Below are 230,686 nucleotides of genomic sequence, written 5' to 3' on the forward strand. Positions count from 1 at the left end.
CTCGGTACGCAGCGCCTCGCGCAGCCGCACCAGGTCGTCCGCGAGCAGCCGCAGCCGCGCGTCCCGCAGATCGGCCTGGATGACGGCGGCGCGCCGGGCGACCGCGGCCTGCCGTCCCAGCGGCTTGAGCTGGCGGCGCAGTTCGTCGGTGAGGTCCTGGACGCGGGCGAGGTTGGCGCGCATCGCGTCGAGCTTGCGCAGCGCCTTCTCCTTGCGCTTGCGATGCTTGAGGACTCCGGCGGCCTCCTCGATGAAGGCGCGGCGGCCCATCGGGTCGGCGTGCAGCACGGAGTCGAGCTGCCCCTGGCCGACGATGACATGCATCTCGCGGCCGATACCGGAGTCGGACAGCAGTTCCTGGAAGTCCAGCAGCCGGCAGGTGTCGCCGTTGATCTGGTACTCGCTGCCGCCGTTGCGGAACATGATCCGGGTGAGGGTGACCTCGGCGTACTCGATGGGCAGCGCGCCGTCGGAGTTGTCGATGGTGAGGGAGACCTCGGCGCGGCCCAGCGGGGGGCGTCCGGTCGTCCCGGCGAAGATGACGTCCTCCATCTTGCCGCCGCGCAGGGACTTCGCGCCCTGTTCGCCCATGACCCAGCTCAGGGCGTCGACGACATTGGACTTGCCGGAGCCGTTCGGTCCGACGACGCAGGTGATGCCCGGTTCGAATCGCAGCGTCGTCGCGGACGCGAAGGATTTGAAACCGCGCAGGGTGAGGGCCTTGAGGTGCACGCCGCCGGACTCTACCTTCCCGCGTCGGCCCGTCCGGTGACCGCCGTGCGTCACGATCGGGGACCGTTATGTCTCCTTGCGTGAACCCCCGGTTTCGTCGATCAATGCGGAGGGCACATCAGACGGTAAGGAGAGGGGGTGCCACGGAAAAGGACCCTCCGGCGGGACGGTACGGCCCGGGTGCTTCCGGAGCGCGCGGCTGTCGGCCCCGCCCAGGAGCCGCTGATGACAGAAGGGACGCCGAAGCGTCCCTTGCGGATCGGGCGAGCGGTTGACGGTTGACAGGGCAGCCCGACCACGTCGGACAGGGGTCCGGCGGAAGTGGTCAGGTGAGCGCAGGCTCCGCGTGGGGTACGTCGATGCTGTGCAGAAGCGAGTCGCCGTCGTGAGAAGCGGCAGCCGCGAGCGCGTCGTTCTCGGCCTGAATCCGTACGAGCTCGGACTCAAGATCCTGGACGCGCTGCTGGAGCCGTCGCATCTCGGCGAGGAGTCGCGGGTCGGAACCGCCGACGTAACCGAGAAGCGCCTTTGCCATGATGGATGGTCCTCCACAATGAGTGACCGACCGAAGCGGTGTGGGTCGTGAGGGAATCGCACCCGCGGTGCTTGGCACTCTTGAGTTGTCGCTGCCGTTCTTACATGCCAAACAGGTAAGGTGCGCGGGGCTTCCAGAGTCTCACCAAAAAGTTTGACGGTCAACACGATCACGCCCCGGGCGGCGGGCGGCCCGGGGGCTCTCGGCCGGGAGATGTCCGGCCGGGCACCGACGGCGGGGCCCTGAGGGCGTGTCGATCATCCTTCTCCGCGCGAGCCTTCCACGGCACGGCTTTCTTGGCAACCACCAGGAACTTTCCCTCCTCCGGGAGGGCTCGGGAGCACTCCCGGAGGGCCCTCCACAGCGCTGTCGGCCCGGTTCCGTTCAGCGGATCGCGAAGCCGTCGTAACCGGCGCGCGGAGTGCCCCATATCTCGGTGACTCCGTCCACACGCCCCGGCGTGTCGCCGTTCCTCAGCCATTCCAGCAGCGCCGAACAGACGTGCCGTTCACCCTCCGCTACGACCTGTACGCGCCCGTCGTCCAAATTGAGAGCAAAACCACTCAGCCCGCCGAGCTCCAGCGCCTTGGCCCGCGTGTACCAGCGGAAACCCACTCCCTGTACCCGACCGCGTACCCACGCGGTGAGGCGCACCTCTTCATCCATGCCCGCACGTTAACGGGCCAAATGCCCTGGACACACTTCCGCCCCGAACGGCATGGGGTAGCGTCGCGACGCGATGGGCCTCACCCGTATGGGTGAGCCCATTGACCGTATGGGACGAGGAAGGCCAGGTCAGGACATGGGACGCCACCGACGCTCCGACGCCGGACGTGCTTCCGGTACTGATGGTTCGGCGCGCGAGGGATCCGCCGCGGTTCCCGGCGGCCCGGCCGCCGAACCACCGACAGCCGCGTATCTGCGGGCCGACGCCCCGGGGCCGGACCCGGTGACCGGGCCGGACACCGACGCGTACCCGGGAACCACCGGGCGCCGGGCGGGCGGCGACTGGACCACTGGCCCCGAGGCCGCCGGGCCCGCCGCCCAGGACGGTCACTCCGCGTACACGGCTCCGGTGGAGCCCGGCACGACGGCCCGCCCCTCCATACCCGGCGCCCCCGGGCACCCCTCCCCCGCAGCGACCCACGCGGAACGCTACGAGCAGCGGTACGCACACGGCGACCACGACCACTCCGGTCCCGCTGCCCCCTCCGCCCCCGGCGGCACCTTCGGGTACGACGCTTCTCCTCTGTACGACGGGACCACCACCTCCCACGAGACGGCAACCCACCGTTACGACGAGACATACGGCGGCGGCTCCGCGTACGGCCGCGGCCTCGGCGGCTACGGCACGGGGGCGGCAGCCGCGCATCCCGTGGGTCCGGGCGGTCCGGGCGGTCCGGGAGCGGGCGGTCGGAGCGCGGCCGACGGCTTCCCCGATCTGACGGCGCCGGGCGCGTTCCCGCAGGCCGCTCCCGAGCACAGCCCCTCGGACCCCGCGGAACTGGCCGCCGTCTTCGACAAGAACGACGCCGCCACGACCGCGACGATGGCGGTGCTTCCGGCCGACACCGGGACCGCGGGTACCGGCCGGAAGAGGTTCCGGCCGGGCGGCGGACGGCCCAAGGGGCGCAAGCGGTCCCGCAGGGTTCCGGTACCGGTACGCACCGGACTGCTCGGGGTCTCGGCGGCCGTCGCGATGGGCGCGGTCGCCGTGGCGGCGGGGGTGCTGCCCGGGAACGACACCTATTCGATCGGCGGCGGGTCCTCCGACAAGGTCCAGGCGGGCGGCGGTCCCACCGCCACGGAGAGCCGGGGTCCCACGGGCACGGCGCCCGCCCCGGCCCCGCCCGAGCGGCCGGGAGGCGGGGCCGGAACCGGTAAGGGCTCCGCCGGGCCCGCGTCGCCGTCACCCTCCGCGACACCGTCACGGCCGGCCACGAAGCCGGTGGCGCCGCCCGCCGCGAAGCCCATTCCGTCGCGGACCGAGCCCACCCGGTCCACACCTACGGCACCCGAGCGGACCACGACCCCCAGCGCCTCGCCGTCCAAGGCCGCGCCGTCGACCCCCGCCGCCCCGCCCCCGGCGCCCTCCGCCCCGTCGGCGCAGGGGTCACCCGAGACGCAGGTCGTCACCCTGGTCAACCAGGAGCGGGCGAAGGTCGGGTGTTCCCCCGTCAGCGCGGACGCCGGACTGGCGCGGCTCGCCGAGGCGTTCAGCCAGGACATGGCGGCCCGGGGATTCTTCGACCACACCGATCCCGATGGTGACAGTCCGTGGGATCGCGCGGAGGCCGCGGGGATCGACGATCTCGGCGGGGAGAACATCGCGCGCGGGCAGGCGGACGCGGCGGCGGTCATGGCCGCGTGGATGGACAGCCCCGGCCACCGGGCCAACATCCTGAACTGTGAGTTCACGACACTGGGTGTCGGAGCGCACTTCGGGTCCGGGGGCCCCTGGTGGACCCAGAACTTCGGGTTCTGACGGGCCTTTGGCGAGCCGGGGTCTTCCGGTGGCCGGATGCTGCCTGGCCCGGTCGCCCTTCGGGTGCGGGGCGGTTCTCGTCCTCGCGCGGTTCCCCGCGCCCCTGTCGGGGCGTCGGCGTCCGTGGTCGGTAACGGGCCGGCGGGCTAGGCCCGTGGGGGGCGTTGGCAGTGGGGGCAGTAGTAGCTGGAGCGGTTCATCCAGGCGCGGCGGGCCATGGGCGTACCGCAGCGGTGGCAGGGCAGTCCCTCCCGTCCGTACGCGTCGAGGGACCGGTCGAAGTAGCCGGACTCGCCGTTCACATTGACGTACAGGCTGTCGAAGCTGGTGCCGCCGACGGCGAGTGCCGCGTTCATCACGTCCCGGACATGGCCGAGGAGCTCGGTGGTGCGGGGGCGGGTGAGTGTCGCGGTGGGGCGGTCGTAGTGCAGCCGGCTGCGCCACAGCGCCTCGTCGGCGTAGATGTTGCCCACTCCGCTGATCAGGGACTGGTCGAGCAGCGCCCGTTTGACCGTCGTCCGGCGGCGGCGCAGCGCGGCGTGGAACGCGTCGTCGTCGAAGAGCGGGTCGAGGGGGTCGCGGGCGATGTGCGCGATGACGTCCGGGAGGCCGTCCGGGGTGGTCTCGTGCAGGCTCAGACCGCCGAAGGTGCGCTGGTCGACGAAGCGGAGTTCCGTGCCGGTGGTGTCGGCGAACCGGACCCGGACCCGCAGATGCTTCTCGTCGGGCGTGGTGGCGGGCTGGACGAGCAGCTGCCCGCTCATCCCCAGATGCGCGAGGATCGCGACCCCGTGGTCGGCGCCCTCCAGCGGCAGCCAAAGATACTTGCCCCGGCGCTGCGGGGCACCGATCCGCTCACCGGCCAGCCGGGCGGCGAAGTCCTCGGGTCCGGCGAGATGACGCCGTACCGCGCGCGGGTGCCGGACCTCGGCCTCGGCGACGGTGCGGTGGGCGACCCAGCGGTCGAGCCCCCTGCGTACGACCTCGACCTCGGGCAGCTCGGGCATCGGTGTCCTCCGGGTCGGGCGCGGGGGCGGATCGGGGGGAGAGACGTGAGGAGCGCCCGCCCCGTCGGGGGTGGGCGCTCCTCACGGAACTGCTTCGCTCAGGCGTTCGAGGGGGTGTCGGCGTTCCCCTCGGCCAGGGCTTCCTGCTCGTCGGCTTGCTGCTCGCCGGCTTCCTGCTCGTCGGCTTCCGGTTCGGCCTCGGCGGCGGCTGCCCGCCGGTCCGCGTCCGCCCGGATCGCCCGCCAGGCCGACTCGGCGGCCTGCTGCTCCGCTTCCTTCTTGCTGCGGCCGGTACCGGTGCCGTACGAGACACCACCGACGCGGGCAGCAGCGGTGAAGGTCTTCTCGTGGTCGGGCCCGGTCTCCGTGACCAGGTACTCCGGGACCCCGAGGCCCTCGGTCGCGGTGAGTTCCTGGAGGCTGGTCTTCCAGTCCAGTCCGGCACCGAGATTCGAGGACTTCTCGATCAGCGGGTCGAAGAGCCGGTGGACAAGCTCCGCCGCCGCTTCGAGACCCTGGTCGAGATAGACGGCACCGATCACCGCTTCGAGCGTGTCGGCGAGGATCGAGGCCTTGTCACGGCCACCGGTCCCCTCCTCACCCCGCCCGAGCCGGATGAAGGCACCGAGGTCGAGTCCACGGCCCACCTCCGCCAGCGCACGCGAATTGACCACCGCGGCCCGCAGCTTGGCGAGCTGCCCTTCGGGCAGATCGGGATGGCTGCGGTACAGGGTGTCCGTGACGACGAGGCCGAGCACGGAGTCCCCGAGGAACTCCAGCCGCTCGTTCGTCGGCAGACCGCCGTTCTCGTACGCGTACGAGCGGTGGGTCAGCGCACGCACGAGAAGGGCGGACTCCAGCTGATAGCCGAGCCGCCCTTCCAGAAGCGTGTGGGACGAAGCCGTCGAGCCACCCCCGTGCAGACCGGGGTCACTCTTCTTGGCGTCTGGCATCGTGCCCCTCACCAGCCGCTCAGACCTCGAGGACCTGGCGCTTGTTGTACGTGCCGCAAGCGGGGCACGCGATGTGCTGCAGCTTGGGCTCGTGGCAGCGCTCGCACGCAACCAGGTTGGGGACCGCAGCCTTCCACTGCGACCGGCGGTGGCGCGTGTTGCTGCGCGACATCTTCCGCTTCGGAACAGCCACGGCTACTTCTCCTGCTTCTCGTCGACGCCCGCTTCGGCGCCGCTCATGTCGTCCTTCTCGCCGTCCTGGATGGAATCAGCGAGTCCTTGCAGTGCCGCCCAACGGATGTCGACGGCGTCGTGGCGGTGGTCCGGGTTGTCCGCCAGCCGTACTCCGCATTCGGAGCACAGTCCCTGGCAGTCGTCCTGGCACACCGGCTGCATGGGCAGCGTGAGCACCACCGCGTCGCGCAGCACTGATTCGAGGTCGAACATTCCGTCCTCGATGAAGAGCCTGTCCTCGTCGTTCTCGGTGTCGTCGCCCGGTTCCGTGATCGCACGGCCCCGCTCATCGCCATCGGGGTACGAGAACATCTCCTGGAAGTCCGCTTGGAGCTCAAGCTCCAGCGACTCCAGACACCTTACGCACTCCCCTTCGGCCGTCGCATGGGCGGTGCCTGTGACAAGCACCCCTTCCATGACCGACTCAAGGCGTATCTCCAGCCTGACCGGGGCGCCCGCGGGCACTCCGATCACACCGGGGATACCGAAGACGGCGTCCCCGGAGGGCGCGTCGATCGTGCGGGTCAGCCGCTGGAGCGCACCAGGACGCCGACCCAGCTCGTGCGTATCGAACACGAGGGGATCGCGGTGGTCGAGGCGGGCTTTCAGGGCCATTCCTGCTTTCGATCATTCGGAGCGGCTGCCGTAGCCCATGGCAATGGGGTCCGGCGAGCTGCGAAGGGAGCGGTCGTACGCATGCAGCACACGACCGAAGAGCCAGGATACTGGACCTTTCGCTCTCCTCCCAATCGGCCCCATGCCTCCCCGTCCGGGAGGCCGGGAGCCGGGCCGCGCGCGGGCGGCGCCCCGGGCCGCGAGGGCCCGGACCGCCGCCCTACGGCCGGTCCTGCTCGTACTGGCGCAGCTGCTCCGGCGTGATCATGGTCGTGTCGAAGAGGCTGGTCTCGTCCAGTGTCGTGGGCTGCGGGGCGGCCTGCTGGCCGGGCACCTCGTAGCCGCCGTGCGCCGGGGCCGCCCCCTCGTACGTCTGCGGTACGGGCTGCTGCTGCGCGTAGCCGTAGGGGTCCTGGTCCTGGTAGCCGTACGTGTGCTGCTGCTGGCCGTAGACCTGCTGGTATCCGTACGGGTCCTGCTGCTGCGCGTAGCCGTACTGCTCCTGCTCCGCGTACGCGGGCGCGGGCGCCTGGGCCGGGATGGCGGGCGCCGGGACGGCCGGAGGCGCGGGCGGGGGCCCCGGCGGGGCCGCGCGGCGGCCCCGGGAGGGTGCCGCGGCGGCCTGCTCGGAGAGCGCGGCGAGGTCCGCGAGGTAGTCGGCGTCACTGGTGGGGCGCGGGGAGTCCGCTCCCTCGCCGAGCGAGCCGAGCTCGTCCTCGACGACCCTGCCGTGCAGCTTCTGCCGTCCCCGGCCGACCGCGTCCAGGGTCTTGGCGAGGACGGCCTCGAAGGCCCTGAGCTTGACGTCGACGTACTCGTCGGCACGGCGGCGCAGGGTCTCGGGGTCGTGGCTGCGCTCGGGGGCCTCGGCGTAGTCGGGGTCCTGGTGGTCGCCGGGAGCGGCGCCGAGGAGCTTGTCGCGGCCCCGGCCGACCGAGCCGAGGGTCTTGGTCAGGACGACCTCGAAGTTCGCGAGCTTGGAGTCGACGTAGTCGTCGGCCTCGGCGCGGATCTCGACGGCCTCCTCGCGGGCCTCGGTGAGGATGCGCTCGGCCTCGTCCTGGGAGCGGCGGGCGACCTCGGTGTCCGCGATCAGGGAGCCGCGCTCCTGGTGGGCGGCGCTGATGATCCGACCGGCCTCCTCACGGGCGCGGGCGACCACTTCCTCCTGGCCGCCGATCAGCTCACGCGCCTGGGCGAGCGAGCCGGGCAGCGCCTCGCGCACCTCTTCCAGCAGCGCGAGCAGTTCGGCCCGGTTGACCACGCACGAGGCGGACATGGGCATGGAGCGGGCGCTGCCGACCGTCGTGACGATCTCGTCGAGCTTCTTCTGCACGTCCACCGTGTGCTCGCCACTCCCTGTGCCTTGATGTGAGACGGACCAGGCGACTGTAAGGGCAGAGGGCACCGGCCCGACACCTGGTGACGGACCATCAGCAAGGGGGCAGGGCTCAGTCCCCGGCCTTCCCGCGCTCGCGCAGCCGGTCCCCCAGCTCGCCGAGGACGGTCGGCGGAACCAGGTGGGAGACATCGCCGCCCCAGGCGGCGACCTCCTTGACCAGCGACGACGACAGGAAGCTGTAGGTGGGGTTCGTGGGGACGAAGAGGGTCTCCACCCCCGAGAGGCCGATGTTCATCTGGGCCATCTGGAGCTCGTAGTCGAAATCGCTGACGGCCCGCAGCCCCTTGACGATCGCGGGGATGTCGCGCTGCTTGCAGAAGTCGACCAGGAGGCCGTGGAAGGACTCCACGACGACGTTGCCGTACTCGGCGGTGACCTCGCGGATCAGCTCGATCCGCTCCTCGATCGTGAACAGTCCCTTCTTGGACTGGTTGATCATCACCGCGACATAGATCTCGTCGTACAGCTTGGAGGCACGGGCGATGATGTCGAGATGGCCATTGGTGATGGGGTCGAATGACCCCGGACAGACGGCGCGGCGCAACTCAGTTCCCTCGCTCTCCGGTCCGGTCATGGGGCGTTTTCGCACGTGGGCGCGGTGTCGCTGATGGCGGCGGCGCGACCGTACCAAAGGGTCCCTTCGCCGTAGCGGCGGGACCGGACGGCCTCGAAACCCTCCGGCCAGGGGAACGTGCCTCCCCTGGTACCGCGTTCCACGGTGACGAGCGCGTCGCCTGTGAGCCAGCCCTGGGCACGGAGTGTGAGCAGGATCTCGCCAAGATCGCCGTCCGGGACGGCGTAGGGCGGGTCGAGGAACACCACGTCGTAGGGCTCCTGGGGGGCCGGTCCGGCGACGGCCTGCTCGGCCTTCCCGGGCCGTACCTCGGCGCCCGGCAGCCCCAGTACGCGGACGTTCTCCTTGATCACGCGGACGGCGCGGGGGTCCGCCTCGACGAGCAGCGCGTGGGCCGCGCCGCGGGACAGCGCCTCCAGCGCGACGGCGCCGGAGCCCGCGTACAGGTCCGCCACCCGGATGCCGTGCAGCGTGCCGAGCAGGGACTCCCAGGTCGAGAAGAGTCCTTCACGCGCGCGGTCGGAGGTGGGGCGGGTACCGGTCCCCGGGGGGACGGCCAGCCGTCGTCCTCCGGCGGCTCCGGCGATCACGCGGGTCATAGGTGCGTCTTGCCCTTCGGCAGCGGTCGGTCACGGTCACGCCCACGATATGGCGTCCCCCGGGCCCCGGCAGCTCGCCTTCGCTTGCGCTTGCGAGGATTGCGGTGCGGGTCGCCTTCGCTCGCGCCCCCGGGTTTCTTGTGCTGGGCCCACTTCGTCCCTGCACGGGTCGCTCGTGGGGTGCGCGGTTCCCCGCGCCCCTGGGTCGCGCCCCTTGCGGTAGCCGCTCGGCTGCGGATGGTCCTTGGTTGCTCGCGCGGTTCCCCGCGCACCTTCGGGGGCGCCCCTTGCGGTTCCCGTTCGGGTGCGGGTGGTCCATGGTTGCTCGCGCAGTTCCCCGCGCCCCTTCGGGGGCGCCCCTTGCGGTAGCCGCTCGGCTGCGGATGGTCCTTGGTTGCTCGCGCAGTTCCCCGCGCACCTTCGGGGGCGCCCCTTGCGGTTCCCGTTCGGGTGCGGGTGGTCCATGGTTGCTCGCGCGGTTCCCCGCGCCCTTTCGGGGGCGCCCACCTGGGGCTGTTCTCGGTCTGCGGGAGGGGGTGGGTGGGACGGAGGATCCCGACCTGCACCGACCCGAAGAACCGGCCGGACGCGTCCCGAAGGGGCGCGGGGAACTGCGCACCCACGGACGGCCCGCGCGGGAAGCACGTACGCCCAGCACAAGAAACCCAGGGCGTGAGCGAAAGGATCACCCCTTCTCCAGGTACCGCTCCCGCTCCGGGTCGACCAGCGCGTCCAGCGCGACCCGCAACCCCGGCAGGCTGCCGAGCTCAGGATCGGCGGCGACCAGCGCGGTCGCCTCCTCGCGGGCCTCGGCGATGATCTCCTCGTCGTCCACGACGGTGAGCACCCGCAGCGACGAGCGCACCCCGGACTGCGCCTGCCCGAGGACATCGCCCTCGCGCCGCTGCTCCAGGTCGATCCGGGACAGCTCGAAGCCGTCGAGCGTGGAGGCCACCGCGTCGAGCCGCCCGCGCGCGGGGCTCCCCTCGGGCATCTCGCTGACGAGGAGACACAGACCCGGCGCGGAGCCACGGCCCACCCGGCCCCGGAGCTGATGGAGCTGGGAGACCCCGAAGCGGTCGGCGTCCATGATCACCATCGCGGTGGCGTTGGGCACGTTCACCCCGACCTCGATCACGGTGGTGGCGACCAGCACATCCGTGTCGCCCGCGGCGAACCGCCGCATCACCGCGTCCTTGTCGTCGGGCGGCATCCGCCCGTGCAGCACCTCGATCCGCAGCCCGCGCAGGGCACCCGCGGCGAGCTCCGCCGCGATGTCGAGGACGGCGAGCGGCGGACGCTTGTCGGCGGTGGCCTCGGCCTCCTCCTTGGCCGCGGCCTTGGCACGGGCCTTCGCGTCGGCGGGGTCGGGCTCCTCGTCCCCGATCCGGGGGCACACCACGTACGCCTGGTGGCCCTTGCCGACCTCCTCGCGGACGCGTTCCCAGGCGCGGGCCAGGAAGTGCGGCTTGTCGGCGGCGGGGACGACATGGCTGGCGATCGGGGAGCGGCCGGCCGGGAGCTGGTCGAGGACGGAGGTCTCCAGATCGCCGAAGACGGTCATCGCGACCGTACGCGGGATGGGAGTGGCCGTCATCACCAGCAGATGCGGGGTGCGGCGGATGCCCTCCTCGCCCTGGCTGGGGCCCTTGCCGCGCAGGGCGTCGCGCTGCTCGACACCGAAGCGGTGCTGTTCGTCGACGACGACGAGGCCCAGGTCGTGGAACTGGACCTTGTCCTCGATCAGCGCGTGCGTCCCGATGACGATGCCCGCCTCGCCCGTGACCAGGTCCAGCAGGGCCTGGCGGCGGGCCGCGACGCCCATGGAGCCGGTGAGCAGGGTGACCTTGGTGCCGTGATCGGCGCCGCCGAGCATGCCGCCCTCGGCCAGCCCGCCCATCATCTCGGTGATGGAGCGGTGGTGCTGCTGGGCGAGGACCTCGGTGGGCGCGAGCATCGCGGCCTGGCCGCCCGCGTCGACGACGGCGAGCATGGCGCGCAGCGCGACCATGGTCTTGCCGGAGCCGACCTCGCCCTGGAGCAGCCGGTGCATGGGGTGCTCGGTGGCGAGGTCGTCGAAGATCTCGGCGCTGACCTTGCGCTGGCCGTCGGTGAGGGTGAAGGGCAGCCGGTCGTCGAACGCGGCGAGGATGCCGTCGGCGGCGGGGCGGCGGGGGGTGGCGGGCAGCAGGGTGTCGCTGAAGCGGCGGCGGGCCAGGGCGACCTGGAGGACGAACGCCTCGTCCCACTTGAGGCGGGCCCGCGCGTCCTCGACGTCGCGTTTGGTGTGCGGGCGGTGGATCTTCAGCAGGGCCTCGGGCAGCGGGACGAGGGCGCGGCCCTCGCGCAGCGCGGGCGGCAGCGGGTCCACCGCGTCGGTGACGGACGGCAGGACCGCGTCGACCGCCTTGGCGATCTTCCAGGACTCCAGCTTCGCGGTGGCCGGGTAGATCGGGATGAGGGCTCCGGCCCAGGAGTCGACGGCGTCGCCCCCGGTGTCGTCCGGGGAGCGGCGCAGCAGTTCGTAGGCGGGGTGGGCGAGCTGGAGCTTGCGGTTGAACAGGGAGACCTTGCCGGCGAACATCGCGCGGGTGCCCGGCACGAGGTCCTTGTGGGGCTTGTGGACGCCGCGGCCGAAGAAGACGAGCTGGAGCCGGCCGCTGCCGTCGGTGATGACGACTTCGAGGCGCTGGCCGCTGCCGCCGTTGAACTTGAGGACGCGGGCGGTCTCCACCTGGGCGACGACCGTGACGTGTTCGTCCAGGGGGAGGTCGGCGAGGCGGGTCAGCTCGCCCCGCTCGGCGTACCGCCGCGGGTAGTGGTGGAGGAGGTCGCCTACGGTGTGCAGGTCGAGGGACTCGGCCATCACCTTCGCGGTGGCGGGGCCGAGCACCTTCTTGAGCGGTTCTTCGAGCACGGGCACGGCATCCATTGCACACCACGGCACTGACATCGTCGTAGATCCCCGCGATTTCGGGGGGAAAGTCGCTGGTCAGCCGGTTCGGCCGGATGAGTTCGCCGACCGTGGGGCGCGGGTGGGACGGCTGGGTCCGCGAAGCGGTCGGGGGGCGGTCCCGGCCGGTGGGACCCGGTCCGTTCCGGCGGGCGGGGGACCGGACTTGCGTGCGGCGGACACCGGTGTGAGGACAGGGCCTAGGATGACCTGGCCCCAGCCCGCTCGCGGTCACCGGTTCGCGGGACCGCCCGACCCGCGCCGTCGTCCTTCCCCCCACCGGCGCAGCGACGATGGACTCTCAGACACCTCAGCCGCCCCATGTGCCCCAGGACAACCGGGCACCCCAGCCGACCCAGACCCCGCGGGCGGACCCCCCGCCCGGGGCGGACCAGCCGTTGCCGACGGCCGGGAGACCGCATTCGTTCCAGGTCGATCTCCGGGGGCTGGTGGATCTGCTCTCGCAGCATCTGTACTCCAGCCCCAAGGTGTATCTGCGCGAGTTGCTCCAGAACGCGGTGGACGCCGTCACGGCCCGCCGCGCCGAACAGCCGGACGCGCCCGCGCGGGTGCGGCTCACCGTGACCCCGGCGAGCGGGACGGCCGGGGCGACGCTGTGCGTGGAGGACTCCGGGATCGGGCTGACCGAGGACGACGTCCACTCGCTGCTGGCGACGATCGGGCGCAGCTCCAAGCGGTCCGGCGCCGGGATGCCGGGCGGGGCCGATCCCGTCGCGGCCCTCGGGCTGGAGTCGGCGCGTTCGCAGTTCCTGGGCCAGTTCGGCATCGGTCTGCTGGCCTGCTTCGTGGTCGCCGAGCGCATCCGGGTGGTGAGCCGTTCGGCGCGGACCCCCGGGGCGCCGCCCGTCGAGTGGACGGCCCGCGACGACGGTTCGTACACCGTGCGTGTGCTGCCGGACGAGGCCCGGCCCAAACCGGGCACCACGGTCCGTCTGGAGGCACGGGCGGGCGCGGGCGAATGGCTCGACGAGGAGCGGGTGCTGGCCCTGGCCCGTGACTTCGGCGCGCTCCTGCCGTACGACGTGCGGGTGGGCGACGTACCGGTGACGGAGCTCCCGGCGCCCTGGGACCGCCCGTACCCGAGCCCCGCCGCGCGGCGGGTGGCGCTGGCCCGGCACTGTCACGAGGTGTTCGGCTTCAGCCCGCTGGACGCGATCGACCTGGACGTACCGCTGGCCGGGGTGCGGGGGGTCGCGTACGTGCTGCCGCAGGCCCTGAGCCCGGCGCAGCGGGCGGGGCACCGGGTGCACCTCAAGGGCATGCTGCTGACCGAGCGCGCCGAACAGCTGCTGCCCGACTGGGCGTTCTTCGTGCGCTGCGTCCTCGACACGGACAGTCTGCGCCCCACCGCGTCCCGTGAGGCGCTGTACGAGGACGAGACCCTGGCGGCCGTCCGGGAGGCGCTCGGGGAGCGGGTCCGGGGCTGGCTGACCGGGCTGGCGGCCGGGGACCCGGAGCGGCTGGCCGCGTTCGTCTCGGTGCACCATCTGGGCGTCAAGTCGCTGGCGCGGCACGACCGGGACATGCTGCGCACGATGCTGCCGTGGCTGCCGTTCGAGACGACCGACGGACGGCTGTCGCTGGACGAGTTCGCGCGGCGCCACCCGGTGGTGCACTTCACCCGGACGGTGGAGGAGTTCCGCCAGGTCTCCCCCATCGCGTCCGCGCAGGGCGTCGGGGTGGTCAACGGCGGCTACACGTACGACGCGGAGCTGCTGGAGGCGCTGCCGTCGGTGCGGCCCGGGACCGTGGTGGCGGAGCTCGACGCCGACACGGTGACCGCGCATCTGGACTCCGTCGACCCGGCGGAGGAGCTGGCGCTGGGCGCCTTCCTCGCCGCCGCGCGCGCGAGGCTCGATCCGCTGGGCTGCGATGTGGCGCTGCGCGCGTTCCACCCGGTGTCCGTGCCCGCGCTGCACCTGGACGACCGGCAGGCGCGGCACGAGCAGGCCCGCGCGGACGCCGCGGACCAGGCCGACGACCTGTGGGCGGGCATCCTCGGCTCGCTGCGGGGCAGCGCCCCGCGCGCGCGGCTGGTGCTCAACCACCACAATCCGCTGATCCGCAGGATCAGCGGGCTGCGGGACCCGGAACTGATCGGGACGGCGACGGAGTCGCTGTACGGGCAGGCCCTGCTGATGGCGCAGCGCCCGTTGCGGCCCGCCGACTCGGCGCTGCTGAACCGGGCGTTCATGGGGCTGCTGGAGTGGGCCACGCACACCGGTCCCGGGGAGGACGGACGATGACCGACGCGAACGCTCCCGCCATGGATCTCGGCGCGCTGCGTGCCGCGATCGCCGAGAACGACGGCCGGCCGGAGGGACCCGCGCGCAACGCGCGCGCGGAGGCCCTGGTCGTGGCGGCGGAGGGGCTGGGTGTCCCGCTCGCGGTGATCGAGGCGCTGGGGCATCAGTTGCAGGTGTACTGCTACAGCTCCGAGAAGGACAAGATGTTCGTGCCCTTCGCGCGGCTGCTGCGCATGTGGGACGAGGGTCCGCAGGACTTCGACGAGTACGAGACGCACTCCCTGCACTGGGCGTTCAAGTGGATGTCCGCGGGGATGCTGGACCAGCCGCACATCCCGCTGGCGTCGATCGAGAAGTGGCTCGCCGAGATGGAGCACCGGTACCGGGTCGCCGGTTTCTCGGAGCGGGCGGTGCGTTCCAGCGAGCACAGTGTGGCCCTGCACATCGGTGACCTGGAGCGGGCGGAACGCGCGCATCGCGCGTGGCGGGCCGCCGACCGGGACCGGATGAGCGACTGCCACGCGTGCGAACTGCACGACCAGGCGTGGTTCGAGGCGCATCGGCGGCACGACGAGCAGGCACTGGAGCTGTGGCGTCCGGTGCTGGAGGGCGAGTACACCTGCGCCCATGAGCCGCACGCGTCGCTGGCGTCGAGCCTGTTGCCGCTGGTGCGGGTGGCGCGGCTGGACGAGGCGCGGGCCCATCATCTGCGGGGGCTGCGGCTGGTGCGCGAGATGGAGAGCATGCGCGGGGCGTACGCGCAGCACGTGGAGTTCTGCGCGCTGACCGGGAACGAGGCGCGGGCGCTCGAACTGCTGGCCGACCGTCCGGCGTACTTCACCGACGACGGGCAGCCCCGGAGCCGGATGAACTACCTGGCGGTGACGGCCCTGCTCACCGAGCGGCTGATCGAACTCGGGCTGGGCGAGCGGCCCGTCCCCGGGCCCGCCGGGCGGTCGTGGACGGCCCGGGAACTCGCCGAGCACGCGCGCGGGGAGGCCGTCGCGATCGGTGCGCGGTTCGACGAGCGCAACGGCAGCGGCCATGTGGGCGCGGAGCTGCGCGCGCGGATGGCCCAGCGGCCGCTCGTGGAGCGGCTGCCGCTGGGGGTACGGGCGCCCCGGCTGCCGAAGGTGTCCACGCGGCAGCCGGTGCGAGCTCCCGTGGACGAGCCGTCCGGCGGCGGTCTCGACGCGCTTCTCGCGGAGGCCCGGCGGCTCACCGAGGCGCGGCATCCGGGTGCCGGGGCGGCGTGGGCGGCGGCGCTGGGCGCGGCGGACGAGGCGGGTGTCCCGCTGACCGTCCGGGACCGCGCGGAGATCGCCGACCACGAGGCCATGGCGGGCGCGGACGCGGCGCTGTTCGAGCGCGCGGCCGGGCTGTACGAGGAGGCGGGCGATCCCGACGAGGCGGTGGAGGCACGCGCGCGGGGCGCCTATGTGCGGGCGATGCGGGACGGCGCCACCGGGGCCGGGGCACTGAGCGCGCTCACGGAAGCGACCGGGCGGGCCGTCGCCCGGTACGAGGAGTCCGGCGAGGGCGCGCGGCACGCGGCGTCGATGCTGCTGTACCACGCGCGGGTGCTGATGCTGGCGCTGTACGAGGCCCCCGCGGAGCAGCCGGAGCGCACGGAGCCCGGCGGGCCCACGGAGGCGGTGGGCCCGGAGGCGGGCGACGGTACGGGGAACGAGGTCTCGCGGACGGCCGAGGCGGCCGTACTACGGCTGCTGGCGCTCACCGAGCGGCACCCCGACGACCCCCGGTTGGTCTCCCGCCGGGCGGCGGCGCACGCCATGCTCGCCGAGCTGGCCGCGTTCGGCGGTGACACCGAGGGCTCCATGGCGGGCTTCACGCGCGCGTGGCAGGGCTATGTCGCGGCGGGCACCCCCTGGTTCGCGGCGGAGCCCGCGTCACGGCTGGCGACCCTGGCACGCCATCTGGAGGACCTGGACACCGCCACCCGCGCGGCACGCGCCGCGCTGGAGCACGGCGGGGCGTTCCTGTCGCCGTCCCACCACGCCCAGCTGCACAGTCAGCTGGCCGACGGCCTCGCCCGCCAGGGAGAGGTCGTCGAGGCGAGCGCGCACGCGCTGGAGGCGGCGCACTGGGCCGACGAGGCCGACGAGGGACCCGTCATGGGCGCGTGGGCACGGCATCAGCTGGGCGGGCTGCTGATCCAGCGCGAACGGTACGCGGAGGCGGCCGAGGTGCTGGAGGCCGCGCTGCCGGATCTGACCCAGGAGGCCCATGGGGACGGCACGCTCGTGCAGACCCGGTGGTGGCTGGGCGACTGTCTGCGGGAGCTGGGCAACCACCGGGGCGCCGCCGAGCACTGGCTGGTGGCCGCCGACCTCGCCCGTGCCTGGCCCGAGCAGCGCGACCACGCGATGCTCGCGCACATGGCCGCCGAGTCGCTGGGCCACGCGGGGCTCCCCGCCGAGGCGGACCAGGCGTACGAGCGGGCCGGTGAGCTGTGGCGGGAGCTGGGCAATCCGTACGGGTTCGTGCGCTCGCTGCGGGCCCGCGCGTGGCTGATGGTCGACGAGGACGCGGGGCATCTCGCGCAGGCCGGGGCGGCCGAGGCACGGGAGCTGATGGAGGCCGCCGTCCTGGAGTGCGTGGCCGCCCTGTCGGCCGCCGACAGGGCGACTGCCGCGCAGGGCGACGGGGACGACGAGGGTGCCGGCGCCGGCGCCCGGGAGCGGCTGGTGTCGGAACTCGCGCAGACCCGGCGGCAGTTCGCCGAGCTGCTGCTGCGCGGGCACGGCGGCGGGACGGACGAGGACCCCGCCGTCCGCGCGGTGTTCGAGGAGGCGCTCGGGCACATGGACCTCGCGGTCGACGCGTACACCTCGCTGGGGCCCGCCGCGCGGGACGGCGCGATGTCCGCGACGGTCGCCGCCGGGTGGCTGCTCGGGCGGCTGGGGCGCCGTGCGGAGGCGGAGGGCCGCGCGCGGTCGGTGCTGGCGTCGTCCGAGGGGTCCTCGGACGACGGGGCGGTCGGGCGGGCCGCCGCCGCTGTCGCCGCGGAGGAGTTGCTGGCGCATCTGGCCCAGGGGGTCGGGCCCAGGGGGCGGGTCGGCGGTAGCGGGGCGTCTTCGCTTGCGCCGTGAGGGCTTCGGCGGTCAGCACGGGTTCCCGTGCGGGGTGCTCGTGGGGTGCGCCGCTTGCTGTGTCCGCTCGGGTGCGGGTCGCCTGTGGTTGCTCGCGCAGTTCCCCGCGCCCCTACGGTCGCGCCCCTTGCTGAGTCCGCTCGGGTGCGGGTTGCCTGTGGTTGCTCGCGCTGTTCCTCGCGCCCCTGCGGTCTCGGCCCCTGGGCGTACTCGTTCCTGTGTGGGTACTTACGGGGGTGCGCAGTTCCTCGCGCCCCTGCGGTCGCGCCCCCTGCCGTGCCCGCTCGGGTGCGGGTCGTCCGTGGTTGCTCGCGCAGTTCCTCGCGCCCCTTTGGGTCGCGGCCCCTGGGCGTACTCGTTCCTGTGCCGTCGCTCGGTGGGTGCGCAGTTCCCCGCGCCCCTGCAGTCGCGCCCCTTGCCGTGCCCGCTCGGGTGCGGGTTGCCCGTGGTTGCTCGCGCAGTTCCTCGCGCCCCTTTGGGTCGCGGCCCCTGGGCGTACTCGTTCCTGTGCGGGTACTACGGGGGTGCGCAGTTCCTCGCGCCCCTGCGGTCGCGCCGCTTGCCGTGCCCTTTCGGGTGCGGGTTGCCTGTGGTTGCTCGCGCAGTTCCTCGCGCCCCTGCGGTCTCGGCCCCTGGGCGTACTCGTTCCTGTGTGGGTACTTACGGGGGTGCGCAGTTCCTCGCGCCCCTGCGGTCGCGCCGCATGCTGTGTCCGTTCGGGTGCGGCAGACCCGTCACGCCAGGGTGGGTTACTCGACGCCTACCAGGAGGAGGGCCGCGTGGCGGCCGCCTCGGTAGACCACCGTGTCGACCGCCAGGTGGGCGTCCCTGACGTGGCGTTCCAGGAGGTCGGCGACGCGGTCGGGGACCTCGTCGCCCAGGACGAGGGTGACCATCTCGCCGCCCGCCGCGAGCATCCGGTCGAGGACGGTCACCGCCGTCTCCACGAGGGTGTCCGTGGCGTCCGGGCCGGGGGTCGCCCCGATCACCGCCACGTCGCCGTCGATCAGCCCGAGCACGTCCCCGGCCTGGCAGATGCCCGCGGTGGTCCAGGACTGCCGCTCGGCGACGGCCAGTTCGGCGTACCGGGTCGCGCCGGCGGCCGAGGTCATCGACACCACGTCCTCGTCGAAGCGGCGGCCCGGCTCGTGGACGGCGAGCGCGGCGATGCCCTGGACCGCTGACCGGGTGGGGATCAGCGCGACCCGTACCCCCTCGGTGCGGGCCTGTTCGGCCGCCGCCGCCGCGGTGTGCCGCAGTTCGGCGTCGTTCGGCAGCAGGACCACCTCACGCGCGTGCGCGCGGCGGATCGCCTGCACCAGTTCCCCGCTGGCGGGCGGCTCTCCGGGGCGGGCGAGGACCGTGGTGGCCCCGGCCTCGCCGTACAGTCCCGCGAGGCCCTCGCCGGGGACGACGGCCACGATCGCGCGCTGCGCCGGTTCCCGTACGGGACGGGCGTCGGCCCCGCGCGCGGTGTGCGCGTCCCCGGCGCCGAAGTGGGTGATCCGGATGCGGTACGGGCGGCCCGCCTCGACCCCGGCCTCCACGGCGGCACCCGCGTCGTCGACGTGTACATGGACGTTCCAGAGCCCGTCGCCGCCGACGACCACCAGGGAGTCCCCGAGCCCGTCGAGCCGGGCCCGCAGCCGCTCGACGGCCGGGTCGGTGGCCTCCAGCAGATAGATCACCTCGTACGCGGGTCCGCCCACCCCGTCCTCGCACTCCTCTACCGATCCGACCGGCGCCATCTGCTCGGCCGACCCGACCGGTCCAGGCGACCCGGCCGCGCCGGACGGGCCCGGGAGCGCCGGAGCGGGCCGCTCCCCCGTGCACGCCTCCACCAGTGCCCCCAGGACGGCCACCAGGCCCCGTCCACCGGCGTCCACGACCCCGGCCCGCCCCAGGACGGCCAGCTGGCGTGGGGTGGCCTCCAGCGCCGTCCTGGCGCTTCGGTACGCGGCGCGTACGACGGACCGGCAGTCGTCGGCGGCTCCGGCCGCCCCGTCCGCCGCCGCCGTCGCCACCGTCAGGACCGTGCCCTCGACGGGATGCGCGACCGCCTCGTACGCCGACTCCGCGGCCCGCCGCAGCGCGCGTCGCAGCGCGCGGGCGTCCCCGGCCGCCCGCGCCGGGCCCACCGGTTCGTCGGCGGTGTCCCGCGCGTCCTCCGCCGCGAGCACCTCGGCCATCCCGCGCAGGAGCTGCGCGAGGATCGTGCCGGAGTTGCCGCGTGCCCCGATGAGCGCGCCGTGGGCCATCGCGCGGGCGGCCTGCGCCGCCGACGGCAGCTCCGGCTCGTGCCCGGCGAACGCGGCCTCCACGGCCTGCGCCGCGGATTCCACCGTCAGATAGAGATTGGTCCCCGTGTCACCGTCCGCGACCGGGTAGACATTGATCGCGTCGATCTCCTCACGGGCCCTGCCCAGCGCGTCGAGGGACAGCGCGCACCAGGCGCGCACCAGGGCGGCGTCGAGGATCTGCGGCACCTGTCGCTCCTTCGGCATCCGGACTGCGACGCAGCGTAGACCCCGGGCGGGGTCCCCCCGGAAGAGGGCCCGCGACCAGGGGCGGGGCGGGAGTCCGGGGGCGCTCGTGGTAGTTTCGTTGCACCGGGGCAGCCGTAGTATGCTGCTTCGGTTGCCCGATCCGCATCGGGCCTTTCCCCTGGCAGCGCCACCCGATCATTGATCCCGGCATGCCGGGATCAACCGTAAGCGCATCTGAAGTCTTTGGAGTGACCCGTGGCTGCCAACTGCGACGTCTGTGGCAAGGGGCCGAGCTTCGGCAACAGCATCTCCCACTCGCACCGCCGTACGTCCCGTCGCTGGAACCCGAACATCCAGCGCGTGCGTGCCGTGGTCGGTCGGACGCCGAAGCGGCTCAACGTCTGCACCTCGTGCATCAAGGCCGGCAAGGTCTCGCGCTGACGTAAAGCTAGCGCGGCCACCTTCTGGTCGCTGCGAAACCGGTCCACCCTCGGGTGGGCCGGTTTTTGCGCGTGCCCATACGCGCGGCCCCCACACGCGGCTCCTACGCGTGGGGGGTGTCCCCGGCCCTCGGGGGCACCCCCCACGCGCGTATGCCGTACGACGGGTCGTTGCGGTCAGGCGTTCCTGAGGCGCCAGCCGTGGTCCACCGGCCCTATCCCGCCGCCCAGGGCGAACCCGGCGCCGATCGCGCCGGTCACGTACTCCTTGGCCGCGGCGACCGCCTGGGGCACCCGGTCGCCGTGGGCGAGCCGGGCGGCGATCGCGCTGGCGAGGGTGCAGCCCGTGCCATGGGTGTGCCGGTTGTCCAGCCGGGGTGCCCGGAACCAGTGCTCGGCGGCCCCGTCCGTGAGCAGGTCGACCGCGTCCCCGGCGAGATGCCCGCCCTTGACGAGTGCCCAGCGCGGCCCGAACCGCAGGATCGCCTCGGCTGCCCGGCGCATCCCGTCCTCGGACCGCACCTCGATCCCGGTGAGCTGCGCCACCTCGTCCAGATTGGGGGTGGCGACGGTCGCCGTCGGCAGCAGCTCCAGCCGGACGGCGTCCAGCGCGGAGGACGCGAGCAGCGGATCGCCGTGCTTGGACACCCCCACCGGGTCGACCACCACGGGCGCGTCGGTCGCGGCGAGCAGCCCCGCGACCGTCTCGACGAGTTCGGCGGTGGCCAGCATCCCGGTCTTCACCGCCTGGACGCCGATGTCGTCCACGACACTGCGGTACTGGGCGCGCACGGCCGCCACCGGCAGCTCCCAGGCTCCCTGGACGCCCAGGGAGTTCTGCGCGGTCACGGCGGTCAGGACGCTCATCCCGTGCGTACCGAGGGCCAGCATGGTCTTGAGGTCGGCCTGGATGCCGGCCCCGCCCCCGGAGTCGGACCCGGCGACGGTGAGCACGCGCGGCAGCGCCGGGCGGACGGGTATGGGCGGCAGGGTCATGGCGGTCGTCCCGGTCTCTCGGTTCTCGGTGCCTCGTTCCGTGTGCGGTGACGGAACCCCGCCGATTGTGCCGGTTCCGGGCCGGATCAGCCCTCGATGTCGCCGAAGTGGTCCCAGCCGCCCTTGTGCGTCCAGGGCGCGCCGTCGACCGTGACCTGGGGCAGCGCCGACGGATTGAGGACCTCGCCGATGATCCGCCAGCGCGCGGGGAGCTTCACCTCGGGCGGGAAGGTCGCCACGATGGCGTGGTCCTCGCCCCCGGTGAGCACCCACATGAGCGGGTCGACACCGACGGCGGCTGCGATGTCGTTCATCTGCGACGGCACGTCCACCGCGCCCGAACGGACGTCGATCCGGACCTTGCTGGACTCCGCGATGTGCCCGAGGTCGGCGATCAGCCCGTCGCTGACGTCGGTCATCGCGGTCGCGCCGAGTCCGGCGGCGGCGGGACCCGCGTGGTACGGGGGTTCGGGCCTGCGGTGGGCCTCCACGAAGGCCCGCGGTGAGCGGAATCCCCGGGAGAGGACCGCGTGCCCGGCCGCCGACCAGCCCAGCCAGCCCGTGACGGCGACCACGTCACCGGGCTGTGCCCCGGCCCGGGTCACCGGTTCGTGGTTGCGCAGATCGCCGAGCGCGGTGATCGCCAGGGTGATCGTCTCGCCCCGTACGACGTCCCCGCCGACCACGGCGGCGCCCGCGACCTGGCATTCGTCGCGCAGCCCGTCCATCAGCTCGGTGGGCCAGGTCACCGGCAGTTCCGCCGGGACGACGAGCCCGAGGAGCAGCGCGGTGGGCACGGCGCCCATGGCCGCGATGTCCGCGAGGTTCTGTGCGGCGGCCTTGCGGCCCACGTCGTAGGCGGTGGACCAGTCGCGGCGGAAATGACGTCCTTCGAGCAGGACGTCGGTGCTGGCGACGACCCGCCGGTCGGGGGCGGTCACCACCGCGGCGTCGTCGCCCGGCCCCAGCCGTACCGCCGGGGTGGTGGTGAGCCGGGCCGTCATCTCTTTGATGAGCCCGAACTCGCCCAGCTCTCCCACGGTGCCCTTCATCGTCGTACTGCCCCTTCCGCGCCGGTCCGGCTGCCGTGCCCGGCCGCGAGCGGCGTACGGGCGCGGACCGTTCCTGTCCTGGGTACGGTCGGCATGACCGTCAACGTGTGCCGTGCGTGCACCTCGTGCGCGCCACAGCCCCCGCGGGTCTCCCCGCGGCGAGCGGCGACGCGATAACGTGGCGTCTCTTCTCCCCACATGATCCTCGTGGCCGCCCTGGAGGTTCCGTGGTACAGGCGTACATCCTGATCCAGACGGAGGTCGGCAAAGCGTCGACCGTCGCTGACACGATCAGCAAGATCCCGGGGGTGATCCAAGCAGAGGACGTGACCGGACCGTACGACGTGATCGTGCGGGCGCAGGCCGACACCGTCGACGAGCTGGGCCGCATGGTGGTTGCCAGGGTCCAGCAGGTGGACGGCATCACCCGAACCCTGACCTGCCCGGTCGTTCATCTGTAGCCCCCGTCTACCCTAGGCCGGTGAACATTCTCCGTCGCCGGCCCCGTTCACTCGCCGGGCCGTCCGTCCTCGCCCTGCTGTTCACCGTCACCGGTTGTTCCGTACTGGACGGACCGGCGACGGCGGCGGTGCCTTCTCCGGGCGCGGCGGCGGACCGGCTGTGCCGGGACCTGCGCGAGGAGCTCCCCGAGCGGGTGGAGGGGCTCGGCAGGCAGGACCCGGAGCCCTCGTCCGAACTGACCGCCGGATGGGGTGATCCGGCGATCATACTGCGCTGCGGTGTGCCCAAGCCCGCGGCGCTCCTCGATCCGAAGGCCGAGAGCGTGACGGCCGACGGTGTGGCCTGGCTCATCGAGCCGCAGAAGAACGGTTCCTTCCGTTTCACCACCGTGCAGCGCCGCGTGTATGTCGAGGTGTCCCTGCCGAAGTCCCGTACGGGCGGGGGCGTGAACCCGCTGCTCGACTTCGCGGAGCCGGTGAAGAAGACGGTCCCGGAGGGCATCCCCGACTGATCCGGGGAGGTGTCCGGAGCGCCGTGCTTCACCGTCCCCTCACCTCTGCCCGCCGCCGCCCCGGCGCGGCGGCCGGCGGGCCGGGGCCGGGCGGCGGACGCGCGGGAATCGGGTCAGCGCAGTCCGGTGGAGCGCCGGAGCGCGGCCTGCACGAGCCGGTCCACCAGCTCCGGGTAGGGCACCCCGCTCGCCTCCCACATCCGCGGGTACATCGAGATGGGGGTGAACCCGGGCATCGTGTTGATCTCGTTGATGACGAACGTCCCGTCCTCCGTGAGGAAGAAGTCCGCGCGGACGAGCCCCTCGCAGGACGCGGCCTCGAACGCGGCGACCGCGAGCCGCTGGATCTCCGCGGTCTGCTCGGGCGTCAGCGGCGCGGGGATGATCCCGGCGGCGGAGTCGATGTACTTCGCCTCGAAGTCGTAGAAGTCATGGGCCTGGACGGGCGGGATCTCGGCGGGCACGCTCGCGCGCGGGCCGTCCTCGAACTCCAGGACACCGCACTCGATCTCCCGGCCCCGCAGCAGCGACTCGACCAGGAACTTCGGGTCGTGGCGCCGGGCCTCCTCGATCGCCTCGTCCAGCTCCTCGAAGGAACCGGCCTTGGTGATGCCCATCGAGGAGCCCGCGCGGGCGGGCTTGATGAACAGCGGCCAGCCGTGCTCGGCCGCGAAGTGGGCGATCCGCTCCCGCGCGCCCGTCTCGTCCTGCTCCCACTCCCGGGGCCGCACCACGAGATACGGGCCGACGGGCAGGCCGAAGGACTGGAAGACGCGCTTCATGTAGTCCTTGTCCTGACCGACGGCCGAGGCGAGGACCCCGGAGCCGACGTACGGCGTCCCGGAGAGTTCGAGGAGCCCCTGAAGGGTGCCGTCCTCGCCGTACGGGCCGTGCAGGACCGGGAAGACCACATCGACGTCGCCGAGGGCCTTGGGCACGGCACCGGGCTCGGTGTAGACGACCTCGCGGTCGTTCGGGTCGACAGGGAGGACGACACTGCCCTCGGACGACTCGGCCAGCTGGTCGACGTTCGGCACCTGACGGTCGGTGATCGCCATCCGGTCCGGTTCGTCGGCGGTCAGCGCCCAGCGCCCGTCCTGGGTGATGCCGATCGGCAGCACGTCGTACTTGGTGCGGTCGATGGCACGCATGACGGCGCCCGCCGTGACGACGGAGATGCCGTGCTCGGAACTGCGGCCGCCGAACACGACGGCCACACGCGGCTTGCGGAGCCGGTGGCCCTGGGGTGAGGTCTCGCTGCTCATATCGCGTTGAGCGTACCCGTTGCCCCGCCGTGGGTCAGCGCGCCCGGGCCGCGTCGTACGACGGACCGCGGCGGGTCCGCCCGGCGCGGCCCGGTGGGCGGCGCCGGGCGGCCGGCTCAGCGGCGTTCGGCCTTGGCGCTGCGGGACATCAGTTCCCTGAGCGCCACGACCGGCGGCTTGCCCTCGTGGACGATGTCGACGACGGTCTCCGTGATCGGCATGTCGACCCCGTGCCGGCGGGCCAGATCGGCCACGGACTCGCAGGACTTGACGCCCTCGGCGGTCTGCCGGGTGACCGCGATGGTCTCCTGGAGGGTCATGCCCTTGCCGAGGTTGGTGCCGAAGGTGTGGTTGCGCGACAGCGGCGACGAGCAGGTGGCGACCAGGTCCCCGAGCCCGGCGAGCCCGGAGAACGTCAGCGGGTCGGCGCCCATCGCGAGGCCGAGGCGGGTCGTCTCGGCGAGCCCCCGGGTGATCAGCGAGCCCTTGGCGTTGTCGCCGAGGCCCATCCCGTCGGCGATGCCCACGGCGAGCCCGATGACGTTCTTGACGGCCCCGCCCAGTTCGCAGCCGACGACGTCGGTGTTGGTGTACGGGCGGAAGTACGGGGTGTGGCACGCGGCCTGGAGCCGCTGGGCGACGCCCTCGTCGGCGCAGGCGACGACGGACGCGGCGGGCATCCGGGCGGCGATCTCCCGGGCGAGGTTCGGCCCGGTGACGACGGCGACGCGGTCGGCGCCGACCTTCGCGACATCCTCGACGACCTCGCTCATCCGCATCGCGGACCCCAGCTCGACGCCCTTCATCAGCGACACCAGGACGGTGCCCGGGGCGAGCAGCGGCGCCCAGTCCGCGAGATTGGCGCGCAGGGTCTGCGAAGGAACCGCGAGGACGGTGAAGTCGGCTCCGGCGGCGGCCTCGGCCGGGTCGGTGGTGGCCCGCAGGTTCGCGGGCAGTTCGACGCCCGGCAGATAGTCCGGGTTGGTCCGGGTGGAGTTGACGGCGTCGGCGAGTCCGGCGCGGCGGCCCCACAGGGTCACGTCGCAGCCCGCGTCCGCGAGCACCATCCCGAATGCCGTTCCCCAGGAGCCGGTGCCGAAGACGGCCGCCTTCACGGTGCTGGTCACTTGCCGCCCTCGATGTCGTGGTCGATGTGTTCCGCCGCTGTCCTGCGGCGCTGTTCGACTCGCACATGGCGCGGGTCGTAGCGGGTGTGCGGGGCCTTCTCCCCGCGCAGCAGCTCCAGCTGCTCGGTGATGGCCGCCATGATGACCTCCGTGGCCTCCTTGAGGAGTTCCGGGGTCGGTTCCCGGTCGTGGAACCGGGAGAGGTCCACCGGGGGTCCCGCGAGCACATGGTGCGTCTTGCGGGGCCACAGGTCGGGCTTGCTCGCGTACGGCGGCAGCAGCAGGTTGGCGCCCCACTGGGCCACGGGGACGACCGGGCAGCCGGTGGCGAGCGCCACCCGGGCGGCGCCCGTCTTGCCGATCATGGGCCACTGGTCCGGATCGCGGGTGAGGGTGCCCTCGGGGTAGAAGGCGACGCATTCACCGCGTTCGACGGCGCCGATCGCGGCCCGGAAGGCGCTGAGCGCGTCGGTGCTCTCGCGGTAGACGGGGATCTGGCCGGTGCCACGCATCGCCGCACCCACGAAGCCCTTACGGAAAAGAGCGTGCTTGGCCAGGAAACGGGGCACTCGTCCCGTGTTGTACTGAAAGTGGGCGTAGGCAACCGGGTCCACATGCGAATTGTGGTTGACCACGGTGATGAATCCGCCCTCGGCCGGAATGTTCTCCATTCCTCGCCAGTCCCGCTTGAACAGAACCACCAGTGGCGGTTTGCACAGGACCGCCGCGAAGCGGTACCAGAAGCCGACTTTTCGGCGGGACACGCGAACACCTTTCTCTCGTTCCACCGGGGCCCGGTGAGCCCCTGGTCAGGCGCCCAAGTGTGGCTCCGGGGCGCCCCTCTGTCGAGGACACCGTACGCCCGGGGGGCCGGCGGTCACGTCCTGCTCAGGGCGGGTCCGGGGGTGCCCGCGCGCGGGGTCCGGACCGGGGGCAGGTCACAATGGGCGCGATGAACGGGGACGGAGCGCGTGTGCGGTGGACGCTGGTCGTCCCCTTGAAGCCCTTGGCGCGGGCGAAGAGCAGGCTTTCGGACACCGCGCCGGACGCCGTACGGCCCCGGCTGGTCCTCGCCTTCGCGCAGGACACCGTGGCCGCGGCGGGTGCGAGCCCGGCGGTACGCGATGTGGTGGTCGTCACGGACGACCCGCTGGCAGGGCGGGAACTGGCCGGACTGGGCGCGCGGATCGTCCCCGACGCGCCCCGCCGCGCGCCGGACCGCACCCGCGACCGCACGCCCGACGACGGGCTGAACGCGGCGCTGACGCACGGCGTGGCCACGGTGCGTCTGGGGCGGCCCGACGCGGCGGTGGCCGCGCTGAACGCGGATCTCCCCGCATTGCGCACCGAGGAATTGACCCGCGTTCTCGAACAGGCCGCCCGTTTTCCGCGCGCATTCCTCGCGGATGCTGCGGGAATCGGTACGACATTGCTCACCGCGTTGTCCGGGCGTGAACTGCTGCCCCTTTTCGGGAACGCCTCCAGAATGCGGCACAGGGGTTCCGGGGCGGCCGAGATCATGCTTCCGGGTATCGATTCCGTCCGCCAGGACGTCGATACCGGTGCGGATCTGCGTACCGCCCTTTCCCTCGGCGTGGGCCCCCACACCCAAAAAGCAGCGACCCTCCTCCCCCACCCCGGACACCCCCCGCGCTCCCACCTCTGAACACACCCCAGGTCTGTCCGGGTGGGCGCGCTTGTTCCTGTGCCGTCGTCCTGGGGTGCGCAGTTCCCCGCGCCCCTTTGGGGGCGCCTCAGCCTCCTGAGGCTGGCCGTCGTCCGCGGGCTGTCCGGAGAATCCCGACCGGCGCCGCCCCGAAGAACCCACCGGGGGTGCCCCAAAGGGGCGCGGGGAACTGCGCAAAAGACGAGAACCGGCCCGCACCCGAAGAGCGACGGACAGGGGCAGCATCCAGGGGCGCGGGGAACTGCGCACCCACCGGGCGACGGCACAGGGACAAGCGGGCCCACCCGGACAGACCCAGAAGCGCAAGCGAAGGCGACCCGCAGGGACAAGGCGACCGCAGGAGGCAGCATCGGCCCCACGCCCGCCGGGAAGCTACCGTGTGGGGATGCAAGCCACCGCGTACACGTACGACCAGGAGACCCGCAGCGGCAGCGTCCTCCTGGACGACGGCACCCCCGTCCCGTTCGACGCCCCCGCGTTCGACGCGGGCGGCCTCCGCCTGCTCCGCCCCGGCCAGCGTGTCCGGATCGAGGTCACCGGCGAGGCCGGGGCCCGCCGCGTCACCCTGATCACCCTCCAGACCTTCTGACGCCGCCGGACAGCGCCCGGACAGCCCGCGGGCCGGGCTCCCCGAGGGGAGTCCGGCCCGGCGCGTGAGTGCCTGCGAGGCCCTGCCCTACCGCTTGCGGGCGGTGGCCTTCTTGGCGGTCGTCGTCTTACGCGCGGTCGACTTCTTGGCCGGCGCCTTCTTCGCGGTGGTCTTCTTCGCGGGCGCGGTCTTCTTGGCCGCGGCCGTCGTCTTCTTGGCGGTGGCCGTGGTCTTCTTGGCCGCCGTCGTCTTCGCGGGGGTGGCCTTCTTCGCCGTGGCGGTGGTCTTCTTCGCCGTGGTCTTCTTGGCGGTGGCCGTGGTCTTCTTCGCGGCGGCCGTCGTCTTCCTGGCGGCGGCCGTGGTGGTGGCCTTGCGGGCCGTGGCCTTCTTGGCGGTGGCCTTCTTCGCCGCGGCCTTGGTGGTGGTCCTGGTGCCACCGGTCAGGCTGCCCTTGGGGGCCTTCTTGACGGAGACCTCGCCGCCCTTGGGGAGCTTCTTGGAACCGCTCACCAGGTCCTTGAACCCCTGGCCCGCACGGAAACGGGGCACGGAGGTCTTCTTGACCCGCACGCGCTCCCCGGTCTGCGGGTTACGGGCGTACCGCGCCGGCCGCTCGACCTTCTCGAACGAGCCGAAGCCGGTGACCGAAACACGGTCCCCACCGACAACTGCGCGCACGATGGCGTCGAGTACGGCATCGACGGCGTCAGCGGCCTGCTGACGGCCGCCGACCTTGTCGGCAATCGCTTCTACGAGCTGCGCCTTGTTCACGTCTTCCCCTTCGGAGACATTGCCAGAACGAATCTGTTCAAGCTTTTTCGCACGTTAGGCAGATATATACCGCAAATCAAACACGAAACGGGCTAATCACCCTTGTGCCGCAACGAACTCGACCGCTGCCGGCTCGGTCGCGTCCGTCATGACCCGATGCGGCTGCCGCTCAGGTGTCTTCGGGGATTCGCCCCTCGTCGAGGTCCGCGTTCAATCGCTTCAGACGCCTTGCCGCATCGGCGAGGTCGTGTTTGGCCACGGCCGTAATGACCAGCAGCTTCCGGGTCAGCGCCATCCGTACGCCCTCCGGGACTTGCAGTGCGCGCACCTTGGCGTGCGCTTCCTTCAATTGGTCCGCCACGACCCCGTAGAGCTGGAGTTGGTCGTCGCGTTCCATGCACCGATTGTGCCATCTAGGGCGAGTTGTCGCCCCCCCAGGGTGCAACTGTGCAGCTCGGAGGGCATTTCGGGTCAGTATCCGGGTCGCTCACGCAAGTCACCTTTCGGACTCTTCTCGCTCTGGCAGCAGGGTAGTTGGCCCCGGCACCGGACCGCCATGGGCGGGCGGCGGACACCGAAAAGTGCGCACACGGATGTACCCCCAACCGTGGCACGGATGGGGGTACATCAAGGGGGTCGAGCGGGCGCCCGGGGCACCGGAAGGGCCCGTTCGGGGCGGTCGGGCGGGTCCCGGTCCCGGTGGCCGGGACCCGCCCGCCGGCACTGGGCCGTTCGGGCCGGTCCGGGCCTCGCGAGGGGCCGCGGCCGGGTCAGACCGGGAGGGTGCGCGGCTTGTGGGAGGGCCGGCGTGCCTCGTACGCGGTGATGTCCGTCTCGTTGGCGAGGGTGATGCTGATGTCGTCCAGACCGTTCAGCAGCCGCCAGCGGGCGTTCTCGTCCAGCTCGAACGGGGCGGTGAGGCCCTCGGCCCGCACCTCGCGGGCCTGGAGGTCGACGGTGATCTCGGCCTGCGGGTCGGCCTCGGTCAGCTCCTGGAGCGCGTCCACGACCTTCTGCTCGATCACTACCGTGAGCAGGCCGTTCTTCAGCGAGTTGCCCCGGAAGATATCGGCGAAGCGCGACGAGATGACCGTCTTGAAGCCGTAGTTCTGGAGCGCCCATACGGCGTGCTCACGCGAGGAGCCGGTACCGAAGTCGGGGCCCGCGACCAGGACGCTGGCACCCTGGCGCTCGGGGCGGTTGAGGATGAAGTCGGGGTCCTTGCGCCACGCCTCGAAGAGCCCGTCCTCGAAGCCGTCGCGGGTGACCTTCTTCAGCCAGTGCGCGGGGATGATCTGGTCGGTGTCGACGTTGCTGCGGCGCAGCGGGACGGCCCGGCCGGTGTGGGTGGTGAAGGCTTCCATGGTCCTCAGACTCCTGCGGGTGTGGCGACGTCGGCCTCGGCGAGATCGGCCGGGGAGGCCAGGTGGCCCAGTACCGCGGTGGCGGCGGCGACCTGCGGGGAGACCAGATGGGTACGGCCGCCCTTGCCCTGCCGTCCCTCGAAGTTGCGGTTGGACGTGGAGGCGGAACGCTCACCGGGAGCCAGTTGGTCGGGGTTCATGCCCAGACACATGGAACAGCCCGCGTGCCGCCATTCGGCCCCGGCCTCCTTGAAGACCTTGTCCAGTCCCTCGTCCACGGCCTGGAGTCCGACCCGGGCGGAGCCGGGGACGACCAGCATCCGTACGCCGTCGGCGACTTTGCGGCCGTCCACGATGGCGGCGGCGGCGCGCAGGTCCTCGATGCGGCCGTTGGTGCATGAACCTACGAAGACGGTGTCGACCTTGATCTGCCGCAGCGGCTGTCCGGCGGTCAACCCCATGTACTCCAGGGCCTTTTCGGCGGCGAGCCGCTCCGAAGCGTCGTCGTACGAAGCCGGGTCGGGGACGTTCGAGGAGAGCGGCGCGCCCTGACCGGGGTTGGTGCCCCAGGTGACGAACGGCGCCAGCTCGGCGGCCTCGATGACGACCTCGGCGTCGAAGACGGCGTCGTCGTCGGTGCGCAGCGTCTTCCAGTACGCGACGGCGGCGTCCCAGTCCTCGCCCTTCGGGGCGTGCGGACGGCCTTCGAGGTAGTCGAAGGTGGTCCGGTCGGGCGCGATCATGCCCGCGCGGGCCCCGGCCTCGATCGACATGTTGCAGATGGTCATCCGGGCCTCCATCGAGAGCTTCTCGATGGCCGGGCCGCGGTACTCCAGGACGTAGCCCTGGCCGCCGCCGGTGCCGATCCGGGCGATGATCGCCAGGATCAGGTCCTTCGCGGTGACCTCGTCGGGCAGTTCGCCGTCGACGGTGATGGCCATGGTCTTCGGCCGGGCCATGGGGAGGGTCTGGGTGGCCAGCACATGCTCGACCTGCGAGGTGCCGATGCCGAACGCCAGACCGCCGAAGGCGCCGTGCGTGGAGGTGTGGGAGTCACCGCAGACCACGGTCATCCCGGGCTGGGTGAGGCCCAGCTGCGGGCCGACGACATGGACGACGCCCTGCTCGACATCGCCCAGCGGGTGCAGCCGGACACCGAACTCGGCGCAGTTCCTGCGCAGGGTCTCCAGCTGGGCGCGCGAGACGGGGTCCGCGATGGGCTTGTCGATGTCGAGGGTCGGGGTGTTGTGATCCTCGGTGGCGATGGTGAGGTCGAGGCGCCGGACCCGGCGGCCGTTCTGCCGCAGGCCGTCGAACGCCTGCGGGCTGGTCACCTCGTGCAGCAGGTGCAGATCGATGAAAAGGAGGTCGGGCTCGCCCTCGGCGCGCCGGACGACATGGTCGTCCCAGACCTTCTCCGCGAGTGTCCTACCCATCGCTTTCCCTCCGGTCGACCGTCGTTGGCCGACCCAACTAGAGATGTGAACGCCGTCGCCCGTACCCCTCGTGCCAGGCAGCGACCGCCGGCCCGCGGTCGGCGGGGCGGCGTCTGACGTACAGGGTGACAAGTTCCCCGGGGAATTGAACTTGCGTTTCACAGAGTGAGACGCGAATATCGTTGCATGGACAACTCTAGTGGTGTCGGCGTACTCGACAAGGCGGCTCTCGTACTGAGCGCCCTGGAGTCCGGTCCGGCCACCCTCGCCGGGCTGGTCGCGGCGACCGGGCTCGCCCGGCCCACGGCACATCGTCTCGCGGTCGCCCTGGAGCACCACAGGATGGTCGCCCGCGACATGCAGGGGCGGTTCATCCTGGGCCCGCGGCTCGCGGAGCTGGCCGCGGCGGCCGGCGAGGACCGGCTGCTGGCCACGGCGGGGCCGGTGCTCACGCATCTGCGGGACATCACGGGAGAGAGCGCGCAGCTCTACCGGCGCCAGGGTGACATGAGGATCTGTGTGGCCGCCGCCGAGCGGCTGTCCGGACTGCGGGACACCGTGCCCGTGGGGTCCACGCTGACCATGAAGGCGGGCTCGTCCGCGCAGATCCTGATGGCCTGGGAGGAGCCGGAGCGGCTGCACCGCGGTCTCCAGGGCGCCCGTTTCACGGCCACGGCGCTGTCGGGTGTGCGCCGCCGGGGCTGGGCGCAGTCGATCGGCGAGCGGGAGCCGGGGGTCGCCTCGGTGTCCGCGCCGGTGCGCGGCCCGTCCAACCGTGTCGTCGCGGCCGTCTCGGTGTCCGGCCCGATCGAGCGGCTGACCCGCCACCCGGGGCGGATGCACGCGCAGGCGGTCATCGACGCGGCGGCCCGGCTCTCCGAGGCCCTGCGCCGCACGGGCTGATCCCGTACGAGCGGCGCGCCGGACCCGTCCGGCCCGGCGCGCCGCGAAGGACCGCGACCCGGCGTACGTCACGAAGAACCGGACCGCCGGGACGGTCAGGCGCCGCCGGGTGCCGCGGAGCCGAACCGCTGGGCCGCACGGTCGCCCCGGCGCCCCACGGGGACCGTGCCGCGGGCGGCCCCCAGTCCGAACGCGGGCATGTCCACGTAGACGTTCTCGTAGGCGCCCGCGGGGACCAGGTAGGTCTCGTGGAAGATCCCGACGCTCCCCCGGCCGTCCCGTGCGCGGCGGTTGAACGCGGTCCAGGCCGGCCGGTGCTCGGCGTCCTGCCGTGAGGCGTACGCGAGCAGCTTCTCCTTCGACTCCCAGTACTGGACCGTGCTGAAGACACGGGGCGAGTAGAGGAAGCGGTACCCGAGCATCCCGGAGTCCGGATCGTCGGACAGCTCCTTGAGCATCGGCGGCATCGCACGCACGGTCGGCAGCCAGCTGCGCACCGCCCGCCAGTTGTTGACCCGCATCCCGATGAGGAAGACCACGATCTCCTCGTCGGCCTCGGTCGTCATCCGCCCCTTGTTCGGCTCAGCACCCATGGCGTTCTCCCAGGCAAGAGTGGTTGGATAGTCTCACTATCCTTCTTTGGATAGTGCCACTCTCCAACGAAGGGTGCAAGTGCCATGAGGCTCGCGGAGCTGAGCGCGCGCAGCGGGGTCCCGACCGCGACGATCAAGTACTACCTGCGCGAGGGACTGCTTCCGGCGGGCCGCCGGATCAGCGCGACCCAGGCCGCGTACGACGACGTCCATCTGCGCCGGCTGCGGCTGGTACGGGCGATGATCCAGGTCGGACGGGTCCCGGTGGCGACGGTCCGGGAGGTGCTCGCGGCGGTGGACGACGACTCGCTGGACCACCACATGCGGCTGGGCGCGGCGGTGTGGGCGCTCCCCCATGAGCTCGGCGGGACGGATGTGACGGCGGACGACGACGGTGCGGAGGTGACCGAGGCGGCCCGTGGCGCGGTGGACGCGCTGCTGGACCGGCTCGACTGGCCGTTCGCCCGGCTGGCGGGCGCGGATTCCCCGGCGTACCGGACGCTGGTCGGCGCGCTGGTACGGCTGGCGCAGCTCGGATACCCGTGGGACATCGACCACTTGACGCCGTACGGCCGGCTCGCGGAGCGGCTGGCGGTGGCCGATCTGGACATGGTGCAGGGGTACGGCCCGGCGGACGAGCAGGTGGAGGCGGCGATCGCGGTGACGGTGCTCTACGAGCCGGTGCTGCTGAGCCTGCGACGGCTCGCGGACGGCGAGGAGTCGTACCGCCGCTTCGGCGAGCAGGAGCACGCACCGGGGGACGACGCCCCCGAGGCGGACGGCTGACGCGGCAGGGACCGGCCCCGGCCCCGGGGGTGCACGAGAAGGGCCCTCCCCGTGGGGAGGGCCCTTCTTCGCTACAGCTCTGGTACCCCCGACCGGATTCGAACCGGCGCTACCGCCTTGAGAGGGCGGCGTGCTAGGCCGCTACACAACGGGGGCCTGAGTCGTACTGTGCTGCCCGTCACCCACGCACGGAAGGTGCTTGGGGTGAGCGGAACCGCGCTGGCCTACCAGGACTCGAACCTAAACTAACTGAACCAGAATCAGTCGTGCTGCCAATTACACCATAGGCCATGGCTGGTCCGGATTACTGGACCGAGTGCGTACCCCCGACCGGATTCGAACCGGCGCTACCGCCTTGAGAGGGCGGCGTGCTAGGCCGCTACACAACGGGGGCCTGGCGATCCCACCCGGCTCATCACCGGGTGTTGTCACCGCTGGGTCGGCAGGAGCTACCTGGCGATCATGCGGGATGGATCAGTACCCCCGACCGGATTCGAACCGGCGCTACTGCCTTGAGAGGGCAGCGTGCTAGGCCGCTACACAACGGGGGCGATGCAGATAAGCTCTGCGAGCTGGCCTACCAGGACTCGAACCTAGACTAACTGAACCAGAATCAGTCGTGCTGCCAATTACACCATAGGCCACCGCGACGCAACCCCCTCGCGGGGATCTTGTTCGGTATCGCGCTTCCCGGCCGGACCTTCTCGGCCCTCTCGGGCGGCGCAGGAAGAACATTACCCGAAGGTGGACGGCGCTCCAAAACGGGTATCCGCGCGGAGCAGCGCGGGGAGTTCGGCGAGCGAGGTGATCCGGCGCAGCCCCGGCGGGACCTCCGCCGTCCACAGCCCGCGATCGAGCCATACGGAGAAGAGCCCGGCGGCCTCCGCGCCCACGGCGTCGATCTCCGGCTGATCACCCACGTACGCCACTTCGTGGGCGGGCAGTCGCAGAGCGTCACACGCGGCGTGGAACGCCTCGGCGGCGGGTTTGGCGATGCCCAGCTCGGCGGCGCACAGCACCGACTCGAAGCGGTCGTGGACGCCGAGGACCCGCAGTTTGTGGTCCTGGTTGCGCAGGGAGGAGTTCGACAGCACCGCGTGCCGGTGGCTGCCGGCCAGGGCGTCCAGGGCGGGCAGGACGTCCGGGAAGAGGGCCCAGGCGTCCTGGTAGTAGGCCACGTACCGGTGGAACCAGTCGTCCGCCTGCGCGTCGGTGAGCGGGGCGTCGAGAAAGATCCGGACGCGGTCCCGGCGCTGGTCCTCGAAGGACACCCCGCCCGCCTCGAACCGCCGCCACTGGGCGTTCGTGACCTCCCGCCACAGCGCGAGGGCCCGCTCGGCGGTCCCGTACCGCTCCAGCAGGCCCTCGGCTCTCAGATGACTCCGCATCCCGGCGCGGTCCGCCGTGGTGTAGTCGAAGATCGTGTCGTCGATGTCCCACACCACGGCGCGGATGCTCATACGCCGACGGTAACCGTCAGCCCGCCAGCTTCACCAGTGCCGCGTCGATCCGGGCCAGGGCACGGTCCTTGCCCAGGACCTCCAGCGACTCGAAGAGCGGCAGGCCGACCGTACGGCCGGTGACGGCCACCCGGACCGGGGCCTGGGCCTTGCCGAGCTTGAGGCCGTGCTCCTCGCCCGCCGCGAGGACGGCTCCCTTGAGCGACTCGGGGCTGCTCCAGTCGGCGTCGGCGAGCTTGGCGCGGGCCGTGCGCAGCAGGGCGTCGGAGCCCTCCTTCATGGCCTTCTGCCAGGACGCCTCGTCCGCGACGGGCTCCTTCAGGAACAGGAAGTCGACGTTGGCGGTGATGTCCGACAGGACGGTGAGCCGGGTCTGGGCATGCGGGGCGATGGCCTCCCACGCGGTCCGGTCGAAGTCCTCGGGCGCCCAGGGGGCGTGCGGCGCGCGCAGCCACGGTTCGCAGGCCTCGGCGAAGGTCTTCACATCGAGCAGCCGGATGTGGTCGGCGTTGATGGACTCGGCCTTCTTGAGGTCGAAGCGCGCCGGGTTGGCGTTCACGTCGGCGATGTCGAAGGCCGCGACCATCTGGTCGATGGAGAAGACGTCCTGGTCGGCGGAGAAGGACCAGCCGAGCAGCGAGAGGTAGTTGAGCAGTCCCTCGGGCAGGAAGCCGCGCTCACGGTAGAGGTTGAGCGAGGACTGCGGGTCACGCTTGGACAGCTTCTTGTTGCCCTCGCCCATCACGTACGGCAGGTGCCCGAACGCGGGGACGGCCTCGGCCAGGCCCAGTCCGATGAGCGCCTGGTAGAGCGCGATCTGGCGGGGGGTGGAGGACAGCAGGTCCTCGCCGCGCAGCACGTGGGTGATCCCCATGAGGGCGTCGTCGACGGGGTTGACGAGCGTGTACAGGGGGGCGCCGTTGGCACGGACGATGCCGTAGTCCGGGACGTTCTCCGGGGTGAAGGTCAGTTCGCCGCGGACCAGGTCCGTGAAGGTGATCGGCCCGTCCGGCATCCGGAACCGGGTGATCGGGGTACGGCCCTCGGCCTCGTACGCGGCCTTCCGCTCATCGGTGAGGTCACGGCAGTGGCCGTCGTACCCGGAGGGCTTGCCGGCGGCGCGGGCGGCGTCGCGGCGCGCGTCCAGCTCCTCGGTGGTGCAGTAGCAGGGGTACGCGTGACCGGCCGCGCGGAGCTTGTCCGCGACGTCGGCGTAGATGTCCATGCGCTGCGACTGCCGGTACGGGGTGTGCGGACCGCCGACCTCGGGGCCCTCGTCCCAGTCGAGCCCGAGCCAGCGCAGCGAGTCGAGGAGCTGCTCGTACGACTCCTCCGAGTCTCGGGCCGCGTCGGTGTCCTCGATGCGCAGGACGAGGGTGCCCTTCTCGTGCCGGGCGTACGCCCAGTTGAAGAGGGCGGTGCGGACCAGGCCCACATGGGGGTTGCCGGTCGGCGAGGGACAGAAACGTACACGGACGGGTCCGTTAACCACGCGTGATCACCTTGTTGGTGAGAGTGCCGATGCCTTCGATGGAGACGGCGACCTCGTCGCCGACGTTCAGGGGGCCGACCCCGGCGGGGGTGCCCGTGAGGATGACGTCCCCGGGGAGGAGCGTCATGGCCTCGGAGACATGGACGATCAGGTCCTCGACCGACCTGACCATGTCGCTGGTGCTGCCGAGCTGGCGCTGCTGTCCGTTGACCGTGCACTGGAGGGTCAGGTTCGCCGCGGTCGCCAGGTCGATGCCGGTCTCGACCCAGGGGCCGAGCGGGCACGAGGTGTCGAAGCCCTTCGCACGCGACCACTGGTTGTCGCTGCGCTGGATGTCACGCGCGGTGACGTCGTTGGCGCAGGTGAAACCGAGGATCACGTCCTTGACCCGCTCGTGCGGGACATCGCGGCAGAGGCGTCCGATCACCACGGCCAGTTCGGCCTCGTAGTGGACCTCCTGCGAGAAGGACGGGTACGCGATGCCGTCGCCGTCGCCGATCACCGAGGTGCTCGGCTTGAGGAAGGCGACGGGGGTGGCGGGGACCTCGTTGCCCAGTTCCGCGGCGTGCTCGGCGTAGTTGCGGCCGATGCCGATGACCTTGCTGGGGAGGACCGGGGGGAGCAGACGGACCTGGTTCAGGGGGACCCTGGTGCCGGTCGTCTCGAACTCCGCGAACGGGATGCCCTTGATGATGTTGAGGACCAGACCGTCGGTGGAGCCGGGCGGGCTGTCGCCCTCGACCACGCCGAAGGCCACATTGCCGTCGATGGAGAATCTGGCGATGCGCACGGTGGCTGGCGCCCCTTTCTTTCCGCTGGACCGGTGAAGCCCCAGGCTAACGCTCAGGTCGCCTTCGCTCGCGCCCCCCGGGTTTCCTGCGCTGGGCGCACTTGTCCCCGCACAGGTCGTTCGTGGGTGCGCAGTTCCCCGCGCCCCTGGGGTGCTGCCCACTTGCGGTCGCTCTTCGGGTGCGGGGCCGCCCTCGCTTTTGCGCAGTTCCTCGCGCCCCTGGGGTTCCACACCTGGGCGTACCTGTTCCCGTGCGGGTCGGACGGGGGTGCGCAGTTCCCCGCGCCCCTGAGGTGCTGCCCACTTGCGGTCGCTCTTCGGGTGCGGGGCCGTCCTCGCTTTTGCGCAGTTCCCCGCGCCCCTGGGGTTCCACACCTGGGCGTACCTGTTCCCGTGCGGGTCGGACGGGGGTGCGCAGTTCCCCGCAGGTCGCCTTCGCTCGCGCCCCCGGGTCTCCTGTGCTGGGCGCACTTGTCCCTGTGCCGTCGCTCGGTGGGTGCGCAGTTCCCCGCGCCCCTGGGGTTGCACACCTGGGCGTACCTGTTCCCGTGCGGGTCGGACGGGGGTGCGCAGTTCCCCGCGCCCCTGAGGTGCTGCCCACTTGCGGTCGCTCTTCGGGTGCGGGTCGCCCTCATTTTTGCGCAGTTCCCCGCGCCCCTGAAGGGGCACCCCCTTCCTCCCGCAGTCGCGCTGCTGCCGGAGGGGGTGGGCGGGAATCTCTGCCCGCAGACTCCGATGCTCTTCAGTAGCTCCGCTGGACGTCGTACCGAGCGCGTTGGAGCGAGGACGGAGAATCCCGACCGGCACCGACCCGAAGAACAAGCCGGACGCGCCCCAAAGGGGCGCGGGGAACTGCGCAAGAACGAGAACCGCCCCGCACCCGACCGACAACACCAGACAGGCAGCGCCCCGACAGGGGCGCGGGGAACTGCGCAAACCCACGAACGACGGCACAGGAACAAGTGCGCAAGGCCGGACAGACCTGGGAAGCGCAAGCGAAGGCGACCCGCGGGGAACCGCGAAACCACCGAGCGACCGCACAGGAACGAAGCACGCCCAGCGGGAGAAACCTCAGAAGCGCAAGCGAAGGCGTTACGCCGGGGACGGCACGAACGGCGCGGGCGGGGTCATGAGGATGGTGCGGCGGGGGTTGGCCGTCTGGGCCGGCAGATCGAGCGAGTGCACCAGCGCCTCGCCCCCACCCCGGAACTCCGCGACATCATCGACATGCGCCAGCGTGGTACGACGCGGATTGGCGGTGTTGCGGAGCAGCATCGTGGTCTTCATCTGAGTGCGGACCCTGTCCTGATTCGGGACGCCGGGCCCGCCACATGGCGCTCCCGGCGCACGGGTTGTCATTACTGCCGACGGTGTAAAGCGTCAGGCTAAACGCGCAATTCCCCGACTGCGGCAGGATGACGCAGGAAACAGGGTGTGAGTTTGCTCACGACCCAGGGGATATTTCCGACATTTAACATGAGGGTCGAGTGGGAGTGAAAGGGGCATTACCCACCCGAAGCCGTCATTCCGCTCCCGATCATCGCGACTGGGACACCCGGACACCTCCTGCACCTCGTAGCAATTTGTCCGTTGTGCACCAGATAAGGTTCTACGTCCGGTGACCCGGGCCTCACTGCGCGTCACCGAGGTCACAGCCTGGCCCTCCGCTCTTGTTGGAGATCCGGCACTGTGCTGGAATTCCCGGGACCGCCGCGGGAACCAACCGGCGCACAGGGGGCGCAGCGAAGCGCCGAGTGAGCGGCGGGTGGGGGCAGCGCCGGTCACTCACGACCACCACAGGACACGGCAACACGCGGTGCTCCTGCTTGACGCCGACACCGTCCCACCGCACTGCGGGGGGACGCCTGGTCCAGAGGTTGCGACGCTAGTGCAGGGACGTTTCAAGAGGGATGGCAGCGGTCCGGCGGAGCCGGAGCCGCGCGGCGGGACCGACCGTGGCTCCTCGCCCCAGCACGCCCAGAACCCAGGACCCGTGTCCATGATCGGCAGCGCGGACTCCGCCCGCCAGTCCGCGCCCGGCGGCCCCGGCCCCGGCCCCGGCCCCGCGGGCGGCCCGCCCCCGGCCCCCAAGGCGAAGTCCAAGGGCAAGGGCCCCCACAACACCGGCTCCCGTGTCGCGCTGCGCAACTGGCGCATCTCCACCCGGCTCGTCTCGCTGCTCGCCCTCCCCGTGGTCGCCGCGACCTCGCTGGGCGCCCTGCGGATCAACCAGTCGATGGACGACATCCAGCAGCTCGACAACATGAAGCTGCTGACGGACCTGACCAAGCAGGCCACCCAGCTCGCCGCCGCGCTCCAGGACGAGCGTGACAGCTCCGCCGGTCCCCTCGCGCACGGCGGCAAGGCCTCCGACTTCGACGTCAAGGGCCCCCGGGACAAAACCGACCGGGCCCGTCAGGCCTTCCTCGAAGGCACCAAGCCGATCGACGACGTCGGCGGGCGGGAGGGCCTGGAGGGGATCAACTCCTCGGTCCGCCAGATCGCCAGCCAGCTCCGCGGCCTCAGCGACGCCCGCGCGGCGGCGTACACGGACCGCAACTCGTCCTCGCAGACCGTCGACGCCTACAGCATGCTCATCGAGGAGCTGCTGGCCCTCTCGCAGGACATGGCGCAGGCGACCAGCAACCCGGAGATGGTCCAGCGCACCCGCGCCCTGGCGGCGTTCTCGTCCGCCAAGGAGTACGCGTCGGTGCAGCGCGCGGTCATCGCCGCGGCCCTCCCCGCGAACAACAAGGACAAGGGCAGTCTCTCCGAGCTGGACCGGCGCTACGCGGCGAACGCGTTCAGCAAGGAGGACGCGGAGCTCACCGGCTTCAAGACGATCTACGAGGGCGACGCCAAGGAACTCCTCAAGCCGATCGACGACGGCAACTCCAACATCAAGGAGTCGATGGCCTACGCCGATCGGGTCCTGGAGTCGCCCGGCGCCATGGAGAACAGCAAGAAGCGCTCGTACAAGGACTGGCTCGACGCCAGTACCACCAAGATCAACGCGATGACCAACATCGAGCGGACCCTGCTCGGCGAGATGGAGGACAAGGCCCGCGAGCTGCGCGACGAGTCGGAGCAGGGCGCGATCATCAGCGGTGCCGTGATCCTGCTCGTGCTCGGTGTCTCGCTGGTCGGCGCGTTCATCGTGGCGCGCTCCATGATCCGCTCGCTGCGGCGGCTCCAGGACACCGCGACGAAGGTCGCCCAGGACCGGCTGCCCGAGCTGGTCAAGCAGCTGTCCGAGTCGGACCCGCAGGACGTCGACACCTCCGTCGAGTCGGTCGGTGTGCACTCCCGGGACGAGATCGGCCAGGTGGCCGCGGCCTTCGACGACGTGCACCGCGAGGCGGTCCGGCTGGCCGCCGAGCAGGCCCTGCTGCGGGGCAACGTCAACGCGATGTTCACCAACCTGTCGCGCCGTTCCCAGGGCCTCATCCAGCGTCAGCTCTCGCTCATCTCCGAGCTGGAGTCCCGCGAGGCCGACCCCGACCAGCTGTCGTCGCTGTTCAAGCTCGACCACCTCGCGACCCGTATGCGCCGTAACGGCGAGAACCTCCTGGTCCTCGCCGGTGAGGAGCCCGGCCGCCGCTGGACCCGGCCGGTGCCGCTGGTCGACGTGCTGCGTGCCGCCGCGTCCGAGGTGGAGCAGTACGAGCGGATCGAGCTGTCCTCGGTGCCCGGCACCGAGGTCGCCGGCCGGGTCGTCAACGACCTCGTCCACCTGCTCGCCGAGCTGCTGGAGAACGCCACGTCGTTCTCCTCCCCGCAGACCAAGGTCAAGGTCACCGGGCACGCGCTGCCCGACGGCCGGGTGCTGATCGAGATCCACGACACCGGTATCGGTCTGTCGCCGGAGGACCTCGCGGCGATCAACGAGCGGCTGGCGTCGCCGCCCACCGTGGATGTCTCCGTCTCCCGCCGCATGGGTCTGTTCGTGGTCGGCCGGCTGTCCCAGCGGCACGGCATCCGGATCCAGCTGCGGCCCTCGGACTCCGGTGGCACCACCGCGCTCGTCATGCTTCCCGTGGACGTCGCCCAGGGCAACAAGAAGCCCCCGGTCGGCAAGCCCGGCACGCCCGGTATCCCCGGTGGCCCGGCCGCCGCGCAGGCCTCGGCCGGCGCGGCCGCCGCCCGCCGCGGCCCCGGCCCGTCGGTCGGCAACGGCCCCGGCACCCCCGGGTACCTCGGCCCCGGTCCGCAGGGCGGTCCCCGGGCCGCGCTGCCCGGCCGGGACGGTGCTCCGCAGGTCCCCGGCGGCCGTCCGGCCCCCGCGGGAGCGGGCGCCTTCGGCCAGGGCCCGGCGGGACCGCAGGGACTCCAGAGCACCGGAAGCGGCCTGCCCGGCCGTCCCGGCGGCCAGGGTGGCCAGCCGGGCCAGCAGGGCCCGGGGTACGGACCGAACCAGGGCCAGCGCCCCGGCCAGGGCCAGCACCAGGGGCTGCCGTACGCGGACCGCGGTCAGGGTGTTCCGGGGCAGGGCGGACCCGGGGCCTTCGACGGGGCGCCGGGCTTCGGCAACGGCCCCCGGCAGGACGGTTTCCCGGACGACCCGTCCGGCGGACGCCAGGGCGCTCCCCGGCGCGGCGACGGCTTCGACGGATTCGGTGCCCGGCCCCCGGGCGCCGAGCGTCAGGACGGCCGTCCCGGCGGTCCGGGCCAGGGCCAGGACCCCTCCCGGCAGCGCGGTCGCAGGCCGCAGCTCCCCGCGCGCGGCGCGCCGCGCGCCGAGCTGCCCGGCGGCGGCGACGCCCAGCGGGCGCCGAGCTGGAGCGACGGGACCGCGCAGCCGCCGGTGCCGCGTGCCCCGCAGGACTCCCCCCGGGGTCATGAGGAGCACGACTCCACCACGCAGTTCCCGCGCTTCGACGAGTACTCCGCCGCGCCGCCCGTCGACACCTCGGCGTTCCCGCCGGTCGACGACCGGCAGCAGGCGGGCGCGACCTCGGAGTTCACGCGTCCCGACTACGACGCGCCGCCTCCGCAGGACTTCGGTTCCCCGAGTCCGGACCCGGGTGTCACCCGCTCCGGCGAGGGGGAGGACGGGCCGTACGTCCGCTCGGACGTCTTCGGCGCGCCGGCGGGCCAGGACCCGTCGGACACCGGGCAGTTCCCGGTGCCCCAGGTGACCGGCTACGACGACCGCGGGCAGGGCGGGCCCGGCGGTTACGGTCAGGACCCGTCGGACACCGGGCAGTTCGAACGTCCGGCGCCGGAGTACGGCAGGCCGCCGGCGCAGCAGGGCCACGGCCCCGAGGCGCCGCGGCAGAACCGGCCCACCGAGCCGGAGGCGCTGCCTCCGGCGGGCCCCGGGGACGGCCGTACCCCGCTGTTCGACACGCTGGAGACGGACTGGTTCCGTGGCCAGCGGGCGGAGCGGCCGGAATCGGACGGTACCCTCGGTGAGCAGGCGGTTCCGCAGGGACAGCCCGAACAGTCCGGACATCCGGGGCAGGGCCCGCGGCCCTCGCTGCCGGCCCGGTCCGCGGACACCCCCACCGGCGATCAGAACAGCGCCCGTCCCGGCCCCGGCCAGGGTCCGGGGCAGGGTGGTACGGGTTCCTGGCGGACGTCACCCAATGACGAGCTCGTCCGGCAGGCCGAACGGGTGCGCCAGCCCACCGCGGGTGGTATCACCACCTCCGGGCTGCCGCGCCGGGTGCCGCGCGCGAACCTCGTGGCGGGCACGGCTCAGCAACAGCAGCACCAGACCGGTCCGCAGGTGTCGCGTGCGCCTGACGACGTACGCGGACGGCTGACCAATCTCCGTAGGGGCATCCAGCAGGGGCGGCAGGCCAACACCGGCCAGTCGACCGGCAACCACCCCCGCCCCACTCACCAGCAGGAGCACTAAGTTGAGCCCGATGAGCCAGGCGGCACAGAACCTGAACTGGTTGATCACCAACTTCGTGGACAACACCCCCGGGGTGTCCCACACGGTGGTGGTCTCCGCCGACGGACTCCTTCTGGCGATGTCCGAAGGCTTCCCCCGTGACCGGGCCGACCAACTCGCCGCGGTCGCCTCCGGTCTGACCTCGCTCACGGCGGGCGCGTCCCGCATCTTCGAGGGCGGCACCGTCACCCAGACGGTGGTGGAGATGGAGCGCGGCTTCCTCTTCATCATGCAGGTGTCGGACGGCTCCTCGCTGGCCGTCCTCGCGCACCCCGAGTGCGACATCGGTCTCGTCGGATACGAGATGGCTCTCCTGGTCGACCGGGCGGGTGCGGTACTCACCCCGGACCTGCGCGCCGAGCTCCAGGGCAGTCTGCTCCACTGACCCGCTGACGCGGGTCGCCCGCCTTCTCGTTTCCTGGTCTCGTCCGTCCTGTCCGTCCGATCGCCGATCGAACGCCCGTCCACCGTCCGGCCGCCACTCGGTCCCCCCACCGGCTCTGTCAGACGGCACGCAGACTCCCTGCTGTCCCGCCCGGAGGATTCATGACCCCGCCAACCGCCTCTCACGATCCGTACGGAGCCTCACATCACGCGCCGTACGGGCACGAAGGCGACCAGCCGCTGGTGCGTCCGTACGCGATGACCGGCGGCCGGACCAGGCCGCGGTACCAGCTGGCCATCGAGGCCCTCGTGAGCACGACCGCGGATCCCGCCGCGCTGATGGGGCTGCTCCCCGAGCACCAGCGGATCTGCCATCTGTGCCGTGAGGTCAAGTCCGTCGCCGAGGTCTCGGCGCTGCTGTCGATGCCGCTCGGTGTGGCCCGGATCCTGGTCGCGGACCTGGCGGAGGCGGGCCTGGTCGCCATCCATCAGCCCGGTGGCGACGAGAACGCCGGTGGCCAGCCTGATGTGACACTGCTCGAAAGGGTGCTCAGTGGACTTCGCAAGCTCTGACTCGGCTACGCGCTCGACCACCTCCGCGAAGATCGTGGTGGCGGGCGGGTTCGGCGTGGGCAAGACCACGTTCGTCGGCGCGGTCTCGGAGATCAACCCGCTGCGTACCGAGGCCGTCATGACGTCCGCGAGCGCGGGCATCGACGACCTGACCCACACCGGGGACAAGACCACCACCACGGTGGCCATGGACTTCGGCCGCATCACGCTCGACCAGGACCTGATCCTGTACCTGTTCGGCACCCCCGGACAGGACCGGTTCTGGTTCATGTGGGACGACCTCGTACGCGGCGCGATCGGCGCCGTCGTCCTCGTCGACACCCGCAGGCTCGCCGACTGCTTCCCCGCGGTCGACTACTTCGAGAACTCCGGACTGCCCTTCGTCATCGCCCTCAACGGCTTCGACGGACACCAGCCCTACACCCCCGACGAGGTCCGTGAGGCGCTTCAGATCGGGCCCGACACACCGATCATCACCACCGACGCGAGGCACCGCGCCGACGCGAAGAGTGGCCTGATCACACTGGTCGAGCACGCCCTGATGGCCCGGCTGCGGTAGCAGCCAAGTAGGAAGTTGTATACGGCAGTTGTCGTAGGAGTACGGACGCCCGCTGTGGGGTTTGACACGGCGGGTCACGGTGTTCATAACATTTCGACAGAGAATTCGAGCACGGCCCGCCACGTGTCGCAGTCGACTGGTGCCGCTGTGCCACAAAGAGCCCCGCCTTTTGGCGGGGCTCGCTCTTTATATCCCTTTTATCTGTCACCTCACGGAGCCGGAACCGTCGCTTCCGACTGTTTGGAATCGCACAGCCTGACGTGCTGGAATGCGCTGAACTGCCCAGTAGCCAAGGGCAGCCCGGAGACGACGATGCGGCACAGGATCGGTGCCGGCGCCGAGAGGTTGTTGGTCGAGTGAGGCGAAGCAAGAACGGTCCCGAGCCCTCGGCGCGGGGCAATTTCACGCCGCCGCCCCGAGCGGCCGGGTCCGACGCGTCCCGGCCCGGCTCCACCCCACCGCCTCCCGCCGGACCCACTGGCGGACGTCTCTCACCGCGCAACTGGCGGGTCCCGACCCGGCTGAACGCCATCCTCCTGATACCCGTCCTCGTCGGACTCGTCATGGGCGGGTTCCAGGTCAAGGGATCGATCGACACCTGGAACGAGGCGGAGGACGCGGAGGCGACCGCCCGGCTGGTCCGGGCCTCCCTCACCTACGCCAACCAGCTGCTCGACGAACGCGATGTCTCCGCCGTGCCCCTGCTCCGGGGCCGCACGGACGACCCGGCCGTCATCAAGGCCCGGCAGGAGACCGACAAGGCGGCGAACGCCTTCGACACCGCCGCCCGGGACATGCCCCGCAAGGACGGTCTGCTGCGCAGGCTGGAGACCTTCCGCAAGGTCGAGGGCGATCTCGCCGACCTGCGCGCCGACGCCTACACCGCCAAGCTCCCCGGGGTGCAGACCGAGGAGGGCTATGTCGAGGTCCAGCACCCGCTGATGGAGTTCGCCAACGAGCTCGGCCTCGGCACCGGCAACATCACCAGCTACGGCCGGACCGTGTACGCCATCTCGCTGGGCAAGGCCGCGGCCTCCCTCCAGCGCTCCGTCGGTACGCACATCCTGGTCGAGCCCGGCCCCGCCCCCGCCGACCTGGCCCGCCAGCGGCTCGCCCTCAGCAGCTATGCCTACCTTGAGGGCATCGCCATGGACGAGTACGCGGGGGGCGGCACCCCCGAGGACATGGCCGAGCTGGAACGGGTCACCGCCAAGATCAAGAGCGATCACGAGGCCCAGGTCGAGAAGGCCGCCGCCGAGGCCACCGCTAGCGGGACCGACTACGAGGCACCGCCCTCGACCACCGAGATGGTGGCCGCCATGGCCGCCCTGCCCGACACCTCCAAGGGCGCCCGCGAGAAGCTCGCCGGTGACGGCGTCACCGCCGACAACTGGTGGGCGGTGAACACCCTCAAGTTCAACGGCTACCGCACCATCGAGGCGGACCTGGCCGACAAGGCCGTGAACGAGGCCGCCGGCATCGCGGACACCGCGCGCCGCGACACCCTCATCACCGGCGGGGCCGTCGTGCTCGCCCTGCTCACCGCCTTCGTCCTGGCCGGACTCATGGCCCGGCAGATGAGCCGGGCCATGCGGCAGCTGCGCAGCGCCGCGTTCGGCGTCGCCGAACAACGGCTGCCGATGCTCGTCGACCAGCTCTCGCGCACCGAGCCCGGCCGCGTCGACACCCGGGTCCAGCCGATCCCGATCCACACCACGGACGAGATAGGCGAGGTCGCCCGCGCCTTCGACCAGGTGCACCGCGAAGCCGTCCGGCTCGCCGCCGAACAGGCCCTGCTGCGGGGCAACATCAACGCGATCTTCACCAATCTCTCCCGCCGCAACCAGTCCCTCATCGAGGGCCAGCTCACCCTCATCACGGACCTGGAGAACAACGAGGCCGACCCGGACCAGCTGGAGAACCTGTTCCGGCTCGACCACCTCGCCACCCGGATGCGGCGCAACGGCGAGAACCTGCTCATCCTCGCGGGCGAGGAGCCGGGCAGCCGCTGGGACCAGCCGGTCGCCCTCGTCGACGTGCTGCGCGCCGCCGCCTCGGAGGTCGAGCAGTACGAGCGGATCGAGCTGTCCGGGGTCCCCGAGGCCGACATCCACGGCCGCTCGGTCACCGACCTGGTGCATCTGCTCTCCGAGCTGCTGGAGAACGCGACGACGTTCTCGTCCCCGCAGACCAAGGTCAAGGTCACCGCGACCCGGCTGCCCGACGGCCGGATCATGATCGAGATCCATGACAAGGGCATCGGGCTGACCCCCGAGGACTTCGCGGACATCAACCACAAGCTGGCCAACCCGCCGACCGTGGACGCCGCGATCTCCCAGCGCATGGGCCTGTTCGTGGTCGGCAGGCTCGCCGACCGGCACGGTATCCGCGTCCAGCTCCGCCCCTCGGGCGAGCAGGCCGGGACCACGTCGCTCGTCATGCTGCCCGATGTCATCACCCACGGCGGCGGCGGAGCGGCGCACCCCGGCGACGGCCCGGCCGGCGTCCCGGCGCCGCAGACGCAGGCCGGGCTCCCCGGGCCGCAGTCCTACCAGCAGCCCCCGCTGCGCACCGCCGCCGAACTCGGCTTCGACGACAGCCGCTACGCCGCGGTCCCCGACGGCTCCGGCGATCCCGACCCGGTCGGCCGTTCCCTGCTGCGCGAGGAGCGCAGGGCCGCGCAGGAGGCCGGTGACGGCCGCCCCGGCACCGCCGAAGGACCGGGATACGCCCCCGGTCACGGCGCGGACACCCAGCAGCCGTACGACGGGTACCCGCAGCCGGACGGCTACGACCAGCCCACCGGTTACGACCCGCAGAGCGGCTACGCGCCCTCGCCGGACGGTTACACGCCTGCACCGGACGGATACACAGCCCCGTCCGACGGATACGAACCGGCCACGAACAGCTACGAGCCCACCCGGCGCGGCGGCTACGACGACCCCTTCTTCCAGTCGGCCGGCGAGTACCGGCAGACCCCGTATCCGGACGCGGCACAGCAAGATCCGGCCGGATTCGGGACGGACCCCTACAGCGGCTACGGCACCGGCGCCCCCCAGGCCGACCAGCAGCCCCTGAACGGGTACCCGCAGGGCCTCCAGCAGGAGGGAACGCCCTATCCGGAATCCGTCGGGCCCGCTGACGCGGGTGCGCCGGAACGCGTAGGCTTCGACCGTCCCGGTACGGCCGCGTCCACCGGACAATCGCTGACCGGCGCCGGTCTGCCGCGACGCGGTTCCCCAGCGGACGGCAACGGCGCCGCGAGCGAAGACCGGCCATGGCCGGCGGACCCCGTCCGGGACGACGGCGGTCAGGAACGGGCGGAGCAGGACGAGCCGTCCGGGACCGACGGCACCGGTGTCGTGGACTGGCGCTCGACGAACGACGAGCGGTGGCAGCGCGCCGAGCAGCTCCGTAAACCCAAGGCGGGCGGGGTCACCTCCTCCGGGCTGCCGCGGCGGGTGCCCCGGGCCAACCTGGTCGAGGGCACCGCGGAGCAGACCCCGCAGGGCGGCCCCCAGGTCTCCCGGGCCCCCGAGGACGTCCGGGGCAGGCTGAGCAATCTGCGCCAGGGTGTTCAGCGGGGGCGTCAGGCGGGGAGTGAGAAGAACGGCCAGAACACTGAGGACGACCGCAGTGGTTCTGGGAGTACCTACGACCAGGAGCGTTAGTGTGAGCCCGATGAGCCAGGCGGCACAGAACCTGAACTGGTTGATCACCAACTTCGTGGACAACACCCCCGGGGTGTCCCACACGGTGGTGGTCTCCGCCGACGGACTCCTTCTGGCGATGTCCGAAGGTTTCCCCCGTGACCGCGCGGACCAACTCGCCGCGGTCGCCTCCGGTCTGACCTCGCTCACGGCGGGGGCGTCCCGGATCTTCGAAGGCGGCAGTGTCAATCAGACCGTGGTGGAGATGGAGCGCGGCTTCCTCTTCATCATGTCAGTCTCGGACGGCTCGTCGCTGGCCGTCCTCGCGCACCCCGAGGCCGATATCGGTCTCGTGGGGTACGAGATGGCACTGCTGGTGGACCGCGCGGGTTCGGTGCTGACGCCGGATCTGCGCGCCGAACTCCAGGGCAGCCTGCTCAACTGAGCGGTAGGTGCGGGGCCTTCCGGGAATCGGGACAATTCCCGGGCGGGGCGACCCCCACCGACCACGAGGCGATGCGTACGTGTGTCCCTGGGCCGTAAGGTTTCGGGACGCGGCTCCACAGCTCTGGGTGCCCGGTACAGCAGGAGGAGGACGAAGTGGCGACACCCCCGGACGGTTCCTCGGGCAGCTGGCCCTACAGCCAAGGGCACGGCAACGGCTCGCAGAACCCGTACAACTTCCCCTCCACGCCCAGCCCCCGGCATCAGCGGCCCTACCCCCAGCAGCCCCAGGGTCCCTCGCCCTACGAACCGCGCCAACCCCGTGTACCCCGTGTCCCACCCGTACAGCACCAGCGTCGGGCGCCCGAACCGGCGCCCGCGGGTTCCCCGGCCAATCCCCTCGTCCGCCCGTACGCCATGACGGGCGGCCGTACCAGGCCGCGGTACCAGCTCGCCATCGAGGCGTTGGTGCACACCACAGCTCAACCGCATCAGCTCCAGGGGCAGTTGCCGGAGCATCAGCGGATCTGCAATCTCTGCCGTGAGGTCAAGTCGATCGCCGAGGTATCGGCGCTGCTGACCATCCCTCTCGGTGTGGCCAGGATTCTCGTCGCCGATTTGGCGGAGGCGGGCCTGGTCGCCATCCATCAGCCCGGCGGCGACGAGAACGCCGGCGGCCAGCCAGACGTGACATTGCTCGAAAGGGTGCTCAGTGGACTTCGCAAGCTCTAGCGGCGGACCCGCCCGGTCGACCACCAGCGCGAAGATCGTGGTGGCGGGCGGGTTCGGCGTGGGCAAGACCACGTTCGTGGGCGCGGTCTCGGAGATCAATCCGCTGCGTACCGAGGCCGTGATGACCTCGGCCTCGGCCGGTATCGACGACCTCACGCACACGGGGGACAAGACCACCACGACGGTGGCCATGGACTTCGGCCGCATCACGCTCGACCAGGACCTGATCCTCTACCTGTTCGGTACTCCCGGACAGGACCGGTTCTGGTTCATGTGGGACGACCTCGTACGCGGCGCGATCGGCGCCGTCGTCCTTGTCGACACCCGCAGGCTCGCCGACTGCTTCCCCGCGGTCGACTACTTCGAGAACTCCGGACTGCCCTTCGTCATCGCCCTCAACGGCTTCGACGGCAGTCAGCCTTACACGCCGGACGAGGTGCGTGAGGCGCTTCAGATCGGGCCCGACACACCGATCATCACGACCGACGCGAGGCATCGTGCCGATGCGAAGAGTGCGCTGATCACGTTGGTCGAGCACGCCCTGATGGCCCGCCTGCGCTGACCCCGCCCCACCCGAGCCGTCCCGGCCTCCCCGGGACGGCTCCCCCGTTCCCGGGCTCCCCCGTTTCCCTGGCCCCCCGGCTCCCTGGGGTTCCACACCTGGGCGTACTTGTTCCCGTGCGGGTCGGACGGGGGTGCGCAGTTCCCCGCGCCCCTGGGTTCGTCCGGCTCGTCGCACTTGTTCCGGTGCGGGTCGCTCGGTGGGTGCGCAGTTCCCCGCGCCCCTAGGTCATCCCCTGTGAACGTACTTGTACCTGTACAGGTGGGTCCGTGGGTGCGCGGTTCCTCTCGGCCCTGGGGGTCCACCGGTGGGCCCGCTTCCTTTGGGGCGCACCCGCTCCCGCAGGTGAATGGCGCGGCCAGGCAGGTGCCCCCGAAGGGGCGCGGGGAACTGCGCGAAGACGAGGACCGGCCCGCGCCCGAGGAACGGCCCGGAGGGGCAGCATCCAGGGGCGCGGGGAACTGCGCACCCACGGACGGCCCGTACGGGAACAAGTACGGCGCGGTGGACGAACCCAGGGGCGCGGGCCACGGAGGGCCGGCCGCAGGGCCCGGAAACGCGCGAAGCGGTTCGTGCCGCGCCGGTCAGCGGGCGCCCCGCACGCGGGGAGCCATGACCGGCGCGGCACGAACCGCGACGGAGACCTCGGACTGCGTCAGCCCTGCCAGCTGTGCGGCGCCCGGAACCCGTGCTGCCGCTCCAGCCGCCGCCACCCCGCCTTGGCCACCCCACGGCCCACGGAGTGCCCCGCCGGAGCCCCGCCGGCCGCGGCCCGCGCGAGCAGGATCGCCGTCAGCGCGGCCACCTCCTCCGGCTCGGCGTACCCCTTCTCCACACGCAGGACTCCGTCAGCGGACGGGGACGGGGAAGCACTCATGGTGATGACTCCAGAGGGGGTCGGACAGCGGGAGGGTGGATTCGCGTACGTGCGGGCGGCGCGGTGAGGCGGCGGGGCCGGATCACTGCGGAGGGTTGCCGTGCTTCCGCGAGGGCAGATCGGCGTGCTTGTTCCGCAGCATCGCCAGCGACCTCACCAGGATCTCCCGCGTCTGCACGGGGTCGATGACATCGTCGACGAGTCCGCGCTCGGCGGCGTAGTACGGATGCATCAGCTCGGACTTGTACTCCTTCACCATCCGGGACCGCATGGCCTCCGGATCGGCGGCACCGGCGATCTGGCGGCGGAAGATGACGTTGGCGGCGCCTTCGGCGCCCATCACCGCGATCTCGTTCGTGGGCCAGGCGTAGGTGAGGTCGGCACCGATGGACTGGGAGTCCATGACGATGTACGCACCTCCGTACGCCTTGCGCAGGATCAGCGAGATCCGCGGCACCGTCGCGTTGCAGTACGCGTACAGCAGCTTCGCGCCGTGCCGGATGATTCCGCCGTGCTCCTGGTCGACACCGGGCAGGAAGCCCGGGACGTCCAGCAGCGTCACGATCGGGATATTGAAAGCGTCACACATCTGGACGAAGCGCGCAGCTTTTTCGGATGCCTCGATGTCGAGGACGCCCGCGAGGGACTGCGGCTGGTTGGCGACGATGCCGACGACCTGGCCGTCGAGCCGGGCCAGGGCGCAGATGATGTTGCGGGCCCAGCGCTCGTGGACCTCCAGGTAGTCGCCGTCGTCGACGAGCTCCTCGATGACCTTGGCCATGTCGTAGGGGCGGTTGCCGTCGGCGGGGACCAGGTCCAGCAGGACGTCGGAGCGGCGGTCGGCGGGGTCCTCGGAGGTGACCTGCGGAGGCGTCTCGCGGTTGTTCTGCGGGAGCAGCGACAGCAGGTAGCGGACCTCCGCGATGCAGGTCTCCTCGTCGTCGTACGCGAAGTGCGCGACGCCGGAGGTCTCCGCGTGGACGTCGGCGCCGCCGAGCCCGTTCTGGGTGATCTCCTCACCGGTGACGGCCTTGACGACGTCCGGGCCGGTGATGAACATCTGCGAGGTCTCGCGGACCATGAAGACGAAGTCGGTGAGGGCGGGGCTGTAGGCCGCGCCGCCCGCGCAGGGGCCGAGCATCACGCTGATCTGCGGGATGACACCGGAGGCGCGGGTGTTGCGCTGGAAGATGCCGCCGTAGCCCGCGAGGGCGGAGACGCCTTCCTGGATACGGGCGCCCGCGCCGTCGTTCAGGGAGACCAGGGGCGCGCCGGCCGCGATGGCCATGTCCATGATCTTGTGGATCTTGGTGGCGTGGGCCTCGCCGAGGGCGCCGCCGAAGATCCGGAAGTCATGGGCGTAGACGAAGACCGTGCGGCCCTCGACGGTGCCCCAGCCGGTGACGACACCGTCGGTGTACGGCTTCTTCGTCTCCAGGCCGAAGCCGGTGGCGCGGTGCCTGCGGAGCTGTTCGACCTCCTGGAACGAGCCGGCGTCGAGCAGCAGCTCGATGCGCTCGCGGGACGTCAGCTTCCCCTTGGCGTGCTGCGCCTCGGTCGCCTTCTCGCTGGGCCCCCGCAGTGCCAGCTCCCGGATCGCGTGCAGTTCGGCCACCCGGCCGCGCGCGTCCGTGGGCTCGTCCCCCGTGAGCCCCGGGGTGTCCGAGGAACCCGGGGAGTCAGTCTCGTCCAAAACGGTCATGTAGCGACCATACGAAGTCGACCGGGGAAAACGGCCCGTCGACTTTGTACAGTGTCCGGCCCGATTTCCTGGTACCCCCGAACAGAACTGCGCGGGGGTGGTCACGAACCTCCTGCTCATGGGTGGGGCGGGTTGTGGGGTTCGCACAAAATACTCAGGCGAGGCTCACCTCGCAGCGGTGGCTCGCGCAGCGGGTGCCGGGGGTGACGCGCAGCCGAAGGCGGTGTCCGGTGGTGAGCACGTCGATGCCGGGGTCGTGGGAGAGCACCCGGCGCACGGGACGGTCCCAGAGGATGCCGAGGGGGCGGCCGGTGCGTGCGGGTTCGCTGATGTGGAGAGTGGCCGTACGGCCGTGGTGGCGGACAAGGACGCTCGCGGGCGCGTCGGCGGTGACTCCCCCGGCCGTGGCGGGCTGCCAGAAGTTCGCGGCGATTAGGCCGAGCGGGTGAACGGCGACGGCCTGGCGGGCGGTGTCGTTGGCGAGGACGGACAGCCAGTGGGCGGTGGCCGCGCGGGCGGTCAGGGTGGCCGCGGAGGCGCCGGGCAGCACGGCGTAGACGTAGGACGCGTCGGTGGGGTCGGTGCCGTGGTCGAGCCAGAGGGTCTGCCACCGGCGGGTGCGGCGGTCGGACGCGGAGTGGGCGTTGATGTCGGACCAGGCGCCGGTGCGGTCTTCGCGCAGGGTGCGCAGCGGGGCGCCGCCGGGCAGCAGCCAGCCGCCGTGTCCTTCGAGGTGGGCCCAGTGAGGGCGGGGTCCGGGGGCGGTGCGCAGCCGGGGGGTGCCGTCCGCGCCGAGGTTGCGGTTGTCGACGACGGTCTCGACGGGGACGCCGTCGGCGCAGGTGATCCCGGCGCCCAGGCACAGGACGGTGTCGGCGAGGAAGAACCAGGACTTCCTGGCACGCAGGGTGGAGCCGAGCCCGGCGAGGTCCTGGCCGACGGCCGCGTACTCGCCGTCGGTGGTGCCGCCGACCCGGCGGGTGGGGGGTCTGGGCTCGCCCCACTCGCCGCCGGCCCGGTCGGGGAGGCGGCGGGTGGAGACGGTGGTGCCGGGCAGCCGGTACCAGTCGACGGTGGGCCAGTACCAGTCGGTGTACTGGTCGGCGGGGCGGCCGGCGGGCCACCACTGGAGCATTCCGGCGCCGGTGTGCCAGCCGCGGGGGTTCTCCCCGGCGCCGCATTCGTAGTGGGCGACGCGGTCGGAGGCCATGGCGAGCGCGGCGGTGAACGCGGGGCGGCGGTGGACGGCGCGGTCCATGGCGGGGAAGAGCGTGTGGGCGACCGGTTCGGGGGCGGGGGTGAGCGGGCGGGCCGCGACGGCGCGCAGCCGGGCGAGGTCGGCGGGCCCGAGGTGCGGGGAGTCGAGGAGGGGGGTGACGGTGTCGCGGGCGATCCAGCCCTTGATCCGGGCGTGCCAGCGGTCGCGGCGTTCGGGGGTGAGGGCGGGGTGGGTGCTGGTGGCGAGGAGGGCGATGGCGGCGATCACGGTGTGGCCGTGGGAGTGGTCGCCGCGCAGGGCGGTCCCGTCCTCGGAGCGCTGGAGTCCGCGGCTGAGGGCGCGGCCGTTCACGATGTCCATCATCAGTCCGTCGAGGAGCAGCGGGGCGAAGGTCCGTTCGACGCTGTCGAGGACGGTCCGGCGGTTCGGGTCGGTGATCTCCCAGGGGGTGCCGTCGAGCAGGACGAGGAGCCGGGCGAGGCCGTCGAGCAGGATCTGGCCGTAGGTGCCGGTGTAGGCGACGCGGGTGTGCTGGAGGAACGACCCGTCGGCGTACCATCCGTCGCCCTCGGTGACGTACGGGAGGACCGGGGAGAGGGCGTCGCGGGCCAGGGCGATCCGGTCGCCGTCGCGGCCGAGCACCCCGCGCAGGGCGACGACACGGCACATGTCGACCCGGTTGGCGCCGGTGGAGGTGCCGCTGTAGTCGCGCAGGGCGCTGTCGGGGACGAAGTGGTCGACGGCGGCGCGGATCGCGGCGTGGCGGACGGGGGTGAGGTGGTCGTGCAGGGCGAGGGCGATGTCCGTGAGGAGGCGGGGAGTGCCGATCCGCCATTCCCACCAGTTGCCGTGGGGCCGGGTGCCGGGGTGGTAGACGGTGGCGAGGTGGTCGAGGCCGTGGAGGGTCGCGGCGAGCAGGTCGGGGGCGCCGGTGCGTCCCGTGCCGGGCTGGACGTACGCCTGGGTCATGGTCCAGAGCCTGCGGTGGCTGCGGGTGATCGCGGCGGGGTCGGTGAAGGGGTGGCCGGGCCAGAGGCGGCCGGGGGCGGGGTCCATGGTGGTGCGCAGCTGCTCGGCGCGGGTGCCGGTGGCGCGCAGCCGGGTCGCGTAGGGCTCGGCGCCCGGGTCGTGTCCGGCGCCGAGGGTGAGGTCGAGCCAGCGGTGGCGCAGGGGGGTGAAGTCGTCGGGGCCGGCGGGCTCCGGGAGCGCGGGGGCGAACGGCGCGCCCGCCCCGGCCAGCAGGAAGGTCCGGCGTGTGGGGCTCATACGGGCGTGCTACCCGGGTGCCGGTCACGGGCCACGCGGCCGGGTCACAAGCACCCCGGGTGGACGGTGTGCGGGGGTGCGGTGCGCCGGGGCCGTCCTATGACAGGGACCCCGCCGGGGCTCGTGGCTCCGGCGGGGTCCCTGGGTCGGGTGGGTCGCTGGTTGTGGGCGGGGTCCCTGGGTTGGGCGGTCCCCTGGTTGTGGGCGGGGCCGCTGGTTCGGGCGGGCCTCCTGGCTATGGGCGGGGTCGCCGAGTCGGGCGGGCCTCCTGGCCGTGGCCAGGGCCGCTGGTCCGGGGGGGGGGCGGGTCGTGCTGGGGGCTCCGGGTCGTGGTCGGGGCCGCCCTGATCCGGCGGGTGCCACCCGGGTGGGGCGACGTGCCGGTCAGGGCGACATCCGGATCAGGGCCGCGTACGGGTCAGGGCCGCGTACGGGTCAGGGCCGCGTGCCGGTCAAGGCGACGTACGGGTCAGGGGGCGCAGTGGAACTTCGCGTCGCCCCAGTCGGCATGGTCGTTGCCGACCCCGTCGCCGCCGTCACCGACGAGGAGGTCGACGTAGCGGGCGCCGGTGACGTCGGCGGTCAGGGACCAGGCGGCGTCGGTGGCGCGCAGGACGGGTGACTCCGCCTTCTTGGCGCTGTCGGCGAGGACGGTGAAGCGGACGGTGCCGCGGCTGGTCTGGACGTCGTCGACGCCGACCTGGGCGGTGAGGGCGGTGCACTTGCCGCCGAGGAAGTAGCGGACGCTGGAAGTGGCGTGGGTGCCGAGGCCCTTGGCGTAGGTGACGCCGCCGATCCGCAGCGGGGAGCCGTCGCCGGTGCCGGTCTCGCCGTTGGAGAGGTCGCGTTCGACGGGGCCCCAGCCGTTGGTGCTGTCGGTCCAGTCGAGGTCGCTGGCCCAGGCGTCGCCGGTGGGCGGCGGCGGCAGGGTCCGGACGGTGGTGGCGGCGGTGAGCGAGCGGGGCGCGCCGTCGACGGTGTAGGTGGCGCGGGCCTTCAGTTCGTAGGGCCGGTAGGCGGCGCCGGCGGGCGGGGTGACCTGCCATTCGGCGGTGATCCTCGCGCCGGGGGCGACCGGTCCGGGGGTGGCGGGACCGGCGGGCTCGGCGCTCCAGCCGTCGGGCAGTTCGAGGGTGATCCGCGGGTCGCGGGCCTCGGTGGACTCGAAGCTGGTGAACGTGGCCGTGACCTTGTTGGGGGCGCCGGGCTCCAGGGCCTGGGAGGCGCCGGTCAGGGCGAGGCGGGCGCAGGCGGGGCGTTCGGTGGCGGGGCCGAGGTCGGTGACGGTGAAGTCGTCGAGGACGAAGTCCGCGCCGTCCTCGGCGTCCTGACGCATCCGCAGGCCGACCCAGGTGTCACCGCAGCCCGCGACGACGTTCTCGGTGAAGGTGCCGGTGGTGCGCCGTTCGGGGACGGGGGTGGCGCGGGTCTCGACCGACTGGGCGGCGCCGCCGGTGTTCTGGTCGTAACCGGTCACCCAGTCGAAGGAACCGGCGTGACTGGACTGGTAGGCGAAGTCGATCCGGTAGGCGTTGCCGGGCTTGAGGGGGACGGTGGCGGGGGTGGTGCGGTAGACGAGTCCGCCCTTGTCGCCCTCGTGGGTCTTGAGGGATTCGGCGCCGCCGATGACGTCGTCGACGAGTTTCCCGTTCCAGCCGGACTGGGTGTAGGGCGCGTTTTTCTGGGCGATATGGGTGCGCGGGTCGGTGACGCCGCCCGCGGCGCCCTTGGCGAAGGGGCCCCAGCCCTGGTCGACGTTCTCGAAGTCCTCGTGGACGAGGGTGCCGGACTTGGCGGCGGGGTCGTTGCGGACGATCCGGATGTCGTCGGCGCGGACCTTGGCGCCGGAGCCCGCGGCCGCCTCGACGCGCAGGGTGGTCCGGCCGTCGCGGGGCGCGGTGAAGGTGACCTTGGCGCGCTGCATGTTCGTGCTGTGCCAGTCGCTCGCGGCGACGGTGTTGCGCAGGGTGGAGCGTTCGACGGAGACGGACGCGCCGCCCGCGGTGAGGGTGGTGCGGCGGTCCTTGCCGGGTTCGACCTCAAGCCAGGCGGACGCGGTGTAGCGCTTGCCGGGGGTCAGTCCGCTGATCCGCTGTTCGACGGCGGCCTTGCCGGTGCCGGTGAGGGCGGCGCTGTTGCGGCCGTGGTCGTCCTTGTCGCGGGTGACGGTCCCGGTGGTGCGCCAGTCGTCGAGGCGGGCGTCGTTGAAGCCGGGGTCCTTGACGGGGGTGCCCTCGCCCCAGCGGGGGTCGGCGGCCTTCGGGACGCGGCCGTCCGCGTACAGGACGTAGGGCTGTCCGGCCTCGGCGGTGAGGGTGATCCGGCCGTCCTTGGCGCGGACGGTGCCGGCCTTGACCCGGCCGTTGTCCGTCAGCTTGTGGACGGTGTACGAGGAGCCGGGGACCTCCCAGGTGGTGGTGCCGCCGGTCTTGTTGAAGTGGTAGAGCTTGCGGTTCCTGTCGGTGTGCTTGCCGTGCTTGCCCTGGCGGCCGTCGGCCCAGGGCAGCAGGTAGGTGGTGCCGTCGAGGACCTTGCGGCCGTTGTCGTAGTAGGCGCGGGTGCCGTTCTCGACGGTGCCGCGGACGCCGCCGGTGAGGGCGATGTCGTTGCCCTCCCAGCGCAGGATCTTCTCCTGCTGGAGGTACTTGGCGGGCAGGTCCCGCTCCCAGACCGCGGCGTAGAAGTCGTCCCAGTCGTTCTCGCCGGTCCAGCCCTCGAAGTCCTCCAGGATGGTCTGGCCGAGGACGGGGTCGTTGTTCCAGACGTCCTTCTCGCTGTTGCGGATGAACCGGATGATCTTCGAGTTGAGGCCCTTGTTGGTGACCCCGCCGTAGTTGAGATCATTGGCCCAGTGGGACCACAGGGACTGCCGTTCGAACTTGTCGGCCCACTCGGTGGAGAGGTTCCAGCCCTGGTCGCGGATGGCCTCGGCGGTCTTCTCGGCGATCCAGCCGTGCGAGTAGTACACATCGACGTAGAGCTGCGAGAGATTGCGGTGGGTCTCGTCGCGCAGTTCCTTGAAGCGGCGGGCGAGCTCCCCGCTGTTCACATCGCGGCGCTGGTCGATGTAGTAGCTCTGGTTGAGCCAGTTCCATCCGGGCTTGTTCTTGTCGACGAGCTTCTCGCTGAAGTTCTTCGCCTCGGGGTACGCCTCGGTGGCGTTGATGTGGACGCCGAAGGTGGCGCCCCACTTCTCGCCGTCCCGCAGCAGCTTGTTGAGGTCGGTGAGGCCGCCCGCGCGCTTGTTGATGTCACCGCCGTAGTCGGGGTGCGCCGAGTCGTGGCCCTCGGAGGCGTAGCCCTTGAGCATGGCGAGCTGGCCGAGGCCGTCGGTGGCGAGCGAGATCCGTTTGACGTCGTCCAGGGTCCGCAGGAAGGGGTGGGTGGCCTGGCTGGCGAAGTTGAACGGGATATGGGTGATGACCCGGTCGGGGGTGTCGTCGGCGCCGGGCGCCTTGATGCCGATGCCGCGGAAGGCGATCGCGGCGTCCTGCCAGTCGACGGTCCGGTCGGCGTTGGCGTCGGGGGTGACGACGACCTTGGCCCAGGGCAGCGCGTCCTTGCGGGCGGGCGTGGGTGAGCCCTCGCCGCGGTAGGTCCACTGGCCGGACCGGACGCCGACGCGGGTGGAGCCGTCGGCGGCCTTGCGGGCCTGGTGCCAGAAGCGGGCGTTGTCCCCGGCGGTGGCGCCGGACGGCTTGTCGTACGTCGAGTTGGACTCGACGGCGGCGGCGAGCCCGGCGGTGTTGACCAGCGCGTAGGCGGCGCCGCGCGGCGCGTAGGCCGGGGTGGCGGGGGTGACGTCGGCGAAGACGTCGGCCGTGCGGGTCGAGTCGGGGTCGAGCCGGGTGAACGCCGTACGGGCGCCGCCGTCGCCGCTGCCCACGGAGACGAGGTCATGGCCGGGTATGTCGATCGTGCCGACCCGGAACGCCTCGGTGTCGCGGACGGCCGTGACCCGGAAGGTGACGGTACGGCCGCTGACCGACAGCGAGGTGTCGATCTCGACCCCGGGCAGCTCGGGGAAGGTGAGGGTGTACGCGGCCTTGGCGCGCCCGATGTCCGGCGCCGATCCGAGCCGTACGGGCTGGGGCTTGCCGTTGAGGGTGACCTCGGTGATCTCCGCGGTGGAGCCGAGGAGGCGGGCCCCGGTGGCGCGGTCGGTGTACGCGAGGACCCTGGGGAAGTCCTTCGCCACGGTGACGGTGAGCTTGCCGGAGCGGAGCGAGGGGCCGCCGACGGGGTCGGCGGCGGAGGGGGCGGCGTCCGCCGTGGGTGCGGCGGCGACGGGACCGGCCAGGGCGAAGACGGCGGATGAGGCTGCGACCAGCGCACATGCCGTACGGAATCTTCGGGACATGGGGAACTGGGTATCCGCGTCGTCGCCATGGGGTCAACGGACGGGGCCCGTCGCGGCGGCGGCAGTCCAAGTACCGCGTTCCTTTAGTCCAAGTAGGCCCCGCCCGCACCCGCCCTCGACGCATACGCAGCGCGTTCGCGCCAGCACACTCCGCTTGCAGTTGAAAGTTGAACGGAATACCGCTAGTGTCATCCTCGTTGAAAGTTCAACCAAAGACCGCTCATCCGGCGGTCACCCCCACACCGCCTCAAGGAGCACACCATGGGTATCTTCGGTCGCAAGAACGCCAGCACCGCTGTCGCCACCCCCCAGGCGCCGGGCCCCGGCCTCGCCACCCTGAGCGGCACGTACACCCTCGACACCGCCCACACCACCATCGGCTTCGTGGCCCGCCACGCGATGGTCACCAACGTCAAGGGCGGCTTCCAGGACTTCACCGGCACGCTCGACCTGGACGGCACCGACCCGGCCAACTCCTCCGCCCGTATCGACGTGGAGATGGCGAGCCTGGACACCGGCAACGCCGACCGCGACGGCCACCTCAAGAGCGCCGAGTTCTTCAGCATCGAAGAGCACCCGAAGATGAGCTTCCGCTCCACCTCCACCGAGTTCCTGGGCGGCGACGACTACCGCATCACCGGTGAGCTCTCCCTGCTCGGCACCACCAAGCCGATCACCATCGACCTGGAGTTCAGCGGCGCCGCGACCGACCCGTTCGGCAACGAGCGCGTGGGCTTCGAGGGCAAGGCCGAGCTGCTGCGCTCCGAGTGGGGCCTGACCTGGAACGCCGCGCTGGAGACCGGTGGCGTCCTCGTCTCGGACAAGATCAAGCTGAACTTCGACATCTCCGCGATCAAGAGCGCCTGACCCCCGTCCCGACCCCCGCCGGAGTCCGCCTCCGGCACCCGGGCCACCGTGCCCCGGACCCCTCACGGTCCCCTTCGAGCGCGCCCGCCTTCCGCTTCGCACCACGAGCGAGAAGGCGGGCGCTCGTCTTTTTGCAGTCGCACACCGCTGACCGATAAAGAACCAGCTCGATCCCGGCCATCCATGTCCGAAAGCAGCCTGTCGGGTGACTCCGCGCCTGGCTAGGCTCACGCTGCGCCAATTCAAGGTGCAGAAAACAACAGAATCGCCGGGTGATAAACCGGACCCGGCACGGAGGATTTCCATGCGCGTTTTCAGAAAGTCGATCTCCCTGGCCCTCGCGATACCGGCGGCGGTGACGGTCGTCCTCGGTATGGCGCCGCAGGCACAGGCCGACGCGGGCACGGGCTGCCCGAACTGGGAGTACGACTGCGGGGAGTTCTACTTCAACAGCCACCAGACCGGATCACGGGTGGTGTTCCGGGGCACGAACGTCCCCGACCTCGCGGGCTACCACTTCCTGACGGCCGGCGCGGGCAAGGGCCAGCTCGTCAAGAACAACGCGGCCTCGTTCCACAACGCCAGCGTGCGCGACGCCGCCGTCTTCTTCAACAGCGGCTACACCGGCCCCTGCGACAGCTTCGCAAAGCGCACCGGCACCGCCCGGCTCAAGAACACGTACAACGACAACGCCTCGCTGCGCTTCGGCGCCGCCCCCTCGAACTGCCACCGCTTCTCCTGACGGCCACGGGACCCGGCCCGATGAGACGACAGGCGCTGTCCGCGCTGTTCCTGGCCCTGCTGCTCGGCTGCTCCCCCGGCGCACCACCGCCGGACGGCACCGCCCGGCCCACCGGCGCGCCCGGCACCGCGACCCATCGGGCCGGCCCCCCGCCCGACCCCGGCGAGAACGGGGCCGGCACGACACTGACCGCCCGGCTCCCCATCGCCCGCTACAGCTACAGCGACGACGAGTACCTCGCGATCACCGCCGCGGAACTGATCCTCGCCCGCGACTGCGCCCGGCGGTACGGGGTCACGTACGACCCGCCGCAGGCCACCGCGATGCTTGCCCCGCCCTTCGCCGACCGCCGGTACGGGATCTCCAGCGCCCGTGAGGCCGCCCGCTGGGGCTACCACCTCCCGCCCCAGCCGGACCCGGCGTCGGACAGTGCGCTGAGCGCCGCCGAACAGCTCGTGCTGTACGGGCGGCGGGCCGACGGGGAATCCCCGCGGGACGCGACGCACCGGGGCCGGCGGGTTCCGGCGCACGGCTGTCTCGGTGAAGGGGTGGAGAAACTCAGGAAACCTTACGAATTCAGCGCAGGTGCGGACGCCGCGAGCCGTATCGCCGCCCGGAGTTTCGTCCGGTCACGCCAGGATTCCCGGGTACGGGCGGCGCTGGCGGAATGGGCTGCCTGTATGCGCGGGAACGGCTTTTCCTACGCCTCCCCCATGGACCCGCTGAAGAATCCGGCATTCCAGAGGAGCGGTATCTCCCGGCAGGAGAAGGAGACCGCCCGAACCGATATCGCCTGCAAACACCGCACACGTCTGCTGGAGACCTGGTTCGAGGCGGAGACCCGCGTCCAGCGCACCGCGATCGCCGGTGACACCGCCCGGCTGGAACAGCTCCGGGGACTGCATCTGGCGAAGGTGCGGGAGGCCCGCCGGATCGTCGCCGGAGCGGACCGGGACCGGGAGGCCGGTACGGACGCCTGACCCCTGCGGGAGCCTGAGCGGGCGGGCGTCGGGGTCCGCTCGGGTACCCGGTCCAGCGGGCGTCAGGGACCTCCGCCCAGTCACCCGGACCGATGGGGGTCGGAAACCGCCACCGGGATGCCCAGGGCCGCTGGAGGCCGGGAACCGCGTCCCGGGCGGCGGGAACCGGCGGGGTCCTCAGAAGCCGCCGCCGAAGTCCCCTCCCCCGCCGCCCCCGCCGAAGTCGCCGCCGCCGTCCCCGAAGCCACCGCCGCCGAAGTCGTCCGGGCTGAAGTCCGCGCCGGACACCTCACCGCCGTCGTACCCCGCGCCCGGCCCGAAGTCGCCGTAGCCGGAACCGTAGTCCGCCGCGTACGCGGGACTCGCCATCATCCCGCCGAGCATCGTGCCCACCAGCAGCGTGGGCAGCAGACCCGCGGCGAAGTAACCGCCCGCCCACGGCCCGTACGCCGGGCCCGCGTCGTAGTACGGACGGCGGCCGTGCTCCGTGTCGACCTCGCGGATCATCGGCTCGGCGCCCTCCCGCAGCCGGGCCGCGTCCGCCGCGCACACCGGCACCTCGCGTTCGGCCCCGCCCGCGGGCGCCCAGCGGACGTCCTCGGTGGACGGACCGTGCCGCGGGTCGAAGAAACAGGGGCCCCGGCGCTCCGGGACCGGACGGCCCGCGCGGCGGGCGGCGAGCACCGCCAGCGAGAATCTGCCGTCCTCCAGCGCCCCGGTCACCGGCCGTACGTCCTCCGGGCGCCGGGCGGCGGCCATGGAGGACTTCGCCTTCTCGTACGCGTCGAGCGCGTGCTCGTAGTCACCGCGCATCGCGTCGTCCGCGCCCGCCTCGGCCGGATGGAAGTCCAGCCGGTCCAGTTCCTCGCCGAACGCGGTGATGTCCTCGTCCACCACCACCCGCAGCTTGTCCAGCGCGGCCCGCTGCTCCTCCTCATGACGGCGGCGGTTGCGCCGGGACACCGCGTACAGGCCCGCGCCGCCCAGCACCACGAGGGTGCCGACACCGATCACCGTGCCGGTCGGGAACGACGAACCGGGGTCCCCGCCCCAGGAGGCGGGCGCGCTGCCGCGGGCCGTGGGCAGCGCCCGGTCCACGAAGTCGTTCAGCTGCGCGTTCGCGGAGGCGTCGCCCTCGACGCTGCGCACCAGGTTCCCCACGGCGGTGCGCGACATCACGGCGCTGTCGGCGTGGGCGTCGAAGCGGTCACCGAGGCGCACCGCGTACACCCCGGTGATCCCGGTGTCCGTCCGCAGATCGGTGAAGAGGTTCTTGGTGGGGAAGTCCGCGGGCAGCACCGCGACGAAGACCGGTTTGCCGGCGTCCTCGATCTTCTTCGTGAGGGCGTCCGCGTCCGCGGTGGAGAGCTGGCCCGACGCCGCCGGATCGACGTAGACGGGGCTCTCGCGCAGCGCGTCCGCGACGACGGCGATATCGGTGGCGGTGACGGCCACCGGGGCACCACGGGCGGCCGGAGGGGCGGCCTCGGCGGCGGCGGCCGGGGCCGACAGGGTGAGCACCACGGGCAGCACGGCCGCGGAGATCAGGGCGAGCGCCGGGCCCCGGAGTGACCGGAGTCCTCGCGACAGAACGGCGTCCATACCCTCGACGCTACCCGATGTGCCCGTTGTCACCCTGATGGAGCGGATTCACCGTATTGGTCCGACCACGGTCCCGGGGTGCCCGCGCGGGCACCCCGGGGGGGGCGGGACTGCTCGCGGGCTACTCCGTCGGCTCGACGCCCGCGCGCAGCAGGCCGTAGGTGTAGGCGTCCTCCAGGGCCTGCCAGGACGCGGCGATGACGTTGTCCGCGACACCGACCGTCGACCAGTCGGCCTCGCCGTCACCCGTGGAGATCAGGACCCGGGTCGTGGACTGGGTGCCGTGGCGGCCCTCCAGGATGCGGACCTTGTAGTCCACCAGCTCGAACTTGGCCAGCTGCGGGTACAGCCGCTCCAGGGCGACCCGCAGCGCGCGGTCCAGCGCGTTGACCGGGCCGTTGCCCTCGGCGGTGGCGACGATCCGCTCGCCCTTGGCCCAGAGCTTCACGGTGGCCTCGTTGGCGTGGCTGCCGTCGGGCCGGTCCTCGGTGATCGCGCGCCAGGACTCCGTACGGAAGTAGCGGCGGGCCCGGCCCTCCGCCTCCTCGCGCAGCAGCAGCTCGAACGACGCGTCGGCCGCCTCGTAGGTGTAGCCCTTCAGCTCGCGTTCCTTGACCCGGTCGACGACCCGGCCGATCAGCTCGCGGTCGCCGCCGAGATCGACGCCGAGCTCCTTGCCCTTCAGCTCGATGGAGGCCCGCCCGGCCATGTCGGAGACGAGCATCCGGATGCGGTTGCCCACCAGCTCCGGGTCGATGTGCTGGTACAGGTCCGGGTCGACCTTGATCGCGGAGGCGTGCAGTCCGGCCTTGTGCGCGAACGCGGAGACGCCCACGTACGGCTGATGGGTGGCGGGCGTGAGGTTGACGACCTCAGCGATCGCGTGGGAGACCCGGGTCATCTCCTTGAGCTTGCCCTCGGGCAGCACCTGGCGGCCGTACTTCAGCTCCAGGGCGGCGACCACCGGGAAGAGGTTGGCGTTGCCGACGCGCTCCCCGTAGCCGTTCGCCGTGCACTGCACATGGGTGGCGCCCGCGTCGACGGCGGCGAGGGTGTTGGCGACCGCGCAGCCCGTGTCGTCCTGCGCGTGGATGCCGAGCCGGGCGCCGGTGTCGGCGAGGACCGTGGCGACCACGGCGTGGATCTGGGCGGGGAGCATGCCGCCGTTGGTGTCGCACAGGACGACGACGTCCGCGCCCGCGTCGCTCGCGGTGCGGACCACGGCCTTCGCGTACTGCGGGTTGGCACGGTAGCCGTCGAAGAAGTGCTCGCAGTCGATGAACACCCGGCGGCCCTGGGCGACCAGGTGGGAGACGGTGTCGCGGACCATCTCCAGGTTCTCCTCCAGGGTGGTCCGCAGGGCCAGTTCCACATGGCGGTCATGGGCCTTGGCGACCAGCGTGATCACCGGGGCACCGGACTCCAGCAGCGCCCTGACCTGCGGGTCCTCGGATGCCTTGGCTCCGGCGCGGCGGGTCGCGCCGAAGGCGACGAGCTGGGCGCTGCCGAAGGTGATCTCCTGCTGGGCGCGGGCGAAGAACTCGGTGTCGCGGGGGTTGGCACCCGGCCAGCCGCCCTCGATGAACCCCACCCCGAAGTCGTCCAGGTGCCGGGCGATGGCCAGCTTGTCCGCCACCGTGAGGTTGATGCCCTCGCGCTGCGCTCCGTCGCGCAGGGTGGTGTCGAAGACGTGGAAGCTGTCGTCTGTGGGCTGACTGCTCATTGCGGGGTGACTCCTGTCGGGTGCGTGGCTCCGGAATACGTGGCTCCACTTGCCCCCATCCTCGCGTGCTGGTCGCCTCCGGCGGGGTTTGGGTCCCGGAAACGAAAAAACCCCTCGCGGGTGCGAGAGGTCTGCGCGCGGGTCTGGGGCACGGGGCCGCTGACTGCCGGTTGTGCCGGATCAGCGGTCCTGCGGACCGGCGCGCCTGTTGCCGATAATCATGGCGAACGAAAGCACGGGTGGCAGTGTGCCACAGTTCCTGGGCTGCCGTTCCCTGGTCTCACCACCTGGACGGATCGCCTTCGTTGGCGCCTTCGAGGTCCGTCCTGGTCGGCGCACTTGTTCCTGTGCCGTCGCTCGGTGGGTGCGCAGTTCCCCGCGCCCCTTGGGGGCGCTGCCCGCTTACCGTCGTTCTTCGGGTGCGGGCCGGTTCTCGTCTTTTGCGCAGTTCCCCGCGCCCCTTGGGGGGGGGCGCTGCCTGCCTGGTGTTGTCGGTCGGGTGCGGGTGCGCCCTCGTCTGTGCGCAGTTCCCCGCGCCCCTGGGCGCTGCCCGCTTGCCGTCGTTCTTCGGGTGCGGGCCGGTTCTCGTCTTTTGCGCAGTTCCCCGCGCCCCTTGGGGGGGGCGCTGCCTGCCTGGTGTTGTCGGTCGGGTGCGGGTGCGCCCTCGTCTGTGCGCAGTTCCCCGCGCCCCTGAGGCGCTGCCCCCTTGCCGTCGTGCTTCGGGTGCGGGCCGGTTCTCGTCTTTTGCGCAGTTCCCCGCGCCCCTTGGGGGGCGCTGCCTGCCTGGTGTTGTCGGTCGAGTGCGGGTGCGCCCTCGTCTGTGCGCAGTTCCCCGCGCCCCTGAGGCGCTGCCCGCTTGCGGTCGCTGTGCGGGTCAGGGGTGGGTGGGGGGCAGGGAGGTGTCCAGGTAGTCCTGGGTGTGGCGTAGGGCGTGGGCGCGGTCCGTGCCGCGCAGGCCGACCGCCACCGGGATGCTGAGCCCGTCGAGGAGGGCCCGCAGCCGCGTGGCGTACCGGTCGATGTCGAGGGAGCGGAAGTCGCCGTGCGAGACGCCTTCGGCGAGCAGGGCGACCAGGTCACGGTGCCAGGCGCTCTCGATGCGGACCTGCCGGTCACGGCTCTCGTCGCCGGCGCTCAGGGACCGGTTCCACACCTCCAGCCACAGCGTCCAGTGCGGGTCGCGGTGACCGTCGGGGAGATACAGGCCCACGAAGGCGTCGAGCCGTTCGCGGGGGGTGCCGGGATCGCTGAGGAGGCGGGCGCGTTCGGCGCCGAGACGGCCCTCGCTCCACTCCAGGGTGCGCAGCAGCAGTTCGTCCTTGGTGCGGAAGTAGTACAGGAGGTGGCCGCTGCTCATACCGACCTCGGCACCGAGCGCGGCCATGGTCAGTTTCTCCAGGCCACGCTCGGCGATCATCGTCATGGCGGCGGCCAGTACGTCCTCGCGCGGCGGTGCGTGCTTGCGCGTACGGGCGTGACCGGCCATGTAAGTGCTCCTCGGGTGCTCGGGTCCGGGGTATGGCCCGCGGCAGGGCCGGTCGGAGGGACTGCACCCGCCCCCCGCGAAGATGGTACGGGCGCCCACAAGACCGGAGGCGCCCCAAAGGGGCGCGGGGAACTGCGCGAGGACGAGAACCGGCCCGCACCCGAAGAACGACCACAAGCGGGCAGCACCTCAGGGGCGCGGGGAACTGCGCAAAAGACGAGGGCGACCCCGCACCCGAAGAACGACCGCAAGAGCGCAGCATCCAGGGGCGCGGGGAACTGCGCACCCACCGAGCGACGCCACAGGAACAAGCGCGCCCACCCGGACAGCCCCAGAAGCGCGAGCGAAGGCGCCCCGCACAGGGGCAGGCGGCCCACCCGGACAGACCCAGAAGCGCAAGCGAAGGCGAAGCCGCCCCGGAGGGACTACCCCAGGTCGTGCATCCATCCGTAGGGGTCCGGGGCCGCCCCGGACTGAAGGGCGAGCAGCGCGCCGCGCAACCGCATCGTGACCTCCCCCGGCTCCCCGGCCCCCTGCGTCCACTCCCCCCGCCGCGACTTGACGGTCCCCACCGGCGTGATCACCGCCGCGGTCCCGCACGCGAAGACCTCCGTGAGCGCGCCGCTCGCAGCGTCCCGCGCCCAGTCCTCCGTGGAGATCCGCCCCTCCTCCGCGTGGTACCCGAGGTCCCGCGCGATGGTGAGCAGCGAGTCGCGGGTGATCCCCGGCAGCAGCGATCCGGTGAGCTCGGGCGTCACGATCCGGTCCCCGTACACGAAGTACAGGTTCATGCCGCCCATCTCCTCGACCCAGCGGTGCTCGACCGCGTCGAGCCAGACCACCTGGTCGCAGCCCTCGGCCGCCGCTTCCTTCTGGGCGACGAGCGACGCCGCGTAGTTGCCGCCGGTCTTGGCGGCGCCGGTGCCGCCCTTGACCGCGCGGACGTAGTCCTCGGAGAGCCACACGGAGACGGGCTTCACACCGCCGGGGAAGTAGGCACCGGCGGGTGAGGCGATGACGATGAAGAGGTACTCGGAGGCGGGCCGCACCCCGAGGCCGACCTCGGTGGCGAACATGAAGGGGCGCAGGTACAGGGACTGCTCCCCGTGGGCCGGCACCCACTCCTTGTCGTGGGTGACGAGCGCGTCGCACGCGGCGATGAACAGATCGGTGGGCAGCTCGGGCATCGCGAGGCGGCGGGCCGAGGTCTGGAACCGCTCGGCGTTGGCCAGCGGCCGGAACGTGGCGACGGTCCCGTCGGGGCGGCGGTACGCCTTGAGGCCCTCGAAGATGGTCTGCGCGTAGTGCAGTGTCATGTTCGCGGGGTCGATCGAGAGCGGGGCGTAGGGCACCAGCTCGGCGTCGTGCCAGCCGCGGCCCTCGGTCCACTTGACGGTGACCATGTGGTCGGTGAAGTGGCGGCCGAAGCCGGGGTTGCGCAGGATCGCCTCGCGCTCCTCCTCGGACAGCGGATGCGAGGAGGGCTTCAGCTCGATCGTGGGCGTCGTCATGGGTCGTTGTCCTTCACCGTAGGTTGTGAGGGCCGAGCTCCCGCCTGTCCGTTCGGCTCACGCCCGCGCGTGACGATACTAGGACGTCCGAGCTTCACGGCATACGGGTCGGTACGTGACGTATGCGCGGCCCTGGTTCCGAGTATCGCGCGGTGCGGCCCCGTGACGGGAACGGCCCCGGGATCGATACCGGTACCGGCGGTCCGGCGGGGAGGGGCCGCCGGGCTGTCCGGTCCTGTCCGCGGGTGTCCGCGAGGACAGGAGAAGCCGCCGGGAACCTCACGGTCCGGCGGCTTCCGCCCCGGGGCGGACCCGGGGTTCCGGGGCCTGCCCCGGGACGTGTGACGCGCCGGGTCAGCCGGCTACGCGTGCGGCGAGCGCGTCACCGATCTCGTCGGTGGTGCGGGGGGTGCCGTCGCGCTCGGCGAGGTCGGCGGAGACGGCTTCCTCGATGCGCGCGGCCTCGGCCTCCTGGCCGAGGTGGCGCAGCAGGAGGGCGACCGAGAGGATCGTCGCGGTCGGGTCCGCCTTGCCCTGGCCCGCGATGTCGGGCGCGGAGCCGTGGACCGGCTCGAACATCGACGGGAAGGTGCCCGTCGGGTTGATGTTGCCGGAGGCGGCGAGGCCGATCCCGCCGCTGACGGCGGCGGCCAGGTCGGTGAGGATGTCGCCGAAGAGGTTGTCGGTGACGATCACGTCGAAGCGCTCGGGCTGGGTGACGAAGAAGATCGTCGCGGCGTCGACGTGCAGATAGTCGGTGGTGACGTCCGGGTACTCGGCGGCGACCTTGTCGAAGGTGTTCTTCCAGAGGTGACCGGCGTAGACGAGGACGTTGTTCTTGTGGACCAGCGTCAGCTTCTTGCGGGGGCGGGCGTTCGCACGCTCGAAGGCGTCACGGACGACGCGCTCCACCCCGTAGGCGGTGTTGAGGCTGACCTCGGTGGCGACCTCGGCGGGCGTACCGGTGCGCAGCGAGCCGCCGTTGCCGGTGTACGGACCCTCGGTGCCCTCACGGACCACGACGAAGTCGATCTCGGGGCGGCCCGCGAGCGGGGTCGCGGTGTTCGGGAAGAGCTTCGAGGGGCGCAGGTTGATGTAGTGGTCGAACGCGAAGCGGAGCTTCAGCAGCAGACCGCGCTCCAGGACGCCGGAGGGCACCGAGGGGTCGCCGATCGCGCCGAGCAGGATCGCGTCGTGCCCCTTGAGGGACTCCAGCTCCGCTTCGGGGAGGGTCTCCCCGGTGCGGTGCCAGCGCTGGGCGCCGAGGTCGTACTCCTTGGTCTCCAGCTTCACATCCTCGGGGAGGACGACTTTGAGGACCTTGAGCCCCTGGGCCACGACCTCCTGGCCGATACCGTCACCGGGGATCACTGCGAGATTGATGCTGCGAGACATGCGCCGCACCCTACTCCCCGTCCCATGTGATGACATGGCATGTCCGTCATTCGGACAGCCCGGTTCGGCGGCCCCGGGCGCGGGTCACGGGGACCCGCGTCGCGCCGGGCGTTTCAGTGTCCGGTGGAGCCGCCGTTGTCGCGGCGGTCCAGCGCGCGCTGGAGGGCGGCGGCGGCGTTCTTGCGCTCGGACTCGTTCGTACGGGGGTGACGGACTCGGCGGACGGTCGTGTCGTTCATGGTGATCTGCTCCTTGGCGTCCGTGAAGCACGGAGAGGGTCGCACGGGAATGAGGAGTCACCGAGATGAGGGCGGGGAGCTGACGCCGCGGGGATCACCCGCGATGGCGACGCTCACAACCGCGTCCGCTCGATCGAGCGGTATGTTCGGCTCCTACAACGCTAAGGGAGGAGCGCGCTTCTGTCCCTACAAGTAGTCGGACTTCCTACTATCTGAGACGGGTTCAGCGTTCTCGCAGGTGGGAGAGGTGTGGGCCCCGCCACATCGGTGCCGGAACGGCGACGCGTGTGCCGCCGCACCCCCGGATCGAGGGCGCGGCGGCACACGCGTGACGTTCAGTGCGGGCCGCTCCGTGCGGGGCGTGGCGGCCGGGCGGGGCCGGGGCGGGTACCGCGGCCCCGGTGACCGGTCAGAAGGCTTGCAGGAAGTACTTGGTGCGGAAGCCGCTGACGGAGCAGTCGAGGGTGCTCATCGTGCTCGTGTACGTGAAGCCCGAGGGAATGGAGCAGGCCCAGATCCCGGTGGCGGGCGCGCGCAGGAAGTACTTGGTACGGAAACCGCTGACCGAGCAGTCCAGGCTGTTCTGCACACTGCTGTAGGTGAACCCGGTGGGGATCGTGCACGCCCAGAGGCTGTCCGTGGGCGGCTGGACGAAGTACTGGGTCCGGAAGCCGGTCCCTCCGCAGCTCAGGGTGTTCTGGGTGTCGCTGTACGTGTAGCCGGGCGGGATGCTGCAGGACCAGAATCCCGCTGCCGCCCCGGTCGGGCCCGCGGCGGCGGCCGGGCGGCTGTCGGCGGGCCGCTCGGAGGAGGGTGCCGAGGCCGACGCGGCGGTCGGGAACAGCCCGGCGGCCACCATCGCGGCCGCGGCGCCGGAACCGAGCAGGAGCGTGCGGAGTCTCGATCGGATCATGGGTGAGGCACTCCTAGTTGGTCGCACTTCGGACGGAACCAACGGATCGGGCCGCCGGATCGTCCCTCGCTCCGGCGGCCGCAGAACGTGCGTCCGAATGCTCACAGCTGCCCAGGGCGGCCACAAGGGCGGGCCCGGGTGCCAGACCGCTTCCGGCCGTTCCTGGCGACCGGCCGCGCGGGTGTGCGCAGGTGGGACCGGTGCGGGGCGCGGCACCTCGACCCGAACCGCACTTCCGCCGGAAGAGGCCCGAAGCGACCGGTGACAGGGCCCCCGCGCGGTGCATGCCGGCGGGGCCGGCGGGCCGGAGCGGTGCACAGGAGTCGTCGGTGGTCACCGGCGGCCCTCACCGACCGCCGGCCCCACCGGCACCTTCCGGGGCGCCTTCTAGATGTCGGCCCCGGGGCGCGGTTCGCGCCACATCGACCACAGCGCGGGTCCGCCGCCCGGCAGCCGAAGTTCCTCGTCGACGGTGAACCCGAAGTGCTCGTAGAAGGGGAGGTTGGCCGCCTTGGAGGACTCCAGCCGGACGGGCATCCCCGCCGCGTCGGCCTTGGCGAGACCCGAGCGCAGCAGCGCGGCCCCCTGTCCCTGGCCCTGGGCGGCGGGGTCGGCGCCGATCACCGCGAGGTACCAGTGCGGTTCCCGGGGCGGGTGCGCGGCGGCGGCCTCGACGGCCTCGCCGAACAGTCCGGCCCGCTCGCCGAGGATGTCCTGGAGTTCCCGCACGGTCTCCGCGTCGGGCACGGCCTTGTCCCGCGCCTCGGCCGGCACCCAGAAGGCGGCGGCGGAGCCGGTGAGCTCGCAGACGCCGTTGTGGACGTACTGCCGGGTGAAGAGCGTGGTGAAGTACCGGACCAGCGACTCCTCGCGGGAGGCGTCGTCGGGGAAGAACCAGCGCATCATCGGGTCGTCGTGGAAGGCGCGGGCCAGGGAGCGGCTGATCGGTGCGGCGTCGGCGGCGGACGCCGTCCTCGGCGTGTTCGTCGTCTGCATGCGTGCATTCTGCATGCAGTTGATCTTCGACGGTGCGGCGGGTCCGGCTCCCCGGTCGCCCGTACCCGTCCCGGCCTCGTCCGGGGGTGGCAGCCCCGGGCTATCCCCGAAGGCTGTCTCCCCCGCCGGGGCCGTGACCGGCAGACTCGGGCCATGACCGATGTGGCACAGCGCTGGAACCCGATCCATGGCGAGCCCTACCGGCCGGTGCCCTACCGGCCGGAGCGGATGCCCGCCGCCGAATCCGTCGCACGCGCCGCCGAGCTGCGGCGGCGGATGGACCAGCGGCGCACGGTACGGCGGTTCGCGCCGGACCCGGTGCCCGCGGAGGTGGTGCGTGACGCGATCGTGTGCGCGGGCACCGCCCCGTCGGGCGCCCATCAGCAGCCGTGGACGTTCGTGCTGGTACGCGACCAGGAGGTGCGGCGGCTCATCAGGGACGCCGCCGAGCACGAGGAGCGGGTCTCCTACGACGGGCGGCTCGGTGAGGAGTGGCTCGCGGCGCTGCGTCCGCTGGGCACCGACGGGGTGAAGACGCATCTGACGGACGCGCCCGCGCTGATCGTGGTGTTCCAGCAGCGGTACTGGGTCGGCGCGGACGGCGCCCGGCACAAGCACTACTACGTGGACGAGTCGGTGGGGATCGCCGTGGGGATGCTGCTGACCGCGCTGCATCTGTCGGGGCTGGCGGCGCTGGTGCACACCCCGAGCCCGATGGGTTTCCTGCGGGAGGTGCTGGGCCGTCCGGCCAACGAGAAGGCGTTCGCGGTGATCCCGGTGGGCTATCCCGCCGCCGACTGCGAGGTCCCGGGGCTGGTCCGCAAGTCGCTGGACCAGGTGCTGGTGGAGATCTGAGCGGCCCCGGCATGGAGACCGCCCCGGACCCTGGCTGGGGGGCCGGGGTCCGGGGCGGTGCTTGTGGCCCGCGCGCGGACCGGGGGGTGGTCCGCGCGCGGGCGGGGCGGTGGCTGGGCTGGGAAGGGAGCCACCGCCGGAGGGCGGCCGGGTGAGGACCGCCCTGGTCGGGTCAGCCCATGTGCGGGTAGGTGTAGTCGGTCGGCGGGACCAGGGTCTCCTTGATGGCCCGGGTCAGGGTCCAGCGCTGGAGGTTCTGGGGGGCGCCGGCCTTGTCGTTGGTGCCGGAGGCACGGCCACCGCCGAAGGGCTGCTGGCCGACGACGGCGCCGGTCGACTTGTCGTTGATGTAGAAGTTGCCCGCGGCGTACCGCAGCTTCTCCATCGTGTGGGCGACGACCGCGCGGTCACCGGCGACGACGGACCCGGTCAGCGCGTAGTCCGAGACGGACTCCATCTGGTCGAGCATCGCGTCGTACCGGTCGTCCTCGTACACATGGACGGCGAGGAACGGGCCGAAGTACTCGGTGGTGAAGACCTCGTTGGCCGGGTCGGAGCACTCGACGACGGTCGGGCGGACGAAGTAGCCCACCGAGTCGTCGTACGTGCCGCCCGCGACGATGGTGCAGGTGTCGTCGGCCTTGGCACGGTCGATGGCGGCCTTGTTCTTGGCGAAGGACCGCTCGTCGATGACGGCGCCGATGAAGTTCGACAGATCAGTGACGTCACCCATGGCGAGTCCGTCGATCTCCGCCGCGAACTCCTCCTTGAAGCCGGAGTTCCAGATCGAGGCGGGGATGTACGCGCGGGAGGTCGCGGAGCACTTCTGGCCCTGGTACTCGAAGGCGCCCCGGGTGAGGGCCGTCTTCAGGATGCCGCGGTCGGCGGTGGGGTGCGCGACGACGAAGTCCTTGCCGCCGGTCTCGCCGACGAGACGCGGGTAGGTGCGGTACTTGCCGATGTTCTCGCCGACCGTCTTCCACAGGTGCTGGAAGGTGGGGGTGGAACCGGTGAAGTGGATGCCCGCGAGGTCCCGGTGGTGCAGGGCGACCTCGGAGACGGCGATGCCGTCGCCGGTGACGAGGTTGATGACGCCCTTGGGCAGCCCGGCCTCCTCCAGCAGACGCATCAGCAGCACGGCGGCGTGGGTCTGGGTCGGGGACGGCTTCCACACCACGACATTGCCCATCAGGGCGGGCGCGGTCGGCAGGTTGCCCGCGATGGCCGTGAAGTTGAACGGCGTGATCGCGTAGACGAAGCCTTCGAGCGGCCGGTGGTCGAGACGGTTCCACACACCGGGCGAGTTCGCCGGGGGCTGCTCGGCGAGCAGGTCACGGGCGTACTTGACGTTGAAGCGCCAGAAGTCGACGAGCTCGCAGGGCGTGTCGATCTCTGCCTGCTGGACGGTCTTGGACTGCCCGAGCATCGTGGACGCGGCGAGCGTCTCGCGCCAGGGGCCGGCGAGCAGGTCGGCGGCGCGCAGGATGATCGCGGCGCGGTCGTCGAAGGACAGCGCGCGCCAGGCCGGAGCGGCGGCCAGGGCCGCGTCGACGGCGTCCTGGGCGTCCTGCTCCGTGGCGTTGCGGTAGGTGCCGAGGACGGCCTTGTGGTTGTGCGGCTGGACGACCTGGAAGGTGTCACCGCCGCCCATCCGCCGCTCGCCGCCGATGGTCATCGGCAGGTCGACCGGGTTCTCGGCCAGTTCCTTGAGCTTCACTTCGAGGCGGGCGCGCTCCGGGGAGCCGGGCGCGTAGCCGAGCACCGGCTCGTTGACCGGGGCGGGGACCTGGGTCACAGCGTCCATGGGTTCCGTGTCTCCTAAAGGGTCGGGAGGGGTCGGGGAGCGCTCAGCCCTTGGTGAGGATGGAGCGGGCGAAGAACAGCAGGTTCGCGGGCTTCTCCGCGAGACGCCGCATGAAGTAGCCGTACCAGTCGGTTCCGTACGCGGTGTAGACGCGCATGCGGTGTCCCTCGGCGGCCAGCCTCAGGTGTTCCTCGCTGCGGATGCCGTAGAGCATCTGGAACTCGTACTCGTCCAGTTTGCGCCCGGCGCGCCGGGCGAGGTCCTGGGTGATGGAGATCAGGCGCGGGTCGTGGGACCCGATCATCGGGTACCCCTCGCCCTCCATCAGGATGCGCAGGACCCGGACGTACGCCTTGTCGATCTCGGCCTTGTCCTGGTGGGCGACGGTCGCGGGCTCCTTGTAGGCGCCCTTCACGATCCGTACCCGGCAGCCCTCGGCGGCGAGCCGGCGGGCGTCGTCCTCGGTGCGGAAGAGGTACGCCTGGATGACGCAACCGGTCTGCGGGAAGTCCTCACGCAGCGCGGAGTGGATGGCGAACATCGAGTCGAGGGTGGTGTGGTCCTCGGCGTCCAGGGTGACGGTGGTGCCGATCGCGGCGGCGGCCTCGACGACGGGCCGCACATTGGCGAGCGCCAGCTCGTGGCCGCCCTCCAGGGCCTGGCCGAACATGGACAGCTTCACCGACATCTCGGCGCGCTCACCGAGCCCGAGGTCTTCGAGCTGCCCGATCAGCTCCAGATAGGCGTCACGGGCGGCGATGGACTGCTCGCGGGTGGTGATGTCCTCACCGACGACGTCGAGGGTGACCTCCAGGCCCCGCTCGGCGGCCTCGCGCACGATCGGGATCACCTGGTCGACGGTCTCACCGGCGATGAACCGGGCCACGACCTGCTTGGTGCCCGGTGCCGCCGACACGAAGCGGCGCATCCGGTCGCTGCGCGAAGCGGCGAGAATCACGGGACCCAGCACGGGCCACCTCCACGGAGAGAGACGAACAGACCGTGCCCGGGACGGTCCGGCACGGGGGCTGAACGCTGCGGGTACGGCGGAAGAACCTCCGTGAAACCTAGGGATCGCTCCGATCCTGGGCCATCGACAGCTGTCACGCATCCGTGCCCGCGATCTCAGACATCTGTATGAGGAAGGGGCGGATGTGCCGGATGATGGGAGTCGTGAAGGGCGACATGGACGACCACCAGGAGCTCGTCGACGAGATCTCGGCGCTGCTCGGAGCCCCCGCGACCCTGGAGAACCGGGACTTCCGGCTGATCGCGTTCGGCGCCCACGACAGCGACGACGACAGCGCCATGGACCCGGTCAGGACCCGTTCGATCCTCACCCGGGGTTCCACCGCGGCGGTCCGCGCCTGGTTCGAGGGGTTCGGCATCACCCGGGCGACCGGCCCGGTCCGGATCCCGGCGGCCCCGGAGGCGGGGGTGATGCGCGGCAGGATCTGTCTGCCGGTACGCCATCGGGGTGTCGTCCTCGGCTATGTGTGGCTGCTGGACGACGATCCCGGGCCGTCCGACGCGCGGCTCGCCGCCGCGATGGACGTCGCCGCGCGGATCGGCGTCCTGCTCGCGGACGAGGAACAGGCGGGCGCGGACCTCACCCGTGAGCTGCGGGCCGTGCTGACGGCGGAGCGCGGCTGGCAGCGGGACATGGCCACCTCCGCGCTGCGCACGGCGCTGGGCGCCCGCGCCGACGGGCTGCACACGGTCGTGTGCGTCGCGCCCTGGGCGGCCCCGGACGGCTCCGCTCAGCCGCTGCCGTCCGCCCGCTCGCTGCCCGCCGCGACCGCGCTGTGCGCGCTGCCCTGGGGTCCGGACGGCCAGGCACTCGCCGTCCTGGTACGGCTGCGCACCCCCGACGACCCGGGTCCGGCCGTGGCGGTCGCCGCCCGGCTGCGGGACACGGTGGCGGGCCCGCCGCCCGGACGGCGGCCCGCCGCCTCCCGTACCCCGGCGGACGGCGCCCCGATGGCGGGGGTCGGTGACCCCCGCCGTGAGCTGGCGGATCTGGCGACCGCGTGGCAGGAGGCCGTGGCGGCGGCCCGGGCGGCACTGGCCGAGCCCCGGTTCGGTCCGGTGGCCGAGTGGTCGGCCATCGGCCCGTACCGGCTGCTCACGGCCCTGCCCACCGGTGGCCCCGCCGACCCGGCGGCCCGGGAGCTGCTGACCCCCGCGCACCAGGAACTCGCCCGTACCGCCGAGGTCTATCTGGACCTGTCGGGCCAGGCGGGCCGCACCGCCGCCGAACTCGGCATCCACCGCCAGACCCTGTACTACCGGCTGTCCCGCGTCGAACAGCTCACCGGACTGCGCCTCGACGACGGCGAGGACCGGCTGCTGCTGCACATGGCCCTCAAGGCGGCCCGGCTGGAGCGCACCGGCGGGAGCGCCGTCAGACGGCCGGCAGCGCCTTCTTGAACACCTCGAAGAGGGCCAGGTAGTTCTGCTCGCCATGGCCCTCGGCCACCGCGCGCCGGGCGATGTCCCGCATCAGGAGCGGCTGTTCGGTGTGGACGCCCTGCTCCGCGCTGGTGTGGGCGATGTGCTCCAGCGCGTTGAGGTTCATCTCCATGGTGCCGAGGTCACCGGGGTAGTGGGACCGGTCCAGATCGGGCGCCTGGGCGAGCAGGGACGCGGGGTCCACCACCGCGGGCATGAACCAGCCGAGCGCGAGTTCCGCGAACCCGGTGGCCGTGACACCGGCCGAACCGACCAGGGCGGTGGCGTGCAGCCAGCCGTTCATCGTCGCGTACATCATGGTGAGCAGCGCCGCGTTGTGGAGCACCGCGAGGCCCGGGTCGGTACCGAGGTAGCGGGGGTCCCCGAGGGTGGCGAGCGCGTCGCGGTGCCGGTCGAAGGCGTCGCGGGCCCCGCTGTACAGGAACACCGCGCCGGGCTCGCCGACGAGCGGCGGCGGCACCATGATCGCCCCGTCGAGGTAACCGGCGCCGTGCCCGGCGGCCCAGTCGGCGGCGGTACGGGCCTCGTCGGGGGTACCGGAGTTGAGATTGACGAGGAAGCTGTCCGCGAGGACGGCGGCGGCCGGGTCGAGGACGTCGTACAGAGTCGCGTAGTCCTTGAGACAGACGACGGTGACGGGGCTCGCGGCCACCGCGTCGGCGGCGGTCGGCGCGCGCCGGGCGCCCCGGGCGACGAGGTCGTCGGCGCGTGTGGGGGTCCGGTTCCAGACGGTGAGGGAGTGGCCCCTGTCGAGCAGGGTTTCGGCGAGCGCGAGGCCCATCGGGCCGAGGCCGATCACGCTGACGGGGCCCGCGGGCTTGCTGTGCTGGGGAGTTGACGTCTGTGAGGTCATGCGTGGCACGCTAGGGTCTGACATCGATGTGAGAGTCAAACCGGACTTGTGTGGTGACCGTCACGTGCGTATGGGGGACTTTTCCCGACGGACCGGAGTGAGCCAGCGACTGCTGCGCTACTACGAGGAACAGGGGCTGCTCACGCCCCGGCGGCTGCCCAGCGGGTACCGCGAGTACGACGAGCCGGACCTCCGTACGGTCCGGGCGATCCGCGTCATGCTGGCCGCCGGGCTCACCACCCGTGTCATCGGTGAGCTGCTGCCGTGCACGGTGGACGAGGGCGAAGGCCCGGTGGTCGCCTGCTCCGGGCTCCTCCCCGACCTGGAGCGGGAGCGCGACCGGCTCGACGACACGATCTCCGACCTGCTGGCCGCGCGCGAGGCGCTGGACTCCCTGATCCAGGTGACACCGGAGCGGGACGAGGCCACCGGCGAGGAGGTCTGCTGGGTGGACACCCCGCACGAGGTCGCCGTCCCCTGATCCGCCGTCCCGTGAGCCGGTGGTCCGGGAGCCGGTGGTCCGGGAGCCGGTGATCGGTGATCCGGGAGCGGGAGGGTCAGGCGCCGCCGGTGTCCGTCGTACGCGCGGCGGTGTCCGGGTCGGCGGTGGTGTCCACGTCCGCGAGGGCGCCCGTCCCCGGGTCGGCGGCCGTGTCCGGTACACCCCCGGCGTCCGCGATGACCCGGCGCAGCCCCTCGGTGAGTTCCTTGGCGCTGGGGGCGGTGGCCGGGTCGAACAGCCACTGCACCAGCAGCCCCTGGAGCAGCGTCACATAGAAGGCGCCCTGGCTGCGGGCCGCCGGGTCGTCGGGGTCGGGTTCCGGGCCGCCGACGAAGAGCGGCATCAGCCCGGTACGCGCGGAGCCCGTGGCGGCGGCGAGGTGTTCCCGTACGCCCGGCAGACCGTCACCGAGGAACGAGACCTCCAGGCTGAGCCGCCAGATCCGCCGGTCCCGCGAGAACGTGTGGATCACGTTCTCCCAGGTCTTCTCGAAGCGTTCGAGCGAGCCGTCCCCGTCGGGTACGCGGTCCTCCCCCAGCCCCTCGAACGCGTCCCCGACCGCGCCGATCATCGCCACGTACGCCTGCGCCAGCAGGGCGTCCTTGGAACCGTAGTGGTAGCCGATGGACGCCAGATTGGTCCCGGACTCCTTGACGATGTCGCGCGCGGTCGTCCGTGTGAAGCCCTTCTCCAGCAGACAGCGCTTCGCGCCTTCGAGCAGATCCTCACGGTGTCCCATGGCGCGCAGCGTACCCCCGGACGACCGGCATGGACATCCGTCCCATACAAACGTTCCATACGTACGTATTAAACGCTCGTACTAGACAAGCGTCTTACACGCTCGTACAGTCCTGCCCATGATGAATCCCGCACCCGGTGCCGCCGGGCCCGGACCCATGTCCGCGCCCCGGGCCGGACGCCGTGAGTGGACCGCGCTGGCGGTCCTGATGCTGCCCCTGCTGCTGGTCTCGATGGATGTGTCCGTGCTCTACTTCGCCGTCCCGGCGATCAGCGCGGACCTCGCCCCGAGCGGCACCCAGCAGCTCTGGATCTTCGACATCTACGCCTTCGTGCTCGCCGGCCTGCTGATGACCATGGGCTCCATCGGTGACCGCATAGGACGCCGCAGGCTGCTGCTGATCGGCGCGGTCGCGTTCGGCGCGGCATCGCTGGCCGCGGCCTACGCGAACAGCGCGGAGATGCTGATCGCCGCCCGTGCGATCCTCGGCATCGGCGGCGCCACCCTCATGCCGTCCACCCTGGCCCTGGTCCGCAGCCTGTTCCGGGACCCGGCCCAGCGCGCCAAGGCCATCGGGGTGTGGTCCGCGGTGATGACCGGCGGGGTCGCGCTCGGCTCGGTGATGAGCGGGGTCCTCGTCGAGTACTTCTGGTGGGGCTCGGTGTTCCTGGTGAACCTGCCCGCCATGGCACTGCTGCTCGTCCTCGCGCCGCTGCTGATCCCCGAGTCCAAGGACCCCGCCCCCGGCCGCTTCGACCTGCTGAGCGTGCCCCTGTCGATGGCCGCCGTGCTTCCCCTGGTGTACGGCCTGAAGGAGATCCCCTCCGAGGGCTTCGAAACCCCGTACGTACTGTCCCTGATGGCCGGCCTGGTCTTCACCGTCCTGTTCGTGATCCGTCAGCGCACGGCCGCGTCACCGCTGATCTCCCCCGCGCTGTTCCGGGGCCGCGGCTTCGGCCCCGCGGTGACCCTGAACTCCCTCGCGATGTTCGCGATGATGGGCTCCGCGTACTTCACCACCCAGTACCTCCAGTCCGTGCTCGGCAAGAGCGCCCTGGAGGCCGCGCTGTGGTCGCTGCTGCCCTCGGTCGTGATCGGGGTCGTCGCGCCCCTCACCACCGCCGTGGTGCAGCGCGGTGCGCCCCGCGCCCATGTAGTGGCCGCCGGGTTCATGATCTCGGGGGGCGGCTTCCTGCTGCTCTCGCTGGCCGGTACGGACGACCTGTGGCTGGTGCTCGCCGGATCGGGCGTCCTGGCCTGCGGGATCGTCGCGGTGATGGCCCTGATGACGGATCTGGCCCTCGGCGCGACCCCGCCGGAGCGCGCGGGCTCGGCGTCCTCCCTGCTGGAGACCGGGCAGGAGTTCGGCGGCGCGCTGGGGATGGCGGTGCTCGGCTCGATCGGTACGGCCGTCTTCCGGCACCGGATCGAGGACGGCTCCCCCGCCGGTGTCCCGGACGCGGCGCACGAGACCCTCGGCGGTGCCCTCGTGGCGGCCGGGCACCTGCCCGGACCGGTGGGTGACGCTCTGGCGGCCGTCGCCCGGGAGGCCTTCACGGACGGCATGCGGGCCGCGGCGCTCGGCGGCGCGACGGCGCTGATGATCGCCACCGTGCTGGCCCTCACCCTGCTGCGACGGGGACCCGGCCCGGCCCACGCCTGCCGGGACAAGAACCACGAAGCCGGACGACAGGCCGTCTAGGGCCTCTCGTCCGGCTCGGGGAGAACTGGACGGGTCCGGTCGCCACAGGGGGGCGACCGGACCCGTCCGGGTCATGCGGGGGCGGCTCAGCCGGTGAGGTTCACCGAGCGGGCGGACACCGCGCCGATCTCCTCGCCCAGCTCCGCGAGGACGGTGGGCGACACCGTGTCGTCGACGGTGAGGACCGCGAGGGCCTCGCCCCCGACCGCCGCACGCGAGACCTGCATACCGGCGATGTTGATACCCGCCTCACCGAGGACACGGCCGACCGCGCCGACGACACCCGGACGGTCCGCGTACTTCAGGACGACCATGTGGTCGGTGAGCGCCAGATCGATGTCGTGCTCACCGATCGCGACGATCTTCTGGTGGTGCTTGGGCCCGGCCAGGGTGCCGGAGACCGAGATCTCCTGACCGTCCCCGAGGGTGCCGCGCACGGTCACCACATTGCGGTGGTCGGGCGACTCGCTGGAGGTCGTCAGCCGGACCTCCACCCCGCGCTCCTGCGCGAACAGCGGGGCGTTCACATAGGACACCGTCTCGTCCACGACGTCCTCGAACACCCCCTTCAGGGCGCTCAGTTCGAGAACCTTCACATCGTGCTGGGTGATCTCGCCGTAGACCTCGACATCGAGCCGGACGGCGACCTCGCCCGCCAGCGCGGTGAAGATCCGGCCCAGCCGCTCGGCCAGCGGCAGACCCGGCTTGACGTCCTGCGCGATGACCCCGCCCTGGACGTTCACCGCGTCGGGCACCAGCTCACCGGCGAGCGCGAGACGCACGGAACGCGCGACGGCGATACCCGCCTTCTCCTGCGCCTCGTCGGTGGAGGCCCCGAGGTGCGGGGTGCAGACGACCTGGTCGAACTGGAACAGCGGGGAGTCCGTGCAGGGCTCCTTGGCGTAGACGTCCAGACCGGCGCCCGCGACCCGGCCCTCCTTCAGCGCCGAGTACAGCGCCTCCTCGTCGACGATGCCACCGCGCGCGGCGTTCACGATCCGGACCGACGGCTTCACCTTGTGCAGCGCGTCGTCACCGATGAGGCCCAGCGTCTCGGGCGTCTTCGGGAGGTGCACGGTGATGAAGTCCGAGACCGCCAGCAGCTCGTCCAGCGAGAGGACCTTCACGCCCATCTGCGCGGCACGCGCGGGCTGCACATACGGGTCGTACGCGACGACCTTCATGCCGAACGCGGACATCCGCTGCGCGACGAGCGCCCCGATGCGACCGAGGCCCACGACCCCGAGGGTCTTCTCCGCCAGCTCGACGCCGGTGTACTTGGAGCGCTTCCACTCGCCGTTCTTGAGGGCGGCGTTGGCCTGCGGGATGTTGCGCGCGGTGGCCACCAGCAGACCACAGGCCAGCTCGGCGGCCGTGACGATGTTGGAGGTGGGCGCGTTGACGACCATCACGCCGGCCTTGGTGGCCGAGGACACGTCGACGTTGTCGAGACCGACGCCCGCGCGGGCGACGACCCGCAGCTTGCGGGCCGCGGCGATGGCCTCGGCGTCGACCTTGGTGGCCGAGCGGATCAGGATGGCGTCGACATCGGCGATGGCGGGCAGCAGTTCGGCGCGGTCGGCGCCGTTGCAGTGCCGGATCTCGAAGTCGGGCCCCAGCGCGTCGACAGTCGCGGGCGACAGCTCTTCAGCGATGAGTACGACCGGTTTGCCGTTGGCAGCAGTGCTCACGTGAGTCCTCACAAGTCCATTGCGGACGGCCGTCCCGACGGCCGCAGGCGGTGGAGGGATGCTTGCCGCGTGGAAGACGCACGACGCTGTGGGCCTGACGCGTATGTGCTGTGCAGTGTAGTGGCGGAACGGGTCCCGTTTTCCGCCGCGCAGTAAGGATCACCCTTCCGTGGCTGGACGGACTGGACAATCCCGCGCCGTCGCCTGCGCTTCCGAGGTCCGCCCGCCTGGACGCGGGTCGCCTTCGCTCGCGCTTCTGGGTTTCTTGTGCCGGGCGTACTTGTTCGCCGCGCCGTCGCTCGGTGGGTTCGCGCAGTTCCCCGCGCCCCTTTGGGGCGCCATCCGCTTGTTCTTCGGGTCGGTGCCGGTCGGGATTCTCCGTCCTCGATCCGACACGCTCGGTACGACGCTTCCTTGCCCGACTGAAGAGCATCGGAGTCTGCGAGCAGAGATTCCCGCCCACCCCCTCCCGCAGCCGGGCGAGTGCACGAGGAGGGGGTTTGAACCCCGGCCCCGGTTGATGCAGCCCGCAGCCTGATCGCCGGCCCCAGCTGGGCGCCCCCGAAGGGGCGCGGGGAACTGCGCAAAAGACGAGGACGGCCCCGCACCCGAAGAGCGACCGCAACGGGGCACCACCCAGGGGCGCGGGGAACTGCGCCAACCACCGAACGACGGCACAGGAACGAAGTACGCCCAGCCGGACAGACCTAGGAAGCGCAAGCGAAGGCGACCCGCACAGGTACCCCGGGGCCGCCGCACGGCAAGACGCGGATACGGCCCCCGAAGGACACCGCACCCGCGCCGGACGGGGTTACGCCTCCTCGTCCACCCAGCTCATGAGCTTGCGCAGCTCCTTGCCGGTGGTCTCCAGCAGGTGGTCCTCGTCGGCCTTCTTGTACTTGTTGTACTCCGGCAGCCCGGCCTCGTACTCCTTCATCCAGTTGTTGGCGAAGGTGCCGTCCTGGATCTCGCCGAGGACCTTCTTCATCTCGGCCTTGGTGTTGTCCGTGATGATCCGCGGGCCGGTGACGTAGTCGCCCCACTCGGCGGTCTCGGAGATGGACCAGCGCATCTTCTCCAGGCCGCCCTCGTACATGAGGTCCACGATGAGCTTCAGCTCGTGCAGGCACTCGAAGTACGCGATCTCGGGCTGGTAACCGGCCTCGACCAGGGTCTCGAATCCGGCCTTGACCAGCGCGGACGCGCCACCGCAGAGAACGGCCTGCTCACCGAACAGGTCGGTCTCGGTCTCCTCGGTGAAGGTCGTCTTGATGACGCCCGCGCGGGTGCCGCCGATGCCCTTGGCGTACGAGAGGGCGAGCGCGAAGGCCTTGTCCGTGGCGTCCTGCTCGACGGCGACGATACAAGGAACGCCGCGGCCCTCCTCGTACTGGCGGCGCACGAGGTGGCCCGGGCCCTTGGGGGCGACCATGCACACGTCGACGCCGGCCGGGGGCTTGATGAAGCCGAAGCGGATGTTGAAGCCATGGCCGAAGAACAGCGCGTCGCCGTCCTTCAGGTTGTCCTTGATGGACTCCTCGTAGACCTTGCCCTGGATCGGGTCCGGCACGAGGATCATGATCACGTCGGCCTCGGCGGCCGCCTCGGCGGGCGTCACCACGCGCAGGCCCTGCTCCTCGGCCTTGGCCTTGGACTTGGAGCCCTCGTGCAGCCCGACGCGGACGTCGACACCGGAGTCGCGCAGCGACAGCGCGTGGGCGTGGCCCTGGCTGCCGTATCCGATGACGGCGACCTTGCGCCCCTGGATGATGGACAGGTCGGCGTCGGCGTCGTAGAACAGCTCGGCCACTGGGATTCTCCTTGATTCTGCCGGTGCGGCGGTTGTGCGTCCCACCGTACGACCGGTGGGGGTGTCGGGGTTCCGGGGTCTCGCGATGCGGGCGCGCGCGTGGGGTGGTACGCGCGCGGGAGCCGTCGTGGGAGGGCGCCCGCGCGGGCGATGCACCACCCCACGCGCGCGGAGGGTCCCGCGCACATGAGGGTCCGGGTCCGGGCCGTGGGGCCCGGTGCCGGGCCGCTCACGGCCCGGCACGACCGGCCTGGTGGGCCGGGTGGTGACGGTCTCAGGCCGATCGGTCCAGGGCCCGCAGCGAGCGGTCCGTGATGGAGCGCGAGCCCCGGCCGATGGCGATGGTGCCGGACTGGACGAGCTCCTTGATGCCGAACGGCTCCAGCATCTTGAGCATCGCCTCCAGCTTGTCACTCGATCCGGTGGCCTCGATGGTGACGGCCTCGGGTGAGACGTCGACCGTCTTGGCGCGGAACAGCTGGACGATCTCCACGACCTGGGAGCGGGTCTCGTTGTCGGCGCGGACCTTCACCAGGACGAGCTCGCGCTGGATCGCCGAACCGGGCTCCAGCTCCACGATCTTGAGGACGTTGACGAGCTTGTTGAGCTGCTTGGTGACCTGTTCGAGGGGGAGTTCCTCGACATTGACCACGATGGTGATGCGGGAGATGTCGGGGTGCTCGGTGACACCGACCGCGAGCGAGTCGATGTTGAAGCCGCGGCGGGAGAACAGCGCGGCGATCCTCGCGAGGATGCCGGGGGTGTTCTCGACCAGGACCGAGAGCGTGTGCTTGGACATGACGGTCATTCTCTTCCTGCCTCAGTCGTCTTCCGGGCCTCAGTCGTCCTCGTTGTCGCCGAAGTCGGGGCGGACATCGCGGGCGGCCAGGATGGTGTCGTTGGAGGTCCCGGCGGCGACCATCGGCCACACCATGGCGTCCTCGTGGACGATGAAGTCGACGACCACGGGGCGGTCGTTGATGGCGTTGGCCTCCGCGATGACCTTGTCGAGGTCGTCGGGGGACTCGCAGCGCAGCGCGACACAGCCCATGGCCTCGGACAGCTTCACGAAGTCCGGGACCCGGGTGCCTCCGGCGGGCTTGCCGGGGACGGCCTGGCCGTCGCCCTGGGCGTCGTCCGGCCCGCTGTGCAGGACGGTGTTGGAGTACCGCTGGTTGTAGAAGAGGGTCTGCCACTGGCGGACCATCCCGAGGGCGCCGTTGTTGATGATGGCGACCTTGATGGGGATGTTGTTGAGGGCGCAGGTGGTGAGTTCCTGATTGGTCATCTGGAAGCAGCCGTCGCCGTCGACCGCCCACACCGTGCGTCCGGGCTGCCCCGCCTTGGCGCCCATCGCGGCGGGGACCGCGTATCCCATGGTCCCGGCGCCGCCGGAGTTCAGCCAGGTGGCGGGCTTCTCGTACTGGATGAAGTGGGCGGCCCACATCTGGTGCTGGCCGACGCCCGCGGTGAAGATCGTTCCCTCGGGGGCGAGTTGGCCGATCCGCTCGATGACGTGCTGCGGGGACAGGGTGCCGTCCTCGGGCTGCGTGTAGCCGAGCGGGTAGTTGTCGCGCCAGCGGTTGAGGTCGTTCCACCAGGCGGTGTAGTCCCCGGTGTGACCGTCGGTGTGCTCCTTCTGGACGGCCTGGACGAGGTCGGCGATGACCTCGCGCGCGTCCCCGACGATCGGCACGTCCGCGGCGCGGTTCTTGCCGATCTCGGCGGGGTCGATGTCCGCGTGGACGATCTTGGCGTACGGGGCGAAGCTGTCGAGCTTGCCGGTGACCCGGTCGTCGAAGCGGGCGCCGAGGGCGACGATCAGGTCGGCCTTCTGGAGCGCGGTGACGGCGGCGACCGAACCGTGCATGCCGGGCATCCCGACATGCAGCGGGTGGCTGTCGGGGAACGAGCCGAGCGCCATCAGGGTGGTGGTGACGGGCGCGCCGGTCAGCTCCGCGAGGACCTTCAGCTCGGCGGTGGCTCGGGCCTTCATGACGCCGCCGCCGACGTACAGGACGGGCCGCTTGGCCTGGGTGATCAGCTTGGCGGCCTCGCGGATCTGCTTGGCGTGCGGCTTGGTCACCGGGCGGTAGCCGGGCAGGTCCTGGGCGGGCGGCCAGCTGAAGGTGGTCCGCGCCTGGAGGGCGTCCTTGGCGATGTCGACGAGGACGGGCCCGGGGCGGCCGGTGGAGGCGATGTGGAACGCCTCGGCGATCGTGCGGGGGATGTCCTCGGCCTTGGTGACCAGGAAGTTGTGCTTGGTGATCGGCATGGTGATGCCGACGATGTCCGCCTCCTGGAAGGCGTCCGTACCGATCGCGGCGGAGGCGACCTGACCGGTGATCGCGACGAGCGGCACCGAGTCCATGTGCGCGTCCGCGATCGGGGTGACCAGATTGGTGGCGCCCGGCCCGGAGGTGGCCATGCAGACCCCGACCTTGCCGGTGGCCTGCGCGTACCCGGTGGCCGCGTGACCGGCCCCCTGCTCATGGCGGACGAGGATGTGACGCACCCGCCGGGAGTCCATCATCGGGTCGTACGCGGGCAGGATCGCACCTCCGGGAATGCCGAACACCGTGTCGGCCCCGACCTCCTCCAGGGAGCGGATGAGGGACTGCGCGCCCGTGACGTGCTCGACGGCGGACTGTCCTCCGGATCGGGGCCGCGGATGCGGATGGTGGGCCCCGGTGGCCTGCTCGGTCATCGTCATTCTCTTCTCGATGCTGAGGGGGTTTTTGCGAGGGTTGTACGGAGTGGTGCGGGTCTGGGTCGCGTGGTCGGTGGGGCGCCGGTGCAACAAAAAACCCCTCGTGCCGTGAGGCAAGCGAGGGGAGCGCGCCGGGTGCGTTCGCCGGGTGTGTTGGGCTACCCGGCTTCAGCCGACGCGCTGTCCAAGTACGAGAATTCGGGTGCGCATGGCTCAGACCCTCTCCCCGGCACGCAACCCCTGTCAAGTGGGTGGGATCTGGGTCTCATTATGTGAGCGCCGGGGCAGGCCCCGGTGGTAGGGGGCGGACGGATTCGCGGGGTAGGGGGCGGGGCCCCGGGTCTCGAAGGCGGCGGGTCCGCGCGGCTCGTACCCGCCCTGGCCCCGGCCGTCGTACCCGCTGTCGTGACCGGTGGGCAGCAGGGTGTCGTACGCGGCGTGGACGCCTCCGGCGAGCACCGGCTCCCCGGTGGCGTCCAGCGCCACCGGGAGGGCTCTCGGCTCGCGGGACGCGTCGGCCGGCTCACGGACGCCGTCCCGTTCCTGATCGCGGTTCCCGCCCCGCGGCGGCTCGCCCGGGACGTCGCGGGGCACCGGGAAGCGGCCGGTCGACAGGGCGCGCCGCAGCCGGTACTCGTCCAGCGGCGCGGAGAACGCCATGCCCTGGCCGTGGGTGCAGCCCATGGCGCGCAGCACGACGACCTGTTCCGGCAGGTCCACGCCGTCGGCGACGGAGTCGAGGCCGAGGTCGGTGGCGATCCGCAGCAGCCCGCTGGTGATCTTGTGCAGCCGCGCGGACTCGACGACACCCTCCACCAGGCTGCGGTCGAGCTTGAGCACATCGACGGGGAGCCGCCGCAGGGCCGTGATGGCCGCGTGGCCGCTGCCGAAGCCGTCGAGGCCGATCCGTACACCGATCCTGCGCAAGGCCGTCAGACGGCGCTCCAGCTCGTCCAGCGGCACCGCGGGCTCGCTGCCCGCCAGTTCGATCATCAGCGCGCCGGAGGCGAGGCCGTGCCGGGTGAGCAGCGCCTCGATGGAGCCGAGCGGCATGGAACGGTCCAGCAGCCGCCCGGCGCCGACCCGGACGACGACGGTCGTGGGGTGACCGGCGCGGGCGCGGTCGGCGGCACCGGCGACGGCCTCCTCCAGCATCCAGCGGCCCAGCTCCGCGGTGCGGTCGGCGTCGTCGGAGACCCGCAGGAACTCCGCCGGGGTGAACAGCAGGCCCTGCGCGGACCGCCAGCGCGCGTGCGCGGCGACGGAGCCGATCAGTCCGGTGGTCAGGTTCACCACGGGCTGGTGGAGCAGCGCGAACTCCCCGTCGTGGAGGGCGGCCCGCAGCCGCCCCGCCAGCTCCGCCTTGCGTACGACGTCGGCCTGCATCTGCGGCGCGTACAGCTCCACCCGGCCCTTCCCGGCGGCCTTGGCCCGGTACATCGCGAGGTCGGCGTTGCGCAGCAGCTCGCCCTCGCCGACGCCGGGCTCCGCGAAGGCGACCCCGATGGACGCGGCGACCCGTACGTCGTTCCCGCCGATCGGGTAGGGCCGGGACAGGGTCATCCGCAGCCGGTCCGCCAGCTCGAAGATGTGCTGTTCGCGCGCGGCCTGGTCGCTGGAGCCGTCCCCGACGATGAGGGCGGCGAACTCGTCGCCGCCGAGCCGGGCGGCGGTGTCGCCCTGGCGGACCGCGTCCTGGAGGCGGCGGGCGGCCTGGACGAGGAGCTCGTCGCCCGCCTGGTGGCCGATGGTGTCGTTGACGGCCTTGAAGCCGTCGAGGTCGATGAAGAGCACGGCGGTGCCGTGGTCGCGGTCGGCGGCGCGGCGCCCGCCGAGCGCCTGGCCGACCCGGCGGGTGAACAGCGCGCGGTTGGGGAGGTCGGTGAGCGGGTCGTGCTCGGCGTTGTGCTGCAACTGGGCCTGGAGCCTCACCCGCTCGGTGACGTCCCGGCTGTTGAAGAGCAGCCCGCCGTGGTGGCGGTTGATGGTGGACTCGACGTTCAGCCACTGTCCGGCGCCGGAGCGGAACCGGCACTCGATACGGGTCGTCGGCTCGTCGGCCTGGCGGGCGGCGACGAATCTGCGGATCTCGTGGACCACCGCGCCGAGGTCGTCGGGGTGGATCAGGGAGGCCAGCTCGGTGCCGACGAGCTCGTCGGCCTCCCGGCCGTAGACCCCGGCGGCGGCCGGACTGACGTACCGCAGGACGCCGTTGGGCGCGGCGATCATGATGACGTCGCTGGAGCCCTGGACCAGGGACCGGAAGTGGTTCTCCTTCTGGGCGAGTTCCTGGGTGAGGCTGATGTTGTCGATGAGCATGATGCCCTGCCGGACGACAAGGGCGAGGACGACCGTGCACGCGGTGAACAGGACGACGCGGTCGATGCTGCGGTCGCTGAGGACGTTGTAGAGGATTCCCAAGGTGCAGACCGTGGCGGCCAGATAGGGCGCCAGCGCGGCGAGCGAACCGGCGATGGGCCGGGTCGGGTACCGGCCGGGGCCGGATTGCGGCGAGTGGGAGGGGTGGATCACGGCGTGCGGGGCGTGGGACGGGACGGACGGCGGTGTGTGCGTGTGCGGGTCCGTGTGCATGCCTGTGTGCACCGGGGTCCGACGGGGCCGTTCCTGGCGTGGCCCGTCCGGTCCGGGACGGTCCTGGTACGGGCGGTCCTGGTACGGGTGGCCCTCTTGCGGTCGGTCCCCGGGTGGTCGGCCCTGGCGCGGCCGCTCCTGATGGGGTCGGTGCGGTCGGTCCGGGTGCGGTCGGTCCGGGTTCTGCTGGTCCTGGTGCGGTCGGCCGCGGGGCGGCCGGCCCTCTGGGGGCTCCTCCGTACGGGAGGGGGCCCCTTGCGGGTGCCGCACATGTCCGTGGTCGCCGTGCCCGTGGTGGCCGTCGCCGTGCCCTTGATGCGGATGCCCCTCGTGGGTGTGGTCGGTGTGCCGGTGGCCGTCGTACGTGTGGCCCTCGTGCGGGCGCTTCGGCCCGGTGGAGCCGACGCCCGGACCACCGGCCGGGCCGCCGCCCGCGACGGGCGCGCGCGCGTGGGGGACGCGGGGCGCCGCCGGGGAACGGACGGCGGACGCGGCACGTGGGTGGGGCAGCGGAAGCGTGAGCAGATGCGGGTGGATATGCGCGTGGGGGTCGTCGGCGTGCACCCGCAGCGATGCCCAGGGCGCGTAGGCGAGCAGCAGGGAACCGGCGAACCAGCCCGCGTCGAGCAGCTGCCCGGAGCGGTAACTGGCGTGCAGCATGGGGGAGCTGAACAGCGCGTCGCACACCACGGTCACCGCGAGGGCGCCGATGGCGGTGTTCACGGCGGAGCGGTTCACCGGGGTGCGCCGGAAGTGCAGGGCGAGCACGATGCTCACGAGCGCGATGTCGAGCAGCGGGTACGCCAAGGACAGTGCGATCTGGGCGACGCTCTTGCCTTCGAACTGGGCCGTGTGCGCGAGGGCGAGACTCCACGAGAGGGTGAGCAGCGAACCGCCGATGAGCCAGGTGTCGAGCGCGAGGCAGATCCATCCGGCACGGCTGACGGGCCGCTTGGCGAGCATCAGCAGACCCACGATGGCGGGCGGCGCGAAGCACAGGAAGAACACGTCGGCGAAACTGGGGCTCGGTACGGGGACACGCAGCACGACCTCGTACCATCCCCATACGGCGTTGCCCAGGGCCGCCATCGCGGAGGACAACGCGAAGAGGTACCAGGCACCGCGGAGACGGCTGCTCAGCGTACGGGCGTACAGCAGGCAGGACACGGCCGCGGTCGAAGCGGCCACGCTGAGCCCGAAGTCGCCCATGAAGAGCGCGACGCCGGAGGAGCCCCAGCCGAGGGCGGCTCCGGCCGCGTAGCCGCCGCACAGCATGGCGAGCACGATCTGGGACACCAGCCCGGTCCCGCCGCCGGCCTGCGGCCCGCGGGGGATGACGGCGCCCTGGGCGCTCACCGGTCGCTCCCCGACCGGGCCGGGGCGCGGTCCTGGTGGGCGCGAGTACATCGGCGGCGGGGGCGGGGGTGTCCGGACCGGCCGGTCTCGTCGCCGGGTGCCCGGCGGCGGGCCGATGCCCGCCAGGATCGTCGGCGGCTTCTCCGCCGCGCCGGATCGTCGGTCCACAGGCCGTGCGTCATCCGCCGCCCCCCTCACAGTCCACTGTCGTGTTCCCCCGCGCCGAACAATCCGCGACGCAGCCCCTGTTGGCGACGATACACCAGTCTCGTCACTCAGGGACATAGTTCCTCTACTCTCCGTGACGATCAGCGGTGATTCCGACACACGGGGCATTTGGGGGATCACGGAGGATGTCCACGCGCCGCGGTGCCACGGGCCACCGGGACGGACGGCGGACCCGCGGGCCGTTCCCGGCCGGTCCGGGGCCCGTGGGGGCGCGGCCGGGCCCGTGCCCCGTCCGGCTCCGGCAGCCGCCGGACGACGGGATCGCGTACCGACCAGCATGCCGGGCGGGGCGTCCCGGGCGCACGGGCGGGAGCGGAGCGCACGGCGGAGAAGCGCGGGTCGCGCACGGCGCGCGGACAGGGGTGAGCGTCGCGCCAGGGGGCGCGCGCCGCGGATCGCGCGCGTCAACCGCCCTGGTTCGCGCCCGGTCGGCCGGGGTGGACGAGGACGACGTTCTCCAGGGGCTCCCCCGCCGCGTACCGGGTGAGCTGAGCGGCGAGGAGCCGCTTGGCGCGCGGCAGGAACGCCGTGGAGGGGCCGCCCATGTGCGGGCTGATCAGCACACCCGGCGCGTGCCACAGGGGGTGTCCCTCGGGCAGGGGCTCCGGGTCGGTGACGTCGAGGGCGGCGCCGAGCCGGCCGCTCCGCAGTTCCGCGAGCAGCGCGTCGGTGTCGACAACGGCCCCGCGCGCGATGTTCACGAGCAGCGCGCCGTCCTTCATTCGGGACAGGAGGTCCCGGTCCACCAGGTGCCGGGTCTGTTCGGTCAGCGGGGTGGCGACGACGACCACGTCGGCCTCGGGCAGCAGTCCGGGCAGCTCGTCCAGGGCGTGCACCGGTCCATGGGCCGTGACCCGGGCGGACCGGGCGACCCTGATGACCCGGGACACCTCGAAGGGCAGCAGCCGGTCCTCGATCGCGGCACCGATCGAGCCGTACCCGAGAACGAGCACCGTCCGGTCGGCGAGCGCGGGCCGGAACCCTGACTCCCACGCCCCCTTGTCCTGCGACCGGACGAAGTCCGGGACCCCCCGCAGCGACGCGAGGATCAAGGTCAGCGCCAGCTCCGCCGTACTGGCGTCGTGCACCCCGCGCGCGTTGCACAGCCGCACCCCGGGCCGCACGGACTCCAGGGCGGGCAGGATGTCGTCCACGCCCGCGGTGAGGGTCTGGATCACCTCCAGGCGGCGCATCAGGGGCAGCGCACCGGTCTTCACGGACGGCCGCTTCAGGTAGGGCACCACGAAGAAGGAACAGTCCGCGGGATCGGCGGGGTACGGCGTACGCCCGTCCTCACCGCCGTCCCAGAAGTGGCAGTTCAGGCCCTTGGGCAAGCCCTCGATCTCGTCCGGCGGGAAGGGGAGCCACACATCACCAGTCATGGTCACGAGGCTAAGGGAAGCCGTTCGCGGCGCAGAGGTTAGTTTGGGGGACCGCTCGGACCACGCAGGGGGAGGATTCGTCGAGGTGGAGCGCAGGACGATCGGCGCGACGGCACTCGAAGTGGGCGCGATAGGGCTGGGGTGCATGCCGATGAACTGGGCCTACTCCGCCTCCCGGCGAAACGGAGAGGAGTCCCTGCGCGCGCTGCACACCGCCCTGGACCTGGGCTGCACCCTCCTCGACACGGCCGACATGTACGGGCCGTTCACCAATGAGCTGCTGATCGGACGGGTGCTGCGGGAGCGGCGCGCGGACGCCTTCGTCACCACCAAGTGCGGTCTGCTGGTCGGCGATCAGCACATGGTGGCGGACGGCCGGCCGGGGTATGTGCGCCGGGCCTGCGACGCGTCCCTGCGGCGGCTCCGTACCGATGTGATCGATCTGTACCAGTTGCACCGCGCGGACCCCGAGGTGCCGGTGGAGGAGACCTGGGGTGCGATGGCCGAGCTCGTCGGCGCGGGCAAGGTGCGGGCCCTCGGCGTGTGCGCGCTCGGTGCCCGCGCGGTGCGCGGGAGCGGCGGACGGATGTACGAGGGAACGATCCGTCAGCTGGACCGGATGCAACAGGTCTTCCCGGTCAGCGCCGTCGAGGCGGAGCTGTCGGTGTGGTCCCCCGAGGCACTGGACTCCCTGTTGCCGTGGTGCGAGGCCCGGGGCGTCGGTCTCCTCGCCGCGATGCCGCTCGGCAGCGGCTATCTCACCGGGACCCTCACCCCCGGCCAGGGATTCGAACCCGATGACGTCCGGGCCCATCACCCGCGCTTCACCGCGGAGGTGATGGCCGCGAACCAGCCGATCGTCGCCGGGCTGCGCCGTGTGGCCCGGCGCCACGGTGGGGACGGGGCGGAGGCGGGGCGGGGCGACGAGGCGGGGGTCGGGGCAGGGCGGGACGCCGGGGTGGGGACCGGGGTCGGGGCGGACGACGGGCCGGGGGGCGGGGTGACCCCGGCACAGGTCGCGCTGGCCTGGGTCCTGGAGCGGGGCAGACATGTCGTCGCGGTGCCGGGCACCAAACGGGCCCGGTGGGTGAGGGAGAACGCCGGGGCGGCGGGGCTGAGGCTGACCGAGGGCGACCGGGCGGAGATCGCGGCGCTCCCCCGGGCCCGCGAATCCTGGTACTGACGGGTTCCGTCCGTCCCCGAGGGGTGCTGTGACGGGGCCTGGACGGAGCTGAGGTGCGATGGTGGGTGCGGGGGATGCCGGGGACGGCCGAAGAAGTGCGCGGAGGAACCGGGCCGCTGAGCCGGGGAACGAACGGCCGACGGCCCGTCGGCCGGGGTGGCCGGGGTGGCCGGGGTGGCCGGGGTGGCCGTCGGATCGGATACCGCGATCGGGAACCTTCGCCCCCTCAGCGGTGTATCAGAAGAAGAACCGCAGCGTCGAAGGGACCGATTACCGTGCAACGTCCAGCTGTGACGGCCGTACTGACCGCCGCCGCGCTCCTGCTCGCCGCCGGATGTTCGGGGGACGGCGCAGACAAGCCCGCCGAGCCCGCCGCCCGCGCCACGGAGTCGAGCGGCGCCCCGCCGTCCGAGTCCGCCAAGGCATCCGGCGGCCGTACACCCCCGGCGAAGGGAGCGGTCGATGTGGAGCGCACCGTGACCGAGGGCCTCGGCTCACCCTGGGGCCTGGCCCCCCTGCCCGGCGGGGACCTCCTGGTCTCCTCCCGGGACGAAGGCACGATCAGCCGGGTCGACAGCGGCTCCGGCAAGCGCGTCGAGCTGGGGTCCGTCCCCGGCGTGGCCGCCGCGGGCGAGGGCGGGCTGATGGGGATCGCCCTCTCCCCTTCCTTCGCGTCGGACCAGATGGTCTACGCGTATTTCACCACCGCGTCGGACAATCGCATCGCCCGCATGCTGTACGACGAGGGCAAGCCCGCGGGGCAGCAGCTGGGCGCTCCGGACACCGTCCTGCGCGGCATCCCGAAGGGCATGATCCACAACGGCGGCCGGATCGCCTTCGGCCCCGACAAGTTGCTGTACGCGGGCACGGGCGAGGTCGGCGAGACAGGACTGTCCCAGGACAAGAAGTCCCTCGCCGGGAAGATCCTCCGGATGACCCCCGAGGGCGAGCCCGCCCCCGGCAATCCGCTGGGGGACGATTCGTACGTCTACTCGTTCGGTCACCGCAATGTCCAAGGTCTCGCCTGGGACGAGGAGAAGCGGCTGTGGGCCTCCGAGTTCGGCCAGAACACCTGGGACGAGCTCAACCAGATCGTCGCGGGGGACAACTACGGCTGGCCGGAGGTCGAGGGCAAGGCCGGTAAGGACGGATTCCATGATCCGGTGGCCCAGTGGCAGACCTCCGAAGCCTCGCCGAGCGGAATCGCCTACGCCGAGGGGTCGATCTGGATGGCCGGACTGCGCGGCGAGCGCCTCTGGCGGATTCCCGTGAGCGGGACGGACGGCGGAGGAGAGCCCCAGGCGTTCCTCAAGGAGGAGTACGGCCGGCTGCGTACGGTGGTCGGCGCGGGCACCGACAAGCTCTGGCTGGCCACGAGCGAGACGGACGGCCGGGGCACACCCAAGAAGGGTGACGACAGAGTCCTGGAGCTGAAGGTGAAGTGAGCCGCGCCGAGACGGGGTGAGCGGGTCCGGGTTCAGCCCGCCGAAGCGGAATCCGGCTCCCGCTCGTCGCTCCTGGCTCCGCCGCCGTCCGCGCCGTCCCGGCCGTTGCCGTTCCGTGCGTCCCGCTCACGGTCTTCGGAAGTCGCCTGGCCGGGCAGGTCGGCGCTCGCGGGCTGCGGTGGGACACGGATGGTGACCTTGCCGGAGGTGAGATCGATCGGGCCTTGGCCAGGGTCTCCGTCGTTCAGGTCGACCCGGGTCAGTTCGAGGCGCTGACGTTCGTCCTCGGTGTGCTTGCGGCCGGGAGCGAAGAGCTCCTGGATCGGGTTGAACACACTGCCTCCCTGGGCGAGTTCCTCTCTCCCAGGGTAGGCGAGGCGAAAGGTAACGGACTGTGACGCAAATGCCACGTTCCGCCCAGGGAAAGGAGGCGTCGAGCGATGAAGAAGAGGGACCGGACTCCGTCGGTCAGCTGGCCGGGCCGGCGGTACGGGGCTCCGGAGGGAACAGGCTCAAGCGGTGGGCGAGGGCGGCGGCCTCGCCACGACCGGAGACATTGAGCTTGCCCAGGATGTTGGACACATGGACGCTCGCGGTCTTCGGGGAGATGAAGAGCTCCTCGGCGATCTGACGGTTGCTGCGCCCGGCGGCGACCAGCCGGAGCACATCGCGCTCCCGGCTGGTGAGGCCGAGAGCGGTGACGGGGTCGGCCGGGGCGGGCGTCCGGCGGCCGGTGAGGGCGAGCCGGGCCCGTCGGGCCAGTTGGGCGACAGCCTCGTCGAGAGGCCGGGCGTCCAGATGCGAGGCGAGGGCGGCGGCCTGCCGGAGCAGCTCCGTGGCCCGGTCCCGGTCGGCCTCGGGGCAGCTGATGCCCTTGGCGATGCCCCCGTCCGGGGCGGCGCCGGACCGGGAACCACCGTCCGCCGCGCTACCGCCCGTGTCACTGCCGCGCGTGTCACTGCCACCCGTGTCGCTGCCGCCCCGGCCGGAGACATCCGGGCCGATGGCATCCGGGGTGGTGGAGGTACTGGTGGTGGGTGTGTGGGTCAGAAGGGACTCGGCGAGACGGTAGCGGACCTGGGCCAGGTCGTAGGGGCGTTCCAGCGGGCCGAACGCGGCCACGACGTCCAGCCAGTCGGCCGGGGTGTCGAGATCCTCGGCGCGGCGGAGCTCGGCGCGTACCCAGCGGTCGTAGGCGAGCCAGACGGGGACGCCGGTGGTGAGGGACTTGGCGGCGGCGCGGATGCGGTCCAGGGCGGCGGCCCGTCCGGGCTGGGCGAGGGGCAGTCCCCTGGTGTCGGCCTCGGCGGTGGCGGCGGCCCGGAGCAGGGGCCAGCCGTAGCGCTGGGTGCCCGGCGGGAATCCGGCGGCGATCACCGCGTCGAGTTCGACGCGGGCGTCCAGGATGCGGCCCTGGTCGGCGGCGACACCGACGGCGATCCGGGCGATCGGTATGGAGTGCTGCGGCATCCGGTCGTGGCTGCCGTACTCGCGGCGGGCCGCGTCGAGCTGACGGCCGGCCTCGGTGCTGTCGCCGCGGGCCAGGGCGAGATGCGCGGCCTGGATGGCGGCGGAGCCGCGCGGTTTGTAGCTGTGTCCGGCGCGCTGGGTGCGGAGGATGGATTCGGCGGCCTCGGACCAGCGGCCCAGCGTGTAGAGGGATTCGGTGCGGTTGCTCCAGATCCAGGCCTCGGTCTCGCGCAGACCGAAGTGGCGGGCGAGTTCGATGCCCTCGTCGAGGAGGGTGACGGCCTCTCGGGACCGGCCGACGGCTTCGAGGGCGGAAGGGAGATTGACATAGCTGCGGCCGACACCGCCGACGCCGAGTTCCCTGGTGCGTTCCTTGACGGCGTACATCTCGGCGAGCCCCGCTTCGACGTCGCCCGCGTCGACCATGAGACCGCCGAGAGTGAGGCGGGCGTTCAGCTCGATGTCGTGGGCGCCGACCATGCGGGCGTACTCGACGGCGCGTTCGGCGGCGGCGAGGCTGTCCGGGCCCGGTTCATGGATCATGGACCAGCTCGCGACGCGGGCGAGGACCTCGGCGTGGACGTTCGACGGCGGCAGCCCGCGGACGAGCTCCTGCGCGGTGGCGAGCTCCTGCCGGCCGTCGCCGCGGGCGAGGGCCTGGACGAGCAGGGAGCGCTGGACCCAGAACCACGCGGCGCGCAGGGAGTCGGGGTCGTCCTCCAGGAGACGCAGGGCACGCTTGGTGATCTTCAGTGCCCGGTCCCGCTCTCCGCAGAGGCGTCCGGCGACGGCGGCTTCGGCGAGGAGGTCGTAGTAGCTGAGGGGGGTGGTGGCGGGGTCGCAGACGCAGGACAGCGAGTCCTCGACGTAGTCCCCGACCATGAGTCCGGCGCGGACGGCCTCGGGCGCCGGGTCCCACAGCTCCATCCCGCGCTCCAGAAGGCGCAGTTGTTCGGCGTAGGCGTGCCGGTGGCGGGCCTCCAGGGACGCGCCCAGGACGGCGGGCAGTGCCTTGGCCGGGTCGTGTGCGTGGTACCAGTAGCTGGCGAGGCGGGTGGCGCGTTCGTCGGCGGGGACGAGGGCGGGTTCGGCTTCGAGGGCCTGCGCGTAGCGGCGGTTGAGGCGGGAGCGCTCGCCGGGCAGCAGATCGTCGCTGACGGCCTCGCGGACGAGGGAGTGCCGGAAGCGGTAGCCGTCGCTGTCGGGCATGGACTGGAGGATGCTCGCGCCGACGGCGGACCGCAGGGCCTCGATGAGGTCGTCGTCACCGAGACCGGCGACCGTGGCGAGCAGTTCATGGCCGATGGTGGAGCCGCCCTCGGCGGCGACCCTGACGACCCGTTGCGCATGGTCCGGGAGCCGTTCGACACGCACCAGGAGCAGGTCGCGCAGCGAGTCGGAGAGCGGTGGGCAACGGTCCTCGCCCGCGGCGACGGAGAGTTCCTCCACGAAGAAGGCGTTGCCGTCGGAGCGGTCGAAGACCTCGTCCACCAGAGTGGGCTCCGGTCGGGTGGCGAGGATGCCGGCCATCTGGGCGCCGACCTCGTCCCTGCTGAAGCGGTTCAGCTCGATACGGCGGACGGTGCGCAGCCGGTCGAGCTCCGCGAGGAGGGGGCGCAACGGGTGGCGGCGGTGGATGTCGTCGGCGCGATAGCTGGCGAGGACGATCAGGCGGCCGCTGCGGAGGGTGCGGAAGAGATAGGCGAGGAGATGGCGGGTGGAGGCGTCGGCCCAGTGCAGGTCCTCCAGGGCGACGACGACATCGCGGTCGGCGGCGACACGTTCCAGCAGGCGGGCGGTGAGCTCGAAGAGGCGGGCCATGTCCTCCTCGCCGTGCCGGCCGCCGGGGGCCTCGCCCAGCTCGGGCAGGAGCCGGGCCAGTTCCTCCTCCTGCCCGGCCGCGGCTGCGGCGAGTTCGTCGGGGAGGTGGCGGCGCAGGGCGCGCAGCGCGGTGGAGAACGGGGCGAACGGCAGCCCTTCGGCGCCGATCTCGATACAGCCGCCGGTGACGACGACGGCGTCCCGGGCGCGGGCCGCGCGCGCGAACTCCTCGATCAGCCGGGTCTTCCCGACGCCCGCCTCCCCGCCGAGCAGCAGGGCCTGCGGCTCGCCCGCGGCCGCTCGGGCGAGTGCGTCGTGCAGTACGCCCATCTCGTCGGCCCGGCCGATGAACACCGGGCTCACAGATCTGGTCTCCACACCGCCGAGCATCGCACAGGGGTACCGCACTCCCCCAGAGGGTTTCCCCCGCGACCCCATGGACCGGTGCCCCAGGCCGTGCCCGTCGGCGGACCAGCCTGGTTCGTCCTCCCCAGGACGCCGAAACGCCGCGGTCGGGACGCCGGTGTCCGGCGCCCCGACCGTGGTGCGGGCTCTCTTGGTGCTGTCGGTGCGGGTCCCCGTGACCGCCGCCTCACAGGCGGACGGGGCGGGCCCGTTCACGCGGCGCGTGTGAAACGCTCGGGACCGGGTTCGCCCGCACTCACCTGCCCCTCCGCCTCGTACTGCGCGAGGCGGGCCCGGTCGGCCTTGCGTGCCTTGCGTACGGCGCGGACCAGACGGTGGTGGGCGGCCTCACGGTGGAGGTCCGCGGCGTGCAGCTGGTGTATCTCGAACTCGAACATCTTGACCCCTCGGCCGGTTGCGGTATCGCTTTCCGCGATGCCTCAACTCTCGCGGCCCAGGGGGTTCCACCGCATGGGGCGTGTGCCGCATCTTGTGGGTGACCGGCACCTTAGAGTTCGCCGTCCGCCCCCACGAAACGCCTTAGACGGGGCTCAGACGTCCTAGACCCCGCCCCCTGCTCCCCGCCCGCCCCGGGGTTCCGTGCGCTGAGCCCACTTGTTCCCGTGCGGGTCGCCCGTGGGGTGCGCAGTTCCCCGCGCCCCTGGATGCTGCCCCGGTCCGTCGCATTTCGGGTGCCGGTTCGCCCTCGTCCTTTGCGCAGTTCCCCGCGCCCCTTGAGGGGCACTCCACTCCGCGCGCAGTCGAAAGAACCCACCGGACGCGCCCCGAAGGGGCGCGGGGAACTGCGCGAAACCACCGAGCGACGGCACAAGGAACAAGCGCGTCACGCCGGACGGACCTCGGAAGCGCAAGCGAAGGCGACCCGCACGGGAACAAGTACGCCCCCCGGGCCGGACCTCAGAGGCGCAAGCGAAGGCGACCCGTCAGCCTGCCGTCGGCAGGCTCAGGAGCACGTCCGTGTACTTGGCGACCGACAGCAGCAGTCCGATGACGCCGAGCGAGACACCCGCCCAGGCGACGGACCTGACCCACGGGGCCTGCACCGTACCGGGCGTGCCGAACAGGGGCCTGACGAGCGTCGCCGCACCGACGATCAGGGCGACCAGGGCGAAGATGCCGCCCACCAGGGCCGTGGCGTGCCAGGCGTCGCCGTAGACCTCCTGGATCTGCTGGGCGACCCCGGCCCCCGAGGACGACGCCTCCAGCTGGCCGATGATCGACTCCCGCGCGGAGGCGACCGTGCCGATCCAGCCGCCGCTCAGTCCGACGACGCCGAGCGCGGCGGAGACCACGGCAGCGGCGCCCTGGCCGACACCCGAGGGCGCCTTGGCCACGGGGGCGGTGAGGTCCTCGTCGTCGATGCCCTCGTCGTCGTCATCGACCAGGTCGGTGCCGTCGTCGGCCACGGCGTCCTGGACGGTACCGTCCGGCACCGTGCCGTCCTTCTCCACCGTGTCCGTGGCCTTCGCCGCGTCCGGGGTCTTCGTCATACGGTCGGCGTCGCTCTTCGCGGCGGTTTCGGGGGCGGCCCCGGCGGCACCGGGTCCCGCTTCGGTGCCCGTGGCCGCGCTGTCGGCGCCCGCGGCGGCGTTGTCTTCAGTCCTCGTACCCATCCGGGCACCGTACGGACGCCGTCTGAGAGGTTCCTTAACGACGCCCGGGACGGCCTCGGGATTCACGCCTGACGGGTACCCCATTCGGGTGCCAGGACGGACCACATCTCCATGTCGTGGCGTACGTCCCGGTACGGATAGCTCTCGCGCAGCACCCCTTCGCGGCGCATTCCGAGCCGTTCCGCGACCCGCAGGCTGGGCTTGTTGGCGGAGGAGGCGACCCATTCGACACGGTGCATGCCGCGGTCGTGGAAGGCCCAGTCGATGAGGACCCGGGCGCCCCGGGTGACCAGACCGCGACCGGCGGCGTCGGGTTCGAGCCAGCAGCCGAGCTCGCAGTTGCCGGTCCCCGCGTCGAAGAGGCGGAAGAGCAGACCCCCGACGAGGGTGCCGTCCAGCCACAGGCCGTGCATGCTGCCGCTGTCGGCGGCGCGCTTGTCGGCGTACGAGCGCAGCATGGCGCGAGCGGCTTCCGCGTCGTGGATACCGGTGCCGAAGGAGACGTGCTGTCCGATGAACGCGCGTCCGCGGTCCAGATGGGCCAGGAACTCCTCGGCGTGCCAGGACTCCAGCGGGCGCAGTTCCGCGCCGTCGTCACCGAGTGTTCTCGCGTACATTCCTCAGCTCCTCAGCCAGGGGTGGGACCGGTCACCGCCCCGGAGGGCACCCTTGGCCGGGCGCCGTCACACGGGGGTCGCGGTCGCTTTCGTCGTCATACGTCCGCGTGTGTCGGCGCGTCGCGCCGCGCGGGAATCGTCGCATGTCCCGCCGGATCACCGGTAGCGGCTTTCGGCGCCTCGATGCTGATACGGGGCAGCAGCCGGTCCAGCCGGCGCGGCAGCCACCAGTTGGCGCCGCCGAGCATATGCATCAGGGCGGGCACCAGGAGGGTGCGCAGGACGAAGGCGTCCAGGGCGACGGCCGCGGCGAGCGCGATGCCGAACATGGCGATGACCCGGTCGCCGGTGAGGACGAAGGCGAGGAAGACGGAGATCATGATGACCGCCGCGGAGTTGATCACGCGGCTGGTCTCCGCGAGTCCGACCCGTACCGCGCGGCGGTTGTCCCGGGTCTCCAGCCATTCCTCGTACATCCGGCTCACCAGGAAGACCTGGTAGTCCATGGAGAGCCCGAAGAGGACGGACACCATGATGACGGGGAGGAACGGTTCGATGGGCCCGGCGCGGCCGAGGCCGAGGAGTTCGCTGCCCCAGCCCCACTGGAAGATCGCGACGACGACGCCGAAGGCCCCGGCCACGGCGGCGATGTTCATGACGGCGGCCTTGACGGGGATACCGATGGAGCGGAAGGCCAGCAGGAGCAGCAGACAGCCGAGGGCGATGACGACCCCGACGAAGAGCGGGAGCTTGCCGACGATGATCTCGGCGAAGTCGTCGTATCCGGCGGTCACACCCCCGACGTGGACGTCGAGGGAGGTGCCGTGCTCGGCGCGGGGCAGGACCTCGGTGCGCAGCCGGTCGACGAGCGCGCTGGTCTCCTGGGACTGCGGCGCGGACCCGGGGACGACGGTGAGGACCGCGGTGTCACCGGCGCCGTTGTGGACGGCCGGGGTGACGGACGCGACGTTCTCGGTGCTGCGCAGGGTGGCGGCGAGGCCGTCGAAGGCGAGGCGGTCGTCGGCGCCGCGGAGTTCGGCGACGAGGGTGAGGGGGCCGTTGACCCCGGGGCCGAACCCGTCGGCGAGGAGGTCGTAGGCCTGGCGGGTGGTGGCCGTCTCCGGGTTGTTGCCCTGGTCGGAGGTGCCGAGGTGCAGCGAGAGGGTGGGCAGCGCGAGGACCGTGATCACGGCGAGGGCGAGAGCGCCGAGGAGTTTGGGATGCCGTTCGACGAAGGCGGACCAGCGGGCGGCGAGACCGGTGGGGACCTCGGGTGCGGGTCCGTGCTCGGCCAGCCGTCGGCGTTCGCGGCGGCTGAGCGCGCGGGGGCCGATCCAGGCGAGCAGCGCGGGCAGCAGGGTCACGGACGCGGCGACGGTCAGGACGACGGTGAGGGACGCGGCGATGGCGACCCCGTTGAGGAAGCCGAGCCGCAGGATCAGCATGCCGAGCAGGGCGATGCAGACGGTGGCGCCCGCGAAGACGACGGCGCGGCCGGTGGTGGCGACGGCCCGGACCGCGGACTCCTCGACGGACAAGCCGCGTTTGAGGCCCTGCCGGTGGCGGGTGACGATGAACAGCGCGTAGTCGATGCCGACGCCGAGGCCGATGAGCAGGCCGAGCATGGGGGCGAAGTCCGCGACGGTCATGGTGTGGCCGAGCAGCACGATCCCGCCGTAGGCGGTGCCGACGCTGACGAGGGCCGTGGCGATGGGCAGCAGGGACGCGGCGAGGGAGCCGAAGGCCAGGAAGAGGACGACGGCGGCGACGGCGACACCCACGGCCTCCGCGAGATGTCCGCCGAGCGGTTCGGTGAGGGCGACGGCGGTGCCGCCGAGTTCGACGCGGAGGTCGTCGCCCGCGGCCCGCTGGGCCGTGGTGACGACGGCGTCGGCGTGGGCCGCGGTCAGTTCACCGACCGGCCGGTCGAAGGTGAGGGTGGCGTAGGCGGTGCGGCCGTCGGCGCTGATCCGGGTGGCGGCGCCGGGTCCGTCGGCGCCCGGCTCACCGTACGGGCTGGTGACATCGGCGACGGTGGGCAGTGCCGCGACCTCGGCGAGGGTCCGGGTCATGGTCTGTTCGACGGCGGCGGCGCGTACCGTGCCGCGTTCGGTGTGCCAGACGATGGTGTCGCTGTCACCGCCCGCGCCGGGGAAGCCCTGGGCGAGGAGCTCGGTGGCGCGGCCGGACTCGGTGCCGGGGACCTCGTAGTCGTTGGAGTACGCGGAGCCGGTGAGGGCCGCGGCGGCGGCCGTGGCGCCGAGGGCGAGGAGCCACAGCAGGACGACCACGAGGCGTCGGCGGACGCACCATCGCGCGAGTGCTGCCACCGATGTGCTCCCAAGCCTCGTCGGATCTTCCTCGGGAACAGCCGGTACCCCGGTACAGCCGCCGGGACCGGACCCCAGGGTCACACGGGGGACGAACGGTACCGCCACGAAGAACATATGAACGTGGGGCCACTCTCGCAGCAACAAGAGATCGTTTGTCCGGTTCGTGGCTCTCGTCACAGAAGTCGGCGGACGTGTCGGCGGAAGTGGGCCGAGGCCGGCGGACGGCCCGGACCTGGGAGGGTTCCGCCCCTGCGCGGGCCCGTACGGACGGCGGAGGGCGGCGCACCGTCAACCGGTGCGCCGCCCCCCGCTCGTACTCATCCGTCCGTCGGGGGTCAGCCCTCGACGCCGAGACGCTCCAGGATCAGTTCCTTGACCCGGGCCGCGTCGGCCTGCCCGCGGGTGGCCTTCATGACGGCACCCACCAGGGCGCCCGCCGCCTGGACCTTGCCACCGCGGATCTTGTCCGCGATGCCCGGGTTCCCGGCGATGGCCTCGTCGACGGCGGTGGTGAGCGCGCCCTCGTCGGAGACGACCTTCAGGCCACGCTTCTCGACGACCTCGTCCGGCGTGCCCTCACCGGCCAGCACACCCTCGATGACCTGCCGGGCGAGCTTGTCGTTGAGGTCGCCCGACGCGACGAGCGCGGCGACCCGCGCGACCGCGGCGGGGGTGATCCCCAGCGCGTCCAGGGCCCGACCGGACTCGTTGGCGTTGCGGGCCAGCTCGCCCATCCACCACTTGCGGGCGGCGGCGGAGTCGGCGCCCTCCTCGATGGTCGCGGCGATCAGGTCGACCGCCCCGGCGTTGAGGATGGACTGCATGTCGTGCTCGGTGACGCCCCACTCCTCGCGCAGCCGGTTACGGCGTACGCGCGGCAGCTCGGGCAGCCCGGCCCGCAGTTCCTCGACCCATTCCCGGGCCGGGGCGACGGGCACCAGATCGGGCTCCGGGAAGTACCGGTAGTCCTCCGCCTCCTCCTTGATCCGGCCGGAGGTGGTGGAGCCGGTGTCCTCGTGGAAGTGCCGGGTCTCCTGGACGATGGTGCCGCCGGTGTTCAGGACCGCGGCGTGCCGCTGGATCTCGAAGCGGGCGGCACGCTCGACGGAGCGCAGCGAGTTGACGTTCTTCGTCTCGCTGCGGGTGCCGAACTTCTCGCGGCCGTGGGGACGCAGCGACAGGTTCACATCGCAGCGCATCTGGCCCATCTCCATCCGGGCCTCGGAGACACCGAGCGCCCGGATCAGCTCACGCAGCTCCGCGACATACGCCTTGGCGACCTCGGGAGCGCGCTCACCGGCGCCGGTGATCGGCTTGGTGACGATCTCGATGAGGGGGATGCCCGCGCGGTTGTAGTCGAGGAGCGAGTGCGAGGCGCCGTGGATTCGGCCGGTGGCGCCGCCCACATGTGTCGACTTGCCGGTGTCCTCCTCCATATGGGCGCGCTCGATGTCCACGCGGAAGACCTCGCCGTCCTCCAGCTGGACGTCCAGATAGCCGTTGAAGGCGATCGGCTCGTCGTACTGGGAGGTCTGGAAGTTCTTCGGCATGTCCGGATAGAAGTAGTTCTTCCGGGCGAAGCGGCACCACTCGGCGATCTCGCAGTGCAGCGCGAGACCGATCTTGATCGCGGACTCCACGCCGATCGCGTTGACGACCGGCAGGGAGCCCGGCATGCCGAGACAGGTCGGGCAGGTCTGGGCATTGGGCTCCGCGCCCAGTTCCGTGGCGCAGCCGCAGAACATCTTGGTCCTGGTGCCGAGCTCGACATGGACCTCCAGGCCCATGACGGGGTCGTACGACGCGAGCGCGTCCTCGTACGACACCAGGTCGGTCGTGACAGTCACGGTGAAACTTCCCTCTCAGCCCAGCAGGACATCGTCGTCACCGAGGCGCTTGAGCTCCCGGTAGAGGATGGCGAGGCCGGTGGCGATGGCGGCGGCGGACACCGCGGCGTCGAGCAGCCGCAGCGTGTCGTTGTCCGAGCGGGCCTTCCTGGCCTGCTTGAGGACGCTGACGGCGCCGAACGCCGTGGTGGCCATGGACAGGTACGTGCCGGACCTGGACTTCTTGAAGCCCTTGGCCTTGGTCAGTGCGCTCACAGCGACGGTGCCTCCTCTAGCAGCGGATGACCCCAGCGTTCCACGAACGCCGCCTCGACGGCGGCACCGACCTTGTACAGCCGGTCGTCCTTCATCGCCGGGGCGATGATCTGGAGACCGACCGGCAGACCGTCCTCGGGCGCGAGGCCGCAGGGCAGCGACATGGCCGCGTTGCCCGCCAGGTTGGTGGGGATGGTGCACAGGTCCGCGAGGTACATCGCCATCGGGTCGTCCGCGCGTTCACCGATCGCGAAGGCGGTGGTGGGCGTCGTGGGCGACACGATCACGTCGACCCGCTCGAACGCCTTCTCGAAGTCCCGGGTGATCAGGGTGCGGACCTTCTGGGCGCTGCCGTAGTACGCGTCGTAGTAGCCGGAGCTGAGCGCGTACGTGCCGAGCATGATCCGCCGCTTGACCTCGTCGCCGAAACCGGCGTCACGGGTGATCGCGGTGACCTCCTCGGCCGAACGGGTGCCGTCGTCGCCGACCCGCAGCCCGTAGCGCATCGCGTCGAAGCGGGCCAGGTTGCTGGAGCACTCGGACGGCGCGATCAGGTAGTACGCGGAGAGCGCCAGGTCGAAGGACGGGCAGTCCAGCTCGACGATCTCGGCGCCCAGCTCCTTGAGCAGCGCGACGGACTCGTCGAACCGCTGGACGACGCCGGCCTGGTAGCCCTCGCCGCGGAACTGCTTGACGACACCGACCCGCATACCCGCCACGGAACCGTTGCGCGCGGCCTCCACGACCGGCGGTACGGGGGCGTCGATGGACGTCGAGTCCAGCGGGTCGTGGCCGCCGATGACCTCGTGCAGCAGGGCCGCGTCGAGGACGGTACGCGCACAGGGGCCGCCCTGGTCCAGCGAGCTGGAGAACGCGACCATGCCGTAGCGGGAGACCCCGCCGTACGTCGGCTTGACCCCGACCGTGCCGGTCAGGGCGGCGGGCTGACGGATCGAGCCGCCGGTGTCCGTACCGATCGCGAGGGGCGCCTGGTACGAGGCGAGCGCCGCGGACGAGCCGCCGCCGGAGCCGCCCGGGACCCGGGTCAGGTCCCACGGGTTGCCCGTGGGGCCGTACGCGCTGTTCTCCGTCGACGACCCCATGGCGAACTCGTCCATGTTGGTCTTGCCGAGGATCACGACGTCGGCGGCCTTCAGCTTCTTCGTGAGGGTCGCGTCGTACGGCGGGATCCAGCCTTCGAGGATCTTCGAGCCGACGGTGGTCGGGATGCCGTCGGTGGTGAAGATGTCCTTGAGCGCGAGCGGTACGCCCGCGAGGGGGCCGAGCTTCTCGCCCGCCGCGCGCTTGGCGTCCACCGTGCGGGCCTGGGCGAGGGCGCCCTCGCGGTCCACGTGCAGGAACGCGTGGACCTTCTCGTCGACGGCCTCGATCCGGGCCAGGTGGGCCTCGGTGACCTCGACGGCCGTCAGCTCGCCGGAAGCGATGCGCGCCGCTGTTTCGGCGGCGGTCAGCCTGATGATGCTGTTCATGTCGGGCTTGTCCTCAGGCATGGCGATCAGTCCTCCCCCAGGATCTGCGGGACCTTGAAACGCTGCTGTTCATGGGCCGGGGCACCGGACAGCGCCTGCTCGGGGGTGAGCGAGGGTCGGACCTCGTCCGCGCGCATGACGTTCGTCAGGGGCAGCGGGTGGGAGGTCGGCGGTACGTCCTGGTCGGCGACCTCGGCGACGCGGGCTACCGCGCCGATGATGTCGTCGAGCTGACCGGCGAAGTGGTCGAGTTCTTCGCTCTTCAGGTCCAGGCGTGCCAGCCGTGCGAGGTGGGCGACCTCCTCGCGCGTGATGCCAGGCATGCGTCGATCCTCTGGGGTGAGTGGTGGTTTTGAGGCCAATCCTATGGGGCGGGAGTGTCTCTCCGCGAAACCCCTTGGCGGGGGGCCCGCAGCACCGTCCCCCGGCCCGTCCTCCGACCCGGCCCGGCCGAGGCGCGCGCCCGGGTCCCCTGTGCTGGACGCGCTTGTCCCTGTGCCGTCGCTCGTGGGGTGCGCAGTTCCCCGCGGGTCGCCTTCGCTTGCGCTTCCGAGGTCTGTCCGGGTGGACGCACTTGTCCCTGTGCCGTCACTCGTGGGTTTCGCGCAGTTCCCCGCGCCCCTGGATGCTGCCCCCTTGCGGTCGCTCTTCGGGTGCGGGTCCGCCCTCGTTTTTGCGCAGTTCCCCGCGCCCCTGAAGGGGCACTTCTCTCCTCTCGCAGGCGCTCGGCTGCGGGAGGGGGTGGGCGGGAATCTCTGCTCGCAGACTCCGATGCTCTTCAGTCGGGTAGGGGGACGTCGTACCGAGCGTGTCGGATCGAGGACGGAGAATCCCGACCGGCACCGACCCGAAGAACAAGCAGATGGCGCCCCAAAGGGGCGCGGGGAACTGCGCACCCCACGGGCGACGGCACAGGAACGAAGTACGCCCAGCCGGACAGACCCCGGGGCGCAAGCGAAGGCGAACCGTTACTCCTGGTCCTCCGCGGTGGACCGCACCGCGGCCTTCGGCCGCTGCCACCCGCGGGACCCCCGCGCCAGCAACCACGCCGTCGCCTCGTCGGACGGCATCGCCGCGGCGACGAGCCACCCCTGGACCGCGTCACAGCCGAGATCGCGCAACCGCTCCCACGTCTCGTCGTCCTCGACCCCCTCCGCCACGACGAGCAGCCCCAGCGAGTGCGCGAGATCCACCGTGCAGCGCACGATCTCCGCGTCCTCGTTGTCGAAGGCGAGCCGCGCGACGAACGACCGGTCGATCTTCAGCTCGCTGACCGGCAGCCGCCGCAGATGGACGAGGGACGAGTACCCCGTCCCGAAGTCGTCCAGGGACATCTTCACCCCGTGCCCGGTCAGCCCGGCCAGCGTGTCCGCGGCCCGCTGCGGGTCCTCCAGCAGCACATGCTCGGTGATCTCCAGTTGCAGGGCGGACGGCGGCACCCCGTGGCGCGCGAGCCGCGCGGCGACCGATCCGGCGAAGCCGGGGGTGTGGACGTCACGGGGCGACACATTCACCGCGACGGGCACCCGCAGCCCCTGCGCACGCCAGCGGGCGACCTGCCCGAGCGCGATCTCCAGCACGTACTCCGTGAGGTGCGGCATCAGCCCGGACGACTCGGCGATGGCGATGAACTCGTCCGGGGGGACCCGCCCGCGTTCCGGGTGCACCCAGCGCACCAGGGCCTCCAGTCCGGCGACCTGTCCGTCGAACCGCACCTTGGGCTGATAGTGCAGTTGGACGTCCCCCGCGTCCAGCGCGCGCCGCAGGTCCCCGAGGAGGCCGAGCCGGTCGGGGGTGTTGGAGTCGCGCTTCGACTCGTACACCTCCACCCCAGTGCGGTCGCGCTTGGCCTGGTACATGGCGACGTCGGCCCGCCGCAGCAGCCCCTCCGCGTCGAGGGCGTGGTCGGGGAAGACGGCGAGTCCGGCGCTGGCCTCCAGGACGAGGGTGAGTCCGTCGAGGTCGAGCGGCGAACCGAGGGCGGTGACGACCGAGCGGGCGACCCGGGTCGCGGAGGTCGTGGAGTCCGCGATGGGCAGCAGTACGGCGAACTCGTCGCCGCCGAGCCGCGCGGCCTCCGCGCCGCGGGGCAGCGCGAGCCGGAGCCGGTCGGCGATCTGGAGCAGCAGCCGGTCACCGGCGAGATGGCCGAGGGTGTCGTTGACGGAACGGAAGCGGTCGAGGTCGATGAGCATGAGCGCGGAGCGCGCCCCGATGCGTTCGGCGTCGTCGAGCGCGGCCCAGGTGCGTTCGAGCAGCCACTGGCGGTTGGGCAGTTTGGTCAGCGGGTCGCGGAGCTGTTCCTCGGCGCGGGCGCGGGCGATCCACAGGGTGGAGTCGAGCGCTATCAGCGGGACGACGAACAGGGGCAGCAGGATCGGCATGGCGATGGCCACGACACAGATGAGCGGTGCGATGCCGAGCAGCGCCGCCCCCACGAGGGCCTGCCTCATCAGGGCGGTACGGGCGACCGTCGGCAGTCCGGACGCCTGCGGGGCGTGGACGTACCAGAGCAGCAGCCGGGTGACCGCCAGATAGGTCGCGGCGGCGAGGACGACCTCCAGCGCGGCGTAGAGGTCCCAGGTCTCGGGCAGCCATGGCTCCTCGACGGTGGGCACCAGACCGCACGCGCCGAGCGCGAGCGCGCCCGCGCCTATGCCGAGGATGTCGACGGCACCATGCAGTAATCCCTGCCGCCAGCGGTTGCGGCGGGCCACCCCGACGAGGACGACGACGGTGAGACTGACCATCCCGGCGGGAATCCAGCCGTAGAGCAGCAGCACCGCGAGGGTCAGGGCGGAGCCGGAGCCCGTGCCGCCCCACCAGCGGCCCCGGCCGAGTGCGACGAGGTGGCCGACGATGAGTCCGGTGAGGACGGCGAGGGACCAGCCGGCCTTGCCGGTGGGGAACAGCGCCCGGTTGCCGCTGATCGCGCTGTAGGCCCCGGCGCCGAGGACGAGCGCGGCGAGGGGGACGACCGCGACGGCGAGGAACGGCCAGGACCCGTGGTGCGGTCCCGGTTCGGTGTCGGGGTAGGTACGGGTGGCCTGGGTGACAGGCATGTCGGGGTGAGTGGGCGGCCTGCGGCCGATGAGCCAGGCACCGGGCGTCCGGCGGGCGCGCACGCGTCCGTCCGGGGCGGCTCTCTCGCTCGATTCCATTACCGTCCCTCTCACCGCCGGCGGTGGCCGCGCCACGCGTCGCCCCGCCGTTCACCGCCATCGAACCCGCGTCTGATGACCCACCACGCAGCGGGGCGCGGCAGGCGCATAACTCAACAGTAGGCCGCGGAGGGCCCCCAAGGGCAGCGGTCGGCCACGGTTGCCCGAATGCGACCGGGGCACCCCTAAGCATCTGATATGCGCCGAACGGGTGTTCTTGCGGGGCGCGCACCGGAGCTGAGGTGCCCTCAGGAGGCGTCGGCGGGTCGGCGGGGTCACTCCCCGGCGGGTGTCTCCTCCGTGCCGCCCGCGGGGGTCCCGGCGGGGGCGTCGGGGCTCTCCTGCGCGGGTTCCGCCGGGGTCTCGGTCGAGGTGTCGGCGGAGGTCCCGGCCGGGGTTTCCTCCTCCGGCGGAAGGGCTGCCTCCGCCGCGGCCTCGGGGCCCTGTTCGAGGAGGACCGCGAAGCCCTCCTCGTTCAGAACCGGCACCTTCAGTTGCATGGCCTTGTCGAACTTCGACCCCGGATTGTCACCGACCACGACGAACGCCGTCTTCTTGGACACCGATCCGGTCACCTTGGCGCCCTGGCTCTGGAGCGCTTCCTTGGCCCCGTCACGGGTATGACCCGTCAGCGTGCCCGTGACGACGACGGTGAGGCCCTGGAGGGGCCTGGGGCCCTCGTCCTCCCCGGCGCCCGCGTCCTCCATCCCGGCACCGGCGGCCTTCCACTTGCGCACGATCTCCTGGTGCCAGTCCTCGGCGAACCACTGCTTGACGGCCGACGCGGTGGTCCCCGCGACCCCGTCGGTCGCGACCAGCTGCTCCTCGGTGGCCTCGGCGAGCCGGTCGATGGAGCGGAACTCCCGGGCGAGCGCCTCGGCGGCGACGGGTCCGACATGACGGATCGACAGCCCAGTGAGGAAGCGGGCCAGCGGGCGGCTCCTGGCGGCGGCGATGCTCTCCAGCATCGCGACCGCGTTCTTCCTGGGCTCGCCCTCCTGGTTGGCGAAGACCGTGGCGACCTTCTCCTCACCGGTCTCCGGGTCCCGCTTGGGCAGTCCGCTGTCCGGGTCGAGGACGTACGCCTTGATGGGCAGCAGCTGCTCGATCGTCAGGTCGAAGAGATCGCCCTCGTCCTTGAGCGGCGGCTCGGCGGGCTCCAGCGGCTTGGTGAGGGCGGCGGCGGAGACATAGCCGAAGTGGTCGATGTCGAGGGACTTGCGTCCGGCGAGGTAGAACAGCCGCTCCCGCAACTGGGCGGGGCAGCCGCGGGCGTTCAGACAGCGCCAGTCGATGTCACCCTCCTTCGCGGGCTCCAGCTTCGTGCCGCACTCGGGGCAGTGGGTGGGCATCTCGAACTCGGGGGCGTCCGGGTCGCGGAGCTCGGGGACATGGCTGAGGATCTCGGGGATCACGTCCCCGGCCTTGCGGATGACGACGGTGTCCCCCACGCGGACGTCCTTCGCCTTGACGACGTCCTGGTTGTGGAGGGTCGCGAACTCCACCTCCGAACCGGCGACGACGACCGGCTCCACCTGCGCGTAGGGGGTGGCGCGGCCGGTGCGGCCGATCCCGATGCGGATGTTGATCAGCTTGGTGTTGACCTCCTCCGGCGGGTACTTCCAGGCGATGGCCCAGCGGGGCGCGCGGGAGGTGGAACCGAGGCGGCCCTGGAGGGGGATCTCGTCGAGCTTGACGACGACACCGTCGATCTCGTGCTCCATCGAGTGGCGGTTCTTGCCGTAACGGGCGATGAACGCGCGGACACCCTCGACGGAGTCCGCGACCTCGTTGTGCCGGGCGGTGGGCAGACCCCAGCCACGCAGCAGCTCGTACGCCTCGGAGAGGCGGCTGATCCGCAGGCCCTCGTGGGCGCCGATGCCATGGACGACCATGTGCAGCGGGAGCGTCGCGGTGACCTTGGGGTCCTTCTGGCGCAGCGATCCGGAGGCGGAGTTGCGCGGGTTGGCGTACGGCTTCTCACCGGCCTTCACCCGGCGTTCGTTCAGCGCCTGGAACGCCTCCATGGGGAAGTACACCTCGCCGCGGATCTCGACCAGCGCGGGGATGTCGTCGCCCTGGAGACGGTGCGGGATCTCGGCGATCGTGCGGACGTTGGGCGTGATGTCCTCGCCGGTGCGGCCGTCGCCGCGGGTGGCGGCACGGGTCAGTCTGCCGTCCTCGTAGGTGAGGTTCACGGCGAGCCCGTCGACCTTCAGCTCGCACAGGAAGTGGTAGTCCGTGGTGCCCACGTCCCGGGCGATGCGCTCGGCCCAGGCGTCCAGCCCGGCGTCGTCGAAGGCGTTGTCGAGGGACAGCATCCGCTCGCGGTGGCGCACCTCGGCGAGATCGGTCTCGTAGGCGACGGAGACCTGCTGGGTGGGCGACTCGGGGGTGCGCAGCTCCGGGTACTCGTCCTCCAGGGCCTCCAGATCCCGCATCAGCCGGTCGAACTCGGCGTCGCTGACGACGGGCTGGTCCTTCACGTAGTACTTGAAGCGGTGGTCCTCGATCTCTCCGGCGAGACGGGCGTGCTGCTGCCGCGCCTGCACGGGCACCGATCCGGGCTGTGCGTCCTGGTCGCCGGCCACGTCATTCCTCCCGATGGTCACTCTGGGTCGTCCGCGAGGGATCTCGCCGCCCGGACGCAGTGGGCGAGCGCGCCCCGGGCGTACTCGGGGGAGGCGCCCGCGAGACCGCAGGCCGGGGTGAGCGTGACGGACTCGCTCAGCGACCCCGGCCGCAGCCCCAGCCTGCGCCACAGCGTCCTGACACCCATGACGCTACCGGCAGGGTCTGACAACGGGCCGTCGGTACCGGGCACGACACCGGCGATCAGCCGCGTCCCCGACTCGACCGCTTCCCCGATCACATCGTCGTCACGCTCGGTGAGGAGGGCGAAGTCGAAGGAGACCCCGGCGGCTCCGGCGCGGTGCAGCAGCGCGAAGGGGACGTCGGGGGCGCAGGAGTGCACGACGACGGGACCGTCGTGCACGGCGAACAGGTCGCGCAGGGTTCCCTCGACGGTCTGCCGGTCCGGGGCCCGGTAGGTGCGGTAGCCGCTGGCGCTGCGGATCTGTCCGCGCAGCACGGCGGTGAGCGACGGCTCGTCGTACTGGAGGACGATCCGGGCGCCCGGAACCCGGCGGCGGACGTCAGCGAGGTGTTCGCGGAGTCCCTCCGCGAGTGATCCGGCGAGGTCCCGGCAGGCGCCGGGGTCGGACAGGGCCGCCTCGCCGCCGCGCAGTTCCAGGGCCGCGGCGAGCGTCCACGGTCCGACCGCCTGGACCTTGAGCGGGCCCTCGTAGCCCTGGGTGAACTCCTCCAGGGCGTCGAGGTCCTGCCGCAGCCAGGTGTGGGCGCGGCGGGTGTCCCGGCCGGGGCGGTCGCTGATCCGCCAGCCGCTGGGCTCCACGCGCGCGTAGACCTCGACGAGGAGTCCGGCGGTGCGGCCGATCATGTCGGCGCCGGGGCCGCGGGCGGGCAGTTCGGGGAGGAACGGGGTGCCCTGCCCCTCCCCGAAGGTGCCGACGACGGTCTTCGCGGCCTCCCTCGGGTCCGTGCCGGGCAGGGAGCCGATGCCGGTGGCCGGGCCGAGGCGGGAATCCTTGTTGTCGTTCACCCGGCGAAGCGTACGGGGTGGGTTCGGCCCGACGTGGTGGTGGTTGCTGCACGTTCCCGGCGTCCCGGCTTTCGCCGTGCCCCGGTGCGTGCCTGGGCCACGTGCGCGGTTCCTGGCGGCCCTGGGGTTCCACCTGTGGCCGTACTTCGTGCCCGTGCCGGTTCCACGGGGGTGCGCAGTTCCCCGCGCCCCTGGCGGGGCGGTTCTGACCGTCGCTGTTCCCGTGCTCGTCGCTCGTGGGGCGCAGTTCCCCGCGCCCCCAGGGTTCCACCCGTCGCCGCACTTCGTACCTGTGCCGGTTCCACGGGGGTGCGCAGTTCCCCGCGCCCCTGGCGGGGCGCGTCTGACCGTCGCTGTTCCCGTGCTCGTCGACCGTGGGGCGCAGTTCCCCGCGCCCCCAGGGTTCCACCCGTGGCCGTACTTCGTGCCCGTGCCGGTTCCACGGGGGTGCGCGGTTCCTCGCGCCCCTGGCGGGGCGCGTCTGATCGTCGCTGTTCCTGTGCGGGGGGTCAGTGGGGGGTGGGGCGGACGGAGAGGTCGTTGATCTCTGCGTCGCGGGGGAGGTCCAGGGCGGTCAGGACCGTGGTGGCGACCGTGTCCGGGGACATCCAGCGGGCCGCGTCGTAGTCCTTGCCCTCCTGCTGCTGGACCTTGGCCTGCATGGCGCTCGCGGTGCGGCCCGGGTAGACGGAGGTGACCCGTACGCCGTGCTGCTGCTCCTCCTCGCGGAGGGCGTCGGCCAGCGCGCGCAGGCCGTGCTTGGAGGCGGCGTACGCGGACCAGTCGGCCCGTGCGCGCAGCCCCGAGCCGGAGTTGACGAAGATCACCTGCCCGGAGGTGACCCGGAGCTGGGGCAGGAAGTGGCGGGTGAGTTCGGCGGGTGCGACGAGGTTGACGTTCAGGTGGTGGCGCCAGGCCTTGGGGGTCAGCTCGCCGACGGGGCCGAGCTCGATGACACCCGCGATGTGCATCAGGGAGTCGATCCGGTCGGGGAGCGTCTGGTGGGAGAAGGCCCAGGAGAGCTTGTCGGGGTCGGCGAGGTCGCCCACGAGGGTGCGGGCGCCCGGGAAGCGGGCGGCCAGTTCCTTCGCGCGGCCCGCGTTCCGCGCGAGGAGGACGAGCTCGTCCCCGCGCGCGTGCAGCCTGCGCGCGACGGCCTCGCCGATGCCCGACCCCGCCCCGGTGATCACATGTGTCGCCATGGGCCCATCGTCGCATCCGTCACCGGCAGCGGGCTCAGCGTGTGCCGAAGGACTCCTCCAGGTACGCGAGGGCGCCCACGGGTTCCTCCGCGAAGAAGACCAGCTCGGTGAGCGGGAGCGGCAGGAAGCCCTCGTCGTCCATGCGGCGGAACTGCTCCTTGAGCCCGTCGTAGAAACCGGCCGTGTTGAGCACGACGACGGGCTTCGTGTGGTGACCGTGCTTGCGCAGTTCGAGGATGTCGGTGGCCTCGTCGAGGGTGCCCATACCGCCGACCATGACGACGATCCCGTCGGCCTGCTCCAACATCCGGGCCTTGCGTTCGGCGAGGTCGCGGGCGACGACCATCTCGTCGGTGTCGGTGCGCGCGAACTGCGCCAGGAACTCCACGGACACCCCGAGCAGCCGCCCTCCGGCCTCACGCACACCGTCCGCGACGACCTTCATCAGGCCGGCGTCCGAACCGCCCCACACCAGGGTGTGGCCGCCCTTGCCGAGGAGTTCCGCGAACTGCCGGGCGGGCCCGGTGTAGCGCTCGTCGAGGTCCGCGGCGGAGAGGAAGACACAGATGTTCATGCCGCGACACGGTAGTACGCGGGAAGAAGCCGCCGCCGCGAGGTGCTGCACCTCACATGACCCGAGGACACACGATCACGATCGAACAGGGCTCCGCACTGGTGCGCGTCGTCAAGGACGGCCGGCTCCTGGCGGAGAGCCGCCGACCTCTGCTGCTGCGCGAGACGGGCTGTCCGGTGCGGTACTACCTGCCGCCGGAGGACGTCCGTACGGAGTTGCTGACCCCGTCGGACACGCACACGTACTGCCCGTTCAAGGGCACCGCGTCGTACTGGTCCCTGCCGGACGCCCCGGACCTGGTGTGGGCGTACCCGGAGCCGAAGGAGGCCGTGGCGGCCGTCAAGGACCATCTGTGCTTCTACGAGCCGGAGGTGACCGGCTAGCGGCCTTCCCAGGGCCCCGGCGGGCGGTCAGGAGACGGGGGCGCCCGCCCGGTCCGTCGACGCGATGGTGGCGGAGCCGACGACGCGGCTGCCGTCGTACAGGACGATCGCCTGGCCGGGGGCCACCCCGCGCACCGGCTCGGTGAAGGTGACGTGCAGGGTGCCGTCGAGGAGTTCTGCGGTGACCTCGGTCTCGCCGCCGTGGGCGCGCAGCTGGGCGGTGTACGTGGCGCTGCCGGTGGGCGCCGTGCCGCACCAGCGGGGGCGGATCGCCGTGAGCGACGCGACGTCGAGGGAGGCCGCCGGGCCGACCGTGACGGTGTTGTCCACCGGGGAGATGTCCAGCACGTAGCGGGGCTTGCCGTCGGCGGCGGGGTGGCCGATGCGCAGGCCCTTGCGCTGGCCGATGGTGTAGCCGTAGGCGCCCTCGTGGGTGCCGACCTTGGTGCCGGACTCGTCGAGGATGTCGCCCTCGGCCTTGCCGAGGCGGGAGGCCAGGAAGCCCTGGGTGTCCCCGTCGGCGATGAAGCAGATGTCGTGGCTGTCGGGCTTCTTGGCGACCGCCAGGTCCCGCCGCTCGGCCTCCGCGCGGATCTCGTCCTTCGTGGTGAGCGTGTCACCGAGGGGGAACAGCGCGTGCGCGAGCTGGCGCTCGTCCAGCACCCCGAGGACGTACGACTGGTCCTTCGCCATGTCCGAGGCCCGGTGCAGTTCCCGGGTACCGTCGGGGTGGGTCACCACGCGCGCGTAGTGGCCCGTGCACACCGCGTCGAAGCCGAGGGCGAGGGCCTTGTCCAGGAGCGCGGCGAACTTGATCTTCTCGTTGCAGCGCAGGCACGGGTTGGGGGTGCGGCCCGCCTCGTACTCCGCGACGAAGTCCTCGACGACGTCCTCGCGGAAGCGGTCCGCGAGGTCCCACACATAGAACGGGATGCCGATGACGTCGGCCGCGCGGCGCGCGTCACGGGAGTCCTCGATGGTGCAGCAGCCACGCGCGCCCGTGCGGAACGATTGCGGGTTCGCGGAGAGCGCGAGATGCACTCCGGTCACGTCGTGCCCGGCCTCGACGGCGCGGGCTGCGGCTACGGCGGAGTCCACACCGCCGGACATGGCGGCGAGGACACGGAGGGGACGCTGCGGGGTCTCAGTCATAACCCTTCCAGAGTACGGGGCGCCGGGGAACCGCAGGCCGCGAGTACGCGTTGTGCTTCGCATGGGGGTTCGTAAGAAGGCACAGGGGACCGAGGGCCAGGGTCCGCACATCGGTCGGCGCGGCCTGCTGATCGGCGGCGCCGCGGCGGTCGTCGGCACGGGCGTGGTCATGCGCGAGGAGCTGTCGGAGCTGTGGTGGCGGGCGCCGGGCGTCACGAAACCACGGGTGGACGGCGCCGTCGACTTCACGGGAGCGCGCTGGGTGGCGGCGTCCTCGGGGAATCTGCGGCGGGCGGACCGCCCCGACGACTACCGGGTCGACCGGGTGATCATCCATGTCACGCAGGGCAGCTTCGACAGCGCGGTGAGGGTCTTCCAGAACCCTTCGCACGGCGCGGCCACGCACTACATCGTCCGCAAGGACGGGCACATCACCCAGATGATCCGGGAGCTGGACGTCGCGTACCACGCGGGCAACCGCGACTTCAATCAGCGCAGCGTCGGTATCGAGCACGAGGGGTGGGTCGACAAGCCGTCGTCCTTCACCGCCAGGATGTACCGGGCGTCGGCGCGGCTCACCGCGGGGATCTGCGCGCGGTACGACATACCGGTGGACCGGGAGCACATCATCGGGCATGTGGAGGTCCCGGAGGCCACCCACACCGATCCCGGGCCGCACTGGGACTGGGACCGGTACATGCCGCTGGTGCGCGCCGAGCGCAAGCGGCTGGCGAGCGCCGTCAGGACACCCGACCCGGGCGCCACCCGGGCGGCCGAGTAGCGCGCCCGGGACCGCCGGGTCAGGTCAGTCCGGCCGACCTGGCGCGTTCCACGGCGGGGCCGATCGCCTTGGTGACGGCTTCCACGTCCGCCTGGGTGCTGGTGTGGCCCAGCGAGAAGCGCAGGGTGCCCCGGGCGAGGTCCGGGTCGGTGCCGGTGGCGAGGAGGACATGGCTGGGCTGGGCGATGCCCGCGGTGCAGGCGGAGCCGGTGGAGCACTCGATGCCCTGGGCGTCGAGCAGCAGCAGCAGGGAGTCGCCCTCGCAGCCGGGGAAGGCGAAGTGCGCGTTGGCGGGGAGCCGGTCCACCGGGTCGCCGCCGAGGACCGCGTCGGGCACGGCCCGGCGCACCCCGTCGATCAGGTCGTCGCGCAGCGCGCCGATCTCCGTCGCGAACCATTCCTGGCGTGCGGTCGCGATCCGCGCGGCGACGGCGAAGGCCACCACCGCGGGCGCGTCCAGCGTCCCGGAGCGTACGTGGCGTTCCTGGCCGCCGCCGTGGAGCACCGGGACGGGCGTCCACTCGCGGCCCAGGAGCAGCGCGCCGATCCCGTAGGGGCCGCCGATCTTGTGGCCGGAGACGGTCATCGCGGCGAGCCCGGAGTCCGCGAAGCCGACGGGCAGCTGGCCGACGGCCTGGACGGCGTCCGCGTGCAGCGGAATCCCGTACTCGGCGGCGACGGCGGCGAGTTCGCGTACGGGCATGACCGTACCGATCTCGTTGTTGGCCCACATCACCGTCGCGAGCGCCACGTCCGCCGGGTTGCGGGCGATGGCCTCGCGCAGCGCTTCGGGGTGGACCCGCCCGTACCGGTCGACGGGCAGGTATTCGACGGTGGCGCCCTCGTGCTCGCCGAGCCAGTGCACGGCGTCGAGCACGGCGTGGTGCTCGACGGGTCCGGCGAGGACGCGGACGCGGGCGGGGTCGGCGTCCCTGCGGGCCCAGTACAGGCCCTTGACGGCGAGGTTGTCGGCCTCGGTGCCGCCGGAGGTGAGGACGATCTCGCTGGGGCGGGCGCCGAGGGAGTCGGCGAGGGTCTCGCGGGCTTCCTCGACGGCGCGGCGGGCGCGGCGTCCGGCGGCGTGCAGCGAGGAGGCGTTGCCGGTGACGGTCAGCTGGGCTGTCATCGCCTCGATCGCCTCCGGGAGCATCGGAGTGGTCGCGGCGTGGTCGAGGTAAGCCATGGTGGACCGATTCTACGAGCCGGGGCCGGGGGGATGTCGGCGGGCCGCCCCTGGTCCGCTTCGCGGTGCTTCGAGCGGTGTTCCCGGTGGCGGCGCGGGGCGGCGTCCCAGGGCGCGGGCCGGGGTCAGACGCCGTCCGTGGCACCGCCGTAGCGGGTGGTGAGCGCATGGGTGGCGCGGGCCAGTTCCGCGCGGACCTCGGGGGGTGACAGGACCTCCACGTCGTCCGCGAAGGCGAGGGTCAGCCGTGCCTCGGCGGGGGAACGGTAGGTGAGCTTCACCGTCAGCCACTCCCCCGTACCGTCCGGCGGGAGGTCGCGGACCGCGCCGCCGCAGAGCGTGAGGAAGAGGTCGAGTCGGGAGCGGCGGACCCGGGCGGTGACCTCGATGCCGCGGGGGCGGTCCTCGACCGTGCGCCGCAGGGTGTCCCAGGTGTCGGCGAGGGTGGCGCCGGGGCGGCGTTCGACGGGATCGTCGAGGACGGTCGCGGCGCGTATCCGGTCGGCGCGGAAGAGCCGGGGGTCGCCGTCCTGGTCGGCCACGAGGTACCAGACGCCGGCCTTGGCGACCAGTCCGTACGGGTCGACGGTACGGGTCCGGTGGTCCGTCGCACCGCCGTGCCGGTAGCTCAGCCGCAGCCGGCGGTCCGTGAAGACGGCGTCCTGGAGCGCTCCGAGGTCCACCGGGCCGCCCTCGCGGGGCGGTCCGGGGTACCAGCGGGTCGCGTCGACGAGGACCCGGCTGTTGACGAGTTCGGCGGCGGGCCGGTGGGGGGCGGGCAGCGCGGCCATGACCTTGAGCAGCGCGGAGGCGAGGGCCTCGTCCAGTCCCAGCGCGGTGTGGGCGCCCTGCGCGGCGACGACGAACAGGGCGCGGGACTCGTCGGCGGTGAGTCCGGTGACATCGGTGCGATAGCCGTCGAGCAGGGCGATCCCGCCGTGCCGGCCGCGTTCGGTGTACACGGGCACCCCGGACGCGGAGAGCGCCTCGACGTCCCGGTAGATGGTGCGCACCGACACGTCCAGCCGCTCGGCGAGCTCGGGCGCGGGGACCCTGCCCCGGGTCTGGAGCAGCAGCAGGATCGAGAGCAGCCGGTCGGACTTCACGTCCCCAGCATCGCGTACCGGGGTGCGGGGTCAGTCCAGCTTGGCGCGGGCCAGCTGGCGGGACTGGGCGACGAGCCGGTCCGCGCTGTCCCAGACCTCGGCGTCCTCCTCCAGGAATCCGCCCGCGAGATTGCGGGTGGTGACGGAGACCCGCAGCGGGCCGGGGGCGGGACGGCAGCGGACATGGGCGGTCAGCTCGACCGTGGGGACCCAGCCCTTCAGTCCGAGTTCGAAGGCGGTCGGCGGCAGGGCGTCCACGGCGAGCAGCAGCGACAGCGGGTCAGGGTCCCGGCCGTCGGCGAGCCCGAGCCAGGCCCGCATCTCACCGCGTCCGGAGGGCGCGCCGAGGACCCAGCCGAGGGTCGCGGGGTCGAGCTTGAGCGCGAGCCGTTCGGTGATGGCGGAGCTGCCGGGCAGGGGAGTGTCGCCCGGGGCGTCCTCGGGGCCGAGGCACTGGTCGTAAGGGGGCAGCTGGGGCGGCTTGGCCGAGGTGCGGACGTCGTCGGGGAGTGCGCCGAGGTCTCCGTACGCGGCGAGGGCCCGCATCCGTTCGACCTCGTGGCCGTCGTCGTCGAGCTGGAAGAGGGACGCCTGGCCGGTGGAGAGGGTGCGGCCGGTGCGGACCGTCTCGGTGCGGATGACGGCGGGGCCGGGGCGGGACGCCGTGAGGTAGTGGGCCGAGACGGTGAAGGGGTCGGGGTGGGGCAGGGCGTGCGCGAGGGCGCGGCCGACGAGGGCGAGCAGATAGCCGCCGTTGACGGCGGAGATGATCGTCCAGCCGGGCGACAGCTCGGTGTCGTAGACGCCCGGGTCGGTGGGGCCCCGGGGCACGACCGCGGTGTCCCGGTCGAACTCGCTGTCGCCGATCGCTGCCTCTACCCGTGTCTCTGACATGCCGGTACGCTACAACAGGTCCATACTAAGCGGTAGCTTTCCGCCGGTCCCGGACCGTCGGCCGCTCACTCGTCGATCTCCACGGCCGTCGAGCGGCGGTTCCAGGCGCGGGGCGCGCGCCAGTGGAAGCGCAGGGCCAGCAGCCGGATGGCGAAGGTCGTGACCACGGCGATCGCGCTGGTCAGGACGTTGAGCATGTCGTACTGGATGAACAGGGCGGCCATGCACGCGCCGACCATGGCCGGTACCGCGTACAGGTCCCGGTCCCAGCGGACCAGGGACGGGACCTCGTTGGCGATCATGTCCCGCAGCACACCGCCGCCGACGGCCGTGGCCAGTCCGAGCGCCGCCGACGCGGTGAGCCCCAGGCCGTACTCGTACGCCTTGGTGGTGCCCGTCACCCCGAAGAGGCCGAGGCCCGCGGCGTCGAAGACGTTCACCCCCGTCTGGATGCGTTCCACCTGCGGGTGCAGGAAGAAGACGAGCGCCGCGGCGACCAGGGGGGTCAGGAAATAGCCGAGGTCGGTGAACGCCGCAGGGGGGACGGCGCCGATCACCAGGTCGCGGAAGAGCCCGCCGCCCAGGGCGGTGACCTCGGCGAGTACGGCTATGCCGAACACGTCGAAGTTCTTGCGTACGGCGAGGAGCGCGCCGGAGATGGCGAAGACGAAGATCCCGGCGAGGTCCAGCGCGTGCTGGACGGAGGGGGTGAACAGGTCTTGGAGCACGGGCCATTCTCCCCCATATCCCCCGCAGGTCGCCTTCGCTTGCGCTTCCGAGGTCTGTCCGGCTGGGCCTACCTGTTCCCGTGCGGGTCGGACGGGGGTGCGCAGTTCCCCGCGCCCCTGGATGCTGCCCCATTGCGGTCGCTCCTAGGGTGCGGGTCCGCCCTCGTCTTTTGCGCAGTTCCCCGCGCCCCTTTGGGGGCGCTCTCCTGGGGCTGTCGTCAGGGTGCGGGCTGTCAGCAAGCGGGGCCGGGGTTCAAACCCCCCTCCTCGTGCAGTCGCGGGACTCACGTAAGGGGGTGGGCGGGAATCTCTGCCCGCAGACTCCGATGCTCTTCAGTCGGACCAGGGGGATGTCCGACCGAGCGCGTTGGAGCGAGGACGGAGAATCCCGACCGGCACCGACCCGAAGAACAAGCAGACGGCGCCCCAAAGGGGCGCGGGGAACTGCGCACCCACGAACGACGGCACAGGGACAGGTAGGCCCAGCTGGACAAACCTCGGAAGCGCAAGCGAAGGCGACCCGCCCCCGGCGGTCACCGGAGGCGGGGCGGGAGCCACCCGCTCACGCGTCGTCCGCGGCCGCCTCCGACGGAGTCCGGACCTGCGACGGGTCGGACACATGCGTGGGGGCCGGCGCGTCCTTCCCCACCGCCACCACCGCCACCGCGTCCACCGCCGCCGACAACAGCACCGTGTCCCCCGGCGCCTGATCCGCCGCGTTCTCGGGATGGTGGCAGGCCACGGACTGCCCCGGCCGCAGCTCCACGAACACCGGCTCCTGCCGGGCGCAGATCTCCGTCGCCTTCCAGCACCGGGTGTGGAACCGGCAGCCGCTGGGCGGCGAGATGGGCGACGGCACGTCCCCCTTCAGCAGGATGCGCTCGCTCTTGGCGGTCCGCCGCCGGGGGTCCGGGATCGGCACCGCCGACATCAGGGCCTTGGTGTACGGATGCATGGGCGACGCGTACAGCGACTTGCGGTCCGCCAGCTCGACGATCTTGCCGAGGTACATCACCGCGATCCGGTCCGAGACATGCCGGACGACGGACAGATCGTGCGCGATGATCACATAGGTGAGCCCCAGCTCGGTCTGGAGATCGTCCAGGAGGTTGACCACCTGCGCCTGGATGGACACGTCCAGCGCCGACACGGGCTCGTCCGCCACGACCAGCTTCGGCTTGAGGGCGAGCGCGCGGGCGATCCCGATGCGCTGGCGCTGGCCGCCGGAGAACTCGTGCGGATAGCGGTTGTAGTGCTCGGGGTTGAGGCCGACCACCTCCAGCAGCCGCTGGACCTCCTTCTTGACACCGCCCTCGGGGCTGACGCGCTGGAGCCGGAAGGGCGCGCCCACGATCGTGCCGATGGTGTGCCGGGGGTTCAGCGAGGAGTACGGGTCCTGGAAGATCATCTGGACATCGCGCCGCAGGGGCCGCATCCCGGCGACCCCGAGGTGCGTGATGTCCCGGCCCTGGAACTCCACCGTGCCGGCCGTGGGCTCCAGCAGCCGGGTGATGAGCCGCCCCATCGTGGACTTGCCGCAGCCCGACTCGCCGACGACGCCCAGGGTCTCCCCCGCGCGCACCTCGAAGTCGATGCCGTCGACCGCCTTGACCGCCCCGGACTGCCGCTGGAGCAGGCCCTTGCGGATGGGGAAGTGCTTCTGGAGACCGCTGACCCTCAGCAGCACCTCGCCGGGTGCCGGGTCCTCGGTCAAGGCGGCGCCGGCGGACCGCTGGGCGGGGACCGGCTTGGAGCCTTTGTCGTCGCTCGTCACGGGTTTGTCCTCGCTCACAGCTTGGGCGCAATCTCTTCGGTCCAGATCCGCTCCCGCTGCTCCTGCGCCATATGGCAGGCGGCCCAGTGGGCACCGCCGACCCGCGTCAGCTCGGGGCGGACCTTGCGCGTGACGTCGTCCTTGGGGACGTCCGCGTACGGGCAGCGCGGGTTGAAGGCGCAGCCGTCCGGGATGTTGATCAGCGAGGGCGGGGAGCCCTTGACCGGGATCAGCCGTTCGGTCTCCTCGCGGTCGAGCCGGGGCATCGAGCCGAGCAGTCCCCAGGTGTAGGGGTGGCGGGGCTCGTAGAACACCTGCTCGGCGGGTCCGCGTTCCACGCACCGGCCGCCGTACATCACCAGGATGTCGTCGGCGAGTTCGGCGACGACCCCCAGGTCGTGGGTGATGATGACGACCGCCGAGCCGAACTCCTTCTGGAGATCGCGGATCAGGTCGAGGATCTGCGCCTGGACGGTGACGTCGAGGGCGGTCGTCGGCTCGTCCGCGATGAGCAGTTCGGGGTTGTTGACCAATGCCATGGCGATCATGGCGCGCTGGCGCATCCCGCCGGAGAACTCGTGCGGGTAGCTGTCGACGCGTTTGTCGGGCTGGGGGATGCCGACCCGGTCGAGCATGTCGACGGCCCGCTTGCGGGCGGCCTTCTTGCTGACGTCGTGGTGGACGCGGTACGCCTCCACGATCTGCTGGCCGATCGTGTAGTACGGGTGCAGCGCGGACAGCGGGTCCTGGAAGATCATCGCCATCTCCCGGCCGCGCAGCTTGCGCACCTTGTCCGGGTCGGCGGACAGCAGCTCTTGTCCGTCGAGCCAGATCTCCCCGGAGAGCCGGGCCTTGCGCTTGCCGTACTGGCCGGCGGTGTGCAGGCCCATGATGCCGAGCGAGGTCACCGACTTGCCGGAGCCGGACTCCCCGACGATCCCGAGGGTCTTGCCCTTCTCCAGTGTGAAGCTGAGTCCGTCGACGGACTTGACCACGCCGTCGTCGGTCGGGAAGTGCACCTTCAGATCGCGTACGTCGAGGAACGCGGTGGGCGGCGGGGAGTCGGTCACGGGTTCGCCGAGGGCCGCCCCGGTCTTGCTGAGTCGGGTCATGCGAGCCTCACTCGGGGGTCGATCACGGCGTAGAGGAAGTCCACGGCGAGGTTGGCGACGATCACGGCGAGCGAGGTGACCAGGGTGACGCCGAGGATGATCGGCAGGTCGCGTTCACTGATCGCCTTGAGGACGGCCTGGCCGAGTCCTGGGAGGTTGAACGCGGTCTCGGTGAGGATCGCGCCGCCGATCAGGGCCCCGAGGTCCATCCCGAGCATGGTGAGGATCGGGGTCATCGTGGAGCGCATGGCGTGCTTGCCGATGACGACGGGTTCGGTCAGTCCCTTGGCGCGGGCGGTGCGGATGTAGTCCTCGCCGAGCACTTCGAGCATGGTGGCCCGGGTGATCCGCGCGTACATCGCCGCGTACAGGAAGGACAGGGTCACCCAGGGCAGGAGCATGCCCTGGAACCAGCCGCCGAGTCCGTCACCGATCTCCTGGTACTCGCCGTCGATCCAGCCGAGGCCGTAGTCGAAGGCGGCGAGCGAGAGCAGCGCGGTGAAGTAGATCGGCAGGGAGACGCCCGAGAGGGCGACGACCATGGCCGAGCGGTCCCACAGGGTGCCCCGCTTGAGGGCGGAGAGCACACCGGCGGCGACACCGAACAGCAGCCACAGGACGGCCGCGCCGAGCGCCAGGGTCAGGGTCACCGGCAGCCGGTCGGTGAGGACGGGCCAGATGGCCTGCTCACTGCGGAACGAGTAACCGAAGCAGGGAGCCGAGCAGTTGGTGACCTCGCCGCCCGCCGCGTAGGTGCGGCCGACGAACAGACCCTTGAAGAACTCCAGGACCTGCGCGTAGATCGGGTCGCCGAGCTGGAGCTTGTCCCGCACGGCCTCCACGGCCGCGGCGTCGGACTGCTTGCCCACGTACATCGTGGCCGGGTCGACGCCCGCCCACTGGGGGATGAGGAAGAAGATGCAGAAGACCACCACGACGATGACCACCAGCATCACTGCGGCGGCCAGCAGCCGCCTGATGAGGTATGCGAGCACAGCTCTTCGGCCCGGCGGGGGTCGCGGGCCACCGGAGGTCCTCCGGTGGCCCGCGACCCTACCGCTCCGGCCTTCACCTGCCTTTCGTGCCGTACGGCGGGTGTGCCGGGGTGGTCGTTACTTCAGGCCCAGGCTGATGAAGTCGTACTGACCGCTGTACGCGTCCGTGGTGTACACGTTGGTCAGGTCCGACGACCGGAAGTTGATGAACTTCTCGAAGACGAAGGGCAGGTAGTACGCGCCCTCCATCACCTGGTGGTTGATCTGGGTGGCGAGCTGCTCCTTCTTCGCGTCGTCCAGCTCGGTGACGAACTTGTCGAAGTTGCCGTCGATCGCCTTGTCGTTGATCATCGCGAAGTTGTTGTTACCGCTGTCGAGGATGTACTTGCTGTCCCACAGCGGCTGGCCGTAGCCCTGGACCGACGGGAAGTCGGGGCCCCAGCCCATGATGATGATGCCGTAGTTCTTGTCCTTGACGACCTTCGGGTTGCCGATGATGCCCGAGGTCTGCGAGCCGTCGTACTTGTCGATGTCGACCGTGATGCCGATCTTCTTCAGCGACGCCTGGAGCGACTCGGCGGTGGCCACCTCGACCGGCTTGTTGTTCCGGACGGCGATGGTGGTCTTGAAGCCGTTCGGCTTGCCGCACTTCTTCAGCGCGTCCTTGGCCTTGGCCTCGTCGGGCTTGCCGTCGTTCTGGGCGAGACCGTACGGGTCGTACTTCTGGCCCTCGGAGCCCGGGACGGACGGCGGGAGCATGTTGGTGCCGATGTCGCCACCGGCCATCGGGCCGCCGCGCGCGGTCTGGAGCGACTTGTGGTCGGCGCCGTAGATGACGGCCTTGCGGCACTCGATGTTGTCGAACGGCGCGACCGTCTGCGGGAACACCGCGTAGCGGATGTAGCCGGAGACCGGGTTGTCCAGGTTGTTCTTGTGGTCCTTCAGGGCCTTGATACGGCCCTGCGGGGACAGCCCGGTCTGGTTGATGTCCAGGTGGTAGTCACCGGCGAGGATGCGGTTGTCCATCTCGTCGGCGTTCGAGAACAGGGTCACCGTGACCTTGTCCGGCAGGGCCTTGCGGACCGGGTCGGAGGACTGCTTCCACTCCGTGTTGCGGACGAGGGTGATTTCCTTGTTCGGCGTGTACGACTCGAACTTGTACGGGCCGGACGAGAACGGCTTCAGACCGTACTTCGACTTGGTGTCCTTGTCCTGGCGGACCGGGGACGCCGAGGTGAGCGCCAGCATCTCCTCGAAGTCGCTGTTCGCCTCGGGCAGCTTGAAGATGATGGTCTTGTCGTCGGGCGTCTCGATCGCCTTGAGGCCGAGCTTGTCCTTGGACTTGTCCTTGTACGGGCCCGGGTACTCGCCCTTGGGGTCGAGGACGTCCTTGAGGTAGATCGGGCCGCCGGACAGCACGTCCTGCGCCCACACGCGCTGGATGCCGTACTTGACGTCCTGGGAGGTGATCGGCTTGCCGTCCTCCCAGGTGATCCCGTCACGCAGGGTGTACTTGTACGTCTTGCCGTCGTCGCTGATCTCGGCGCGCGCGTTGGCGAGGTCCGGGGTCAGGTCGGAACCGGCCTTGCCGGGCTGGGTCTGGCTGGTGACGAGCTGACGGCTGTAGTAGCGCATGAAGTTCCACGCGAAGCCGTAGTAGCCGCGGGTGGTGTCCCATGAGTCGGCGTCCTGGGCGCCCGCGAACTTGAGCGTGCCGCCCTTCGTGGTACCGGCGCTCGCGATCTTGTTGTTGGCCGCGTCGAAGCCCGCGGCCTTGCCGCCGCCCTTGCCATCGTTGTCGCCGCCGCTGTCGCCGCCGCACGCCGCCGTGGCCAGCAGCGCCGCGACCACGGCGGTCGCCGCCACGGCCTGCTTGCGCCGTCCTCTGCTGATGTGGGTAGTCACGATGTCGGTTCCTCCGTGTGATTCGTGGCCTGTCCGAGCAACGGGCCCTGGTGGTACGGCAGTTCAGCGGGAGCCCTTCGGGTCGAGCGCATCGCGTACGCCGTCGCCGAAGAGATTGAAGGAGAGGACGGTGATGAAGATGGCCAGACCCGGGATGACCATGTACATCGGGTCGGCCTCGTAGTAGCTCACCGCGGAGGAGAGCATGTCGCCCCAGGACGAGGTGGGCGGCTTGACGCCGACACCCAGGAAGCTGAGGGCCGCCTCCGTGAGGATGTTCGTCGGGATCATCATGGTCATGTACACGATGATCGGGGCCACCAGGTTGGGCAGCAGTTCCTTGAACAGGATGTAGAAGCGTCCCGCGCCGAGACTGCGGGCCGCCTCCACGTACTCGCGCTCCCGCAGCGAGAGGGTCTGGCCGCGCACCACACGGCCGACGTAGGGCCAGCCGAAGAAGCCGATGACCAGGATCATCACGAAGAGCCGGACACCGGTGCCGGTGAGCCCCAGCATCTCGTTCGGCATCACCGAGACCAGCGCGATGATGAACAGCAGCTGCGGGAAGGACAGCAGCAGGTCCATCAGCCGGCTGATGGCCGCGTCCAGCCAGCCGCCGAAGTAACCGGCGAGGACCCCGAGGACCGTACCGATCACGACGGCGACCATCGCGGACGCGAAGCCGACGAGCAGCGAGATCCGGGCCCCGTAGACGATCCGGGCGAAGATGTCGCGGCCGTTGACGGGCTCGACACCGAGCCAGTGCTCACCGCTCATCCCGCCGTACGAGCCGATCGGGGTGGAGAACAGCGGGTCGATCAGGTCCTCGTGATGGACGTCGGGGTCCTGGCCCGCGAGCTTGGTGATGAACGGGGCGAGGATGGCGACCAGGATCAGCAGCAGCACCACGGCGCCGCCGAACAGGGCGAGTTTGTCGCGTTTCAGGCGCTCCCAGGCGATACGCCCGAGGGAACGCCCCTGCACCGCCTTCCCCTCGACCGCGGCGACCTCCTCGGCGGCCGACGGGGCCGCTTGCGCGGTGGGCTCGTGCAATGGTGCCGTCATGGTGGCGGGGACCCCTTTTCTCAACCGGCGGTGACCGGCCCGTACTTGCCGCGATGGCGACATGATCAGCCGTCGTGCGTGAGGGCTGGGTGCCCCCGTCGAGCGGGGCGGCGCGGCCCCTGGTGCGGGAGTCTTCATCCCGGCCGCGATCCGTAGCCAGACCTGACAGTGAATGGATGCGCAACCGTGATGCGGTCCGGCAGGTTCCGTTATTCGAACGGGAGGTAACGAACCCCGGACACCGGCCAGTTGGAAACCGTTACAGGACGCGCGTAGACCAGTGCGACTTCTGCCCGCACAAGCCGCGCCGAAGAGTAAAAGGGGTCAACGGGCACGGAGGGCCCGTGAGGTGACAGAGCGGGTCAGTACGCGCTCTGCTGCGGCGGGTAGCCGTACCCGGCGGTAGGCGCGGCGGGGGCGACATGCGATTCACGGTCGTAGAAGGGCCGGGCGTGCGCCCGCAGCCACATCGCGACGGGGTCGTACTCGTCGGACAGCGCGACCGTCGACACGGCGAGGCCCTCGGGCACCGCGCCGATGGACTGCTGCATCATCGCCCGCACCGCGTCCACGGCACCGGGGCCGCTGTCGTACACGTCCAGCCCGATCGCCAGGTACGGGGCGCCGAGCGCGGGCTGCACCCAGGCGCGGCGCAGCGAGCGGACGGCGGGGGTGCGGTGGGCGTTCTGTCCGAGCAGCGCGTAGAACTGCGGGATCTCGATCGCCGGCTCGGTCAGCCGCAGCGGTCCGGCGGGCTGGCGCTCCAGGCCGGTGGCGACGCGCCGCAGATCGAGCCAGGGGATGCCGACACCGCCGCCGGGGGCATGCGGGTTGAGCCACAGGCCGTAGCGGTCGGGGTAGAGCGCGCGGGCGACCTCGGTGACGGGCAGCACCTCGTAGCCGCGGTTCCAGCCGCTCGCGGACAGCTCCTGGGCCGAGGTCACACACGGGGCGTAGCCGAGGCCGTCGACGTCCATGTTGCCGTACTGGGCGTCGGGCGAGCCCGAGCGGCCCTGCCACAGCAGCATCCAGACCTGGCCGGACGACGGGTCGGCCAGGGCGCGCAGCAACGCCTCGTACGCGTCGTAGCGCCCGGGGGTCACCTGGCGCAGCATGTGCTCGATCTGCCCGGCCGCAGCCGTGCCCGACGCACTCACCCTTGACCGCCCCTTCGTGACCCATCAGAACAGTTCCGCAGCCGACACGACCCGATTCGTCCGCCCCGGTCCGCCCGGGCCCCGGATCAGGCCATGAAACCAGCTTAAGCGCCACGGCCGGGACCGACTTGACGTGCCGGTCCCAGGTCGGTCACAGGTGACGGTGCTCACCGGCCCCGGGCGTAGAAGGGCCGCACCTTCTCCCGCATCCAGTCGGCGACGGGATCATGGGCGACATCGAGGAGGACGAGGTTGACCCCCCAGGCCACCGGTACCAGGCCGAGGGCGCGGCCGAGGGCGTCCAGCGGGAGTTCGCGACCGGCTCCGGCGAGCTGCGCGGGGTCCAGTTCGACGCCGACGAAGAGGTTCGGCTCGGCGCCCTCCACGCTGGCGAGGCAGCGGCGGGCCGTGGTGACGACGCCCGTGCCCTCGAACTCGGCGCTCGCGGCGGCGAGGAAGTCGACGGGGTCCTCCTTCCAGTCCGGCTCGAAGAGGCGGACCCGGCCGCCGCTGCCGGGGCCGTCGAGGGCGGTGCGTCCGGCGCGGCACAGTTCCGCGACGGCCGGGGGCGGCAGCGGGACGCCGACGGGGCCGTCGGGGTTGAGGACGATGCCGAGCTGCGGGGGCAGGCCCCGGGCGAACTCGACGGCCGGGGCGGCGGTGCCGTCCATACGGTCGCCGACGGTCTGGTGGAAGCGGTGCTCGGAGCTGAAGACGGGGACGTAGGCCTGGCCGTCGATCTCCAGGGTCGGCAGATCGAGGCTGCTGCTGGTGCGGCCGCCGCCGTTGGGGAGCGGAACCCATATCCGGCTGCGGCCCAGGGCCTCGACGATCCGGGGGGCGGCCGTGGGGACGCCCACGGAGGCGGCGAGCACCTCCTCCAACTCGTTCGCGGGCCACCCGTTGCCCTCGGGGGGGTGGGGGGCCGGTGCGGGGCCCTCCGGGGGGTGGGGGGCCGGTGCGGGGGCCGGGAACTCCATGGTCAACCACCTGCTCTGGACGGTGCGGGGTGCGGCACGCACCTTAGCGAAGTCGCGGGGGCGCGAGGTGGGGGCGGCCGCCTTCCCGTCCGTACGCGGCCCCCTCACCGGGCCGCCCCGGGCCCGCGTGCCGGGGTCCCCCGGGCTGGGCGTACCTGTTCCCGTGCGGGTCGCTCGTGGGGTGTGCGGTTCCCCGCGGGCCGCCTTCGCTTGCGCCTCTGGGTCTGCCCGGGTGGGCGTACCTGTTTCCTGTGCCGTCGCTCGTGGGGTGCGCAGTTCCCCGCGCCCCTAGGGTTCCCCGGCTGGGCGTACCTGTTCCCGTGCAGGTACTTCGGGGGTGCGCAGTTCCCCGCGCCCCTGGGTCTGCCCGGCTGGGCCCACTTGTTCCTGTGCCGTCGCTCGTGGGGTGCGCAGTTCCCCGCGCCCCTAGGTTTGCCCGGGTGGGCGTACCTGTCCCTGTGCCGTCGCTCGTGGGGTGCGCAGTTCCTCGCGCCCCTGGGTCCTCGCGTCTGGGCGTACTTGTTCCTGTGCGGGCCGGACGGGGGGCGCAGTTCCCCGCGCCCCTGGGTACTCGCCCCTGGGCGTAACTCGTCCCGTGCGGGCCCGACAGGGGTGCGCGGTTCCTCGCGGGCCTGGGGGCTGCCGCCTCGGGGCCGGCCTGTGGCTGCCTGCCGCACCCGACCGGCAGCGTCCAGGGGCGCGATCAAGGGGCGCGGGGAACTGCGCACCCCCGTCGAGCCCGCACAGCACGTGCGACGCCCACCCGGGACGACCCAGGAGCGCGGGGAACTGCGCACCCCCGAAGTACCCGCACGGGAACAAGTACGCCCAGCCGGGAAACCCTAGGGGCGCGGGGAACTGCGCACCCCACGAGCGACGGCACGGGAACAAGTACGCCCAGCCCGGGGAACCTCAGGGGTGCGGGGTACCGCGCAGACCGGGGGCGACCCGCACGGGGAGAGGCGTGGGCGCGGACCCGGAGGCGCAAGCGAAGGCGATCGTGCGGAGGGTGTCCGCCGCGGCCCGGTCGAGCAGCACCGCGGACCTGCACCCCCGGGGCAGAACCCCCCGCTCCGCGTCCCGCACCAACCGCCCCACCGCCCGCCGGTGCCGCGCGAAGGCGTACCGCGACACCCCGCGCCCCCGCTCCCGCTGCCCGTCCAGCGCGGTCCGCGGCGCGACATCGAGCAGCAGCAGATGCAGCACCGCCCCCCGCCGCCGGGCCTCCCGCGCGAGCCACCGCCGCACCCACGCCTGCGTCCCGCAGTCATGCACCACGACACCCGCCCCGGACCGCAGCGCCCTGCGCAGCCCCGCGAAGTGGGCGAACCGCACCAGCGGCCGGTACAGCGCGTACGGCACCGCCGCCGGAACCCGCCGCGCCCAGCGGTCCCGGGTGTCCTGGGAGTCGATCCGGACCGCGGCCGCGGCGGCGCCCAGGGCCCCGGCACCCGCCCCGCCCCGGAGATCCGTGTCCCCCACCGTCCGCGCCATCAGCGTCGTCTTCCCGCTGCCGGGCAGACCCGAGACGACGACGAGGTCACCGGGGTCGAAACGCAGCGCGCGGGGCCCCCTGCCCGAACGGTCGCGGAAGTCCCGTACGACACCGAGCCGCCGTTCCGCGGCCACCTCCGCGGCGGGCGCGCCCGACTGTCCGGGAAGCGCGATACCGGAAGCGCCCACCGTCACCCTGGTCCTGTTCACCGTGATCGTCCCCTCCAGTCGGTCACGTGAGCCTTCCCCGTAGAGTGTAAAGAGCGGGTAATTTCGGACAATCGTGATCGGGTACCGGTACTGCCACAGGACCGTTACGGCCCGTACCCCCTCCAACACGCCGCCCGCGGTCCGTACTCCCGTTTCCGCACTCCCGTACGGATGCTGCCCTGCCCTCGGCGGCGAATGCGTGCAATGATGAGCGCGCCAACTGCATACCGGCCGCTTGAATCCGCGCGGGAGAGCCCTCGGCCGACGCCGGGGCGCCGAAGGAGCAAGTCCCTCCCTTGAATCTCTCAGGCCCAGTTACCGCGCGGGCGAGGCACATCTGAAAAGCGGACCGCAGTACCGGGAGCCCTTGGGCCCCTGGTCCTGAGCGGTCCCACCCAAGGTGCAAACCGGACTCACCGCGCACGGCGCGTCGTCCGGCGAACCTCTCAGGTTCCGATGACAGATGGGGAGGATCACCTCGCCGTCATGCCCTGGGAGCACCCTTCATGAGCAACGCCCCCCGTCATACCGCCCTCGACGCCCTGCACCGGTCGCTCGGGGCGACCATGACCGATTTCGCGGGCTGGGACATGCCGCTGCGGTACGGGAGCGAGCGCGACGAGCACAACGCCGTACGGACCCGTGCCGGGCTGTTCGACCTGTCGCACATGGGCGAGATCACCGTCACCGGGCCGCAGGCCGTCGGGCTGCTGAACCACGCGCTGGTCGGCAACATCGGCACGGTCGGCGCGGGCCGCGCCCGGTACACCATGATCTGCCGCGAGGACGGCGGCATCCTGGACGACCTGATCGTCTACCGCACCGGCGACACCGAGTACCTGGTCGTCGCGAACGCGGGCAACGCGCAGACCGTGCTGGACGCGCTGCTGGAGCGGGCCGCGGGCTTCGACGCCGAGGTGCGGGACGACCGGGACGCGTACGCGCTGATCGCCGTGCAGGGCCCGGAGTCGCCCGGCATCCTCAAGGCCGTCACCGACGCGGACCTGGACGGTCTGAAGTACTACGCGGGCCTGCCCGGCACGGTCGCGGGCGTCCCCGCGCTGATCGCCCGGACCGGGTACACCGGCGAGGACGGCTTCGAGCTGTTCGTGGCGCCGGAGCACGCCGAGACCCTGTGGCGGGCGCTGACCGACGCGGGCGCCGGGGCAGGTCTGGTGCCGTGCGGGCTGTCCTGCCGGGACACCCTGCGCCTGGAGGCGGGCATGCCGCTGTACGGCAACGAGCTGACGACGGCGCTGACCCCCTTCGACGCCGGCCTCGGCCGGGTCGTGAAGTTCGAGAAGGACGGCGGCTTCGTGGGCCGTGAGGCCCTGACGGCCGCCGCCGAGCGCGCCGCCGCGAAGGCGCCCCGCAAGCTGGTCGGACTGATCGCCGAGGGCCGCCGGGTGCCGCGCGCCGGGTTCGCCGTCGTCGCGGACGGCGTGGTGATCGGCGAGGTCACCTCCGGCGCCCCGTCCCCGACACTCGGCAAGCCGATCGCGATGGCCTACGTGGACACCGCGCACGCCGAGCCCGGCACCCCCGGGGTCGGCGTCGACATCCGGGGCACCCACGAGCCGTACGAGGTCGTGGCGCTCCCCTTCTACAAGCGCCAGAAGTAGCGCGGCGGGCGGTCGGGCCCTCGCACGGCCCGCTCCGTCCCGCTGTGGCCTGTTCGGGCCCGTGTCCCGGCGGCCGTCTCGCATACCAAGACATCCCGTTCCCCAGCACTCCCCCGCGTACAGGAGAATTCGACTCATGAGCAACCCCCAGCAGCTTCGTTACAGCAAGGAGCACGAGTGGCTGTCGGCCGCCGGCGACGACGGTGTGTCGACGATCGGCATCACGGAGTTCGCCGCAGGCGCGCTCGGCGATGTGGTCTACGCCCAGCTTCCCGAGGTCGGCCGGCAGGTCACCGCGGGTGAGACGTGCGGCGAGCTGGAGTCGACGAAGTCGGTCAGCGACCTGTACTCGCCGGTGACCGGGGAGGTCACGGAGTTCAACCAGGACGTGGTCGACGACCCGTCCCTCGTGAACTCCGCGCCCTTCGAGGGGGGCTGGCTCTTCAAGGTACGCGTCGGCGCCGAGCCGGACGATCTGCTCTCCGCCGACGAGTACACCGCGTTCTCCGCGGGCTGACCCGAGACCGAGGGATCTACTGATGTCGCTTCTGAACACCTCTCTGCACGAGCTGGACCCGGATGTCGCCGCCGCCGTCGACGCCGAGCTGCGCCGCCAGCAGTCCACGCTGGAAATGATCGCGTCGGAGAACTTCGCCCCGGTCGCGGTCATGGAGGCCCAGGGCTCGGTCCTGACCAACAAGTACGCGGAGGGCTACCCGGGCCGCCGCTACTACGGCGGCTGCGAGCACGTCGATGTGATCGAGCAGATCGCCATCGACCGGATCAAGGAACTGTTCGGCGCCGAGCACGCCAACGTCCAGCCGCACTCCGGTGCCCAGGCCAACGCGGCGGCGATGTTCGCGCTGCTGAAGCCGGGCGACACGATCATGGGTCTGAACCTCGCGCACGGCGGGCACCTGACCCATGGCATGAAGATCAACTTCTCCGGCAAGCTGTACAACGTGGTCGCCTACCACGTGGACGAGACCACCGGCCAGGTCGACATGGCCGAGGTCGAGAAGCTCGCCAAGGAGGCCCGGCCGAAGCTGATCGTCGCGGGCTGGTCGGCGTACCCGCGCCAGCTCGACTTCGCGGCGTTCCGCCGGATCGCGGACGAGGTCGGCGCGTACCTCATGGTCGACATGGCCCACTTCGCGGGTCTGGTGGCGGCGGGGCTGCACCCCAACCCCGTCCCGCACGCCCATGTCGTCACGACCACCACGCACAAGACGCTCGGTGGTCCGCGCGGCGGGGTCATCCTGTCCACCCAGGAGCTGGCGAAGAAGATCAACTCGGCGGTCTTCCCCGGTCAGCAGGGCGGCCCGCTGGAGCACGTCATCGCGGCCAAGGCCGTCTCCTTCAAGGTCGCGGCGACGGAGGAGTTCAAGGAGCGCCAGCAGCGCACCCTGGACGGCGCGCGCATCCTCGCGGAGCGGCTGGTCCAGGACGACGCCCGCGCGGTCGGCGTCAACGTCCTGTCCGGCGGCACGGACGTGCACCTCGTCCTGGTCGACCTGCGGGAGTCCGAGCTCGACGGCCAGCAGGCCGAGGACCGCCTCCACGAGGTCGGGATCACGGTCAACCGCAACGCCGTCCCGAACGACCCGCGTCCCCCGATGGTCACCTCGGGGCTGCGGATCGGCACCCCGGCGCTCGCCACCCGCGGCTTCACCGCCGAGGACTTCCGCGAGGTCGCCGACGTGATCGCCGAGGCGCTGAAGCCGTCGTTCGACGAGACGGTGGCGGCGTCCCTCAAGGCCCGGGTCACCGCCCTGGCCGACAAGTACCCGCTGTACCCGGGCCTCTAGGCCCTTCCCGCGGGCGCCGCGCACCCGTCCTTTCGCGCGGCGCCCGTACGGTGCCCGTACCGGCGCGTGACGCGGGTACGAGCACAGGAGGACCCGCCGTACCACGAGCGCCACAAGCGCCACGGCACACCACCAGCCTGACCGCGTCACGAGCCTCACCGCACAACAAGCGTCACCGCACAACAAGCCTCACCGCACCACGAGCCTCACCGGCCCACCGGCCGACGGCCCGCAGAAACGATTCACCCACCGGTGGGTCCGCACCATCCGGCAGACAACGGCGTCTACCAGCACCAGCTAGGAGTCCTCCCGTGGCCATCTCGGTCTTCGACCTGTTCTCGATCGGCATCGGCCCGTCCAGCTCCCACACGGTCGGCCCCATGCGCGCCGCGCGGATGTTCGCCCGGCGCCTCAAGAACGACGGGCTCCTCGCCCACACCGCGTCCGTCCGCGCCGAGCTGTACGGCTCGCTGGGCGCGACCGGTCATGGGCACGGCACCCCGAAGGCCGTGATCCTGGGCCTGGAGGGCGAGTCGCCGCGCACGGTCGACGTGGAGGGCGCCGACGAGCGTGTGGAGCGGATCAAGCGGGACGGCCGGATCGAACTGGTCGGCGCCCACGCGATCCCGTTCTCCTTCGACGACGACCTGATCCTGCACCGCCGCAAGGCACTGCCCTACCACGCCAACGGGATGACGCTCTTCGCCTTCGACCACGAGGGCGCCCCGGTGCTGGAGAAGACGTACTACTCGGTCGGCGGCGGCTTCGTCGTGGACGAGGACGCGGTCGGCGAGGACCGCATCAAGCTGGACGACACCGTCCTCACACATCCGTTCCGGACCGGCGACGAGCTGCTGCGCCTCGCCCGTGAGACCGGCCTGTCGATCTCCTCGCTGATGCTGGAGAACGAGAAGGCGTGGCGCACCGAGGCGGAGATCCGCGAGGGACTGCTGGAGATCTGGCGGGTCATGCAGAGCTGCGTGGCGCGGGGCATGGGCCGTGAGGGCATCCTGCCGGGCGGTCTGAAGGTCCGCCGCCGCGCCCCGTCCTCCGCGCGGCAGCTGCGCGCCGAGGGGAACGCCGCGGCCCACTCGATGGAGTGGACGACCCTGTACGCGATGGCCGTGAACGAGGAGAACGCGGCGGGCGGCCGGGTGGTGACCGCCCCCACGAACGGGGCCGCGGGCATCATCCCCGCGGTGCTCCACTACTACATGAACTTCGTGCCCGGCGCGGACGACGAGGGCGTGGTCCGCTTCCTGCTGGCCGCGGGCGCGATCGGCATGCTGTTCAAGGAGAACGCCTCCATCTCCGGCGCCGAGGTCGGCTGCCAGGGTGAGGTCGGCTCCGCCTGCTCGATGGCGGCCGGCGCCCTCGCGGAGGTCCTGGGCGGCTCCCCCGAGCAGGTCGAGAACGCGGCGGAGATCGGCATGGAGCACAATCTGGGCCTCACCTGCGACCCCGTCGGCGGTCTGGTCCAGATCCCCTGCATCGAACGCAACGGCATGGCCGCGGTCAAGGCGGTCACCGCGGCCCGGATGGCGATGCGCGGCGACGGCAGCCATCTGGTCTCCCTGGACAAGGTCATCAAGACCATGAAGGAGACCGGGGCGGACATGAGCATCAAGTACAAGGAGACGGCGCGGGGCGGGCTCGCGGTGAATATCATCGAGTGCTGAGGGGCGGGCCCTGAACAGGCTCTTCGACCGGTCGGTACCGATGTGGTGGATCAAGGCTCCGATCCGCGGTGTCCCGGGACAGCGAAGATCGATCAATTGCCACCGAAGTCTGACTGCGAGCGAGGGTTGATGAGCCGCCGAATAACTCAAGGTGCACTGTTCGTGGGCTCGATCGGCGTCCTGATCAACACCGTGGACGCGATCGGGACGGGGCGCCTGGAGTCGCACCATGCCTTCGCCGCGCTGGTCATGCTCGGCGCGGGTGGTGAGCTGCTCAAAGAGCGGCGGCCCAAGGCTGCGAAGGCACTGTATGCCGTGGCGTCGGTGCTGCTCGTGGTTGTCGGATCCGTCGCGGGCACCCGGGCATGGGTATCGCTCCTCAGGGGCACGGCCTATGACTGGCTCGACCTCGTACTCGGGGTGCTGGTCGCGCTTTACGTCGCCGTCGGTGCAGGTCAACTGCTCGCGCGCCGGTCCCGCAGAGCATCGAGGTCCCGCGTGAGGGCCGACACCCTCAGCGAACAGCGCCGGCATCAGTCACGCACCGATTAAACCGCGGCCGAGGCCGAGGACATCCGCGTGGTCACGAGCTCCGTCACACTGGTCGAAGCACGCGACCCGAAGCTCAACCAGGCCCGCTTCGACCACGCCGTCTCCCGCGTGAACATCGTCCCGCCCACTGAGGCCATCGCCCGCCATGCCAGCAAGCTCCTCGCCGCTGCCGGGCTGCACGGCCACAAGTACGCCCTCGACGCCATCGTGGCCGCCACCGCGCTCGCCTCGCCCGCCCCCGTGACCGTACTGACGTCGGACCCCGAGGATCTCCTCATGCTGTGCCGCCCCGGCGTCCGCGTCATCAAGGTCTGACCCCGCGAGGCCGCGCCTCTCGGTCCGTCTGATCGCCTCGGCTGCGACACGGACCGCCAAGGCTCCTGTGGGGGCGCGCCCCTCACCCCGCTCACCGGCGAACTCTTGAGAGCCGTTCAAAATCGCGCTGTTCCGCAATCAGTGGGCCCCGCCCGCCAATTACGGAACAGCGGGCGGACCGGTTCCGCGAGATCCAGGAAGGGGCACGCCGGGCGGGCGGAAAGCCGCCGGAATGCGCGGCATTCGGTCGGGCGGACGAACTCAGGTGTTGTTGCGCGGCGACAGCTCGACACCCGCGACATGGGGTGTGTAACCGGCACCGCAGGACGAGTACGAGAAGCCGCTCTGCTTCCACGTACCGTAGGCGAACTTGATTGCTCCGGTGGTGTCGCGCTTGCACTGGCCCACGGCCCGGTAGGAGCCTCCGTTGTGGTGGTCGCATCGGGCGTACGTTCCCGAGCGGTGGTTGATGCCGTAGCTACAGCCGCTGGGATGCGCCTGGGGGCCGGCGGTGGTGGCCGACGCGGCCGACGCGGGGGCCGCGACCCCGAGCGAGAACAGTCCGGCCAGCAGCGCTCCGGCCGCCGGTGCGACAAGGGACCGCTTGAGGGAAGTATTCATCGACATTTCTTTCACCACTCCATCCGCTTTCGGGTCGGTAATGCGATTCGAGACGCTATCCGACACCACCGCGCTCGGCAATGACGCGGCAATACTTGTCCGAATCAGCATCGCGGAAAAACATCGCCCGAAAGGTGCGACCTCATGAAATTTCGGTCACCATCTTCATGGCGCGGGCAGGTAATGACCGGCCTTACGTAATACTCGGCATTACCCGATTCCCCGCTTTACGTAAAGCTCAGCATGACGTGGCCCGGCATGACGTAATACCCGGCTTTACCCGGACCGCTTCGAGCGCCGGGAGCACGCGGGAAATCGCGTGGGAATCGCGGGACGGGCGTCCGGGTCGCCGCGAGCGGCGCGTCACACCGGGCTGCGGCGGATCAGCAGGATCGCGATGTCGTCGTAGCCGGGGTCGGTGAAGCCGTGGGAGACGAGGGTGTCGGCCAGGAACTCCAGCCGGGTCTGCGGATCGCTGTCCTCGGGTCCCGCGGCCCATCGGGCGAACGCCTCGCGTACGGCGTCCACGGCCTCGTCGTACGGGCGGTCGGGGCGGTCGACCAGGCCGTCGGTGTACAGCAGCAGGGTGCCGCCGGGCGGCAGGTTCCCCTGGTGGACCGGGTAGGTGTCGTCGGGGAGGCAGCCCAGCGGGAGCCCGCCCGGGGTGACCACCTCGTGCACCGCGCCGCCCGGCTCCGCCTGGAGCGGGTGGGGATGACCGGCGCGGACGATCCGCAGGTCCCCCGAGTGCGCGGACACATCGACGACGCAGCAGGTGGCGAACCGATCCGTGTCGAGGCCCCACAGCGTCTGGTTGCCCCGGGACAGCAGACCGTCCGCGCGGAAGCCGTCGGAGGCGTGCGCGCGCAGGGCGGTGCGCAGCTGGCCCATCACCCCGGCGGCCTTCGCGCTGTGCCCCTGGACGTCCCCGATGACCAGCGAGGCACCGCCGTCGGGGCGGGGCAGTACGTCGAACCAGTCGCCGCCGACCTGCATGCCCCCGGCCGCCGGACGGTACCGCGCCGCGATGTCGTAGCCGGGCAGCCGGGGCAGCGAACGGGGCATCATCAGCCGCTGGAGCTCGGTCATCCGCCGCCGGGACATGTCCGAGAGCCGGGCGCGGGCCAGCGTCTGGGTGAGGATGCCGGAGACCGCGGTGGCGACGGTCTGGTCGTCGGAGGTGAACTCACGCGGTTCGGCGTACGAGATCAGACAGGTGCCCACCGTGCCGTCGGCCGAGATCAGCGGCAGGAACACGAACGCCTTGTGCGACTCGGGCGGCCGGATGCGCGGGTCGGGGAACCGGGCCACATAGGCGTCGCGGGAGGACAGGAACAGCGGATGGCCGTCGTGCAGCGCGGCGGCCATCGGGTTGTCCCGGACGGTGCCCATCATCCGCAGCCGGTCACGTATCGGCTGCGAGTAGCCGATCGCGTCCTCCAGCAGCAGCCGTCCCTCGTGCTCGATATGCAGGGCGAGCGCGCGTCCGCCCACCTCCGGCAGCACGATCCGGCCCATCACGTCGATGATGTCCCGGGTGGAGCGGGCGGCGGCGAACGCCCTGGTCACCCGCAGGACGAAGTCACGGCGAGCCTCGCGGCGGCGGCCCCGCTCGCGCTGCTCGGTGTCGTCCCAGGACACCCCGATCATGGCGTCCGGCGTCCCGTCCGGGGCCCGCTCCAGCGCGCCCTTGGCCTCCAGCCAGTGAATGCTCCCGTCGGGCCACACCACCCGGAACGCGGCGTGGTAGACCCCGCTCCGCAGCCCCTCGGCCATCGCCTCGTCCAGGGTGGAACGGTCATCGGGGTGGACGGCCTCACGGAAGGTCTCGACCCGTGAGTCGAAGGTGTCCGGTCCGAGTCCGCAGAGCAGCATCTGGCGCTCGTCCCAGACGGCCGCGCCGGTCCGGATGTGCCACTCCCAGGAGCCGATGAATCCGCTGGACATCGCCATTTCGAGGCGCGACTGCCGGGAGCGGCGGGACTCGATGCGTTCGGCGGGGTCGAGCAGGGGGCTGCCGGCCGGGAGCCCCGCGCTCTCCAGCGCCATCAGATGGTCCAGATGGTGGGCGCAGAGCGCGGCGACCATCGCCAGATGCTGGTCGTCCTCGGCGGACAGCGGGCGCGGGACGGAGAACATGACGAGCAGCGCGCCGAGGCAGCGGTCGTCCACCAGCAGCGGCGCCGCGACGAACTCGACCAGCTCCGCCGGTGCCCCCGGACCCGCCGGCCCCGGGGCGGGGCTCTCGGCGAGGCTGTGGAGCAGCCTGCGCTCCCGGACCGCGATGGAGACGGCGAACGACGAGTCCGGGGCGATCACCGGATAGCGCTCGACGGTCTCGGCGTCCAGTCCCCGCTGGGCCTCCAGCCGCAGCCAGCCGTCGTCGCTGGCGAGATAGACGGCACCGGTCCGGACCCCGGGCCCCGGACCCACCGCGTCCAGGGCCGCGCCGACCAGGGCGTCCGCGTCCTGGGCGGCGAGCAGCGCGAGGACGGTCCGCCGCAGACCGGGCACGCCGAGCCCCCCGGCCGGGGCGTCGGCCCCGTCCGGTGTCCGGTCGGTCGCCCGGTCGGCGCGGTCAGCGTTCACGGTCCCCTTGTTCCTCGGGCGCGGTGGACACCGGGTCCGTGGGTGGGCGTCCCCCGGGGCGCCCGTGTCCCGGGACGGCTGTGACTGCCACTCTAGAAAAGAGTGATGGAACCCGCCAAACTTGTACCGGTCGTTAGATATGACGCGAAGAGGGAGGATTGCCCTGTCGACGTGTGCGCGTCCGCGTCCGTACCGGTACCCGTGCTCGTACCCGTACTCGGGTTCGCGGGCGCACGGGAGTGCCGCAGGCGTCGGCAGGCCCTGACCCGCACCGTGCGGGACGGTCGCGGGTCCCGTACGGACCTCACCGGCCCGTACGGACCGCTCAGAAGAACGGGAACCCCGAGGAGGCCACGGTGTCGCTGAAGACCCCAGCCGGTCCCGACGCACACACCCCCGACCCGGACGGAGGACAGGACCCCGTCCCCGTACCGAGCCCGGAGGCGATCGCCGACCTGGTGGCCGACGCGATCACCGCGCCCTCCCTGCACAACGCCCAGCCGTGGCGTTTCCGCTACGACCCGGACCGCCGGGTCGTGGAGGTACGGGCCGATCCCGACCGCGGGATCGCGCTGTCCGACCCCGACGGCCGGGCCGCCCACCTGGGGTGCGCCGCCGCGCTCTTCAATCTGCGGGTCGCCGCCGCGCACGCGGGCTGGAAGCCCGTGACCCGGCTGCTGCCCGACCCCGGCGACCCGCTCCTGCTCGCGGAGGTCCGGCTGGACGGCGGACGCGCGCTGTACGACGCGACCCGGCTGCCGTACCGCAAGACGACGGAGACCTACCGCAGGTCCGGTGAGCCCTACGACGGCACGGCCGACGCGTACGACGAGCTGGCCGACCTGTATCCCGCGCTGCGCCGCCGCCGGACCAGCCGGGCGCCCTTCACCGAGGAGCGCATCGACGAGCAGCTGCTCGACACCCTGCGCCGGGCCGCGCTGATCGAGGGCGCGCGGCTGGCGTTCCCGGACGAGTTCCACGGCGAGACGGTCCTGGAGCTGGGACGGGAGGCCGAACGGCGGCAGCTGAGCGACACGGCCCTGCGCGAGGAGCTGGCCGCCTGGACGGGCGACCTCCGTACGCACCCGCCGGACACACCCCCCGACGACGGCGTTCCCTCGGACGCCTTCGGCCCCCGGGCACGCGCGGGGAACGCCCCGGTCCGGGATCTCGACGCGGGGGACGATTCCTCCGGACGGGCGGTGGCGGACTTCGAGCGGTCGCCGCAGCTGGCGCTGCTGGGCACGGCGGGTGACAGCCGGGCCGACTGGCTGCGGGCGGGCCAGGCCCTGGAGCGGGTCCTGCTGGAGGCGACCCTGGACGGCCTGGCCACCTCACTGGCCTCCGAGGCCCTGGAGTGGGACGAGCTGCGCTGGGCGGTACGGGACCCGGCGTCGGCCCTGAGCCATGTCCAGATGGTGATCCGCTTCGGCTACGGCGACCAGCCGGGCCCGGCACTCCGGCGCAGGCCCGTGCAGGAGGTGCTGACGGTCACGGGAGACGGGTGACGCCTCTGAACAAGCGACCTGACACCCAGTCAAGTCGATTACGGTGCGGCCGAGTTGCCCGGTGTCCGAGTGATGGGCGTTGTACGGGCCGGAGGTGGGGTACGACCGGAGCCCTGGAGGGAAGACCCGCGGCCCGGGTTCACCGCTTCGGGTGTCTTGCCCCGGAAGGGGCGGATACGCGTCCCGCCGGGCGGGCACGCTGGGGGCCGGACCGGCGCCGTGCGACCCCGGTCCGGGAGAGGCGAACCGTATGATCCGCGGCATCGATGTGAGTGCCTACCAGTCGTCGTTCGAGACCGACGGACTGGCCTTCGTGTTCGTGAAGGCGACCGAGGGCCGTTCCTACATCAACCCCCGGCAGACCGCCCAGGCCAAACAGGCCCGGGACGCGGGCTGTGTGGTGGGCTTCTACCACTTCCTGTGGCCGGGCAACATCAAGGCGCAGGCGGCGTACTTCGTGGAGGAGTGCGTGTCGAAGGGCCGTGATCTGCTGGCCGTCGACTGGGAGTGGACCGGCGAGAACACCCGGGCCAGCAACGCCGAGAAGGACGCCTTCCTGCGGGAGGTGAAGCGGCTGCGGCCGACCCACCGGGTGCTGCTGTACTGCAACCGGGATTTCTGGCTCAACCACGACGACACGTCGTTCGCCGGGGACGGGCTCTGGATCGCCGATTACACGACCGCGGGGAAACCCCGGATCAAGGCGGACTGGCGGTTCCACCAGTACACGGACCGTCCGCTCGACAAGAACCTCGGCGACTTCTCGTCCGAGTCTGCCCTGCGGAGCTGGGCGAACAGCGCCTGACGGATGCGCCGGCACGGTGACCGGCGGGAGCCGTTGCGGTTCAAGGCACCGCTCATGGTGACGCCTTGAACCCCAACGGTCCCCGGCACGGGACCCGGGGCCGCACCCTCAGGGGAAGTACCGCGCGGCCTTCTCCAGGACGTGCCCCGTGAACATCCCGCCGTACATGGGCCGTCCCTGGTAGACGGTGACCCGGGCGGACCCCGGGGCGAGTACCTCCACCGTGATCGGGCGGCCGATCACGGTCGCCCCGAGCAGCCGGGCGTCCGCCGCCGCCCAGTTCACCGCCTCCGGCTGGACACTGCCGCTGATCAGGGCCGGCAGGACCGACGCCGCGTTGCGGGCACCGGCCACACCGGTGCGGACACTTCTCGCGAACGCCATCGCCCACTCGGTGAATCCCGCGAGGGAACGGGCGTCGACCTCGGGGACCGCCGCGGCGAGGACGAACAGTTCGGCCTTGGTGCCCATCCAGCGCGCCTTGCGGTCCGACCGGCTGCCGAGTACGACCTGGTGATCGCCCCAGGTGGCCTTGGTCACCGAACATCCGTCGGCCGTCAGCCGCCCGCGGACGGCCTCCAGATACGCGGTGGCCTCGTCGGCCGACGGCGCGCTGTTCATGGGTTGCTGGGTCATACGTGGAACCTCCATCACCGTCCCGGTGCGGGAACGCCCGCCGGTACGCCGGAGTCCGTTTGCACGGGTGCCCGACTCGCGTATGACGAGAGGGAGTTGGCGTACGGTTCCCGCCGGTGGACGGGTCCGGCCGTACCGCCGGGGCCACGGCCGGATCCGGCCATGGCCCCGGAAGCCGATCCGGCGGAACCTGGAAGCCGACCTGACCGGAGCCCGGAAACCACTTGAGCCGGACCCCGGGGCCCGCGTCGCGGCGGTCCGGCTCAGCGGCCCGGCTGCCGCCACACGCCCCGCCCGCCGCCACGTCACCCGGACGGCGAGCGCGCCTCTACGGTTCGCGGTGGGCGCGGAAGGCCGCCGGGCGTTCCGGGGACGCCTCGGCCAGGGCCCGGGTCACGGCGTCGGCGCCCTCGCGCAGCCCGTAGACCGGGGTGTCCGGCTGCTGGCGCCAGGACTCGTCGAGCCCGCCCGCGTCGACCGTGTCGAAGCCGATCGCGTCGATGAGTTCCCGGACGGTCCGCTTGGCGGCCTCGTCGTCACCGGCCACGGGGACGGCGAGCCGGTCGGGGGCGCCCGCCGGGCGGGGCCGGGCGACGATGTCCTCGGCGTAGGTGCCGTTGAACGCCTTGACGACGGGGTGGCCGACATGGCGTTCCACCCAGCGGCTCTCGGGGAGCCCGTTCTCGATCTCCTCGATGAACCCGTCGCGCTGCGGGTAGTAGTTGTTCGTGTCGATGACGGCGAAGCCGTCGGCCGCTCCGGCGAACAGGCCGGCGGGCAGGTCCGGTACCGCCTTCAGCGGGATCGTGACGACGACGACCTGTGCGTCGCGCACCACGTCCGCGACGGTCGCCGGGGTGGCTCCGGTCTCCTCGGCGAGATCCTTCAGGGTGTGCGGGCCGCGGGAGTTGGCCACGGAGACGGTGTGGCCGACGGCCGTCAGCCGCCGGGTGAGGTTGCCGCCGATCTGTCCCGCGCCGATGATGCCGATCTTCATATGGAGCCCTTCCGGATCGGTGACCGACCGCCGTCGCGCCCGGTCGTTACGGAGGCAACCTCCGTTTCACCGTCCGCTATTCCACGGCCCGGGGCGAGATCCCGCCATTCCTGGCACCCGGCCGCCGATGGCACTGCCCATCCATACGACGCCGCCCGCCGATACGACAAGGCCCGGCGTCCGACCGGTAGGGGTCGGGCGCCGGGCCCTGGGGCCGGGTGCGAGCCGGGGGTGCCTACTTGTTGAGGTTGCCCCAGAACTCGTCGAACGAGAGCAGCTTGTCCCTGTTGGTGTCCTGCGCGGCGATGACGGCCTCCGCCACGGACTCCGTGACGTTCCAGTCGCCCAGCTGGGCCATCGCGGTCTTGTACTCGGCCGCCGTGATGAAGCCGTCGCCGTCCGCGTCGAACCGCTCGAACGCCTTACGCGCTTCCTCGATGTCCGCCACTGGGTCCACCCCTTCTTGTCGCCTTGCTTGACGAAGGTCAGATTAACGGCCCGTGGCGGACGGCCGCGCCCCCGGCCCCGTCCGCACGCCCCGGCCGGGCGCGCGGCGGGGTGCGGGTCAGCGGAAGACCCCGGTGTGGCCCAGGGAGTAGCGGCCCGGCTGGGGGTAGACGGCGAGGCCGTGCGGGCCGGAACCGACCTTGATCCGGGCCAGTTGGGCGCCGGTACGGGTGTCGATGGCGTAGACCTCGGAGTCGTAGCGGCCGGAGAGCCACAGCACCTTGCCGTCGGCGGAGACACCTCCCATGTCGGGGCTGCCGCCGTCGGGCAGGCGCCACTTCTTGGCGACCTTCTTCCTGCCGAAGTCGAAGACGGAGACGGTGCCCTCGCCCCGGTTGGAGACGTACATCTCCTTCGAGTCGCGGCTGACGTACAGCCCGTGGCAGCCCTTGCCGGTGGACAGCAGCTTCGGTTCCGCGAAGGTGTCGCCGTCCAGGACCCACATGCCGTGGGCCATCATGTCGGCGATGTAGAAGGTGGAGCCGTCGGGAGAGATCTTCACGTCCTGCGGCATGGCGCCCTTGAGGGGCAGTTTGCGCTGGGCGACCACCTTCATCTTCAGGGTGTCGACCTTGAGGAGTTCGCCGGAGAACTCGCAGGAGACGATGAAGTAGCGGCCGTCGATGGAGAAGTCCGCGTGGTTGACGCCGTAGCAGCTCACCGGTTCGGTCTTCTTGATCTTCATGGTGTGCGGATCGCGGAAGACGAGCTGCCGGTCGAGGGACGCCATGACGACGGCGTGCTTGCCGTCGGGGGTGAAGTAGAGGTTGTACGGGTCGTGGACGGGGACGGCCTTGCCCGCCTTGCCGGTTCCCGGGTCGATCGGGGTGAGGGTGTGGCCGCGGTTGTTGTTGACCCACAGGGTCTTCAGGTCCCAGGACGGCACGACGTGCTGCGGCTGGTCGCCCACGTCGATCGTCTCGACGACCTTGTACGTCTGCGGGTCGATGACGCTGACCGTGCGGGAGCCGGTGTTGGGGACGTACACCCGGGACGGGAAGTCCTTGACCACCGGGGAGAGCGCGCCGGGCCGGTCGGCGGAGTAGAGGTCCTTCGGGTCGAGGACGGGCGGCATGCCCGGCAGGACGTCGACCGCGCCCGCGGCGGGGGCCGGGGGCTGGGCGGCGCGCTCGGTGCCGGGCGGCGCGGCGCCCCGGTCACCGCCGTCGCCGCCGCAGCCGGCGAGGGCCACGAGGACGGCCGGGGCGAGCAGCGCCGCGGCGGCGCGCCGGGTGAGGTGCAGGGATACGGACATCAGGTCAGCAGCTCCGTGGTCGTCACCGCGCGCAGCCCGCGCCGGTGCAGTTCGTCGAGGAGGGCGGGCAGCGCGGCGACGGTGTCCGGGTACCCGAAGTGCAGGCTGACCACCGCCCCGGGCCGCGCCCCGTCCAGGACGGTCCGGACGACGGCGGGGGCGCCGGGTGAGGTGTGGTCGAGGGAGTCGACGCCGTAGGACAGGACGTGCGGGTAGCCCAGCGAGCGGGCGACCCGGGCCACCAGCGGGGACGCGCCCTGGGCCCGGGAGGGGCGGAACCAGGTGCCGGCCGAGCCGGTGAGGCGGCGCAGCCGGTCGGCGCAGCCCGCGATCTCGGCGCGGACCCCGTCCTCCGGCAGGGCGTTGACGTCGAGATGGCGCTGGGTGTGGTTGCCGAGGTCGTGGCCGCCGTCGAGGACACGGCGGGCGAGCGCGGGGTGGGCGTCGAGCCAGCTGCCGACGGCGAGCACGGTGAGCCGGGCGTCCGCGCGTTCGGCCTCGGTGAGCAGGGCGCGGGCGGTGGCGGGGTCGCCGCCGCCGTGGAAGGTGAGGGCGATCTCGGGGCGTGCGCCGGAGCCCCGGGTGATCTCGGCGGGGTGGCCGGGGAAGCGGCGCGGGCCGGGGGCGGGCCGCGCCGGGGGCGAGGGCGCGGCACCGGTTCCGGTGGCCGGGGGGCGGGGTGTGCGCGCGAGGGGAGCCGGTGCGCAGCCGGTGACGGCGGTGCCCGCCGCGAACAGGGCGGCACCCGCGCGCAGGGCCGTGCGGCGGTCGGGGGTCACGGGACCATTTAAGGGGCGGCGGAGCGGAATACGTCCTGATCAACCCGGTTCGCTGGGATTGTCACCCATTGGCCCCGCTTTCACGCCCCTCGTGAAGCATGCCGACATCCTGTCGATTGACCTGCACACAGGGAGTTCATCCGGTGTTTACCAGGTAAGTGGCCCATCTCACCAATGATTCACCCACCGATTGCCCTATTTTATACACTTTCGCACCGATTCTTGCCTTTGGATCATCGGCCACGGTCTGCCATAGTCGGAACCACGACCCCCCTTGACCCGGGCCAAGGTCGCCCCAAGCAGCCGGGGACCACACCCCCAAAAGTGTTCCCGGTGCTCCACAGCAGCCCCCGCGAGACCGTACAACGGCAGACCGGGGGCTTCTGTGTACCCGGATACGCATCCGGGGGACGGCGGGTGGGACTTCGGCGGGTCAGCGGTCGCAGACGCGCATCTCGAACCAGGTCGTCTTGCCGCGCGGCAGCAGGTCCACGCCCCAGCGGTCGGACAGTTTGTCCACGAGGAAGAGCCCGCGCCCCGACACATCGAGTTCGTGCACGGGCATCAGACAGGGGAGTCCGCGGGAGGGGTCCCGCACCTCGACCCTGATCCAGCCGCGCCGCCGCAGCATCCGTAACCCGAAGACCCGGGCGCCGGTATGACGGACCGCGTTGCCGACGAGTTCGGAGACGAGCAGCACGGTGTCCTCCGTGAGCTTCGGGGACAGCGCCCACTGCCGCAGCACCACCACCTGGGCGAGCCGCCGCGCCGACGCGGCCGACTCGGGACGGGACGGCAGCCGCACCTCGGCCTCCGTGGGATCACCGAACAACTCCACCGCGCGCAAAGCCTGTTCGTCCGCGACCGCCGGTGACCAGCGTGCCGCGGTCGTCCCCCCGGGCAGTCCCGGCTGTTCGATGCCCTCCAGCCCCGCCATACCCCCCATCATGGCCGTCCGGGGGCACCGCCGTGGCCGTTCCGGGGGAATCGGGTGGGCGTAACAGGCCCTGTCGCCGGGTCTGTTGGGCATATGCCGAGGACATTGATCATGTCCACGTACACCCGATGACCTGCGATGACCTCCCGTAGCCACGCGATCACCATGAGCCGCATACGTGACGTGCTTAAGGCTGTCTTAAGGCTGCGACAAACCGCACCATCGGGGTACGGCCACGGCACCCCGTATCCCGGAGTCGCCCGTACGAGGGGGTTTCGGCGTCCGGGTCGACGCCCGGACGGCGCGGGACCGACCGGGCGCCGACCGACCGTCCGGACATCGGATCGACGGCATCGGATCGACGGCATCGGATCGACGGCATCGGGTCAACAGCGCCGGATCAATGGCGTCAGGCCGAACCGCGCCGGACCGATGGCGTCGCGCGCGTCAGAGGAACTCGGCCTTGCCCGGTCCCTCCTCGACGAAGCTGCGCATCCCGCGCTCGCGGTCCTCGGTGGCGAACAGACCGGCGAACCAGGTCCGCTCGATCGCGAGCCCCGTACCGATGTCGGTCTCCAGGCCCGCGTCCACCGACTCCTTCGCCGCGCGCAGCGCCAGCGCGGGGCCCTTGGCGAGCTTCGCGGCCCACGCGTGGGCCGCGGTGTACACCTCGGCGGCGGGCACCACCCGGTCCACCAGACCGATGGCCAGCGCCTCGTCGGCGCGGACATGACGGCCCGTGAAGATGAGGTCCTTGGCCTTCGACGGGCCGATCAGCCGGGCCAGCCGCTGGGTGCCGCCCGCGCCCGGGATCAGCCCGAGCAGGATCTCCGGCTGGCCCAGCTTGGCGTTGTCCCCGGCGATCCGGAAGTCCGCGCACAGCGCCAGTTCGCAGCCGCCGCCCAGGGCGTAGCCGGTGACCGCGGCGACCACGGGCTTGGGGATCCGGGCGACGGCCGTGAACGACTCCTGGAGGGCGCCGGACCTGCGGACCATCGCCGCGTGGTCCATGGCCTGCATCTCCTTGATGTCCGCGCCCGCCGCGAACACCTTCTCACCGCCGTACAGGACGACCGCGCGGATGTCGTCCCGTCCGGCCGCCTCCTCGGCGAGTTCCTTGATCCGGTCCTGGGCGGCGACGTCCAGGGCGTTCATCGGGGGCCGGTCCAGCCGGATCGTCCCCACACCTTCGGCGACCTCTAGATGCACAGTCATGCCCAGCAGGTTAGCGACCGTTCACCGCCGGGAGGCCGGTGCGGTTGCTCACACCGGTCGGGGCAGTGGTCGGGGCAGTGGCCGCCTCAGCGGTCGGGACAGCGAACCGGTCGCCGGGTCGGTCGGCCGGCGGACGGGGCGCCGGGGCCGTCGGGCGGGCGGGCCGCCGGTCCGGGCCGGGCCGGGCACCGGTCAGCGGACCGCCGAGCCCGCGCGCCACTCGTCCCAGCCCATGTTCCAGCCGCCGAGGCCGTTGTCCGCGGCCACCGTCCCGTCGTCGCTGCCCCGCACCTCGACCACGTCCCCGATCAGCGTGCGGTCGAAGAACCAGCCCGCGGGTGTGCTCGGGCTGCCGCCCTTCACATCCCGCAGCCCCACACAGCCATGGCTCACATTGGTCTTGCCGAAGACCCCGCCCGCCCAGTAGTTGCCGTGCAGGAACGTCCCCGAGGAGGTCAGCCGGATGGCGTGCGGCACGTCCGGGATGTCGTACTCACCGCCGAAACCGACCGTGCGGCTGTTCATCCGGGTCGTCTCGTGCATCTCCGTGACGACCATCAGACCGTTGTACGTGGTCGACTCCGGGGCGCCCGCGGTGATCGGGAGTGTCGCGAGGAGGTCCCCGGAGCGGCGGACCGTCATCGTGTGCCGCACCGCGTCCACGACGCTGATCTGCTCCCGGCCGACGGTGAACCCGAACGTCCGGTCCTGGAGCCCGTACACCCCGGGCGCCGCCTCCACGTCCCGCAGCCGCAGCGCGACGGTGACCTTCGTCCCCGGGCGCCAGTACTTCTCGGGCCGCAGATCCAGCCGTTCCTTGCCGAACCAGTGCGGGGCGACCTCGGCCGGGGGTTCGGCGGTGATCCGGACGGCGCGTTCCACGGCGGCCCGGTCGGTGACCGGACGGCTGAACTCCAGCGAGACGATCGTCCCGGTGCCGACCGTGGCACGGTTCTCCGGTGCGGAGTACGCGATGAACCGCTCCTCGGGCACCCGGGTACGGAAGGTGGTGTGCCGTGCGATCCGGCGGCCGTGGCCGTCCAGCGCCAGCGCGTCGACCGTGTACGCGGCGGCGGGCGCGAGCCGTTTCGCGGCGGGCTCCCAGCTGAGCCCGTCGGCGGAGATCCGGCCCGGCACCGGACGCCGGCCCGCGTCCTCGGACCTGACGACCCGTACGGACTCCAGCCGACCGCCGGACACCCGGACCAGCAGCCGCTCGTCCAGGGGGACGTCCCGTGCCGAGTCGTCCGGAGTCACACGGATGGCGTCCTTCGGCGAGCGGGGTTCGCCGACCAGACCGTCGGGTCCGCAGCCGGCCGTCGTGGCGAGCAGGAACCCGCAGAGGGCCAGGGCGACCAGGGACATTGCCGTGCGCGGGGCGCGTCTGAGGGGGGTCACGCCCCGACCAACGAGCGTCACCGCCGGGGGAAACGTAGGTGCGGGCCGCCCGGGGGAGGCGGGCGGCCGTGTCCGTGGGCCGCCGTTCGCGGGCGCACCCCCTCCGGTGCGGGGCGGGTGCGGCGGAGGGCTCGGTGCGCCGGGGTCCTAGGTCCAGGGGATGAGGGGGTGTGGGGCGAAACTCACTGGGACGAGTGGGCCCAAAACCGTAGGCTCGTGGTCGATGCCCAGTACACCCTCACCGGTCGAGCCGGTGGATACGCCCGGCTCACCGGTCCGCACCCTGCTGCGCCTGTGGCCCTACGTCCGTCCGGTCAGGGCGAGGTGGATCACGGCGGCCGTCGTCGCCGTGATCGCCTCGTGCATGTCCCTGGTCTTCCCCGTCGTCCTGAAGTGGATGGTCGACGGGCCGATCACGGACCAGGACCAGGCGGGGGTCTGGCTCGGCGCCCTGCTGCTGCTCGTCCTCGGCATCGCCGAGGCGCTGCTGTTCGGGTTCCGCCGCTGGCTGGTGGCCCGGCCGCTCGCCGGGGTCGAGGCGGCGATGCGGGCGGATCTGTACCGGCACCTCCAGCGGGTACCGGTGGCGTTCCACGACCGCTGGCCGTCCGGACAGCTGCTGTCACGGGGGACGACGGATCTGTCGGTGATCCGGATGTTCTTCGCGTTCCCGCTGACGTTCCTCCTGGTGAACGGGGTGACGATCCTCGCGGGCTTCGGACTGCTGCTGGCCCAGGACTGGACGCTCGGGCTGGTCCTCGTGCTGCCCGCGGTCCCGATGGTGCTGATCTGCTACCGCTTCGAGGGCAAGTACTCGGCGGCGGCCCGCACCTCGCAGGACCAGGTCGGTGACCTCACCACGGTGGTCGAGGAGAGCGTGCTCGGGGTGCGCGTCATCAAGGGCTTCGGCCGGCACCGCAGCCAGGCCCGCGCGTTCCGGGAGCTCAGCGGGCGGCTGCGGGGCACCGAGCTGACGAAGGCGCGGCTGCTGGCGACCCTGCTCGGCACCCTGACCGTCTTCCCCGAGATCGCGCTCGGCGCGGCACTGGTGGTCGGCACGGTGCAGGTGGCCGACGGGCAGCTGTCGGCGGGCACCCTGGTCGCGTTCCTGTCGACGGCGCTGGCGCTGCGCTGGCCGATCGAGTCCATGGGCTATCTGCTCGCGATGAGCCAGGAGGCGGCGACGGCCACCCGCCGCTACTTCGAGGCGATGGACGAGCCGGAGGAGGACTCCGGCGGGACGGCGGCCGTGCCGGACCCCGGGTCCGGTGACGGTATGCGCTTCACGGGTGTGGAGTTCCGCTACCCGGACGCGCCGCCCGGTTCCACGGCCGTGCTGGAGCGGATCGACCTGCATGTGCGGCAGGGCGAGACGATGGCGGTCGTCGGTGCCACGGGCAGCGGCAAGACGACCCTGACCGCGCTGGTGCCCCGGCTGCACGAGCTGACCGGCGGCCGGATCACGCTGGACGGGCAGGACATCACCGCGATGGACCGCGCCGAGCTGCGCGCCCTGGTGTCGGTGGCGTTCGAGGAGCCGACGCTGTTCTCGGCGTCCGTCGCGGAGAACGTCCGGATGGGCGCCGGACCGGACACGGCCGCCGGCCCCGGCGCCGACCCGGCACTGACCCGGGCCCTCGGCATCGCGCAGGCGGGCTTCGTCGCGGAGCTTCCCGACGGCCCGGCGACCGAGGTCGGCGAGCAGGGGCTCAGTCTCTCCGGCGGGCAGCGCCAGCGGCTCGCGCTGGCGCGGGCGGTCATCGGCGGCCCCCGCTTCCTCGTCCTGGACGATCCGCTGTCCGCGCTGGACGTGCACACCGAGGCCGCGGTCGAGGCCGCGCTGCGGGAGGTCCTCGGGCGGACCACGGCCCTGGTCGTGGCGCACCGCCCGTCGACCGTGCTGCTCGCGGACCGGGTGGCGCTGCTGTCCGGCGGGCGGGTCACGGCGGTGGGCACCCATCAGGAACTGCTGCGCGAGAGCGCCGAGTACCGGCATCTGATGTCGGGCGGTGACGGCCTTGCGGGGCCGAAGGGGGACGGGACCCGATGACGACGACGAGTGAACAGCCGCTGGCCCCGGACGAGGACCGGGGCCGCCGGGACGAACCGCCGCTCCCCGCGGCGTCCGGTCCTGGCGACGGGACCCGGGTCGACCCGTTCGACCAGGACGATCTGCCGACGCCCCGGGGCGCGACGGGCACCTTGCTGCGTTCGCTGCTCGGCCCGCACCGCAAGCTGGTCGCCGTGACGGCGCTGTGTCTGCTCGTCCAGCAGGCGGCGGTGCAGTCGGGCCCGCTGATCGTGGCGTACGCGATCGACAGCGCGGTCCCCGCGTTCCGCGCCGACGACCACGGCCCCCTGATCGGTGTCGCGGTGGCCTATCTGGTCGCGGCGCTGCTGGGCAGTCTGCTGGTGTACGGCTTCATCCGGCTGTCCGCGCGGGTGAGCCAGGCGGTGCTGCTGGATCTGCGGGGCCGGATCTTCCGGCACGGGCAGGCGCTGAGCGTCGACTTCCACGACCGGTACACCTCGGGACGGCTGATCTCACGGGCCACCACGGATGTGGAGGCGCTGCGGGAACTGCTGGAGGAGGGCCTTCAGGAGCTGGTCGGTTTCGTCGTGTCGTCGGTGTACATCATGGCGATGCTGCTGTGGCTGGACCTCGGGATGGGGTCGGTGGCCGTGCTGTCGTTCGTCCCGCTGTACTTCGTGATGCGGTGGTACCGCAGGCGGGCGGCGCGGGTGTTCGCCGAGCGGTCGACGGCGATCGCCGGGGTGATCGTGAAGTTCGCGGAGACCCTGGGCGGTATCCGTCCGGTACGGGCGTTCCGCCGGGAGCGGGCCAACGACGAGCGGTTCGCGGTGCTCAACCGACGCCATGAGCGGGCCAACGGTGACTCGCTGCTGGAGATGGCCCGCTATGTGACGCTGTCCCGGCTGATCGCCAACACGGCGGTGGCGGGGATGGTGCTGTGGGGCGGCTACCGGGTCGCGGGCGGCACGCTGGAACTGGGTGTGCTGGCGGCGGCGGTGCTGTACATCCGGCGGCTGTACGACCCGATCGACCGGCTGGCGATGTTCCTGAACTCGTACGAGTCGGCGAGCGCCTCGCTGAAGAAGATCGCCGGGCTGCTGCACCAGCGGCCCTCGGTGGCGGAACCGGCCGAACCCCGGACCCTGCCCGCGCGCGCCGACGGCCGGCCCGGCCGGGAGGTCGTCTTCGACGGGGTGAGCTTCGGCTACCGCACCGGCGGGGAGATCCTGCCGCGCTTCGACCTGCGGATACCCGCTGGTCAGACGGTCGCCGTGGTGGGTTCCACGGGTGCGGGCAAGTCGACGCTGGCGAAGCTGCTGGCCCGGTTCTACGACCCCAGCGAGGGGCGGGTCCTGCTCGACGGGACGGATCTGCGGGACCTCGCGGTGCCGGAGCTGCGCAAGGGGGTGGTGATGGTCACCCAGGAGGCGTTCCTGTTCTCGGGGACGGTCGCGGAGAACATCGCCATCGGCCGCCCGGACGCCACGCGCGCCGAGATCGAGGAGGCCGCGCGGGCGATCGGCGCGCACGAGTTCATCGTCGCCCTCCCGGACGGCTACGACACGGATGTCCGTAAACGGGGCGGGCGGATCTCGGCGGGTCAGCGTCAGCTCGTCGCCTTCGCGCGCGCGTTGCTGGCGGACCCGGCGGTGCTGATCCTGGACGAGGCGACCAGTTCCCTCGACATCCCCGGCGAGCGGGCGGTGCAGCGGGCGATGGACACGGTGTTGCGGGGGCGCACGGCCGTGGTCATCGCGCACCGGCTGTCCACGGTGGAGATCGCGGACCGGGTGCTGGTGATGGAACGGGGGCGGGTCGTCGAGGACGGTACGCCCGCGGAGCTCATCGCGGGGACGGGGGCGTTCGCGGGGCTGCATGCCGCTTGGCGGGAGAGCGTGGTCGGCTAGCCGCCTTCGCTTGCGCCTCCGGGTCCTGCCTCCTGCTGCCGCCCTTCGACCGCGGGTCGCCTTCGCTTGCGCTTCCGAGGTCCGTCCGGCTGGGCCTACCTGTCCCTGTGCGGGTACGTCCGTGGGTGCGCAGTTCCCCGCGGGTCGCCTTCGCTTGCGCTTCCCAGGTCCGTCCGGCTGGGCGTACTTCGTTCCTGTGCCGTCGCTCGTCGTTTTCGCGCAGTTCCCCGCGCCCCTTTGGGGCGCGTCCGGTCGGTTCTTCGGGTCGGTGCCGGTCGGGATTCTCCGTCCTCGATCCGACACGCTCGGTACGACGTCCCCCTACCCGACTGAAGAGCATCGGAGTCTGCGAGCAGAGATTCCCGCCCACCCCCTCCCGCAGCAGAGCGGGTCCGCGAGGAGGGGGGCTTGAACCCCGACCCCGCTTGCTGACAGCCCGCACCCTGACGACAGCCCCAGCAGGGCGCCCCCAAAGGGGCGCGGGAATTGCGCAAAATCGAGGACGGCCCGCACCCGAAGAACGACCGCGAGGGGGCAGCACCTAAGGGGCGCGGGGAACTGCGCACCCACGGACGTACCCGCACGGGAACAGGTACGCCCAGGTGAGGAACCCCAGGGGCGCGAGGAACTGCGCGAGCAACCAAGAACCACCCGCACCCGAACGGGAACCCCAAGGGGCACAACCTCAGGGGCGCGGGGAACTGCGCACCCCACGAGCGACGGCACAGGAACAAGTCCGCCCAGCCGGACAGACCCAGGGGCGCGAGGAACTGCGCACCCACGGACGTACCCGCACAGGAACAAGTACGCCCAGGTGGGGAACCCCAGGGGCGCGGGGAACTGCGCACCCCCGTCCGACCCGCACAGGGACAAGTGGGCCCAGCCGGACAGACCCAGGGGCGCGAGGAACTGCGCGAGCAACCAAGGACCACCCGCACCCGAACGGGAACCCCAAGGGGCACAACCTCAGGGGCGCGGGGAACTGCGCACCCCACGAGCGACGGCACAGGAACAAGTCCGCCCAGCCGGACAGACCCAGGGGCGCGAGGAACTGCGCACCCACGGACGTACCCGCACAGGAACAGGTACGCCCAGGTGAGGAACCCCAGGGGCGCGGGGAACTGCGCACCCCACGAGCGACCCGCACAGGGACAAGTGGGCCCAGCCGGACAGACCTCGGAAGCGTAAGCGAAGGCGGCCCGCCCGGGCGGACGGACGGGTGAACGGACGGGCGTCAGGGGCCGTAGGCGCTGAGGAACGTGTCGACCGCTGCGGCCGCGATCTCCCGGCTCTCCGCGACGGAGATCCGCCGCGTACCGAGCCGCGTACGCAGCTCCAGCGGCCCCGTGAGCATCGCGAGCAACTGCTCCGCGGCCCGCGCGGGATCCGCGACCCGCAACCGCCCGGCGAGCGCGAACCGGGCGAGACGGTCGGCGAGCGCGTCCGCGATCCGTACGGCCGTGCGCCCGTGGACATCGACCACGAGGTCGGGGAACTCGGCGACCTGACCATGGGTGAGCCAGCGCAGCGCCACGGCCCGCTCGCCCCGGCAGACCTGGAGCAGCCGGTGCGCCACGTCCTCCAGCGCGGCCGGCAGGTCGTCCCCGGGCGCGCGCAGCCGGTCGAGCACGGCCACGCACTCGTCGGCGACCGTGTCCGCGGCGGTCTGCATCGCCTGCCGGAACAGGTTCTCCTTGTCGTGGAGGTGGTTGTAGACGGTCGGTTTGGCGACCCCCGCCTCCTGGGCGACCTCCTTGACGCAGGCCCCCGCGTACCCCCGGCGGGCGAACACGGTGAACGCGGCGGTGAGGATCGCCCGCCGTTTGTCGATCTGCCCGCTGCCGCCGCCCGCGGCGCCGGTGGTGGTCCGTCCGGCGCTGTCCGGTGTCGCTCGCCCCATGCCCGCATCGTAGCCCGGCGGCCTCGGAGACCTGAACCCATGGGTTCAACTTCCCGGACTCCGGTGCTTTACTGATGAGGCCGACGAGGTGAACCCACGAGTTCACTTGTTGGCGGGCTCATCCCCTATGAGGAGGTCTTTGACGTGATCGTCATCATTCTGCGCTTCAGCTTCCGGGACACGACCACCGAGGCGGAGCGGGAGGAGGCGCTGACCGCGATGCGGCGTACGGCGACCGTGGAGTCGACGGTGTTCGGCGTGGTCGGCAGGGACATCGGCGACCCGGCCGAGGGCTTCACCCACACGTACAGCGCGGCCGTCACGGACTTCGGCGCGCTGGAGCGCTACACGTACGACCCGGTACATCTCGCGGGCGACGACGTGATCCTGCCCCGGCTGTCCCGGCTCTCCGCGGTGCGGTTCTCCGACGATCCCGATCCCGCGCTGGTGGAGCGCATCAACGAGCTGCATCTGGAGAAGCGCGCCAGGTACCCCGAGTGGGACCGGCAGCTCGACGCGATCCCGGACACACGGCGCGGCTGAGGTGCCCGTACGGCGTGGGCGGTGGCCGGTGGGTCTACCAGCGCACCGGGACCCGCCGGTCGCCGTGGCCGAGGAAGCCGTCCAGGGCGAGCGTGGGGCAGCGGCGCAGCAGGGTGCCGATGACGACGCGGCCCTCCAGCCGGGCCAGCGGGGCGCCGAGGCAGTGGTGGACGCCGTGGCCGAAGGCGAGGTGTCCGCGGCGTTCGGCGGGCGGGCGGCGGATGTCGAAGCGGTCGGGTGCGGGGAACCTGCCGGGGTCGCGGTCCGCGTCGGCCAGGGCGATCAGCACGACGCCGCCCCGGGGGATCACCGTGCCGCCGATGCCGACGGGCGCGACGGCGACCCGGGGCGGGGCGGTGCCCACCGGGGCGTCGTAGCGCAGCATCTCCTCCACCGCTCCGGTGACCAGCGTGTCGGGGTCGGCGCGGAGCAGGGCCAGTTGGTCCGGGTGGGCGAAGAGGGCGCGGACGCCCTTGGAGATGAAGTTGACCGTGGACTCATGGCCCGCGATGAGCAGCAGGAAGGCCATGGAGAGCAGTTCGTCCTCGTCGAGCCGGTCGCCGTTCTCGTCCTCGGTGTGGATCAGCGCGCTGAGCAGGTCGTCGCCGGGGGCCGCGCGCTTCGCGGCGACGAGTCCGGAGAGATAGGGCACCGCCTCGGCCTGGGCGGCCCGCGCGGCCTCGGCGCTGGTGGGTGCGGCGACCTCGTCGGACCATCCCCGGAAGGCGTCCCGGTCCAGGTCGGGGATGCCGAGCAGTTCGCAGACGACGGTGAGCCGCAGCGGGTACGCGAGCGCGTCGACGAGGTCGGCGCGGCGGTCCGGGGCGGCGAGCATGGCGTCGAGGAGTGCGTCGGTGAGCCGCTGGACCCGGGGCTCCAGCGCGGCGACCCGGCGGGTGGTGAACTCCCTCGCCGCCAGCCGTCGCAGCCGGGTGTGGTCGGGGGGATCGCGCAGCAGCATATGGGCGTTCCCCGGGCCGTCGACGGGCGGCGGGGCGGGCAGCCCGGTGGCGATCGGGCCGTGCCGCCGCCAGTCGCGGCTGAGCGCGGGCGAGGTGAGCGCGGTCCGGCAGGCGTCGTATCCGACGACGAGCCAGAACCGCTCACCGCCGCCGCCCTTGACGAGGTGGACCGGCCCCCGGGAGCGCAGCCGCGCGTAGGCCGGGTAGGGGTCGGCGGCGAATCCGGGGTCGATGCCGAGGAGGTCCACCGCTTCGCGGGGTTCCCCGGGCGGGTGGGCTGCGGTGGCGGCCCCGGGGCCCGGGTACGGCTCCGCCGGTTCGGTGTCGGGCATGGCGGCCTTCCTGGTGCCGGGCTCCGGTCCGCTGCCCGCCCGCCGCCCCGGAGGAAGGACGGGGCACGGGCGGGATCCGGGGCGAACGGGAGCGGGTGGACGGGACGCGGGCGGGCGTATGCGGGGGCGAGCGGAGTGCGGACGGGAGCGTGGACGGGGGTGCGGGCAGGGGCCGTCGGGCTGTCCGGGCAGGGAGCACCGACCCGTCGGCCGACCGGTCGTCACCGTAGCCCCGGGAGGGGTGCGAATCCCAGGGCGCCGACGCGGGACCACCCGGAAAGGTGCAGGATACAGAGAGTATTTACGCAGGTCAGAGCCATGATGATCATAAATTTCGATGGCCAAGCGCGTCCTGTACAAGGCTGCGAGCAAGCTGGGCTTCACCACGAAGGGTGCGGCCGGTGCCTACCCCTGGGTTCCCTAGGGAGAGCGCCACTCCGGACGGCCCGGTCCCGGCTCCCGGGGCCGGGCCGCTCCCGTTCCGCGGCCATGAAGTCAGGTCAGCGGTCATGGACTGCGGTCCACGGCGCTGGATTGCGGTCCGCAGTCCATGGCGTCCGGTCCGTACGACCAGGGCGAGCCGAACCGTACGACCAGAGCGAGGGGTGTCCGTTGACCGAACAGACCGTGCCCCGGCCTCCCGTCCCCACCGGGGCCTCCCAGGCCGAGATGCTGGAGCGTTACGAGGACGACCGGCTCGGCCATCTGCTGTCCAGCGCGCGGCGGTTCGGCCCGGTCTGCGAACTCACCGAGGGCACTGTCCTCGTCAGCGATCCCGCGCTTGTGCACGATGTGCTGAAGCGCACCAACACCGACTTCCTGGTGACGAGCAACATCCGCCGGGACGAGGTCAGCGGGGAGCGCGGCGACCCGGGCACCGAGGCGTGGATGCGGGGGCGGCGCGCGACCCAGAAGGGCATGGGCCCGGCCGCGCTCGCCGCGCACCGCGAGTGGCTGACGGAGGAGACGGAACGGCTGATCGCCGGCTGGCGCACCCGTTCCTCGGTGACCGATCCGGTCGCGGAGCTGGAGCGGCTCTCGGCGCGCTCCTTCACCCGCTTCTGCTTCGGCACCCGTGACCCCGGGGCGGCGGCCCGGCGCACCGGCGAACTGCTGGCCGCGCTCACCCCGATCATCAGCAGCCCCTTCCACTTCCCGCGCGCGATCCGCCGTTTCATGCCCCGCTACCGGCGCTCGGTGGACGCCCAGCGGACCCTGGAGCGGGAGTTGCGGCGGGCGCTCGACGCCCCGGGCGGGGGCGGGCTCGTCGAGTCGCTCGCGGACGCGGGGCTGGACCCCGAGGCGTCGGTGCGGATGCTGGTGTCCAACGGGCTGGCCTCCTACCGGGTCCCGGCGGCGGCCGTGACCTGGACCCTCGTCGCGCTGGCCCGGAATCCGGCGGTCGCCGACGAACTCGCCGGACGGCTCGGCGGCGCGGGGACGGGTGACGGAGCAGGTGACGCGGACGGGGACCCGCTGCTGGCGTGGACGATCGCCGAGTCGCTGCGGCTGTGGCCCCCGAACTGGCTGATCCTGCGGACCGCGAACGGCGAACAGAGCTGCGGCGGCTGGCGGTTGCCGCCCAGCGCCTCGGTGATCGTCTCGCCCTACGTGGTCCACCGGACGGCGCCCTCGTTCGCCGGTGACCCCGACACGTTCCGTCCGGAGCGGTGGTCCGGGATGAACCCGGGTCCCGGCGAGTACCTTCCGTACGGCATCGGCAGCCGCTGGTGCGTCGGCAAGGCGCTCGCCGATCTGGAGCTGAAGACCATCGTCGCGGCCCTCGCCCGTGAGTTCCGCTTCTCGGTGCGGACGATGGCCGAGCGGCCGGACGTCCGGACCACCCTGCTCCCGGCGTCCCTGACCCTCGGCCTGCGGCCACGTTGAGGACAGGCCGCCCCTCCCTCCGCCCGCGGCCACGTCGAGCATGGGGCGGCGCCCCAGCCCGGGGCGCCCCCTCCCCCGGCACCCCGATCCGCACCCGACCGTTCACTTCCGGCCATGGGCGGGCCGGAAGCGCTCCCCCACCGAGGCGGCCCCCTCCGCCCCAAGCCCGGCGCACACCGGTCCGCCCCCGGTCCGCGGCACGACCCCCAGGGCCTCCGTCCGGCACCCCGGACGGCCGTCCGGTCAACGGACGCGCACCGCGCGGAGCTCGCGAACCGGACGGCGGGCGTCCCCCGTAGCGGCCTTCGGCGCGGTCCCGGCCCGAGGGCACGGTGTGCCGGGCCGACGGCCGCCACCGCGCCCCGGCCCGCTCTCCGGTTACCGAACATGACCATCCGTGCAACGGACCATTTCGAGCCAAGATAATGACGCGCCCCTGACAAGTACGTCACCGAGGTGCCAGTCTTCCCCTCGGTCGCCCTGCCGCACAGCTCAGTCCCCCGACCCCGGGCACGGCGTCCAGGCACCTGGTGCTCGGCGGCACCACGTGCCACCGCACGGCACGACATATCCGCGCGACCGGCAACGACGGCGCCACCCCCCACCCTCTACCGCAACGCGTCGCCGTCCCACCCGCACCACCGCGCCACGGCCCCCACGCCCCCGCGTCGGCGGCCGTTCCTCCCCGGTCGGAGGAAGCACGCGTGTCCACCCGCACATGGTTCCGCCCCGCTCTGCCCGGACGGCCACCCGCCGACCGGTCCCCCTGGCCGTGCCCGACGGCGGCCACGCAGAAGGAGTCCGTGTTGAGACCCACCTCCCCCATACCCCCCACCTCCGGTTCCCGGCCCGTACGACGCCGTCGTGCGGCGACCGGGGGCGCGCTCGTCGCCGTCGCCGCGCTGCTGGCGGTCGCCGTGCAGAGCGGTGCCGCGACCGCCGCGCCCGAGGGACGGCCCCTGGCCGCGCCCACCAAGGCCGACCCCGGCTCGCTGCCCGCGCAGCTCTCCCCCGCCCAGCGTGCCGCGCTGATCCGCGCCGCCCAGGCGAAGTCGGCGCGGACCGCCGGGGAACTCGGCCTCGGGGCCAAGGAGAAGCTCGTCGTCCGGGATGTGATCAAGGACCGTGACGGCTCCCTGCACACCCGCTACGAGCGCACCTACGACGGACTGCCCGTCCTCGGCGGCGACCTCGTCGTGGACAGCGCGAAGTCCGGTGCCACGCAGGGCGTGACCAAGGCGTCCAAGTCGGCCCTGAAGGGCATCGCCGCCGACGCGGCGGTGAAGCCCGCCACCGCCGAGAAGCAGGCGCTGCGCGAGGCGAAGGCCGAGGGGTCGAAGAAGACCTCCGCCGACCGCGCCCCGCGCGAGGTCGTGTGGATGGCGTCCGGCAAGCCGGTCCTCGCGTACGAGACCGTCGTCGGCGGGTTCCAGCACGACGGCACGCCCAACGAGCTGCACGTCGTCACCGACGCGGCCACCGGCGCGAAGCTGTACGAGTGGCAGGCCATCGAGAACGGTGTCGGCAACACCCAGTACAGCGGCCAGGTCACCCTCGGCAGCACCCAGTCGGGCGGCAACTGGACGCTGACCGACGGGGCGCGCGGCAACCACCGCACGTACAACCTCAACCGGGGCACCACCGGCACCGGCACGCTGTTCTCGCAGACCAACGACACCTGGGGCGACGGCACCCCGGCGAACCTGTCGACGGCCGGCGCGGACGCGGCCTACGGTGCCGCCGAGACCTGGGACTACTTCAAGGAGGTCTACGGGCGCAGCGGCATCCGGGGCGACGGGGTCGGCGCGTACTCACGCGTCCACTACGGCAACAACTACGTCAACGCCTTCTGGTCCGACTCCTGCTTCTGCATGACGTACGGCGACGGCGCGGGCAACGCGAAGCCGCTGACCTCGCTGGACGTGGCCGCGCACGAGATGACCCACGGCATCACGTCGAACACCGCGGGCCTGATCTACAGCGGGGAGTCCGGCGGTCTCAACGAGGCCACCTCGGACATCTTCGCGGCGGCCGTGGAGTTCTACGCGAACAACACCTCCGACCCCGGTGACTACCTGGTCGGCGAGAAGATCGACATCCGTGGCAACGGCACCCCGCTGCGGTACATGGACCGGCCGAGCCGGGACGGCGCGTCCAAGGACTACTGGTACTCGGGCATCGGCTCGGTCGACGTGCACTACTCGTCGGGCCCGGCGAACCACTGGTTCTACCTGCTGTCCGAGGGCAGCGGTGCGAAGACCGTGAACGGCGTCGCGTACGACTCCCCCACCTCCGACGGACTGCCCGTCGCGGGGATCGGCCGGGACAAGGCCGCGCTGATCTGGTTCCGCGCGCTGACCACGAAGTTCACCTCGTCCACCAACTACGCGGGCGCCCGGACCGGGACCCTCGCGGTGGCCGGTGAGCTGTACGGGACGACGAGCCCCGAGTACCTGGCCGTCCAGCACGCGTGGGCCGGGGTCGCGGTCGGTGCCCGTCCCGGCACCGGCGAGCCGCCGACCGGCACGGTCTTCGAGAACACGGCCGATGTGGCCGTTCCCGACCGGGGCGCGGCCGTCACCTCGACGGTGAACGTGACCGGGCGCGCCGGCAACGCGCCGAGCAATCTGGCGGTCGGCGTGGACATCGTCCACACCTGGCGGGGCGACCTGGTGGTCGACCTGGTCGCACCGGACGGCACCGCGTACCGGCTGAAGAACTCCAGCTCCGGCGACTCGGCGGACAACGTCGCGGAGACGTTCACCGTCAACGCGTCGTCCGAGGTCGCCAACGGCGCCTGGAAGCTGCGGGTGCAGGATGTCGCGGCGCAGGACACGGGGTACATCAACAGCTGGAAGCTGACGTTCCCGTAGGACGTGACGCGTCGGTCGCGGGGCGGACACCGTCCCGCGACCGTACGGCTCCCCGACCCGTCCGCGCGTCCCCGCCCCTTTCCGGAGGCGGGGCCGCGCGGGCGGGTCTTCCGGTGCCCGGCGCACCTGGTGCACCGCGGGTACGGGACAGATCCCCGGCTCCGGAACATGACGGGCGCCAAGAGCAGGGCCTCGGAAGGTGCGGGACGGGCGTACCGTGGAGGGAGACCGTCCACCACACGTGTAAGGCGGGGAACCATGGGCGCACTTGGTGACAACGTCCGCGACAAACGGTTGGCCGCCGGACTGACCCAGGAGACATTGGCGTACGCCGCCGGCTTGACACCTTCCACAGTCGCCAAGCTGGAGCAGGGCGGAAGCGTTCGTATCGAGACGCTGCACAAACTCGCGAAGGCCCTGCACCTGAAGACGTCCGAGTTGATGGCCTCCAGCACTCCTCAGGCTGTCGGTTGCGGGGAGGTCTCGCCGGTCGGACTGGTCGGTTTGCGGAATGCCCTCACACCACCTGTCGGGCTGGAGGATCTCAGGCCCGAGGTCGCGGGGGCCCCTGATCTGGCGGCGCTTCGCGAGGTCGTTCGCGGGGGATCATCGTCCTACAACGCACTCAAGTTCGAGCCGATAGCCGCTCATCTCCCCCAAGTCGTCACGGACTCGAACTCAGCGGTCGCCCACTTCGACAACGGGCCCGAACGTGAGACGGCCTTGTCGATCCGTTCGGAAGCGTTGCTGTTGGCCGGGCGGTATCTGACCGCCGTGCGGCAGTTCGATCTCGCCTACTACGCGCTTTCCGGTGCCATTCACGACGCGCGCGCGGTGGACGACACACATACCGCGTCCACCGCCATCGGCATCATGTCCTGGCTCATGACGCGGCAGGGCCGTTTCGATGACGCCGAACGCCTCGCGATCGAGACGGCGGACCGCATCGAACCTCGAATCTCGCAAGCGACGCCTGAGCGATTGAGCTCCTGGGGCTGGCTGGCGCTGCACGCGGCTGCGGCGGCGATCCGGAACAACCGCGCGGAAGAAGCCGCGGCGGTCCGGCGCATCGCCGCGTCGGCCGCGTCCGCGCTGGGGAATCAGCCTGCTGGATCTGCCCGCTACGGCAGGTTCGACACGGCCGTCGTGGCGATGAAGAGCCTGGAGGACGAACTGATCAAGGACGGCGGAGATCCCTACCGCGTGATCGAGGAGTCCGCCGGGAAGGCACCCCTGTCCGACTTCTCCATGAGGGCCGCCGGCGTGTCCGAGACCGACAACGAGTGGAACCGGCATCGGCTGACGGTCGCGTCCGCCTGCGTGATGGTGGGCGATCACGACGGCGCGATGGACCGGCTGGTCCGCATCGAGTGCGACAACGCGGATTGGCTGAGGCACCAACGCCCCGCGCATGACGTGTTGCGGACGGTCGTGCGGGCACGCAAGCGGAAGCTCACCAGGGACATGCGCCGCTTGGGCGCCCTTCTGACGACCGACGCGTAACTGCCCCGCTCCGCGGTAGCTACCGCTCCGACCGGACGAGGCGGCCGGTGTGTCTGCTGCGTGACGTGACGGGCGACGGGCAGAGCGCTCAAGAAGTGCCGCTTTCCGCTCGTGAGCCCAACTCCACTTCTGGCTATGGTCGTTGCACTCGAATCCGCGAGAGACCCCCGCGACGGGGCGAACCGTCCGGGGGCGTGGCCATCAGCCTGAGGAGCTGTTGACGTGCCCAAGAATATCGGTCTGGTCTTCGAGTGCCTGTTGCGGGTGTTACTTCCACGGACGGCGCGACGCCCGGCCTGTGCCCTGGCGCTCGATGGTGCCGGGGTGTCGCCCCGCGTCATTCATGCTGTGGAGCTGTGGCGGTGACCGGCACGGAAGGGGCGATGTCCCCAGGGCCGGTGCGGCTGAGCGGCACCGGGTCGGTGCGGTTGCTGCCGTGGACGTCCACAGGCGGGAATCCGTGCTACCTCGTGACGGACGACGGTGACGGGTATCTGTCGAGGGTCGCGGACAGCGTGGAGGCCGTGCAGCTCGACATGGCGGCTCGGCTCCTCTCGCATGCCGGGGAGTTGGTACGGGAGCCGAAGGCGAGTGCGCGGGAGTTGCGGTATGTGGCGGCGCGGCTGGTGGAGTCGTTGCACGAGACGCTGCGAGTGGCGCGTAGTCGTGGGGGGCGATTGCCTCGGCCCGTCGAACCTTTCGCATCGCCGGGCGGCGACCCGGTTCCCGGCGATGGCGATGGCGATGGCGATGACACGGAGCCAGGAGCGGGAGGGTGAGAGTGAGTGCGTCGGACACGTCGTCCCCGGTGCCGTGTGCGGCGTGCGTGTCGGCACGGATCATGGGGCGTCCCTGGAGCGCGCATGGGTGTCATGGGGTGACCCGGCTGCGCGTGGTGGGCGCGCGACCGCCATTGCGGATTTCCCACCTACGGCACGCGTGCCCGTGCTCGTGCTCCGGGGTCGGTGCCGCCCGGTGAACCGCCAAGGCCAGGCCGCGTGGCCCGCCTGCCGCTGCCCGACCTGCCGCGTGGAGCCGATGCGGCTGGTCCCGTAGCAGCCCGCGAACAGGATCCTCCGCCCGCAGCCACCAACCGGGTTCCCTGCGGCCTTGAGGTCACGCCGCCTCGTGGTGCCGCGCGGTTCCCCGCGTTCCTTGGTGCGTGCACCTGAACGTACGTGTTCCCCGCGCCCCGATCAGGGGCGCGGGGAACCGGCCGAATCCACCGGCCGACGGCACAGGAACAGGGTGCACCCACCCGGGAGAACCCAGGGGCGCGGGGAACCCGCACCCCGTGCCACCCGTGCGGGAACACGTACGGCCAGCGGTACGGACCCCGGGGCGCCCGAAGCACACGCCGTACCGCGCCCCGTACCGCTCGCCGCGCCGGACGGCGTCAGCGGAGGAGGACGCCCGAGCCGTCGGACTTCGTGGTGACGGGGACGGCCACCAGGCCCAGTTCCGCCCCGGACGCCAGCAGCGGATGTGACGGGAGGATGCGGACCGTGTACCCGAACGGGCCGGTGCGGTCGAGGGCGAGTTCGCCCTCGAACACCCAGCGGCCCTCCAGGTCCGGGCCGCTCACGGACTTCAGCGCGACCGCCGACGCGTCCGCGATCCGGTCGTCGGGGTCGACCCGGCCCGCGACCGCCTGGACCTCCACGTCCTCGGGGCCCAGCTCCCCGAGCCGCACCCGGACCCGGAGGGTGAGGCTCGCCCCCAGTTCCGGCGCGGACGGCGCGCCGGACGGCTCGACATGGTCGACCCGGACCCGTGGCCACCCCGCCCGGACCCGCGCCTTCCACTCCGCGAGCCCCCGCGCCGCGTCGTCCCGCAGCTCCCGGTGCGCGGCGGCGGCGGGAACGTACAGCCGCTCCACGTACTCGCGGACCATCCGCCCCGCCAGCACCTTCGGGCCGAGCCGGGTGAGGGTCTCGCGGACCATCGCGATCCAGCGGTCGGGCAGCCCCTCGGGCCCGCGCTCGTAGAAGCGCGGGGTGATCCGCCGCTCCAGCAGGTCGTACAGGGCGCGCGCCTCCAGGTCGTCCCGGCGCTCCGGGTCGGTGGTGTCGCCGTCGGCGGTGGGGATCGCCCAGCCGAAGTCCGGCGCGAACCACTCGTCCCACCAGCCGTCGAGGACGGAGAGGTTCAGGCAGCCGTTCAGCGCCGCCTTCATCCCGGAGGTCCCGCACGCCTCCAGCGGACGCAGCGGATTGTTGAGCCAGACGTCGCAGCCGGGGTACAGCTTCTTCGCCATCGCCATGCCGTAGTCGGGCAGGAACACGATCCGGTGCCGCACCCGGGGGTCGTCGGTGAACCGGACGAGTTCCTGGATCAGCCGTTTGCCGCCGTCGTCGGCGGGATGCGCCTTGCCCGCGACGACGACCTGCACCGGCCGTTCGGGGTGCAGCAGCAGCCGGGTGAGCCGGTCCCGGTCGCGCAGCATCAGGGTGAGCCGTTTGTACGAGGGGACCCGGCGGGCGAAGCCGATGGTCAGGACGTCCGGGTCGAGGACGGAGTCGATCCAGCCGAGCTCCGCGTCGGCCGCGCCGCGCTGCCGCCAGGACCGGTACAGCCGCTCGCGGACCTCGCCGACGAGCCCGGCGCGCAGGGTGCGGCGCAGCTCCCAGATGTCGGGGTCGGGGATCTCGGCGACGGCGTCCCAGCGGGTGCCCTCACCGACGCTCAGCGCGTCCTCGGTACGGCGTGCCCCGAGCTGCCGGGCGCTGACCCGGATCACCTCCGGCGCGACCCAGGTCGGCGCGTGGACACCGTTGGTGACGGAGGTGATGGGCACCTCCTCGGCGTCGAATCCGGGCCACAGCCCGGAGAACATCTCCCGGCTGACCCGTCCGTGCAGCACGGAGACACCGTTGGCCCGCTGGCCGAGCCGCAGTCCCATCACGGCCATGTTGAACAGTCCGGGCTCGCCCCCGGGGTACGTCTCCGTCCCCAGCCGCAGCACCCGTTCCGCGTCGATGCCGGGGAGTTCGGCGTCGGCGCCGAAGTGCCGGGCGATCAGGTCCCGGTCGAAGCGGTCGATCCCGGCGGGGACGGGGGTGTGCGTGGTGAAGACGGTCCCCGCGCGGACGGCCTCCAGCGCCGCGTCGAAGCCGAGGCCGCGCGTCACATGTTCGTGGATGCGCTCGACGCCGAGGAACCCGGCGTGCCCCTCGTTGGTGTGGAACACCTCCGGCGCGGGATGCCCGGTGAGCCGGCAGTACGTGCGCACCGCGCGGACCCCGCCGATCCCGAGCAGCATCTCCTGGAGCAGCCGGTGTTCGCTGCCGCCGCCGTAGAGCCGGTCGGTGACCTCGCGTTCCCCGCGGTCGTTCTCCTCCATGTCCGAGTCCAGCAGCAGCAGCGGTACCCGGCCGACCTGGGCGACCCAGACCCGGGCGTGCAGGCTCCGGCCGCCGGGCAGCGCGAGCACCAGGTGCGCGGGGGTTCCGTCGGCCTCCTTGAGGACGGTCAGCGGCAGCTCGTCGGGGTCGAGGACCGGATAGTGCTCCTGCTGCCAGCCGTCCCGGGAGAGGGACTGGCGGAAGTAGCCGTGCCGGTAGAGGAGGCCGACACCGATGAGTGGGACTCCGAGGTCGCTCGCCGCCTTGAGGTGGTCCCCGGCGAGGATGCCGAGGCCGCCGGAGTACTGCGGCAGGGCGGCGGTGATGCCGAACTCGGGCGAGAAGTAGGCGATGGCGGCCGGGGGTTCGCCGGGCTGGCGCTGGTACCAGCGCTCGCCCTCGGTGTACTCGCGCAGCTCGGCGGCGCACACGGCGAGCCGCTCCAGGAAGCCGGGGTCGGCGGCGAGCCCGGTGAGCCGGTCCGGGGCCACGGTGCCGAGCAGCCGTACGGGGTCGCCGTGGGCGGCGTCCCAGCCCTCGGGGTCCAGGGAGCGGAACAGTTCACGGGTCCCGTCGTGCCAGGACCAGCGCAGGTTCCGGGCCAGTTCGTTCAGTGGGGCGAGCGGCCCGGGGAGTACGGGTCGGACGGTGATGCGACGGATGGCCTTCACGTTTCCACCTTCGCAGGGAACGCAGGAGGGAAGCCGCGCGTCCGGCTGCGGGCTCCACGTCAAGCTTCGAAGGTATCGGCGCGCGCGCCGCGTCGGTCACGGCGCACAGGGACCCGTCCGCGTGTCACACGTCCGGACCCGTAGGAGGGCTCCCCGGCGGACCGGGGCGGGACCGGGAAGGACGCGGTCCAGGACGGGTCAGGCCCAGTCGCCGCCGCGCATCGCCGGGTCGCAGAGCTCGACCACGACCTCGCCCGCCGTGACATCGGTGTCCGCCTCGGCCGTGTAGCGGACGCGCGCCCCGATCCACACCAGATGCGGTTCGGCGCCGACGACCCGGCAGCGGTACAGGAATCCCTCGGGGAACCTGATGAGCGACTCGTTGCGGGCGAGCCGGGTGTACCGGTGCACGACGGAGGAACGGACGACGACCCCCTCGCCGGTGCTGCGCTCGTTCTCCAGGTCGCTGGAGGCGCAGACCGGGCAGAGCAGCCGCCGGAAGGACGGCGTACCGCACCAGCGGCAGCGCTGATAGGTGAGACCGACGTCCTCGCGGGTGACTGTCGCGGTGTCGGTTCCGGGCTGGGACATGAGGGACCCCCTGCGCTCGGCTCGGGTGCGCACCGGCTCGCGCCGACGCATCGGCACCATATGACACTGAGTGCCGAAAGGCTAGGTACTGAGTGTCAGGATTTTCGGACACTCCGCCAAAAAGGCCCCTGACCTGCCCATTCGCCGCCACCCATGTCCCGCGCGCGCATCCCGTGACCCGTTCCCCGCCCCGGGTTCAGCCATCCTCCAGCGCCGACTCGATGCGCTGGACCACCCGCCACAGGGGCGCGTTCCGCTTGGCGACGACCACGATCACGTCGTCCCCGTCGCCGCCTTCGCCCCCGGCGTCACCGTCACCGCGCCGGTCGCCGCCCGCCCCGGGACCCGTACCGCCCTCCGAGTCGCCGCCGTCCGCGCCGGTACGTTCGTCCGGGCGCGCCGCCGGGGCCGCGTCCGCCGGGTGGCCGTCCCACGACACCTGGCCGGACTCGGTCCACACCCGCAGGACGAGGTCCAGCGCGTGGTCCACCTCGGCGTCCGGATGCCCCTCGCCGCCCGAGCGCAGCCAGGTGCGCAGTCCGTTGTTGTGGGCGGCGACCACCGCCGCCGCGATCATCTCCGCGCGCAGCGCCCCGTCCCGGGAGGTCCCGTACCGGCCGCGCAGATAGCTCGCGAGGGTCACCTCGTAGCGGCGGACCACGGACAGCTCGTACGTCCGCAGCCCCGGCACCTCACGGGTGAGGCGGTAGCGCTGGACGGAGAACTCCGGGTTCGTCGCGTACAGCCGCAGCACGAGCCGGGCGGCGTCGCAGACCCGGGCGACCGGGTCGCCGCCCGGGTGGTCCGCGAGGAAGGTCCGCATGTCGGCGAGGCACCGCTCATGGTCCGGGAAGACCGCGTCGTCCTTGGACGGGAAGTAGCGGAAGAAGGAGCGGCGGCCCACGCCCGCGCGCGCCACGATGTCGTCCACGGTCGTCTGCTCGAAGCCCCGCTCCATGAAGAGCTGAAAGGCGGCCTCGGCCAGCGCCTCCCGCATCGGGGTCTTCCCCTCACGGGTCGGCGCGGGGCCGGTCGTGGCGTCGTCTGCGTCTGCGGTCATGCCGGGAACGTAACACCGCGACCCCCCATTTGGCACTAGGTACCTTTACAGAGGGTACTCAGTACCATACTGTCGAACGCATCCATCTCACCAGGAGGAGTTCGGTATGACCCTGAAGATTGTCGTGTGTGTGAAGTATGTGCCGGATGCTTCGGGTGAGCGGGGGTTTTCGGGGGATTTGACGGTGGATCGTGTGGGTGTGGACGGTTTGTTGTCGGAGTTGGACGAGTATGCGGTGGAGCAGGCGTTGCGGGTTGCTGAGGCGTCGGGGGATGCGGAGGTGACGGTGGTGACGGTGGGTCCTGGGGATGCGCGGGATGCGGTGCGGAAGGCGTTGTCGATGGGGGCTGATCGTGGGGTGCATGTGGAGGACGGGGGTGTTGAGGGTTCGGATGTGATGGGGACGTCGTTGGTGCTGGCGGCGGCGGTGGGGAAGGCGGGGTTCGATCTGGTGGTGTGCGGGATGGCGTCGACGGATGGTGTGGCGGGGGTGGTTCCGGCGTTGCTGGCGGAGCGTCTGGGGGTGGCTCAGGTGTCGTTGCTGTCGGAGGTGTCCGTCCGGGACGGTGTGGTGCGGGGGCGTCGTGACGGGGATGCGGCGTCGGAGGTGCTGGAGGCGGGGTTGCCTGCGGTGGTGTCGGTGACGGATCAGTCGGGTGAGGCGCGGTATCCGTCGTTCAAGGGGATCATGGCGGCGAAGAAGAAGCCGGTGGAGTCGTGGGATCTGGATGATCTCGGGGTGGATGCGGGGTCGGTGGGTTCGGCGGGTGCGTGGACGGTGGTGGAGTCGGTGACGGAGCGTCCGGCGCGGGTGGCGGGGACGGTCGTGACCGACGAGGGTGACGGCGGGCTCCGGTTGGCGGAGTTCCTGGCGGGTCAGAAGTTCATCTGACGGGCCCCCTTCCCGGAGGGGCCGGGGCCGGGGCCGGTGCGGGTGGTGTTCTCCCTGTGCGGGCGGCCGGGTGCGGGTTTCCCCTTTCGTTCTCTTCGGTCTTCGTTCTCTTCGTTCGTTCTGCGTTGTTCTTGGTTCGTTGTCGGGTGCCGGTGTGGCCGGCTGTTGTGGGATTGGGTGGTTGTGGTGGCGCAGGTTCTGGTTTTTGTGGATCAGGTGGACGGTGTGGTGCGGAAGCCGTCGTTGGAGTTGCTGGCGGTGGCGCGGCGGTTGGGTGAGCCGGTGGCTGTGGTGGTGGGTGCGGGTGCGGGTGGTGCGGCGGGTGTGCTGGGTGGTCATGGTGCGGTGAGGGTGCTGGTGTCGGAGGCTTCGGAGTTCGCGGAGTTGTTGGTGGTGCCGAAGGTGGATGCGTTGGAGGCGGCGGTGGGGGTGGTGTCGCCGGTGGCGGTGCTGTTGCCGTCGTCGGGGGAGAACAAGGAGGTCGCGGCGCGGTTGGCGGTGCGGCTGGGTTCGGGTGTGCTGGTGGATGCGGTGGATGTGGTGGCGGGGGAGGGGGTCCGGTGGTGGTGCAGTCGGTGTTCGCGGCGGGGTTCTCGGTGCGGTCGCGGGTGTCGCGGGGGGTGCCGGTGGTGACGGTGAAGCCGAATGCGGCGGCGGTGGAGGAGGTTGCTGCGGCGGGTGCGGTGGAGGAGTTGGCGGTGGTGTTCGGTGGGGGTCCGGCGGCGCGGGTGGTGTCGCGGGAGGCGCGGGCGGTGTCGGGGCGTCCGGAGCTGACGGAGGCTGCTGTGGTGGTGTCGGGTGGTCGTGGTGTGGGGGGTGCGGAGGGCTTCGGGGTGGTGGAGGCTCTGGCGGATGCGCTGGGTGGTGCGGTGGGGGCGTCGCGGGCGGCGGTGGACGCGGGCTGGTATCCGCATGCGGGTCAGGTGGGTCAGACGGGGAAGAGTGTGTCGCCGCAGTTGTATGTGGCGAACGGGATCTCGGGGGCGATCCAGCACCGGGCGGGGATGCAGACGTCGAAGACGATCGTGGCGGTGAACAAGGACGCGGAGGCGCCGATCTTCGATCTGGTGGACTTCGGTGTGGTGGGTGACCTGTTCAAGGTCCTGCCCCAGCTGACCGACGAGATCAACCACCGCAAGAACTGACCCACGACCCGAACAACCCGGCCCGACCCGAACGGCCCGGACCGCCCGGACGACCCGACCGGTCCGGCCGGCCCTGGCCGATCCGGCTGCCGGTCACCCACGGCCCCCGCGACCCCCACCGGTCACGGGGGCCCGGCCATGCCCCGGAACCGACCCCGGGGACACAGGGAACGATCCAGGCGACACAGGGAACGACCCCCGGGACAGAGGGGACGGCCGCAGGACAGGCCGAACGAGTGAACTGCGTGAACGCGGACTGAGGCTGTCATGCCCGCGCGCGGCCCGTCGGCCTTCCCGCGATACAAAGGGGGCAAAAGCCGCATAAAGTCGAGCCACCCGCCTCGCAGAGCCCCCAAGGTGATGCCGTGAACTCGCCGATTGGCCGTATTCCCGTACTGGATCTCCACCCGCTCGTCGATCACGGGCGCAGGCCCGCCAAGGCGGTGGTGGATGAATCCTTCCAGGTCAGCGCCACCGTGTTCCGCGAGGGTCATGACGCCGTGTCGGCCGCGGTCGTCCTCACCGACCCGGACGGCCGGGCCGCGCCACCGGCTCCGATGCGCGAGCTCGCCCCGGGCACCGACCGCTGGGGCGCGACCGTCACCCCCACGGTCGAGGGACGCTGGACGTTCACCGTCGAGGCGTGGGGCGATCCGCTCGCGACCTGGCACACCCACGCCGGGATCAAGATCCCGGCCGGGATCGACACCGAACTCGTGCTGGAGGAAGGGGCCCTGCTCCACGAGCGGGCCGCCGCCGGGGTGCCCAAGCGCAAGGGCCGCCGAGAGACCGTGCTCGCCGCGGTGGACGCGCTGCGGGACACCGCGCGGCCGCCCGCCGCCCGGCTCGCCGCCGCCCGTGACACGGGGGTCACGGAGGTGCTGGACCGGTATCCGCTGCGGGACCTGCTCACCGTGTCACGGCCCGCGCCGCTGCTCGTGGAGCGCGGACGCGCGCTGTTCGGGTCCTGGTACGAGTTCTTCCCGCGTTCCGAGGGGGCCAGGGTCGTCCCCGGGAAGCGGCCGGTCCCCGGGACCCTGCGGACCGCCGCCGAGCGGCTGCCCGCGATCGCCGCGATGGGCTTCGACGTGGTGTACCTGCCGCCGGTCCATCCGATCGGGACCACCTTCCGCAAGGGGCCCGACAACTCCCTGACCGCCGGGCCGGACGACCCCGGGGTGCCCTGGGCGATCGGCTCGCCGGAGGGCGGCCACGACGCGATCCACCCGGAGCTCGGGACCCTCGCCGACTTCGACGACTTCGTCCGCAGGGCCCGTGACCTGCGCCTGGAGATCGCGCTGGACTTCGCGCTCCAGTGCTCCCCCGACCATCCGTGGGTGACCAAGCACCCGGACTGGTTCCACCACCGGCCCGACGGCACGATCGCCTACGCGGAGAACCCGCCGAAGAAGTACCAGGACATCTACCCGATCGCGTTCGACAAGGACATGGACGGCCTGGTCCGGGAGACCGTGCGGGTGCTGCGGTTCTGGATGGCGCGGGGGGTGCGGATCTTCCGGGTCGACAATCCGCACACCAAGCCCGTGGTCTTCTGGGAGCGGGTCATCGCCAAGGTGAACGCGTCCGATCCGGACGTCGTCTTCCTGGCCGAGGCGTTCACACGCCCGGCCATGATGCGTACGCTGGCCGAGATCGGGTTCCAGCAGTCGTACACGTACTTCACCTGGCGCAACACCAAGCGGGAGCTGACGGAGTACCTGACCGAGCTGACGGGTAGGTCGGCGGCGGTGATGCGGCCCAACTTCTTCGTCAACACCCCCGACATCCTGCCCGCCTACCTCCAGCGCGGCGGTCGTCCCGCGTTCGAGGCGCGGGCCGTCCTCGCGGCCACGCTGTCGCCGTCCTGGGGTGTGTACAGCGGCTACGAGCTGTGCGAGAACACGCCCCTGCGGGAGGGCGGCGAGGAGTACCGGAACTCCGAGAAGTACGCGCTGCGGCCCCGCGACTGGGAGGCGGCCGAGCGCGCGGGGCGCAGCATCGCCCCGCTGATCACCGCGCTGAACCGGATCAGGCGGCGCAGTCCCGCGCTCCAGCAGCTGCGGGACCTGCACTTCCACCACACCGACAAGGAGGAGGTGATCGCCTACTCGAAGAGCGCCGGGGGGCCCGCCGGATCGAACACGGTTCTGGTGATCGTGAACCTCGATCCGCACCATACCCAGGAGACCACGGTGTCGTTGGACATGCCGCTACTCGGACTCGGCCGGCACGAGTCCGTACCGGTGCGCGACGAGCTCACCGGCGAGACCTACAACTGGGGCAGGACCAATTATGTGCGCCTCGAACCGGGCCGCGCCCCCGCGCACATCCTCACCGTCCTGCGACCGTCCTCACCGATCGGAGGGTCACCCACACCATGATCGTCAACGAACCCGTCCCCGACACGTTCGAGGACACCCCGGCCAAGGACCGCGATCCGCAGTGGTTCAAACGGGCCGTCTTCTACGAGGTCCTCGTCCGCTCGTTCCAGGACAGCAACGGCGACGGCGTCGGTGATCTGAGGGGCCTCACCGCCCGGCTGGACTATCTCCAGTGGCTGGGCGTCGACTGTCTGTGGCTGCCGCCGTTCTTCAAGTCCCCGCTGCGGGACGGTGGTTACGACGTGTCGGACTACACGGCGGTCCTGCCCGAGTTCGGTGACCTGGCGGACTTCGTGGAGTTCGTGGACGCCGCCCATCAGCGGGGCATGCGCGTGATCATCGACTTCGTGATGAACCACACCAGCGATCAGCATCCGTGGTTCCAGGAGTCCCGCGCCGATCCCGACGGGCCGTACGGCGACTACTACGTCTGGGCGGACGACGACAAGCAGTACCAGGACGCGCGGATCATCTTCGTCGACACGGAGGCGTCCAACTGGACGTTCGACCCGGTGCGCAAGCAGTACTACTGGCACCGGTTCTTCTCCCATCAGCCGGACCTGAACTTCGACAACCCGGCCGTGCAGGAGGAGATCGTCGCCGCGCTGAAGTTCTGGCTGGACCTCGGCATCGACGGCTTCCGGCTCGACGCGGTCCCCTATCTGTACGTGGAGGAGGGCACCAACTGCGAGAACCTGCCCGCCACCCACGAGATGCTGCGCCGGGTCCGCGCGGAGATCGACACCCACTACCCGGACACGGTGCTCCTCGCGGAGGCCAACCAGTGGCCGGAGGACGTGGTCGACTACTTCGGGGATTACACCAAGGGCGGTGACGAGTGCCATATGGCGTTCCACTTCCCGGTGATGCCCCGGATCTTCATGGCGGTGCGGCGTGAGTCCCGCTACCCGGTCTCCGAGATCCTGTCGAAGACCCCGGCGATCCCCGACGGCTGCCAGTGGGGCATCTTCCTGCGCAACCACGACGAGCTGACGCTGGAGATGGTCACCGACGAGGAACGCGACTACATGTACGCGGAGTACGCCAAGGACCCGCGGATGCGGGCCAACATCGGCATCCGCCGCCGACTGGCGCCGCTGCTCGACAACGACCGCAACCAGATCGAGCTGTTCACCGCCCTGCTGCTGTCCCTGCCCGGCTCGCCGATCCTCTACTACGGCGACGAGATCGGGATGGGCGACAACATCTGGCTCGGCGACCGCGACGCCGTGCGCACGCCCATGCAGTGGACCCCCGACCGGAACGCGGGCTTCTCGTCCTGCGACCCGGGGCGGCTGTATCTGCCGACCATCATGGACCCGGTCTACGGCTACCAGGTCGCCAATGTCGAGGCGTCGATGTCGTCCCCGTCGTCGCTGCTGCACTGGACCCGCCGGATGATCGAGATCCGCAAGCAGAACCCGGCCTTCGGCACCGGCTCGTACACGGAACTCCAGTCGTCCAACCCGGCGGTCCTCGCGTTCCTGCGGGAGGCGCCCGCGCGGGACGACGGCGGCGACGACGACCTGGTGCTGTGCGTGCACAACTTCTCCCGCTTCGCCCAGCCCACGGAGCTGGACCTGCGGCAGTTCAACGGGCGGCATCCGGTGGAGCTGATCGGCGGGGTGCGGTTCCCCGCGATCGGTGAGCTGCCGTATCTGCTGACCCTGGCCGGGCACGGCTTCTACTGGTTCCGGCTGCGCGAGGAGTCCCGTCCGGACGCCGCCACGACGGTCGTCGGCCGCGCCGGCGCCCTGCCCCCGTCCGGCGACCGGGACGGCTGAGCCGGACCGGTCCGGCCGCCCGGTCGGGTCGGCCCGCATGGCCAGCCTGGCCCGCCTGGCCCGACCGGCCGGAGCGACCTGCCCGGTCGGCCCGGTCGGTCCGGTCGGCCGGGCGCACGGAGGTTCCCGGGGCGCGCCCGCCCCGGGGGCGCCGACCCGGCGGGCGCTCCCCGGCGCGGACCGGCGGCCCCGGCACCATCCACCCACCCGAACCGCACAAGGCGCCCCGCCAGAAAGGAGCGACGCCATGCCGGAAGCCGTCACCCGGGACGGCCGGACGCCCGCCCGCTCCCAGGAACTGATCGCGTCCCTCGGCCCCCTGCTGCTGACCTGGCTGCCCCGGCAGCGGTGGTTCGCCGGGAAGGGGCGTCCGGTGAACGGTTTCACGGTGGTGTCGGCGACGGAACTGCTCCCGCCGGGCGCCGTCCCCCGGCTGCTGCATGTGCTGGTACGGGCCGAGCAGAGCTCCCCCACCGGACCCACCGCCGACTGCTACCAGCTGCTCGTCGGGGTCCGGCGCACCCTGCCGCCGTCGCTCGCGCCCGCCCTCATCGGCCGCCCCGAACGCGGTCCGCTGCGCGGCGCCACCGTGTACGACGCGCTGTACGACCCGCGGCTGGCCGATGTCCTCCTCGAAGCGCTGCGGATGCGCGCCCGGGTCGGGGAACTGCGCTTCGAGCGGACCGGGGCCACCGAGATCCCGTCCGGTCTCGTCCCCCGGGTGCTCGGAGCCGAACAGTCGAACTCCTCACTGGTGTACGGAGATACGTTCATCCTCAAACTCTTCCGCCGGATCGTCCCCGGTACCCACCCCGACCTGGAGCTGCCGCTGGCCCTCGCCACCGAGGGCTGCCGACGGGTGCCGCCGCCCGCCGCCTGGTTCTGCGCGGACGTGGGCACCCGGGGGACGGCGGTCGACGAGGGCACGGCCTCCGCGCGACGGGAGGGGGCCCTGGTGCTGGGCGTGCTCCAACCGTTCCTCAAGAGCGCCGACGACGGCTGGGAACTGGCCCTCGACTCGCTCGCCCGGGGCGGCCCCTTCACCCCGCAGGCCCACGCGCTCGGCCGGGCCACCGCCGAGGTGCACGGCGCGCTCGCCCGCGCGCTGCCCCCGGTCAGCCTCGGCCGCGCCCAGATCGAGGCACTGTCCCGGAGCATGGCGAACCGTCTCGACACCACCGCCCGCGCGGTGCCCGCGCTGCGCCCGTACGCCGACGGGCTGCGCACCGCCTTCGAAGCGCTCGGCGAACTCGGTACGGGACAGCGGTCCTGGACCGCCCAGCGGGTGCACGGCGATCTGCACCTCGGGCAGTGTCTGCGGGCCCCGGACGGCGAGTGGTCCCTGATCGACTTCGAGGGGGAGCCCGCGCGCCCGCTCGCGGAACGCCGACTGCCGCAGCCCACGGTCCGCGATGTCGCGGGGATGCTGCGGTCCTTCGACTACGCGGCCCGGCAGTACCGCCCCTGGTCCCCCGACTGGGCCGACGACTGCCGGGCCGCCTACTGCACGGGGTACGCGGAGGTGTCCGGCCGTGACCCCCGCCATGAGCCGGTGCTGCTGCGCGCCTACGAGACCGACAAGGCGGTGTACGAGGTGCTGTACGAGGCACGGCACCGCCCCGACTGGCTCCCCGTCCCGCTCGCCGCCGTGGCCCGGCTCGCCACCCCCTCGCTCCCCCGCCCCTGACCGTCCCCTGTCCCCTGTGCCGTCCCTGGCCTTGTCCCGGTCCCCTGCCACCGTCCCGCAGTCCGAAGTCCATCGACCCGGCTCCGCCGAGGAGGCATTCCCCCGTGACACGTCGCCCCGCCACCAGCGAACCGCCGGACCCCGAGGCCGTACCGACGGCCCCCGCGCCGACGGCCGCCGACCAGGCGCCGCCCGCCCCGCGCGCCCCCGGGCGGAAGACCGCGCCCGCCGCCCCGGACGGCCCGCCGCCCGCGAAGAGCGGCGCGGACACGGCACCGAGGACCGGGCGGACGGCGGGCCGTGCGCCCCGGATCACCGGGAAGGCGGCCGGGGACAAGGACCGGCGGTCGCCCCGTACCGCCAGGCCCGCCGCAGCCGCAGCCGCAGCCGCACCAGGATCCGAACCCGTCGCCCGCCCGGCCCCCGTGGACCCGGCACCGGCCCACCCGACCGTCGCGCACCTGGTCGCCGCCCGGCAGGTCACCGCACCGCCGGACCTGACGCACGACACCACGCCCGCGCACGACTCGGTACCCGGCTCCCCCGACGACACCGCCACCGCCACCGCTCGCCAAGCACCCCCGTCCCCGGCCTCCGTGCCGGACGGTGACCGTGGGCGGCTGCTCGACGGGACGCATCACGACCCGCACGCCGTGCTCGGCGCGCACCCCGTGCCGGGCGGGACCGCCGTACGGGTGCTGCGGCCGTACGCGCTCGGGGTCACCGTCGTCGCCGACGGGGTCCGGACCGCGCTGGCCGACGACGGGGACGGGTTCTTCAGCGGGCTGCTGACCGGCGCGCGGCCCGCGGCGTACCGGCTGCTGATCGCGTACCAGGGCGCCGAGGTGGACACCGCCGACCCATACGCGCTGCTGCCCTCGCTCGGCGCGTTCGATCTGCATCTCATCGGTGAGGGGCGGCACGAGGAGCTGTGGACGGCGCTCGGGGCCCGGCCGCTGACGCACCAGGGGGTGGCGGGGACCCGGTTCACGGTGTGGGCGCCGAACGCGCGCGGGGTCCGGGTCATCGGGGCGTTCAACCACTGGGACGGTACGGGGTTCCCGATGCGGTCGCTGGGGTCCAGCGGGGTGTGGGAGCTGTTCCTGCCCGGGGTCGGGGAGGGTGAGCTGTACAAGTTCGAGATCACCCGCCCGGACGGCTCGCTGACCCGGCGGGCCGACCCGATGGCCCGGCACACCGAGGTGCCACCGGCGACCGCGTCGGTCGTGCACGCCTCGCACCACGAGTGGGGAGACGCCGAGTGGCTGGCCCGGCGCGGCACCCCGGCCGTGCACGAGGCCCCGTTCTCGGTGTACGAGGTGCATCTCGCGTCCTGGCGGCCCGGGTTGACTTACCGTCAGCTGGCGGAGCAGCTGCCCGGGTATGTCAAGGATCTCGGGTTCACGCATGTGGAACTGATGCCGGTCGCGGAGCATCCGTTCGGCGGGTCCTGGGGCTACCAGATCACCGGCTTCTACGCGCCGACCTCCCGGCTGGGCTCCCCCGACGACTTCAAGTACCTGGTGGACGAGCTGCACCGGGCGGGGATCGGGGTGCTGGTCGACTGGGTGCCCGCGCACTTCCCCAGGGACGAGTGGGCGCTGGCCGAGTTCGACGGGCGCCCGCTGTACGAGCACGGGGACCCGGGACGGGCCGCGCACCCGGACTGGGGCACGCTGGAGTTCGACTACGGCCGCAAGGAGGTACGGAACTTCCTGGTGGCGAACGCCGTGTACTGGTGCGAGGAGTTCCATGTCGACGGGCTGCGGGTCGACGCGGTCGCGTCGATGCTGTACCTGGACTACTCCCGGGAGTCCGGTGAGTGGTCGCCCAACGAGCGCGGGGGCCGGGAGAACCTGGACGCGGTGGCGTTCCTCCAGGAGATGAACGCGACGGTGTACCGCAGGGTGCCCGGGGTGATCACCGTGGCGGAGGAGTCGACGGCGTGGAACGGGGTGACCCGGCCCACGCACGAGGTGGGTCCGGACGGCTTCGGCGGGCTGGGCTTCGGGCTGAAGTGGAACATGGGCTGGATGCACGACTCGCTCCAGTACATCGCGCACGAGCCGGTGCACCGCAAGTACCACCACCATGAGATGACGTTCTCGATGGTGTACGCGTACAGCGAGAACTACGTACTGCCGATCTCGCACGACGAGGTCGTGCACGGCAAGCGGGCGCTGGTGTCGAAGATGCCCGGCGACTGGTGGCAGCAGCGGGCCGACCACCGCGCGTACCTCGGTTTCATGTGGGCCCACCCGGGCAAGCAACTGCTCTTCATGGGGCAGGAGTTCGCGCAGGGCGCCGAGTGGTCCGAGGCGCACGGACCGGACTGGTGGCTACTGGACCCGTCGTACTCGGCGGAGCCGGATCACCGGGGGGTGCGGGATCTGGTGCGGGATCTGAACACGGTGTACCGGCGGGAGGGCGCGCTGTGGCAGCGGGACACCGATCCCGGGGGGTTCTCGTGGGTGGTGGGGGACGCGGCGGAGGACAACGTCTTCGCGTTCCTGCGCTTCGCGGCCGACGGGACCCCGCTGCTGTCGGTGTCGAACTTCTCGCCGGTCGTCCGGCACGACTACCGGCTCGGGGTCCCCGAGGACGTACCGCTGTGGCACGAGGTCCTCAACACGGACGCGGTGCGGTACGGGGGCGGCGGGGTCGGCAACCCCGACCCGCTGAAGGCGGAACCCTGGGGCGCGCACGGGCGGGCGACGAGCCTCGGGCTGACGCTGCCGCCGCTGGCGACGGTGTGGCTGCGGCCGGTGTAGCGGGACGCGGACCCGGTCCGGCCGGTCCCCGCGCGGGGACCGGCCGGACCGCACGCCGGGACTATCCGGCCGGGGCCGCGGACAGCGGGTCGTGGCCGGTGTGGACCAGGCCCAGGGACTGGGTGGCCCGGGTCATCGCCACATAGAGGTCGCTGGTGCGGTACTCCCCCGGCTCGACCACGATCACCGTGTCGAACTCCAGCCCCTTGGACTGCCGGGGGTCGAGCAGGACGACCCGCCGGGTCAGATCGGGTGCGGCCCCGGCGGTGACCCCGGGCAGCGAGCGGGCCAGTTCGGGGTGCAGGGCGCGGGGCGCGATCACGGCGAGCCGGCCCTCGTCGGGCAGGGCGCCCGCGACGGCGTCACCGACGGTCGCCGCGAGCTTCTCGGGGGTGGTCTCCCGGACCCAGGGGTGGGCGCCGGTGGAACGCACCGACTCCGGAGGTTCGAAACCGGGGTGCTCGGCGCGGACGACCCGGGCCGCCGCGTCCATGATCTCCGCCGGGGTGCGGTAGTTGACGCCGAGGACGGTGTGCTCCCAGCGGTCCTGGACATAGGGGGCGAGGATGCGTTCCCAGGAGCCGACCCCGGCCTCGTCGGCGGTCTGCGCGGGGTCACCGACCAGGGTCATGGAGCGGGTGGGTGAGCGGCGCATCAACAACCGCCATGCCATCGCGGACAGTTCCTGTGCCTCGTCGACGATGATGTGGCCGAAGGTCCAGGTGCGGTCGGCCGCCGCGCGTTCGGCGGCGCCGCGGTGGTCGTTCTCCTCGTGCCGCTCGGCCATCCGCTCGGCGTCGATGACATCGTGCGCGCCGAGCACCTCGGAGTCCTCGTCGTCCACGTCCTCGAACTCGTAGGTCCGGGAGGCGTAGGACACATCGAGGACGCCCTGGGCGTAGGCGATCCGGCGCAGTCGTTCGCGTTCGGCTTCGGTGCGGGCGGCCCGGTCGTCCTCCCCGAGGAGTTCGGCGGCCTCGTCGAGCAGGGGTACGTCCGCGGTGGTCCAGTCGCCGCCGGTGCGCCGGACGGCCGCCGCGTCGGCGGGGGCGAGATGGGTGGGGTCCGCGAGGAAGTCCGCGAGCAGCCGCTGGGGGGTGAGCCGGGGCCACAGGGTGTCGATGACGGCGTGCACCTCGGGGTCGGCGCCGAGTTCGTCGCGGATCTGGGTGAGGTCGGAGGGGTCGAGGAGGTTGGAGCCGTCGTAGGGGTCGGTGCCGATGCGTTCCGCGACCAGGTCGGTGAGGGTGTTGAGGAGGTGGCCCTCGAAGTGTTCGCGGGCGGGGTTGTGCGGCAGGCCCAGGGCGCGGGTGCGGTCCCGGGCGACCCGGACGAGGTCCGCGTCCAGTCGCAGGATGTCGCGGTCGTGCTCGATCAGGACCGCCGGGTCGGGCAGGGCCTGGCGGTCGGCGACCACGGCCGCGAGCACCCCGGACATCTCCGCGCGGCCCTTGACCTCGGCGGCGCGGGGGGTGTCGGTGCGGGTGGCGCGGACGCCGGGGTAGAGCTCGCCGACGGTCGCGAGGAGGACACCGGTCTCACCGAGCGCCGGCAGCACCTCGCCGATGTAGCCGAGGAAGGCGGGGTTGGGGCCGACGATCAGCACCGCGCGTTTGGCGAGGAGTTCGCGGTACTCGTACAGCAGATACGCGGCGCGGTGCAGGGCGACGGCGGTCTTGCCGGTGCCGGGGCCGCCCTCGATGACCAGGACGCCCTGGTGGGGGGCGCGGATGACCCGGTCCTGACCGGCCTGGATGGTGCGGACGATGTCCCCCATCCGTCCGGTGCGGGCCGCGTCGAGCGCGGCGAGCAGCACGGCGTCGCCGGTGGGGTCCTCGTGGCCGGTGCGGGAGGTGTCCCCGAGGTCGAGGATCTCGTCGTGCAGGGCGGTGACCGTACGGCCCTCGCAGGTCAGATGTCTGCGGCGGCGCAGTCCCAGCGGGGTGTGACCGGTCGCGAGGTAGAAGGGGCGTGCGACGGGCGCGCGCCAGTCGATGAGGACGGGGACGCGTTCCCCGGTGGCGGGGTCCTCGTCGCGGATGCCGATCCGGCCGATGTGGTGGACGGTCCCCGAGGTGAGGTCGATCCGGCCGAAGCACAGGGAGCCCTCCACGGCGTCGAGCGCGGCGAGGAGGCCGGACCGCTCGTACACCTGGATGTCGCGTTCGATACGGGCCTGGAGGCCGTTGCCCACCGGGGCGAGCGCTCCGGCGACGGCGCGTTCGGTGCCGGAGCGCAGCAGATCGACCCGCTGGTGGAGTCCGTCGACGAATTCCTGTTCCGTCCGCAATTCCTTGTCCTCGTGTTCCCCGCCGCCCGGAATTCCACTGCTTGACAATTCGACTCCTACCCCGATAGGCTTTGCCCTGTTGAGCTTCTTCGTGCTGTTCGCCTGCATTACGGCACGCGAAATCGCGAAACGACAAATATACGCAAGGCAAACCCCCGGATGTCAATTGTCCCGGGGGTTTTTTGATCGCCTGATCCGCGTCGTGAAGCCGATCCCTACCGCCGTGATCGATATCCGGGTCCGCAGCCGACGCCGTCGTTCCCGTGTCCGTGTTCGCCCGTCCGTCCGGACGGTCCGGCGGCGCTCCACGGCATTCGCCGGGCGCGCACCGATGACTTCACGCCCCGCCGCCGGTCAACCCCGGGACAACGCACGGCACGACGATCGGAGCATCACCATGGGACACCTCGCAGCCGTCGAGTTCATGTCACTGGACGGGGTGACGCAGTCGGTGCTCTCCCCCGACGAGGACCGCGACGGCGGATTCGGGCACGGCGGATGGGTGCCGCCCTATGTGGACGCCACGGTGGAATCGTTCATGAGCACCGCCACCGCCGGGGCCGCCGCCCTGCTCCTGGGCCGCAGGACGTACGGCATCTTCGCCGCGACCTGGCCGTACGCGGACGCCTCCGACCCGGCGGTCGCCGCGATGAACGCCATGCCCAAGTACGTGGTGTCCCGGTCGCGACCCGAGCTGACCTGGGAGAACTCCTTCCAGCTCGGGGCCGACCTACCCGCGGAACTGGCCCGGGTACGGCGGGAGACCGACGGGGAGATCCTGGTCCTCGGCAGCGGGGAACTGCTGCGGACCCTGATCGAGCTGGACGCCGTCGACGAGTACCGGCTGCTGACCTTCCCGCTGCTCCTCGGCACCGGTAAACGCCTCTTCGACCAGGGCTCGGCACCCCGGCGGCTGGCGCTGGTGGACAGCGGGGTCACGGAGAACGGGGTCCTGGTCACGACGTACCGGCGGGCGGCGCCCGGGGACGGGGACAGGGACGGCGGCTGACCGGGCCGGGCCGGGCGGGACGGGTGCCCGGGCCGGGTCCGGAGGGGGCGCCCGGCCCGGGTCCGGGGTCAGGAACCGCCGGGCTGCATCGCGCCGAAGGGGGCGCCCCACGGGTCGACGAGCAGTGCCATCTCGCCCCAGGGCGTCCTCGTCGGTTCCTGGACGACCGTGCCGTTCGCCTCGCGGTGCGTCGCGACGGTGTCCGCGAGGTCGGCCACCGCGAACGTCGTCATCCAGTGCGGGGGCACCTCCGGCGGGAACCGGTCGCCCATGTCACCGACCCCGCCGACCGGGCGGTCCGGCGCGGCCTCGGTGAACAGGCCGAGATAGTCGCCGGACGCCTCGTCGACGCGGTGCGCCTTGAGTCCCAGGGCGGCCTCGTAGAACGCGGCGGCGGCCGGCAGATCACGGGTGTTGCAGTCGCACCAGATCACGGAACCGGGCTCGTTGACCCGGCCCGCGCCGATGAAGTCCTGAGGGTCCCAGACGCCGAACACCGCGCCCGTCGCGTCCGAGGCGACGACCATCCGGCCCAGGGTGCCCACGGCGTCCGGGCCGAACAGCACCGCGCCGCCCGCGTCGGAGATCCGCCGCGCGGTCGCGTCCGCGTCGTCGCTCGCCAGGAACGTCGTCCACACATGGGGCGGCGGTTCCGGCTGCCCCTCGGAGGCCATCGCCGGGCTGATCCCGGCGACCGCTCTGCCGTCCTTCTCCATCACGGCGTAACCGCCGTACTCCGCCGGGCCGACCTCACCGGTCCAGCCGAAGAGCGTGCCGTAGTAATCCATCGCGGCACGCTGGTCCTGCGCCGTCAGACCCACCCAGCACGGGGTACCGGGCGCATAGGCTTCATTGATCTCGGGCATTTCGCGAGACCTCCAGAACACGGCCGTGCGCGGTACCGGAACCGGTACCGCGATATCCCCTCCGTTCCTCACTCTGGCACGGCGGCGGGCCGCTGTCCTTTCGGCGGCGGGCGGTGCGCGGTCCGGCGGCGGGCGGTGCCGGGGCCGGCGGCGGGCGGTGCGCGGTCCGGCGGCGGGCGGCCCGGCTCAGACCACCTCGGCCAGCTCCGCCAGGAGCTTGCGCTTGGGGCGGGCGCCCACCACCGACCACACCGGCTCGCCGCCCCGGAACACCGTGAGCGTCGGCGCCGACAGCACCCCGTAGCGGGCGGCGGTCGCCGGACTGGTGTCCACGTCGAGCTGGACGATCCGCAGCCGGTGGGACTCCTCCCGCGCGATCTCGGCCAGCACGGGGGCGATCATGCGGCACGGCGGGCACCAGTCCGCCGTGAACTTCACCAGCACCGGCAGCTCCGCCCCCAGCACCACCTCCGCGAAGTCCTCGTCCGTCACCTCGGTCAGACCCTTGGTCCCGATCATGTGTGTCCGTCCTCCGTTCCGTGTGTGTCCGTGGTCCCGTCCGGTACGTCCCCGGGGAACACGGCGCATCCGGGCTCCGGGCCTCCCGGAACCAGCGCGTCGGCGGCCAGCGCGTCACGGGCCCGCTCGGCGCGCACGAGCTGCTCCCCGACCTGGCTCCTGACGGCCGCCAGCTCGGCCATCAGCAGATCGAGTTCGGCGAGCTTGCGGCGGTACACGTCGAGGGACGCGGGACAGGAGTCGCCCTCGGGGTGACCGGCCCGCAGACACTCCACGAACGGCCGGGTCTCCTCCAGGTCGAAGCCGAAGTCCTGGAGCGTACGGATCTGCCGCAGCAGCCGCAGATCGTCCTCGTCGTAGACCCGGTGGCCGTTCTCCCCGCGTCGCGCGGACAGCAGCCCCCGTGTCTCGTAGTACCGCAGGGCACGGGGGGTCGTCCCCGCCCGCGCCGCGAGTTCACCGATGCGCATACCCCGACGCTAGGGCCTGACGTCGGCGTCAGGGCAAGCACCCGGTCCGGCGGGCCGCCGTGCGCCGTCATCGGCAGCGGCCCGGCGGACCGTAGGCACCAGGAGGGCCGGACGGGGGCGGCCGGGCCCCGGGAACCGGCGGCGGCCGACGGGACCGCCGCCCACGACGGCTCCCGCGCCGGGTGCCGCGCCCGACCGGGGTGCAGCGGTACCCGGCGCGCGGTGGCGCTCAGCTCCGGTCGGCGGGGCGCACCACGTCCACCGTCGCGGTCCAGCCCTCCTTGGCGCGGCCCGCGGCGAGGGTCCGGTCCGCGACGGACTTGATGGCGTGCAGGACACCGGTGTCCAGGCGCCGGTGCTCGGACACCTCGACCAGGTGCTCGACGGTGGCCGCCATCATCCCGAGGTTCGCGCCGCCGCCGGGGTACTCGCCGGACGCCACCTCGGAGGCCATCTCCGCGGCGATGGGCGGCATGATCGCGGTGATGCTGTCGAAGAACGGGCCGATGGCGAGCGGGTCGGCGCCCTCCGCCTCGGCGAGGGCGAAGGCGTGCACCAGCCCGGACATGCTCGCGTAGAAGTAGTCGAGCAGCGCCAGGTCGTAGGCGGCGGCCAGACCGTACTCGGCGCCGACGTACTCGATCCGTCCGCCGAGCGCGCCGAGGGTTTCGGCGTACCGGTCGAACAGTTCGCGGGGACCGGCGTGGAAGAGCAGCGCGTGCGGGGTGCCGATGACGTCGACGGGGACCATGACGGAGCCGTCGAGGTAGTCGATGCCCCGGTCGGCGGCCCACGCGGCGGTCTCCCGGGCCCGGTCGGGGGTGTCGGCGGTCAGATTGACGAGGGTCCGGCCGGGCAGGTCGTCGGCGATCGCCTCGGTGACCGCGGTGACGGCCTTGTGGTCGAGCACGATGAGTACGACGAGCGGGCTGGCGCGGACGGCCTCGGCGGCGGTCGCGGCCTCCGTCGCGCCCTGGGCGACGAGTTCGTCGGCCCGGCCCGGGGAGCGGTTCCAGACGGTGGTCGGATGCCCGGCCCGCAGGAACGCGGCGGCGAGCGCCCGTCCCATCGCGCCGAGACCGAGCACCGTGACGGGGGTCTTGGCAGCGGCCGTGGCTCCCGTGGCGGCGGCGGTGGCGGCGGTGGCGGCGGTCGGGACGGCGGAGGTGGGGGCGTTGGATGACATCGGTAACTTCCTTCGTCGGAACGGTCGTTCGCGGTGTCTCCATCGTCGTGGGGGCCGGAAAGTCCCACAAGTACCGACTTTCTGGTGGGGTACGCACCTGTGGGTAAGGGACCCGCCGTCCAGGGGGGCCGGTCGCCGGATACGGCAAAGCCCCGGAGCCGTTCCCCTGGGGGGCGGTTCCGGGGCCGAGAAGCCGGTGTGTGGGGGGCGGCGCGTCGAGGGTCCGCGTTACGCCTTCACCGGCTCCTTCCCGCCGTCGCGCGCGTCCGCTTCGCGCTGCGCCGGCACGTCGTCGTCCCCGGACCGCTCCGGCGTACCGCCGTGGCCGTCGTCCAGCAGGGTCCGCTCGTCGAAGGGCAGTTCACCGGCGAGGACCCGGGTGACCCGCTCGCGGTCGACCTCCTTGGTCCACACCCCGATCAGCAGGGTGGCGACCGCGTTGCCCGCGAAGTTGGTGAGGGCGCGGGCCTCGCTCATGAAGCGGTCGATGCCGATGATCAGGCCGACGCCGTCGACCAGCGCGGGCTTGTGCGACTGGAGTCCGCTCGCGAGGACCGCGATCCCGGAACCGGACACCCCGGCCGCGCCCTTGGAGGCGATCATCATGAAGAGCAGCAGCCCGATCTGCTGGCCGATGCCCATCGGCTGGCCCATGGCCTCCGCGATGAACAGCGAGGCCATCGTCAGATAGATCATCGTGCCGTCGAGGTTGAACGAGTACCCGGTCGGGACGGTGATCCCGACGACCGGGCGGCTCACCCCGACGTGCTCCATCTTGGCGATGAGACGGGGCAGCGCGGACTCCGACGACGACGTCGACAGGATGAGCAGGAACTCCCGGCCCAGGTAGCGGAACAGATGCCAGATGTTGACCTTGGCGACGACCCAGGTCAGCAGGCCCAGCACCAGCGCGACGAACAGCGCGCAGGTGACGTAGAAGCCGAGCATGATCGTGGCGAGCGCCTTGAGCGCGTCCACGCCGGTCTCCCCGATCACGGCGGCGATCGCGCCGAACGCGCCCACCGGGGCCGCCCACATGATCATCGCGAGGACGCGGAACACCAGCCGCTGGATGTGCTCGACACCGCGCAGCACCGGCTCGCCGGTACGGCCCATCGCCTGGAGCGCGAAGCCCACGAGCAGTGCGACCAGCAGGGTCTGGAGGACCTCGCCCTCGGTGAACGCGGAGACCAGGGTCGCCGGGATGATCCCGAGCAGGAAGTCCACGGTCCCCTTGCTGCCCTCGGCGGCGGCGTGGCCGACCTCCTTGTCGGAGTCGGTGAGGTCCATCCCGGTGCCCGGGTCGAGGATGTTGCCGACGAGCAGACCGATGGCGAGCGCGGCGACGGACATCACCATGAAGTAGCCGAGCGCGAGACCGCCGACCTTGCCGATCTTCGCGGCCTTGCGGACCGATCCGACGCCCAGCACGATCGTGCAGAAGATGATCGGCGAGATCATCATCTTGATCAGGGCGACGAACCCGGTGCCGAGCGGCTTGAGTTCCTTGGCGAAGTCCGGCGCGGCGAAGCCGATGGTGATGCCGAGAGCCACGGCGACGATGACGGCGATGTACAGATAGTGGGTGCGGTCCCGCTTGGCGGGCGGGGCGACGGCGGTGTCGGCCACGGGTGCCTCCTCGGCAACGACGACTGGGGCGGACGGACAGGACGGCGGTCCGGCGGACGCGGGATGCCGTGAATTCCCGCGTGGCACGGAACGGGCGGGGCCGTCCCGCGTGGTGCGCTCAGTGCGTGCGGCTCACGTCCTGGCTGGCGGATCCCGGTGAATATCTCCCAGCCTGTGAGGGGGGTCACCCTTGCGTTCATTGAGTTCACGCGTCGTGGCCCGGCCGCGGGGAGCGTGCAGACTGTTGCCATGTCCCCCGCCCGCCGGTCCCGGCCCTCCGCGCCCCTCGCCCGGCTGACCCGTGTACCGCGTGTGCCCCGGCCGCGCAGTCTGGCCGCTCAGCTCTTCGCGATGCAGGTCGTCCTGGTCGCGCTCGTCGTGGTGGGCTGCGCGCTGTTCACGTACCTGAGCGACGGGCACCAGGCGGAGCAGGCGGCCAGCAGGCAGGCGGAGGCGGCGGCCCGCGCGGTGGCCGCGTCCCCCTCGGTGCGGGAGGCGGTGCTCGGCCCGGACCCGACCCGGGAGCTCCAGCCGTACGCGGCGCGGGTGCAGCGGGAGACGGGGGTCGACTTCGTGACGATCATGGATACGGCGGGTATCCGCTGGACGCACCCCGACGAGCGGCAGATCGGGGGCCCGTTCCTCGGTCACACCGGGCCCGCGCTGCGCGGGGAGACCTTCGCGGAGACGTACACCGGGACGCTGGGACCATCGATCCGTGTCGTCACCCCGGTGTACGCGAGCGCCGCGGACGGGGCGGTGACGGGTGACGGGGCGGGGGCCGGGGGCGCGGCGCCGGACGGGCCGATAGTGGCGCTGGTCAGTGCCGGGATCACCATCGAGGAGATCAGCGCGCAGGCCCGGGACCAGGTGATGGCGCTGCTCGCGGTCGCGGCGGGCGCGCTGGTGCTCGGCGGGATCGGTACGTATGTGATCAACGCGCGGCTGCGGCGGCACACCCACGGGATGAACGCGGCCGAGCTCAGCCGGATGCACGACTACCACCAGGCCGCGCTGCACGCGGTGCGCGAGGGGCTGCTGATGCTCGACGGACAGCGGAAGGTGGCCCTCCTCAACGACGGGGCGCGTGAGCTGCTCGGGGCCGGGGACGACACCGTGGGCCGTTCCGTCGCGGACCTGGGGCTGCCGCCGTCGCTGACGGGCGCGCTGCTGTCCGCCGAACCCCGGGTGGACGAGCTGCATCTGAGCGCGAGCCGGGTCCTCGTGGTGAACACCCAGCCGGTGTCCAGCGGGGGGCGGCGCGGAACGGTGGTGACACTGCGGGACCACACCGACCTCCAGTCGCTGATGGGCGAACTGGACTCGGAACGTGGGTTCACCCAGGCACTGCGCTCCCAGGCCCATGAGGCGGCGAACCGGCTGCACACGGTGGTGTCGCTGATCGAGCTGGACCGGGCCGGGGAGGCCGTCGACTTCGCGACCGCCGAGCTGGAGCTGGCGCAGGCGCTCACCGACCAGGTGGTCGCGGCGGTCGGCGAGCCGGTGCTGGCGGCGCTGCTGCTGGGGAAGGCCGCGCAGGCCAACGAGCGGGGGGTGGAACTGCTGGTGTCCCCCGACAGCCGTCTGGACGACGGGGTGCTGCCGCCGTCGCTGCCCCCACGCGACCTGGTCACCGTCCTCGGCAACCTGATCGACAACGCGATGGACGCGGCGCAGGGCACCCATCACGCCCGCGTCACGGTGACGGCCGGCGCGGGGGACGGGGTGCTGACCCTGGACGTCAGCGACACCGGGGCCGGGGTGGACCCGGCGCACACGGACGCCATCTTCGACCGCGGCTGGAGCACCAAGGCCGCGCCCGGACGGCCGGGCGGCCGGGGGCTGGGCCTCGCCCTGGTCCGCCAGACGGTGAGCCGCCACGGCGGCACCCTGACGGTCTCGGGCGCGCCCGGCGGCGGCGCCCGTTTCACGGCACGGCTGCCGTTGCGGCCACAGGGCGGGGCGGAATCAGGAGCCGTGGCGGGAGCGGGTACGGAGGTGGTCCGGTGAGCGGGATCAGGGTGCTGGTCGTCGAGGACGACCCGGTGGCCGCGGACGCGCACATGATGTACGTGGAGCGGGTGCCCGGTTTCACGGCGGTCGGCAAGGTGCACACGGCCGCGCAGGCGCGGCGGGCGCTGGAGCGGCAGGCGGTGGACCTGCTGCTGCTGGACCTCCATCTGCCGGACGGCCACGGGCTGGCGCTGGCGCGGTCGTTGCGGGCGGCGGGGCATCACGCGGACGTGATCGCGGTGACCTCGGCGCGGGACCTCGCGATCGTGCGGGAGGGGGTGTCGCTGGGGGTCGTGCAGTACGTGCTGAAGCCGTTCACGTTCGCCACGCTGCGGGACCGGCTGGTGCGGTACTCGGAGTTCCGGACGGCGGCGGGGGAGGCGAGCGGGCAGGACGAGGTGGACCGGGCGCTGGCGACGCTTCGGGCGCCCGCGCCGGCGGAGTTGCCCAAGGGGTTGAGCGGGCCGACGCTGGAGCGGGTGGTGCGGACCTTGCGGGCCGCGCCGGACGGGGTGACCGCGGCGGGGGCCGCGGAGGTGGTGGGGATCTCGCGGATCACCGCGCGGCGGTATCTGGAGCATCTCGCGGGGACGGGGCGGGCTACCCGGGCGCCGGTCTACGGGCAGATCGGGCGGCCCGAGCTGCACTACCGCTGGCGCGAGTAGTCCTCCCGGGGGGCGTGTTCCTTCGGCCGCGGGTCACTTTCGCTTGCGCTTCCCAGGTCTGTCCGGCTGGGCGTACTTGTTGCCTGTGCCGTCGCTCGTGGGTTTTGCGCAGTTCCCCGCGCCCCTTTGGGGCGCGTCCGGTCGGTTCTTGGGGTCGGTGCCGGTCGGGATTCTCCGTCCTCGCTCCAACGCGCTCGGTACGGACGTCCAGCGGAGCTACTGAAGAGCATCGGAGTCTGCGGGCAGAGATTCCCGCCCACCCCCTCCCGCAGCAGCGCGAGTCCGCGAGGTGGGGGGTGAAACACAACCTCAGGAGGCTGAGGCGCCCCCAAAGGGGCGCGGGGAACTGCGCACCCACGAACGGCCCGCACGGGAACAAGTACGTCCAGGTGTGGAACCCCAGGGGCGCGGGGAACTGCGCACCCACGAACGACCTGTGCGGGAAACAAGTACGTCCAGCCGGACAGACCTCGGAAGCGCAAGCGAAGGCGTCCCGCGGGGAACTGCGCACCCACGAACGACCCGCACAGGAACAAGTACGCCCAGCCGGACGGACCTCGGAAGCGCAAGCGAAGGCGACCCGCGGGGAACTGCGCACCCACGAACGGCCCGCACGGGAACAAGTACGTCCAGCCGGACGGACCTCGGAAGCGCGAGCGAAGGCGACCCGTTAGAAGACCGACTCCGCCTCGTCCATGCGGTCCTTCGGGACCGTTTTGAGTTCGGTGACCGCGTCGGCGAGGGGAACCATGACGACGTCCGTACCCCGCAGCGCGGTCATCTTGCCGGACTCCCCCCGGTGCGCCGCCTCCACCGCGTGCCAGCCGAAGCGCGTGGCGAGGACGCGGTCGTACGCGGTGGGCGTCCCACCCCGCTGGACATGGCCGAGGATGACCGGCTTGGCCTCTTTGCCGAGGCGCCGCTGGAGCTCGAAGGCGAGCGCGGTGCCGATGCCCTGGAAGCGCTCGTGACCGAACCGGTCGATCTCGCCCTTCTGGTAGTCCATCGACCCCTCGATCGGGTGGGCGCCCTCGGCGACACAGATCACGGCGAACTTCTTGCCGCGCGAGAAGCGTTCCTCGACCAGGGCGACCAGGTCGTCCGGGTCGAACGGGCGCTCCGGCAGACAGATGCCGTGGGCTCCCGCGGCCATCCCGGACTCCAGGGCGATCCACCCGGCGTGTCGTCCCATGACCTCGACGACCATGACCCGCTGGTGGGACTCCGCCGTGGTCTTGAGCCGGTCCATCGCCTCGGTGGCGACCCCGACGGCCGTGTCGAAGCCGAAGGTGCGGTCGGTGGAGGAGATGTCGTTGTCGATGGTCTTGGGGACCCCGACGACCGGGAGACCCGCGTCGGCGAGCATCCGCGCGGCGGTCAGCGTGCCCTCGCCGCCGATCGGGATGAGGACGTCGAAGCCGATCTCCTTGGCCAGCTGGCGGATGTTCTCGCAGGCCGCGCGGAAGCGGTCCCGCTCCAGCCGGGAGGAGCCGAGGATGGTGCCGCCGCGGGCGAGGATGCCGCTGACGGCGTTGAGGTCGAGGGGACGGTAGCGCCCGTCGAGGAGCCCGGCGTAGCCGTCCTCGAAGCCGATGACCTCGTCGCCGTGATGGGTGACGGCCCGGTGCACGACCGAACGGATCACTGCGTTCAGGCCCGGGCAGTCGCCGCCTGCGGTGAGTACTCCGATACGCATCGTGCTCTGTCTCCTGCTCGCTGCTGATCCTGATGAGCCGGTCCGATTGTTCCACGGTGGCACATCCGGCGCCGCGCCGTGTCCCCTCCCGCCACTTTGGACCGGCGGATCGCGGGCAGGCTCCCCCGTCACGGGGCGGTCGCGGTCCGGCGGGCGCTGTAACCAGCCACACAGGTATTGTCAAGAGCAGACTACGAATCACACACCGACCGCGCTGAAACGATCACAAATCGGACGCAGGCGAAAGCAGGGCGCGGCGACGAGATGGAGGGCACGCGTGACGCGCAGCGTGTACGTGACCGGGATCGACAGGGGCGACGGCCGCCAGGTCGTGGAGCTGGGGGTCATGGAGATCCTGACCCGCCAGGTCGACCGCGTGGGGGTGTTCCGTCCCCTCGTCCATGACGGTCCGGACCGGCTGTACGACCTGCTGCGTGCCCGCTACCGGCTGTCCCAGGACCCCGCGTCGGCGTACGGCATGGACTACCACGAGGCGTCCACGATCCAGGCCGAGCAGGGCACCGACGAGCTGGTGTCACGGCTGGTGGACCGGTTCCACCGGGTCGCCGAGGAGTACGAGGTGGTCCTGGTGCTCGGGACCGACTACGCGGCGACGCAGCTCCCGGACGAGCTGGCGCTGAACGCCCGGCTCGCGAACGAGTTCGGGGCGTCGGTGCTGCCGGTGGTGGGCGGCCGTGGGCAGACCGCCGAGTCGGTACGCGCGGAGGCCCGTAACGCGTACCGCGCTTACGAGGCGCTGGGCTGCGATGTGCTCGCGCTGGCGGTGAACCGGGTGGACCCGAAGGACCGTGACGTCATCCATGAGCGGCTGGAGTCCCGGCTGCCGGTGCCGTGCTGGGTGCTGCCCGACGAGCCCGCGCTGTCGGCGCCGACCGTCGCGCAGGTGACGCACGCCCTCGGTGGCACGGTCCTGCTGGGCGACGACTCGGGGCTGGCCCGGGACGCGCTGGACTTCGTGTTCGGCGGGGCGATGCTGCCGAACTTCCTGGCGGCGCTGACCCCGGGCTGTCTGGTGGTGACGCCCGGGGACCGCGCGGACCTGGTGGTGGGCTCGCTCGCCGCGCACAGTTCGGGCACCCCGCCGATAGCCGGGGTGCTGCTGACCCTCGGGGAGCGGCCGCCGGAGCAGATCCTGACGCTGGCCGCGCGGCTCGCGCCGGGCACCCCGGTCGTCTCGGTGCCGGGGAACAGCTTCCCGACGGCGGCGGAGCTGTCGGGTCTGGAGGGCAAGCTGAACGCGGCGACGCCCCGCAAGGCGGAGACCGCGCTCGGGCTGTTCGAACGGCATGTCGACACGGCGGCGCTGATGAGCCGGATCTCGGCGCCGAGCAGTACCCGGGTCACCCCGATGATGTTCGAGCACAAGCTGCTGGAGCGGGCGCGCGAGGACCGCCGGCGGGTGGTGCTGCCGGAGGGCACCGAGGAGCGGGTGCTGCGCGCGGCGGACGTGCTGCTGCGGCGCGGGGTGTGCGACCTGACGCTGCTGGGCGATGTGGAGGTGATCCGCAAGAAGGCCGCCGACCTCGGGGTGAATCTCGCGGACGCCGATCTGGTCGATCCGCAGACCTCCGAGCTGCGGGACCGTTTCGCGGCGCGGTACGCGCAGCTGCGGGCGCACAAGGGCGTCAGTGTGGAGCTGGCGTACGACGTGGTCGCGGACGTGAACTACTTCGGCACGCTGATGGTCCAGGAGGGTCTGGCGGACGGCATGGTGTCCGGTTCGGTGCACTCGACGGCGGCGACGATCCGTCCGGCGTTCGAGATCATCAAGACCAGTCCGGGCGCGAAGATCGTGTCGTCGGTGTTCTTCATGTGCCTGGCCGACAAGGTCCTCGTGTACGGCGACTGCGCGGTGAACCCGGACCCGGACGCGGAGCAGCTCGCGGACATCGCGATCCAGTCGGCGGCGACCGCCGAGCAGTTCGGGGTGGATCCCCGGATCGCGATGCTGTCGTACTCGACGGGCACCTCGGGCTCGGGCGCGGACGTCGACAAGGTCCGGGAGGCGACCGGGCTGGTCCGCTCGCTGCGGAGCGATCTGCGGGTCGAGGGACCGATCCAGTACGACGCGGCGGTGGAACCGTCGGTCGCGGCGACCAAACTGCCGGAGTCGACGGTGGCGGGCCAGGCGAGCGTGCTGATCTTCCCCGACCTGAACACCGGCAACAACACGTACAAGGCCGTGCAGCGCTCGGCGGGCGCCATCGCGGTCGGCCCGGTGCTCCAGGGGCTGCGCAAGCCGGTGAACGATCTGTCGCGCGGCGCCCTGGTCCAGGACATCGTCAACACGGTGGCCATCACCGCGATCCAGGCACAGGGCCCGGCCACCCGTCCCCCGGCACCGCCGTCGGACCCCTCCGGGACCCCCACCGTATGACCGCCCCCGGCCCCCGACCCGTCCCCCCAGCAGAAGGCACCCCACCCGTGACCGAAGCCCGTCCGCACCGCGTCCTCGTCCTGAACTCCGGCTCCTCGTCGGTGAAGTACCAGCTCCTCGACATGCGGGACGGCTCCCGTCCGGCCGGTGGGCTGGTGGAGCGGATCGGGGAGGGTTCCTCCCGGCTGGTCCACACCCCGCCGGGGGGCGGTGAGGTCCGGGAGCGGACGGAGCCGATGGCCGACCACGCGGCGGCGCTGAAGGCGGTGGCCGCCGAACTGGCCGCCGACGGGCTGGGCCTGGACTCCCCGGAGCTGGCGGCGGTCGGGCACCGGGTGGTGCACGGCGGAAAGCACTTCACCGAGCCGACGCTGATCGACGAGGCGGTCCTCGCGGAGATCGAGCGGCTGATCCCGGTGGCGCCGCTGCACAACCCGGCGAACCTGACCGGTATCCGTACCGCGCGGGAGCTGCGTCCCGATCTGCCGCAGGTCGCGGTCTTCGACACGGCGTTCCACACGACGATGCCGGAGGCGGCGGCGCGCTACGCGATCGACGTGGCGACCGCCGACGCGCACCGTATCCGCCGCTACGGCTTCCACGGCACCTCGCACGCGTATGTGTCCCGGCGGACGGCGGAGCTGCTGGGCAAGGAGCCGTCCGAGGTCAATGTGATCGTGCTGCACCTCGGCAACGGCGCCTCGGCGTCGGCGGTGCGCGGCGGCCGGTGCGTGGACACCTCGATGGGGCTGACACCGCTGGAGGGGCTGGTGATGGGCACCCGTTCGGGGGATGTCGACCCGGCGGTCGTGTTCCATCTGAAGCGCGTCGCGGGCATGGACACCGATGAGATCGACACCCTGCTGAACAAGCGGAGCGGGCTGGTCGGGCTGTGCGGCGACAACGACATGCGGGAGATCCGGCGCCGGATCGAGGAGGGTGACGAGGCGGCGCGGCTCGCGTTCGACATCTACATCCACCGGCTGAGGAAGTACATCGGCGCCTACTACGCGGTGCTGGGCCGGGTGGACGCGGTGGTGTTCACGGCGGGTGTCGGCGAGAACGCGGCGCCGGTGCGGGAGGCCGCGATCGCCGGACTGGAGGAACTGGGGCTGGTGGTGGACGGTGAGCTGAACGCGGTGCGCGGGGACGAGCCCCGGCTGATCTCGCCCGTGTACGCGCGGGTCGCGGTGGCCGTGGTCCCGACCGACGAGGAACTGGAGATCGCCACGCAGACATACGCACTGGTACGGGGCTGAGCGGGGCCCGCGCGGCCCGGTCCGCTCTCCCCGGAGATCCGCGTACGGCACGCCTGAGCGGGCATCCGCCCATTTGTATCTTCCGCCAGGCGGAATATTCCGCAGTGAAACAAACCGATAGGATTAGCGTCATGCGCCGTTCCAAGATCGTCTGTACGCTGGGCCCCGCCGTCGACTCGTTCGAGCAACTGAAGACGCTCATCGAGGCCGGGATGAACGTGGCCCGTTTCAACATGAGCCACGGAAGCCACGACGAGCACAAGGCGCGGTACGAGCGCGTCCGGCAGGCGTCCGAGGTGACCGGGAAGGCCATCGGCGTGCTCGCCGACCTCCAGGGCCCCAAGATCCGGCTGGAGACCTTCGCCGAGGGCCCCGTCGAGCTGGTGCGCGGTGACGAGTTCACCATCACCACCGAGGACGTCCCCGGCGACAAGACCATCTGCGGCACCACGTACAAGGGTCTGCCCGGCGACTGCCGTATCGGCGACGCGATCCTGATCAACGACGGCAACGTCGAGCTGCGGGTCACCGGTATCGAGGGTCCGCGGGTGCTGACGATCGTCATCGAGGGCGGTGTCATCTCCGACCACAAGGGCATCAACCTGCCCGGCGCGGCGGTGAACGTCCCGGCGCTGTCCGAGAAGGACATCGACGACCTGCGGTTCGCCCTGCGGATGGGCTGCGACCTGGTCGCCCTGTCCTTCGTCCGCGACGCGGGCGACGTGAACGACGTCCACAAGATCATGGACGAGGAGGGGCGCCGCGTCCCGGTCATCGCCAAGGTGGAGAAGCCGCAGGCGGTCGCCAACATGGAGGACGTCGTCGCGGCGTTCGACGGAGTGATGGTCGCCCGTGGTGACCTCGCCGTCGAGTACCCGCTCGAAAAGGTCCCGATGGTGCAGAAGCGGCTCATCGAGCTGTGCCGCCGCAACGCCAAGCCGGTGATCGTGGCGACCCAGATGATGGAGTCGATGATCACCAACTCCCGCCCCACCCGCGCGGAGGCCTCGGACGTCGCCAACGCGATCCTGGACGGCGCGGACGCGGTCATGCTCTCCGCGGAGTCCTCGGTCGGCGCCTATCCGATCGAGACCGTGAAGACGATGTCGAAGATCGTCATCGCCGCGGAGGAGGAGCTGATCTCCAAGGGCCTCCAGCCGCTGGTGCCCGGCAAGAAGCCCCGCACCCAGGGCGGTTCGGTGGCACGTGCCGCCTGCGAGATCGCGGACTTCCTCGGCGCCAAGGGCCTGATCGCCTTCACCCAGTCCGGTGACACCGCCCGGCGGCTGTCGCGCTACCGCGCGGCCCAGCCGATCCTGGCCTTCACCACCGACGAGAACACCCGCAACCAGCTCACCCTGAGCTGGGGCGTCGACGCGTACATCGTGCCGCACGTGGGCACCACCGACGAGATGGTCGGCCTGGTCGACGGCGAGGTCGTGAAGCTCAAGCGGTTCCACGACGGCGACAGCGTCGTGATCACCGCCGGTTCGCCTCCCGGGGTCCCCGGCACCACCAACATGGTCCGGGTCCACCACCTGGGCAACGGCGAGCGCGACTGAGCACCGCCCGCCACAAACGCCGAGGGCGCCCCCCGTACGAAGGGGGGCGCCCTCGGCGCTTCCCGTGCCCGGCCGGGCGGTCAGCCGGCCGGGTCAGCCGGGTCAGCCGGGTCAGCCGGTGACCGACTGATGGAGCTGCGGGATCGTCAGGTCCCCGCCGAACTGCCCGGCCTGGACGATCCGGACCTGGGTGAAGTAGGCGACCGGGATGTTCAGCGGCGGCGGGTGCTCCGGGTCGAACACCACCGGGATCAGCCCGAAGAGATTGCCTTCGAGCCGTTCCGTGTACATCGTGACCGTCCCGCCCCTGATCGTGGAGATCGTGCCCCGGCCCGCCTGCACGTGGTACTTCCGGCCGCCCGGGGCGTCCACGATCTGATGCAGGTCCCCGATGTCGACACCGTCGGCGGAGACGAACTTCAGGGCCTGCTTGGTACGGCCGTTCGGCATCGTCAGATTCACCACGCCCTGGTAGTCCAGGCCCTTGAGCAGCAGCGAACTGGCTTCCAGATGCCAGGGCTGGTTGGGGATCATGGCCGGTGGACGCTCGGCGTCCCCCGCGACCTTCCGCTCGACGACACAGGGGAAGGGCACCTTGCCGTCCGCGTCCGGCGCCATCGGATCGGCGGCCGACGGGGACTTCGTGGGCCCGGGGGTGGGCGTGGCTCCTGGGGTACCGGTGGGGGTGGGCGTGGGCGTCGCGCCGGGAGTGCCGGACGGGGTGGCGGGGGTGGGCGTGGCGGCGCCGGTGGGCTCGTCCGGCTGCGCAGGTCCGTCCGGCGCGTCCGGCGCGGTGGTCCCGGCGGACCCGGCCGGTCCGGTGGGCGTCGCGGGATCGCCGGTGCCCGGGGTGCCGGACTCCTCGTCGTCGGCGTCGGGCTGCTCGCCCTCGTCACCGCCGTCGCCGTCGTCGTCCCGCTCGCGCTCCGGTGTCCCGGTGCCGTGACCGCCGGGGGTCCGGGTCGGCGTGGGGGTGGCCGACCCGGTGATGGCGGGCACGCGGGGCCGCAGCGGTGAGAGAAGGTCCTCGACGGCCCGGCCGACGCCGAGCGGGTCCAGCGGATTCAGCCGGTCCAGCGGATGCGACGGCAGCCGGGTACGGGCGGGGGCGGGGGTCGGCGAGGTCCGGGTGACGGGCTCCCGGGCCCGGGCGGAGGGGGTCGGCGCGGAGGAGGTCGGCGCGGGTCCGGGGCCGGGTCCTGAGCCACGGTCGCGGTCGCGGTCCGAGTCCGGGTCCTCGTCGGCGTCCCGGTCCCGGTCGCCGGTGGGCGAGGGCGCCGGTGCGGGTTCCGGGCGGCCCGGGGTGCGTACGGCGTCCGGGCCCCGGGCTTCCGTGGTCCCGCCCGTCGGCTTCCCGGCCTCCGGTCTCCCGCTCGCCGGCTTCCCGGCCCGCGAGCCGTCACCGTCGCGCGCGTCCGGGCTCCGGGCGGCCGGGGCGTCGGTGGCCGGGTCCGGGGTCGGCGTGGCGGCCGCGCCGGACGGCTCGCCGGATTCCGTGCCGGATTTCCCACCGGACTTCCCACCGGCCTCCGCGCCGGGCTTCTCCTCGGCCTCCGTGGCGGACTTCCCGGCCGGGACGGTGTCCGGCGCGGTGACGCACGGGCCGTCCTGGAACGGGTTGTCCGGCACCACGGGCCTGGCCTGGGCGAGCGTGGGGGTCAGCCCCATGCCCATCAGGACGGCGGTCGGCATCGCGGCGATGGCTATCGCCTTCCCGGCGGGCATGTGCAGCCGGGTCAGCAGCGGTTTGCGGGGAGCGGCGTGCCGGGGCGCGTTCCGGCCGCGGGGCCGGGGCGCGCCGGACGCGGCGGTCTCCTCCTCAGTCGACACGCTGCCTCCCGTCCGTCCCGGCGGCGGGGACCGGGGCGCCGGGGGCCCAGGCGATGGCCAGCGCGCCGCCGACCAGGGCGAGCGCGTAACCCGCCACCAGGCCGCCGAAGTTGGAGACGACCAGCGAGACCAGGGCGAGCAGGATGGCGGCCACCCCCGCGAAGATCCGCGAGTGCTTCTGGAACCACATCGTCAGTCCGAGCACGACCAGCAGCACGCCGATGATCAGCGATCCGGCACCGGCGGTGGTCGCCATCCGGATCGTCATCGTGCCGAGCGTGAGGTTCGCGTACGGGAAGTACATGATGGGGAAACCGCCCAGCAGGGTCAGCACCCCGGCCCAGAACGGGCGGGTACCGCGCCAGTGCCGGAAGGACCGCCGCCAGACGACCGCCCGGTCGGCCAGCCTGTCGCTCAACCCTCCGTGCGCTTGGGCACTCATGTCGTACAGCTCCTCGGGTGTCGCGTCTGCTTCTCGGTTCGGCGGTGCGTACGGGAGCGGGGGCGGCCGGGCGTGGTCGTGGCGCCCGGGACCGCCGCCGCGTCCGGCCGTGTCCCGGGCCCGGTCGCGGGTGCCCGGCACGGCCCCCTCGGGGGAACCGTACGAGCGGTCCGGGACACCTCGGGCCGGACCCCGGATCACGGCGGTGTGCTCAGTAGCACTCGTTCTTGCCCCTCTGGACCTTCATCGCGAGGCCGGACAGCTGGAACGTACCGGCCGAGGTCGCCCAGGCACGCTGCTTCACATCGGTGAAGACCACCGAATCGGCCTGCTGGGCAAAGGAGTCGGGGACGTAGTCGTCCCCCGCCGAGGGGCCGGGGCCCTTCGACGTCTCGTCGATCGAGACCCCGATGTCGATCTCGGTGAAGGTCGCGTTGGCCTGGAGGTCGTCGGCGTCGATGTACAGCTTGTTCGCCTTGACCTTCGGGTCACCGGGGCGGCCCGCGGTGAGCTTCATCGACACATCGCCGAAGATCGGCACCGGGATCACCACCGACTGGCACAGATCGGTGATCGTCGCGTCCTCCAGCCCGATCACCGTGACGGGATGCTTCCCCGAACCACTGACGTCCATCGCGCCGTAGTTCACGAACCCCTGTCCGTCGAGCCGGTCGGCCGTCACCTTGAACTGCTGGCCCGACACACTGAACGATGCCGCCAGCGCACCCTGCGAGAGTGCGACACCTATCGCGGCGGTCGCCGCGACGCTCGGCACCATGACCACGGCGAACCGTGTCCATCTGGTACCGCCACGAGCCACGGACTCCATGACTTTCCTCCTTCTCGGACGTACATCTCCGGCCCTGGTCGGCCGCGTTCGGCGGCCCGGCCGGGCAGGGATGGGAGAAGTGCGGCGTCGTCGGCGGGAAGAGCGCCCGCCCTCGGTGACGCGCACGCGCCCGAATCACCGGCGTTCACCCCCGAGCGACAGCCACCGGTCGCGTCCGACGGGTCGGACGCGACATGCGGACAGGCTCCGCCGGTCGGCGAAGACCCCCCTGTCCCGGACCGGTGCCCTTGTCACCGGCCGCCCGGTGGGGACCCAGGGTCCCAAGGGCCCGGACTGGCTGCCGGGTGGAGAGGGAATGGACCGAGCGTGGCCGATCGTGGTGTATTACGGCCGCTGGCACAAGGGGCTTCACTACTCGCCGGTAACGAACCGGCCACCACCCCGCGACCGACAGACACCACACGGACACAACGAGTGAGCGGACACAAGTCGGCACATCCGGTCATCGGGGATGAATCGTGACGGACCGCCGACCATGACTTACTTGCAGTAACAGTAGCCGGTTCGACCAAGAGTAGGTAAAGAACGAGGGGGCGGCGCACGCCGCCCCCTCAAGTTTCACAAGACCTTCACGCGAATACGGCGGGTGGCGGCCGACCGCGCATGTCCCGCCCGGCGAACGGGAGTTCGCCGGGCGGACGGACGGGAACGCGCCCGGCGGACGGACCGCGCGCCGGGCGGTCCGGCACGGGCCGGGCGCACGGGATCAGAACAGGGCGCGCGCCAGCGCCTTGCGCGCGGCGCCCACCCGCGGGTCGTCGGCCCCGATGACGTCGAAGAGCTGGATCAGCCGTACGCGTACGGCCTCCCGGTCGTCCCCCGCGGTGCGGCGCACGGCGTCGACGAGCCGCCCGAAGGCGTCCTCGACATGCCCGCCGACCAGATCGAGGTCGGCCGCGGCGATCTGCGCCCCGGCGTCGCCCGGACGGTCGGCGGCGTCGCGGCGGACCTGCTGCGGGTCGGCCCCCTCCACCCGCTGGAGCAACTCGGCCTGCGCGAGACCGAGTTTGGCCTCGGGGTGCTGCGGGTCGTCGGTGAGGACATTGCGGTACGCCTGGACCGCGCCGCCCAGGTCACCGGAGTCCAGCGCGAGCGACGCGGCTTCGAGGAGCGCGTCGTACGGCCCCACAGGGGCGGCGGCCTGCGGCTCGGGCGCCCCTTGCGCGTCGGCGTCGACGGTCAGGCCCGTCAGACCGAAGCGCTCCTCCGCGACCTGGATCAGCTGGTCGAGCGTCTGCCGGATCTGCTCCTCCGGGGCGGCGCCCTGGAACAGCGGCAGCGCCTGTCCGGCGACCACGGCGAAGACCGCCGGGATGCCCTGGACACCGAACTGCTGCATCAGCATCTGATTGGCTTCGACGTCGATCTTCGCGAGGACGAACCGGCCGTTGTACTCGACGGCGAGGCGTTCGAGCAGCGGGCTGAGCTGCTTGCACGGCTCGCACCACTCGGCCCAGAAGTCGATGACGACGGGTACCTCGGCGGAGCGCTGGAGGACATCGTTCTCGAACCCGGCCTCATCGGCGTCGATCACGAGGCTGGACGGGGAGACGGCCCCGCCACCGCCCTGCCGGGCCGCTTCGGCGCGGGTCTGCTCGGCCTTCGCCTTGGCTTCCTGGGCGGCCTTCACCGCGGCGAGGTCGACGACCCCGCTCATGGACATGTTCCGTGGCTGCATGGGTACATCCTCCCCCCTCGGCGGAGCACGGCGAAAAGCGGTGCGCCGGTACGCGGGGTACGGGGGTCCGGGCGCCCCGGCACCGCCCGCCGGAAGGCCGCCGTCCGGTCCCGCCGGGCGGGGGTGAGGGGCCGCCGGCGCTTTGACATCCGGCGCTCGGCGAAGCTCGGCGCGGGTGGTCGGCGGGGCTTGGCGCGGGCGGTCGGCGGCGCTCGGCCCGAGCGGTTGGCGGGGCTTGGCGCGGGCGGTCGGCGGGGCCAGGGGTGGGTGGTCGGCGGGGCCAGGGGTGGGCGGTCGGCGTTCGGCGCGGGTGGTCGGCGGCGTTCGGCTCGGCCGGTCCACGGCTCGGGCGGCGGCCGGAGGGTCAGCGGCCGGACGGGCCGTCCGGCCGTCCGGGGCCGGGGTCCAGGGCGGCGCGCAGCTCCGTCAGCACGGCCTCGAACTCCTGGAGCAGTTCCGGCGGACGGCTTGCCAGCACGGCGTCCTGGCGGGCGTTGGCGGCGGCGAAGAACGCGGTGGCCAGCTCCTTGACGCGGGCGCTGCTGCGCAGGGTGACGACCCGCCGGTCGGCCCGCTCCCGGGTACGGGTCACGTACCCGGCCTCCTCCAGCCGGTTGAGCAGCGCGGTCATGGCCCCCGAGGACAGCGCGACCCGCCGTCCCAGCAGCGCCGGGGACAGTGGCTCACCGGCCGCCTCGGCGGTGCTGATCTCCAGCAGGGCGAAGGCGTCGGTGGAGTGCACGCCCAGGTCCGCGGCGAAGCGTCGGCCCAGTTCCGTGAAGGCCGCCCCGTACGACCTGAGCTCCTCGGCCAGCCGTTCGCGCCGGGCGGCGACCTCGCCGGGCCCCGTTCCGTCCACTTCGCCCTCCGGTCCTGCGCCGTCCCTGGCGGTGCGCCCGGACGGCACGCGTCGACAGCCTGCCGGGGAGCACCTTACTTCGCGCATGGAATCACTCCACCATGGAGCTACTTCACCGTAAAGGTATATGGTCCGGAGGCGGAGCGCGCGGGACCGACCACCCCGTGCGCTCCGTCCCGACCCCCGACCCCCTTGGAGTCCTGGTGCTGAACGCCCCGCACGCCCCCGGTGCCGACCTGTTCGCGGCGACCGTCCGCGGCCTCGACGAACCCGACCCGGTGCACGCGGCGCTGCGGGCGGCGGGGCCGCTCGTCCAGGTGGACGCCCCTGCCGGGGGGCGGGTGTGGATCGTGACCGAGGAGGCCCTGGCCCGTGAGGTGCTGGCCCATCCCCTGATCGCCAAGGACCCCGCGTACGCGCCCGCCGACTGGGACCGGTACGCCGCCGGACTCGAACCGACCGCCGCCGAGCAGCCGTCCCTCACCACGCTCGACGGCCCCGCCCACGCGGCGCTGCGCCGCGCGCACGCGCCGCTGTTCAGCGCGCGGCGGATACGGGAGCGGTCGGACCGGGTGCACGCCGTCGCGCGGAGCCTGCTCGGTGAGCAGGCCGCCCGGGGGACGACGGTCGATCTGATGGCCGACTTCACGACCCGCTATCCGCTGACCGTGCTGCTGGACCTGCTCGGCATCCCCCTCCACCATGTCGACGGGGCCGCCGACGCGTGCCGGCGGATGCTGAGCTACGACGCGCGGGAGCAGGGCGGGGCCATGGCCGACCTCGCCCGGATCGCCTCGGCCGGGCTGGACGGGGACGAGCCGGGTCTCGCGGCGGCGCTACGGGACCGGCTGCCCGCGGACGCGCCCCGGGACGAGGTCGGGTACCACCTGTTCGCGCTGGTCTTCGCGGGTCAGCTCACCACGGACGCGGCGCTGGGGATGGTCGTCGCACGGGCCCTCGCGGGTGCCGGGGCGCCGGACGGCGGCGCGTCCGGTCCCGGGACACCGGTGGAGGAACTGGTCCGGGAGACGCTGGGACAGCATCCGCCCGCGCCGCTCACCCTGTGGCGGTTCACGACGGGGCCGGTCGAGCTGGCCGGTACGGTGCTTCCCGCGCGGGCGCCGGTGCTGGTGGACATCCAGGGGATCAACGCGGGGTCCTCGCGGGGCGGGGCGGATCTGACGTTCGGGGCGGGGCCGCACTTCTGTATCGGCGCGCAGCTGGCGCAGTTGGAGCTGCGGGCGGTGGTGCGGGTGCTGCGGGAGGATTTTCCCGGGGCGCGGCTCGCGGTGCCGTTCGGGGACCTCCGCCAGGGCCGGATCGGCGGCCTCCTCGGCAGCCGCGTCACCGCCCTCCCCGTCACCTTCACCTGACGGGTCTCCCCCGGGGTTCTCGCGCCCCCGGGTCCCCGCCGGCCCCCTTGTCCCCGCGCGGTCCCCACGGAGTGCCCCAGCCCCCCACCGCCGGCCCGCCCACGCCGGTACGGGCCGGACCGAGCCGCCCCAGGTCCCGACCCGTCACCGCCCACGCCGGTACGGGCCGGACGGGGGCCCCAGGTCCCGACCCGTCACCGCCTCACGCCCGCACAGCCCGGACGGGGGTGCGCAGTTCCCCGCGCCCCTTTTCCTGTGCCCGCGCAGCCCTTCCCCTGCGGGTGGGTGGCGCCTGGATGGTGCGTTCCCCCGTTCCCGCCCGGCTGCGGGCAGGCTTCGCGCAGTTCCCCGCGCCCCTGAGGTCGCGCCACTCACGGTGTCCGTTCGCCCAGAACACGCCCCAAAGGGGCGCGGGGAACTGCGCAAAAGACGAGGGCGGACCCGCACCCGACGAACAAGCCCGAAGGGGCAGCATCCAGGGGCGCGGGGAACTGCGCGAGCAACCCAGAGCCATCCGCAGCCGAACAGGAACCGTAAGGGGCGCGACCTCAGGGGCGCGGGGAACTGCGCCCCACGAACGGCCCGCACCCGACGGAGTACGGCCAGAGGCACGGACCAGGGGCGCGGGGAACCGCGCACCCCACGAGCGACGGCACAGGAACGGAGTACGTCCCGCACAGGCGACCCAGGGGCGCGAGCGAAGGCGACCCGCGGACGCGGCCGGGGACCGACGGGGGTCAGAAGCCCGCGGGCTCCGTGTAGACGCCCCACTCCGCACGGAGCGCGTCACAGATCTCCCCCATCGTGGCCTCGGCCCGCACCGCCTCCAGCATCGGCTCGATCATGTTGGCCCCCGACCGCCCCGCGCCGACCATCGCGTCGAGCGCGACCCGCACCCGCGCCCCGTCCCGCCGGGACCGACGGCCCGCCAGCTCCCGCACCTGCTCCCGCTCCACCTCATGGCTGACCCGGAGGATCTCCAGATCCCCGGTGACGGACCCGTGGTGGACATTGACCCCGACGACCCGCTTCTCGTCCTTCTCCAGCGACCGCTGGTACCGGAACGCGGACTCCGCGATCTCGCCGGTGAACCAGCCGTCCTCGATACCGCGCAGGATGCCGGAGGTGATGGGCCCGATCGGGTGCCGTCCGTCGGGATGGGCGCGCAGCCCCCGTTCCTTGATCTGTTCGAAGATCGCCTCCGCCTCGGCCTCGATCCGGTCGGTGAGCTGCTCGACGTACCAGGAGCCGCCGAGCGGGTCGGCGACATTGGCGACGCCGGTCTCCTCCATCAGCACCTGCTGGGTGCGCAGCGCGATCTCCGCGGCCCGCTCGGAGGGGAGCGCGAGGGTCTCGTCGAGGGCGTTGGTGTGCAGCGAGTTGGTGCCGCCGAGGATCGCGGACAGGGCCTCGACCGCGGTGCGCACGACGTTGTTGTACGGCTGCTGGGCGGTGAGCGACACCCCGGCGGTCTGGGTGTGGAACCGCAGCCACTGGGACTTCGGGGACTTCGCCCCGTACACGTCGCGCATCCAGCGGGCCCAGATCCGGCGGGCGGCCCGGAACTTGGCGATCTCCTCGAAGAAGTCGAGATGGGCGTCGAAGAAGAAGGAGAGTCCGGGCGCGAAGTCCTCGACGTCGAGACCGCGGGAGAGCCCCAGCTCGACGTAGCCGAAGCCGTCCGCGAGGGTGTACGCGAGCTCCTGCGCGGCCGTGGACCCGGCCTCGCGGATGTGGTAGCCGGAGACCGACAGCGGCTTGTACGCGGGGATGCGGGCCGCGCAGTGCTCCATGAGGTCACCGATCAGCCGCAGATGGGGCTCGGGCGGGAAGAGCCACTCCTTCTGCGCGATGTACTCCTTGAAGATGTCGGTCTGGAGCGTGCCGTTCAGGACGGCGGGGTCGACGCCCTGGCGTTCCGCGGCGACCAGGTACATGCAGAACGCGGGAACGGCGGGCCCGCTGATCGTCATCGAGGTGGTGACGTCACCGAGGGGGATGTCCTTGAAGAGGACCTCCATGTCGACGGCGGAGTCGATGGCGACCCCGCAGTGCCCGACCTCGCCGAGCGAGCGTTCGTCGTCGGAGTCGCGGCCCATGAGCGTGGGCATGTCGAAGGCGACGGAGAGACCGCCGCCGCCCGCCGCGAGGATCATCTTGTAGCGCTCGTTGGTCTGCTCGGCGTTGCCGAAGCCCGCGAACTGGCGGATCGTCCAGGTGCGCCCCCGGTACCCGGTCGGATGCAGCCCGCGGGTGAAGGGGTACTCACCGGGCCACCCGATCCGCTCGAAACCGTCGTAGACGTCTCCCGGCCGGGGGCCGTAGACGGGCTCGACGGGGTCGCCGGAGAGCGTGGTGAAGTCCGCGTCACGCTTGTGTGCGGCGTCGTACCGGGCCTGCCAGCGACGGCGGCCCTCTTCGATCGCGTCAGCGTCCATACCTTCGAATTTACTAGGACGTCCTAGTAAATGTCGATGGCAAACCGCCGGAGCCCATGGACGAGCTTCCGGCGGAAGGGCGGATCACGCCTTGGCGGGCTCCTGCGGACGGTCCGTGACCAGCGGCTGGACCTCGCGGCTGATCTTCGGCTCCACGAAGAAGGACGCGACCGGGATGCAGCCCGCGGCGAGCACCCACAGCAGCTTGCCGAAGGGCCACTTCGCCTTGGACCCGAGATCGAAGGCGAAGACCACGTACACGATGAACAGGACGCCGTGGATCTGCGAGATCACCATGGTGTCGCCGGTCTCGAAGCCGTACTTCGCGATGATGGCCGCGGTGAACACGAGCAGCCAGATGGCGGTGATGTACGCCATCACCCGGTAGCGGGTCAGCACCGTTTGTTTCATGGCCCGAGGGTATCGACCCGAATGGCCCGATCCTCCGGCGGGTCGTCCCCGCCGGACGGCGGATCACTCCTCGAAGTCCTCCGCCGCCACCCGCAGCGGGCGCAGCATCGCGAAGATCTCCGCGCACTCCTCCGCGTCGTACGCGCCGAGCCCGAAGTCCATCGCCATCAGCTCCCGGGTGGCCGTCTCGACCACCTCACGGCCCTTGCCGGTGATGGAGGCGAGGGTGCCCCGGCCGTCGTTGGGGTTGGGCCGCTTCTCGACCAGTCCGGAGCGCACGAGCCGGTCGACGGTGTTGGTCACGGAGGTCGGGTGGACCATCAGCCGCTCGCCGATCTTGGACATCGGCAGCTCGCCCGCCTTGGAGAAGGTGAGCAGCACCAGCGCCTCGTACCGGGCGAAGGTCAGCCCGTACGGCCTGACGACCGCGTCGACCTCGGCCAGCAGGATCTGCTGGGCGCGCATGATCGAGGTGATCGCGGCCATCGACGGGACGCTGCCCCATCGTTGCTTCCAGTGTTCGTCGGCGCGGGCGATGGGATCGAAGGCAAGGCTGAGCGGCTTCGGCACGCCGCCGACCCTACCGGCCGGTCATATGGCGGTCAGTCCTGTCTCGCCCTTCGGTCCGGGCGGCCCGGCCGTGGCCGCGACCGGCTCCCGGCGGAGCCCCGGCGGGCCTTGGCCGGGACCCCGCAGGACCCGGCGGACCTCCAGGGCGAGCAGGACGCACACCGTGGTGCCGAGCACCCCGGCGCCCGCGACGACCGTACTGACCGCGAACACCTCGGCGGCGGCCCCGGCGAGCGCCATTCCGACACCCTGGATGGTCATGAGCCCGGCGGTGTGCACGGTCATCGCCCGCCCGCGCAGCTCTGCCGGCACCGAGTCGACGAACCACCGGTCGGCGCCGAGTGTGTACGCGAACCCGGCGCCCGACAGCAGCATCAGCGCCACCGCCCAGCCGGGCTCGGGGACCCACGCGTAGCCGACCAGCGGCAGCAGCAGGAACGCGCCCAGCGGGAGGGCGATCCGCGCCCGGGCCGCCGGGGAGAGCGCGGAGCCCACGTACAGCTCCGCCAGGACCGTGCCGACCGGCATCGCGCACATCAGCAGCCCGACCCAGACGGTGCTCAGCCCGAGCTGGTCCGCGTACGCGGCGGCCAGCGCCTCCGGGACGACCACGAACATCGGCGGCACCCACAGGAACAGCAGCAGCGCGCGCATCCGGCGGTCGGCGAGGACGGTACGGACCCCGCCGAGCGAGTAGCGGGCCAGCGAACCGCCCTCGCCGCTGCGCGCGGGACGGCGCTTCGTACCGGCCCGCAGCAGCAGGGCCGACAGCAGGAAGGTGCCCAGGGTGATCACGAGCGCGCCCCGGGGGGACACGACGGTGAGCAGCACCCCGCCGATCCCGAACCCGGCGAGGACGGCGCTCTGCGACACGATCCGCAGCAGCGAACGGCCGAGGACGAACAGCTCGCCCTCGCCGAGGATGTCCACGAGGGTCGCCATCCGGGTGCCGCTGAAGACGGGCGCGACCATGGCGATGGCGCAGCGCAGCGCGAGGAGCGCGACGACGGGTGTGGCGGGCAGGGCCATCAGCGCGGCGCATCCGGCGCACACCAGATCGCAGGAGACGAGGACCCGGCGGGCCGGGTAGCGGTCGGCGATCCCGGCGAGCAGGGTGCCCCCGATGACGTACGGCAGCATCCCCAGGGCGAACGCGAGGGCGCTGAGGAACGGGGAGCCGGTGAGCCGGTACACGAGCACGGTCAGCGCGATCTCGCTGACCACCACCCCGAGCAGCGAGAACAGATGGGCCATGAACACCCACCGGAACTCCCGGACCCGGAACACCTCCCGGTACCCCACGGACCCCCCGTCCCCGTCCCCGTCGCCCGCGCCCGGGTCCGGACCTGGACCTGGACCTGGATCGGGTCCTGGGGGCGCCGATGTGCCGGGCCTCGTGGGCGGTACGGCCGACGGGGGAACGGCCGTCGGAGGGGCGTCGGTGGCGGCCCCGGGCCGGGGCGGCTGCTCGGGCAGCGGCTTTTCAGACATACGCGGCACCCTGGGGCCGGGCGGCGCACCGGACGTAGTCTTTCGGCCCCAGCCGAATGTCCCGCCCGCCCCGCCCTGCCGTTCCGCCCCTGATGTCCCGCGTGACCGGTCCGCGTGACCCGCCCGCACGACCCGTCCCCGCGACCCGCCCGCATGACCCGTCCCCGCGACCCGCCCGCATGACCCGTCCGCGCAACCGTCCGCTTGACCCGTCCGTGCCCCGGAGCCGTCCGCCGCCCCGGGGCCGTCAGCCCGGGAGGCCCGAGGCCCGTGCCCCTGCATCTGCACTTCACCGAGGACGCCTACCTGGCCTCGCGGTTCGCGATCTCGCCGCTCTGGGAGACCCAGGAGGCGGTCCGTACGCTGAAGCGCCCCGACCGGCACGGCTACCACCCCCGGTGGCTGCGGCGCATCAAGGCCGCCGAGCCGCCGCTCGACCTCTCCCCCGTCTGGCTGCTGATGCCGCAGCGGGGGCACAGCCCCGACTGGCTGGGGCCGCCCCCGCTGGGTCCGGCGGCCACCTTCGCCGAGGAGATCGCGGCCGTCCGCACCGCCGATCCGGCGATGGCCCGCGCGGAGATGGCCATCGCGCTGGGCCATACCCCGGGCGCCGCCCGCACCCCGCTCGCGCGGGAACTGCTCGCGGACCCGGCCCGCGCGGTCCAGCGGCTGGCGGATCTGCTGGAACAGGCGTGGCACACGCTGGTGGAGCCGGACTGGCCCCGTCTGCGGGCGCTGCTGGAGGCGGATGTGGCGTACCACTCGCGCCGGCTCGCGGACATCGGTCTCGGCGCGCTGCTGGGCGAGCTGGACCGGCGGCTGAGCTGGTCCGACCGCACGCTCACGCTGGAGTACCACAGCGAGCACGTACGGCGGCTGGACGGGCGGGGTCTGGTGCTGATGCCGAGCGTGTTCTCGTGGCCCGATGTGATCAGCGGCTACGACCCGCCGTGGCAGCCGACGCTCGTCTATCCGGTGCGCGGCCTCGCCGGGCTGTGGGCCGGGGGGCCCGCGCCGGACGCGGTGCGCGGGGCGCTGGTGCGGCTGCTGGGCCGGGGCCGGGCGGCGGTCCTGACCGCGCTGGACGAGCCCGCGAGCACGACCGCGCTGGCCCTGCGGCTGGACCTCGCCCCGTCGTCGGTGTCGGCGCATCTGACCGCGCTGCGCGACACGGGCCTGCTGACCTCCCGCCGGTACGGGCACCAGGTGCTGTACGAGCGCAGCCCGCTGGGGATGGCCCTGCTCACGGCCGGGGAGTGAGCGTCGGCCCGGTGCGGCCCGGGGTGACTACGGCAGTGCGCGGAGCCGGTGGCCCCGGGCGCGGGGCGGGGGCCGGCGGGCGGACGGGGGCCGTCCGGCACCGGGAACCCGTACGGACCCCCGGACACGACAACGGCCGCCCCCGGTCGGGGGCGGCCGTGTGCGGCATCCGTCAGCCGTTGGCGAGGTGGCGTTCGACGGTCTCGACCTTGCTGGTGAGGCCGTCGGTCACACCGGGGCGCAGATCGGCCTTGAGGACCAGGGAGACCCGTGGCGCGCGGGCCTCGACGGCGGCGACGGCGCGCTTCACGACGTCCATCACCTCGTCCCACTCGCCTTCGACGGAGGTGAACATCGCGTCGGTGCGGTGCGGGAGCCCGGACTCGCGGACCACCCGGACGGCGTCGGCGACGTACTCCCCGACGTCCTCGCCGACACCGAGCGGGGTGACGGAGAAGGCGACGATCATGCCTTCACGACCCCTTCGCGGCGGGCGCGCGAGGCGATGACCTCGTCCTCCGCCTCACGCTTGAGACGGCGCTCGGCGACGAACCCGCCGAACGGCAGGACGGAGAGCACGAAGTAGAGGGCCGCGGTACCGAACGACCACTTGGTGCGGTTCCAGGCGTCGGCCCAGAAGAGGGCGTACACCACGAACAGGACACCGTGGATCATGCCCATCGCGGGCACCGCGTTGAAGTCGGTGGTCCGCTTCAGCACGGAGCAGACGAGCAGCAACAGGAACGAGACGGCCTCGGGCGCCGAGACCAGGCGCAGGCGTCGGAGTGCGGATGCGGTCTTGATGTCCACGGGGAAGTTCACCTTCGGGCTTCGGGGCGGGACGTACTGGGCTGCGGCTCCACACGCTTTGTGAATGAAGGCACAAGCGCAGCTCATTGTGGCATCGCGTCCGGCACGTCCCCCGCCCGGGGGGCGGCCGGATTCTGACGAACGCGTCACATCCCGGCGACACAGGCGTCACGGGCACGGTCGTCCGGGGGGCGGGCCCTGTCCGGAATGCTCCTGGGCGGGCTACCGTCGCGGGGTGGCTATGTTCCGGCTCCAAGGGAGCAAAGTGCTCGCCGTCGACATGTCCGGCGACTGCGTCAGGGCGAAGAACGGCTCGATGGTCGCCTACGACGGCCAGATGAGCTTCAAGAAGATGAGCGGCGGCGGCGAGGGCGTCCGCGGGATGGTGACGCGGCGCCTCACCGGTGAGCAGCTGACCGTGATGGAGGTGAGGGGGCAGGGCACCTGCTGGTTCGCCGACCGGGCGAGCGAGATCAATCTGGTGAACCTCCAGGGCGACACCCTGTACGTGGAGGCGAGCAATCTGCTGGCCACGGACGCGGGGCTGCGCACCGGGACGACGTTCACCGGGCTGCGCGGCGCCTCCCAGGGCGGCGGGCTGTTCACGACCACGGTCGAGGGCCATGGCCAGGCGGCGCTCACCTCGGACGGTCCGGCGATCGTGCTGCGGGTGTCGGCCCGGTACCCGCTGTCGGTGGACCCGGGGGCGTACATCGCGCACCAGGGGAACCTCCGGCAGAGCTTCCAGTCCGGTGTGACGTTCCGCACCCTGATCGGTGAGGGCGGCGGGGAGGCGTTCCAGATCCGCTTCGAGGGCGACGGTCTGGTGTACGTGCAGCCCAGCGAGCGCAACACGGTCGGAGGGGACGTCTGATGCCGTTCCGTGAGGTCAACGCCAAGATGATCGAGGCCACCGTCACCCCCGGGCAGCGGCTGTTCAGCCAGCGGGGCGCGATGCTCGGGTACCGGGGCGAGGTGTCGTTCACCCCCAACTCCGCGGGCGGGCAGGGCGGGCTGTCCTCGATGATCGGCCGCCGGGTCGCGGGTGAGGCGGCCCCGCTGATGACGGTCGAGGGCAGCGGCACGGTGCTGTTCGGGCACGGCGGCCATCACATCCAGCTGATCACCCTGACCGGCGACACCCTGTACGTGGAGGCGGACCGGCTGCTCGCGTTCGAGGGGACGCTCCAGCAGGGCACGATGTTCCTGGGCGCCCAGGGCGGGGTGATGGGCATGGTGCGCGGCCAGGTCTCCGGGCAGGGGCTGTTCACCACGACCTTGAAGGGACACGGCGCGGTGGCGGTGATGGCGCACGGCGGGGTGATCGAACTGCCGATCTCGCCGCAGCGCCCGGTGCATGTCGACCCGCAGGCGTACGTGGCGCACCACGGTGAGGTGCGCAACAAGCTGTCGACCGCGCTGGGCTGGCGGGACATGGTGGGCCGGGGCTCGGGCGAGGGGTTCCAGCTGGAACTGAGCGGGCACGGCGTGGTGTACGTCCAGGCGTCGGAGGAGAAGCTGTGACCACCCTGAACATGTACGGGCCGCCGCCCGGACCGGTCGTGCACGATCCGGTGACGCTGCCGTCGGACGACAACGTCAACAGTTACACCTTCTGTGTGGAACTCAAGGGCAACGAGTGGTTCCTCCAGAAAGGCAAGATGATCGCCTATTACGGGGCGATGGAGTTCAACGGCATCGGCCATGGGCGCCTCGACCGGCTGGTGCGCACGTCGTTCCACTCGCCGCTGCACGCGAGCGACTGGGTGGTGGCGTCGGGCTCGGGGAAGTTCCTGCTCGCCGACCGCGCCTTCGATGTGAACTCCTTCGACCTGGAGGACGGCAATCTGACGATCCGCTCCGGCAATCTGCTCGCTTTTCAGCCAAGTCTCGCGCTCAAGCAGTCGATCGTCCCGGGGTTCCTGACCCTGATCGGCACGGGAAAGTTCGTCGCCGCGTCGAACGGCCCGGTGGTCTTCATGGAGCCGCCGATGCGGGTCGATCCGCAGGCCCTGGTGGGCTGGGCGGACTGCCCGTCGCCGTGCCACCACTACGACCACGCCTATATGACGGGGGTCATGGGCGGTCTACGTGCGCTGACGGGCGTCGGCGGGGTGTCCGGGGAGGAGCACCAGTTCGAGTTCGTCGGTGCGGGTACGGTGCTGTTGCAGTCGAGCGAGCGGCTGATGGCGGAGCAGGCGACCGGCACGGTCCCCCATCAGGCGGGGGTGCCGGGAGGTCACGGCGGCCAGGGGCAGGGGGTACCGCGCCTTCCCGGACAGCTCGGCGACCTCCAGCGCCGCTTCGGGCTGTGAGCGGTAGTCTGCGGAGTGTGACATCGAACGCGTGCGCGCTGTGGAGCGCACCAGCTCTCGTTAAAGATTCAACCTCTTAGGGTAGAATAGGATTCATGGAGACCGAGACGGCTACGCCCTGGCTGACCGACGCCGAGCAGAGCGCATGGCGCACCCATCTGGAGGTCAACCGGCTGCTTCAGCACCAACTGGAGAGGGATCTCCAGCCGTTCGGCCTGACGATCAACGACTACGAGATCCTCGTCAATCTCTCGGAGTCCGACGACCACCGGATGCGGATGAGTGATCTCGCCGCGTCGACACTCCAGTCCAAGAGCAGGCTGTCCCACCAGATCACGCGGATGGAGAACGCTGAGCTGGTACGGCGGGAGAACTGCGAGTCCGACCGCCGGGGACTGTTCGCCGTGCTCACGGAGCACGGACTGGTGACCATGCGGAAGGTGGCACCACACCATGTCGCCTCCGTACGGCGGCACTTCATCGACCTGGTCCCGCCGGGCGATCTGGAGCAGCTCCACAAGTCGCTCGCCCCGATCGCCGAACACCTCCGCGCACAACGCGGCCGCGCCTGACCCCCACCCGGGGCCGTGCGCCCCGGGTACCCGCGGCCTTCCCCCGCCCCGCGCGGCGTCAGACGGCCAGCGGCAGACTCAGCTCGAAGAGCGCGCCGCCCGCCGGACAGTCCCGGACGGTCAGCGTCCCCCCGTGCCTGCGTGCCACGTCCCGCGCGATCGCCAGCCCCAGCCCGGCCCCGCCGTCGTCACGGCTACGCGCGTCGTCCAGCCGGACGAACCGCTCGAAGATCCGGTCCCGCTCCCCGGCCGGCACCCCGCTCCCGTCGTCCCCGACGGCCAGCACCGCCTCGCCGTCGCGCACCCGCACCGACACCGACACCGCGCCCTCGGCGTGCCGCTGCGCGTTGTCCACGAGATTGCCCAGAACCCGCGCCAACTGCCCACGGGAACCGGCCACTTCCGCGTGCGCCAGCTCCTGGCCGACCGGCACCCGGTCCCCCACCCGCTGCGACAGCTCCTCCCGGACCAGCGCGGCCAGGTCCAGCCGGGCGTCCCCCGGCCGCTCCCCCGCGTCCAGCCGGGCCAGCAGCAGCAGATCGGCCGCGAGCTGCTGAAGCCGTACGGTGTCCGCGACCGCGCCCTCCAGATCCAGCAACTCGGGATGCGCGGCGCCCACTTCCAGCTGGGTGCGCAGCGAGGCGATCGGGCTGCGCAGCTCGTGCGAGGCATCCGCGACGAACCGCCGCTGCCGCTCCACGGACTCCTCCAGCGCGGCCAGGGTGACATTGGTGGTGCGGGCGAGCCGCGCCACCTCGTCGTGCGTACCCGGTACGGGCACCCTGCGCCGCAGGTCCTCGGACGCGGTGATCGCGGCCATCTCCCGCCGGATGCCCTCGACGGGCCGCATGGCCCGCCGGGTCACCAGCCAGGTCACCCCGGACACCACCCCGAGCAGCAGCGGGAAACCGATGAGCATCGCGGTGGTGGTCGTACCGACGGCGCTGCGCTCGGCGGACAGCGGGGCGCCCGCGTACACCCGCAGCTCACCCTTGCCGGGCGCGTCGACGCCGACCCGGGCGAAGCGGTACTCGGTGGAGTCGCCGTTCACGGTCGCCGAGCCGTCGGAGTACGCGACGTCCTCGGAGATGTCGCCGGGGTCCCGCGCGTTCTCGTCGTCGGCGTCGTCCGCGTCGTCGTCCTGGTCGTTGCCGTCCGGCTGGTCGTTGCCGTCCGGGCCGTTGCCGTCACCGGAGTCACCGTCCCCGTCGCCGTCCCCGGTGGGCGAGGCGGAGGGTCCCGGCTTCGGGCGCACCTCGTCGGACGCGGTCCCGCTGATCCGTTCCAGGCCCTCGCTGGCGGCCACGACCCGGCCCTGGGCGTCGAGCACCTGGACGGGGCTGTCCTCGCCCTCGGGCAGGTCCAGCCCGCCGTACGCGACGCCGGAGGCGAGCCGGGACGCGACCCGGTTCGCGGTGGACTCGGCCTGGGTGCCGGCCTGCTCGGTGAGGCTGATGCGCAGCGCGAGGAGCACCGCCGTACCGGCGGCGACCAGCGCCACCGCGACGACCAGGGTGGCCCCCAGGGTCGCCTGCGCGCGGACCGATCCGAAGAGCCGCCTCATCGGCCGCCCTCCAGCCGGTACCCGGCGCCGCGCACGGTCCGGATACGCGAAGCCCCCAGCTTGCGCCGCAGCGCGCTCACGTACACCTCGACGATGTTCGGGTCGCCGTCGTAAGCGAAGTCCCATACGTGTTCGAGGATCTCGCTCTTGGAGACGACCTCGCCGGAGCGCAGCAGCAGTTGTTCGAGGACCGCGAACTCCTTCGCGGTGAGCGGCACTTCCTCCTCGCCGCGCAGCACGCGGTGGGCCGCGGTGTCCACCGTGAGATCACCGAGGACATGCACCGGGGAGCCGCCGACCCGCCCGCGCCGGCGCAGCAGCGCCTTCACCCGGGCGACCAGCACGACGTACGAGAACGGCTTGGTCAGGTAGTCGTCGGCGCCGGTGTCCAGGCCCTCGGCCTCGTCGTACTCGCCGTCCTTCGCGGTCAGCATCAGGATCGGTACGTCGTGCCCGGCGGCGCGCAGCGCGGCACAGACCCGGTAGCCGTTCATCCCCGGCAGCATGATGTCGAGGACGACGAGGTCGTAGTCGCCCTCGCTCGCGCGGTGCAGGCCCTCCAGACCGTCGTGCACGACGTCCACGGCGTATCCCTCGGCGGTGAGTCCCCTGGCCAGGGACAGGGCCAGCCGCTTCTCGTCCTCCACGATCAAAAGGCGCATGGGACCAGCGTCCCAAACGGAACCTGAAGATGCCTTCAGGCTGCTTCAGCGTCGCTTCAGCAAGGTTCCCCCAGATTGGTGTCCACAGTCACCACCGGCTCCGGACCAGGGAGAGAAACCATGAAGCGCAAGATCGTGATCGCGACGGCCGCCGCGGCTCTGCTCGTCGGCGGGGGCACGGCCACCGCGTTCGCCGTGGTGGGCGGCGACGGCGACGGCGACCGTGGCGTCCACAAGTCGAGCGTGGAACTGAAGGGCGACGACCACGACGACGCCGACGACCGGGACGACGACAAGAACGAGCGCGACGACCGGGACGACCGTGCCGATGACCGTGCCGACGGCAAGGACGACGCCGACGACCGTGCCGCCGCCCCGACCGGGGTGAAGGTCACCGCCGCGGAGGCGATCGCCACGGCGCTGAAGGAGCGGTCCGGGACCGTCGTGTCGGTCGACCTGGACGAGGACGACTCCAAGGTGGCCTGGGACGTCGAGATCATCGGCGCCGACCGCAACGTCCACAACGTGACCGTGGACCCGGGCAACGGCAAGGTGCTCGGCTCGTACGCCGAGAAGGACGACGACGACCGCGACGACGTGAAGCGGGACCTGGCGGCGCTGAAGGGTGCGCAGGTCAACGCGCAGGACGCGGTGCGGGCCGCCGCGGCGTACGGGACCGTGACGTCGCTGGACCTCGACGACGACGGTTCCGGTGCGTGGGACGCGGAGACGCGGGCCTCCGGCAAGGCGGCGGACTGGACGGTGTCCCTCACCTCGGCGAAGGTGGCTCCCGCCGCGGCCGACACCGACGACGACTCGGACTCCGACGACTGACCCGCCCCCCGGCACACACACTCCCCCCGGCTTCCCCGTGGCCTTCCCCCGGCCCACCCGGAACCCGGGGGGTCCCGTGTTCCCGGGGCCCCTTCGCGCCCGCCTCTGAGGTTCGCGGAGCTGGGCGTACTCGTCCCTGTGCGGGTCGTTCGTGGGTGCGCAGTTCCCCGCGCCCCTGGATGCTGCCCCCTTGCGGTCGCTCTTCGGGTGCGGGTCCGCCCTCGTCTTCGCGCAGTTCCCCGCGCCCCTGAAGGGGCACCCCCTTCCTCCCGCAGTCGCGCTGCTGCGGGAGGGGGTGGGCGGGACTCTCTGCCCGCAGACTCCGATGCTCTTCAGTCGGGTAAGGGGGATGTCCGACCGAGCGCGTTGGAGCGAGGACGGAGAATCCCGACCGGCACCGACCCGAAGAACAAACAGGTGGCGCCCCAAAGGGGCGCGGGGAACTGCGCGAAACCACCGAGCGACGGCACAGGGACAAGCGCGTCCCGCCGGACAGACCCAGGACGACCTGTACAGGAACAAGTGCGTCCCGCCGGACAGGGCCCTCACCCGGAGGCCAGCGCCCGCGTCACCTCGTCCGCCGCCGCGTAGGCATCGAGCTCGCCCGCCAGGACCCGCTCCGCGAGCGAGAGAACCCGCACCCGCTGCCCCCCGTGCACATCCGCGAGCCGCTCCCGCAGCGCCGTGACCGCGATCACCTCGATCTCCTTCGCGGCCCGCTCCCGCCGCCGGTCGACCAGCACCCCCCGCCCGTCCATCCACCCCTTGTGCTTCTCCAGGGCCGCGACGACCTCGTCGATCCCCTCCCCCCGGGACGCGACGGTCCGCACGATCGGCGGACGCCAGTCCCCGGGCCGCCGGGCCTCCCCGAGCCCGAGCATGTGGTTCAGCTCCCGGGCCGTCGCGTCCGCCCCGTCCCGGTCGGCCTTGTTCACCACGTACACGTCGCCGATCTCCAGGATGCCCGCCTTCGCGGCCTGGATACCGTCGCCCATCCCGGGCGCGAGCAGCACCACACTGGTGTCGGCCTGCGCCGCGATCTCGACCTCGGACTGGCCGACCCCGACGGTCTCCACCAGGATCACGTCGCACCCGGCGGCGTCCAGTACCCGGATCGCCTGCGGCGCGGCCCAGGCGAGGCCACCGAGATGCCCGCGGGTCGCCATCGACCGGATGTAGACCCCGGCGTCGGACGCGTGGTCCGACATCCGGACCCGGTCCCCGAGCAGCGCCCCGCCGGAGAACGGCGAGGACGGGTCGACCGCGAGCACCCCCACCCGCCGGCCCTGCCGCCGGTACGCGCCGACCAGCGCGGAGGTGGTGGTGGACTTGCCGACCCCGGGCGGCCCGGTGAGCCCGATGACGTACGCGTTGCCGGTCAGCGGCGCCAGCGCGGCCATCACCTCACGCAGCTGGGGTGACGCCCCCTCGACCAGCGAGATCAGCCGGGCGACGGCCCGGGGCCGTCCTTCCCGCGCCTGTGCCACCAGCGAGGAGACGTCCTGGTTCACGCTTCACGGTTCCCTTCGTGGGACGACGGGTACACGCCGTACCCGCGGTCATAGGCGTACGACGCCAGGGTCACAGGTACGGCCACCGCACCCGGACCCACGCGCCGCGGCGCCGCCGTGTCAGTCCTTCGGCACCCGGACGATCAGGGCGTCGCCCTGGCCGCCGCCACCGCACAGCGCCGCCGCGCCGACCCCGCCGCCGCGCCGCTTCAGCTCCAGCGCGAGATGGAGGACGAGCCGGGCGCCGGACATCCCGATCGGGTGACCGAGGGCGATCGCGCCGCCGTTGACGTTGACCTTGTCGGACGTCACGCCCAGGTCCTTCATCGACTGGTGCGCGACGGCGGCGAACGCCTCGTTGATCTCGATGAGGTCGAGGTCCGCGACGGCGACGCCCTCCTTGCGTACGGCGTCCAGGATGGCGTTCGACGGCTGGGAGTGGAGGGAGTTGTCGGGTCCGGCGACATTGCCGTGGGCGCCGATCTCGGCGATCCACTCCAGGCCGAGCTCCAGCGCCTTGGCCTTGCTCATCACGACGACCGCGGCGGCGCCGTCGGAGATCGGCGACGAGGACCCGGCGGTGATCGTGCCGTCCTTCGCGAAGGCCGGGCGCAGCTTGCCCAGCGACTCGGGGGTGGAGTCGCCGCGGATGCCCTCGTCCTCGCCGACCACCACGGGCTCACCGCGCCGCTGCGGTACCTCGACGGGCGTGATCTCGGCCGCGAACAGCCCGTTCTTCTGGGCGGCGGCGGCCCGCTGGTGCGACTGCGCGGCGATGACGTCCTGCTCGGCGCGGCCGATACCGAGGCGGGTGTTGTGCTTCTCGGTGGACTCGCCCATGGCGATGCCCTCGAACGGGTCGGTCAGTCCGTCGTGCGCCATCGAGTCGAGCATCCCGATCGCGCCGTACTTGAAGCCCTCGCGCGACTTGGACAGCAGATGCGGGGCGTTGGTCATGGACTCCTGGCCGCCCGCGACGATCACGTCGAACTCACCCGCACGGATCAGCTGGTCCGCGAGCGCGATCGCGTCGAGCCCGGAGAGACACACCTTGTTGACGGTGAGGGCGGGCACGCTCATCGGGATGCCCGCGTTGACGGCCGCCTGCCGGGCGGGGATCTGGCCGGCCCCGGCCTGGAGCACCTGGCCCATGATCACGTACTGCACCTGGTCGCCGCCGATCCCGGCCCGGTCCAGCGCGGCCTTGATGGCGAAACCTCCCAGGTCGGCGCCCGAGAAGGACTTCAGGGAGCCGAGCAGCCGTCCCATGGGCGTCCGCGCACCGGCGACGATCACTGAGGTGGTACCGGTCGTTCCAGTCATGACGGGCGATCCCCTTTCAGCAAGCTGCTGAGGAGTGAACGAGGGTTTACCTCAAATGTACTGAGCGGTGCCGCCCGGGGTCATCGCCCGGTCGGTGTGATCGCGCGCACGTTGCGTAACCGGGGGGCCGGGGTTGCACTGGGGGGATGCTGACGCGTATCGACCACATCGGGATCGCCTGCTTCGACCTCGACCGGACCGTCGAGTTCTACCGGGCCACGTACGGGTTCGAGGTCCACCACTCCGAGGTCAACGAGGAGCAGGGGGTCCGTGAGGCCATGCTGAGGATCAACACCACGGGGGACGGCGGGGCGTCGTACCTCCAGCTCCTCCAGCCGATCCGGGAGGACTCGCCGGTGGGCAAGTGGCTCGCGAAGAACGGCGAGGGGGTGCATCACATCGCGTTCGGGACCGCGGATGTGGACGGGGACGCGGCGGAGATCCGCGGGAAGGGGGTGCGGGTGCTGTACGACGAGCCTCGTCGGGGGTCGATGGGGTCCCGGATCACGTTCCTTCATCCGAAGGACTGCCACGGGGTTCTGACCGAACTGGTCACGTCGGCCGAGTGAGCCCCTGAGGTCCGTCCGGCTGGGCGTACTTCGTTCCCGCACAGGTCGTCCGTGGGGTGCGCAGTTCCCCGCGCCCCTTTGGGGCGCGTTCTGCCGTCTTTTGGGTCGGTGCCGGTCGGGATTCTCCGTCCTCGCTCCAACGCGCTCGGTCGGACTTCCCTCTTGCCCGACTGAAGAGCATCGGAGTCTGCGGGCAGAGATTCCCGCCCACCCCCTCCCGCAGCCATGCGACTGCACGAGGAGGATGCCGAAAAGCAACAGCAAGGGGCTGAGGCGCCCCCAAAGGGGCGCGGGGAACTGCGCAAAAGACGAGGGCGGACCCGCACCCGAGAAGCAACCGCAAGGGGGCAGCATCCAGGGGCGCGGGGAACTGCGCACCCACGTCCGACCCGCACAGGGACAAGTACGCCCAGCCGGAGAAACCCCGGGCGTGAGCGCGGACGGGTCTCTTTCGGGGATCTCTTGTGGGGGAATGCCGGGGGGCGGGAACCGGACGGAGCGGGGGGTCGGGCGGGGGTCGGAGGGGGCGGGGTACGGGCGGGGCGGGCGGGTGGGACTTCGCACGTGTCAGCCCGGCGCGCGGGGCGGCGCCACCCCGTGGGAGGGACCCGTTCCGGCCGGGCGGCGGCGACAACCCCCCTGCCGGGGCAGGAAAAGGTGGTCGGCCAGGCCAACGGGGAGACGGGGGCCGGTAGGGTTGTGTGCGGCCGCCCGTATGCCGGACGGTCATGGCCGGGGTCCAGGTGTCGAAGGGCGTGCGTCGGGGCGGCAGTCCGGACCCCGCTGTTGATCTGACACCATTCCCCGGGGCGCCGTTCGGGCGGATGACCGGTGCTCGTTGGAGAGTTTTGCGACCAGGGGACGGATGGGACCGCGCAGTGCGGGGCTACGAACGCCAGGAGCGAGAGCGGGCTGACGTCGACCACCTCTCTCGGTTCGAGGCCGAGATGGAGCGGCTGAAGACCGAGCGGGAGAAGGCCGTTCAGCACGCCGAGGACCGCGGCTATCAGGTCGAGGTGCTGCGTGCGAAGCTGCACGAGGCACGTCGGTCCCTCGCGACGCGCCCCGCCTACGACGGCGGGGACCTCGGCTACCAGGCCGAGCAGATGCTGCGCAACGCCCAGATCCAGGCGGAACAGCTGCGCGCCGACGCGGAACGCGAGCTGCGTGACGTCCGCGCCCAGACCCAGCGCATCCGTCAGGAGCACGCGGAGCAGCAGTCCCGGCTCCAGTCGGAGCTGCACGCCGAGGCCGTCTCGCGCCGTCAGCAGCTGGACCAGGAGCTGTCGGAGCGCCGGGCGACCGTCGAGTCGCACGTCAACGAGAACGTCGCGTGGGCCGAGCAGTTGCGGGCCCGTACCGAGTCGCAGGCCCGCAGGCTGCTCGACGAGTCCCGCGCCGAGGCCGAGCAGGCGCTCGCGGCCGCCCGCGGCGAGGCCCAGCGGGTCGCGGACGAGGCACGTCAGCGGGTGGGCGCCGAGGCGGAGAGCGCCCGCGCCGAGGCCGAGGCGCTGATGCGCCGGGCCCGTGCCGACGCCGAACGGCTGCTGAACGCCGCGTCCGCGCAGGCCCAGGAGGCCGCCGACCACGCGGAGCAGCTGCGCAGCAGCAGTACCGCCGAGTCCGACGAGGCACGCCGGCAGGCGACCGAGCTGGCGCGGACCGCCGAGGAGCGGATGTCGCAGGCCACCGACGCGCTGCGGGAGGCGCGCGCGGAGGCCGAGAAGGTCCTCGACGAGGCCAAGGAAGCGGCGTCCAAGCGGCTCGCGACCGCCGAGTCGGCGAACGAGCAGCGCACCCGTACCGCCAAGGAGCAGGTCGCCCGGCTGGTCGGTGAGGCCACCAAGGAGGCCGAGGCCAGCAAGGCGGAGGCCGGGCAGATCGTCGACGACGCGAAGGCCGAGGCGGAGAAGCTCGTCGCGGAGGCCGCGGAGAAGGCCAGGACGGTCACCGCCGAGGAGACCGCGTCGCAGCTGGGGAAGGCGGCCCGGACCGCCGAGGAGGTCCTGGACAAGGCGGCGGCGGACGCGAAGGCCACCACCAAGGCGGCCACCGAGGAGGCCGAGCGGGTCCGCCGGGAGGCCGAGGCGGAGGCGGAGCGGCTGCGGGGCGAGGCCAGTGACATCGCCGAGGAGCTCAAGGGCGCCGCCAAGGACGACACCAAGGAGTACCGGGCCAGGACGGTCGAGCTCCAGGAGGAGGCGCGCAGGCTGCGCGGCGAGGCCGAGCAGCTGCGGGCCGACGCGGTCGCCGAGGGCGAGCGCATCCGGGGCGAGGCGCGCCGGGAGGCGGTCCAGCAGATCGAGGAGGCGGCCCGGACCGCCGAGGAGCTGCTGGCCAAGTCGAAGGCCGACGCGGACGAGTTGCGGGGCACCGCGCAGACGGAGAGCGAGCGGGTCCGTACCGAGGCCATCGAGCGGGCGACGGCGCTGCGCAAGCAGGCCGAGGAGACGCTGGAGCGCACCCGGGGCGAGGCCGAACGGCACCGTGCGGAGGCCGAGGAGCGGGCCGCGGAGCAGATCGCGGCGGCCGAGGAGTCGGCCCGGGAGCTGCGTGAGGAGGCCGAGCGGGCGATCGCGGCCAAGCGTGCCGAGGCCGACACGGAGGTGGCCCGGCTGCGGGCCGGCGCCGAGGAGCGGCTGGCGGGCGCCGAGGAGTCGTTGAAGGACGCCCGCACGGCGGCCGACCGGATGCGCAAGGAGGCCGCCGAGGAGGCGGACCGGGTGCGCGCGGAGGCCGCCGAGCGGGTCCGTACGCTCCAGTCGCAGGCCACGGCGGAGGCGGACCGGCTGCGTGACGAGGCCGCGGCCGACGCGTCGCAGTCCCGTGCGGAGGGTGAGAACGTCGCGGTCCGGCTGCGGTCGGAGGCCGCCGCCGAGGCGGAGCGGCTGAAGTCGGAGGCGCAGGACACCGCCGACCGGGTGCGCGCGGAGGCCGCCGCGGCGGCCGAGCGGGTCGCCACGGAGGCCGCCGAGGAGCTGGCCGCCGCCCGTACGGAGGCGGACCGGCGGCGCCGGGAGGCCGAGGAGCTGCTGGGTTCCGCTCGCGAGGAGGCCGGTCAGGAGCGGCAGCGGGCCAGGGAGCAGAGCGAGGAGCTGCTGGCGTCGGCGCGGGTCCGGGTGGACGAGGCGCAGGCGGAGGCGGCCCGGCTGGTCGAGGAGGCGGACCGGCGGGCCACCGAGCTGGTGACCGGCGCGGAGCAGACGGCGCAGTCCGTCCGGGACTCGGTCGCCGGGCTCCAGGAGCAGGCCCAGGAGGAGATCGCGGGGCTGCGCAGCACCGCCGAGCATGTGGCGGAGCGCACCCGTACGGAGGCGCAGGGCGAGGCCGACCGGGTGCGCGCGGACGCGTACGCCGAGCGGGAGCGGGCCGGGGAGGACGCGGCCCGGGTGCGCCGTGAGGCCCGGGAGGAGACCGAGGCGGCGAAGGCGCTCGCGGAGCGGACGGTCACCGACGCGATCGCCGAGGCCGACCGGACCCGCAAGGACGCGGACGAGCACGCCCAGCGGGCCCGTACCGAGGCGTCGGACACGATCGCGACGGCCGAGCAGAACGCCGCGCAGGCCCGTGCCGAGGCCCGGGAGGACGCGAACCGTATCCGTTCGGACGCCGCGGGCCAGGCCGACGGGCTCGTCGGTGAGGCGACCCGGGAGGCGGAGCGGCTGCGGTCGGAGACCGTGGAACAGGCCGAGCTCCTGCGGACGGAGACGGCACGTAAGGCCGAGGCGCTGCGCACGGAGACGGAGCGGCAGGCGGAGCTGCTGCGTACGGAGACCGCCGAGCAGGCGGAGCGGGTGCGCGCGGAGGCCGTCGCGAAGGCGGAGCGGCTGATCGCGGACGCGTCCGGGGACGCCGAGCGGCTGCGGGCGCAGGCGGCGGAGGCCGTCGGTTCGGCGCGTCAGCACGCGGAGCGGACCCGTACGGAGGCCGAGCGGGTGCGTACCGAGGCGCGGACGGAGGCCGAGCAGGTGCTCGCCCAGGCCCGTGCTTCGGCGGAGCGGACGATGGACGAGGCCCGCAAGGACGCCAACAAGCGGCGTTCGGAGGCGGCGGAGCAGGTCGACGCGCTCATCACGGAGGCCGTGTCGGAGGCCGACAAGCTGGGCAACGACTCGCAGGCGAAGGCCCGCGAGACGACGGCGGAGGCCGAGAAGCAGGCCGACACGATGGTCGGCGCGGCCCGTACGGAGGCCGACCGGCTGGTCGCGGAGGCCACCGTCGAGGGCAACACCCGGGTGGAGCGGGCCCGTACGGACGCGGACGAGCTGCTGGTCGGCGCGCGCCGGGACGCGACGGCGATCCGGGAGCGCACCGAGGAGCTGCGGGAGCGGATCACCGGTGAGGTCGAGGAGCTGCACGAGCGGGCGCGGCGGGAGTCGGCGGAGGCCATGCGGACCGCGGGCGAGCGCTGCGACGCGCTGGTGAAGGCCGCCGAGGAGCAGCTGACCGAGGCTCAGGCGAAGGCCGAGAAGCTGGTGTCGGACGCGAACTCGGAGGCGAGCCGGGTGCGGATCTCCGCGGTCAAGAAGGCCGAGGGTCTGCTGAAGGAGGCCGAGACGAAGACGGCCGGGCTGGTCCGTGAGGCGGAGCGCGTCAAGGCGGAGGCCGAGCAGGAGGCCGAGCGCACGGTGGACGAGGGGCGTCGTGAGCTCGATGTGCTGGTCCGCCGCCGGCAGGACATCAACGCGGAGATCTCGCGGGTGCAGGACGTGCTGGAGGCGCTGGAGTCCTTCGAGGCTCCGCCGGCTGGGAAACCCGCGGCGGGCGGTGGGGCCGGTGTCAAGGCCGGCGCGGCGTCCGGCGGCACCCGTTCGGGTGGCAAATCGTCAGAGGGCTAGCCAGAATGGCCCTGTTCGTGGTTTAAGAAGGCCTCTGTCCGTCCGTGTGTCTGCCCCGGGCAGCGCGCGGGTCCGCAGCCACCCAAAAGGGGTGTCATTCTCCAGATCAAACCTGTATCCGCTCGATGACACGCCGTTCCGCCCCCTAGGATTCCCCCTATCACCTCACCGGTCTCATTCGACAGGAACCCCATGAGCGACACTTCCCCCTACGGCTTCGAGCTTGTGCGGCGTGGGTACGACCGCGCTCAGGTGGACGAACGAATCTCGAAGCTCGTCTCCGATCGCGACAGTGCCCTGACCCGGATCACCGCGCTGGAGAAGCGGATCGAGGAACTTCACCTCGAAACGCAGAACGCCCAGGCGCAGGTCAGCGATGCCGAGCCGTCCTATGCCGGGCTCGGCGCGCGCGTCGAGAAGATCCTCCGCCTCGCCGAGGAGGAGGCGAAGGACCTGCGCGAGGAGGCCCGTCGCGCTTCCGAGCAGCACCGCGAGCTCGCCGAGTCGGCCGCCCAGCAGGTGCGCAACGACGCCGAGACGTTCGCCGCCGACCGCAAGGCCAAGTCCGAGGACGAGGGTCTTCGGATCGTCGAGAAGGCCAAGGGCGAGGCGTCCACGCTGCGTGCCGAGGCCCAGAAGGACGCGCAGTCCAAGCGTGAGGAGGCCGACGCCCTCTTCGAGGAGACCCGTGCGAAGGCCGCCCAGGCCGCCGCGGACTTCGAGACGAACCTCGCCAAGCGCCGGGAGCAGTCGGAGCGGGACCTGGCGTCGCGTCAGGCCAAGGCCGAGAAGCGTCTCGCGGAGATCGAGCACCGCGCCGAGCAGCTGCGTCTGGAGGCGGAGAAGCTGCGGACCGACGCGGAGCGCCGCGCCCGGCAGACCGTGGAGACGGCGCAGCGCCAGGCCGAGGACATCGTGGCCGACGCGAACGCCAAGGCGGACCGCATCCGCAGCGAGTCCGAGCGGGAGCTCGCCGCGCTCACCAACCGGCGTGACTCCATCAACGCGCAGCTCACCAATGTGCGCGAGATGCTCGCGACCCTCACGGGTGCCGCGGTCGCCGCGGCCGCCTCGCCCGTCGAGGACGAGCCGATCTCGCGTGGTGTCCCCGCCCAGCAGGGCCGGTAGTCACCTTCGCCCTCCCTCGGGCGGTTCGGCCGGTGTGCCCGGTACGGCTTCGTCGCCGTGCCGGGCACCGCCATGTCCGGGCCTGCTGACGGGACGGCAGCCGGGCGGGCGCCGGGCGGCGCGCGGGCGCGTCCGTGGCGGGTGGCGCGCATCCGTGGCGGGTGGCGCGCGTCCGCACAACAGGCAGGAGCAACCCGCGCGGCTTAGCGTGGTGCGCATGATCGAGCTTGAGGGGCTGACGAAACGGTTCGGTGAGAAGGTCGCGGTCGACGAGTTGACGTTCACGGTCCGGCCGGGGATCGTCACGGGGTTCCTCGGTCCGAACGGGGCCGGGAAGTCCACCACCATGCGGATGATGCTGGGGCTCGACCATCCGACGGCCGGTGAGGTCCGGATCGACGGCGAGCACTACGACCGGCTGAAGGACCCGCTCACCGCGATCGGCGCGCTGCTGGACGCGAAGGCCATGCACGGCGGGCGCAGCGCCTACAACCATCTGCTGTGTCTGGCGCAGTCCAACGGCATTCCCGCGCCCCGGGTGGACGAGGTGCTGGACACGGTCGGGCTGACGGCGGTGGCGGGGAAGAAGGCGAAGGGCTTCTCGCTGGGGATGGGCCAGCGGCTGGGTATCGCGGGCGCCCTGCTCGGTGATCCGCGCATCCTGATGTTCGACGAGCCGGTCAACGGGCTCGACCCCGAGGGCATCCACTGGATCAGGCATCTGATGAAGTCGCTGGCGGCCCAGGGCCGTACCGTCTTCGTCTCCTCGCATCTGATGAGCGAGATGGCGCTGACCGCCGACCATCTGGTGGTGATCGGTCAGGGGCGGCTGCTGGCGGACACCTCGATGGCGGATTTCATCCGGGAGAACTCACGGTCGTACGTCCGGCTGCGCACCCCGCAGCGGGAGCGGCTGCTCGATGTGCTGCACGCCAACGGGGTCACGGTGGTGGAGACGGCCGGCGGGGTGCTGGAGGTGGACGGGCACCCGTCCGAGCGGCTGGGCGAGCTGGCGTCCGAGCACCGGATCGTGCTGCATGAGCTGAGTCCGCAGCAGGCATCCCTGGAGGAGGCGTTCATGCAGCTCACGGCCGCGTCGGTGGAGTACCACGCGCACACCGGACCGGCGGACGGGCTGTCCGGCGGGCCGGTGGCGGGTCCGGGGCCGCCCCGGCCGGGCTGGGGCGAGAGCTGGCAACCGCGCGACGGGAAGGGGGTGTGACGATGGCGGCCCTCCAGGTCATCCGTTCGGAGTGGACCAAGATCCG

At 72.0% G+C, this 230,686-nt stretch carries 179 protein-coding genes, 5 tRNA genes, 1 pseudogene and 1 riboswitch (2 of these 186 cut by a window edge); of the genes and pseudogenes, 67 read left to right on the forward strand and 118 right to left on the reverse strand.

Going from position 1 to position 230,686, the window contains the following annotated elements; all coding sequences use genetic code 11:
* The 3 genes from smc to OG711_RS11395 all read right to left on the reverse strand — a co-directional run.
* A protein-coding gene (smc, locus tag OG711_RS11385; protein WP_329559189.1) for a chromosome segregation protein SMC crosses the window boundary here: on the reverse strand, window positions 1-732 show its 5' portion. The gene continues 2,838 nt to the left of window position 1, outside the view; the window shows 732 of its 3,570 coding nt (coding positions 1-732); its start codon is at window positions 730-732; its stop codon lies beyond the left edge, outside the window.
* A 325-nt stretch (window positions 733-1,057) separates the two neighbouring features.
* The gene (locus OG711_RS11390) at window positions 1,058-1,267 is read right to left on the reverse strand and encodes a hypothetical protein (protein ID WP_073793305.1); all 210 of its coding nucleotides are present in this window, start codon (window positions 1,265-1,267) and stop codon (window positions 1,058-1,060) included.
* Between the two features lie 384 nt (window positions 1,268-1,651).
* The gene (locus OG711_RS11395) at window positions 1,652-1,933 is read right to left on the reverse strand and encodes an acylphosphatase (RefSeq protein ID WP_073793304.1); all 282 of its coding nucleotides are present in this window, start codon (window positions 1,931-1,933) and stop codon (window positions 1,652-1,654) included.
* Between the two features lie 136 nt (window positions 1,934-2,069).
* On the opposite strand from OG711_RS11395, the gene OG711_RS11400 reads away from it, so the two are divergent.
* Window positions 2,070-3,752, forward strand: coding sequence for a CAP domain-containing protein (locus tag OG711_RS11400; protein ID WP_329559190.1), 1,683 nt, complete (start codon window positions 2,070-2,072; stop codon window positions 3,750-3,752).
* A gap of 146 nt (window positions 3,753-3,898) precedes the next feature.
* Here OG711_RS11400 and mutM read toward each other — a convergent pair whose 3' ends face one another.
* From mutM to recG, 8 genes are all read right to left on the reverse strand, one after another.
* A complete protein-coding gene (gene mutM / locus OG711_RS11405; RefSeq protein WP_073793303.1) occupies window positions 3,899-4,759 on the reverse strand; it encodes a bifunctional DNA-formamidopyrimidine glycosylase/DNA-(apurinic or apyrimidinic site) lyase in 861 nt (286 codons plus the stop codon).
* A gap of 98 nt (window positions 4,760-4,857) precedes the next feature.
* A complete protein-coding gene (gene rnc / locus OG711_RS11410) occupies window positions 4,858-5,724 on the reverse strand; it encodes a ribonuclease III (RefSeq protein ID WP_399504443.1) in 867 nt (288 codons plus the stop codon).
* Window positions 5,725-5,731: 7 nt separating this feature from the next.
* Window positions 5,732-5,905, reverse strand: coding sequence for a 50S ribosomal protein L32 (gene rpmF / locus OG711_RS11415; RefSeq protein WP_033321093.1), 174 nt, complete (start codon window positions 5,903-5,905; stop codon window positions 5,732-5,734).
* Window positions 5,906-5,907: 2 nt separating this feature from the next.
* A complete protein-coding gene (locus tag OG711_RS11420) occupies window positions 5,908-6,561 on the reverse strand; it encodes a YceD family protein (protein WP_073793301.1) in 654 nt (217 codons plus the stop codon).
* 220 nt (window positions 6,562-6,781) lie between these two features.
* Window positions 6,782-7,903, reverse strand: a complete 1,122-nt coding sequence (locus OG711_RS11425) for a cell division initiation protein (RefSeq protein WP_329559191.1) — start codon at window positions 7,901-7,903, stop codon at window positions 6,782-6,784.
* Window positions 7,904-8,012: 109 nt separating this feature from the next.
* Entirely contained in the window at window positions 8,013-8,507 is a 495-nt protein-coding gene (coaD, locus tag OG711_RS11430; RefSeq protein WP_178391155.1) for a pantetheine-phosphate adenylyltransferase, read from the reverse strand.
* Window positions 8,508-8,533: 26 nt separating this feature from the next.
* A complete protein-coding gene (gene rsmD / locus OG711_RS11435) occupies window positions 8,534-9,136 on the reverse strand; it encodes a 16S rRNA (guanine(966)-N(2))-methyltransferase RsmD (RefSeq protein WP_266507782.1) in 603 nt (200 codons plus the stop codon).
* Window positions 9,137-9,821: 685 nt separating this feature from the next.
* The gene (gene recG / locus OG711_RS11440) at window positions 9,822-12,068 is read right to left on the reverse strand and encodes an ATP-dependent DNA helicase RecG (protein WP_073793297.1); all 2,247 of its coding nucleotides are present in this window, start codon (window positions 12,066-12,068) and stop codon (window positions 9,822-9,824) included.
* Between the two features lie 314 nt (window positions 12,069-12,382).
* On the opposite strand from recG, the gene OG711_RS11445 reads away from it, so the two are divergent.
* On the forward strand, window positions 12,383-14,356 hold the full coding sequence (locus tag OG711_RS11445) for an HSP90 family protein (protein ID WP_329559192.1): 1,974 nt from the start codon (window positions 12,383-12,385) through the stop codon (window positions 14,354-14,356).
* Window positions 14,353-17,469 (forward strand): tetratricopeptide repeat protein, encoded by a 3,117-nt coding sequence (locus OG711_RS11450; RefSeq protein WP_329559193.1) that lies wholly within the window; start codon window positions 14,353-14,355, stop codon window positions 17,467-17,469. The genes OG711_RS11445 and OG711_RS11450 overlap by 4 nt, the downstream gene beginning before the upstream one ends.
* Before the next feature lie 749 nt (window positions 17,470-18,218).
* On the opposite strand, the gene OG711_RS11455 is transcribed toward OG711_RS11450, so the two are convergent.
* The gene (locus tag OG711_RS11455; RefSeq protein ID WP_329559194.1) at window positions 18,219-19,973 is read right to left on the reverse strand and encodes a DAK2 domain-containing protein; all 1,755 of its coding nucleotides are present in this window, start codon (window positions 19,971-19,973) and stop codon (window positions 18,219-18,221) included.
* 237 nt (window positions 19,974-20,210) lie between these two features.
* On the opposite strand from OG711_RS11455, the gene rpmB reads away from it, so the two are divergent.
* Window positions 20,211-20,396, forward strand: coding sequence for a 50S ribosomal protein L28 (gene rpmB, locus OG711_RS11460; RefSeq protein ID WP_073793294.1), 186 nt, complete (start codon window positions 20,211-20,213; stop codon window positions 20,394-20,396).
* Between the two features lie 176 nt (window positions 20,397-20,572).
* On the opposite strand, the gene thiD is transcribed toward rpmB, so the two are convergent.
* Both thiD and OG711_RS11470 read right to left on the reverse strand, forming a co-directional pair.
* Window positions 20,573-21,391 carry a bifunctional hydroxymethylpyrimidine kinase/phosphomethylpyrimidine kinase gene (thiD, locus tag OG711_RS11465; RefSeq protein WP_073793293.1) on the reverse strand — a complete coding sequence of 273 codons (819 nt, stop codon included), beginning with the start codon at window positions 21,389-21,391 and terminating at the stop codon, window positions 20,573-20,575.
* An 86-nt stretch (window positions 21,392-21,477) separates the two neighbouring features.
* Complete coding sequence (locus OG711_RS11470) at window positions 21,478-22,443, reverse strand: thiamine-phosphate kinase (RefSeq protein WP_073793292.1); 966 nt, start codon at window positions 22,441-22,443, stop codon at window positions 21,478-21,480.
* Window positions 22,444-22,670: 227 nt separating this feature from the next.
* Here OG711_RS11470 and OG711_RS11475 point away from each other — a divergent pair, with 227 nt between their 5' ends.
* Window positions 22,671-22,904 (forward strand): Lrp/AsnC family transcriptional regulator, encoded by a 234-nt coding sequence (locus tag OG711_RS11475; RefSeq protein WP_055493527.1) that lies wholly within the window; start codon window positions 22,671-22,673, stop codon window positions 22,902-22,904.
* 20 nt (window positions 22,905-22,924) lie between these two features.
* Entirely contained in the window at window positions 22,925-23,416 is a 492-nt protein-coding gene (locus tag OG711_RS11480) for a DUF3515 domain-containing protein (protein WP_073793291.1), read from the forward strand.
* 113 nt (window positions 23,417-23,529) lie between these two features.
* Here OG711_RS11480 and OG711_RS11485 read toward each other — a convergent pair whose 3' ends face one another.
* From OG711_RS11485 to OG711_RS11495, 3 genes are all read right to left on the reverse strand, one after another.
* Window positions 23,530-24,681: a D-alanine--D-alanine ligase family protein gene (locus tag OG711_RS11485; RefSeq protein ID WP_073793290.1), complete on the reverse strand. Its 1,152-nt coding sequence runs from the start codon at window positions 24,679-24,681 to the stop codon at window positions 23,530-23,532.
* Between the two features lie 116 nt (window positions 24,682-24,797).
* Window positions 24,798-25,808 carry an NAD(P)H-dependent glycerol-3-phosphate dehydrogenase gene (locus tag OG711_RS11490; protein ID WP_073793289.1) on the reverse strand — a complete coding sequence of 337 codons (1,011 nt, stop codon included), beginning with the start codon at window positions 25,806-25,808 and terminating at the stop codon, window positions 24,798-24,800.
* Window positions 25,805-26,572, reverse strand: coding sequence for a lysophospholipid acyltransferase family protein (locus OG711_RS11495; protein WP_073793288.1), 768 nt, complete (start codon window positions 26,570-26,572; stop codon window positions 25,805-25,807). The genes OG711_RS11490 and OG711_RS11495 overlap by 4 nt, the downstream gene beginning before the upstream one ends.
* Before the next feature lie 209 nt (window positions 26,573-26,781).
* On the opposite strand from OG711_RS11495, the gene cofC reads away from it, so the two are divergent.
* Window positions 26,782-27,474: a 2-phospho-L-lactate guanylyltransferase gene (gene cofC / locus OG711_RS11500; protein WP_329563747.1), complete on the forward strand. Its 693-nt coding sequence runs from the start codon at window positions 26,782-26,784 to the stop codon at window positions 27,472-27,474.
* A 406-nt stretch (window positions 27,475-27,880) separates the two neighbouring features.
* A complete protein-coding gene (locus OG711_RS11505) occupies window positions 27,881-28,084 on the forward strand; it encodes a hypothetical protein (protein ID WP_073793422.1) in 204 nt (67 codons plus the stop codon).
* An 87-nt stretch (window positions 28,085-28,171) separates the two neighbouring features.
* Here OG711_RS11505 and OG711_RS11510 read toward each other — a convergent pair whose 3' ends face one another.
* The 4 genes from OG711_RS11510 to leuC form a co-directional block, all read right to left on the reverse strand.
* The gene (locus OG711_RS11510) at window positions 28,172-28,855 is read right to left on the reverse strand and encodes an HU family DNA-binding protein (RefSeq protein ID WP_073793286.1); all 684 of its coding nucleotides are present in this window, start codon (window positions 28,853-28,855) and stop codon (window positions 28,172-28,174) included.
* A gap of 169 nt (window positions 28,856-29,024) precedes the next feature.
* Complete coding sequence (locus OG711_RS11515) at window positions 29,025-29,252, reverse strand: SCO5555 family protein (RefSeq protein ID WP_073793285.1); 228 nt, start codon at window positions 29,250-29,252, stop codon at window positions 29,025-29,027.
* A 373-nt stretch (window positions 29,253-29,625) separates the two neighbouring features.
* Window positions 29,626-30,219 carry a 3-isopropylmalate dehydratase small subunit gene (gene leuD / locus OG711_RS11520; protein ID WP_073793284.1) on the reverse strand — a complete coding sequence of 198 codons (594 nt, stop codon included), beginning with the start codon at window positions 30,217-30,219 and terminating at the stop codon, window positions 29,626-29,628.
* A gap of 5 nt (window positions 30,220-30,224) precedes the next feature.
* Window positions 30,225-31,655, reverse strand: coding sequence for a 3-isopropylmalate dehydratase large subunit (leuC, locus tag OG711_RS11525; protein WP_073793283.1), 1,431 nt, complete (start codon window positions 31,653-31,655; stop codon window positions 30,225-30,227).
* A 186-nt stretch (window positions 31,656-31,841) separates the two neighbouring features.
* Here leuC and ndgR point away from each other — a divergent pair, with 186 nt between their 5' ends.
* Window positions 31,842-32,558 (forward strand): IclR family transcriptional regulator NdgR, encoded by a 717-nt coding sequence (gene ndgR / locus OG711_RS11530; RefSeq protein WP_007384919.1) that lies wholly within the window; start codon window positions 31,842-31,844, stop codon window positions 32,556-32,558.
* A gap of 95 nt (window positions 32,559-32,653) precedes the next feature.
* On the opposite strand, the gene OG711_RS11535 is transcribed toward ndgR, so the two are convergent.
* Window positions 32,654-33,151: a DUF4188 domain-containing protein gene (locus OG711_RS11535; RefSeq protein ID WP_178391151.1), complete on the reverse strand. Its 498-nt coding sequence runs from the start codon at window positions 33,149-33,151 to the stop codon at window positions 32,654-32,656.
* An 84-nt stretch (window positions 33,152-33,235) separates the two neighbouring features.
* Between OG711_RS11535 and OG711_RS11540 the strand changes: the two genes are divergently transcribed.
* Entirely contained in the window at window positions 33,236-33,937 is a 702-nt protein-coding gene (locus OG711_RS11540; protein ID WP_266507803.1) for a MerR family transcriptional regulator, read from the forward strand.
* An 80-nt stretch (window positions 33,938-34,017) separates the two neighbouring features.
* Here OG711_RS11540 and OG711_RS11545 read toward each other — a convergent pair.
* The 9 genes from OG711_RS11545 to OG711_RS11585 form a co-directional block, all read right to left on the reverse strand.
* Window positions 34,018-34,093, reverse strand: a tRNA-Glu gene (locus tag OG711_RS11545).
* A gap of 63 nt (window positions 34,094-34,156) precedes the next feature.
* Window positions 34,157-34,228, reverse strand: a tRNA-Gln gene (locus tag OG711_RS11550).
* 30 nt (window positions 34,229-34,258) lie between these two features.
* A tRNA-Glu gene (locus OG711_RS11555) sits at window positions 34,259-34,331 on the reverse strand.
* A gap of 84 nt (window positions 34,332-34,415) precedes the next feature.
* Window positions 34,416-34,488, reverse strand: a tRNA-Glu gene (locus OG711_RS11560).
* A 21-nt stretch (window positions 34,489-34,509) separates the two neighbouring features.
* Window positions 34,510-34,581, reverse strand: a tRNA-Gln gene (locus OG711_RS11565).
* Window positions 34,582-34,671: 90 nt separating this feature from the next.
* Window positions 34,672-35,397: an HAD family hydrolase gene (locus OG711_RS11570; RefSeq protein ID WP_073793281.1), complete on the reverse strand. Its 726-nt coding sequence runs from the start codon at window positions 35,395-35,397 to the stop codon at window positions 34,672-34,674.
* A 16-nt stretch (window positions 35,398-35,413) separates the two neighbouring features.
* Window positions 35,414-36,889 carry a glutamate--tRNA ligase gene (gene gltX / locus OG711_RS11575; protein WP_073793280.1) on the reverse strand — a complete coding sequence of 492 codons (1,476 nt, stop codon included), beginning with the start codon at window positions 36,887-36,889 and terminating at the stop codon, window positions 35,414-35,416.
* On the reverse strand, window positions 36,882-37,679 hold the full coding sequence (locus tag OG711_RS11580; RefSeq protein ID WP_073793279.1) for a fumarylacetoacetate hydrolase family protein: 798 nt from the start codon (window positions 37,677-37,679) through the stop codon (window positions 36,882-36,884). The genes gltX and OG711_RS11580 overlap by 8 nt, the downstream gene beginning before the upstream one ends.
* Window positions 37,680-38,771: 1,092 nt before the next feature.
* Window positions 38,772-38,966: a hypothetical protein gene (locus OG711_RS11585; protein WP_073793278.1), complete on the reverse strand. Its 195-nt coding sequence runs from the start codon at window positions 38,964-38,966 to the stop codon at window positions 38,772-38,774.
* 601 nt (window positions 38,967-39,567) lie between these two features.
* Here OG711_RS11585 and OG711_RS11590 point away from each other — a divergent pair.
* The 8 genes from OG711_RS11590 to OG711_RS11625 all read left to right on the forward strand — a co-directional run bounded on the left by OG711_RS11590 (window position 39,568) and on the right by OG711_RS11625 (window position 50,485).
* Window positions 39,568-43,542 carry a sensor histidine kinase gene (locus OG711_RS11590; RefSeq protein WP_329559195.1) on the forward strand — a complete coding sequence of 1,325 codons (3,975 nt, stop codon included), beginning with the start codon at window positions 39,568-39,570 and terminating at the stop codon, window positions 43,540-43,542.
* A gap of 10 nt (window positions 43,543-43,552) precedes the next feature.
* Window positions 43,553-43,966 (forward strand): roadblock/LC7 domain-containing protein, encoded by a 414-nt coding sequence (locus OG711_RS11595; RefSeq protein WP_073793420.1) that lies wholly within the window; start codon window positions 43,553-43,555, stop codon window positions 43,964-43,966.
* Between the two features lie 161 nt (window positions 43,967-44,127).
* On the forward strand, window positions 44,128-44,538 hold the full coding sequence (locus OG711_RS11600; RefSeq protein WP_073793276.1) for a DUF742 domain-containing protein: 411 nt from the start codon (window positions 44,128-44,130) through the stop codon (window positions 44,536-44,538).
* Window positions 44,519-45,097 carry a GTP-binding protein gene (locus tag OG711_RS11605; RefSeq protein ID WP_073793275.1) on the forward strand — a complete coding sequence of 193 codons (579 nt, stop codon included), beginning with the start codon at window positions 44,519-44,521 and terminating at the stop codon, window positions 45,095-45,097. The genes OG711_RS11600 and OG711_RS11605 overlap by 20 nt, the downstream gene beginning before the upstream one ends.
* 356 nt (window positions 45,098-45,453) lie before the next feature.
* On the forward strand, window positions 45,454-48,768 hold the full coding sequence (locus OG711_RS11610; protein WP_329559196.1) for a sensor histidine kinase: 3,315 nt from the start codon (window positions 45,454-45,456) through the stop codon (window positions 48,766-48,768).
* Window positions 48,769-48,778: 10 nt separating this feature from the next.
* Window positions 48,779-49,192 (forward strand): roadblock/LC7 domain-containing protein, encoded by a 414-nt coding sequence (locus OG711_RS11615; RefSeq protein WP_073793419.1) that lies wholly within the window; start codon window positions 48,779-48,781, stop codon window positions 49,190-49,192.
* A gap of 155 nt (window positions 49,193-49,347) precedes the next feature.
* On the forward strand, window positions 49,348-49,923 hold the full coding sequence (locus OG711_RS11620; RefSeq protein WP_073793273.1) for a DUF742 domain-containing protein: 576 nt from the start codon (window positions 49,348-49,350) through the stop codon (window positions 49,921-49,923).
* Window positions 49,904-50,485: a GTP-binding protein gene (locus OG711_RS11625; protein WP_073793272.1), complete on the forward strand. Its 582-nt coding sequence runs from the start codon at window positions 49,904-49,906 to the stop codon at window positions 50,483-50,485. The genes OG711_RS11620 and OG711_RS11625 overlap by 20 nt, the downstream gene beginning before the upstream one ends.
* A 655-nt stretch (window positions 50,486-51,140) precedes the next feature.
* On the opposite strand, the gene OG711_RS11630 is transcribed toward OG711_RS11625, so the two are convergent.
* The 4 genes from OG711_RS11630 to OG711_RS11645 form a co-directional block, all read right to left on the reverse strand.
* The gene (locus OG711_RS11630; protein ID WP_073793271.1) at window positions 51,141-51,362 is read right to left on the reverse strand and encodes an acyl-CoA carboxylase subunit epsilon; all 222 of its coding nucleotides are present in this window, start codon (window positions 51,360-51,362) and stop codon (window positions 51,141-51,143) included.
* A gap of 82 nt (window positions 51,363-51,444) precedes the next feature.
* Window positions 51,445-53,064, reverse strand: coding sequence for an acyl-CoA carboxylase subunit beta (locus OG711_RS11635; RefSeq protein ID WP_329559197.1), 1,620 nt, complete (start codon window positions 53,062-53,064; stop codon window positions 51,445-51,447).
* A 154-nt stretch (window positions 53,065-53,218) separates the two neighbouring features.
* A complete protein-coding gene (locus tag OG711_RS11640) occupies window positions 53,219-55,549 on the reverse strand; it encodes a polysaccharide lyase 8 family protein (RefSeq protein ID WP_329559198.1) in 2,331 nt (776 codons plus the stop codon).
* 469 nt (window positions 55,550-56,018) lie between these two features.
* A complete protein-coding gene (locus tag OG711_RS11645) occupies window positions 56,019-59,909 on the reverse strand; it encodes an endo-alpha-N-acetylgalactosaminidase family protein (protein ID WP_329559199.1) in 3,891 nt (1,296 codons plus the stop codon).
* A 261-nt stretch (window positions 59,910-60,170) separates the two neighbouring features.
* On the opposite strand from OG711_RS11645, the gene OG711_RS11650 reads away from it, so the two are divergent.
* From OG711_RS11650 to OG711_RS11660, 3 genes are all read left to right on the forward strand, one after another.
* Window positions 60,171-60,776 carry a YceI family protein gene (locus tag OG711_RS11650; RefSeq protein WP_329559200.1) on the forward strand — a complete coding sequence of 202 codons (606 nt, stop codon included), beginning with the start codon at window positions 60,171-60,173 and terminating at the stop codon, window positions 60,774-60,776.
* Between the two features lie 304 nt (window positions 60,777-61,080).
* The gene (locus OG711_RS11655) at window positions 61,081-61,518 is read left to right on the forward strand and encodes a hypothetical protein (RefSeq protein ID WP_266507823.1); all 438 of its coding nucleotides are present in this window, start codon (window positions 61,081-61,083) and stop codon (window positions 61,516-61,518) included.
* Window positions 61,519-61,538: 20 nt separating this feature from the next.
* Complete coding sequence (locus tag OG711_RS11660; RefSeq protein ID WP_329559201.1) at window positions 61,539-62,498, forward strand: hypothetical protein; 960 nt, start codon at window positions 61,539-61,541, stop codon at window positions 62,496-62,498.
* 177 nt (window positions 62,499-62,675) lie between these two features.
* Here the strand turns inward: OG711_RS11660 and OG711_RS11665 are convergent, their stop codons facing one another.
* From OG711_RS11665 to OG711_RS11700, 8 genes are all read right to left on the reverse strand, one after another.
* Complete coding sequence (locus OG711_RS11665; RefSeq protein WP_329559202.1) at window positions 62,676-64,100, reverse strand: hypothetical protein; 1,425 nt, start codon at window positions 64,098-64,100, stop codon at window positions 62,676-62,678.
* Between the two features lie 121 nt (window positions 64,101-64,221).
* Window positions 64,222-65,823: a citramalate synthase gene (gene cimA / locus OG711_RS11670; RefSeq protein WP_073793264.1), complete on the reverse strand. Its 1,602-nt coding sequence runs from the start codon at window positions 65,821-65,823 to the stop codon at window positions 64,222-64,224.
* An 874-nt stretch (window positions 65,824-66,697) separates the two neighbouring features.
* A complete protein-coding gene (locus tag OG711_RS11675; RefSeq protein WP_329559203.1) occupies window positions 66,698-67,309 on the reverse strand; it encodes a TetR/AcrR family transcriptional regulator in 612 nt (203 codons plus the stop codon).
* A 425-nt stretch (window positions 67,310-67,734) separates the two neighbouring features.
* Window positions 67,735-68,820: a branched-chain amino acid aminotransferase gene (locus OG711_RS11680; protein ID WP_073793262.1), complete on the reverse strand. Its 1,086-nt coding sequence runs from the start codon at window positions 68,818-68,820 to the stop codon at window positions 67,735-67,737.
* Window positions 68,821-69,174: 354 nt separating this feature from the next.
* A complete protein-coding gene (locus OG711_RS11685) occupies window positions 69,175-70,215 on the reverse strand; it encodes a 3-isopropylmalate dehydrogenase (protein ID WP_073793261.1) in 1,041 nt (346 codons plus the stop codon).
* 113 nt (window positions 70,216-70,328) lie between these two features.
* A complete protein-coding gene (locus OG711_RS11690) occupies window positions 70,329-70,454 on the reverse strand; it encodes a hypothetical protein (protein ID WP_099280234.1) in 126 nt (41 codons plus the stop codon).
* Window positions 70,455-70,863: 409 nt separating this feature from the next.
* Window positions 70,864-71,367, reverse strand: coding sequence for a hypothetical protein (locus tag OG711_RS11695; RefSeq protein WP_329559204.1), 504 nt, complete (start codon window positions 71,365-71,367; stop codon window positions 70,864-70,866).
* A gap of 387 nt (window positions 71,368-71,754) precedes the next feature.
* Window positions 71,755-72,363, reverse strand: coding sequence for a GNAT family N-acetyltransferase (locus OG711_RS11700; protein WP_329559205.1), 609 nt, complete (start codon window positions 72,361-72,363; stop codon window positions 71,755-71,757).
* Window positions 72,364-72,516: 153 nt separating this feature from the next.
* On the opposite strand from OG711_RS11700, the gene OG711_RS11705 reads away from it, so the two are divergent.
* A complete protein-coding gene (locus OG711_RS11705; protein WP_266507842.1) occupies window positions 72,517-73,218 on the forward strand; it encodes a nitroreductase family protein in 702 nt (233 codons plus the stop codon).
* A gap of 172 nt (window positions 73,219-73,390) precedes the next feature.
* Here the strand turns inward: OG711_RS11705 and pruA are convergent, their stop codons facing one another.
* Window positions 73,391-75,022 carry an L-glutamate gamma-semialdehyde dehydrogenase gene (gene pruA / locus OG711_RS11710; protein ID WP_329559206.1) on the reverse strand — a complete coding sequence of 544 codons (1,632 nt, stop codon included), beginning with the start codon at window positions 75,020-75,022 and terminating at the stop codon, window positions 73,391-73,393.
* A 43-nt stretch (window positions 75,023-75,065) separates the two neighbouring features.
* A complete protein-coding gene (locus OG711_RS11715) occupies window positions 75,066-75,992 on the reverse strand; it encodes a proline dehydrogenase family protein (protein WP_329559207.1) in 927 nt (308 codons plus the stop codon).
* 194 nt (window positions 75,993-76,186) lie between these two features.
* On the opposite strand from OG711_RS11715, the gene OG711_RS11720 reads away from it, so the two are divergent.
* Window positions 76,187-77,452, forward strand: a complete 1,266-nt coding sequence (locus OG711_RS11720; protein ID WP_329563749.1) for a PucR family transcriptional regulator — start codon at window positions 76,187-76,189, stop codon at window positions 77,450-77,452.
* Here the strand turns inward: OG711_RS11720 and OG711_RS11725 are convergent.
* A complete protein-coding gene (locus OG711_RS11725; protein ID WP_073793255.1) occupies window positions 77,427-78,347 on the reverse strand; it encodes an NAD(P)-dependent oxidoreductase in 921 nt (306 codons plus the stop codon). The genes OG711_RS11720 and OG711_RS11725 overlap by 26 nt on opposite strands.
* A 64-nt stretch (window positions 78,348-78,411) precedes the next feature.
* On the opposite strand from OG711_RS11725, the gene OG711_RS11730 reads away from it, so the two are divergent.
* Window positions 78,412-78,828, forward strand: coding sequence for a MerR family transcriptional regulator (locus tag OG711_RS11730; protein WP_329559208.1), 417 nt, complete (start codon window positions 78,412-78,414; stop codon window positions 78,826-78,828).
* A gap of 76 nt (window positions 78,829-78,904) precedes the next feature.
* Here OG711_RS11730 and OG711_RS11735 read toward each other — a convergent pair whose 3' ends face one another.
* A complete protein-coding gene (locus OG711_RS11735) occupies window positions 78,905-79,588 on the reverse strand; it encodes a TetR/AcrR family transcriptional regulator (RefSeq protein ID WP_329559209.1) in 684 nt (227 codons plus the stop codon).
* Window positions 79,589-79,706: 118 nt separating this feature from the next.
* Between OG711_RS11735 and OG711_RS11740 the strand changes: the two genes are divergently transcribed.
* Window positions 79,707-81,290: an MFS transporter gene (locus OG711_RS11740; RefSeq protein WP_329559210.1), complete on the forward strand. Its 1,584-nt coding sequence runs from the start codon at window positions 79,707-79,709 to the stop codon at window positions 81,288-81,290.
* Window positions 81,291-81,376: 86 nt separating this feature from the next.
* Here OG711_RS11740 and serA read toward each other — a convergent pair whose 3' ends face one another.
* From serA to OG711_RS11770, 6 genes are all read right to left on the reverse strand, one after another.
* Window positions 81,377-82,981: a phosphoglycerate dehydrogenase gene (serA, locus tag OG711_RS11745; RefSeq protein ID WP_073793251.1), complete on the reverse strand. Its 1,605-nt coding sequence runs from the start codon at window positions 82,979-82,981 to the stop codon at window positions 81,377-81,379.
* 811 nt (window positions 82,982-83,792) lie between these two features.
* The gene (ilvC, locus tag OG711_RS11750) at window positions 83,793-84,791 is read right to left on the reverse strand and encodes a ketol-acid reductoisomerase (RefSeq protein WP_073793250.1); all 999 of its coding nucleotides are present in this window, start codon (window positions 84,789-84,791) and stop codon (window positions 83,793-83,795) included.
* Window positions 84,792-85,065: 274 nt separating this feature from the next.
* Window positions 85,066-85,590, reverse strand: a complete 525-nt coding sequence (gene ilvN / locus OG711_RS11755; RefSeq protein ID WP_073793416.1) for an acetolactate synthase small subunit — start codon at window positions 85,588-85,590, stop codon at window positions 85,066-85,068.
* Between the two features lie 39 nt (window positions 85,591-85,629).
* Window positions 85,630-87,498, reverse strand: coding sequence for an acetolactate synthase large subunit (locus tag OG711_RS11760; RefSeq protein ID WP_178391150.1), 1,869 nt, complete (start codon window positions 87,496-87,498; stop codon window positions 85,630-85,632).
* 246 nt (window positions 87,499-87,744) lie between these two features.
* Window positions 87,745-91,500, reverse strand: a complete 3,756-nt coding sequence (locus tag OG711_RS11765) for an EAL domain-containing protein (protein WP_405674828.1) — start codon at window positions 91,498-91,500, stop codon at window positions 87,745-87,747.
* Between the two features lie 581 nt (window positions 91,501-92,081).
* Window positions 92,082-93,059: a 2-hydroxyacid dehydrogenase gene (locus tag OG711_RS11770; RefSeq protein WP_178391149.1), complete on the reverse strand. Its 978-nt coding sequence runs from the start codon at window positions 93,057-93,059 to the stop codon at window positions 92,082-92,084.
* 85 nt (window positions 93,060-93,144) lie between these two features.
* Here OG711_RS11770 and OG711_RS11775 point away from each other — a divergent pair, with 85 nt between their 5' ends.
* Both OG711_RS11775 and OG711_RS11780 read left to right on the forward strand, forming a co-directional pair.
* On the forward strand, window positions 93,145-94,242 hold the full coding sequence (locus tag OG711_RS11775) for an aldo/keto reductase (RefSeq protein ID WP_073793247.1): 1,098 nt from the start codon (window positions 93,145-93,147) through the stop codon (window positions 94,240-94,242).
* 290 nt (window positions 94,243-94,532) lie between these two features.
* Window positions 94,533-95,687 (forward strand): PQQ-dependent sugar dehydrogenase, encoded by a 1,155-nt coding sequence (locus tag OG711_RS11780; protein ID WP_329559211.1) that lies wholly within the window; start codon window positions 94,533-94,535, stop codon window positions 95,685-95,687.
* A gap of 32 nt (window positions 95,688-95,719) precedes the next feature.
* Here OG711_RS11780 and OG711_RS11785 read toward each other — a convergent pair whose 3' ends face one another.
* The 15 genes from OG711_RS11785 to OG711_RS11855 form a co-directional block, all read right to left on the reverse strand.
* On the reverse strand, window positions 95,720-96,022 hold the full coding sequence (locus OG711_RS11785) for a DUF6191 domain-containing protein (protein ID WP_329559212.1): 303 nt from the start codon (window positions 96,020-96,022) through the stop codon (window positions 95,720-95,722).
* Window positions 96,023-96,155: 133 nt separating this feature from the next.
* Window positions 96,156-99,368 (reverse strand): AAA family ATPase, encoded by a 3,213-nt coding sequence (locus tag OG711_RS11790; protein ID WP_329559213.1) that lies wholly within the window; start codon window positions 99,366-99,368, stop codon window positions 96,156-96,158.
* Window positions 99,369-99,595: 227 nt separating this feature from the next.
* A complete protein-coding gene (locus tag OG711_RS11795; protein WP_073793244.1) occupies window positions 99,596-99,781 on the reverse strand; it encodes a hypothetical protein in 186 nt (61 codons plus the stop codon).
* Window positions 99,782-100,327: 546 nt separating this feature from the next.
* Window positions 100,328-101,017, reverse strand: a complete 690-nt coding sequence (locus tag OG711_RS11800; protein ID WP_329559214.1) for a hypothetical protein — start codon at window positions 101,015-101,017, stop codon at window positions 100,328-100,330.
* A 62-nt stretch (window positions 101,018-101,079) separates the two neighbouring features.
* Window positions 101,080-101,634 carry a GNAT family N-acetyltransferase gene (locus OG711_RS11805; RefSeq protein WP_073793242.1) on the reverse strand — a complete coding sequence of 185 codons (555 nt, stop codon included), beginning with the start codon at window positions 101,632-101,634 and terminating at the stop codon, window positions 101,080-101,082.
* Window positions 101,635-101,729: 95 nt separating this feature from the next.
* On the reverse strand, window positions 101,730-103,964 hold the full coding sequence (locus OG711_RS11810; protein WP_329559215.1) for an MMPL family transporter: 2,235 nt from the start codon (window positions 103,962-103,964) through the stop codon (window positions 101,730-101,732).
* A gap of 338 nt (window positions 103,965-104,302) precedes the next feature.
* Entirely contained in the window at window positions 104,303-105,814 is a 1,512-nt protein-coding gene (gatB, locus tag OG711_RS11815; RefSeq protein ID WP_329559216.1) for an Asp-tRNA(Asn)/Glu-tRNA(Gln) amidotransferase subunit GatB, read from the reverse strand.
* A 15-nt stretch (window positions 105,815-105,829) separates the two neighbouring features.
* Window positions 105,830-106,069, reverse strand: a complete 240-nt coding sequence (locus tag OG711_RS11820) for a hypothetical protein (RefSeq protein WP_073793239.1) — start codon at window positions 106,067-106,069, stop codon at window positions 105,830-105,832.
* Window positions 106,066-107,559 carry an Asp-tRNA(Asn)/Glu-tRNA(Gln) amidotransferase subunit GatA gene (gatA, locus tag OG711_RS11825; RefSeq protein WP_329563751.1) on the reverse strand — a complete coding sequence of 498 codons (1,494 nt, stop codon included), beginning with the start codon at window positions 107,557-107,559 and terminating at the stop codon, window positions 106,066-106,068. Before gatA ends, OG711_RS11820 begins: the two co-directional genes overlap by 4 nt.
* Before the next feature lie 26 nt (window positions 107,560-107,585).
* Entirely contained in the window at window positions 107,586-107,882 is a 297-nt protein-coding gene (gatC, locus tag OG711_RS11830; RefSeq protein ID WP_073793238.1) for an Asp-tRNA(Asn)/Glu-tRNA(Gln) amidotransferase subunit GatC, read from the reverse strand.
* 645 nt (window positions 107,883-108,527) lie between these two features.
* The gene (locus OG711_RS11835) at window positions 108,528-110,720 is read right to left on the reverse strand and encodes a putative bifunctional diguanylate cyclase/phosphodiesterase (protein WP_073793237.1); all 2,193 of its coding nucleotides are present in this window, start codon (window positions 110,718-110,720) and stop codon (window positions 108,528-108,530) included.
* 275 nt (window positions 110,721-110,995) lie between these two features.
* Window positions 110,996-113,311 carry an NAD-dependent DNA ligase LigA gene (gene ligA / locus OG711_RS11840; RefSeq protein ID WP_329559217.1) on the reverse strand — a complete coding sequence of 772 codons (2,316 nt, stop codon included), beginning with the start codon at window positions 113,309-113,311 and terminating at the stop codon, window positions 110,996-110,998.
* A gap of 17 nt (window positions 113,312-113,328) precedes the next feature.
* Complete coding sequence (locus tag OG711_RS11845) at window positions 113,329-114,342, reverse strand: methionine synthase (protein WP_329559218.1); 1,014 nt, start codon at window positions 114,340-114,342, stop codon at window positions 113,329-113,331.
* Between the two features lie 509 nt (window positions 114,343-114,851).
* The gene (locus OG711_RS11850; RefSeq protein WP_266507871.1) at window positions 114,852-115,544 is read right to left on the reverse strand and encodes an SDR family oxidoreductase; all 693 of its coding nucleotides are present in this window, start codon (window positions 115,542-115,544) and stop codon (window positions 114,852-114,854) included.
* 34 nt (window positions 115,545-115,578) lie between these two features.
* Window positions 115,579-116,118 (reverse strand): LOG family protein, encoded by a 540-nt coding sequence (locus tag OG711_RS11855; RefSeq protein ID WP_073793234.1) that lies wholly within the window; start codon window positions 116,116-116,118, stop codon window positions 115,579-115,581.
* 56 nt (window positions 116,119-116,174) lie between these two features.
* On the opposite strand from OG711_RS11855, the gene OG711_RS11860 reads away from it, so the two are divergent.
* Window positions 116,175-116,501 (forward strand): DUF427 domain-containing protein, encoded by a 327-nt coding sequence (locus tag OG711_RS11860; RefSeq protein WP_073793233.1) that lies wholly within the window; start codon window positions 116,175-116,177, stop codon window positions 116,499-116,501.
* Between the two features lie 27 nt (window positions 116,502-116,528).
* Here OG711_RS11860 and mnmA read toward each other — a convergent pair whose 3' ends face one another.
* Window positions 116,529-117,653 carry a tRNA 2-thiouridine(34) synthase MnmA gene (gene mnmA / locus OG711_RS11865; protein ID WP_073793232.1) on the reverse strand — a complete coding sequence of 375 codons (1,125 nt, stop codon included), beginning with the start codon at window positions 117,651-117,653 and terminating at the stop codon, window positions 116,529-116,531.
* A 61-nt stretch (window positions 117,654-117,714) separates the two neighbouring features.
* On the opposite strand from mnmA, the gene OG711_RS11870 reads away from it, so the two are divergent.
* Window positions 117,715-118,434: an N-acetylmuramoyl-L-alanine amidase gene (locus OG711_RS11870; RefSeq protein ID WP_329559219.1), complete on the forward strand. Its 720-nt coding sequence runs from the start codon at window positions 117,715-117,717 to the stop codon at window positions 118,432-118,434.
* A gap of 19 nt (window positions 118,435-118,453) precedes the next feature.
* Here the strand turns inward: OG711_RS11870 and OG711_RS11875 are convergent, their stop codons facing one another.
* The 12 genes from OG711_RS11875 to OG711_RS11930 form a co-directional block, all read right to left on the reverse strand.
* Window positions 118,454-119,617, reverse strand: coding sequence for a cysteine desulfurase family protein (locus OG711_RS11875; RefSeq protein ID WP_073793230.1), 1,164 nt, complete (start codon window positions 119,615-119,617; stop codon window positions 118,454-118,456).
* A gap of 125 nt (window positions 119,618-119,742) precedes the next feature.
* The gene (locus OG711_RS11880) at window positions 119,743-120,723 is read right to left on the reverse strand and encodes a helix-turn-helix transcriptional regulator (protein ID WP_329559220.1); all 981 of its coding nucleotides are present in this window, start codon (window positions 120,721-120,723) and stop codon (window positions 119,743-119,745) included.
* Window positions 120,724-120,753: 30 nt separating this feature from the next.
* Window positions 120,754-121,617, reverse strand: a complete 864-nt coding sequence (locus OG711_RS11885; protein WP_329559221.1) for a thioesterase family protein — start codon at window positions 121,615-121,617, stop codon at window positions 120,754-120,756.
* Window positions 121,618-121,682: 65 nt separating this feature from the next.
* Window positions 121,683-122,345, reverse strand: coding sequence for a trimeric intracellular cation channel family protein (locus tag OG711_RS11890; protein WP_073793228.1), 663 nt, complete (start codon window positions 122,343-122,345; stop codon window positions 121,683-121,685).
* Between the two features lie 562 nt (window positions 122,346-122,907).
* Window positions 122,908-124,119 carry an ABC transporter ATP-binding protein gene (locus OG711_RS11895; protein ID WP_329559222.1) on the reverse strand — a complete coding sequence of 404 codons (1,212 nt, stop codon included), beginning with the start codon at window positions 124,117-124,119 and terminating at the stop codon, window positions 122,908-122,910.
* 14 nt (window positions 124,120-124,133) lie between these two features.
* Window positions 124,134-125,231 carry an ABC transporter ATP-binding protein gene (locus OG711_RS11900; protein ID WP_073793227.1) on the reverse strand — a complete coding sequence of 366 codons (1,098 nt, stop codon included), beginning with the start codon at window positions 125,229-125,231 and terminating at the stop codon, window positions 124,134-124,136.
* A complete protein-coding gene (locus OG711_RS11905) occupies window positions 125,228-126,226 on the reverse strand; it encodes an ABC transporter permease (RefSeq protein ID WP_073793226.1) in 999 nt (332 codons plus the stop codon). The genes OG711_RS11900 and OG711_RS11905 overlap by 4 nt, the downstream gene beginning before the upstream one ends.
* Window positions 126,227-126,343: 117 nt before the next feature.
* A complete protein-coding gene (locus OG711_RS11910) occupies window positions 126,344-128,131 on the reverse strand; it encodes an ABC transporter substrate-binding protein (RefSeq protein WP_266507884.1) in 1,788 nt (595 codons plus the stop codon).
* Window positions 128,132-128,194: 63 nt separating this feature from the next.
* Window positions 128,195-129,196, reverse strand: coding sequence for an ABC transporter permease (locus OG711_RS11915; RefSeq protein WP_073793224.1), 1,002 nt, complete (start codon window positions 129,194-129,196; stop codon window positions 128,195-128,197).
* A gap of 362 nt (window positions 129,197-129,558) precedes the next feature.
* A complete protein-coding gene (locus OG711_RS11920) occupies window positions 129,559-130,353 on the reverse strand; it encodes an enhanced serine sensitivity protein SseB C-terminal domain-containing protein (RefSeq protein ID WP_073793223.1) in 795 nt (264 codons plus the stop codon).
* Between the two features lie 167 nt (window positions 130,354-130,520).
* On the reverse strand, window positions 130,521-131,333 hold the full coding sequence (locus OG711_RS11925) for an enhanced serine sensitivity protein SseB (RefSeq protein WP_329559223.1): 813 nt from the start codon (window positions 131,331-131,333) through the stop codon (window positions 130,521-130,523).
* Window positions 131,334-132,245: 912 nt separating this feature from the next.
* Window positions 132,246-133,037, reverse strand: a complete 792-nt coding sequence (locus OG711_RS11930; RefSeq protein WP_405673262.1) for an AAA family ATPase — start codon at window positions 133,035-133,037, stop codon at window positions 132,246-132,248.
* Window positions 133,038-133,273: 236 nt separating this feature from the next.
* Window positions 133,274-133,368: riboswitch (glycine riboswitch) on the forward strand.
* Window positions 133,369-133,543: 175 nt separating this feature from the next.
* On the opposite strand from OG711_RS11930, the gene gcvT reads away from it, so the two are divergent.
* The 6 genes from gcvT to OG711_RS11960 all read left to right on the forward strand — a co-directional run bounded on the left by gcvT (window position 133,544) and on the right by OG711_RS11960 (window position 139,013).
* The gene (gene gcvT / locus OG711_RS11935; protein ID WP_073793219.1) at window positions 133,544-134,659 is read left to right on the forward strand and encodes a glycine cleavage system aminomethyltransferase GcvT; all 1,116 of its coding nucleotides are present in this window, start codon (window positions 133,544-133,546) and stop codon (window positions 134,657-134,659) included.
* Between the two features lie 136 nt (window positions 134,660-134,795).
* The gene (gene gcvH, locus OG711_RS11940; protein WP_073793218.1) at window positions 134,796-135,176 is read left to right on the forward strand and encodes a glycine cleavage system protein GcvH; all 381 of its coding nucleotides are present in this window, start codon (window positions 134,796-134,798) and stop codon (window positions 135,174-135,176) included.
* Between the two features lie 22 nt (window positions 135,177-135,198).
* Window positions 135,199-136,467, forward strand: a complete 1,269-nt coding sequence (gene glyA / locus OG711_RS11945) for a serine hydroxymethyltransferase (protein ID WP_073793217.1) — start codon at window positions 135,199-135,201, stop codon at window positions 136,465-136,467.
* A 311-nt stretch (window positions 136,468-136,778) separates the two neighbouring features.
* Window positions 136,779-138,146, forward strand: coding sequence for an L-serine ammonia-lyase (locus tag OG711_RS11950; protein ID WP_329559224.1), 1,368 nt, complete (start codon window positions 136,779-136,781; stop codon window positions 138,144-138,146).
* Between the two features lie 162 nt (window positions 138,147-138,308).
* Window positions 138,309-138,698: a hypothetical protein gene (locus OG711_RS11955; protein WP_329559225.1), complete on the forward strand. Its 390-nt coding sequence runs from the start codon at window positions 138,309-138,311 to the stop codon at window positions 138,696-138,698.
* 21 nt (window positions 138,699-138,719) lie between these two features.
* On the forward strand, window positions 138,720-139,013 hold the full coding sequence (locus tag OG711_RS11960) for a type II toxin-antitoxin system VapC family toxin (RefSeq protein ID WP_329563755.1): 294 nt from the start codon (window positions 138,720-138,722) through the stop codon (window positions 139,011-139,013).
* A gap of 261 nt (window positions 139,014-139,274) precedes the next feature.
* Here the strand turns inward: OG711_RS11960 and OG711_RS11965 are convergent, their stop codons facing one another.
* Complete coding sequence (locus OG711_RS11965; RefSeq protein WP_245876961.1) at window positions 139,275-139,634, reverse strand: hypothetical protein; 360 nt, start codon at window positions 139,632-139,634, stop codon at window positions 139,275-139,277.
* Window positions 139,635-139,997: 363 nt separating this feature from the next.
* On the reverse strand, window positions 139,998-142,223 hold the full coding sequence (locus OG711_RS11970; protein ID WP_329559226.1) for a SpoIIE family protein phosphatase: 2,226 nt from the start codon (window positions 142,221-142,223) through the stop codon (window positions 139,998-140,000).
* A gap of 446 nt (window positions 142,224-142,669) precedes the next feature.
* Between OG711_RS11970 and OG711_RS11975 the strand changes: the two genes are divergently transcribed.
* Window positions 142,670-143,731 carry a nitroreductase family protein gene (locus OG711_RS11975; RefSeq protein ID WP_073793406.1) on the forward strand — a complete coding sequence of 354 codons (1,062 nt, stop codon included), beginning with the start codon at window positions 142,670-142,672 and terminating at the stop codon, window positions 143,729-143,731.
* A gap of 250 nt (window positions 143,732-143,981) precedes the next feature.
* The gene (locus OG711_RS11980) at window positions 143,982-144,536 is read left to right on the forward strand and encodes a GH25 family lysozyme (protein WP_073793129.1); all 555 of its coding nucleotides are present in this window, start codon (window positions 143,982-143,984) and stop codon (window positions 144,534-144,536) included.
* Window positions 144,537-144,644: 108 nt separating this feature from the next.
* Here the strand turns inward: OG711_RS11980 and OG711_RS11985 are convergent, their stop codons facing one another.
* From OG711_RS11985 to OG711_RS12020, 8 genes are all read right to left on the reverse strand, one after another.
* Window positions 144,645-145,172 (reverse strand): hypothetical protein, encoded by a 528-nt coding sequence (locus tag OG711_RS11985; RefSeq protein WP_329559227.1) that lies wholly within the window; start codon window positions 145,170-145,172, stop codon window positions 144,645-144,647.
* A 328-nt stretch (window positions 145,173-145,500) separates the two neighbouring features.
* The gene (locus tag OG711_RS11990; RefSeq protein WP_073793127.1) at window positions 145,501-146,169 is read right to left on the reverse strand and encodes an NADPH-dependent F420 reductase; all 669 of its coding nucleotides are present in this window, start codon (window positions 146,167-146,169) and stop codon (window positions 145,501-145,503) included.
* A 235-nt stretch (window positions 146,170-146,404) separates the two neighbouring features.
* Window positions 146,405-146,617: an EF-hand domain-containing protein gene (locus tag OG711_RS11995; protein ID WP_073793126.1), complete on the reverse strand. Its 213-nt coding sequence runs from the start codon at window positions 146,615-146,617 to the stop codon at window positions 146,405-146,407.
* A gap of 117 nt (window positions 146,618-146,734) precedes the next feature.
* Complete coding sequence (locus OG711_RS12000; protein ID WP_329559228.1) at window positions 146,735-147,931, reverse strand: YncE family protein; 1,197 nt, start codon at window positions 147,929-147,931, stop codon at window positions 146,735-146,737.
* Window positions 147,931-148,710, reverse strand: coding sequence for a polysaccharide deacetylase family protein (locus tag OG711_RS12005; protein ID WP_329559229.1), 780 nt, complete (start codon window positions 148,708-148,710; stop codon window positions 147,931-147,933). Before OG711_RS12005 ends, OG711_RS12000 begins: the two co-directional genes overlap by 1 nt.
* A 433-nt stretch (window positions 148,711-149,143) precedes the next feature.
* Entirely contained in the window at window positions 149,144-149,647 is a 504-nt protein-coding gene (locus tag OG711_RS12010) for an ATP-binding protein (protein WP_073793123.1), read from the reverse strand.
* 447 nt (window positions 149,648-150,094) lie between these two features.
* Window positions 150,095-150,862, reverse strand: coding sequence for an enoyl-CoA hydratase/isomerase family protein (locus tag OG711_RS12015; protein WP_073793122.1), 768 nt, complete (start codon window positions 150,860-150,862; stop codon window positions 150,095-150,097).
* Window positions 150,863-151,054: 192 nt separating this feature from the next.
* Complete coding sequence (locus OG711_RS12020) at window positions 151,055-152,227, reverse strand: L,D-transpeptidase (RefSeq protein WP_405674833.1); 1,173 nt, start codon at window positions 152,225-152,227, stop codon at window positions 151,055-151,057.
* A 256-nt stretch (window positions 152,228-152,483) separates the two neighbouring features.
* On the opposite strand from OG711_RS12020, the gene OG711_RS12025 reads away from it, so the two are divergent.
* Window positions 152,484-154,310, forward strand: coding sequence for an ABC transporter ATP-binding protein (locus OG711_RS12025; RefSeq protein WP_329559231.1), 1,827 nt, complete (start codon window positions 152,484-152,486; stop codon window positions 154,308-154,310).
* Window positions 154,307-156,202: an ABC transporter ATP-binding protein gene (locus OG711_RS12030; protein WP_073793118.1), complete on the forward strand. Its 1,896-nt coding sequence runs from the start codon at window positions 154,307-154,309 to the stop codon at window positions 156,200-156,202. The genes OG711_RS12025 and OG711_RS12030 overlap by 4 nt, the downstream gene beginning before the upstream one ends.
* 1,234 nt (window positions 156,203-157,436) lie before the next feature.
* Here OG711_RS12030 and OG711_RS12035 read toward each other — a convergent pair.
* Window positions 157,437-158,102, reverse strand: coding sequence for a TetR/AcrR family transcriptional regulator (locus OG711_RS12035; RefSeq protein WP_329559232.1), 666 nt, complete (start codon window positions 158,100-158,102; stop codon window positions 157,437-157,439).
* Window positions 158,103-158,246: 144 nt separating this feature from the next.
* Between OG711_RS12035 and OG711_RS12040 the strand changes: the two genes are divergently transcribed.
* A complete protein-coding gene (locus OG711_RS12040; protein ID WP_329559233.1) occupies window positions 158,247-158,645 on the forward strand; it encodes a Dabb family protein in 399 nt (132 codons plus the stop codon).
* Window positions 158,646-158,679: 34 nt separating this feature from the next.
* Here the strand turns inward: OG711_RS12040 and OG711_RS12045 are convergent, their stop codons facing one another.
* A complete protein-coding gene (locus OG711_RS12045; RefSeq protein ID WP_329559234.1) occupies window positions 158,680-159,939 on the reverse strand; it encodes a cytochrome P450 family protein in 1,260 nt (419 codons plus the stop codon).
* A 612-nt stretch (window positions 159,940-160,551) separates the two neighbouring features.
* Between OG711_RS12045 and OG711_RS12050 the strand changes: the two genes are divergently transcribed.
* The 3 genes from OG711_RS12050 to OG711_RS12060 all read left to right on the forward strand — a co-directional run bounded on the left by OG711_RS12050 (window position 160,552) and on the right by OG711_RS12060 (window position 166,202).
* On the forward strand, window positions 160,552-161,826 hold the full coding sequence (locus OG711_RS12050) for a cytochrome P450 (RefSeq protein ID WP_329559235.1): 1,275 nt from the start codon (window positions 160,552-160,554) through the stop codon (window positions 161,824-161,826).
* Window positions 161,827-162,632: 806 nt separating this feature from the next.
* Complete coding sequence (locus OG711_RS12055) at window positions 162,633-164,699, forward strand: M4 family metallopeptidase (protein ID WP_079184996.1); 2,067 nt, start codon at window positions 162,633-162,635, stop codon at window positions 164,697-164,699.
* Window positions 164,700-164,957: 258 nt separating this feature from the next.
* On the forward strand, window positions 164,958-166,202 hold the full coding sequence (locus OG711_RS12060; RefSeq protein WP_329559236.1) for a helix-turn-helix domain-containing protein: 1,245 nt from the start codon (window positions 164,958-164,960) through the stop codon (window positions 166,200-166,202).
* Window positions 166,203-167,598: 1,396 nt separating this feature from the next.
* Here OG711_RS12060 and glgP read toward each other — a convergent pair.
* The 3 genes from glgP to OG711_RS12075 form a co-directional block, all read right to left on the reverse strand.
* The gene (gene glgP / locus OG711_RS12065; protein WP_329559237.1) at window positions 167,599-170,217 is read right to left on the reverse strand and encodes an alpha-glucan family phosphorylase; all 2,619 of its coding nucleotides are present in this window, start codon (window positions 170,215-170,217) and stop codon (window positions 167,599-167,601) included.
* Between the two features lie 198 nt (window positions 170,218-170,415).
* Window positions 170,416-170,808: a zinc ribbon domain-containing protein gene (locus tag OG711_RS12070; protein ID WP_073793110.1), complete on the reverse strand. Its 393-nt coding sequence runs from the start codon at window positions 170,806-170,808 to the stop codon at window positions 170,416-170,418.
* A gap of 196 nt (window positions 170,809-171,004) precedes the next feature.
* Window positions 171,005-171,805 carry a TetR family transcriptional regulator gene (locus OG711_RS12075; protein WP_329563757.1) on the reverse strand — a complete coding sequence of 267 codons (801 nt, stop codon included), beginning with the start codon at window positions 171,803-171,805 and terminating at the stop codon, window positions 171,005-171,007.
* A gap of 169 nt (window positions 171,806-171,974) precedes the next feature.
* Between OG711_RS12075 and OG711_RS12080 the strand changes: the two genes are divergently transcribed.
* From OG711_RS12080 to glgB, 6 genes and pseudogenes are all read left to right on the forward strand, one after another.
* Window positions 171,975-172,760: an electron transfer flavoprotein subunit beta/FixA family protein gene (locus OG711_RS12080; protein ID WP_329559238.1), complete on the forward strand. Its 786-nt coding sequence runs from the start codon at window positions 171,975-171,977 to the stop codon at window positions 172,758-172,760.
* A 186-nt stretch (window positions 172,761-172,946) separates the two neighbouring features.
* A pseudogene (locus OG711_RS12085) lies at window positions 172,947-173,905 on the forward strand (electron transfer flavoprotein subunit alpha/FixB family protein).
* A 365-nt stretch (window positions 173,906-174,270) separates the two neighbouring features.
* A complete protein-coding gene (locus OG711_RS12090) occupies window positions 174,271-176,286 on the forward strand; it encodes an alpha-1,4-glucan--maltose-1-phosphate maltosyltransferase (protein ID WP_329559239.1) in 2,016 nt (671 codons plus the stop codon).
* Entirely contained in the window at window positions 176,283-178,070 is a 1,788-nt protein-coding gene (treS, locus tag OG711_RS12095; RefSeq protein WP_073785091.1) for a maltose alpha-D-glucosyltransferase, read from the forward strand. The genes OG711_RS12090 and treS overlap by 4 nt, the downstream gene beginning before the upstream one ends.
* 247 nt (window positions 178,071-178,317) lie before the next feature.
* Window positions 178,318-179,757, forward strand: coding sequence for a maltokinase N-terminal cap-like domain-containing protein (locus tag OG711_RS12100; protein ID WP_329559240.1), 1,440 nt, complete (start codon window positions 178,318-178,320; stop codon window positions 179,755-179,757).
* Window positions 179,758-179,861: 104 nt separating this feature from the next.
* Window positions 179,862-182,528: a 1,4-alpha-glucan branching enzyme gene (gene glgB / locus OG711_RS12105; RefSeq protein WP_329559241.1), complete on the forward strand. Its 2,667-nt coding sequence runs from the start codon at window positions 179,862-179,864 to the stop codon at window positions 182,526-182,528.
* 61 nt (window positions 182,529-182,589) lie between these two features.
* Here the strand turns inward: glgB and OG711_RS12110 are convergent, their stop codons facing one another.
* Window positions 182,590-184,818, reverse strand: coding sequence for a HelD family protein (locus OG711_RS12110; protein ID WP_329563759.1), 2,229 nt, complete (start codon window positions 184,816-184,818; stop codon window positions 182,590-182,592).
* Window positions 184,819-185,215: 397 nt separating this feature from the next.
* Between OG711_RS12110 and OG711_RS12115 the strand changes: the two genes are divergently transcribed.
* The gene (locus tag OG711_RS12115; protein WP_329559242.1) at window positions 185,216-185,827 is read left to right on the forward strand and encodes a dihydrofolate reductase family protein; all 612 of its coding nucleotides are present in this window, start codon (window positions 185,216-185,218) and stop codon (window positions 185,825-185,827) included.
* A 68-nt stretch (window positions 185,828-185,895) separates the two neighbouring features.
* On the opposite strand, the gene OG711_RS12120 is transcribed toward OG711_RS12115, so the two are convergent.
* The 5 genes from OG711_RS12120 to OG711_RS12140 all read right to left on the reverse strand — a co-directional run bounded on the left by OG711_RS12120 (window position 185,896) and on the right by OG711_RS12140 (window position 190,497).
* On the reverse strand, window positions 185,896-186,693 hold the full coding sequence (locus tag OG711_RS12120; protein ID WP_329559243.1) for a VOC family protein: 798 nt from the start codon (window positions 186,691-186,693) through the stop codon (window positions 185,896-185,898).
* A 186-nt stretch (window positions 186,694-186,879) separates the two neighbouring features.
* On the reverse strand, window positions 186,880-187,212 hold the full coding sequence (gene trxA, locus OG711_RS12125) for a thioredoxin (protein ID WP_073785079.1): 333 nt from the start codon (window positions 187,210-187,212) through the stop codon (window positions 186,880-186,882).
* Window positions 187,209-187,682, reverse strand: coding sequence for a MerR family transcriptional regulator (locus OG711_RS12130; RefSeq protein WP_073785077.1), 474 nt, complete (start codon window positions 187,680-187,682; stop codon window positions 187,209-187,211). The genes trxA and OG711_RS12130 overlap by 4 nt, the downstream gene beginning before the upstream one ends.
* A 229-nt stretch (window positions 187,683-187,911) precedes the next feature.
* Complete coding sequence (locus tag OG711_RS12135; protein WP_266507924.1) at window positions 187,912-188,868, reverse strand: NAD(P)-dependent oxidoreductase; 957 nt, start codon at window positions 188,866-188,868, stop codon at window positions 187,912-187,914.
* A 228-nt stretch (window positions 188,869-189,096) separates the two neighbouring features.
* Window positions 189,097-190,497, reverse strand: coding sequence for a cation:dicarboxylate symporter family transporter (locus OG711_RS12140; RefSeq protein ID WP_073785075.1), 1,401 nt, complete (start codon window positions 190,495-190,497; stop codon window positions 189,097-189,099).
* 249 nt (window positions 190,498-190,746) lie between these two features.
* Between OG711_RS12140 and OG711_RS12145 the strand changes: the two genes are divergently transcribed.
* Together OG711_RS12145 and OG711_RS12150 are read left to right on the forward strand one after the other, a co-directional pair.
* The gene (locus OG711_RS12145) at window positions 190,747-192,507 is read left to right on the forward strand and encodes a sensor histidine kinase (RefSeq protein ID WP_329559244.1); all 1,761 of its coding nucleotides are present in this window, start codon (window positions 190,747-190,749) and stop codon (window positions 192,505-192,507) included.
* 53 nt (window positions 192,508-192,560) lie between these two features.
* On the forward strand, window positions 192,561-193,175 hold the full coding sequence (locus OG711_RS12150; RefSeq protein WP_399505461.1) for a response regulator: 615 nt from the start codon (window positions 192,561-192,563) through the stop codon (window positions 193,173-193,175).
* A 670-nt stretch (window positions 193,176-193,845) separates the two neighbouring features.
* On the opposite strand, the gene OG711_RS12155 is transcribed toward OG711_RS12150, so the two are convergent.
* Window positions 193,846-194,871: a 6-phosphofructokinase gene (locus tag OG711_RS12155; protein WP_073785070.1), complete on the reverse strand. Its 1,026-nt coding sequence runs from the start codon at window positions 194,869-194,871 to the stop codon at window positions 193,846-193,848.
* Window positions 194,872-195,148: 277 nt separating this feature from the next.
* Between OG711_RS12155 and pta the strand changes: the two genes are divergently transcribed.
* From pta to pyk, 3 genes are all read left to right on the forward strand, one after another.
* A complete protein-coding gene (gene pta, locus OG711_RS12160; RefSeq protein WP_073785068.1) occupies window positions 195,149-197,269 on the forward strand; it encodes a phosphate acetyltransferase in 2,121 nt (706 codons plus the stop codon).
* 47 nt (window positions 197,270-197,316) lie between these two features.
* On the forward strand, window positions 197,317-198,528 hold the full coding sequence (locus tag OG711_RS12165; protein WP_329559245.1) for an acetate kinase: 1,212 nt from the start codon (window positions 197,317-197,319) through the stop codon (window positions 198,526-198,528).
* 131 nt (window positions 198,529-198,659) lie between these two features.
* Entirely contained in the window at window positions 198,660-200,090 is a 1,431-nt protein-coding gene (pyk, locus tag OG711_RS12170) for a pyruvate kinase (protein WP_073785064.1), read from the forward strand.
* Between the two features lie 111 nt (window positions 200,091-200,201).
* On the opposite strand, the gene OG711_RS12175 is transcribed toward pyk, so the two are convergent.
* The 5 genes from OG711_RS12175 to OG711_RS12195 all read right to left on the reverse strand — a co-directional run bounded on the left by OG711_RS12175 (window position 200,202) and on the right by OG711_RS12195 (window position 205,749).
* Entirely contained in the window at window positions 200,202-201,920 is a 1,719-nt protein-coding gene (locus tag OG711_RS12175; protein WP_329559246.1) for a hypothetical protein, read from the reverse strand.
* A complete protein-coding gene (locus OG711_RS12180; RefSeq protein ID WP_237542233.1) occupies window positions 201,910-202,362 on the reverse strand; it encodes a DUF6114 domain-containing protein in 453 nt (150 codons plus the stop codon). Before OG711_RS12180 ends, OG711_RS12175 begins: the two co-directional genes overlap by 11 nt.
* A 211-nt stretch (window positions 202,363-202,573) precedes the next feature.
* On the reverse strand, window positions 202,574-203,191 hold the full coding sequence (locus OG711_RS12185; protein ID WP_073785062.1) for a DUF6230 family protein: 618 nt from the start codon (window positions 203,189-203,191) through the stop codon (window positions 202,574-202,576).
* 727 nt (window positions 203,192-203,918) lie between these two features.
* Window positions 203,919-204,890 carry a tetratricopeptide repeat protein gene (locus OG711_RS12190; RefSeq protein WP_266507928.1) on the reverse strand — a complete coding sequence of 324 codons (972 nt, stop codon included), beginning with the start codon at window positions 204,888-204,890 and terminating at the stop codon, window positions 203,919-203,921.
* A gap of 364 nt (window positions 204,891-205,254) precedes the next feature.
* Window positions 205,255-205,749, reverse strand: a complete 495-nt coding sequence (locus tag OG711_RS12195) for a MarR family winged helix-turn-helix transcriptional regulator (protein WP_329559247.1) — start codon at window positions 205,747-205,749, stop codon at window positions 205,255-205,257.
* A 203-nt stretch (window positions 205,750-205,952) separates the two neighbouring features.
* Between OG711_RS12195 and OG711_RS12200 the strand changes: the two genes are divergently transcribed.
* Window positions 205,953-207,122, forward strand: a complete 1,170-nt coding sequence (locus OG711_RS12200; RefSeq protein ID WP_329559248.1) for a cytochrome P450 family protein — start codon at window positions 205,953-205,955, stop codon at window positions 207,120-207,122.
* Between the two features lie 737 nt (window positions 207,123-207,859).
* Here the strand turns inward: OG711_RS12200 and OG711_RS12205 are convergent.
* The 4 genes from OG711_RS12205 to OG711_RS12220 all read right to left on the reverse strand — a co-directional run bounded on the left by OG711_RS12205 (window position 207,860) and on the right by OG711_RS12220 (window position 212,032).
* Window positions 207,860-209,560: an acyl-CoA mutase large subunit family protein gene (locus OG711_RS12205; protein WP_329559249.1), complete on the reverse strand. Its 1,701-nt coding sequence runs from the start codon at window positions 209,558-209,560 to the stop codon at window positions 207,860-207,862.
* Window positions 209,561-209,644: 84 nt separating this feature from the next.
* Window positions 209,645-209,971 carry a DUF3817 domain-containing protein gene (locus OG711_RS12210; RefSeq protein ID WP_073785052.1) on the reverse strand — a complete coding sequence of 109 codons (327 nt, stop codon included), beginning with the start codon at window positions 209,969-209,971 and terminating at the stop codon, window positions 209,645-209,647.
* A gap of 63 nt (window positions 209,972-210,034) precedes the next feature.
* Entirely contained in the window at window positions 210,035-210,541 is a 507-nt protein-coding gene (locus OG711_RS12215) for a MarR family winged helix-turn-helix transcriptional regulator (protein WP_073785050.1), read from the reverse strand.
* 21 nt (window positions 210,542-210,562) lie between these two features.
* The gene (locus tag OG711_RS12220) at window positions 210,563-212,032 is read right to left on the reverse strand and encodes an MFS transporter (protein WP_329559250.1); all 1,470 of its coding nucleotides are present in this window, start codon (window positions 212,030-212,032) and stop codon (window positions 210,563-210,565) included.
* Between the two features lie 270 nt (window positions 212,033-212,302).
* Here OG711_RS12220 and OG711_RS12225 point away from each other — a divergent pair, with 270 nt between their 5' ends.
* Entirely contained in the window at window positions 212,303-213,292 is a 990-nt protein-coding gene (locus OG711_RS12225) for an ArsR/SmtB family transcription factor (RefSeq protein ID WP_329559251.1), read from the forward strand.
* A 172-nt stretch (window positions 213,293-213,464) separates the two neighbouring features.
* On the opposite strand, the gene OG711_RS12230 is transcribed toward OG711_RS12225, so the two are convergent.
* Together OG711_RS12230 and OG711_RS12235 are read right to left on the reverse strand one after the other, a co-directional pair.
* Window positions 213,465-213,761: an MTH1187 family thiamine-binding protein gene (locus OG711_RS12230; protein ID WP_073785046.1), complete on the reverse strand. Its 297-nt coding sequence runs from the start codon at window positions 213,759-213,761 to the stop codon at window positions 213,465-213,467.
* On the reverse strand, window positions 213,758-214,102 hold the full coding sequence (locus tag OG711_RS12235; protein ID WP_073785044.1) for a DUF3817 domain-containing protein: 345 nt from the start codon (window positions 214,100-214,102) through the stop codon (window positions 213,758-213,760). The genes OG711_RS12230 and OG711_RS12235 overlap by 4 nt, the downstream gene beginning before the upstream one ends.
* A gap of 241 nt (window positions 214,103-214,343) precedes the next feature.
* Here OG711_RS12235 and OG711_RS12240 point away from each other — a divergent pair, with 241 nt between their 5' ends.
* The 4 genes from OG711_RS12240 (at window position 214,344) to OG711_RS12255 (ending at window position 216,989) form a co-directional block, all read left to right on the forward strand.
* Window positions 214,344-214,976 (forward strand): AIM24 family protein, encoded by a 633-nt coding sequence (locus OG711_RS12240; RefSeq protein ID WP_073785042.1) that lies wholly within the window; start codon window positions 214,344-214,346, stop codon window positions 214,974-214,976.
* Window positions 214,976-215,626, forward strand: coding sequence for an AIM24 family protein (locus tag OG711_RS12245; RefSeq protein WP_073785040.1), 651 nt, complete (start codon window positions 214,976-214,978; stop codon window positions 215,624-215,626). The genes OG711_RS12240 and OG711_RS12245 overlap by 1 nt, the downstream gene beginning before the upstream one ends.
* A gap of 11 nt (window positions 215,627-215,637) precedes the next feature.
* A complete protein-coding gene (locus OG711_RS12250; protein WP_178390964.1) occupies window positions 215,638-216,417 on the forward strand; it encodes an AIM24 family protein in 780 nt (259 codons plus the stop codon).
* A gap of 95 nt (window positions 216,418-216,512) precedes the next feature.
* Window positions 216,513-216,989: a MarR family winged helix-turn-helix transcriptional regulator gene (locus tag OG711_RS12255; protein WP_073785038.1), complete on the forward strand. Its 477-nt coding sequence runs from the start codon at window positions 216,513-216,515 to the stop codon at window positions 216,987-216,989.
* 58 nt (window positions 216,990-217,047) lie between these two features.
* On the opposite strand, the gene OG711_RS12260 is transcribed toward OG711_RS12255, so the two are convergent.
* Window positions 217,048-218,553 carry a sensor histidine kinase gene (locus tag OG711_RS12260; RefSeq protein ID WP_073785036.1) on the reverse strand — a complete coding sequence of 502 codons (1,506 nt, stop codon included), beginning with the start codon at window positions 218,551-218,553 and terminating at the stop codon, window positions 217,048-217,050.
* Window positions 218,550-219,215, reverse strand: coding sequence for a response regulator transcription factor (locus OG711_RS12265; protein ID WP_073785034.1), 666 nt, complete (start codon window positions 219,213-219,215; stop codon window positions 218,550-218,552). The genes OG711_RS12260 and OG711_RS12265 overlap by 4 nt, the downstream gene beginning before the upstream one ends.
* 120 nt (window positions 219,216-219,335) lie before the next feature.
* On the opposite strand from OG711_RS12265, the gene OG711_RS12270 reads away from it, so the two are divergent.
* Complete coding sequence (locus tag OG711_RS12270; RefSeq protein WP_329559252.1) at window positions 219,336-220,049, forward strand: PepSY domain-containing protein; 714 nt, start codon at window positions 219,336-219,338, stop codon at window positions 220,047-220,049.
* A gap of 545 nt (window positions 220,050-220,594) precedes the next feature.
* On the opposite strand, the gene meaB is transcribed toward OG711_RS12270, so the two are convergent.
* Complete coding sequence (meaB, locus tag OG711_RS12275; RefSeq protein WP_329559253.1) at window positions 220,595-221,560, reverse strand: methylmalonyl Co-A mutase-associated GTPase MeaB; 966 nt, start codon at window positions 221,558-221,560, stop codon at window positions 220,595-220,597.
* A 120-nt stretch (window positions 221,561-221,680) separates the two neighbouring features.
* The gene (locus tag OG711_RS12280) at window positions 221,681-222,883 is read right to left on the reverse strand and encodes an acetyl-CoA C-acetyltransferase (RefSeq protein ID WP_266507934.1); all 1,203 of its coding nucleotides are present in this window, start codon (window positions 222,881-222,883) and stop codon (window positions 221,681-221,683) included.
* A gap of 146 nt (window positions 222,884-223,029) precedes the next feature.
* Here OG711_RS12280 and mce point away from each other — a divergent pair, with 146 nt between their 5' ends.
* The 5 genes from mce to OG711_RS12305 all read left to right on the forward strand — a co-directional run.
* Window positions 223,030-223,452 carry a methylmalonyl-CoA epimerase gene (mce, locus tag OG711_RS12285; protein ID WP_073785026.1) on the forward strand — a complete coding sequence of 141 codons (423 nt, stop codon included), beginning with the start codon at window positions 223,030-223,032 and terminating at the stop codon, window positions 223,450-223,452.
* Between the two features lie 878 nt (window positions 223,453-224,330).
* Window positions 224,331-228,290 (forward strand): polarized growth protein Scy, encoded by a 3,960-nt coding sequence (gene scy / locus OG711_RS12290; RefSeq protein WP_073785024.1) that lies wholly within the window; start codon window positions 224,331-224,333, stop codon window positions 228,288-228,290.
* 192 nt (window positions 228,291-228,482) lie between these two features.
* Entirely contained in the window at window positions 228,483-229,418 is a 936-nt protein-coding gene (locus OG711_RS12295; RefSeq protein ID WP_073785022.1) for a coiled-coil domain-containing protein, read from the forward strand.
* 217 nt (window positions 229,419-229,635) lie between these two features.
* Window positions 229,636-230,640: an ATP-binding cassette domain-containing protein gene (locus OG711_RS12300; protein ID WP_329559254.1), complete on the forward strand. Its 1,005-nt coding sequence runs from the start codon at window positions 229,636-229,638 to the stop codon at window positions 230,638-230,640.
* A 2-nt stretch (window positions 230,641-230,642) separates the two neighbouring features.
* On the forward strand, window positions 230,643-230,686 hold the 5' portion of the coding sequence (locus OG711_RS12305; RefSeq protein ID WP_329559255.1) for an ABC transporter permease subunit. The gene runs 727 nt beyond the window's last position; the window shows 44 of its 771 coding nt (coding positions 1-44); the start codon lies at window positions 230,643-230,645; the stop codon falls past the right edge of the window.

Origin of the sequence: Streptomyces uncialis, assembly GCF_036250755.1 — a bacterium.
GTDB classification, from domain to species: domain Bacteria; phylum Actinomycetota; class Actinomycetes; order Streptomycetales; family Streptomycetaceae; genus Streptomyces; species Streptomyces uncialis.

Coding starts and splice junctions, on each gene's coding strand:
- OG711_RS11390 (WP_073793305.1), bottom strand. CDS start 1,267: ATGGCAAAGGCGCTTCTCGGTTACGTCGGCGGTTCCGACCCGCGACTC.
- OG711_RS11395 (WP_073793304.1), bottom strand. CDS start 1,933: ATGGATGAAGAGGTGCGCCTCACCGCGTGGGTACGCGGTCGGGTACAG.
- OG711_RS11400 (WP_329559190.1), top strand. CDS start 2,070: ATGGGACGCCACCGACGCTCCGACGCCGGACGTGCTTCCGGTACTGAT.
- mutM (WP_073793303.1), bottom strand. CDS start 4,759: ATGCCCGAGCTGCCCGAGGTCGAGGTCGTACGCAGGGGGCTCGACCGC.
- OG711_RS11420 (WP_073793301.1), bottom strand. CDS start 6,561: ATGGCCCTGAAAGCCCGCCTCGACCACCGCGATCCCCTCGTGTTCGAT.
- rsmD (WP_266507782.1), bottom strand. CDS start 9,136: ATGACCCGCGTGATCGCCGGAGCCGCCGGAGGACGACGGCTGGCCGTC.
- recG (WP_073793297.1), bottom strand. CDS start 12,068: ATGGATGCCGTGCCCGTGCTCGAAGAACCGCTCAAGAAGGTGCTCGGC.
- OG711_RS11445 (WP_329559192.1), top strand. CDS start 12,383: ATGGACTCTCAGACACCTCAGCCGCCCCATGTGCCCCAGGACAACCGG.
- OG711_RS11450 (WP_329559193.1), top strand. CDS start 14,353: ATGACCGACGCGAACGCTCCCGCCATGGATCTCGGCGCGCTGCGTGCC.
- OG711_RS11455 (WP_329559194.1), bottom strand. CDS start 19,973: ATGCCGAAGGAGCGACAGGTGCCGCAGATCCTCGACGCCGCCCTGGTG.
- thiD (WP_073793293.1), bottom strand. CDS start 21,391: ATGACCCTGCCGCCCATACCCGTCCGCCCGGCGCTGCCGCGCGTGCTC.
- OG711_RS11470 (WP_073793292.1), bottom strand. CDS start 22,443: ATGAAGGGCACCGTGGGAGAGCTGGGCGAGTTCGGGCTCATCAAAGAG.
- OG711_RS11485 (WP_073793290.1), bottom strand. CDS start 24,681: ATGAGCAGCGAGACCTCACCCCAGGGCCACCGGCTCCGCAAGCCGCGT.
- OG711_RS11505 (WP_073793422.1), top strand. CDS start 27,881: ATGCAAGCCACCGCGTACACGTACGACCAGGAGACCCGCAGCGGCAGC.
- OG711_RS11515 (WP_073793285.1), bottom strand. CDS start 29,252: ATGGAACGCGACGACCAACTCCAGCTCTACGGGGTCGTGGCGGACCAA.
- leuD (WP_073793284.1), bottom strand. CDS start 30,219: ATGGAAGCCTTCACCACCCACACCGGCCGGGCCGTCCCGCTGCGCCGC.
- leuC (WP_073793283.1), bottom strand. CDS start 31,655: ATGGGTAGGACACTCGCGGAGAAGGTCTGGGACGACCATGTCGTCCGG.
- ndgR (WP_007384919.1), top strand. CDS start 31,842: ATGGACAACTCTAGTGGTGTCGGCGTACTCGACAAGGCGGCTCTCGTA.
- OG711_RS11535 (WP_178391151.1), bottom strand. CDS start 33,151: ATGGGTGCTGAGCCGAACAAGGGGCGGATGACGACCGAGGCCGACGAG.
- OG711_RS11540 (WP_266507803.1), top strand. CDS start 33,236: ATGAGGCTCGCGGAGCTGAGCGCGCGCAGCGGGGTCCCGACCGCGACG.
- OG711_RS11570 (WP_073793281.1), bottom strand. CDS start 35,397: ATGAGCATCCGCGCCGTGGTGTGGGACATCGACGACACGATCTTCGAC.
- OG711_RS11585 (WP_073793278.1), bottom strand. CDS start 38,966: ATGAAGACCACGATGCTGCTCCGCAACACCGCCAATCCGCGTCGTACC.
- OG711_RS11595 (WP_073793420.1), top strand. CDS start 43,553: ATGAGCCAGGCGGCACAGAACCTGAACTGGTTGATCACCAACTTCGTG.
- OG711_RS11600 (WP_073793276.1), top strand. CDS start 44,128: ATGACCCCGCCAACCGCCTCTCACGATCCGTACGGAGCCTCACATCAC.
- OG711_RS11615 (WP_073793419.1), top strand. CDS start 48,779: ATGAGCCAGGCGGCACAGAACCTGAACTGGTTGATCACCAACTTCGTG.
- OG711_RS11630 (WP_073793271.1), bottom strand. CDS start 51,362: ATGAGTGCTTCCCCGTCCCCGTCCGCTGACGGAGTCCTGCGTGTGGAG.
- OG711_RS11635 (WP_329559197.1), bottom strand. CDS start 53,064: ATGACCGTTTTGGACGAGACTGACTCCCCGGGTTCCTCGGACACCCCG.
- OG711_RS11640 (WP_329559198.1), bottom strand. CDS start 55,549: ATGAGCCCCACACGCCGGACCTTCCTGCTGGCCGGGGCGGGCGCGCCG.
- OG711_RS11645 (WP_329559199.1), bottom strand. CDS start 59,909: ATGTCCCGAAGATTCCGTACGGCATGTGCGCTGGTCGCAGCCTCATCC.
- OG711_RS11650 (WP_329559200.1), top strand. CDS start 60,171: ATGGGTATCTTCGGTCGCAAGAACGCCAGCACCGCTGTCGCCACCCCC.
- OG711_RS11655 (WP_266507823.1), top strand. CDS start 61,081: ATGCGCGTTTTCAGAAAGTCGATCTCCCTGGCCCTCGCGATACCGGCG.
- OG711_RS11660 (WP_329559201.1), top strand. CDS start 61,539: ATGAGACGACAGGCGCTGTCCGCGCTGTTCCTGGCCCTGCTGCTCGGC.
- OG711_RS11665 (WP_329559202.1), bottom strand. CDS start 64,100: ATGGACGCCGTTCTGTCGCGAGGACTCCGGTCACTCCGGGGCCCGGCG.
- cimA (WP_073793264.1), bottom strand. CDS start 65,823: ATGAGCAGTCAGCCCACAGACGACAGCTTCCACGTCTTCGACACCACC.
- OG711_RS11675 (WP_329559203.1), bottom strand. CDS start 67,309: ATGGCCGGTCACGCCCGTACGCGCAAGCACGCACCGCCGCGCGAGGAC.
- OG711_RS11680 (WP_073793262.1), bottom strand. CDS start 68,820: ATGACGACGCCCACGATCGAGCTGAAGCCCTCCTCGCATCCGCTGTCC.
- OG711_RS11685 (WP_073793261.1), bottom strand. CDS start 70,215: ATGTCTCGCAGCATCAATCTCGCAGTGATCCCCGGTGACGGTATCGGC.
- OG711_RS11690 (WP_099280234.1), bottom strand. CDS start 70,454: ATGAACGACACGACCGTCCGCCGAGTCCGTCACCCCCGTACGAACGAG.
- OG711_RS11695 (WP_329559204.1), bottom strand. CDS start 71,367: ATGATCCGATCGAGACTCCGCACGCTCCTGCTCGGTTCCGGCGCCGCG.
- OG711_RS11700 (WP_329559205.1), bottom strand. CDS start 72,363: ATGCAGACGACGAACACGCCGAGGACGGCGTCCGCCGCCGACGCCGCA.
- OG711_RS11705 (WP_266507842.1), top strand. CDS start 72,517: ATGACCGATGTGGCACAGCGCTGGAACCCGATCCATGGCGAGCCCTAC.
- pruA (WP_329559206.1), bottom strand. CDS start 75,022: ATGGACGCTGTGACCCAGGTCCCCGCCCCGGTCAACGAGCCGGTGCTC.
- OG711_RS11720 (WP_329563749.1), top strand. CDS start 76,187: ATGGGAGTCGTGAAGGGCGACATGGACGACCACCAGGAGCTCGTCGAC.
- OG711_RS11725 (WP_073793255.1), bottom strand. CDS start 78,347: ATGACCTCACAGACGTCAACTCCCCAGCACAGCAAGCCCGCGGGCCCC.
- OG711_RS11735 (WP_329559209.1), bottom strand. CDS start 79,588: ATGGGACACCGTGAGGATCTGCTCGAAGGCGCGAAGCGCTGTCTGCTG.
- OG711_RS11740 (WP_329559210.1), top strand. CDS start 79,707: ATGATGAATCCCGCACCCGGTGCCGCCGGGCCCGGACCCATGTCCGCG.
- ilvN (WP_073793416.1), bottom strand. CDS start 85,590: ATGTCCAAGCACACGCTCTCGGTCCTGGTCGAGAACACCCCCGGCATC.
- OG711_RS11760 (WP_178391150.1), bottom strand. CDS start 87,498: ATGACCGAGCAGGCCACCGGGGCCCACCATCCGCATCCGCGGCCCCGA.
- OG711_RS11765 (WP_405674828.1), bottom strand. CDS start 91,500: ATGTACTCGCGCCCACCAGGACCGCGCCCCGGCCCGGTCGGGGAGCGA.
- OG711_RS11770 (WP_178391149.1), bottom strand. CDS start 93,059: ATGACTGGTGATGTGTGGCTCCCCTTCCCGCCGGACGAGATCGAGGGC.
- OG711_RS11790 (WP_329559213.1), bottom strand. CDS start 99,368: ATGCTCGGCGGTGTGGAGACCAGATCTGTGAGCCCGGTGTTCATCGGC.
- OG711_RS11795 (WP_073793244.1), bottom strand. CDS start 99,781: ATGTTCGAGTTCGAGATACACCAGCTGCACGCCGCGGACCTCCACCGT.
- OG711_RS11800 (WP_329559214.1), bottom strand. CDS start 101,017: ATGGGTACGAGGACTGAAGACAACGCCGCCGCGGGCGCCGACAGCGCG.
- OG711_RS11805 (WP_073793242.1), bottom strand. CDS start 101,634: ATGTACGCGAGAACACTCGGTGACGACGGCGCGGAACTGCGCCCGCTG.
- gatA (WP_329563751.1), bottom strand. CDS start 107,559: ATGAACAGCATCATCAGGCTGACCGCCGCCGAAACAGCGGCGCGCATC.
- gatC (WP_073793238.1), bottom strand. CDS start 107,882: ATGCCTGGCATCACGCGCGAGGAGGTCGCCCACCTCGCACGGCTGGCA.
- OG711_RS11835 (WP_073793237.1), bottom strand. CDS start 110,720: ATGGAATCGAGCGAGAGAGCCGCCCCGGACGGACGCGTGCGCGCCCGC.
- OG711_RS11850 (WP_266507871.1), bottom strand. CDS start 115,544: ATGGCGACACATGTGATCACCGGGGCGGGGTCGGGCATCGGCGAGGCC.
- OG711_RS11855 (WP_073793234.1), bottom strand. CDS start 116,118: ATGAACATCTGTGTCTTCCTCTCCGCCGCGGACCTCGACGAGCGCTAC.
- OG711_RS11860 (WP_073793233.1), top strand. CDS start 116,175: ATGACCCGAGGACACACGATCACGATCGAACAGGGCTCCGCACTGGTG.
- mnmA (WP_073793232.1), bottom strand. CDS start 117,653: ATGACTGAGACCCCGCAGCGTCCCCTCCGTGTCCTCGCCGCCATGTCC.
- OG711_RS11870 (WP_329559219.1), top strand. CDS start 117,715: ATGGGGGTTCGTAAGAAGGCACAGGGGACCGAGGGCCAGGGTCCGCAC.
- OG711_RS11875 (WP_073793230.1), bottom strand. CDS start 119,617: ATGGCTTACCTCGACCACGCCGCGACCACTCCGATGCTCCCGGAGGCG.
- OG711_RS11885 (WP_329559221.1), bottom strand. CDS start 121,617: ATGTCAGAGACACGGGTAGAGGCAGCGATCGGCGACAGCGAGTTCGAC.
- OG711_RS11900 (WP_073793227.1), bottom strand. CDS start 125,231: ATGACCCGACTCAGCAAGACCGGGGCGGCCCTCGGCGAACCCGTGACC.
- OG711_RS11915 (WP_073793224.1), bottom strand. CDS start 129,196: ATGACGGCACCATTGCACGAGCCCACCGCGCAAGCGGCCCCGTCGGCC.
- OG711_RS11925 (WP_329559223.1), bottom strand. CDS start 131,333: ATGGAGTTCCCGGCCCCCGCACCGGCCCCCCACCCCCCGGAGGGCCCC.
- gcvT (WP_073793219.1), top strand. CDS start 133,544: ATGAGCAACGCCCCCCGTCATACCGCCCTCGACGCCCTGCACCGGTCG.
- gcvH (WP_073793218.1), top strand. CDS start 134,796: ATGAGCAACCCCCAGCAGCTTCGTTACAGCAAGGAGCACGAGTGGCTG.
- glyA (WP_073793217.1), top strand. CDS start 135,199: ATGTCGCTTCTGAACACCTCTCTGCACGAGCTGGACCCGGATGTCGCC.
- OG711_RS11965 (WP_245876961.1), bottom strand. CDS start 139,634: ATGAATACTTCCCTCAAGCGGTCCCTTGTCGCACCGGCGGCCGGAGCG.
- OG711_RS11980 (WP_073793129.1), top strand. CDS start 143,982: ATGATCCGCGGCATCGATGTGAGTGCCTACCAGTCGTCGTTCGAGACC.
- OG711_RS11985 (WP_329559227.1), bottom strand. CDS start 145,172: ATGACCCAGCAACCCATGAACAGCGCGCCGTCGGCCGACGAGGCCACC.
- OG711_RS11990 (WP_073793127.1), bottom strand. CDS start 146,169: ATGAAGATCGGCATCATCGGCGCGGGACAGATCGGCGGCAACCTCACC.
- OG711_RS12000 (WP_329559228.1), bottom strand. CDS start 147,931: ATGTCCGTATCCCTGCACCTCACCCGGCGCGCCGCCGCGGCGCTGCTC.
- OG711_RS12010 (WP_073793123.1), bottom strand. CDS start 149,647: ATGGCGGGGCTGGAGGGCATCGAACAGCCGGGACTGCCCGGGGGGACG.
- OG711_RS12015 (WP_073793122.1), bottom strand. CDS start 150,862: ATGACTGTGCATCTAGAGGTCGCCGAAGGTGTGGGGACGATCCGGCTG.
- OG711_RS12020 (WP_405674833.1), bottom strand. CDS start 152,227: ATGTCCCTGGTCGCCCTGGCCCTCTGCGGGTTCCTGCTCGCCACGACG.
- OG711_RS12025 (WP_329559231.1), top strand. CDS start 152,484: ATGCCCAGTACACCCTCACCGGTCGAGCCGGTGGATACGCCCGGCTCA.
- OG711_RS12030 (WP_073793118.1), top strand. CDS start 154,307: ATGACGACGACGAGTGAACAGCCGCTGGCCCCGGACGAGGACCGGGGC.
- OG711_RS12035 (WP_329559232.1), bottom strand. CDS start 158,102: ATGGGGCGAGCGACACCGGACAGCGCCGGACGGACCACCACCGGCGCC.
- OG711_RS12045 (WP_329559234.1), bottom strand. CDS start 159,939: ATGCCCGACACCGAACCGGCGGAGCCGTACCCGGGCCCCGGGGCCGCC.
- OG711_RS12060 (WP_329559236.1), top strand. CDS start 164,958: ATGGGCGCACTTGGTGACAACGTCCGCGACAAACGGTTGGCCGCCGGA.
- OG711_RS12070 (WP_073793110.1), bottom strand. CDS start 170,808: ATGTCCCAGCCCGGAACCGACACCGCGACAGTCACCCGCGAGGACGTC.
- OG711_RS12075 (WP_329563757.1), bottom strand. CDS start 171,805: ATGCGGGAGGCGCTGGCCGAGGCCGCCTTTCAGCTCTTCATGGAGCGG.
- OG711_RS12080 (WP_329559238.1), top strand. CDS start 171,975: ATGACCCTGAAGATTGTCGTGTGTGTGAAGTATGTGCCGGATGCTTCG.
- treS (WP_073785091.1), top strand. CDS start 176,283: ATGATCGTCAACGAACCCGTCCCCGACACGTTCGAGGACACCCCGGCC.
- OG711_RS12100 (WP_329559240.1), top strand. CDS start 178,318: ATGCCGGAAGCCGTCACCCGGGACGGCCGGACGCCCGCCCGCTCCCAG.
- OG711_RS12115 (WP_329559242.1), top strand. CDS start 185,216: ATGGGACACCTCGCAGCCGTCGAGTTCATGTCACTGGACGGGGTGACG.
- OG711_RS12120 (WP_329559243.1), bottom strand. CDS start 186,693: ATGCCCGAGATCAATGAAGCCTATGCGCCCGGTACCCCGTGCTGGGTG.
- trxA (WP_073785079.1), bottom strand. CDS start 187,212: ATGATCGGGACCAAGGGTCTGACCGAGGTGACGGACGAGGACTTCGCG.
- OG711_RS12130 (WP_073785077.1), bottom strand. CDS start 187,682: ATGCGCATCGGTGAACTCGCGGCGCGGGCGGGGACGACCCCCCGTGCC.
- OG711_RS12135 (WP_266507924.1), bottom strand. CDS start 188,868: ATGTCATCCAACGCCCCCACCTCCGCCGTCCCGACCGCCGCCACCGCC.
- OG711_RS12145 (WP_329559244.1), top strand. CDS start 190,747: ATGTCCCCCGCCCGCCGGTCCCGGCCCTCCGCGCCCCTCGCCCGGCTG.
- OG711_RS12150 (WP_399505461.1), top strand. CDS start 192,561: ATGATGTACGTGGAGCGGGTGCCCGGTTTCACGGCGGTCGGCAAGGTG.
- OG711_RS12155 (WP_073785070.1), bottom strand. CDS start 194,871: ATGCGTATCGGAGTACTCACCGCAGGCGGCGACTGCCCGGGCCTGAAC.
- pyk (WP_073785064.1), top strand. CDS start 198,660: ATGCGCCGTTCCAAGATCGTCTGTACGCTGGGCCCCGCCGTCGACTCG.
- OG711_RS12180 (WP_237542233.1), bottom strand. CDS start 202,362: ATGAGTGCCCAAGCGCACGGAGGGTTGAGCGACAGGCTGGCCGACCGG.
- OG711_RS12185 (WP_073785062.1), bottom strand. CDS start 203,191: ATGGAGTCCGTGGCTCGTGGCGGTACCAGATGGACACGGTTCGCCGTG.
- OG711_RS12190 (WP_266507928.1), bottom strand. CDS start 204,890: ATGCAGCCACGGAACATGTCCATGAGCGGGGTCGTCGACCTCGCCGCG.
- OG711_RS12205 (WP_329559249.1), bottom strand. CDS start 209,560: ATGGACGCTGACGCGATCGAAGAGGGCCGCCGTCGCTGGCAGGCCCGG.
- OG711_RS12210 (WP_073785052.1), bottom strand. CDS start 209,971: ATGAAACAAACGGTGCTGACCCGCTACCGGGTGATGGCGTACATCACC.
- OG711_RS12220 (WP_329559250.1), bottom strand. CDS start 212,032: ATGTCTGAAAAGCCGCTGCCCGAGCAGCCGCCCCGGCCCGGGGCCGCC.
- OG711_RS12230 (WP_073785046.1), bottom strand. CDS start 213,761: ATGATCGTCGCCTTCTCCGTCACCCCGCTCGGTGTCGGCGAGGACGTC.
- OG711_RS12240 (WP_073785042.1), top strand. CDS start 214,344: ATGTTCCGGCTCCAAGGGAGCAAAGTGCTCGCCGTCGACATGTCCGGC.
- OG711_RS12245 (WP_073785040.1), top strand. CDS start 214,976: ATGCCGTTCCGTGAGGTCAACGCCAAGATGATCGAGGCCACCGTCACC.
- OG711_RS12250 (WP_178390964.1), top strand. CDS start 215,638: ATGTACGGGCCGCCGCCCGGACCGGTCGTGCACGATCCGGTGACGCTG.
- OG711_RS12255 (WP_073785038.1), top strand. CDS start 216,513: ATGGAGACCGAGACGGCTACGCCCTGGCTGACCGACGCCGAGCAGAGC.
- OG711_RS12260 (WP_073785036.1), bottom strand. CDS start 218,553: ATGAGGCGGCTCTTCGGATCGGTCCGCGCGCAGGCGACCCTGGGGGCC.
- OG711_RS12265 (WP_073785034.1), bottom strand. CDS start 219,215: ATGCGCCTTTTGATCGTGGAGGACGAGAAGCGGCTGGCCCTGTCCCTG.
- OG711_RS12270 (WP_329559252.1), top strand. CDS start 219,336: ATGAAGCGCAAGATCGTGATCGCGACGGCCGCCGCGGCTCTGCTCGTC.
- OG711_RS12280 (WP_266507934.1), bottom strand. CDS start 222,883: ATGACTGGAACGACCGGTACCACCTCAGTGATCGTCGCCGGTGCGCGG.
- mce (WP_073785026.1), top strand. CDS start 223,030: ATGCTGACGCGTATCGACCACATCGGGATCGCCTGCTTCGACCTCGAC.
- OG711_RS12295 (WP_073785022.1), top strand. CDS start 228,483: ATGAGCGACACTTCCCCCTACGGCTTCGAGCTTGTGCGGCGTGGGTAC.
- OG711_RS12300 (WP_329559254.1), top strand. CDS start 229,636: ATGATCGAGCTTGAGGGGCTGACGAAACGGTTCGGTGAGAAGGTCGCG.